Origin of the sequence: Shewanella maritima (assembly GCF_004295345.1) — a bacterium.
GTDB lineage: Bacteria > Pseudomonadota > Gammaproteobacteria > Enterobacterales > Shewanellaceae > Shewanella > Shewanella maritima.
In genome coordinates this window covers 2,315,001-2,487,500 of the sequence record NZ_CP036200.1, presented here as the reverse complement: position 1 = coordinate 2,487,500, position 172,500 = coordinate 2,315,001, and the positions used below count along the sequence as shown (strand labels likewise).

141 protein-coding genes, 4 rRNA genes and 2 pseudogenes (2 of these 147 running past the window's edge) are annotated in these 172,500 nt (G+C 44.9%); 84 read left to right on the top strand and 63 right to left on the bottom strand.

The features are described from left to right. Both EXU30_RS10585 and EXU30_RS10580 read right to left on the bottom strand, forming a co-directional pair. Positions 1 to 213, bottom strand: a 23S ribosomal RNA gene (locus EXU30_RS10585); it reaches 2,676 nt to the left of the window's first position. Positions 214 to 528: 315 nt separating this feature from the next. Continuing rightward, positions 529 to 2,078, bottom strand: a 16S ribosomal RNA gene (locus tag EXU30_RS10580). Between the two features lie 877 nt (positions 2,079 to 2,955). Here EXU30_RS10580 and arnB point away from each other — a divergent pair. The 8 genes from arnB to arnF are packed head-to-tail and all read left to right on the top strand — an operon-like array spanning position 2,956 to position 10,505. Next, positions 2,956 to 4,119 carry a UDP-4-amino-4-deoxy-L-arabinose aminotransferase gene (arnB, locus tag EXU30_RS10575; protein ID WP_130599870.1) on the top strand — a complete coding sequence of 388 codons (1,164 nt, stop codon included), beginning with the start codon at positions 2,956 to 2,958 and terminating at the stop codon, positions 4,117 to 4,119. A gap of 2 nt (positions 4,120 to 4,121) precedes the next feature. Continuing rightward, the gene (arnC, locus tag EXU30_RS10570) at positions 4,122 to 5,114 is read left to right on the top strand and encodes an undecaprenyl-phosphate 4-deoxy-4-formamido-L-arabinose transferase (RefSeq protein ID WP_130599868.1); all 993 of its coding nucleotides are present in this window, start codon (positions 4,122 to 4,124) and stop codon (positions 5,112 to 5,114) included. 35 nt (positions 5,115 to 5,149) lie between these two features. Next, complete coding sequence (arnA, locus tag EXU30_RS10565; protein ID WP_130599866.1) at positions 5,150 to 7,132, top strand: bifunctional UDP-4-amino-4-deoxy-L-arabinose formyltransferase/UDP-glucuronic acid oxidase ArnA; 1,983 nt, start codon at positions 5,150 to 5,152, stop codon at positions 7,130 to 7,132. Beyond that, on the top strand, positions 7,129 to 8,049 hold the full coding sequence (gene arnD, locus EXU30_RS10560; RefSeq protein WP_130599864.1) for a 4-deoxy-4-formamido-L-arabinose-phosphoundecaprenol deformylase: 921 nt from the start codon (positions 7,129 to 7,131) through the stop codon (positions 8,047 to 8,049). The genes arnA and arnD overlap by 4 nt, the downstream gene beginning before the upstream one ends. A gap of 11 nt (positions 8,050 to 8,060) precedes the next feature. After that, complete coding sequence (locus EXU30_RS20605) at positions 8,061 to 9,056, top strand: phospholipid carrier-dependent glycosyltransferase (RefSeq protein ID WP_242620191.1); 996 nt, start codon at positions 8,061 to 8,063, stop codon at positions 9,054 to 9,056. Next, positions 9,056 to 9,715 (top strand): glycosyltransferase family protein, encoded by a 660-nt coding sequence (locus tag EXU30_RS20600; protein WP_242620190.1) that lies wholly within the window; start codon positions 9,056 to 9,058, stop codon positions 9,713 to 9,715. The genes EXU30_RS20605 and EXU30_RS20600 overlap by 1 nt, the downstream gene beginning before the upstream one ends. A gap of 2 nt (positions 9,716 to 9,717) precedes the next feature. Further along, positions 9,718 to 10,074, top strand: coding sequence for an EamA family transporter (locus EXU30_RS10550; protein WP_130599862.1), 357 nt, complete (start codon positions 9,718 to 9,720; stop codon positions 10,072 to 10,074). Next, positions 10,068 to 10,505: a 4-amino-4-deoxy-L-arabinose-phosphoundecaprenol flippase subunit ArnF gene (arnF, locus tag EXU30_RS10545; protein ID WP_130599860.1), complete on the top strand. Its 438-nt coding sequence runs from the start codon at positions 10,068 to 10,070 to the stop codon at positions 10,503 to 10,505. Before EXU30_RS10550 ends, arnF begins: the two co-directional genes overlap by 7 nt. A 382-nt stretch (positions 10,506 to 10,887) precedes the next feature. Here arnF and EXU30_RS10540 read toward each other — a convergent pair whose 3' ends face one another. Then, complete coding sequence (locus EXU30_RS10540) at positions 10,888 to 12,054, bottom strand: nucleotide sugar dehydrogenase (protein ID WP_130599858.1); 1,167 nt, start codon at positions 12,052 to 12,054, stop codon at positions 10,888 to 10,890. Positions 12,055 to 12,224: 170 nt separating this feature from the next. Here EXU30_RS10540 and EXU30_RS10535 point away from each other — a divergent pair, with 170 nt between their 5' ends. Beyond that, complete coding sequence (locus EXU30_RS10535) at positions 12,225 to 12,773, top strand: gamma carbonic anhydrase family protein (protein WP_130599856.1); 549 nt, start codon at positions 12,225 to 12,227, stop codon at positions 12,771 to 12,773. 93 nt (positions 12,774 to 12,866) lie between these two features. Here the strand turns inward: EXU30_RS10535 and EXU30_RS10530 are convergent, their stop codons facing one another. From EXU30_RS10530 to EXU30_RS10515, 4 genes are all read right to left on the bottom strand, one after another. Further along, positions 12,867 to 13,142: a DUF1488 family protein gene (locus EXU30_RS10530; RefSeq protein WP_130599854.1), complete on the bottom strand. Its 276-nt coding sequence runs from the start codon at positions 13,140 to 13,142 to the stop codon at positions 12,867 to 12,869. Between the two features lie 36 nt (positions 13,143 to 13,178). Then, the gene (gene aroE / locus EXU30_RS10525) at positions 13,179 to 14,006 is read right to left on the bottom strand and encodes a shikimate dehydrogenase (RefSeq protein ID WP_130599852.1); all 828 of its coding nucleotides are present in this window, start codon (positions 14,004 to 14,006) and stop codon (positions 13,179 to 13,181) included. 75 nt (positions 14,007 to 14,081) lie between these two features. After that, positions 14,082 to 15,320, bottom strand: coding sequence for an amidohydrolase family protein (locus tag EXU30_RS10520; RefSeq protein ID WP_130599850.1), 1,239 nt, complete (start codon positions 15,318 to 15,320; stop codon positions 14,082 to 14,084). Positions 15,321 to 15,331: 11 nt separating this feature from the next. Continuing rightward, positions 15,332 to 16,711: an amidohydrolase gene (locus EXU30_RS10515; RefSeq protein WP_130599848.1), complete on the bottom strand. Its 1,380-nt coding sequence runs from the start codon at positions 16,709 to 16,711 to the stop codon at positions 15,332 to 15,334. 167 nt (positions 16,712 to 16,878) lie between these two features. Here EXU30_RS10515 and EXU30_RS10510 point away from each other — a divergent pair, with 167 nt between their 5' ends. Next, entirely contained in the window at positions 16,879 to 17,307 is a 429-nt protein-coding gene (locus EXU30_RS10510; RefSeq protein ID WP_130603413.1) for a group II truncated hemoglobin, read from the top strand. A 12-nt stretch (positions 17,308 to 17,319) separates the two neighbouring features. On the opposite strand, the gene hemF is transcribed toward EXU30_RS10510, so the two are convergent. From hemF to EXU30_RS10480, 6 genes are all read right to left on the bottom strand, one after another. Beyond that, the gene (gene hemF, locus EXU30_RS10505; protein WP_130599846.1) at positions 17,320 to 18,267 is read right to left on the bottom strand and encodes an oxygen-dependent coproporphyrinogen oxidase; all 948 of its coding nucleotides are present in this window, start codon (positions 18,265 to 18,267) and stop codon (positions 17,320 to 17,322) included. A 3-nt stretch (positions 18,268 to 18,270) separates the two neighbouring features. After that, entirely contained in the window at positions 18,271 to 18,837 is a 567-nt protein-coding gene (tsaC, locus tag EXU30_RS10500) for an L-threonylcarbamoyladenylate synthase type 1 TsaC (RefSeq protein WP_130599844.1), read from the bottom strand. A gap of 320 nt (positions 18,838 to 19,157) precedes the next feature. Then, on the bottom strand, positions 19,158 to 19,727 hold the full coding sequence (locus EXU30_RS10495; protein ID WP_130599842.1) for a DNA topoisomerase family protein: 570 nt from the start codon (positions 19,725 to 19,727) through the stop codon (positions 19,158 to 19,160). Between the two features lie 60 nt (positions 19,728 to 19,787). Beyond that, positions 19,788 to 20,261 carry a DUF494 family protein gene (locus EXU30_RS10490; RefSeq protein ID WP_130599840.1) on the bottom strand — a complete coding sequence of 158 codons (474 nt, stop codon included), beginning with the start codon at positions 20,259 to 20,261 and terminating at the stop codon, positions 19,788 to 19,790. 2 nt (positions 20,262 to 20,263) lie between these two features. Further along, positions 20,264 to 21,280, bottom strand: a complete 1,017-nt coding sequence (dprA, locus tag EXU30_RS10485; RefSeq protein WP_130599838.1) for a DNA-processing protein DprA — start codon at positions 21,278 to 21,280, stop codon at positions 20,264 to 20,266. Positions 21,281 to 21,364: 84 nt separating this feature from the next. Continuing rightward, a complete protein-coding gene (locus EXU30_RS10480) occupies positions 21,365 to 22,468 on the bottom strand; it encodes a LysM peptidoglycan-binding domain-containing protein (RefSeq protein WP_130599835.1) in 1,104 nt (367 codons plus the stop codon). 124 nt (positions 22,469 to 22,592) lie between these two features. Here EXU30_RS10480 and def point away from each other — a divergent pair, with 124 nt between their 5' ends. Genes def through trkA form a run of 4 tightly spaced genes read left to right on the top strand, consistent with a single transcriptional unit; the run spans position 22,593 to position 26,797 of the window. Next, positions 22,593 to 23,105 (top strand): peptide deformylase, encoded by a 513-nt coding sequence (def, locus tag EXU30_RS10475; protein WP_130599833.1) that lies wholly within the window; start codon positions 22,593 to 22,595, stop codon positions 23,103 to 23,105. Positions 23,106 to 23,113: 8 nt separating this feature from the next. Further along, a complete protein-coding gene (gene fmt / locus EXU30_RS10470; protein ID WP_130599831.1) occupies positions 23,114 to 24,073 on the top strand; it encodes a methionyl-tRNA formyltransferase in 960 nt (319 codons plus the stop codon). Then, positions 24,073 to 25,356: a 16S rRNA (cytosine(967)-C(5))-methyltransferase RsmB gene (gene rsmB, locus EXU30_RS10465; RefSeq protein WP_130599829.1), complete on the top strand. Its 1,284-nt coding sequence runs from the start codon at positions 24,073 to 24,075 to the stop codon at positions 25,354 to 25,356. The genes fmt and rsmB overlap by 1 nt, the downstream gene beginning before the upstream one ends. A 31-nt stretch (positions 25,357 to 25,387) precedes the next feature. Beyond that, positions 25,388 to 26,797, top strand: a complete 1,410-nt coding sequence (trkA, locus tag EXU30_RS10460; protein WP_130599827.1) for a Trk system potassium transporter TrkA — start codon at positions 25,388 to 25,390, stop codon at positions 26,795 to 26,797. Between the two features lie 80 nt (positions 26,798 to 26,877). Here trkA and hemG read toward each other — a convergent pair whose 3' ends face one another. Continuing rightward, a complete protein-coding gene (gene hemG / locus EXU30_RS10455) occupies positions 26,878 to 27,417 on the bottom strand; it encodes a menaquinone-dependent protoporphyrinogen IX dehydrogenase (RefSeq protein WP_130599825.1) in 540 nt (179 codons plus the stop codon). 432 nt (positions 27,418 to 27,849) lie between these two features. Here hemG and EXU30_RS10445 point away from each other — a divergent pair, with 432 nt between their 5' ends. Then, positions 27,850 to 28,155 (top strand): ArsR/SmtB family transcription factor, encoded by a 306-nt coding sequence (locus EXU30_RS10445; RefSeq protein ID WP_130599823.1) that lies wholly within the window; start codon positions 27,850 to 27,852, stop codon positions 28,153 to 28,155. Between the two features lie 119 nt (positions 28,156 to 28,274). On the opposite strand, the gene EXU30_RS10440 is transcribed toward EXU30_RS10445, so the two are convergent. From EXU30_RS10440 to pepQ, 3 genes are all read right to left on the bottom strand, one after another. Continuing rightward, the gene (locus EXU30_RS10440; protein WP_130599821.1) at positions 28,275 to 29,732 is read right to left on the bottom strand and encodes a TrkH family potassium uptake protein; all 1,458 of its coding nucleotides are present in this window, start codon (positions 29,730 to 29,732) and stop codon (positions 28,275 to 28,277) included. A 94-nt stretch (positions 29,733 to 29,826) separates the two neighbouring features. Further along, positions 29,827 to 30,441: a YigZ family protein gene (locus EXU30_RS10435; RefSeq protein WP_130599818.1), complete on the bottom strand. Its 615-nt coding sequence runs from the start codon at positions 30,439 to 30,441 to the stop codon at positions 29,827 to 29,829. Then, positions 30,434 to 31,753 carry a Xaa-Pro dipeptidase gene (pepQ, locus tag EXU30_RS10430; protein ID WP_130599816.1) on the bottom strand — a complete coding sequence of 440 codons (1,320 nt, stop codon included), beginning with the start codon at positions 31,751 to 31,753 and terminating at the stop codon, positions 30,434 to 30,436. The genes EXU30_RS10435 and pepQ overlap by 8 nt, the downstream gene beginning before the upstream one ends. Positions 31,754 to 32,001: 248 nt before the next feature. Here pepQ and fadB point away from each other — a divergent pair, with 248 nt between their 5' ends. The 5 genes from fadB (at position 32,002) to EXU30_RS10405 (ending at position 39,751) form a co-directional block, all read left to right on the top strand. After that, entirely contained in the window at positions 32,002 to 34,152 is a 2,151-nt protein-coding gene (gene fadB / locus EXU30_RS10425) for a fatty acid oxidation complex subunit alpha FadB (RefSeq protein WP_130599814.1), read from the top strand. A gap of 22 nt (positions 34,153 to 34,174) precedes the next feature. Then, entirely contained in the window at positions 34,175 to 35,344 is a 1,170-nt protein-coding gene (gene fadA / locus EXU30_RS10420) for an acetyl-CoA C-acyltransferase FadA (protein WP_130599812.1), read from the top strand. A gap of 277 nt (positions 35,345 to 35,621) precedes the next feature. Continuing rightward, positions 35,622 to 35,867, top strand: a complete 246-nt coding sequence (gene tusA, locus EXU30_RS10415) for a sulfurtransferase TusA (protein ID WP_130599810.1) — start codon at positions 35,622 to 35,624, stop codon at positions 35,865 to 35,867. A gap of 1 nt (position 35,868) precedes the next feature. After that, the gene (locus EXU30_RS10410) at positions 35,869 to 36,309 is read left to right on the top strand and encodes an MOSC domain-containing protein (RefSeq protein WP_130599808.1); all 441 of its coding nucleotides are present in this window, start codon (positions 35,869 to 35,871) and stop codon (positions 36,307 to 36,309) included. A gap of 262 nt (positions 36,310 to 36,571) precedes the next feature. Then, complete coding sequence (locus EXU30_RS10405) at positions 36,572 to 39,751, top strand: amidohydrolase family protein (protein WP_130599806.1); 3,180 nt, start codon at positions 36,572 to 36,574, stop codon at positions 39,749 to 39,751. Positions 39,752 to 39,888: 137 nt separating this feature from the next. On the opposite strand, the gene EXU30_RS10400 is transcribed toward EXU30_RS10405, so the two are convergent. Further along, positions 39,889 to 40,464: a DNA-3-methyladenine glycosylase I gene (locus EXU30_RS10400; protein WP_130599804.1), complete on the bottom strand. Its 576-nt coding sequence runs from the start codon at positions 40,462 to 40,464 to the stop codon at positions 39,889 to 39,891. 120 nt (positions 40,465 to 40,584) lie between these two features. On the opposite strand from EXU30_RS10400, the gene glyQ reads away from it, so the two are divergent. Continuing rightward, complete coding sequence (glyQ, locus tag EXU30_RS10395; protein WP_130599802.1) at positions 40,585 to 41,490, top strand: glycine--tRNA ligase subunit alpha; 906 nt, start codon at positions 40,585 to 40,587, stop codon at positions 41,488 to 41,490. Positions 41,491 to 41,511: 21 nt separating this feature from the next. Further along, complete coding sequence (gene glyS / locus EXU30_RS10390; RefSeq protein ID WP_130599800.1) at positions 41,512 to 43,581, top strand: glycine--tRNA ligase subunit beta; 2,070 nt, start codon at positions 41,512 to 41,514, stop codon at positions 43,579 to 43,581. Positions 43,582 to 43,866: 285 nt separating this feature from the next. On the opposite strand, the gene EXU30_RS10385 is transcribed toward glyS, so the two are convergent. From EXU30_RS10385 to dnaA, 5 genes and pseudogenes are all read right to left on the bottom strand, one after another. Next, positions 43,867 to 44,868 (bottom strand): HDOD domain-containing protein, encoded by a 1,002-nt coding sequence (locus EXU30_RS10385; protein WP_130599798.1) that lies wholly within the window; start codon positions 44,866 to 44,868, stop codon positions 43,867 to 43,869. A gap of 369 nt (positions 44,869 to 45,237) precedes the next feature. Further along, on the bottom strand, positions 45,238 to 47,658 hold the full coding sequence (gene gyrB / locus EXU30_RS10380; RefSeq protein ID WP_130599796.1) for a DNA topoisomerase (ATP-hydrolyzing) subunit B: 2,421 nt from the start codon (positions 47,656 to 47,658) through the stop codon (positions 45,238 to 45,240). 15 nt (positions 47,659 to 47,673) lie between these two features. Next, positions 47,674 to 48,755 (bottom strand): annotated as a pseudogene (recF, locus tag EXU30_RS10375) (DNA replication/repair protein RecF). Positions 48,756 to 48,840: 85 nt separating this feature from the next. Then, on the bottom strand, positions 48,841 to 49,938 hold the full coding sequence (gene dnaN / locus EXU30_RS10370; RefSeq protein WP_130599794.1) for a DNA polymerase III subunit beta: 1,098 nt from the start codon (positions 49,936 to 49,938) through the stop codon (positions 48,841 to 48,843). 19 nt (positions 49,939 to 49,957) lie between these two features. Further along, positions 49,958 to 51,343 (bottom strand): chromosomal replication initiator protein DnaA, encoded by a 1,386-nt coding sequence (gene dnaA, locus EXU30_RS10365; protein WP_130599792.1) that lies wholly within the window; start codon positions 51,341 to 51,343, stop codon positions 49,958 to 49,960. A gap of 442 nt (positions 51,344 to 51,785) precedes the next feature. Between dnaA and rpmH the strand changes: the two genes are divergently transcribed. From rpmH to mnmE, 5 genes are all read left to right on the top strand, one after another. After that, positions 51,786 to 51,923 (top strand): 50S ribosomal protein L34, encoded by a 138-nt coding sequence (rpmH, locus tag EXU30_RS10360; RefSeq protein WP_006083827.1) that lies wholly within the window; start codon positions 51,786 to 51,788, stop codon positions 51,921 to 51,923. A gap of 15 nt (positions 51,924 to 51,938) precedes the next feature. Continuing rightward, positions 51,939 to 52,295, top strand: coding sequence for a ribonuclease P protein component (gene rnpA, locus EXU30_RS10355; protein WP_130599790.1), 357 nt, complete (start codon positions 51,939 to 51,941; stop codon positions 52,293 to 52,295). Beyond that, positions 52,262 to 52,516, top strand: a complete 255-nt coding sequence (gene yidD, locus EXU30_RS10350) for a membrane protein insertion efficiency factor YidD (protein WP_130599788.1) — start codon at positions 52,262 to 52,264, stop codon at positions 52,514 to 52,516. Before rnpA ends, yidD begins: the two co-directional genes overlap by 34 nt. A gap of 3 nt (positions 52,517 to 52,519) precedes the next feature. Beyond that, entirely contained in the window at positions 52,520 to 54,145 is a 1,626-nt protein-coding gene (gene yidC / locus EXU30_RS10345; RefSeq protein WP_130599786.1) for a membrane protein insertase YidC, read from the top strand. Between the two features lie 79 nt (positions 54,146 to 54,224). Further along, entirely contained in the window at positions 54,225 to 55,586 is a 1,362-nt protein-coding gene (gene mnmE / locus EXU30_RS10340) for a tRNA uridine-5-carboxymethylaminomethyl(34) synthesis GTPase MnmE (protein WP_130599784.1), read from the top strand. A 135-nt stretch (positions 55,587 to 55,721) separates the two neighbouring features. On the opposite strand, the gene EXU30_RS20595 is transcribed toward mnmE, so the two are convergent. Both EXU30_RS20595 and EXU30_RS20590 read right to left on the bottom strand, forming a co-directional pair. Next, positions 55,722 to 56,132, bottom strand: a complete 411-nt coding sequence (locus EXU30_RS20595) for a hypothetical protein (RefSeq protein ID WP_130599783.1) — start codon at positions 56,130 to 56,132, stop codon at positions 55,722 to 55,724. Between the two features lie 12 nt (positions 56,133 to 56,144). Beyond that, entirely contained in the window at positions 56,145 to 56,717 is a 573-nt protein-coding gene (locus EXU30_RS20590; protein ID WP_130599781.1) for an NAD(P)H-dependent oxidoreductase, read from the bottom strand. 146 nt (positions 56,718 to 56,863) lie between these two features. Here EXU30_RS20590 and EXU30_RS10325 point away from each other — a divergent pair, with 146 nt between their 5' ends. Together EXU30_RS10325 and EXU30_RS10320 are read left to right on the top strand one after the other, a co-directional pair. Then, positions 56,864 to 57,775 (top strand): LysR family transcriptional regulator, encoded by a 912-nt coding sequence (locus EXU30_RS10325; RefSeq protein WP_130599779.1) that lies wholly within the window; start codon positions 56,864 to 56,866, stop codon positions 57,773 to 57,775. Between the two features lie 27 nt (positions 57,776 to 57,802). Further along, complete coding sequence (locus EXU30_RS10320; RefSeq protein WP_130599777.1) at positions 57,803 to 58,426, top strand: 3'-5' exonuclease; 624 nt, start codon at positions 57,803 to 57,805, stop codon at positions 58,424 to 58,426. A gap of 19 nt (positions 58,427 to 58,445) precedes the next feature. Here EXU30_RS10320 and EXU30_RS10315 read toward each other — a convergent pair whose 3' ends face one another. Beyond that, complete coding sequence (locus tag EXU30_RS10315) at positions 58,446 to 59,312, bottom strand: LysR substrate-binding domain-containing protein (protein ID WP_130599775.1); 867 nt, start codon at positions 59,310 to 59,312, stop codon at positions 58,446 to 58,448. Between the two features lie 133 nt (positions 59,313 to 59,445). On the opposite strand from EXU30_RS10315, the gene EXU30_RS10310 reads away from it, so the two are divergent. After that, a complete protein-coding gene (locus EXU30_RS10310; RefSeq protein WP_130599773.1) occupies positions 59,446 to 60,576 on the top strand; it encodes an S-(hydroxymethyl)glutathione dehydrogenase/class III alcohol dehydrogenase in 1,131 nt (376 codons plus the stop codon). An 89-nt stretch (positions 60,577 to 60,665) separates the two neighbouring features. Further along, positions 60,666 to 61,520 (top strand): S-formylglutathione hydrolase, encoded by an 855-nt coding sequence (fghA, locus tag EXU30_RS10305; RefSeq protein WP_130599771.1) that lies wholly within the window; start codon positions 60,666 to 60,668, stop codon positions 61,518 to 61,520. Between the two features lie 140 nt (positions 61,521 to 61,660). Here the strand turns inward: fghA and EXU30_RS10300 are convergent. Further along, positions 61,661 to 62,781, bottom strand: a pseudogene (locus tag EXU30_RS10300) (hypothetical protein). A 161-nt stretch (positions 62,782 to 62,942) separates the two neighbouring features. Beyond that, positions 62,943 to 63,824, bottom strand: a complete 882-nt coding sequence (locus tag EXU30_RS10295; protein WP_130599769.1) for a LysR family transcriptional regulator — start codon at positions 63,822 to 63,824, stop codon at positions 62,943 to 62,945. A gap of 165 nt (positions 63,825 to 63,989) precedes the next feature. Between EXU30_RS10295 and EXU30_RS10290 the strand changes: the two genes are divergently transcribed. The 19 genes from EXU30_RS10290 (at position 63,990) to glmS (ending at position 84,542) form a co-directional block, all read left to right on the top strand. Then, positions 63,990 to 65,000 carry a linear amide C-N hydrolase gene (locus EXU30_RS10290; RefSeq protein WP_130599767.1) on the top strand — a complete coding sequence of 337 codons (1,011 nt, stop codon included), beginning with the start codon at positions 63,990 to 63,992 and terminating at the stop codon, positions 64,998 to 65,000. Positions 65,001 to 65,217: 217 nt separating this feature from the next. Continuing rightward, positions 65,218 to 65,664: an FMN-binding protein MioC gene (gene mioC / locus EXU30_RS10285; protein ID WP_130599765.1), complete on the top strand. Its 447-nt coding sequence runs from the start codon at positions 65,218 to 65,220 to the stop codon at positions 65,662 to 65,664. A 473-nt stretch (positions 65,665 to 66,137) separates the two neighbouring features. Then, positions 66,138 to 68,027, top strand: a complete 1,890-nt coding sequence (gene mnmG / locus EXU30_RS10280; protein ID WP_130599763.1) for a tRNA uridine-5-carboxymethylaminomethyl(34) synthesis enzyme MnmG — start codon at positions 66,138 to 66,140, stop codon at positions 68,025 to 68,027. Positions 68,028 to 68,179: 152 nt separating this feature from the next. Continuing rightward, positions 68,180 to 68,797 (top strand): 16S rRNA (guanine(527)-N(7))-methyltransferase RsmG, encoded by a 618-nt coding sequence (gene rsmG, locus EXU30_RS10275; RefSeq protein ID WP_130599761.1) that lies wholly within the window; start codon positions 68,180 to 68,182, stop codon positions 68,795 to 68,797. A 43-nt stretch (positions 68,798 to 68,840) separates the two neighbouring features. Then, positions 68,841 to 69,632, top strand: a complete 792-nt coding sequence (locus tag EXU30_RS10270) for a ParA family protein (RefSeq protein WP_130599759.1) — start codon at positions 68,841 to 68,843, stop codon at positions 69,630 to 69,632. A gap of 9 nt (positions 69,633 to 69,641) precedes the next feature. After that, positions 69,642 to 70,529, top strand: coding sequence for a ParB/RepB/Spo0J family partition protein (locus EXU30_RS10265; RefSeq protein ID WP_130599757.1), 888 nt, complete (start codon positions 69,642 to 69,644; stop codon positions 70,527 to 70,529). Positions 70,530 to 70,754: 225 nt separating this feature from the next. Then, positions 70,755 to 71,138 carry an ATP synthase subunit I gene (locus EXU30_RS10260; RefSeq protein WP_130599755.1) on the top strand — a complete coding sequence of 128 codons (384 nt, stop codon included), beginning with the start codon at positions 70,755 to 70,757 and terminating at the stop codon, positions 71,136 to 71,138. 12 nt (positions 71,139 to 71,150) lie between these two features. Further along, entirely contained in the window at positions 71,151 to 71,972 is an 822-nt protein-coding gene (gene atpB, locus EXU30_RS10255) for a F0F1 ATP synthase subunit A (protein ID WP_130603411.1), read from the top strand. A gap of 30 nt (positions 71,973 to 72,002) precedes the next feature. After that, positions 72,003 to 72,260 carry a F0F1 ATP synthase subunit C gene (atpE, locus tag EXU30_RS10250; protein ID WP_130599753.1) on the top strand — a complete coding sequence of 86 codons (258 nt, stop codon included), beginning with the start codon at positions 72,003 to 72,005 and terminating at the stop codon, positions 72,258 to 72,260. 27 nt (positions 72,261 to 72,287) lie between these two features. Continuing rightward, positions 72,288 to 72,758: a F0F1 ATP synthase subunit B gene (gene atpF, locus EXU30_RS10245; RefSeq protein ID WP_130599751.1), complete on the top strand. Its 471-nt coding sequence runs from the start codon at positions 72,288 to 72,290 to the stop codon at positions 72,756 to 72,758. A 15-nt stretch (positions 72,759 to 72,773) separates the two neighbouring features. Beyond that, positions 72,774 to 73,307 (top strand): F0F1 ATP synthase subunit delta, encoded by a 534-nt coding sequence (gene atpH, locus EXU30_RS10240; RefSeq protein ID WP_130599749.1) that lies wholly within the window; start codon positions 72,774 to 72,776, stop codon positions 73,305 to 73,307. A 14-nt stretch (positions 73,308 to 73,321) separates the two neighbouring features. Then, positions 73,322 to 74,863 carry a F0F1 ATP synthase subunit alpha gene (atpA, locus tag EXU30_RS10235; RefSeq protein ID WP_130599747.1) on the top strand — a complete coding sequence of 514 codons (1,542 nt, stop codon included), beginning with the start codon at positions 73,322 to 73,324 and terminating at the stop codon, positions 74,861 to 74,863. A gap of 51 nt (positions 74,864 to 74,914) precedes the next feature. Further along, positions 74,915 to 75,775, top strand: a complete 861-nt coding sequence (gene atpG / locus EXU30_RS10230; RefSeq protein ID WP_130599745.1) for a F0F1 ATP synthase subunit gamma — start codon at positions 74,915 to 74,917, stop codon at positions 75,773 to 75,775. Between the two features lie 34 nt (positions 75,776 to 75,809). Then, entirely contained in the window at positions 75,810 to 77,198 is a 1,389-nt protein-coding gene (gene atpD / locus EXU30_RS10225; RefSeq protein WP_130599743.1) for a F0F1 ATP synthase subunit beta, read from the top strand. A 40-nt stretch (positions 77,199 to 77,238) separates the two neighbouring features. Then, the gene (locus tag EXU30_RS10220; protein ID WP_130599741.1) at positions 77,239 to 77,667 is read left to right on the top strand and encodes a F0F1 ATP synthase subunit epsilon; all 429 of its coding nucleotides are present in this window, start codon (positions 77,239 to 77,241) and stop codon (positions 77,665 to 77,667) included. A 431-nt stretch (positions 77,668 to 78,098) separates the two neighbouring features. After that, entirely contained in the window at positions 78,099 to 79,463 is a 1,365-nt protein-coding gene (gene glmU, locus EXU30_RS10215; RefSeq protein WP_130599739.1) for a bifunctional UDP-N-acetylglucosamine diphosphorylase/glucosamine-1-phosphate N-acetyltransferase GlmU, read from the top strand. A gap of 156 nt (positions 79,464 to 79,619) precedes the next feature. Further along, positions 79,620 to 81,737, top strand: coding sequence for a TonB-dependent receptor (locus tag EXU30_RS10210; RefSeq protein WP_130599737.1), 2,118 nt, complete (start codon positions 79,620 to 79,622; stop codon positions 81,735 to 81,737). A gap of 181 nt (positions 81,738 to 81,918) precedes the next feature. After that, entirely contained in the window at positions 81,919 to 82,692 is a 774-nt protein-coding gene (locus EXU30_RS10205) for a DeoR/GlpR family DNA-binding transcription regulator (protein ID WP_130599735.1), read from the top strand. 20 nt (positions 82,693 to 82,712) lie between these two features. Continuing rightward, the gene (glmS, locus tag EXU30_RS10200) at positions 82,713 to 84,542 is read left to right on the top strand and encodes a glutamine--fructose-6-phosphate transaminase (isomerizing) (protein WP_130599733.1); all 1,830 of its coding nucleotides are present in this window, start codon (positions 82,713 to 82,715) and stop codon (positions 84,540 to 84,542) included. A 239-nt stretch (positions 84,543 to 84,781) separates the two neighbouring features. On the opposite strand, the gene EXU30_RS10195 is transcribed toward glmS, so the two are convergent. From EXU30_RS10195 to EXU30_RS10180, 4 genes are all read right to left on the bottom strand, one after another. Then, positions 84,782 to 86,092, bottom strand: a complete 1,311-nt coding sequence (locus tag EXU30_RS10195; RefSeq protein ID WP_130599731.1) for a C45 family autoproteolytic acyltransferase/hydrolase — start codon at positions 86,090 to 86,092, stop codon at positions 84,782 to 84,784. Between the two features lie 150 nt (positions 86,093 to 86,242). Next, the gene (locus EXU30_RS10190; protein ID WP_130599729.1) at positions 86,243 to 87,133 is read right to left on the bottom strand and encodes a LysR family transcriptional regulator; all 891 of its coding nucleotides are present in this window, start codon (positions 87,131 to 87,133) and stop codon (positions 86,243 to 86,245) included. A gap of 250 nt (positions 87,134 to 87,383) precedes the next feature. Next, positions 87,384 to 90,410, bottom strand: coding sequence for an efflux RND transporter permease subunit (locus tag EXU30_RS10185; protein ID WP_130599727.1), 3,027 nt, complete (start codon positions 90,408 to 90,410; stop codon positions 87,384 to 87,386). Then, the gene (locus EXU30_RS10180; protein WP_130599725.1) at positions 90,407 to 91,168 is read right to left on the bottom strand and encodes an efflux RND transporter periplasmic adaptor subunit; all 762 of its coding nucleotides are present in this window, start codon (positions 91,166 to 91,168) and stop codon (positions 90,407 to 90,409) included. The genes EXU30_RS10185 and EXU30_RS10180 overlap by 4 nt, the downstream gene beginning before the upstream one ends. A 248-nt stretch (positions 91,169 to 91,416) precedes the next feature. Here EXU30_RS10180 and EXU30_RS10175 point away from each other — a divergent pair, with 248 nt between their 5' ends. From EXU30_RS10175 to EXU30_RS10155, 5 genes are all read left to right on the top strand, one after another. Next, positions 91,417 to 93,429, top strand: a complete 2,013-nt coding sequence (locus tag EXU30_RS10175) for a protein-disulfide reductase DsbD family protein (RefSeq protein ID WP_130599723.1) — start codon at positions 91,417 to 91,419, stop codon at positions 93,427 to 93,429. Beyond that, complete coding sequence (locus EXU30_RS10170) at positions 93,422 to 94,033, top strand: redoxin domain-containing protein (RefSeq protein ID WP_130599721.1); 612 nt, start codon at positions 93,422 to 93,424, stop codon at positions 94,031 to 94,033. Before EXU30_RS10175 ends, EXU30_RS10170 begins: the two co-directional genes overlap by 8 nt. A gap of 189 nt (positions 94,034 to 94,222) precedes the next feature. Further along, positions 94,223 to 97,546: a cadherin domain-containing protein gene (locus EXU30_RS10165; protein ID WP_130599719.1), complete on the top strand. Its 3,324-nt coding sequence runs from the start codon at positions 94,223 to 94,225 to the stop codon at positions 97,544 to 97,546. A gap of 47 nt (positions 97,547 to 97,593) precedes the next feature. Beyond that, a complete protein-coding gene (locus EXU30_RS10160) occupies positions 97,594 to 101,157 on the top strand; it encodes a LamG-like jellyroll fold domain-containing protein (protein WP_130599717.1) in 3,564 nt (1,187 codons plus the stop codon). A 370-nt stretch (positions 101,158 to 101,527) separates the two neighbouring features. Then, positions 101,528 to 102,295, top strand: a complete 768-nt coding sequence (locus EXU30_RS10155; protein ID WP_130599715.1) for a sulfite exporter TauE/SafE family protein — start codon at positions 101,528 to 101,530, stop codon at positions 102,293 to 102,295. Positions 102,296 to 102,666: 371 nt separating this feature from the next. Here EXU30_RS10155 and EXU30_RS10150 read toward each other — a convergent pair whose 3' ends face one another. The 5 genes from EXU30_RS10150 to EXU30_RS10130 all read right to left on the bottom strand — a co-directional run bounded on the left by EXU30_RS10150 (position 102,667) and on the right by EXU30_RS10130 (position 107,475). Then, positions 102,667 to 103,413, bottom strand: coding sequence for an SDR family oxidoreductase (locus tag EXU30_RS10150; RefSeq protein ID WP_130599713.1), 747 nt, complete (start codon positions 103,411 to 103,413; stop codon positions 102,667 to 102,669). Between the two features lie 62 nt (positions 103,414 to 103,475). Then, the gene (locus EXU30_RS10145; RefSeq protein ID WP_130599711.1) at positions 103,476 to 104,183 is read right to left on the bottom strand and encodes a histidine phosphatase family protein; all 708 of its coding nucleotides are present in this window, start codon (positions 104,181 to 104,183) and stop codon (positions 103,476 to 103,478) included. A 45-nt stretch (positions 104,184 to 104,228) separates the two neighbouring features. Further along, positions 104,229 to 105,299, bottom strand: a complete 1,071-nt coding sequence (locus tag EXU30_RS10140; protein ID WP_130599709.1) for a phosphotransferase family protein — start codon at positions 105,297 to 105,299, stop codon at positions 104,229 to 104,231. Continuing rightward, the gene (locus EXU30_RS10135; protein ID WP_242620189.1) at positions 105,296 to 106,243 is read right to left on the bottom strand and encodes an SDR family oxidoreductase; all 948 of its coding nucleotides are present in this window, start codon (positions 106,241 to 106,243) and stop codon (positions 105,296 to 105,298) included. The genes EXU30_RS10140 and EXU30_RS10135 overlap by 4 nt, the downstream gene beginning before the upstream one ends. Positions 106,244 to 106,254: 11 nt before the next feature. Continuing rightward, positions 106,255 to 107,475, bottom strand: a complete 1,221-nt coding sequence (locus EXU30_RS10130; protein ID WP_130599707.1) for an acyl-CoA dehydrogenase family protein — start codon at positions 107,473 to 107,475, stop codon at positions 106,255 to 106,257. A 133-nt stretch (positions 107,476 to 107,608) separates the two neighbouring features. Between EXU30_RS10130 and EXU30_RS10125 the strand changes: the two genes are divergently transcribed. Continuing rightward, positions 107,609 to 108,529, top strand: a complete 921-nt coding sequence (locus tag EXU30_RS10125) for a LysR family transcriptional regulator (RefSeq protein ID WP_130599705.1) — start codon at positions 107,609 to 107,611, stop codon at positions 108,527 to 108,529. Between the two features lie 35 nt (positions 108,530 to 108,564). On the opposite strand, the gene EXU30_RS10120 is transcribed toward EXU30_RS10125, so the two are convergent. Together EXU30_RS10120 and EXU30_RS10115 are read right to left on the bottom strand one after the other, a co-directional pair. Beyond that, entirely contained in the window at positions 108,565 to 109,473 is a 909-nt protein-coding gene (locus EXU30_RS10120; RefSeq protein WP_130599703.1) for a bile acid:sodium symporter family protein, read from the bottom strand. A gap of 291 nt (positions 109,474 to 109,764) precedes the next feature. Continuing rightward, positions 109,765 to 110,571, bottom strand: a complete 807-nt coding sequence (locus tag EXU30_RS10115; RefSeq protein ID WP_242620405.1) for a class II aldolase/adducin family protein — start codon at positions 110,569 to 110,571, stop codon at positions 109,765 to 109,767. 159 nt (positions 110,572 to 110,730) lie between these two features. Between EXU30_RS10115 and EXU30_RS10110 the strand changes: the two genes are divergently transcribed. Both EXU30_RS10110 and EXU30_RS10105 read left to right on the top strand, forming a co-directional pair. Then, the gene (locus tag EXU30_RS10110; protein WP_130599701.1) at positions 110,731 to 111,648 is read left to right on the top strand and encodes a LysR family transcriptional regulator; all 918 of its coding nucleotides are present in this window, start codon (positions 110,731 to 110,733) and stop codon (positions 111,646 to 111,648) included. A 146-nt stretch (positions 111,649 to 111,794) separates the two neighbouring features. After that, entirely contained in the window at positions 111,795 to 112,169 is a 375-nt protein-coding gene (locus EXU30_RS10105; RefSeq protein WP_130599699.1) for a hypothetical protein, read from the top strand. A 196-nt stretch (positions 112,170 to 112,365) separates the two neighbouring features. Here EXU30_RS10105 and EXU30_RS10100 read toward each other — a convergent pair whose 3' ends face one another. The 6 genes from EXU30_RS10100 to EXU30_RS10075 form a co-directional block, all read right to left on the bottom strand. Continuing rightward, entirely contained in the window at positions 112,366 to 113,355 is a 990-nt protein-coding gene (locus tag EXU30_RS10100) for a hypothetical protein (protein WP_130599697.1), read from the bottom strand. A gap of 206 nt (positions 113,356 to 113,561) precedes the next feature. Continuing rightward, complete coding sequence (locus tag EXU30_RS10095) at positions 113,562 to 113,927, bottom strand: hypothetical protein (protein ID WP_130603405.1); 366 nt, start codon at positions 113,925 to 113,927, stop codon at positions 113,562 to 113,564. A gap of 421 nt (positions 113,928 to 114,348) precedes the next feature. Beyond that, a complete protein-coding gene (locus EXU30_RS10090) occupies positions 114,349 to 114,600 on the bottom strand; it encodes a hypothetical protein (RefSeq protein ID WP_130599695.1) in 252 nt (83 codons plus the stop codon). A gap of 163 nt (positions 114,601 to 114,763) precedes the next feature. Beyond that, positions 114,764 to 115,399: a TlpA family protein disulfide reductase gene (locus EXU30_RS10085; protein WP_130599693.1), complete on the bottom strand. Its 636-nt coding sequence runs from the start codon at positions 115,397 to 115,399 to the stop codon at positions 114,764 to 114,766. Then, positions 115,392 to 115,928, bottom strand: coding sequence for a cytochrome c-type biogenesis protein (locus EXU30_RS10080; protein WP_242620188.1), 537 nt, complete (start codon positions 115,926 to 115,928; stop codon positions 115,392 to 115,394). Before EXU30_RS10080 ends, EXU30_RS10085 begins: the two co-directional genes overlap by 8 nt. After that, complete coding sequence (locus tag EXU30_RS10075; protein WP_130599691.1) at positions 115,918 to 117,927, bottom strand: heme lyase CcmF/NrfE family subunit; 2,010 nt, start codon at positions 117,925 to 117,927, stop codon at positions 115,918 to 115,920. Before EXU30_RS10075 ends, EXU30_RS10080 begins: the two co-directional genes overlap by 11 nt. A gap of 657 nt (positions 117,928 to 118,584) precedes the next feature. Between EXU30_RS10075 and EXU30_RS10070 the strand changes: the two genes are divergently transcribed. The 12 genes from EXU30_RS10070 (at position 118,585) to EXU30_RS10015 (ending at position 132,550) form a co-directional block, all read left to right on the top strand. Next, positions 118,585 to 120,609: a cytochrome c3 family protein gene (locus tag EXU30_RS10070; protein ID WP_130599689.1), complete on the top strand. Its 2,025-nt coding sequence runs from the start codon at positions 118,585 to 118,587 to the stop codon at positions 120,607 to 120,609. 287 nt (positions 120,610 to 120,896) lie between these two features. Continuing rightward, positions 120,897 to 121,322, top strand: coding sequence for a rhodanese-like domain-containing protein (locus EXU30_RS10065; RefSeq protein WP_130599687.1), 426 nt, complete (start codon positions 120,897 to 120,899; stop codon positions 121,320 to 121,322). 167 nt (positions 121,323 to 121,489) lie between these two features. Continuing rightward, positions 121,490 to 122,257, top strand: coding sequence for a BamJ family beta-barrel-assembly machinery protein (gene bamJ / locus EXU30_RS10060; protein WP_130599685.1), 768 nt, complete (start codon positions 121,490 to 121,492; stop codon positions 122,255 to 122,257). Positions 122,258 to 122,405: 148 nt separating this feature from the next. Next, complete coding sequence (locus EXU30_RS10055; RefSeq protein ID WP_130599683.1) at positions 122,406 to 123,107, top strand: tetratricopeptide repeat protein; 702 nt, start codon at positions 122,406 to 122,408, stop codon at positions 123,105 to 123,107. A 53-nt stretch (positions 123,108 to 123,160) separates the two neighbouring features. Then, positions 123,161 to 123,865: a 4Fe-4S dicluster domain-containing protein gene (locus EXU30_RS10050; protein ID WP_130599681.1), complete on the top strand. Its 705-nt coding sequence runs from the start codon at positions 123,161 to 123,163 to the stop codon at positions 123,863 to 123,865. Positions 123,866 to 123,868: 3 nt separating this feature from the next. Then, positions 123,869 to 124,816: an NrfD/PsrC family molybdoenzyme membrane anchor subunit gene (gene nrfD / locus EXU30_RS10045; RefSeq protein WP_130599679.1), complete on the top strand. Its 948-nt coding sequence runs from the start codon at positions 123,869 to 123,871 to the stop codon at positions 124,814 to 124,816. 83 nt (positions 124,817 to 124,899) lie between these two features. After that, positions 124,900 to 125,391, top strand: coding sequence for a nitrous oxide reductase accessory protein NosL (locus EXU30_RS10040; RefSeq protein ID WP_130599677.1), 492 nt, complete (start codon positions 124,900 to 124,902; stop codon positions 125,389 to 125,391). A gap of 49 nt (positions 125,392 to 125,440) precedes the next feature. Beyond that, entirely contained in the window at positions 125,441 to 126,886 is a 1,446-nt protein-coding gene (gene nosD, locus EXU30_RS10035) for a nitrous oxide reductase family maturation protein NosD (protein WP_130599675.1), read from the top strand. 10 nt (positions 126,887 to 126,896) lie between these two features. Continuing rightward, positions 126,897 to 127,919 (top strand): ABC transporter ATP-binding protein, encoded by a 1,023-nt coding sequence (locus EXU30_RS10030; RefSeq protein WP_130599673.1) that lies wholly within the window; start codon positions 126,897 to 126,899, stop codon positions 127,917 to 127,919. Next, entirely contained in the window at positions 127,916 to 128,761 is an 846-nt protein-coding gene (locus tag EXU30_RS10025) for an ABC transporter permease (protein WP_130599671.1), read from the top strand. Before EXU30_RS10030 ends, EXU30_RS10025 begins: the two co-directional genes overlap by 4 nt. 194 nt (positions 128,762 to 128,955) lie before the next feature. Next, positions 128,956 to 130,239 carry a winged helix-turn-helix domain-containing protein gene (locus tag EXU30_RS10020; RefSeq protein ID WP_130599669.1) on the top strand — a complete coding sequence of 428 codons (1,284 nt, stop codon included), beginning with the start codon at positions 128,956 to 128,958 and terminating at the stop codon, positions 130,237 to 130,239. A 532-nt stretch (positions 130,240 to 130,771) separates the two neighbouring features. Beyond that, positions 130,772 to 132,550: a sodium:solute symporter family protein gene (locus EXU30_RS10015; protein WP_130599667.1), complete on the top strand. Its 1,779-nt coding sequence runs from the start codon at positions 130,772 to 130,774 to the stop codon at positions 132,548 to 132,550. Positions 132,551 to 133,392: 842 nt separating this feature from the next. Here the strand turns inward: EXU30_RS10015 and EXU30_RS10010 are convergent. The 3 genes from EXU30_RS10010 to EXU30_RS10000 form a co-directional block, all read right to left on the bottom strand. Then, positions 133,393 to 134,463, bottom strand: a complete 1,071-nt coding sequence (locus tag EXU30_RS10010; protein ID WP_130599665.1) for a polysaccharide lyase family 7 protein — start codon at positions 134,461 to 134,463, stop codon at positions 133,393 to 133,395. A gap of 105 nt (positions 134,464 to 134,568) precedes the next feature. Then, complete coding sequence (locus EXU30_RS10005; RefSeq protein ID WP_130603401.1) at positions 134,569 to 135,819, bottom strand: alginate lyase family protein; 1,251 nt, start codon at positions 135,817 to 135,819, stop codon at positions 134,569 to 134,571. A 94-nt stretch (positions 135,820 to 135,913) separates the two neighbouring features. Then, positions 135,914 to 136,852 carry a polysaccharide lyase family 7 protein gene (locus tag EXU30_RS10000; RefSeq protein WP_130599663.1) on the bottom strand — a complete coding sequence of 313 codons (939 nt, stop codon included), beginning with the start codon at positions 136,850 to 136,852 and terminating at the stop codon, positions 135,914 to 135,916. A 288-nt stretch (positions 136,853 to 137,140) separates the two neighbouring features. Between EXU30_RS10000 and EXU30_RS09995 the strand changes: the two genes are divergently transcribed. The 4 genes from EXU30_RS09995 to EXU30_RS09980 all read left to right on the top strand — a co-directional run bounded on the left by EXU30_RS09995 (position 137,141) and on the right by EXU30_RS09980 (position 142,556). Beyond that, positions 137,141 to 138,703, top strand: a complete 1,563-nt coding sequence (locus EXU30_RS09995; RefSeq protein WP_130599661.1) for a polysaccharide lyase 6 family protein — start codon at positions 137,141 to 137,143, stop codon at positions 138,701 to 138,703. Between the two features lie 35 nt (positions 138,704 to 138,738). Then, entirely contained in the window at positions 138,739 to 140,331 is a 1,593-nt protein-coding gene (locus EXU30_RS09990; protein ID WP_130599659.1) for a chondroitinase-B domain-containing protein, read from the top strand. A 46-nt stretch (positions 140,332 to 140,377) separates the two neighbouring features. Further along, a complete protein-coding gene (locus tag EXU30_RS09985; protein ID WP_130599657.1) occupies positions 140,378 to 141,202 on the top strand; it encodes a hypothetical protein in 825 nt (274 codons plus the stop codon). 640 nt (positions 141,203 to 141,842) lie between these two features. Next, positions 141,843 to 142,556 carry a FadR/GntR family transcriptional regulator gene (locus EXU30_RS09980; RefSeq protein ID WP_130599655.1) on the top strand — a complete coding sequence of 238 codons (714 nt, stop codon included), beginning with the start codon at positions 141,843 to 141,845 and terminating at the stop codon, positions 142,554 to 142,556. A gap of 674 nt (positions 142,557 to 143,230) precedes the next feature. Here EXU30_RS09980 and EXU30_RS09975 read toward each other — a convergent pair. The 3 genes from EXU30_RS09975 to EXU30_RS09965 form a co-directional block, all read right to left on the bottom strand. Further along, positions 143,231 to 143,857, bottom strand: coding sequence for a bifunctional 4-hydroxy-2-oxoglutarate aldolase/2-dehydro-3-deoxy-phosphogluconate aldolase (locus tag EXU30_RS09975; protein WP_130599653.1), 627 nt, complete (start codon positions 143,855 to 143,857; stop codon positions 143,231 to 143,233). Between the two features lie 73 nt (positions 143,858 to 143,930). Further along, positions 143,931 to 144,854: a 2-dehydro-3-deoxygluconokinase gene (gene kdgK, locus EXU30_RS09970; protein ID WP_130599651.1), complete on the bottom strand. Its 924-nt coding sequence runs from the start codon at positions 144,852 to 144,854 to the stop codon at positions 143,931 to 143,933. Positions 144,855 to 144,870: 16 nt separating this feature from the next. Then, positions 144,871 to 145,203: a cupin domain-containing protein gene (locus EXU30_RS09965; RefSeq protein ID WP_130599649.1), complete on the bottom strand. Its 333-nt coding sequence runs from the start codon at positions 145,201 to 145,203 to the stop codon at positions 144,871 to 144,873. Between the two features lie 501 nt (positions 145,204 to 145,704). Here EXU30_RS09965 and EXU30_RS09960 point away from each other — a divergent pair. The 3 genes from EXU30_RS09960 (at position 145,705) to EXU30_RS09950 (ending at position 151,591) form a co-directional block, all read left to right on the top strand. Then, positions 145,705 to 147,849 carry a heparinase II/III domain-containing protein gene (locus EXU30_RS09960; protein WP_130599647.1) on the top strand — a complete coding sequence of 715 codons (2,145 nt, stop codon included), beginning with the start codon at positions 145,705 to 145,707 and terminating at the stop codon, positions 147,847 to 147,849. Positions 147,850 to 147,853: 4 nt separating this feature from the next. Continuing rightward, positions 147,854 to 149,998 (top strand): heparinase II/III domain-containing protein, encoded by a 2,145-nt coding sequence (locus EXU30_RS09955; protein ID WP_130599645.1) that lies wholly within the window; start codon positions 147,854 to 147,856, stop codon positions 149,996 to 149,998. A 207-nt stretch (positions 149,999 to 150,205) separates the two neighbouring features. Beyond that, the gene (locus EXU30_RS09950; RefSeq protein WP_130599643.1) at positions 150,206 to 151,591 is read left to right on the top strand and encodes an MATE family efflux transporter; all 1,386 of its coding nucleotides are present in this window, start codon (positions 150,206 to 150,208) and stop codon (positions 151,589 to 151,591) included. Between the two features lie 915 nt (positions 151,592 to 152,506). Here EXU30_RS09950 and EXU30_RS09945 read toward each other — a convergent pair. From EXU30_RS09945 to EXU30_RS09935, 3 genes are all read right to left on the bottom strand, one after another. After that, on the bottom strand, positions 152,507 to 153,310 hold the full coding sequence (locus EXU30_RS09945; RefSeq protein ID WP_165399003.1) for a phytochelatin synthase family protein: 804 nt from the start codon (positions 153,308 to 153,310) through the stop codon (positions 152,507 to 152,509). 58 nt (positions 153,311 to 153,368) lie between these two features. Then, positions 153,369 to 153,722 carry a VOC family protein gene (locus tag EXU30_RS09940; RefSeq protein ID WP_130599639.1) on the bottom strand — a complete coding sequence of 118 codons (354 nt, stop codon included), beginning with the start codon at positions 153,720 to 153,722 and terminating at the stop codon, positions 153,369 to 153,371. A gap of 166 nt (positions 153,723 to 153,888) precedes the next feature. Next, complete coding sequence (locus tag EXU30_RS09935) at positions 153,889 to 154,179, bottom strand: hypothetical protein (protein ID WP_130599637.1); 291 nt, start codon at positions 154,177 to 154,179, stop codon at positions 153,889 to 153,891. 151 nt (positions 154,180 to 154,330) lie between these two features. On the opposite strand from EXU30_RS09935, the gene EXU30_RS09930 reads away from it, so the two are divergent. The 3 genes from EXU30_RS09930 (at position 154,331) to EXU30_RS09920 (ending at position 159,277) form a co-directional block, all read left to right on the top strand. Beyond that, positions 154,331 to 156,475, top strand: a complete 2,145-nt coding sequence (locus tag EXU30_RS09930; RefSeq protein ID WP_242620379.1) for a TonB-dependent siderophore receptor — start codon at positions 154,331 to 154,333, stop codon at positions 156,473 to 156,475. Positions 156,476 to 156,766: 291 nt separating this feature from the next. Next, positions 156,767 to 158,557 (top strand): putative nucleotidyltransferase substrate binding domain-containing protein, encoded by a 1,791-nt coding sequence (locus EXU30_RS09925; RefSeq protein WP_207234110.1) that lies wholly within the window; start codon positions 156,767 to 156,769, stop codon positions 158,555 to 158,557. 9 nt (positions 158,558 to 158,566) lie between these two features. Then, on the top strand, positions 158,567 to 159,277 hold the full coding sequence (locus EXU30_RS09920) for an exonuclease domain-containing protein (RefSeq protein ID WP_130599635.1): 711 nt from the start codon (positions 158,567 to 158,569) through the stop codon (positions 159,275 to 159,277). Positions 159,278 to 159,419: 142 nt separating this feature from the next. Here EXU30_RS09920 and EXU30_RS09915 read toward each other — a convergent pair whose 3' ends face one another. From EXU30_RS09915 to EXU30_RS09890, 6 genes are all read right to left on the bottom strand, one after another. Then, on the bottom strand, positions 159,420 to 159,746 hold the full coding sequence (locus EXU30_RS09915) for an SMR family transporter (protein WP_130599633.1): 327 nt from the start codon (positions 159,744 to 159,746) through the stop codon (positions 159,420 to 159,422). A gap of 298 nt (positions 159,747 to 160,044) precedes the next feature. Beyond that, positions 160,045 to 160,695 (bottom strand): hypothetical protein, encoded by a 651-nt coding sequence (locus EXU30_RS09910; protein WP_130599631.1) that lies wholly within the window; start codon positions 160,693 to 160,695, stop codon positions 160,045 to 160,047. 640 nt (positions 160,696 to 161,335) lie between these two features. Next, the gene (pstB, locus tag EXU30_RS09905; protein ID WP_130599629.1) at positions 161,336 to 162,085 is read right to left on the bottom strand and encodes a phosphate ABC transporter ATP-binding protein PstB; all 750 of its coding nucleotides are present in this window, start codon (positions 162,083 to 162,085) and stop codon (positions 161,336 to 161,338) included. 11 nt (positions 162,086 to 162,096) lie between these two features. Continuing rightward, entirely contained in the window at positions 162,097 to 163,032 is a 936-nt protein-coding gene (pstA, locus tag EXU30_RS09900) for a phosphate ABC transporter permease PstA (protein ID WP_130599627.1), read from the bottom strand. 2 nt (positions 163,033 to 163,034) lie between these two features. Further along, positions 163,035 to 163,940, bottom strand: a complete 906-nt coding sequence (gene pstC / locus EXU30_RS09895) for a phosphate ABC transporter permease subunit PstC (RefSeq protein ID WP_130599625.1) — start codon at positions 163,938 to 163,940, stop codon at positions 163,035 to 163,037. An 80-nt stretch (positions 163,941 to 164,020) separates the two neighbouring features. Next, on the bottom strand, positions 164,021 to 164,830 hold the full coding sequence (locus EXU30_RS09890) for a phosphate ABC transporter substrate-binding protein (RefSeq protein ID WP_130599623.1): 810 nt from the start codon (positions 164,828 to 164,830) through the stop codon (positions 164,021 to 164,023). A gap of 544 nt (positions 164,831 to 165,374) precedes the next feature. Here EXU30_RS09890 and EXU30_RS09885 point away from each other — a divergent pair. Then, complete coding sequence (locus EXU30_RS09885) at positions 165,375 to 166,571, top strand: potassium/proton antiporter (protein WP_130599621.1); 1,197 nt, start codon at positions 165,375 to 165,377, stop codon at positions 166,569 to 166,571. 8 nt (positions 166,572 to 166,579) lie between these two features. Here EXU30_RS09885 and EXU30_RS09880 read toward each other — a convergent pair whose 3' ends face one another. The 3 genes from EXU30_RS09880 to EXU30_RS09870 all read right to left on the bottom strand — a co-directional run bounded on the left by EXU30_RS09880 (position 166,580) and on the right by EXU30_RS09870 (position 168,323). Beyond that, positions 166,580 to 166,771 carry a DUF2061 domain-containing protein gene (locus tag EXU30_RS09880; RefSeq protein ID WP_130599619.1) on the bottom strand — a complete coding sequence of 64 codons (192 nt, stop codon included), beginning with the start codon at positions 166,769 to 166,771 and terminating at the stop codon, positions 166,580 to 166,582. A gap of 180 nt (positions 166,772 to 166,951) precedes the next feature. Further along, positions 166,952 to 167,854, bottom strand: a complete 903-nt coding sequence (locus EXU30_RS09875) for a 1,4-dihydroxy-2-naphthoyl-CoA synthase (protein ID WP_130599617.1) — start codon at positions 167,852 to 167,854, stop codon at positions 166,952 to 166,954. A gap of 118 nt (positions 167,855 to 167,972) precedes the next feature. Then, complete coding sequence (locus tag EXU30_RS09870) at positions 167,973 to 168,323, bottom strand: hypothetical protein (RefSeq protein ID WP_130599615.1); 351 nt, start codon at positions 168,321 to 168,323, stop codon at positions 167,973 to 167,975. A gap of 77 nt (positions 168,324 to 168,400) precedes the next feature. Here EXU30_RS09870 and ccoG point away from each other — a divergent pair, with 77 nt between their 5' ends. From ccoG to EXU30_RS09855, 3 genes are all read left to right on the top strand, one after another. Then, positions 168,401 to 169,828 (top strand): cytochrome c oxidase accessory protein CcoG, encoded by a 1,428-nt coding sequence (gene ccoG / locus EXU30_RS09865; protein WP_130599613.1) that lies wholly within the window; start codon positions 168,401 to 168,403, stop codon positions 169,826 to 169,828. 547 nt (positions 169,829 to 170,375) lie between these two features. Continuing rightward, a 16S ribosomal RNA gene (locus tag EXU30_RS09860) occupies positions 170,376 to 171,927 on the top strand. Between the two features lie 316 nt (positions 171,928 to 172,243). Next, a 23S ribosomal RNA gene (locus EXU30_RS09855) occupies positions 172,244 to 172,500 on the top strand; it runs 2,632 nt beyond the window's last position.

Here is a 172,500-nt window from a genome sequence, read left to right as displayed (position 1 = left end):
CCTCCGGGTACTTAGATGTTTCAGTTCCCCGGGTTTGCCTCCTAACGCTATGTATTCACGTTAGGATAATTGCTTATGCAATTGGGTTTCCCCATTCGGACATCGTTGACTCAAATGCTTGTTACTAGCTCGCCAACGCTTTTCGCAAGTTACTACGTCCTTCATCGCCTCTGACTGCCAAGGCATCCACCGTATACGCTTAGTCACTTAACCATACAACCCAAATGAGTCTTACTAATGTAAGTCATTCAAGCCACATAGGTGACTAGCTGGTTTATTTGATAAATCACACCAATGAGTAAACTCATTCATGTGTATCGCCTTAGTTTTAGAATATTCAAGACACTTAAATAGTGTTTTGAGAACTCAATTATTTCGCATTTTATGTTTTCACATAAAAATACTATCAGCTTTCCAAATTGTTAAAGAACAATGCTAACCGGCTCGCGGCGCATTTGACTCTCACTTCTTATAAAAGAAGCGACAAGTTATCTGTGTGAACACTCAACAGGTCTAAATTCGTGTCGATAAGGAGGTGATCCAGCCCCAGGTTCCCCTAGGGCTACCTTGTTACGACTTCACCCCAGTCATGAACCACAAAGTGGTGAGCGCACTCCCGAAGGTTATGCTACCCACTTCTTTTGCAGCCCACTCCCATGGTGTGACGGGCGGTGTGTACAAGGCCCGGGAACGTATTCACCGTAGCATTCTGATCTACGATTACTAGCGATTCCGACTTCATGGAGTCGAGTTGCAGACTCCAATCCGGACTACGACGTACTTTCTGAGATTAGCTCCACCTCGCGGTCTCGCAACCCTCTGTATACGCCATTGTAGCACGTGTGTAGCCCTACTCGTAAGGGCCATGATGACTTGACGTCGTCCCCACCTTCCTCCGGTTTATCACCGGCAGTCTCCCTAAAGTTCCCACCCGAAGTGCTGGCAAATAAGGATAAGGGTTGCGCTCGTTGCGGGACTTAACCCAACATTTCACAACACGAGCTGACGACAGCCATGCAGCACCTGTCTCAGAGTTCCCGAAGGCACCAATCCATCTCTGGAAAGTTCTCTGGATGTCAAGAGTAGGTAAGGTTCTTCGCGTTGCATCGAATTAAACCACATGCTCCACCGCTTGTGCGGGCCCCGTCAATTCATTTGAGTTTTAACCTTGCGGCCGTACTCCCCAGGCGGTCTACTTAATGCGTTAGCTTGAGAGCCCAGTGTTCAAGACACCAAACTCCGAGTAGACATCGTTTACGGCGTGGACTACCGGGGTATCTAATCCCGTTTGCTCCCCACGCTTTCGTACATGAGCGTCAGTCTTTGTCCAGGAGGCCGCCTTCGCCACCGGTATTCCTTCAGATCTCTACGCATTTCACCGCTACACCTGAAATTCTACCTCCCTCTACAAGACTCTAGTTCGCCAGTTCCAAATGCAATTCCCAGGTTGAGCCCGGGGCTTTCACATCTGGCTTAACGAACCGCCTGCGTACGCTTTACGCCCAGTAATTCCGATTAACGCTCGGACCCTCCGTATTACCGCGGCTGCTGGCACGGAGTTAGCCGGTCCTTCTTCTGCGAGTAACGTCACAGCTAGTAGGTATTAACCACTAACCTTTCCTCCTCGCTGAAAGTGCTTTACAACCCTAGGGCCTTCTTCACACACGCGGCATGGCTGCATCAGGGTTTCCCCCATTGTGCAATATTCCCCACTGCTGCCTCCCGTAGGAGTCTGGGCCGTGTCTCAGTCCCAGTGTGGCTGATCATCCTCTCAGAACAGCTAGGGATCGTTGCCTTGGTGAGCCATTACCTCACCAACTAGCTAATCCCACCTAGGTTCATCCAATCGCGAAAGGCCCGAAGGTCCCCTCCTTTCCCCGTAGGGCGTATGCGGTATTAGCAGTCGTTTCCAACTGTTATCCCCCTCGACTGGGCAGATCCCTAGGCATTACTCACCCGTCCGCCGCTCGACGCCGTTATCGTCCCCCGAAGGTTCAGATAACTCGTTTCCGCTCGACTTGCATGTGTTAGGCCTGCCGCCAGCGTTCAATCTGAGCCATGATCAAACTCTTCAATTAAAAGTTTTTACGAACTTTCGTTCGACTCAATGAATTCTACTGTCATGCGTCAATTTAAATCGAATCATCAATTCAAATTAACTTGTGTCGTATGAACATCTTTGAGTTTTAAATTTTGTGACTCATCAAAAGATGAATCTGTCGAATTTAACGCTCTGTGAATGTCCACACAGATATACTTGTCATATTGTTAAAGAGCATCCCGTTAGCGCTTGGCTCATCGGGTCAGGGCTGCGTATTCTACGCTTTCCCGCGTTGGCGTCAAGTGTTTTTTCAAACTTTCTTTTCGCCTTGATTTGAGTGGCTTAAATGCCTTCAAATCAAACTGTCACGCTTGCTACCTACACTTTGTGTTGGCCGCTGCGCCGTGTCAGTGGGAGCGCATTATAGGGAGCTTAGATTTTTGCGCAAGGGCTTTTTTGAAGTTTTTTATGATTTACAGCTTAAGCGAATACTTAATGAACTAATCGCTGTTTTTGCGGGCTAAAACGTAGATTTTTAGTACATCTTGATAAAGGTACTAGCTATTACGAGCCTGCATTATGTTTGAACGTCACATCAAAGTATGGTGAAAACGACCGTTAATGAACTAACGATAGGTAATAAAGTCGTAGGTAGACGTTAACTTTATATAGCTAAAATAGCTAACTTTGGCTGCTGATTAAAAAAACTGTACATTTTTCAGCTTAAATTAAGGCCAAGCACTACATTGCGAGCCATAAAACGATATAATCGCCGCTTTGCTAGATAAGCAATCCGACTATCGAGCGCTTATCGCTTTCATCCAGCTTGCTATATCTAATACAGAGACATGTGATCCAGAAGCATGTACCTGAGTTTTGGAATGTGCAGCTAGGTACAGGTTTAAGGATATAACATGAGTCAGGCATTTCTCCCTTTATGTCGACCAGCCATTGATGATAATGATATTCAAGCTGTCACAGATGTGCTGCGCTCAGGCTGGATCACCACAGGCCCTAAAAGTGCTGAGCTAGAAAACCAAGTTCAACAATATACCCAAACCTCTCACGTGGTCAGCTTAAGTAGCGCATCTGCCGGCATGCACCTTGTTCTGCTTGCTCTAGGGGTAGGCCCAGGTGATGAAGTAATTACTCCGTCTCTTACTTGGGTATCAACAGTAAACCTAATTACCCTGTTAGGCGCTAAGCCAGTATTTGTTGACGTTGACCAAGATACCTTAATGACAACAGCTGAGCTAATTGAGCCACTAATTACCGACAAGACCAAAGCCATTGTGCCAGTACACTACTCTGGTGCGAGCTTAGACTTAGATGCTTTATATGCCCTTGGCGACAAACATGGTATTGCTATTGTTGAAGACGCTGCGCACGCGCTAGGTACCGAATACCAAGGTCGACCAATCGGCAAAACGGGAACTTGCTTATTCTCTTTGCATGCTATTAAAAACGTCACTACAGCAGAAGGCGGCATTTTAACCACTCATGATGCCAAGCTTGCCGAAAGAGTTCGCCGCTTGAAATTCCATGGCCTTGGCGTTGACGCTTTTGATCGTGAGACTCAAGGTCGTGCACCTCAGGCAGAAGTGATTGAGCCAGGCTTTAAATACAATATGCCAGATATTTGCGCTGTATTGGCCCTTGGCCAGCTTGAGCGCATTGAACAAATCACAGCTAAACGTACAGAGCTAGTCACCTACTACCGCCAGCAGCTCGCTCAACTAGATGGCTTTACACCATTAGCTATCCCTGAATATGACCACAAACATTGCTGGCACCTAATGATCGTTCGTGTTGACCCGAGTCAAACCGGGATTAACCGAGACGATCTCATTGCTGCGTTAAAAGTACGTGGTATTGGCGCGGGTATTCACTTTAAAGCCATCCACACCCAAAAATACTACCGCGAAAATTACGCTAGCTTATTTGGTGAAATCAATCCAAACCTAAGCAATACCGAGCGCAATAGTCAGCAGATTTGCTCACTGCCATTATTCCCGTCAATGGAGTTAACCGATATCGATCGGGTAATTGCCGCTATTAAAGACATTGTTGGACAATAAACATGAAACACAACCAAAGTATCGACTTCGTTTCGATTGTCATTCCCGTATACAACGAAGAAGCCAGCTTGCCAGAGCTAATCAAGCGCACAGTAGCCGCTGCAGACTCGATGGATAAAGATTATGAACTTATTCTAATTGACGATGGTAGCCGTGATAAAAGTGCTGAGCTAATTGAAGCGGCAGCATCTGAGAAAGACAGTCACGTTGTCGGCGTAATTCTTAACCGCAACTATGGTCAACACAGCGCTATTATGGCCGGCTTTGAGCATGTACGTGGCGACTTAATTGTCACCCTAGATGCTGACCTGCAAAATCCGCCAGAAGAAATCCCTAACCTGGTAGCAAAAGCCGAAGAAGGCTATGACTCTGTTGGTACCGTGCGTAAGAACCGCCAAGATAGTCGTTTACGTCGTTACCCGTCTAAACTGATCAACAAGCTAGTTAAGCGCTCAACCGGTGTTGAGATGAATGACTATGGTTGTATGTTGCGTGCATACCGTCGCCATGTAGTTAATGCCATGCTTGAGTGTCATGAGCGCAGCACTTTTATCCCAATTCTTGCTAACGGCTTTGCTCGCAACACGGTTGAGATAGACGTAATGCACGCCGAACGTGCTGCCGGTGACTCAAAATACAGCTTTATGAGCCTGATCAATTTGATGTTTGATTTGCTCACCAGTATGACCACAGCACCATTACGTATGCTAAGCCTAGTTGGTGGCGGTATTGCCGCACTGGGTTTGATGCTAGCAGTGGTATTAATGGGGCTTCGCCTAATTTACGGCGCCGAATGGGGCGTTGACGGTGTATTCCCACTATTCTCGGTACTATTTATCTTTATTGGCGCCCAATTTGTTGGACTTGGGTTGCTAGGCGAATATATTGGCCGAATTTATTCCGACGTAAGAGCTAGACCTCGCTACTACGTGCAAGACATCTTGGTAGGCGCCGCCACCAAGAAAGCACGTGAGCTCGATGAAAGTAAGCAGTAGCAGCTATTTAAAATTTAACTTTGTAAGGAAATCCCATGAAAGCAGTCGTATTTGCTTATCACAACATTGGTTGCGCTGCCATCAAGAGCATGCTTGAGGCTGGCGTAGAAATCGCAGCAGTATTCACCCATGTTGACGATGCTAACGAAAATGTATTCTTTGAGTCTGTTGCTAAGCTAGCTGCAAGCAAAGGTATCCCAGTATTCGCACCTGAAGATGTAAACCACCCACTTTGGGTTGAAAAGATTAAGAAGATGCAGCCAGATGCATTGTTCTCTTTCTACTATCGCCACATGCTAAGCCAAGAGATCTTAGACATTGCCCCTAAAGGCGGCTTCAACCTACACGGTTCACTACTACCTAACTACCGTGGCCGCGCGCCAATCAACTGGGTACTGGTAAATGGTGAAACAGAAACTGGTGTGACGTTACACACTATGACAGCTAAGCCTGATGCCGGTGATATTGTTGCTCAGCAAAAAATCGCCATTAGCGACGAAGACACAGCAGCAACACTGCACGCAGCTATGACTAAAGCAGCTTCAGAGCTACTTGCAAACACGCTACCTGCTATCGTTGCTGGCACTCACACACTGACACCGCAAGATGCAAGCCAAGCAACCTACTTTGGTCGCCGCACCCCAGCTGATGGTGAAATTAAGTGGACCAACGATGCACGCACCGTATTTAACCTAGTTCGCGCGGTAACTGAGCCATTCCCAGGTGCTTTCTCTTTCCTAGGTGAGCGTAAAGTCATTATCTGGAGCGCTAAAGCGATTGATAAAAACTACGACGTTACCCCTGGCACAATCGTAGCAACTAAGCCGCTGACAATTGCCTGTGCACAAGGTGCACTGCAGGTTAACTCTGGCCAAACTGAAAATGGCTTATTCCTAAGTGGTGATCAACTAGCCGCTGAAATGCACCTAGTAGAAGGCATGCGTTTTGGCCCGCAAGCCAGTGCGGTCATTGCTGCTACTCGTCGCCAAAAAGTACTGATCATGGGTGCCAATGGCTTTATTGGTAACCACCTAACTAAGCGTTTACTTGACGATGGCAAGTACGAAATCTACGCCATGGACATGAGCTCAAACCAAATTGAGCAACACCTTGAGCACCCAGACTTCCACTTTGTTGAAGGCGACATCACCATTCACAACGAGTGGATTGAATACCACATTAAGAAGTGTGACATCGTATTACCGCTGGTTGCGATTGCTACACCAATCGAGTACACCCGTAACCCACTAAAAGTATTCGAGCTAGATTTTGAAGAGAACTTAAAAATCGTTCGTGCCTGTGTGAAATACAACAAGCGCATCATCTTCCCATCGACCTCTGAAGTTTACGGTATGTGTACTGACGAGCAGTTTGACGAAGATACTTCACCGCTAATTACTGGTCCAATTAACCGCCAGCGTTGGATTTACTCAACCTCTAAGCAGCTGCTTGACCGCGTAATTTGGGCTTACGGTAAAAAAGACAACCTTAAGTTCACCCTATTCCGTCCATTTAACTGGATGGGCCCTCGCCTAGATAGTTTAAACTCAGCTCGTGTTGGCTCTAGCCGTGCGATTACTCAGCTGATCTTAAACCTAGTTGAAGGTACGCCAATCAAGCTGATTGACGGCGGTGAGCAAAAACGTTGTTTCACCGATATCTCAGAGGCAATTGAAGCGCTATTCCGCATTATTGAGAACAAAGACAACCTTTGTGACAGCCAAATCATCAACATTGGTAAGCCTGACAACGAAGCGAGCATCAAGGTGATGGCTGAAACGCTAGTTGAGAAGTTCGACAAGCACCCGCTACGTGATCAATTCCCACCGTTTGCTGGCTACAACCTAGTTGAAAGCCACACCTTCTACGGTGATGGTTACCAAGATGTTCAGCACCGTCGTCCAAGCATTGCCAATGCGAAGAAACTGCTGAACTGGGAGCCTAAGATCATGATGGACCAAACCATTGAAGACACCTTAGACTTCTTCTTGAAATCAGCAATTGACGAAAGAAAATGAGCCAAGGCTCAGTGACCAAAGTCGGTCTTAGGATCGACGTTGACACCTTTCGTGGCACGCGCTTAGGCGTGCCCAAGCTGCTTGAGTTATTTGCCAAGCATGATGTAAAGGCCTCGTTCTACTTTACCGTTGGCCCTGACAACATGGGGCGTCATATTTGGCGCCTGCTACGCCCTGCGTTTTTAAAGAAAATGCTGCGCTCAAAAGCTGCTAGCCTCTATGGCTGGGATATTCTTATCCGCGGCACTATTTGGCCAGGGCCTGTCATTGGTAAAAAGCTTAAACACATCATTAAAGATACTCAGCTTGCAGGCCATGAAATGGGCTTGCACGCCTGGGATCATCACAAGTGGCAAATGAAGACCGACACTATGTCAGCTAACGAGCTGCACAGTGAAATCAAAAAAGGTCATGACTTGCTGAGTCAAATCACTGGTGAAGCACCAACAACCAGCGCAGTCGCTGGCTGGCGCTGCAACGAGCAAACCTTAGTTGAAAAGCAAAAGTTTGCTTTTAACTACAACAGTGATTGCCGCGGCGAGTCGATATTCAGCCCGGGAGAAGGCCTAGCGCCTCAAATTCCGGTTACCTTGCCAACTTATGATGAATTGATTGGTCAAGGGAATGTCACAGCAGACAATTACAATGATGAAATCATCAAGCTGATCAAACCAAATCAACTCAACGTGTACACCATTCACGCCGAAGTGGAAGGGATTGTTTGCGCGCAGATGTTTGAAGATTTGTTGATAAAAGCTAAGGCAAACAAGATTGAGTTTGTACCCTTAGTCGAATTATTAGATGATTATGACCAACAAAACTTACCTCAAGACACTATTGTCAATGTAGCACTTGAGGGACGTGAAGGCTGGCTTAGCCACCAGCGTTCTATGGTAGAGAAAACTGCAAGTTCTTAATTGGAAGAAGAATGACTAAATCTAAAATTAATCTAGCGGTACTTGTGCCGCTTTTTTTTATCGCGCTATATATCTTACCGCTAGGGTTACGTGATCTTTGGTCACCAGATGAACTGCGTTACGCCGAAATCGCCCGCGAAATGGTACAAAACAATAACTGGATTGTACCTACCTTCAACGACCTACGCTATTTTGAAAAGCCAATTATGGGCCACTGGATGAATGCGATTTCACAGGTCATTTTTGGTGAAAATAACTTCTCAGTGCGTTTTGCTTCAGCCTTTAGCACCTTTGGCGCAGCCTTGTGTCTATTTTTGCTCGTCGCGCGCTTTGCTAATCGCCAACAAGCCTGGGTAACTGTAGCGGTATTTTTAAGCCTGTTCCTGGTTAACAACTTAGGCTCGTACAGTGTGCTCGACGGCATGCTTAACCTATGGCTTACCGCCGCCTTTACCGCTTTCTTCTTTGCGGCAGACTCACCCAACACATCAGCAAGATGGCGTAACTATGGCTTAGCCGGACTGTTTTGTTCGTTTGCGTTAATGACCAAAGGCTTTCTCGCCCTCGCCTTACCAGTAATTGTGGTAGTGCCATTTATGATTTGGCAAAAGCAATTGCTCGAAATCTTAAAGTGGGGTTGGTGGGTTATGCTAGTTGCACTAGTGGTGACCTTGCCTTGGGCGCTAGCAGTACATGCAGCAGAGCCTGACTACTGGCACTACTTCTTTTGGGTTGAGCATATCCAACGCTTTAGCGCTGACAACGCCCAGCACGCTGCGCCATTTTGGTACTACATTCCGTTTTTAATGCTTGGCACTATCCCTTGGCTATTTATTGCACCAGCGGCACTTAAACATATGTCTGGTCAGTGGGACTCGCGATTAATTCGTTACGCCATTTTATGGGCAGTATTGCCGTTTTTATTCTTCTCTATTGCCAAAGGCAAGCTAGCAACTTATATCCTGCCTTGCATGGCGCCAATTGCGATTATTCTAGCGCAAGGGTAATGAATGCTATCAAGAATAAATCTAAAGGCTTTAATATCGGCTCTTACATCAATGCTGGCTTTTTTATTCTAGTGTCAGTCACTGTGCTTGTGCTGTTCTATATTGGCAAACTGCCACTCACCGAAGATGAAGCGTATCGCCCTTGGCTACTCACTTTGGTATTTGGCGCCTGGGCTGCGTTGGCTATCGTTGCGACCAAGGTGAAAACGCTAGAGGCGAAAGTATCAAGCTACATGCTAATGCCATTGAGCTTATTCTTACTAGTGTGGGCCATCATTCCTAACATTAGTATTGATGGCAAAATGCCAGCACGTTTTTTAAAGCAGGTTAGCCCGCTAATCACAGAAAATACGGTACTGGTTGGCGATCACCCAAGCACCATGTCGGCATTTAGCTGGTACTTTAAGCGTCACGATGTTTACCTAACTGGTTCAAAAGGTGAGTTAACTTATGGTCTGAACTATCCTGATTCAAGCCATCGCTTTGTACCTCTGGACAATCTCAATGGCTTTATCGAGCACCAAACTCAAGATGAAGCTGTGATGATTTTATTCCGCGAAGTGGACGTGCCTGCCAATATTAACGCGCCAGACCAAAAGGTCGTTCGCGGTAAATACCAGGTGTATTTTTACGAGCAAGCAGATGCGGTGGCTAACTAACAGTGTTGACCCTAGCCCTGTTTTTCAGCTCAGTGATTGCTAGCTCACTCAGTCAGTACTGGCAAAAGCGCGCTTCAAGTTATTTTGAAGCGCACCCTGAACTCACCACAATGCAGAAGCTGTTTAATAAACCTATTTTACTCAGCATCGTATTTTTAGGTTTGGGGGCATTAACCTGGCTAGCAGTATTGACTGACTGGGAAGTATCCACCGCCTACCCACTATTGAGCATCAACTTTGTAGTCATGCTATTGATGTCAAAATACTGCTTTAACGAGACTATCTCAGCAAAGCAGTGGACTGGTGTTGTCGCGATTATGTTTGGTGTCGCCCTGCTAAGCGGAGGCTTAACATGGTAACGACAGCCATTAATAAAGTGAGCCAATCTAAAGGCATCGCCTTAGCACTAACCAGTGTCGCACTGATCTCGACCGCCCAGCTAGCAATGAAGTGGGGAATGGCTAACTTGCGCCAATTATGGCCGCAAATTGAAGCCTTACTATCACCGCTGCAGTTTATGCCGCTGTTTGACCTCGCAATAGCTAGCGCTCTCGCTGTCGGCGCTGGGCTTGTTTGCTATGCGTTGTCTATGGTGTGCTGGATTATGGCGCTCAAACATCTGCCGTTATCTAAGGCTTATCCGCTACTAAGCTTGAGCTATGTGATTGTTTATCTCGCTGCGGTCAGCTTTCCCTGGTTAGGTGAAACCGTCAGTGCCACCAAGCTGGCGGGTATTGGCTGTATTCTAGTGGGTTTGTATTTGGCTATTCCAAGTAAGTCAGCTGATTAAGCTGATAACTTCGAACACCATCATAAGTAAAAAAACCACCTTCTGAAGAAGCAGGAGGTTTTTGTTAACTTCCTAGAAGGGAACAAAGTCTAAACAGCTAAAGTTAAAGCATGTAGTTGCGATGACATTTAAAGCCGTTGAAAACAAGGATGTTTTCTTCGAGTCCACAAGGAAGTGTTCACGACGAGCTTTAAATTTCATTGTAACGTGGGCGAAATATGAGAGCTGCTAAATCTGGAAAAACTAGAAGTTTCAGGCAAACCTAATTGAATTATAATTGCCAACCTAAAAAGGTGGTTGAAGCTAAAAAAACGCACCCACTAATCGGGTGCGTTTTGTTATGAGGTGGAATCTTGATTCCTGCATTCAGGAATTAACAAGACTAGTCTGAGCCGAACAAATCTCGGGTATAGACTTTATCTTCAACATCCAGCAGCTCTTCCATCATACGATTAGACACAATCACATTAGACATCTTCTTAAACTCATCGACATCACGAATAAGCGGCGAATTAAAGTAGCTATCTTCTTCCATAACCGGCTCATAGATCACCACGTTAATGCCCTTGGCTTTAATGCGCTTCATAATGCCGAGAATAGACGATGCACGGAAGTTATCAGAACCTGACTTCATGATTAATCGATATAGACCAACCGTCTCTGGGTTACGCTTTAGAATCGCGTTAGCAATAAAGTCTTTACGAGTGGTATTAGCATCCACAATTGCGCCGATAATGTTGTTTGGCACATCCTGGTAGTTAGCCAAAAGTTGCTTGGTATCTTTAGGCAGGCAGTAACCACCATAACCAAATGATGGATTGTTATAGTGCGAGCCAATGCGAGGGTCTAAACCAACACCTTCGATTATTTGTCTTGATGACAAACCATGGGTTTCAGCATAGGTATCTAGCTCATTAAAGTATGCCACGCGCATGGCCAGATAAGTATTAGAAAACAGCTTAATGGCTTCTGCTTCCGTATCATCAGTAAATAGCACAGGCACATCTTTTTTGATTGCGCCTTCCACCAGCAAGTTAGCAAAAACTTCAGCACGTTTTGAACGCTCACCAATCACAATACGTGATGGGAACAAGTTATCGTGTACCGCACGCCCTTCGCGCAAGAACTCTGGTGAGAAAATGATGTTGTCATGACCCAGCTTTCCTTTAAGTGATTTTGTGTAACCAACTGGCACAGTCGATTTAATCACGATAGTCGCTTGCGGGTTAATCGCAATCACATCTTCAATCACAGACTCAACTGACTTTGTATTGAAGTAGTTGGTTTCAGGGTCATAGTCAGTTGGTGTTGCTACGATAACGTAATCGGCACCTGTGATAGCCTGCTGCTTATCCAGGGTCGCAATTAGGTTAAGCGTTTTTGTATTGAGGAAGTCTTCCGCTTCTTTATCAACAATTGGCGAAATACGATTATTCAGCTGCTCAACGCGCTTTGGATTAATATCCAAGGCAACAACTTCATTATGCTGCGACAAAATAATCGCGTTTGATAAGCCGACATAACCTGTACCGGCGATAACTATCTTCATAAACCACTTAACCTAGTTAAAAATGTGCTTGCGCTAATTGCGGCTAGTTTAATCAATAAACATGACAAGAAACAGATCCCACACCACAAACTAAAGGATAAGCTCATTAACCGGCCAATCATGTTATATTCTGCAACCAAGTATAGCTCGTGCGCTTATAAGGAAATCAAATGTCACAGTCAGTTCGTGCCTACAAGGGTATTACTCCAACAATCGATCCCAGTGTTTACGTTGATGAAGCCAGCGTTCTCGTTGGTGATATTCATCTCGCCAAAGATGCCAGCATTTGGCCATTAGTTGCCGCGCGCGGTGACGTCAACATCATTCGCATTGGCGAGCGTAGTAACGTACAAGACGGCACAGTATTGCACGTCACCCGCAAGTCGCCATCAAACCCAGAGGGCTTTCCGCTGATTATTGGTGATGATGTCACCATAGGCCACAAAGCTATGCTTCACGGCTGCAAGATTGGCAACCGAGTATTGATTGGTATGGGCGCTGTTATTATTGACGGCGTAACGGTAGAGGATGATGTCATCGTCGCCGCAGGCAGCGTAGTCCCGCCAAATAAGACGCTAAAAAGTGGCTATTTATATGTCGGCAATCCGTGTAAACAAGCGCGCCCACTGACCGAAGCAGAACTGGCATTTTTACCTCAATCAGCCGATAACTATGTGCGTTTAAAAAATGAATATATAGAAGAGCTAACAAACGACTAGTTGCTAACAGCACTAAACAACTAGTTACGATATGTCCTAAATGCAAAAAGTCACCGGAATCGGTGACTTTTTTAATAACGAAGCCCTAGCTCCCTATGCGCTGATATGTACCTCGCCTTGTCCATTCACTTGCTCATCAAGAATTTGCTGTTCGGCGAGTTCTTCAATATCGAACCTTAATGACTCAAACACTTGCAGCGCATTCTCTGACGATACAACCTCATTGGCATAATTAAGCTGTTGATTTAACGCTTGAAGATCAGCAAAGCTCACCACACACACCAACACTTGCCCTTGTTGCTGGGCATTAAAGCGCACTGAGTTATCAATGATGGTTAGCTCATTATCGAACTGAATTGCTTGGTTCATATTGCTCTTATCTGCTGATTATTAATAGCTAACGGCTTAACCACGACTTAGCAGCTCACGAAGTTTCGCCATAGTCACGCTGACATCGGGCTTTACCGCGCGCCACAGGTAAAAGCTTTGCGCGGCTTGACCAACCAGCATTCCTAGTCCATCAGCCACCTTTTTAGCACCAGCTTGCTGTGCCCATTGGTTAAACACGGTTTGCTCTGCGCTATAGGTCATATCATAACAATGGGTTTGCTTACCAATAATCGAGCTTGGTAGCGCAATTAACCCACCAGCAAGTCCGGCTGAGGTCGAGTTAATGACGATGTCATAACCAGCGTTATCAGCTAAATCATCGATAGCAACAGCCTTAACTTCACCATAGTCGGCAAATAACTCAGCTAGCGACTGCGCCTTTGCGTGGGTGCGATTGCAAATAACGATCTGTGCACCAGCATCTAACAAGGGCTTAATGCAGCCTCGCGCCGCACCACCAGCACCAACTAATAGGACAGAGCGACCGTTAAGCTCACCAAAGTGCGCCTCAAGATCGGTTACTAGGCCTACTCCATCAGTATTGTCGCCGCGCACTCGGCCGTTATCTAACCTAATCAGTGTGTTGACCGCACCTGAGAGCTTAGCTAATTCGCTAAGCTCGTCACTAAGCTCAAAGGCTTGCTGCTTAAAAGGTGCTGTCACATTGGCGCCTACACCACCTTGCTGCCAAAACTCAGCTAAAGCCTCAGGAAAAGCATCAACCTCGGCAAAAATCGCTTGATAACTAATATCTTGCCCAGTTTGCTTGGCAAAATCACCATGAATAAAAGGCGATTTACTTTGCGCGATAGGGTTACCAAATACGGCATATTTTGCGGTCATGCATGTTCCTGTTTACTTGTGTTGCTTTGGTTTATGTCACTTGGTTTACGTCACTTTAGCTTGTGTTACTTGCTGCTATTTAGAATAGGCTCGCGGCATGTCTGATTGTGTCAGATAGCGATCACGTAACTTATCTAAACGGCTTTGCATCGACTGCGCTTCGCCGCCAATCCACATAGCTTCAACTTGAGTAGAGTACTCAAAAGGATCGCCACTCCACAACACTAAATCCGCGCGTTTGCCTACCGCAACCTCACCGGCCTCAATATCGAACACTTGTGCAGCATTTATGGTGACCGATTTCAGTGCAGCTTGGTAATCCATGCCATTTGCCACGGCATTACCTGCCGCATAACGCAAACCGTAAACCGAGTGTGCTCCGCCTGTGGTCAACACCACTTTGACTCCAGCTTGTGTCAGCTTAGCGGCGTTATCAAGTGAGTTATGTAGTGAGTCAAAACTCTCAGGTAGGTTACGCATGGCATCAATCAGCACAGGTACATCTGCCTTGGCAATATGCTCTGCAACACTTGCAGCATCAGCGGCGCCAACTAGCACTAAATCAATGCCGTATTGCTTCTTAAGCTTGAGCAATTGCATGATGTCGCTGGCGCGGTCGACTTGTACAACGAGTGCTTTTTCGCTTGCAAGCACAGCATTAAGAACAACGGCTTCTTTGTCTAACTCGGTATCTTCTTCGGCTTCACCTTTGTTTGCAGACGATAGCGCTTTTTGGGTTTCTTCCAGCTTAGCGCTAAGCGTTTGCATCCCCACTGCTCGCGAGCCATCATGTTCAGCACCTAAGGTTACAAACAGCGCGCCATGAGTTGAAATAACGCTATCCCAGTCGCCGCTCATTTTTGCGACAAAAGTCTGCCCAGCAAAAATATCTTCGCCGCCATCAGCTGAGACTACGCTAGTGGTTAAACCGCCTTTGCGGGCAAAAGCGATAGTGGTGCTTTTTGGGTTGTAAGCCAGGCTTGGGTCAAACGTCATGCCAGCGCGCTCATCGCCAGTGTCTCGCGAATCCTTTTCTTGACCAACTTCCACTAGGCCAACTGTGTTCATCGTACTAATAAAGCCTGGTGTTAGCACCTTGCCTTTACCATCAATAATGGTCTCTGCCGAAACCGCGGCTGGGTTAATTGCGCTGATCTTGCCGTCAACAAACACCACTGTGGCATCTTCCAACACACCTTGTGCTGATGCAGTGTGTAACTGCACATTAGTGATAGCCACACTTTCAGCCAGTGCAACACTTGAGGTACTTGCAGTAATTGCCAGCGCAAGTAATGATTGATTAATCTTAGTCATTGCCTTGCTCCTTATTGCTGACCTAGCATGAAATCACTTTTAGCTTGATAGGCTTCATCAAAGCGGTCGTAAACCTTAGCACCATCAATAAATACCTGCTCTGCTTGAGCATAAACGCTAAACGGGTTTTGATTCCAAATCACCACATCGGCGTTTTTACCAGCCTCAAGTGAGCCCACTTTGTCTGCAATACCTAGGGATTTAGCAGCATTAGAGGTGATCCAACTAATCACATATTCCGGTGTGTAGTTAAAACCATTGGCATTGGCACTTGCCATGATCTTGGCTGTTTCTTGGTTTAGACGCTGAATGGTAGTTGCTGAGTCTGAATGAACAATGGCGCAAGAGTTTTTCGCTGCATCAACAATGGCTACGTTTTCTAGAACCGTGTCGTAAGCCTCCATTTTGAAACCCCACCAATCAGGCCACATCGCAGCGCAGTTGCCGTTTTCACCCAGTAAGTCGGCAATCTTGTAGGCTTCAATAGCATGATGGAAGGTGCCGGAGTGATAACCAAACTCTTTACCTAAATCGATCATCATCGCCATTTCTTCTGCTTTATAGCAGTGATTGTGGATCATAATCTCGCCATCTAACACCCCTTTTAAGGTGTCTAAGGTTAAGTCGCGCTCAGGTGCTGTTGGGTTTAAACCTTTAGCGTAATCAACCTCATATTTATCCCATGCGCGCTTATATTCTGTAGCTTCAATAAAGGCCTGACGATAACCAGCCATGTTACCCATACGCGTCATTGGTGCTTGAGTGCGTTTACCGTAAAGCTTCTTAGGGTTCTCACCACAGGCCATTTTCAAACCATAAGGCGCATCAGGAAACTTCATCGCCTGCATGGTCTCAGCTGGCATATTTTTTAAGGTCACACCACGGCCACCAATTAAGTTGGCAGAGCCGGGTAAGATTTGCAGTGTAGTCACACCACCAGCACGTGCTTGGTTAAAGCCAGGGTCTTGCGGCCACACGCTATGCTCAGCCCACACTTCTGCAGTAACTGGTGAGGTCATTTCGTTGCCGTCACTATGTGACTCGGCGCCAGGGCTTGGATAAACCCCTAGGTGTGAGTGCACATCAATAATGCCTGGCGTGACCCACTTTCCTTTGGCATCAATTGTCTTTGCGCCTTGGGCATCAAGATCAACACCAACAGCTTTCACTTTGCCATCAAGTAGCAATACGTCAGCATTATCAAGTCGCTTACCTGTGCCTGTTAATACGGTTGCATTAGTGATCAGCAAGCTATCACTAGTAAGTGGTTTATAAGTACTCGGGTAGGGATTTTTGTTGATGGTAACTTTGGCATCCTGTTGCTCAGACTGGCAACCAGCAATCACAAAGCTGACCGCGATAGCTATCGCAGTTGTGGCGAATTTGGCCATTAGCGCTCTCCTTATTATTTTCAGTTAATCTAAACAAATTACCGCTGAAAATATAGCCACAACCGACAACAATTTAGTTTCAAATCGTTAACCGATTCGCAGTGTTGGCCAAGTTAAGGTTTGTTACCATATGGGTTAAGACAATAACCACAGTGAATATCACCATGCTGTCCTGGCTAAAAAAACGTGTTAGCAACAATTCGACTGAGCGCCACCCTGAGCAATCGAACGCCTATGATGTAATTGGCGGTGATAAGGTAATTAAGGCTATCGCGCATGAGTTTTACCAACAAATGCAGCAAAGAAAGGAAACAGCTGAGCTACTGGCAATTCACCGCGCACCTATCGCTGAGTCGGAGCAAAAGCTATATGAGTTTTTAAGCGGCTGGCTGGGCGGCCCTAACTTATATCAGCAAAAATATGGTCATCCTGCTTTAAGAGCAAGACACATGCCGTTTGCCATTGACGAAAATATGCGTGATCAGTGGCTGATTTGCATGCGGGCGGCCATCGAAATACATATTAAAAAGCCTGAACATCAACAGGTGATTATTCAGGCTATTTCGACGTTAGCTGATCACATGCGTAATCAGTAACGAAATACTAAACTAGCTTGCTTCTAAGCCAAGCCAGTCTTGTGGTTTAAGGTAGCGCTCGTACAGCTCCGCTTCTTCAGAGCCCTCTTCTGGAGTAAAACCATACTCCCAGCGCACCAGAGGCGGCATCGACATTAATATCGACTCGGTGCGGCCACCGGTTTGCAAGCCAAACAAGGTACCTCGGTCATACACCAGGTTAAACTCGACATAGCGACCACGGCGATACAGTTGGAATTGACGCTGCTCATCTTGGTAGTCCAGCTCTTTGTTGCGCTCAACTATCGGCTGGTAGGCTTCGATAAAGCCATTGCCCACTGCGCGCATAAACTCGAAACTTTTTTCAAATCCGTGCTCGTTGAGATCATCAAAGAACAAACCGCCCACGCCGCGCGTCTCACCTCGATGAGGTAAGAAGAAGTAATCGTCACACCATTTCTTGTATTTAGGATAAACCTCATCACCGAAGGGTTTACACAGATCAAATGCGCTCTGGTGCCAGCTGACAACATCTTCTTCAAATGGATAATAAGGGGTTAGGTCAAAGCCGCCGCCAAACCACCAAACAGGGTCAGCCCCTTCTTTTTCAGCAATAAAAAAGCGCACATTGGCATGAGTAGTCGGAATATATGGATTGTTTGGGTGAATGACTAAGGATACGCCCATGGCTTCAAAGCTGCGGCCAGCTAGCTCTGGGCGATGCGCCGTTGCGGATGCTGGCATAGCAGCGCCAGCCACATGGGAAAAGTTAACCCCTGCTTGCTCAAACACCTTGCCGCCAGTTAATACTCGACTTTCTCCACCGCCACCTTCTGCTCGCTCCCAGGTGTCGGCTTTAAACTCAGCTTTACCATCTAGCGCTTCAAGGCGCTTACATATCGCCTGCTGCAATCCAATAAGGTAAGCCTTAACTTCTGTCACACTTGGCTTTTGCGAAGACGTATTTGCGTCATTTGCCATAAATCAATTTCCCTTTCGAAGTACATCGCCAGTTCTGGCATCAATAATAGTTGAAGGCTGTCTTTGCTCACCCAGCTCACCTTTCACCACAGCATCTATCTTGCCGCTAAATATATCTAGCACTTGCTGATGCGACATAGCCGGATCTTCACCTGCCAGATTAGCACTGGTGGAAACTAAAGGTTTACCTATGGTGTTACAGATCTCGCGCACCACAGGATGAGCAGACACGCGCACTGCAATAGAGTCGAACTCGCCTTTTAATAAGGCTTGAGTTTTGTCGCCTACGGGCATAACAAAGGTAAATGGTCCCGGCCATTTTTGCTTGGCGAAACTAAGCTGATCATCACTTAACTGGGTTAAATCAACATAACCTTGTAATTGCGATAAGTCAGCAGCCACTAAAATCAACCCCTTTTTCCAGGAACGCTGTTTAACTTGCAAGACTTTTTCTATCGCTTGTGGGTTATCTGGGTCGCAGCCAAGGCCATAAACGGCCTCGGTTGGATAAGCAATCACTCCTCCGCTGGCAATCACATCGCTTACCGCTGAAGGTGGTAATTGTTGCATAGTAGTTCCTTAAATATGCTTGAGTTACAGGGCGAGTTCATAAACATGTATCGCGCGCTTTTTATGGGCATAAATGAGCTTTGAGGAAGCAAGCCTCTTTAGCAGGGATGCTAAAGTGAAGCCCCTAACTTAGCCTTGGGGGTGATTTTACAGCGTCTTGCACCCTCTCAAAGTTCGTTTACCCGTAGAGCTTGGTCGATAATCAATAAATCATGCGGTTACGCTAATCCGAGTCACATTCTGACTCCTGACACTTTTATGTTGAGTATCTGATAGCGGCAAAGCCTAACAAAGCAAACTTAAATCTTGCTGAGCAATTGCTAGAGCGCGAACTTATATTTACAACTTTTCTGTGGGCACTCTAAGCGGTGACCACTTGCCGTTTTACGCTCGACTAAAATCCCAAAGCCACAGTCTGGGCAACTTTGCGCCACTGGCGGGTAATTTACAATAAATTTGCACTTAGGATAAGCACTGCAGGAATAAAAGGTTTTGCCATAGCGGCTGGTGCGCGATTCCATGTGACCCGTTTTGCAATGTGGGCAAGTGATTTCAGCCTGCTGCTGTTGCTGTTGCTGGTCGTGCTTTTCGATATGGTGACATTCTGGATAATTAGTACAGCCAATAAAAATACCAAAGCGGCCTGATTTTACAGCTAATTCACTACCACATTCAGGGCATTGAGAGCCTGTTATTACCTGCGACTCTATCGCTTCATGATGCACTAATGGTCGAGTATAGTCGCAGGTTGGGTAGTTATTACAACCAACAAAGCTACCATGTTTACTGTGCTTAACCGACAGCTCGCAGCCACACTCTGGGCAAAGCTCAAACTCTTTCTCAAGCGCATGCTCGTGAACAGTAAACAGTTGTGAATCAATTTTCGACATCGACAGTCAACCTCTTATGGCGATCAAAAAAGGAGGCTAAGCCTCCTTCAATTTATACCGCTACGAATGCAACCTACCATCGGGTTGCTCGAAGATGAGATCTTCCATTTGCTCATACGCAGACTCATTACCGGGCACATTGAATAATACCATCAATACCACCCATTTGAGATCTTCTAATACCAAATTAGGCTCATCTAGCTCCATAACACGGTCAATCACCATTTCACGCAACTCGACGTTAAGCACCTTGATTTGCTCTAAAAATAATAGAAAACCTCGGCAAGCAACATCTAACTTGACCATTTCATCTTTGGTATAAATACGGAAAGACTGTTGGTCATGGTTGCAAAGGTAAGGCTGATCGCCTTCTTGCAAGTTTGCGAGATGCTCAAGCCAGGCAAGTGCTTTTAAAATATCTACCTGATGAAAACCTGCTTTGGTCAACTCTTTGGTTAGTTCATCTTCGTCAACCAAAAGCTCGACTTCACTATGAACATAGTTTTCAAATAAGTACATGAGGATATCAAACATGGCTAGCTCCTCTTTAATCTGACGTAACCACCGGCTACCGCTGTAACCCACCCTTGTAATTCAAGCTCAAGCATTTGTACTAACACCAGATCTAATGGTTGCCCACTATGCTCAACGACTTGGTCTAATGTCGTTGTCTCATATCCTACACTAGCTAACAGGGGAGGAAATGGCAAATTACAATTACTCATGGGCTCTATATGGTGACGTTGTTGTAATTGTTCAAGGTGGAAATGCGATAAACTCTGCAACTCTTCTATTATATCGGCCGATTTTTCGACAAGTTTTGCCCCATTTTGAATAAGCTGGTGACAACCCTGGTAATGACCACTTAATACCGAGCCTGGTACAGCAAACACTTCCCGGTTTTGCTCCATGGCAAGCCTGGCAGTTATAAGCGAGCCACTTCGCAGCGCAGCCTCGACAACTGTCACCCCCAAAGATAGACCACTGACAATGCGATTACGCTTAGGGAAGTTACCGGCAAATGGGCCGACATCAGGCCAGAACTCGCTAACCAAGCAACCAGACTCTCGTACTTGCTGATATAAATTACGATGACGCTTGGGATATATGGTGTCGATACCTGTGCCTAACACGGCAATGGTTTTCCCGCTTGAATTAATCGCGCCTTGATGAGCGGCAGCATCAATACCTAACGCCAAACCACTGGTAACAGCAAAGCCCTGATTTGCCAACTCAGCTGCCAGCGTTCTTGCGATCTCAAGTCCAGCTGGTGACGCATTGCGACTTCCAACTATCGCCACACTTGGAATAACTAAACTATGAGCACCACCTTTAACAAATAGTATGGGTGGAGGATCAGGGATTTCTGCCAGTAAAGCAGGATAAAGAGGGTCTGATCGGGAGAGAATATAGTGATCATCAGCCGCGGCTTGCCACTCTAACGCCTGCTCAACGCGCTGATGATCAATATGGAGTTTTTCAATGCTGGAACTAGGTAAAGGCAGTGTTTGCTTTTCAAACTCCAACCTTTGCCTTAGCTCCTCAACATCCATGTGAGTTAATAATTGCTTAATCCGAGCGGGTCCTAGCCCAGAAACTGCGTAAACAACCAGCCAGTCGACCAGTTTGTCAGATATCTAGTCCGCCTTTAGTTTAATCTCAACAGGCTCCATTAACTTATCGCCTACACGCACAGGACGTTGATTATACATAATCAAGCCCATTGCGGTGCGGTCGAACACTTTAAACACCATTAAGTTACCATGGAAAATATCAGGCATTTTGGTCACGCTATCTTCAGAGAAGTGAGCCAGCACTTTTTCATACGATGAACGATCAACCACGCGAACAGGCATACCATCATTGTCGATAATGATTTCTTCACCGTCACGGTACATAGAGAACACATGACCAGGGCGAACGCCGTCAACGCTTCCTTTATCTAAATAAACTACATCTAGCTTGCCAGCTTCTCGTACACTACCAACTGTCGCCAACACACGCGCACCTTCAGTTTCAGCCGCTTGCGGCATAAAGTAGGCAGGTAAAAGCGCTTCATCCTCTACGCGTGCCACTTTGAAGCCAACTTTAGTTTCGCGCAAGTTACTCAGCAACTGAACTTTTGAAACATCACCGGACTCAACCACACGGCCACTCGCAGAGACAATAATCTCACGTCCTAGGGGTTCGCCTGATTCTGCCTCAGTAAACTCACGCGCTGGCTCATAAATCAACACTTTCTGACCTTTTGGCATATTGGCATTGATATAAACGATATTATCCATAAGGTGATGACGAGAAGGATTCTCACCACTTAGCACCATAGGTAGACCATCGAGCCACTGCTGCTCAACAACACGATTTTGATTCAAATACTGATGAATAAGCGATAAATCCACCGCGGGAATTGCGCCGCCTTTTGGAGAAATACGCCCTTCAACATTCTTTTTCACGTGTTTTTTAACAACAAGGCGCGGCTCGCCATCAATAAAGACTAACGTTAGGCGATCGCCTGGGTAAATTAGGTGAGGGTTGGCAATTTGTGGATTAACGCCCCACAACTTTGGCCAGCGCCAAGGGTCGTTAAGAAAGTAGCCAGAAATATCCCATAGGGTGTCGCCTTTTTTGACAACATAAGTATCAGGATGACCCGCTTTTAATGTCAGCGTGTCAGCATTAACTTGAGTAATATTTAATGCCAAAAATGCGAGAAATAGTAAACGTCTCATGCAGAGGTCCATGTTATTAAGCCTAAAAAGCGCTTTTTGCTGTTATTGATAGTCCGTTAGGATTAAAATTACCCTATTTGCATCTGCCAGTATAGCTAACTGGCTGAAATTTGACAGACTTGTTAAGAGTTTAAATATGCCATTACTAAAAGTATTACGCTTTCCAGACGAAAGATTACGAACCATTGCTAAGCCTGTGACAGATTTCGGCCCAGCATTACAAACCCAAATCGACAGCATGCTTGAAACCATGTACGAAGAAAAAGGCATTGGCCTTGCGGGCACTCAGGTGGACTTCCATCAACAACTGATTGTGATGGATCTACAAGACGATGTTGAGCGCCCAAATGTGATTATCAATCCAGAAATCGTTGCCAGTAGCGGTGATTTTACCAATGAGGAAGGTTGCCTTTCAGTGCCAGGCATCTACGCCAAAGTTGACCGCGCCGAAAAGGTAACCCTTAAGGCTCAAGACCGCAATGGTGACGAGTATACTATTGAAGCAGATGATCTTTTTGCGATTTGTATTCAACACGAAATGGATCACCTTCAAGGCAAACTGTTTGTTGACTACCTGTCGCCATTAAAGCGCCAGCGCATCAAAACCAAACTTGAAAAAGAAGCTCGACTAGCCGCTAAAAACGCATAGGACACACATTGAAACCGCTAAAAATCATTTTTGCCGGCACACCTGACTTTGCCGCGAGACATTTACAAGCCCTTCTAGACTCTGAACATCAGGTTGTTGGGGTTTATACCCAACCTGATAGACCAGCCGGGCGAGGCAAGAAACTGACGGCAAGCCCAGTTAAGTCGTTGGCAGTTGAACATGATATTGCGGTTTATCAACCTAAGTCTTTGCGTAATGAAGAGGCGCAAGCCGAACTTGCGGCTATTGATGCAGACATCATGGTCGTAGTGGCTTATGGCCTTATCTTGCCTCAAGTAGTACTCGATACACCGCGTTTAGGTTGCATTAATGTCCACGGTTCAATTTTGCCTCGCTGGCGCGGCGCAGCGCCAATTCAGCGCGCGTTATGGGCGGGCGATAAAGCGACTGGCGTCACCATTATGCAAATGGATATCGGCCTAGATACCGGTGATATGCTGCTAAAAACTCACCTGCCAATTGAAGACAGTGACACTTCGGCAACCTTATATGAAAAGCTTGCTGAGCAAGGCCCACAAGCCCTTGTTGAAGCTCTTGCAGGATTAAGCGCAGGTACTCTGAGCGCCGAGAAACAAGACGAGTCGCAAGCTAATTACGCAGAAAAGCTGTCGAAAGAAGAAGCCAAGCTAGATTGGAGCAAAGCAGCCACTCAACTTTGGCAAGAAGTTCGTGCATTCAACCCTTGGCCAGCAAGTCACTTTAGCCACAACGAGCAAACGATTAAAGTATGGCAAGCCAAAGTTGAGCAGCTAGAATCAGCAGCAAAGCCAGGTACCATCATTCGCGCAGACAAATCAGGCATAGTGGTTGCCACAGGCGAGAATGCTCTCGTTATTGAGACCTTGCAGCTACCAAACAAAAAACCGCTAAGTGCAGCCGATGTACTTAACTCACGCGCAGACTGGTTTGCAGCAGGCACTCAACTCAGCATAGAGGCTGCTCAATAATGAACGTTCGTGCATTGGCCGCTAAAGCGATTTTTGATGTGCTTGAACGAGGCATCTCGTTATCAGTTGCCCTACCAGAGCAACAAAAGCACCTAGCCAACGGCAAAGATAAAGGCCTACTTGCGGAAATCTGCTATGGCGTTATGCGCCAGCTACCTCAATTAGATAAATGCGTTAGCGATTGCCTAAGTAAACAGTTCAAAGGTAAGCAGCGCATTATTCACCAACTATTACTGGTAGGTTGCTATCAGCTGTATTTCACCCGCATTCCTGCCCACGCTGCTGTTGGTGAAACAGCAGAAGCCTGCCGGCAATTAAAGTTTAACGGCCTAGTGAAAGTGGTTAATGGCGTACTGCGCAATATTGAGCGCCAAAAAGCGCCTTTAAGCGAAGCGTCTGACACCCTCAAGTTCAACACACCCGCCTGGTTAGTTAAACGCTTGCAGCAAGCATACCCACAGCAATGGCAGCAGGTTATTGAGCAAAGCCATCAACGCCCGCCAATGTGGCTGCGAAACAATCAACAGCAACAAAGTCGTGACAGCTACTTAGCCAAACTGACTGAGCAGCAAATTGAAGCAAGTAGCGGCAGTTGCGATGATGCCATCTTACTAGCAAGTCCAACTGACGTAACTCAGCTACCTGAGTTTGATACTGGCGCTGCATCAGTACAAGATGGTGCGGCCCAATGGGCCGCTACCCTACTCGCGCCACAAGCATATGAAATCATTCTTGATGCATGTGCAGCTCCTGGCGGTAAAAGCTGTCATCTGCTTGAGCTTGAACCGAGTATTGAGCTCACAGCAGTAGATTTTGATGCCAAACGCCTTGAGCGAGTGCAGCAGAATCTAGATAGACTCAAGCTTAACGCCAATGTCATTCATGGCGATGCGGCCAATATTGATAGCTGGTGGACAGGCGGTAAGTTTGACCGCATTTTGCTAGACGCGCCTTGTTCAGCTACCGGTGTTATCCGTCGTCACCCAGACATTAAATGGCTGCGTAAAAGTAACGACATTGAAGAGCTAGCCAAGCTGCAAAAACAAATTTTTGATCACTGCTGGCTGTGGCTAAAACCAGGTGGCACCCTGCTCTATGCCACCTGTTCTATCCTGCCGCAGGAAAACCGTGATCAAGTAACTGACTTCCTTGCCCGCACTCCTGATGCCAAACTTGAGCCCATCGTTCAGCAAGACAGTAGTGATGATATCGGTTGGCAAATCTTGCCTGGGCAAAATAATATGGATGGCTTTTATTACGCCAAGCTGACCAAGAGCGCATAACAATAAAAGCCAATAAGGTGATGGATACGCAATGAAAATTATTATCTTAGGTGCAGGACAAGTTGGTGGCACACTCGCCGAAAATCTAGTGGGTGAGAACAACGATATCACCTTGGTAGATAGCGACCGCGCGACACTTAATATCCTGCAAGATAAGTTTGATTTGCGTGTTGTCGCAGGCCACGGCGCCCACCCAAATGTACTCAAGCAAGCTGGCGCCGAAGATGCCGATATGCTGATCGCGGTAACCAATAGCGATGAGTGTAATATGGCGGCCTGCCAAATTGCCTACAGTCTCTATGGCACACCAACTAAGATTGCCCGTATCCGCTCTGAGCCGTACCTGCAAATGCAGGACAAACTGTTTATCGACAGTGAAGTCAAACAAGGCGATGCCAAGCCTCGTGGCGGCTTTATTATCGATGAGCTGATTGCCCCAGAGCAGTTAGTCACCACTTACATTAAACGCTTGGTTGACTACCCTGGCGCACTGCAAGTACTTGAGTTTGCCGACGGTAAGCTAAGCTTGGTAGCAGTAAAAGCTTATTATGGTGGCCCGCTGGTTGGTAATGCATTAGCAACTCTGCGCGAACACATGCCGAATATTGATACCCGGGTTGCAGCAATTTACCGCCAAGGTAAACACATCATGCCTCGTGGCACCACCATTATCGAGGCAGATGATGAGGTGTTCTTCTTGGCTGACAGCCGCCACATTCGCGCAGTAATGAGTGAAATGCAAAAGCTGGATAACTCGTACCGCAATATCATGATTGCCGGTGGCGGTAATATCGGTTTTGGTCTTGCAGAGCAGCTACAAAGGCAACATTCAGTTAAGTTGATCGAACATAAAAAAGAGCGTGCTGACATGCTCAGCGAGAAACTCACCAAAACCACAGTATTCAATGGTGATGCCTCAGATCAAGAGCTACTTATTGAAGAAGGCATTAGCCAAACCGATGTATTCATAGCAGTAACCAATGACGATGAAGCCAACATTATGTCGGCGCTGCTAGCTAAACGTATGGGCGCTAAAAAAGTCATGGTGCTGATCCAGCGCGAAGCCTATGTCGATATTGTGCAAGAGGCCAATATTGATATTGCGGTGTCACCGCAACAAGCAACCATTTCAGCCTTACTGACTCACATCCGTCAGGGTGATATCTGCAATGTATACTCTTTGCGCCGCGGTGTAGCCGAAGCCATTGAGGCAATTGCCCACGGTGATGAAAACACCTCAAAAGTGGTTGGCAAGCGCATTAGCGATATCAAGCTGCCACCAGGGACAACTATCGGCGCGATTGTGCGTAATGATGAAGTGCTAATGGGTCACGATAAAACCGTGATTGAACAAGGTGACCACGTGATCCTATTCTTGGTTCACAAGAAATACATTACTGATGTTGAAAAGCTATTCCAACCAAGCGCTTTCTTCTTTTAGATACAAGCAATCACTTTTATCATACCCAAAAACACCAAGGGCGCTGATTAGCGCCCTTGTTGACTCGACAATTCCTGAAATTATGCCTTTGTCAGCTGACAAATATGATCAGCGTATAGCTTCACATCGTCCCAATCAGTGTAATCAATCACTGCTTTACTATCAGTTGGGCCATCGGTCATTTTCATGATCAGCTTAATGGCTAAGCTGTCGTACCAGGTCCACGATGGGTAATCAACTTTACCAGCAATGATCTTCACATCCTGTGGTTTCCAATCTGACAGTTCAATAAATTTTTGCAGGTATTTATTGTTCTCAGGAATGCGCTTTTCTGGTTTGCGGGCAACCACATTCACACAGAAGAAGCTATTCGGCAAACTCGCTAATTGCTCGTGGTGGCGACGGCAAAACTCAAATACAGACTTATGGTATGAGCCATACAAAACACATGCGCCTAGTGCTACCGCATCATATTGCTGCCAGTTAATTTCACCTTTATGCTCGACTAAATTAATCACGTCGCACTGATGCTCGCCGGCAGTAATTTGCTGCGCGATTGCGCGACTGATCTGCGCGGTATGCCCACCACGTGAGTAATAAATAACTAAAATGTTTGCCATTGCTATCACCTAAGCTTAAATCTGTCGCCAGTGTGACAAAAAACACCAACCAATGCGTCATTAAGGATCACAAAATTAGGTTCTGTTAATCTTTGCAGGTAAGATTTTGTTCGAGGAAAAAACGCTTTAATCGCGGCGTGAGCGATGCAGTTTAGTCCACTAAACAAGTTGCTCACAACAAAGAGAAAAGCGTTTTTAGCCGAACCTTACAGGCAGCGCTTGTTGTCATTTCTACTGCGTTAGTGGCTTTTTATGTGAATTACCACATCGCAAAACCACTGCCTTGTATAAATTTCCAACAAGCAGCTGCAAAATCAACCTCGAAAGATCAACAGAACCTATGCTAGCTCATATATTTATTGTTAATAATTGAGATATGAATAGCCCAAACGTATTATAAATACATTGCTAAATTACTTGGAGAAGCTGACTGTGCAAGGCGAAATCGATGTCGAGTCTATGTTGACCAACGCAGAAACAGCAGCGAAGTGGCTAAAAGCCATTGCGAACCCTTACCGGTTAATGATCTTATGTTTGCTGTTAGATAATGAACTGAGCGTGACAGAGCTAAACGAAACTGTGCCATTGAGCCAGTCGGCATTATCACAACATTTAGCAGTATTAAGACAGCAAGACTTGGTGAGTACTCGCAAAAGCTCGCAAGTGGTTTACTATCAGCTCAAAAATCAGCAGGTGACTGAGGTGATATCCATTCTACACAAGCGCTACTGTGCTTAGTTAACCTGAACTGAACTCAGGTTAGCCAACACGAGTCAGCACCAGCCCCCTCAGCTAGTACCCATAAAAAAAGCAGCTCAAAGCTGCTTTTTTAGTTTGGGGACTCGCTTAAATACTGGCTAGTTTTTCCAGAAAGTCGGCGTGAATAACACCAGCAAGGTGAACACTTCTAAACGGCCAAATAGCATAGCGACAATCAATACCCATTTAGCACCATCAGTAATTGAAGCATAGTTGTCTGCCACCTCGCCCAAGCCTGGGCCTAGGTTGTTAAGACTCGCGGCAGTTGCACTAAAGGCTGTGGTTGGATCCATATCCATCGCCATTAAAATCACCATACACACCACAAATACCAGAGCATAAGCCGAAAAGAAGCCCCAAACCGCATCAATAATTCTATCTGGCAGCGCAGTAGAGCCAATCTTAATCGAGTACAAGGCTTTAGGGTGCACCAAACGCTTCAATTCACGCGAGCCTTGCAAGAACAGTAAAATAAGCCTGATCACCTTCATACCGCCACCAGTTGAACCGGCGCAGCCACCAATGAAGCTTGAAAAAATCAGCAGTACTGGTAAGTAAAGCGGCCACGACGAGAAGCTCTCAGTACCAAAACCCGCGGTGGTTGAAATAGACACCACTTGGAAGAAAGCATAATCCAGTGTTTGTTCAGCACTGTCATAAATACCGGCATTATAAAGCGTGGCAAAACATACCGCGGTAAGCACTAGTTGCACCGCAATCAAGGCCTTAAACTCAGCGTCTTTAAAGTACACTTTAAAGTTAATTCCACGACGAGAAAACGCTGCAAAGTGCAGACTAAAGTTCACCGCAGCAATTAATAAGAACACCGCACAAATCACGTTGATAAGCGGGCTTTCAAAATAGCCTAAGCTTGCGTCATGGGTCGAAAAGCCGCCAATGGCAATGGTAGAAAATGAATGACAGATGGCATCAAACACATCCATGCCTGCAAAGTAAAAAGCACTAGCACAAGCCACTGTTAGCATTAAATAGATATACCACAGCGCCTTGGCTGTTTCGGCAATCCTTGGGGTCATCTTGCTGTCTTTTACCGGCCCTGGTACCTCAGCTTTATAAAGCTGCATACCACCAATACCTAACAGCGGCAAAATTGCGACCGCAAGTACAATGATACCCATGCCGCCCATCCACTGCAGTAGGTGGCGGTAAAACAAAATCGCTTTAGGGAGATGGTCAAGCCCGGTAATCACAGTAGCACCGGTTGTGGTTAGCGCCGAAAATGACTCGAAAAAGCTATCGGTCCAACTTAAATTTGGCTCGGTTGAAAAAATAAAAGGTAAGGAACCAATTGAGCCCAGTACCGTCCAGAACAACACCACAATAAGGAATCCCTCACGAGTACGTAGGTCGCCTTTTTGTTTGCGGTTGGGATACCAAAGTAAGAAACCAAGGAACAAGCTGACGCTAAATGCTTGAATAAATGCGGTACCACCACCGTCTTTGTATATCACTGCCACTAATGCTGGTGGTAGCATAGTCATAGAAAACAAGCCCATTAACAGGCCAGTGATACGGATAATGGTTTTATATTGCATGCTGGTTCAAAATCCAAAATGCCTTGGAAAACAAGAAGCTCAATTACGGCGAGCTTACATTTTTATAAAGAACTCACATTTTGGCACTTACACATCAAGCTGTAAACTTAACTTGTAACGCCCCTTGGGTTTGCGTCGCTAAAAGTGCATTAAACTTTTGTTGCCAGGCTTTGGCTAACTCAAACTCAACCGTCACCGACTCGGCAAACTGCTTATCAATAATCACGCCTTCACATTGAGTGATAACGTACTCGACATCATTAAGCTGGGCATAATCACAAGTTAACTTAACTGGATAACGGCGGGTTTTAAGCTGAGTTTTTAACTCAGGAATGACCTTCTTGATACCTGAACTATACGCACGTACCAAACCGCCAACACCTAGTTTAGTGCCGCCAAAATAGCGCACCACAACTGCGCCAATTTCACCAATGTTAGCCCCTTGCAAGCAGGCAAGCATAGGCCTACCAGCGCTGCCAGCTGGCTCGCCATCATCGGACGAACCGATAGCAACCAGGTTACTCGGGTCGTCAGCGACAAACGCATAACAGTAATGACTTGCCCCAGGATACTGCTGCTTAACGCGAGTAAGTACTAACTTCAGCTTTTGTTCGCTATCACAATGAAACACAAAAGAGATAAAGCGGCTGTGCTTTATCTCTTCTTCAAATTCAACTTCCTCGGCGGGAATTAAAAACTCTTCAGTCAACTAAACCTTGCTCTCTAGTCATGTTCTCATTACGGTCATGATGGACGATAACGTTATCTTCAATACGGATGCCACCGTAAGGTCTAAGCTCATCAATTAACTGCCAGTTAATACTTGCCTTAGCAGCATCAGATAACTTGTTTAGCAGGCTATCAATCACATACAAGCCTGGCTCAATGGTGAGCACCTGATTTGCCGCTAACATGCGAGTGCAGCGTAAGAATGGGTGTTCTTCTGGCGCGGCGATGTGAGTACCACGTTCATCATGGGCAAAACCGCCCATGTCATGCACTTGCAAGCCAAGCATGTGACCTAACCCGTGCGGGAAAATCGCTTTGGTGATCCCTAAGTCCAACGCGCTTTCTACGCTACCTGTGGTAATGCCAAATTCATTGAGTAATTGCGCCAGTTTAACGTGCGTCTCAACATGTAAATCGACATACTTAACCCCAGGCTTCATCATGTCGATAATCTCAAGCTGTAATTTATCCATGGCAACAATCAGCTCGTAAAAACGGCTCTTGCCAAAGGCGTATGTGCGAGTAATGTCTGCTGCATAACCATGGTAGTTAGCACCGGCATCAATCAAAAATGAATAACGCGAATCAGGGCTTTGATGCTCAAGTGCGGTGTAATGCAAAATCGCTGCATTTTGATTTAAGGCGATAATGTTACCGTAAGGCACTTCATTCTCACCCTGACCAATTTCAGATAAATACTGCTGCTGAATTTCAAACTCGCTAGCACCATTATAAAACGCCTGCTTAGCCGCTAAGTGCCCTTTTACCGCAATCTGATTCGCTCGGCGTAAACACTCAAGCTCATACTGCGTCTTATCAGCGCGGTGATAGTGCAAATAGTTAAGTACTGCGTCTGGGTTGCGCGAGCTAAACCCAAGCACATCAGCTACATCCAAATGCTCACCAATATATGCCCAGTCAGTGATTTGCTTAGGCAATAACTCAGCTACGCGGTCAGCTTTGGTCAGCAGCTTGATATCGAAATGCTCAGTCCAAAAGGTTTGCGGCACATCATTCACCTTGTGCCAAAAATCTTCTGGACGATAGTAAATAAGTGTTGGCTTGTCTTGGCCGTTAACTACCAGCCAACTGTTTGGATTGTCTAACAGCGGCAACCAAGCCTTAAAATGTGGGTTAACTTTAAATGGATAATCCATATCATCCAAAAACTGACGATGATACTGCCCTGAGTGAATAATCAGTCCGGCTATATTTTCTCGCTGGCAAACATCAGCAACGCGGCGGTTAAGCTCGCTAATATGGTCATGATAAAGGTGAGCTAATTGATCCATTTTTAATCCTTTAGGGTCTAATGCCCTTTGGTGTTAATCCCATGCAAAGTCTATCACAAACCGCAAATAAACTTAGCTTTACAAAATTATTAAACGATCGTTTAAATTGGGTGTTGTAATTTTTCTCGTTTAGAAGCACACTGTGGAACAACTGGTCAACAGATGACCTATCTTAGCTGTAAAACAAGCTTGATAACTACACGGCAAAATAGATGTGGAAGTCGCTTTAAGCAATAAGGAAGCAAGCAATGATCTACCAAAGCCCTACCATTCAGGTTGAGTTACTCGAAGATAATATTGCCAAGCTGTGCTTTGATGCACCGGGCTCGGTTAACAAGTTCGACAGGGAAACTCTCGCCTCACTTGACGCTGCATTAGACAGCCTCATGCAACAGTCAGACGTTAAAGCATTAGTACTGACATCAGCAAAAAGCACCTTTATCGTGGGTGCAGACATCACCGAATTCTTAGGATTGTTTCAACAGGATGAAGCAACCCTACTGACCTGGGTTGAACAAGCAAGTGCAGTATTCGATAAACTAGAAGACCTGCCTTTCCCAACAGTTTCAGCAGTAAACGGTTTTGCTTTAGGCGGTGGTTGCGAAACCATCCTTGCGACAGATTTTCGTGTTGCAGACACGACAGCAAGCATTGGATTACCAGAAACTAAACTTGGTCTTATCCCAGGCTTTGGTGGCACAGTGCGTCTACCACGTGTTATTGGCGCAGACAACGCACTTGAGTGGATCACAACCGGTAAACCACAAAAGCCACAAGCAGCATTAGCAGTAGGTGCAATCGACGCAGTCGTTGCCCCAGAAGCACTTGAAGCAAGCGCTATTCAAATGCTAAAAGACGCCTTAGCAGGCAAGCTTGACTGGCAAGCGCGTCGCCAGCGCAAACTTAGCCCACTAAACCTGCCTAAGCTTGAAGCCATGATGTCGTTCACCACGGCAAAAGGCATGGTATTTAAAGTTGCGGGTAAGCACTACCCAGCACCTATGGCTGCAGTAGAGGTGATTGAGCAAGCTGCGACACACTCACGCGCAGAAGCGCTAAAAATTGAAAACCGCGCCTTCCTAAAACTTGCCAAAACTGAAGTGGCTACTGCGCTAATTGGTATCTTCTTAAACGACCAAGTAGTTAAAGGTAAAGCGAAAAAAGCAGCTAAAACAGCTAAAGATGTTAACAGTGCAGCTGTACTGGGCGCGGGTATTATGGGCGGCGGTATCGCTTACCAAAGTGCAAGCAAAGGCACGCCAATTGTGATGAAAGACATCGCTCAGCCTGCGTTGGATTTAGGTTTAGGTGAAGCTGCCAAGCTACTTGAAGCGCAAGTTAAACGCGGCCGCTCGACCCCAGCTAAAATGGCTAAGGTACTCAACAACATCACACCTGCACTAGACTATGCACCTGTTAAAGATGCTGACGTAGTAGTAGAAGCCGTTGTTGAGCATCCAAAAGTTAAAGCGACTGTACTTGCTGAAGTTGAGCAACAAGTTGCTGAAGATGCGATTATCACTTCAAACACCTCGACAATTTCAATCAATCTACTTGCTAAGAGCCTTAATAAGCCTGAGCGTTTCTGTGGTATGCACTTCTTTAACCCAGTGCACAAAATGCCATTAGTAGAAGTAATCCGTGGTGAAAATACCTCTGAAGAAACCATCGCTTCGGTTGTTGCTTACGCAAGTAAGATGGGTAAAACCCCAATTGTGGTAAACGATTGCCCAGGCTTCTTTGTTAACCGTGTATTGTTCCCTTACTTCGCAGGTTTCAGTGGCTTACTAGCAGATGGCGCAGACTTTGCCAAAATCGACAAAGTGATGGAAAAACAATTCGGCTGGCCAATGGGCCCTGCTTATCTACTTGATGTTGTTGGTCTAGATACTGGCCATCACGCACAAGCGGTAATGGCTGAAGGTTTCCCAGATCGCATGGGCAAAAACGGTAAAGATGCTATCGACATTATGTTCGAAAATGAGCGCTTTGGTCAGAAGAACAAGATTGGTTTCTACCAGTACTCTGTCGACCGTCGTGGTAAACCGAAAAAAGACATCGACCCAACTAGCTACGAGCTATTGGCAAATCAGTATGGCGCGACAAAAGACTTCGATGCAGATGAAATCATCGCTCGCTGCATGATCCCTATGGTGATTGAAACGGTTCGCTGTTTAGAAGAAGGCATCATTGCTTCACCAGCTGAAGGTGACATGGGCTTAGTTTATGGTATTGGCTTCCCACCATTCCGTGGTGGTGTATTCCGTTACCTAGATACCATGGGCGTGGCAAACTTTGTGGCACTCGCCGACAAGTACGCCCACCTAGGTGGTCTTTACCAAGTAACACCAGCGATGCGCGACTTAGCCGCAAGCAACGGTAGCTACTACTCAGCCTAATTTAGCCTAAAGGATTATCATCATGAAACACGCTGTAATCGTAGATTGTATTCGTACTCCAATGGGCCGCTCTAAGGCTGGAGTATTTAGAAATGTTCGCGCAGAAACCTTGTCTGCCGAGTTAATGAAAGCCCTGCTTTCACGTAACCCACAACTAGACCCAAATGGCATTGAAGATGTTATTTGGGGTTGTGTACAACAAACCCTAGAGCAAGGCTTTAATATTGCTCGTAACGCTGCACTACTAGCTGGCATCCCTAAAACGGCAGGCGCGGTAACGGTTAACCGACTTTGTGGCTCATCTATGGATGCATTGCACCAAGCAACGCGCGCAATTATGACTGGCCAAGGTGACACCTTCATTGTTGGTGGTGTTGAGCATATGGGTCACGTACCTATGAACCATGGTGTCGACTTCCACCCAGGTCTTGCAAACAATGTAGCTAAAGCTTCAGGCATGATGGGCTTAACTGCAGAAATGCTAGGTAAGCTGCACGGCATTAGCCGCGAGCAACAGGATGAGTTTGCAGTACGCTCTCATCAACGCGCTCACGCAGCCACAGTTGAAGGTCGCTTCGCCAAAGAAATCGTCGCGGTTGAAGGTCACGACGAAAACGGTGCGCTTATCAAAGTTGAGCACGATGAGGTTATCCGCCCAGAAACTTCAATGGAGTCGTTATCTGGTTTGCGTCCGGTATTTGACCCAGCAAACGGTACAGTAACAGCAGGTACTTCTTCTGCGCTATCTGACGGCGCATCAGCCATGTTAGTCATGGAAGAAGAAAAAGCACGCGAGCTTGGCCTGCCAATCCGTGCTCGTATCCGCTCTATGGCTGTTGCAGGTTGCGATGCTGCTATTATGGGTTACGGCCCTGTTCCTGCAACACAAAAAGCATTGGCTCGCGCAGGCTTAACCATTGAAGATATGGACGTAATTGAGCTTAACGAAGCATTCGCAGCACAGTCATTACCATGTGTGAAAGACCTTGGATTAATGGATGTGGTTGACGAGAAAGTTAACCTTAACGGTGGTGCAATTGCACTTGGTCACCCACTAGGCTGTTCTGGTACACGTATCTCGACAACGCTAATCAACTTGATGGAAGACAAAGGTGCTAAGCTAGGTCTTGCAACTATGTGTATTGGTTTAGGTCAAGGTATTGCAACTGTATTTGAGCGCGTCGACAACTAAGCAACTCACTCGGCGAAGCTTGGAATTGACCAGCTAAAAAGTAAATCTCAATTTACATTTTATAAAAAGGGCTCTATGAGCCCTTTTTTATTTGTTTTTTAATTTTTCTGCTTTGACTAATGTTCCACGTGGAACATGTTTCATGAAAATTTATTTTCGATTCAAAATTACTGCTAACGCCAAAAATCAATCAATATCACATTAGCTAATACTGAACTTGGCATCCAATAAAGGCAGGCGTAAAATTAACCCAATTTAGTTCACAAGAAGTATTCGCATGTCTGACACATTTGAGCAAGCTAACCATCAACTCGACGCCTTGGGTTTACGTTGCCCTGAACCGGTAATGATGATCCGTAAAACCGTGAGAAAAATGGCTGACGGTGAAACCCTATTGATCATTGCCGATGACCCAGCAACCACCCGCGACATTCCTAGCTTTTGTGAATTTATGGATCATACACTGGTATCAAGCGAAACCAGCGAGACACCTTATCGCTATCTTTTGAAAAAAGGACTTTAACATGCCAACACTGACAGGGATTGCATACAAAGATAAAAAGCGTGGGCCAATGCACGAGCTTGACTCTGTAAAAGTCACGCTTGAGAGTGGCGTCGCCAATGATATATTTGGTCGCCCAGGCAAACGCCAAGTTACCCTTTTATCTTCAGCTCAATGGCAGCAAGCCTGCAGTGAAATAGCACAAGACCTCAATTGGCTTACACGTCGTGCCAATCTATTAGTTGATGGCTACCAATTTAGTGCTGCCGATGTAGGTAAAACAGTTCGTATCGGCGCCCAGTTACAGCTTGAAATTACTGGCGAGACTGACCCTTGCGCTAAAATGGAACAAGCCGTAGCTGGCTTGGAGGCTGCCTTAACACCCGAATGGCGTGGCGGTGTTACTGCTAAGGTAGTCAATGCTGGTGAAATTTGCATTAAGGATACCGTCAGCATCCTATAGGCTCACGCTCCTTATGAGCTGTTATAACTAACTCTACAGCCCAGCACTATATTGCTGGGCTTTTTTATCACCAGCTAACGGATATTCCTCAGGTCAAATCTGTCAATTCAAACGTACGAATCACACCTACATACTGTCATAAAAAGAAACAGAAAAAGGCTACCGTTTAACCAAGGTTTGTGAGATAACTTCAAGCTGATCCACATGAGCTGCAATGGCTCACACCGCGAATTCCAATACAACCAACAATAATGGAAACAGCATGTTTACTCGAAAACTAACCCCTATATATACAGCTGTGGCGCTGTCACTTGGTTTAGCTGCCAATGTTACAGCCGAGGAAGAAAAGACTGGCTGGCAAGTTAACGCCCCGGCACAAGCACCTTTAAGCAAGATTGATATCAATGTCACCGAAGGCACCTGGATGAACGTAAGCGTTTCACCAGATGGCAAAAATATCGTATTCGACCTACTAGGCGATATTTACCAGATGCCAATTTCAGGTGGTGAAGCCAAGCCATTAGTTACAGGTATAGCCTGGCAAATGCAACCTGTGTACAGCCCTGACGGTAAGTACATCGCCTTTACATCTGACGAGGACGGTGGCGACAACATTTGGGTAATGGATGCCGACGGTAGCAATCAAAGAGCTGTCACTAAAGAGACCTTTAGACTACTAAACAGCCCTGCATGGAGCCCTGATTCGCAATATCTTGTTGCGCGTAAGCACTTTACCGCTAGCCGCTCACTCGGTGCTGGCGAAGTGTGGATGTATCATGTTGCTGGTGGTGAAGGCGTTAAGTTAACCGAGCGTCCTAATGATCAGAAAGACTTAGGCGAACCAGCCTACTCGCCAGACGGTCGGTACATTTACTTTAGCCAAGATGCGACACCCGGTAAAACCTTCCACTACTCAAAGGACTCGGTCAAAGGTATCTACAAGATCAAACGCTACGATACCCAAACCGGCGATATTAAAGTGCTGGTTCAAGGCACTGGTGGCGCGATTCGCCCTACGCCAAGTCCTGATGGTGAGAAGCTTGCTTACATTAAACGTGACGGCTTCCAATCAACCTTATACCTGCTTGACTTAAAGTCAGGTGAACAAACGAAGCTCTACGATAAGTTAGACCGTGACATGCAAGAGACCTGGGCTATTCACGGGGTTTACCCGACTATGTCCTGGACTCAAGATAACGAAGATATTGTGTTTTGGGCCGGCGGTAAAATCAACCGCTTAAACGTTGAAGATAAAACGGTAACAGATATTCCATTCGCGGTGAAGACTCAGTTAGATGTGCAACCATCGGTTCGCTTCACCCAAAACCTCGATCAAGATGAATTTGACGTTAAGATGCTGCGTATGGCGCAGGTATCTCCTAACGGCGAAAAAGTAGTATTCGAAGCGCTGGGTAAACTTTGGATCCGCGATATTAAAGACGGTAAGCAAAAGCGCTTAACCCGTCTCAGCGATAACGTTAATGAGCTATTCCCACAATGGTCACGTGACGGCAAGAAAATCGTCTTTACCACCTGGAATGACCAAGATCAAGGTAGCGTGCGTATTGTTAGTGCACGCGGTGGCAAGAGCAAAAAGCTCACCCAAGAGCCGGGTAAATATGTAGAAGCGACCTTCTCACCTGATGGCAAGACGATCGTCTATCGCAAGGCACGCGGCGGATATGTTACGCCAAGAACCTGGTCACAAGAGCCTGGTTTATATAAGGTCGACGTAAAAGGTAAACGCAATGAGTTCATCACGCCTTATGGTTACCAACCTCAGTTTGGAGCCAGCAATGAGCGCGTCTACTTTATGGATCATGGTGAAACACCAGAACTATCTTCGATAGGCCTTAATGGTCATGAAATGCGTACTCACTACACCAGCAGACATGCAACTGAGTTTAGGGTTTCGCCAGATGGTGAACACCTGGCATTTGCGGAGCGTTTCCGTGTATATGTAACGCCATTCGCTAAGCATGGTGAAACCATCAATATTGGCCCGAAAGCCAACAACCTACCTGTTACTCAGTTAAGTGTACGCGCAGGTGAAAGCATTAGTTGGAATGGTGACAGTGACTCGCTTTACTGGACGCTTGGCCCTGAGCTTTATCAAGCTGATATTGATACCAAGTATGCTAAAACCGAAACTGAAGTTGAGCCTAAGATAACTGATATTGGCTTTAAAGCTGATGCAGATGTTCCACGTGGAACAGTTGCTTTTGTTGGTGGCAATGTCATCACCATGGACAACGACAAAGTCATCGAAAATGGTGTAGTGATAGTTAAAGACAACAAGATTGCAGTTGTCGGCGACGCAAATACTGAAGTACCAAACGGTGCCCAGGTTATCGATATTTCAGGCAAGTCAATTATGCCAGGTTTATTCGATGCTCATGCTCACGGCGGCCAAGCAGACGATGAAATCATCCCACAGCAAAACTGGATGCTTTATTCAGGCTTATCACTAGGTGTTACATCGATCCATGACCCATCAAACGATACGACTGAAATCTTCGCTGCTTCTGAGCAGCAAAAAGCCGGCAATATTGCAGGGCCACGCATCTTCTCTACAGGTACCATCTTGTACGGTGCAAACGCTCCAGGCTATACCTCACACGTAGATTCACTTGATGATGCTAAGTTCCATCTTGAACGCCTCAAGAAAGTGGGTGCATTTAGCGTTAAGAGTTACAACCAACCACGTCGTAATCAACGCCAACAAGTCATTCAAGCTGCACGCGAGCTTGAAATGATGGTAGTGCCAGAAGGCGGCAGTCTGCTTCAGCACAACCTAACAATGATTGCAGACGGTCATACTACGCTAGAACATTCGCTACCTGTTGGTGCTATTTATAGCGACATCAAGCAAATGTGGCGCCAAACCGAAGTTGCTTACACACCAACCCTAGTTGTAGCGTACGGCGGTATTTCGGGTGAACACTACTGGTACGACAAAACAGACGTATGGGCTCATCCTCGTCTAAGTAAATACGTACCAAGCGACATGCTCAACGCACGTTCAATGCGTCGCACTACCGCGCCAGATGGTCACTATAACCACTTCAACGTAGTTCGAGTTGCTAATGAGCTAAAAGAAGAAGGTATTATTGCCAACATTGGTGCTCATGGTCAGCGTGAAGGTTTAGCAGCACATTGGGAAATGTGGATGTTTGCCCAGGGCGGCATGAGCAATATGGAAGTGCTTAAAACAGCCACTATCAACCCAGCGAAAACCTTTGGTATGGATCATCAGCTTGGTTCTATCACACAAGGCAAGCTAGCGGACCTAATCGTGATTGACGGTAACCCACTAGAAGATATTCGTGTGACAGATAAAGTGACCTACACAATGGTGAACGGTAAGCTTTATGACTCAGAAACGATGAATCAGCTAAATGGCGATAAGCGCGAGCGCGAACTATTCTTCTTCGAAAAGTAAGCCAATTTGCCAAAACCTTTAGCTTCTAGGTTTTAATTTAGAATCTAGAGTTGTGCGATAAAAAGGAAAAAAGGGTGTTCCACGTGGAACACCCTTTTCTATTTTACAAGGCACCAAATGTTGATCGAGTATAAATATTATTTAGGATTTAAATCTTTGCCGTAGAGAAAGCAATCCTGAGTATGATCATTGACCATGCCAACGGCCTGCATAAACGCATAGCAAATTGTAGGGCCCACAAAATTAAACCCGAGCTTTTTAAGCGCCTTTGACATAGCTTCAGACTCAGGCGTTTGCGCAGGTAACTCTTCCATAGAAGCGAAATTATTAATCTTAGGTTGTCCGCCAACAAAGCCCCATAAGAATTCGTTAAAGTCATTACCCTCGGCTTCAAACTTAAGTAAAGCCTTAGCATTGCGAATAATCGAATTAACCTTAAGCCGGTTACGCACAATACCTGGATCTAGCAATAACTGCTCTACTTTGTTTTCATCGTAAGTAGCAATAACCTTGGCATCAAAGTTAGCAAATAAACGCTCGTAATTAGCCTGCTTCTTTAAAATGGTAATCCAGGATAAACCCGCTTGCTGACCATCAAGGCACAGCTTGGCAAATAACTCCTGCGAGTCATATACAGGTCGCCCCCAAACCTCATCATGGTATTGCTGGTAAACAGGGTCGTCACCACACCACTTGCAGCGCTCAATATCCATAATCTGTGCTCATTAGTAATTTTGCTATGTACGCTAAAAAATAACCTACATAAGCGCGGATCTACAAGGTATAATCAACAACATTTTCCTATATTAGCCTTAACCAGTAGATAAGCGGACATGACGACGAAACACGACGTAAAAACATTCCAGGGCTTTATTATGACCCTACAGGAATACTGGGCGCAGCAAGGTTGCGCAATCGTACAACCATTAGATATGGAAGTCGGTGCGGGTACATTCCACCCGATGACATTTTTACGTTCATTAGGCCCAGAGCCAATGAGCAGTGCTTATGTACAGCCTTCTCGTCGCCCAACCGATGGCCGCTATGGTGACAACCCTAACCGCCTGCAACACTACTACCAATTCCAGGTGGTATTGAAGCCATCACCAGACAATATTCAAGAGTTATACCTAGGCTCACTTGAAGCTTTGGGTATCGATATGAATGTACACGATGTACGTTTTGTAGAAGACAACTGGGAGTCACCAACACTAGGTGCTTGGGGCCTTGGCTGGGAAGTATGGCTAAACGGCATGGAAGTATCTCAGTTTACTTACTTCCAGCAAGTAGGTGGCCTCGAGTGTAACCCAGTGACAGGTGAAATCACTTATGGTCTAGAGCGTCTTGCTATGTACATTCAAGAAGTTGACAGCGTTTACGATCTTGTGTGGACTGATGGGCCAATGGGCAAAGTGATGTACGGCGATATCTTCCACCAGAACGAAGTGGAGCAATCGACCTACAACTTTGAACACGCCAATGTTGAAGTACTATTTAAACAATTTGAAGATTGTGAACAAGCTTGCCAACACCTACTTGGTTTAGAAAAGCCACTACCACTGCCAGCATACGAACAAGTAATGAAAGCGTCTCACGCATTCAACCTTCTTGATGCGCGCCATGCAATTTCGGTAACCGAGCGCCAACGCTATATTCTCCGTGTTCGCACCATGGCAAAAGGCGTCGCTGAAGCCTACTATGCAGCCCGTGAAGCGCTTGGCTTCCCAATGTGTAAATAGAGTAAGTAGAGGTATAACTAAATGAAATTTGAAAACTTACTCATTGAAGTGGGTACAGAAGAACTGCCACCAAAAGCACTACGTAAGCTTGCTGAATCTTTAGTGGCTAACTTTAGCGATGAATTAAAAAAAGCCGAGCTAAGCTTTGAAAAAGCTAGCTGGTATGCGGCGCCGCGCCGCCTAGCGCTTTACATCGAACAACTCGCTGTAGCGCAAGCGGACAAGGTAGTTGAAAAACGTGGTCCTGCTATTGCACAAGCATTTGATGCAGATGGTAACCCAACCAAAGCTGCTATGGGCTGGGCTCGCGGTAACGGTATTAGCGTTGACCAGGCTGAGCGTCTAACAACAGATAAAGGCGAATGGTTACTACACAAGGCACAAGTTGTTGGTGCAGAGACGAAAACGCTAGTGGCTGACATGGCACAAAAAGCCTTAGACAAGCTACCTATTCCTAAGCCAATGCGCTGGGGTGCTAACAAGACACAATTTATCCGCCCGGTTCACACCATTACTATGTTACTTGGTGATGAACTGATTGAAGGCGAAATTCTAGGTATTAAGTCGGCGCGTACTATTCGCGGCCACCGCTTCATGGGCGTAGACACCTTTGAACTAAGCCATGCAGACAACTACCTCACCGAGCTTGAACAGCAAGGTAAAGTGATTGCCGATTATGAGCGCCGTAAGACCCTTATCAAAGCTGATGCGGAAGCTGCGGCCAAACAAATTGGCGGCGTTGCTGAGCTTGAAGATGAGTTACTAGAGGAAGTCGCTTCTTTGGTTGAGTGGCCTGTTGTACTCACAGCAAACTTCGAAGACAAGTTCCTAGATGTGCCAGCAGAAGCACTGGTTTACACCATGAAAGGTGACCAAAAGTACTTCCCAGTATTTGATGCTAACGGCAAACTGCTGCCTAACTTCATCTTTGTGACTAACATTGAGTCAAAAGATCCTCAGCAAATTATTGCCGGTAACGAGAAGGTTGTTCGCCCTCGCCTAGCCGATGCTGAATTCTTCTTCGACACTGACAAAAAGCACACCTTAGAGTCGCGTTTAACCAGCTTAGAAACTGTGGTGTTCCAAAAGCAACTTGGTACGATTAAAGACCGTGTTGAGCGCATTTCTGAACTGGCAGCTTACATCGCAACTGAAATAAAAGCCGATGCAGAGCAAGCTAAACGTGCAGGTCTATTGTCGAAGTCTGACTTGATGACCAACATGGTAATGGAGTTTACCGACCTACAAGGCACCATGGGCATGCACTATGCTCGTTTAGATGGTGAAGCCGAAGCAGTTGCCGTTGCGCTAGCAGAGCAATACAAGCCTAAATTCTCTGGCGATACAGTACCAACTGCGCCGATTTCAATGTGTGTAGCGCTAGCTGAAAAGCTAGATACACTAGTGGGTATTTTCGGTATTGGCCAGGCTCCGAAAGGCGCTGCTGACCCATTCGCCCTGCGCCGCGCAGCAATCGGTATTTTACGTATCTGTTTAGAGAACAACTTACCGCTAGATCTAGTTGACCTTATTGCTAAAGCACAAGCACTACACGGTGATAATCTAAGTAATGCAGATGTCGCTGAACAAGCGCTTGAATTCTTTATGGGCCGCTTCCGCGCTTGGTATCAAGATCAAGGTGTTAGCGTCGACGTTATCTTAGCCGTACTTGCACGTCGCCCTACATCACCAGCTGATTTTGAAAGCCGCATTAAGGCTGTTGCTCACTTTAGAACGCTAGAGCAAGCGTTAGCGCTCGCTGCAGCTAACAAACGTGTGTCTAACATTCTTGCTAAAGTTGAAGGTAGTGTAGCTGCTGAAATTAACAATGAACTACTCGTTGAAGACGCTGAAAAAGCACTGGCAGCCAAGCTGGCTGAGCTACAACCTCAGTTAGCACCATTATTTGCTGATGCTAAGTACCAGGAGTCATTAGCACTGCTAGCGGGTCTGCGCGATGCAGTAGATAACTTCTTTGAAGATGTAATGGTAATGGCTGACGATGAAGCGCTTAAGCAAAACCGTTTAGCACTATTGAGCAAATTGCGTGAGCAATTCCTGCATACTGCAGATATCTCGCTACTTCAGTAAGCAATTAACTGAAAGCAAACAAAAAAGCCGCTATCAAGCGGCTTTTTTATTATTAATCAGAATGTTAGTGAACCTGAGCTCTGGATAAGGAAGTGCCAATAACTCTCTAGGCCAGAGTTATACCTTCCATTATGTTTCTAGCGAGATAGTTTTTGTGTAGTTCAAGGCGAAGCTACGCGTCAATAGCTAGCCTATTGCAAGTAGCTTCAACGCCCTCTTTTTACTAAGAGACGGGCAAAAATAGCCGTTAGAAACCGATTTATTATCCAGAGTTCAGGTTAGTTATTAAAACTCGATTAGTTTTTGATGTAGTTGCTCAAATGCGTCAGTATCTAAGCCCACGCTTTGCATAAGTCCCTCTAACGCCTCGCCAGACAACTTGTTTGCCTGACGCAGCATAGAACACTCACTAATGATATTTGCTTGCCAAATTACTCTAGCGAGCCCCTGCTGCGGCACATTATTTGTATTGGCAAGTAATGCCAGGTTCTTAGCAAATGAGATAGGTAGCTGCCACTCTCTTGCTAACAAAGCACTAAGCGTTAACGACTTAGTGGTCATCACCTGACTAAACAATAACGACCTTGGTTGTTCACCGGGTTCGGCTTGATGGAAGGCATCGATAAGTAATTTGAAGATGGCAATTTTGCCAACATCATGCAGCAATCCAAGCAAAAACGCCGACTCGTTGTCTTCCTCGGCAAGTTCACTGGCGAGAAATGCCACCTGCATCGAGTGACGCCAAATTTCAGCACCAAAACGGCGAAAATAAATAGGCTTAATGTCGATCATCTCGCGCGATAAACTCGCAGTAACAAAGCGGCGTAACTGCACCCTACCAAGTTGTACCAATGCTTGCTGCAAGTTAGTAATGTCACTATCACTGCGTCTAAATGCTGGCGAGTTACACAGCTTAAGCACTTCGACACTTAATAGTGGATCTTGCTCAATTAACGCTAGTACTTCCTTAGTATCGATGTCTTCATTGGCCAGCTTTTTATCAAGCTCTATAATTTTACTCGGCAGTTTAAGCGTGGTATCGGCAATGCACTTAACTGAGCTAAGCGCTGCCTCTATCTCTCCCATCACCTTACGCTCTAGATTATTAGCCGTGCCACCAGCAGACTCAGCTTGCTGTGAGAACAGCAAACCATAAAACAATGCAGATAAATCAACTTCGGCAGCTTTTTGCTCCGGTGCTTTGGTGATAGGGGCTTTGGCAATAGGTGTTTGGGCTAATTGAGGTGAGGGGGTTGACTGTGAAGCAGGTGCTGGTGACTTACGCATCTGCACATTACTTGGTCTAGATTGCGCTATTTTAGCCTGTCTTTTGGCAGCCGCAGAGGTCCCGGTAAACTTTGCTTGCTGCTGTTTATCCCGGATATTAAATACTTTTTTAAATAAGCCAACGACCACGTTACTACGACCTTATAAAACAGCGAACCATCCTGTCTATTTTACTACTGAAACAGGCGATTCGCAGTAGTTTATAGATTGAGCAAAAACAAAAAAGGCACCTGAAGGTGCCTTTTGTTAACTAGATCTCGTTAGTAAATATCATTAAACTTTTGAATTTAATAACCTTTTAGTTTGTGGGTGATTAACTTAAATTTTTATGTCATTCACCCGCTAAAAATCACTAGTTGTGTAGATGTATTACACGTCTAGGTTAGCAACGTTTAGTGCGTTGGTTTCGATAAAGTCACGACGTGGCTCAACCTGATCACCCATTAGCGTAGTAAATAGCTGGTCTGCAGCTACTGCATCTTCAACCGTTACTCGTAACATGCGGCGCGTTTCAGGGTCCATTGTGGTTTCCCAAAGCTGCTCTGGGTTCATCTCACCCAGTCCTTTATAGCGCTGGATGTATAAACCACGGTTTGCTTCATTCATCGTCCACTCTAGTGCTTCAACAAAGCTGGTGACTTCTTTAACACGCTCACCACGTTGTACATAACCGCCCTCTTCAACCAGACCATTAATCGCTGCGCCAAGTTTGGCAATGTGCTCATAATCAGCAGAGGTAAAGAAGTCATAACCAAATAGGTAACTGGTGTCGATACCATGCTTACGAATGGTCAGGCTAGGTGCATAAACATTACGCTCAGGATCATGTGTAACCTCAACCGAGTACAGCACACCATCAGTTTCACGTTCAGTTAAGTCAGCAACAAAGGCTTCGGCCCATGCTTTCATTGCCGCTTCATCAGCTAACATTTCAGCGGTCACACCTGGGTGATATAGCATGCGATCAGTCAGGTTAGTTGGGTAGCGCTTTTCTAAACGGCTAATAATCGCTTCCACTTCACGGTACTGATTAACCAAACGCTCTAGTGGCTCACCTGACATACCAGGCGCACCTTGGCTTGGATAGATATGAGTGTTATCTAAAGCTTGTGTAGTTAGGTATTCAGTGAGTGCAGCTTCATCTTTCAGATACTGCTCTTGCTTACCTTTCTTCACTTTAAATAGCGGTGGCTGTGCAATATAAACAAAACCGCGCTCAATTAGCTCAGGCATTTGACGGAAGAAGAAGGTCAACAGCAAGGTACGAATGTGCGAGCCGTCGACGTCAGCATCGGTCATGATAATGATGTTGTGGTAGCGAGTTTTCTCTGGGTCGTACTCATCACGACCAATACCACAACCAAGTGCGGTAATAAGCGTTGCCACTTCTTGAGACGACAACATCTTATCGAAACGTGCTTTCTCTACGTTTAGAATTTTACCTTTCAGTGGCAGAATAGCTTGGTTCTTACGGTTACGACCCTGCTTAGCACTACCGCCCGCAGAGTCACCCTCCACTATGTAAATTTCTGAAAGACCCGGGTCTTTCTCTTGGCAGTCAGCTAGTTTTCCTGGCAAACCACCTAGGTCTAATGCGCCTTTACGACGGGTCATTTCACGGGCTTTACGCGCCGCTTCACGGGCCTTAGCTGCATCAACAATTTTTTGAACCACTAACTTAGCGTCAGTAGGGTTTTCCAATAGGTAATCGTTTAGCTTCTCACCCATGGTTTGCTCAACAGCACCTTTTACTTCACTAGAAACTAGCTTGTCTTTGGTTTGTGAGCTGAATTTTGGATCAGGTACTTTAACCGAAATAACGGCAGTAAGACCTTCACGAGCATCATCACCACTAGCACTAGTCTTGCCCTTCTTATTGTAACCTTCTCGCTCCATATAGTTGTTTAGGTTACGAGTCAGTGCTCCACGGAAGCCCGCTAGGTGAGTACCACCATCGCGCTGTGGGATGTTGTTGGTGAAACAGAAGATATTTTCTTGATAACCATCATTCCATTGCATCGCTACTTCAACAGTAATACCGTCTTCACGTTCATGCTGGAAATGGAAGATATCTTTGTTTACAGGAGTTTTGTTGTTATTAAGGTATTCAACGAAAGCACTGATACCACCTTTATAACGGAAAAACTCATTGCGCTCTTCTTCGCGCTCATCGACTAAACGAATACCAACACCTGAGTTAAGAAAAGATAACTCGCGAACGCGCTTAGCCAGAATGTCGAAGTGGAATAATGTGTCAGAGAAAGTCTCTTTGCTCGGCCAGAAACGAATGCTGGTACCGGTTTTATCCGTGTCACCTACAGGCTTAATTGGCTCCTGCGGTACACCCATATCATAAAACTGCTCGTAAACTTTACCGTCACGGCGAATAGTCATTTGTAGTTTTTCAGATAGCGCGTTTACTACCGAAACACCTACACCGTGAAGACCACCAGAAACCTTGTACGAGTTGTCGTCGAACTTACCACCAGCATGCAGTACCGTCATAATAACTTCTGCTGCTGACACCCCTTCTTCAGGGTGAATTTCAACTGGAATACCACGACCATCATCTTGTACAGAAACAGAGCCATCAGCATGAATAGTGATGGTGATTTCGTTACAGTGACCTGCTAGCGCTTCGTCGATAGAGTTATCGACCACTTCAAATACCATGTGGTGTAAGCCGGTGCCGTCATCGGTGTCACCGATATACATACCAGGTCTTTTACGTACCGCATCAAGGCCTTTTAGTACCTTAATGCTGGAAGAATCGTAACTATTCTCTGACATATTTCTCTCTCGTTGTTATTCAATAACCGCTATCTTGCCGTGTTCCACATGAAACATCCTGTCGGGCGGGCTAGATAACGAATCGACTATTGCTGCAGGGTCAATGGCGGTCACAAAAATCTGTGCTCCGGTTTCCGTTAACTGTTTCAGCAATAGCTGCCTATGCTTTGCATCCAACTCAGACGGTAAGTCGTCCACCAAATAAATGCTGTTTTTATTGAGTTGTTGTTTCAGCAACTTTCCCTGTGCAATACGCAGTGCACAGACTAATAATTTTAATTGTCCTCGGGACAAGGCATCTTGAGCCGGCAAGCTTCCCACCCGTAAACGCAAGTCTGCTTTATGGGGCCGCCTCCAGTAAAACCAGAGGCTAAATCGCGTGGATATTGGTTCTCAAGATGTTGCAAATACTCCGTTTTGCTATCCCATCCTCGGGTGAATGAAACCTTTAAATCTACCTGAGGTAAAAACTCTTCGATTATACCCTTTAGTAGCGCATTTAACGAGTCTACATATCGATTTCGTATCTCAGTGACCACCTCAGCATAGCGCACCAATTCTGTATCCCAAAATTGGATATTTGCATAGGGTGTTTCGCTCTTAAGGAGTTGATTACGCTGCTTTAAAATTCGCCTTGTATTAGCCCAGGCCAAATGAAAATTAGGATCACAATGAAATGCGCCCCAATCAATAAACTGCCGCCTTGATTTTGGGCCTTCAAAAAGCAAAGAAAAACTTTCTGGCGTGATAACTTGAATGGGTAAGGCTTCGGCTAGCGTCGACAAGCGCTTAATGTTCTCGCCATTGATTTTGACATCAATATCACCACTGCGGCTACGACGTAAACCTAACTTTGTTTGCCGAGTTCCGCGCTCAAGCATAGCAAACAAAGTGAGATTATCTTGCTCGTTATTAATGACCCTTTGTGACAAATGGCTGCGAAATGAACGCCCCATGCCTAAGAAGAAAATAGCTTCTAATACGCTGGTTTTGCCGCTGCCATTCTCGCCATAGATCAAATTAAGCCCGTCAGCCAATTGCATCTGAGCTGACAAGATATTTCTAAACGAATTGATATTAAGGCGAGTTAAACTCATGAATTCCTACAAACGCGGATAGACAAACAAAAAAGGTGCATCAAGTTATGCACCTTTAGAGATTACCACAATTTAATCTATAGATTTATAATCGCATCGGCATCACCACATACATAGAATCTTCTTCTTTGTGGTTTTCAATTAAGGCACTTGAGTTGCCGTCAATTAAGGTAATGCGCACATCATCGCTGGCAAGGTTGTTAAGCACATCAAGCAGGTAGCTAACGTTAAAGCCAATCTCTAACTCACTACCTTGATAATCAACATCAATGATTTCTTCGGCTTCTTCTTGCTCTGGGTTATTTGCAGTTATCTTCAATAAACCAGGCTCAAGCTGAATACGCACACCGCGGAACTTCTCATTCGATAAAATAGAAGCGCGGGTCAATGCTTGTTTAAATTGATTGCGGCTAGCAACCACAATTTTATCACCGCCTTTTGGTAGTACGCGGCGATAATCAGGGAAACGGCCATCAACTAATTTACTGGTAAATACTGCTGCAGCCGTGGTGGCGCGAATCGCACTGTCACCAATGGCAATGGTAATATCGGCATCTTCAGTATCAAGCAAACGCGCCATTTCAATCACACCTTTGCGCGGAACAATCACTTGCTTCTCTGGCAAAGTGGCTTCAACCATTCGATGGCTTAATGCCAAACGGTGACCATCGGTGGCAATGGCTTTGAGTACATTGCCTTCGGTTTCAAATAACAAACCATTGAGGTAGTAACGTACGTCCTGGTTAGCCATTGAGAACTGAGTTGAATCAATAATCGACTTAAGCACACCTTGCTTGATGCTAAATTCAATCTCAGCCTGAAAGGCCTCAACATTCGGGTACTCTTCAGCAGGTAATGTCGCTAACGAGAAGCGGCTACGACCTGAGCGCAATAACCAACGGTTGTCTTGCTGCTCAACTTTGATTTCAGACTCTGGAAGTGACTTAACAATATCCAACAGCTTTTTAGCAGGAACTGTGGTTCTACCTATTTGAATGTCACCTTGAATAGGTGCATGACCAACCAGCTCGACCTCAAGGTCTGTACCGGTTAGTTTCAGTGAGTGTTCACTCACCTCAACCAATAGGTTGGATAAAATAGGTAGGTTATGACGACGCTCAACCGCGCCGCATACTAGCTGTAAAGGCTTTAATAGGGCATCCCTATCAATTGAAAATTTCATCTATTCCACGTTCCCTGAATTAAGAAGACAGTGTACGAATCAAGTTAGCATAATCTTCTTTAATATCATGACTTTCTTCACGCAGCTGCGCAATCTTGCGGCAAGCGTGCAACACAGTGGTATGGTCGCGACCACCAAAGGCATCACCAATTTCTGGCAGACTTTGGTTAGTTAATTCTTTAGACAATGCCATCGCCACTTGTCGTGGACGTGCCACACTGCGTGAGCGGCGTTTAGATAACATGTCAGCCATCTTGATTTTGTAGTATTCAGCCACTGTTTTCTGAATATTGTCTATAGTGACCAATTTTTCTTGCAGTGCCAAGAGGTCTCTTAGTGCTTCTCGCACAAAATCAATTGTGATTGGGCGGCCAGTGAAATTCGCGTTAGCAATAACGCGGTTTAATGCGCCTTCTAGCTCACGAACATTAGAGCGTAAACGCTTAGCAATAAAGAAGGCCACTTCATCAGGTAAGTTTATGCCGCTCTCTTGGGCTTTACGCATTAAGATGGCAACACGGGTTTCTAACTCAGGTGGCTCAATCGCCACGGTTAAACCCCAACCAAATCGCGATTTAAGACGATCTTCAACGCCGTCGATCTCTTTTGGATAACGGTCTGAAGTTAAGATGATCTGATGATTACCTTCTAATAACGCATTAAAGGTATGGAAGAATTCTTCTTGGGATCTGTCTTTGTTAGCAAAAAACTGAATATCATCAATAAAGAGTGCATCAACACTGCGGTAGTAACGCTTAAAGTCTTCAATGGCATTGTTTTGTAGTGCTTTAACCATGTCCTGAACAAAGCGCTCAGAATGCATGTACACCACTTTCGCATTAGGGTTGTTCTTAATAATGCCATTACCCACTGCATGTAAAAGGTGGGTTTTACCTAAACCTGTGCCGCCATATAAAAATAGTGGGTTATATGCGCCGCCTGGGTTTTCTGCTACTTGCAGCGCTGCAGCCTTACCGAGCTGGTTCGATTTACCTTCAACAAAGTTATCAAACTGGTAAGTTGGATTAATATTACTGCGATGATTAGCATCCGCTAACGGTTCAGCATTGGTATTAAAACGTGGGCCACTGCTGGCGCTTGGGCTAGCAGCAGGCTTACTTGGTGCTTGTGGGGCAGCTGGTCGCGACACAGGGGCTGATGGACGACTACCAATATCAAAGCGCAACTTAGGCGCATCACCGCCCATTTGCTCAGTAAAAAACTGATTAATGCTATTAATGTATTTGTCGCGAACCCAATCTAATACGAAACGGTTTGGGGCATATAACACAAGCGTATCGCCATCCATTTCAGCTTGTAACGGTCGGATCCACATACTAAATTGCTGCGCACTGAGCTCATCTTGCAATCTGCCGATACATTGTTGCCAAAGTGAAACCGCCACTTATTTATCCCCAAATGTTTGATTAAAGGAGGGCTATTCTATAGCGAGATCTGAATGATCGCTATCCTTTATAGAAGAATTATCCCCAGAGCGATCCATTGTATGTGGATATCTAAGATCATTAAAGATCATTTTCGATCCAATTCGCGATAATTTGACGCTGCTTCGGCTTTATTAACCGATCAGCTTTGATCTATAATAGCGCCGCTCTGATCTGCGTTAGCCGCTTATGATCCACAAGATGTAGTGTTAGTTAACAGACTTATCCACACCCTGTGGTGGCAACAACAGATAAGATCCCAATAAGAATAGGTAGAATTTAGCCATAATACTGCTTTGGCTGTTGACGCTGGTAGTTAAAGTGATTACAATTCGGCCTCTTTTTTGCCCTTTGCTCTATTTGAGTTAAAGGTTTACTAACTAACAAAGACGGATTGCCATCATGAGTAAACGTACTTTTCAACCTAGCAACCTGAAGCGCAAGCGTTCTCACGGCTTCCGCGCTCGTATGGCCACTGTTGGCGGCCGTAAGGTTCTTGCACGTCGTCGTGCAAAAGGTCGCGCTCGTTTATCTGCTTAATAAGTAGTTAACTAGGTGACTAGCTATACCTTTGGGCGGGAGTTAAGACTCTTAACTCCCGCACAATTCAAACCCGTATTTACCAACCCCATCAAAGCATCTTCTGCTGAAATTACCCTGCTCGCAATTCCTAATTCAGAGCAAAATCCACGTATCGGTTTAACTGTTGCTAAACGTTTTGTAAAAAACGCCAGTGATCGTAATCGTATCAAGCGAATCATTCGAAGTAGTTTTCGCTTAAATCAGCATGATATTCCCAATCTCGACATAGTCGTCCTTGTGCGAAATGGCGTGGTAGATATGGATAATGCACAACTTCACCGATTGATAGAGAAGCTATGGCGCAAACTCAATCGCCGCTACAATGGTTAGCCACCAAGGCAATTAGAGGCTATCAACTCTTTATCAGCCCTATGCTGGGGCATCGCTGCCGCTTTCATCCAAGTTGTTCACAGTTCGCAATTGAAGCAATTAATCTGCATGGAACCGTAAAAGGTTGTTGGTTTGCAGCCAAACGCATATTAAAATGTCACCCTTTACATCCCGGCGGTAGTGATCCCGTCCCACCAAAAAAAGACAGGTGTAATAAATAAACTATGGAATCTCAACGCAATATTTTGCTTATTGGTCTATTGTTCGTCAGCTTATTGCTGTGGCAACAATGGAATGCCGATCAAGCCCCACAACCAGCACCACAAAGTGCTGCTCAAACAACCTCAGCAGCAAATCATAGTAGTGATGTTCCTGAAGCTGACAGTGTTGGCGTTCCTGCTCAATTACCGCTTGACGCTGATTTCATTTCAATCAAGACAGATACGCTTGATATTAAAATCAATCCTGTTGGTGGTGATATTGTTTACGCTGCGCTACTTGAGCACAAGCGTGAAATCGACCAAGAAGATCCATTTGTTCTACTTGAACAAAACAATGACTTCACTTATATCGCTCAAAGCGGCCTAATTGGTCGTAATGGTATTGATAGTGCTGCAAATGGTCGTCCGCATTACGCAGTATCAGCGGAGTCATTCACCCTTGCTGATGGTCAAGATAGCTTAACTGTACCAATGACTTTCGTTGCTGAAAACGGCGTTAAGTATGTTAAAAGCTTCACCTTTACCCGTGGCCAATATGATGTAAGCGTTGATTTCGAAGTAAACAACACCACTGCTAGCCCGCTGCAAATGCAGATGTATGGTCAAATTAAACAAACCATCCGTCCTTCAGAAAGCAGCATGATGATGCCAACTTATCGCGGCGCGGCTTACTCAACCCAAAATACCCGCTACGAGAAGTATGACTTCGAAGACATGGCGAAAAGTAACCTAAACCAACCAACTCTCGGTGGTTGGGCTGCTATGCTACAACACTACTTTGTATCAGCATGGGTTCCACCAGCAAACGATGCTAACACCATTTTCTCAAGCGTTAGCGCTGGTGGCTTGGCTAATATTGGTTTCCGCGGCGCTATGTATGACATTGCACCTGGTGCTAACCAAAAAATTAGCTCACAGTTCTATGTTGGCCCTAAAGATCAAGAAGCCCTTTCTGCTATCTCAGAGTCTCTTAACCTAGTAGTTGATTATGGTTTCCTATGGTGGCTTGCAATCCCTATCCACTGGTTATTGATGTTCTATCAATCACTGGTAGTTAACTGGGGTATGGCAATTATCTTAATTACGCTAACGGTTCGTGGTTTCCTATACCCACTAACTAAGTCGCAATACACTTCTATGGCGAAGATGCGTAACCTACAGCCGAAACTTGCTGACCTAAAAGAGCGTTACGGTGAAGACCGTCAGAAAATGGGTCAAGCAATGATGGAGCTGTACAAGAAAGAGCAAGTTAACCCTATGGGCGGCTGCTTACCTATCTTGTTCCAAATGCCTATCTTCATTGCCCTATACTGGGTATTGCTAGAAAGCTACGAGCTACGTCATGCACCATTTATGCTTTGGATTGATGACTTATCGGTTCAAGACCCATACTACGTACTTCCACTACTAATGGGTGCGTCTATGTGGTTAATGCAAAAGATGCAGCCAATGGCACCAACCATGGATCCAATGCAAGTGAAAATGATGCAGTGGATGCCAATTATCTTCACAGTATTCTTCCTATGGTTCCCATCAGGTCTAGTACTTTACTGGTTAGTCGGTAACATCGTTGCCATCATCCAGCAGAAGATTATTTATGCCCAGCTGGAGAAAAAAGGCTTAAAATAAGCCTTAGCTCGACCCAGTAAATGATTTAAAGGCGGCTGTTTAGCCGCCTTTTCCTTTGTAAAAATTAACAGGTATTCCAGTGAAAACAGACACTATCGTGGCACAAGCTACCGCCCCTGGACGTGGTGGTGTAGGTATTATTCGTGTTTCAGGCGACCTTGCTAGCAAGGTCGCAGATACTGTTTTAGGCCATATTCCTAAAACGCGCTACGCTGACTACTGCAACTTTAATGCTGCTGATGGCAAGGTTATCGATCAGGGTATCGCGCTATTTTTTAAAGGACCAAACTCATTTACTGGTGAAGATGTACTTGAGCTACAAGGTCACGGTGGGCAAATCGTGCTTGATATGCTGATCAAGCGTGTGCTTGAAGTCGAAGGTGTACGCATAGCTAAACCTGGTGAGTTTAGTGAGCAAGCCTTTATGAACGACAAGCTCGACTTAGCCCAAGCAGAAGCCATTGCTGACTTAATTGATGCCACCAGCGAGCAAGCAGCCAAAAGCGCATTAAACTCGCTGCAGGGTGAGTTCTCAAATGAAGTACACGAACTGGTAGATAAGGTCACTAATCTGCGCCTGTATGTTGAAGCAGCGATTGATTTCCCTGATGAAGAAGTCGACTTCTTATCAGACGGTAAAATTGCTAATGCTCTGTATGCGATTATCGACAAACTTGCCCATGTGCAACAAAGCGCTAAGCAAGGCTCAATCATTCGCGAAGGCATGAAAGTGGTGATTGCTGGTCGCCCAAATGCCGGTAAATCAAGTCTACTTAATGCTTTGGCAGGTAAAGAGTCAGCCATTGTGACTGAAATAGCTGGCACCACACGCGACGTGCTACGTGAACATATTCACCTTGATGGTATGCCGCTGCATATTATTGATACTGCGGGGCTGCGCGACACTTCAGACACTGTCGAGCAAATCGGTATTGAGCGTGCATGGGATGAAATAGCCACCGCCGACCAAGTGTTATTTATGGTTGATGGCACCACCACAGAGGCAATTGACCCACACGATATTTGGCCAGACTTTATTGACCGCTTACCAAAGAATCTAGGCGTGACTGTTGTGCGCAATAAAGCTGACTTAACAGGCGAAGCGTTAGAGCACACCACAGAAAAAGGTAATGAGGTTTATCGCATCTCTGCCAAAACTGGCTTAGGTGTCGATGCCCTTAAGCAACATTTGAAGTCGTTAATGGGTTATCAAAGTAACCTTGAAGGTGGCTTTATTGCCCGTCGTCGCCACTTAGAAGCACTAGATTTAGCCTCAAGCAATTTGCAACTGGGTAAAGAACAACTTGAGGTATTCCAAGCTGGTGAATTGCTTGCTGAAGAGCTACGCATGTGCCAGTTAGCGCTATCTGAAATTACCGGTAAGTTCACCTCAGATGACCTATTAGGTAAGATTTTCAGCTCGTTCTGTATTGGCAAATAGTACTTATTGATCCCAAGATATAGAGCTCGAATACATAAAGTGAGTAAGTACTAACTTTATATTCGCAACTATCCGTACATATCAAAAAAACGCAGCTAACTGGCTGCGTTTTTTTATTGTAAAACCCCAACTGTTCTACAAAGGCATGACCTGATAATCATGGAGTTTAATTTGCCCTTTATCATCTAGGGTTAAACGCCAATACTCAGCCACATCAAGCTCGAATACCTCACCTTTAAATTGCGATGTTTCATAGGTCTGCGCTTCAAGGTGAATTATCAAACTTACCTTATGCTCCCCTTCATTCTCGCCTAACTTAACATCAATTTGCTTAACCAGATGTAAACAGTTGGGTTTGAAATTACTGCGGGCAATTTGATACCAAGCATCAAATCCATCAGGGCCAACAAACTCCCCTTCAGGCATAGCTAAACGTAAATCATCGGCCAAAAACTGTTTAAACCAGGCACTGTCATCAGGTAGCACATCAAAACGCTTAAACCACTGGGCAACAAAAGCTTCAATTAAAGACTTGTGATTTGTCATCTCGGCCTCCACTTATGCGCCTTGCTTAGTTAATTGCTGTAACTGAGTCATCAAGCGATCAGCGTGAACTAAAGCTCGCCCCTGCACCTCATCTAACTCGTTATAAACATTTGGGATATATACCATGCCATGAGAATAAATCGGCTCAACATAGTGCATTTGTGCCAGCATGGCGGTTTGATGTAGCGGCTTCATCAACTGCTCAATGGTAAAATGGTTATAGTCTGTGTCAGTATATGACTCTTCTGGGCCACCCACTGTAAAAGATAAGACCAAATGCTTACCTTTTAACTTGTCGCCTTTTGAGCCATAAGCAAAGTTATAGCTAAACACATCATCAAGCCACTTCTTCAAAAGTGCAGGCATTGAATACCAGTAAAATGGGAATTGCAGCACAACAACATCAGCGCTTTGCAAAGCCGCCTGCTCGGCAGCTACATCAATTTTGTAATCACTACCATAAAGCTTGTCTAAGTAGCGCACCTCAATGTTATCTACACCCTGCTCTAGCTGCTTTAGGATCACAGTGTTAGTGTTTGATGTTGCTAATTCAGGGTGACCAGAAATTACTAATACTTTGCTCATAACCATCTCCAAAAATATTGACTGACACCGTGTTGTTAGTCGAGTGCCTTAAAACTTGTAGCTAGTGTAGACCGAATAATTAATAATTTTTAGACAGATATTAACTAAATGATTATTATGATTTAGCTAATAATAGTGAGGTAACTATGCTTTCAGGAACCACCTACAGCCAACTTAATATCTTTAATGCCATTGCCACTGAAGGCAGTATTACTAAGGCTGCTAAGAAGTTAGAGATAGCGCCGCCATCTGTCAGTAATGCCTTAAAGGCGCTAGAGCAACAATTAGGCTTACCCTTGTTTGTTAGAACTACGCGCCGCATAGAGCTAACAGAGGCAGGTAAACGCCTGCATCAAAGCACTTTTGCGACTATGCATGAACTCGCCGTGGCAGTCGAAAGTGTCAGTGACCTCAGCAAAGCACCTTCAGGTAAGCTGCGTATTACCACACCGCGCTTTGTCTACCAACACTGGTTAAAACCAATCTATCATGAGTTTTGCCAGCGTTATGGGGACATTGAACTCGAAATTTCAGTTTCAGATGCCACTATCAATATCCTTGAAGAGGGTTTTGATCTAGGCCTGCGATTTGGTGATAAAGTTGAGCCAGGCATGATAGCAAGGCCACTGACTGCACCAATGCGCGAAGCGCTGTTTGTGTCGCCTGAGTATCAAAAGCAAAACGGTATTCCACAGTCATTTGAAGACTTGCGGCAACACAAACAAATCCGCTACCGCTTTATCAGCTCCAATCAACTTGCGCCGTTGCAGCTAGATAATCATGGACAAACAATCACGGTCGAATTTCCCAACTCCATGGTAGTTAACGACACAGACTTAATGATAGATGCATCATTAAATGGTTTAGGAATTGGCCGCATCGTTGAGCCCATTGTTGCAGATCAACTTGCTAACGGCTCACTTATACCAGTATTAGAACCATACTGGCCGACCTATTCAGGAATTTACGTTTACTTCCATCAAAATACCCAAAAAGCCAAGCGCGTTCGGGTACTGATTGATTTCCTGCTGGAGAAGTTCAGCCAAACCGCCAAATAAGCTACATAACCAAACACAAGGTAACCCATGACTGCAGCAAACAATGTTGTCGTACTCGACTTTGAAACCACAGGTTTATCACCAGATAAAGGCGACCGCGCTATTGAAATCGGTGCAGTTAAACTGATTAACGGTGAAATAGCCGACTCATTTCAAGCATTAATGAATCCAGGGCGACGCATTAATAGTTTTATTGAAAATTACACCGGGATCAGCAATCAAATGCTAAGCACGGCGCCAAGTTGCGAGACTGTAATGAGCGAGTTTGCCGAGTTTATGGGTGACTTTAATCTTGTGGCCCACAACGCTAGCTTTGATATTAAGTTTCTCGATGCTGAATTTGCCAGAATTGGTCATAGCTATTCTGGGCAATGTGCTTGTTCTTTACTGCTTTCAAGGCGAATTCATCAAGATGCGCCTAATCATAAGCTAGGTACACTGGTGGACTATCACCAATTACCCACAGATGGCGTTTATCACCGCGCGTTAGCTGATGCCACCATGACAGCGCACCTATGGCAACATCAATTGGCTAGCATTGCTAAACAACAATCATCAGTAACTAAACCGCTGAACTTTGAACAAGTGATAAAAATAACCCAAACACCCAAAGCGCAAGTGCCAAGATTGCTGAGCAAGATGTTTACCTAGATAGTCAGCAGCCACTGCACTATAGCGCTTCGGTTAAATGCTCCATCAATAAACGCACCTTGGTCGATAGATGCCGGTTTTGTGGATAGAGCGCCCAAATCCCTTCTTGCTCTGGCTGAAATTCATCGAGTATCGATACTAACTTCCCTTGTTTAAGTGCCTGACTCACATAATAGTCAGGCAGCTGAACCAAACCAATCCCCTTCAATGCAGCATCAAACAAACTAAAACCACTGTTACAGCGTAGGTTGCCCGCAACTTTTATAGAGTAAGTCTGAGTTTTGTCAGTAAAAGACCAATGCGAATGGGTACCGACTAAGCAATTGTGATCAGCTAGCTGCGCTAGCGATGTTGGCAGGCCAAATTCAGCAATATAACTAGGTGCAGCACAAACATACTGGGTTCGGCTGGCTAAGCGTTTTGCCATCATAGATGAATCAACTAAATGCCCTAACCTAATCGCTAAATCGTAACCACCGGCGACTAAATCAAGTTGTCTGTTAGTTAGCTCACAAACCACTTCTACTTGCGGATATTGCTGCATAAAATCAATAATAGCTGGCATCACAAAACGCTCGCCATAAGTCACTGGCGCGGTAATCCTAATCAGCCCTCGTGGCTCTTGCTGCAAACTTGATATGGCTCTTTCAGCCTCGGCTAAACCATCAAGTACCTGCTCACAATGACGAAAATAGATTGCGCCCTCTTCAGTTAACGACACCTTGCGCGTGGTGCGATAAAACAGTTTGGTTTGCAAGCGGTTCTCTAATTGGCTCACCTGACGACTAACTTGAGCAGTAGAGATACCTAAGCGTTTACTTGCTGCGGTAAAGCTCGCTGTTTTGGCAACTGCAACAAACTCCATTACACCTTCCCATGGACTCATTATTACTCTCTCGTAAAAGTGATTTGCAATTAAGGCCGATTATCAATCATAAAATAACAATTACAATAATTTTATCTTCTACACTCTGTAGAGCCTTAGTTAGTACCAACATAATCCTTAGGAATACCTGAATATGTCTGCACAATTTATCAAATCAAAAGCCGCCGTAGCCTGGGCAGCGGGACAACCACTCAAAGTTGAAGAAGTTGACGTCATGCTGCCAAAAGCAGGCGAAGTCCTTGTCAAAGTAATTGCTTCAGGCGTATGTCATACCGATGCATTTACCTTATCAGGCGATGATCCTGAAGGTGTGTTTCCAGCAATCCTTGGTCACGAAGGTGGCGGTATTGTTGAGATGGTTGGCGAAGGCGTTACCAGTGTAAAAGTTAGCGATCATGTTATTCCGTTATACACAGCTGAGTGTGGTGAGTGTAAGTTCTGTAAGTCTGGCAAAACCAATTTATGTAGTGCGGTGCGTGAAACCCAAGGTAAAGGGTTAATGCCAGATGGCACCACTCGCTTCTACAAAGACGGTGAACCTATTTTTCATTATATGGGTTGCTCTACCTTCTCTGAATACACTGTACTACCAGAGATTTCACTGGCAAAAGTTAACAAAGCAGCCCCTTTGGAAGAAGTCTGCTTACTTGGTTGTGGCGTAACAACTGGCATGGGCGCAGTGCTCAATACCGCTAAAGTAGAGCAAGGTGATACTGTTGCTATCTTTGGATTGGGCGGTATTGGTTTATCAGCGATTATCGGTGCCACAATGGCGGGCGCGTCACGCATTATTGGTATCGACTTGAATGAGTCTAAATTCGAATTGGCTAAGCAACTAGGCGCAACCGACTGCATTAACCCAAACGACTTTGATAAGCCTATACAAGAAGTCATTGTAGAAATGACAGATGGCGGCGTAGATTACTCATTCGAGTGTATAGGTAACGTTAACGTTATGCGTAGCGCACTAGAATGTTGTCATAAAGGTTGGGGCGAGTCAGTGATTATTGGTGTTGCTGGTGCAGGGCAAGAGATTTCAACCCGTCCATTCCAACTGGTTACAGGCCGAGTATGGAAAGGCAGCGCATTTGGCGGCGTGAAAGGTCGTAGTGAGCTACCAGGCATTGTTGAGCAATACTTAAATGGTGAATTCGAACTTAATCAGTTCATTACTCACACTATGGGGCTTGATGAAATTAATGAAGCATTCGAGCTAATGCATAAAGGTGAAAGTATTCGCAGTGTCATCCACTTCGATAAGTAGCCTAGATAGATAACATAGATAAGCCTTGGTTCGCTGCAGTGTATAACTCAGCGAACTATTCTGGTTACAGCCATGATAAGGGACAGAAAATGAGTTTAACCCAAGTAAGCGCAGCGAAAGTATTCGGCGGCTGGCACAAACAGTTTAGCCATGCATCATCAAGCAATCATTGCGATATGCGCTTTGCTATATACTTGCCACCACAAGCTGAAAAGCAAAATGTACCTGTGGTTTATTGGCTGTCTGGCTTAACCTGCACCGATGAAAACTTTATGCAAAAAGCGGGTGCATTGCGGGTTGCAGCCGAGTTAGGTTTAGCAATTGTGGCGCCAGATACGAGTCCGCGCGGTGATGATGTGGCAGATGCTCCTGATGGCGCATATGACTTTGGTTTAGGCGCAGGTTTTTACGTCAACGCAACGCAAACCCCATTTGCTCAGCACTATCAAATGTACGACTACGTCGTTAATGAGCTACCTAAGCTCATTGAGCAACATTTTCCGGTGACAACTCAACGTGCAATTAGCGGCCATTCTATGGGTGGTCACGGCGCATTAATGATAGCCCTTAAAAACCCGCAGCGTTATGCCAGCGTGTCAGCATTTAGTCCTATTAGCCAGCCAATGAATTGCCCTTGGGGACAAAAGGCATTTGCAGGCTACCTAGGCAATGATCAACAGCAGTGGCGGCAATACGACAGCAGTGAATTAATGAAAGCAAGCCCTGTGCGGGATCATATTCCCGCATTAGTCGACCAAGGTGAGCAAGATAATTTTTTAGTCGAACAGCTAAAACCTGAAGCGTTAGTTGATGCAGCAAAGCTGGTGGATTATCCATTAACCCTGCGTATGCAACCTGGCTATGATCATAGCTATTACTTCATCGCGAGTTTTATTGAGGAGCATCTGCAGTTTCATGCAAGGTGCATTATCGACAATAGCTAGATAGAACCTAATACCAATTAGCATAATACTGGTATATAAACTAAATAAGGCTCCTAAACAGGGGCCTTATTCATCTAAACATTTGGATTGGCAAGCTTAACTTAAAAGCTGAAATAAAAAGCAAAAATTAGAAGCCAAAATTAAAAGTAATAGCCAAAATTGATGTTGACTCTTTTATCCCAGCTAGTGCTATTTTCAGGCAATCCAACATGGCCATTATCTCTTGTTGATGCGTACATATTCTTGCCAAGAATAAAGTCCACCATAGTATATGTCGGCCCAGCTGTAACTGCTGCTCCTGTGACATTTTGGTAGCTATTGTCATAGCTATCATCTGCTACGTCAGGGGTTATTAGGCCAAAATCATTGTAAAATTTAATATTACCCCAATCAAAATTAACCGTGCGGGCGAGGTTGATACTATAAGCCTGCGCTTTTGAGGCTATTTCGTATTGCCACTGATAAGCTGCAACAGCAATTTTGTTATCATCAACGGCATCTGCCGCATCATAGTGGTATTGCATAACTTGTAATTGCAAAGCCCAATCTTGATAACTTGCATCCATATGCACAGCTGCAGCATAGCGGCTCCCAGTATTACCAGTAAGGCTATTGTAAATCTGCCCTACTTCTAATGAGCCACCAAGAAGTGCTTTACCTGCTTCATAGGTCAGTTCATACGTTTGGCGTAGGTTAACTTGATTGGTTTCTTCATTATGGTATTCAATATCCCCCACAATACCTGAGTATAAATCAGGCGAATAACGCTCATTGCTAGTGGCACTGGCTTCACCATTTTTGAAAAAGGCAATTTGAGTACCCCAAGCACCATTGTTATAAACGCCTTTTATACCTAGATCATAGTCATCTTCAAAACCCAAGTAGTAAGGCACGCCAAACCAAAAGCTATTAGAGATGAACCCTGGATTACCAAAAGGTGTTTGCGTCACCCCAAGTTGTAATTGCCAATTTGAGTTAACATCAACAAAGCCATAGCCATAACGCAGAGTTTGCCAACCATCATAAAAACGATATTCAGACGCCAGCCCCAGTTATCTAGCTTGCCGTCAAATTTAACTGCTGCCATATCAAAGGTAAAATCACCAAACTTATCTCTCGAGGCCTTGTCATAATCAATATAAGCATAATTAACCCGCAGCGTACCTGAAACATCGATACCATTTTGCTGTTCATTTGCAGCAACACTCGTTGCAAAAGCACTGCACATAACAATCGCTATTGGCGACAACTTTATAGACATAATTAACTCGGTAAGATTTGCTTTTTCAGCAATAAAAAGGAATGCGCTGCTCATGCAACGCGAATTTGATCTAGATCATAGAGGGATTGTTGACTAAGTAGAGTAGTTTTGTACTAAAAGGCGATCTTGATCGGGATAATTTAAAAAATAATTTACAAATGCTACCTATCACTCAAGGTCAAAGCCAACTCAATAAAACGCTGCATAGCTGGGTTAAGCTGCTTATCAGAAGCATAAATAAGCTCACTATACCAACTCACAGACTTACCTCCCGACACCACGAACTCGGTAACATCACCTTGTTCCAGATAGGTTTCTACTTGAAATCTCGGCACAATCGCCCAACCCATTCCTAAGCTCACCATCTCAATTAAGTCGGCTAAATTAGCCACGCTGTGATAGTGATAACTCAGAATATGTCCATGCAAGTTGCTGTTTTGCGTCACGTAACGATAAACCAATTGTGGGCACGACTTTAGCTGTTCCTGCACTTTAACTTCATCACAACCAACCCAACTTGGCGCACCAATAAAAATCAGCTCAAAGTTAAATAATGGCTGACTAATGATCCCTTCAAATGGCTTAAATAAAGTGGTTATTACCCCCAGATCAACTTGATTGCTGGTAACAAGTTCGATTATTTGCTCTGGCTCGCCGCTATGAACCTCGATAGCTAAATGCGGATATTGTTGCGTAACTTGCTTAATACATCGCAATAATTGGCGATCGTGGATGGTGCTATCTAGTGCAATGCGCAGCTCACTGGGCAACTTTGCGTGCATGGTATCGATTTTGGACTCAAGCACGCCTGCTTCAATCAGTACAGGCCGTGCAAACTGATAAAATTCAAGGCCTGCTTGAGTTGGTGCAAGTTTACGAACGTGGCGCTCAAATAGCTGAATATCAATATCGACCTCTAGTGTTGCGACTTGCTGACTAATCGTCGTGGCGTGTTTGCCTAGTAATAATGCCGCTTGCTTAAAACTGCCCTGCTCCACAGTCGTGACAAAAGCGGTGAGTTGATCGAGCGAGAACTTCATCATGAATACCCTTAACTTTTAACTATCAGTATTTAGCCTTCAGCTATTAACTTCTGCCATTGGTATTTATAGCAGGATAAAACCCTTTTTATACGAGTTATTGAAATGAAATTTATATTCCATAATCCCTCTCGACAGCAAAATTAGCAACTCAAAATCGAGGTTATTATGAACAACTCAATCATTAGCAAAAAATCACTCGCGATTGCAGCATTAGCCGCGACAAGTATGTTTGCAATAAGCGACATCGCTCAAGCTTGCTCAAACTTTAACTTTAACGCTAACGGCAATACTTTTGTTGGCAGAACCATGGAATGGCCTGGCGAGTTAAATGCACAAGTTGCATTGGTGCCGCAACAGCACCAATTTAGTTATGGCACAAGTAAGTATGGTTTTGTCGGTATTATGCATCAGGACGAACTGTTTTCATCAGGTTTAAATGAACATGGACTCAACGGTGAGGCACTGGTGTTAGGTGAAAGCCAGTTTGCACCAGAAGGACAAGAGCAGCTTAAATCGGGCGATCTTGTAGGCTTTGTATTATCCAATGCTAAAAATGTTGATGAAGCAGAAGCACTGCTAAAGCAACATAAAGTCAGCATTGCTGCGTACGACGTAGTTGATGGCTTACACCTAGCAACCCATTTTGCTTTTAATGACGGTAAACGTGCGATCGTTGTTGAGTACCAAGACGGCTCTGGCTACCCTACCATCTTTGAAAATAAACTTGGAGTGATGACAAACGATCCAAGCTATCAAACCCAGCAAAGTCTCGCGGCAATGCTAGTTGATGGCGGTAAGACTCAGTTCTCAGAAGAAACATTTGCAGCGTTTGATATGTCACCTATTGGTCGATTCCAAAAGCTAACCGCTTTACATCAAACCCAAGATTTGCAACTTGTTAAGTCTGACTTTGACGCAGTAAACCGCGCTTGGAATATGATTAACTCAGTCGACATTCCACAAGGGGCACTGTACTGGCGCTTTGCATCAGATCTACCTCAGTTCACTTCATTTGCAAACGTGGTAGACATCAACAACAAAGATTACTATTTCAGAACTTATGACAATATGGATGTTCGCAAGATTGATCTTAACAGCATCAACTTCAAGCAAGCTAAGTTCATCAGTAAATCTATTTTTAAAACAGGCGATTACCAAGAATATTCATTCAAGTAATATAAGCCATTGCAGGCTGTTATTGTCCTAAACAGCCTGCAACTCCCGCCCGCTCACTAATACCTACAGACTAGCAGCTAACTATCTCTAAATAGTGTTCCAACACTGGGAAAAGCAATAAACTAGTGCCACTATCAATCTCACGAGTTTAATCCCAGTAGCCCACAGTTTGGGCAATAGTTACCTTGAAAGCTTAAGTAAATAGTAGGAACATCGAATGAGCAAAATCGCATTACTAGTAGGAACAACACTCGGCGGCACTGAGTATGTTGCAGATGATATGGCAGAGCAGCTTGCTCAGCTTGGCCATCAAGCTGACGTTTTTACCGATCCACAATTAGACACAGTCAGCACATATCCACTATGGATTTTGGTTTGCTCAACTCATGGCGCAGGCGAATTACCAGATAATATCCAACCATTTCATAAACAGATCATGCTATTTCAACCCGATCTTAGTGCAGTAAAATTCGCCGTTTGTGCCATTGGCGACTCAAGCTACGACACTTTTTGTGCAGGCCCCAAAAAGCTCGCAGAATTATTTACACAGGCTGGATCTAGCGAGTTTGTGGATAAGATCCAAATTGACGTCCAACAATCCCCAGTACCTGAAGAAGCTGCACTAGCCTGGCTTTCTCAATGGCAACAAACCATTCCACAATAAGCAATTCTGAGAAAAGAAGATCCTTTTATTGGATAATAGGATCTTCTATCCACATTTTCATATCTTTTATCCACAAATTATGTTCTAAAATGATAAATATGTGGATAAACTATTATTTTCACCGATCATAACTTTGTACTGTTCACACTCGGATCTACCATTGGATCCACCTTGTGGATAAAGTAGCGATCTATCCCCAAGTTATATTGAGTTTGATCGTCATTAGATCACAAGATCAAAATCTCGTAAGTCATTATAAATACAAAACTTTAAGCGTTACCCACAGAAAAACACGATCTTAATAGTAAGAAATAATAAAGATCTTTTTAAAAAGATCTTAAGATCTATTAGTCCTTGCCTCACTGATCCCCTATGAAAAAATGATCTTCCACCTTGTGGACAGTCAATGATAAAATGATCTGCTCAAATTGAATCTCGGATCAAAATTTCATTTATTTATTGAAGGTCAGGTAATGCATTTTCATGAACGGTTTGATGTCATAGTTGTCGGTGGTGGTCATGCCGGAACGGAAGCCGCACTCGCAGCAGCAAGAATGGGATCAAAAACCTTATTGCTCACACACAACATCGATACTTTAGGACAAATGTCTTGTAACCCAGCCATTGGTGGCATAGGTAAAGGACATCTTGTAAAAGAAATTGATGCACTTGGCGGAGCAATGGCAATTGCAACTGACTTTGCAGGTATTCAATTTAGAACGCTTAATTCAAGCAAAGGCCCGGCAGTACGTGCAACTCGTGCTCAGGCTGACCGAGCCTTATACCGCCAAAAAATTCAGCAGATTTTACAAAGCCAAGCTAACTTACGCATATTTCAACAGGGTGTAGATGATCTTGTTGTAGAAAATAACCGTGTAGTGGGTGTTGTCACTCAAATGGGATTAGCATTTGAAGCACCAAGTGTGGTGTTAACTGCCGGTACTTTCCTTGGTGGCCAAATTCATATTGGTTTAGAAAACTACAGTGGTGGTAGAGCAGGTGATCCGCCATCAATTGCGCTAGCTCAACGTCTGCGTGACTTGCCTATTCGTGTTGGTCGTTTAAAAACTGGCACACCACCACGACTTGATGCCAATACTCTAGACTTTTCTAAAATGACTGAGCAAAAAGGTGATGACCCATTACCTGTAATGTCATTTATCGGCGATGTCGAGCAGCATCCAGAACAGATATCTTGTCATATCACTCATACCAATGAGCAAACTCACGACATTATTCGTGGTGGACTTGATCGCAGCCCTATGTATTCAGGGGTGATTGAAGGTGTTGGCCCGCGCTACTGCCCGTCAATTGAAGATAAGATCATGCGTTTTGCTGACAAAAACTCGCACCAGATCTTTATTGAGCCAGAAGGCTTAACCACCAATGAAATCTACCCAAATGGTATTTCAACCAGCTTACCATTTGATGTGCAATTGAATTTAGTTCGTTCGATCAAGGGCTTAGAAAACGCCGAGATCATTCGTCCTGGCTATGCCATTGAGTATGATTATTTTGATCCACGTGATTTGAAAAACTCACTCGAGACCAAAGTGATTGAAGGTCTATTCTTTGCAGGGCAAATCAATGGCACAACCGGTTATGAAGAAGCGGGTGCGCAAGGTTTGCTTGCAGGTATGAACGCGTCATTGAAAGTGCAGGGCAAAGACACATGGTGTCCACGCCGTGATGAAGCTTATCTTGGTGTACTGGTTGATGATTTATCAACATTAGGCACAAAAGAGCCTTATCGTATGTTCACTAGCCGCGCAGAATATCGCTTATTATTGCGTGAAGACAATGCTGATTTACGTTTGACTGAAAAAGGCCGTGAGCTTGGCTTAGTTGATGATGAGCGTTGGGCAAAATACAGCGAAAAGAAAGAGGCTATTGAGCAAGAATTACAACGCCTTCGCAGTCAGTGGGTGCATCCAAATTCACCGCTGATCGATGTGTTAAACCCTGAACTTAACACGCCGATTTCACGTGAAGCGTCATTTGAAGAATTGTTGCGTCGCCCAGAAATGGACTACGACAAGCTAATGTCACTTGATGGCTTTGGCCCTGGACTTGAAGACGCCCGCGCTGCTGAGCAGGTGCAAATTCAGGTGAAATACTCGGGTTATATTCAACGTCAGCAAGATGAGATCGATAAAGCTATTCGTCATGAAAGCTCATTATTGCCGTTAGATCTGGATTATCAAGAAGTGCCGGGGTTATCCAATGAGGTGATCGCTAAGCTTAATAACCATAAGCCAGAAACGGTTGGTCAGGCATCGCGTATTTCGGGGATCACCCCTGCTGCAATTTCGATTTTGCTTGTACATCTTAAAAAGCGTGGTTTGCTCAGAAAAACGGCTTAAATCACGCATTTTTACCAACTAAAATCGTAAAGGAAGTTGAAAGACTTCCTTTCGTTCATTTACCGCATCATAATACTGATAATTTCATTGCTGCTAAGCGCTGTCACTGTGCCCACAGCATCAAGAACCATTAATCCAATATCGAGGCTTTCGTGTTATTAGAGCAACTGCGTGGCTATTTGTCCGAAATGAATATTTCTGCCACTGAGCAGCAACAATCACAATTGGTTGGTTTTGTCGAAATGCTAAATAAGTGGAACAAAGCTTATAACTTAACATCTGTGCGTGACCCAAAGCAGATGTTGGTCCGTCACGTGATGGACAGTTTAGCGGTTTCACCTTACCTTGACGGTAAGCACTTTATCGATGTTGGCACAGGGCCAGGATTGCCAGGTATTCCGCTAGCGATTTTGAATCCAGACAAAGAGTTTGTGTTGCTCGATAGCTTGGGCAAGCGTATTCGCTTTCAAAAGCAAGTGAAGTTTGAACTGAAAATTGACAATATCAGCTCAGTAGAATCTCGAGTCGAAGCTTATCAGCCTGAGCAAAAGTTTGATGGAGTGCTTAGCCGCGCCTTTGCTTCAGTTGAAGATATGCTAACTTGGTGTCATCACTTACCCGCACAAGATGGTTGCTTTTATGCGCTAAAAGGGCAATTGTCTGAACAGGAGATGCAAAATATTCCTGCTGGTTTTACTGTGGCTGAAACCATTGTGCTTAAAGTGCCAACTTTGGACGAACAGCGCCACTTACTGAAAATTACCCAGTAAGAAATTATTACCGGACATCAATAATTTATAACAGGACGACATTGTGGGAAAAATTATTGCCGTAGCCAACCAAAAAGGTGGCGTAGGAAAAACAACGACTTGTGTAAACTTGGCTGCGTCGCTTGCAGCAACTAAGCGCAAGGTGTTGTTGATTGATCTTGATCCGCAAGGTAATGCCACAATGGGCAGCGGCGTCGACAAATACGATGTTGAAAATACAGCTTATGAATTACTGGTCGATGAAAAACCATTTGCAGAAGTGGTGATCAAAGATACGGTCGGTAAATACGATCTGATTGCGGGTAACGGTGATGTTACCGCGGCAGAGATCAAGTTAATGGAGTTTTTTGCCCGCGAAATTCGCCTGCGTAATGCTCTGGAAAGCGTCAAAGATGAATATGACTTTATCTTTATTGACTGCCCACCATCGTTGAATATGCTAACGGTTAATGCCATGAGCGCGGCTGACTCAGTATTAGTGCCAATGCAATGTGAGTACTACGCCCTTGAAGGCTTAACTGCACTTATTGATACCATCAGCAAATTAAGCGCCATGGTTAATAAAGACTTAACCATAGAAGGTATTTTACGTACCATGTACGACCCGCGAAATCGTCTATCTAATGATGTGTCAGATCAATTAAAACAACATTTTGGTGAGAAGGTTTATCGCACTGTTATTCCAAGAAATATTCGTCTAGCTGAAGCGCCAAGTTTTGGTGCTCCTGCCATGTATTACGATAAGAGCAGTGCTGGTGCTAAGGCTTATTTAGCCTTAGCAGGAGAAATTATTCGCCGTGCTGAGCAGCAAGATGCTCAAGCAAAAGAAGCCTAGGAACAGAGAATGAATTCAAAAAAACGTGGTTTGGGTAAAGGCTTGGATGCCTTACTGAGTAACAGCAATGCAGCGACTAAAAAAGCCGATGTAGCCATAGAGGCTGCTAGTGCTAACCTAGAAGGTCACGACCTTGTTGAACTTGCCATTGATTTACTGCAACCAGGCAAATACCAACCGCGTAAAGATATGTCTCCAGAAGCACTTGAAGAGCTTGCCGAGTCTATTCGCTCACAAGGCATAATTCAGCCAATTGTGGTGCGTAAAGTATCTGATACCCAATATGAAATTATTGCAGGTGAGCGTCGCTGGCGCGCATCGCAACTAGCTGGACTAGAGGCTGTCCCTTGTATCGTTAAGCAAGTGGCTGACGAAGCCGCTGTCGCAATTGCGTTAATTGAAAATATCCAACGTGAAGACTTAAATGCAATGGAAGAAGCCATTGCATTAGCACGTTTGAAAGACGAATTTGAGCTTACACATCAACAAGTTGCACAAGCGGTTGGTAAGTCGCGGGTAACCGTCTCAAATCTGCTGCGCCTTAATAGCCTTAACGAGCCTGTTAAGCGTTTACTTGAACATGGTGATATAGAAATGGGCCACGCTCGTGCGTTGCTTGCCATTGAAGGTGATATGCAAACTGAGCTGGCTAGATTGGTTGCATCAAAAGAAATGACTGTTCGAGAAACTGAACGACTAGTCAATAAAGCATTAAATCCTGCTAAAACTCCCGAAAAAGCCGTCAAAGATCACGATGTTGTCCGCTTAGAACAGCAGTTAATTGAAAAGTTAGGTGCGAAAGTGGCAATAAATCATGGCAGTAAAGGTAAAGGTAAAATCGTAATTAATTACCAGAATCTTGCTGAATTAGACGGTATTCTTAGCAAAATCCACTAAATATCCCCGCTAAAAATTGCTATACGGTAAGTTTGTGACGAGGTAGAGATTTCAGTTTTTATTAATTTAGACTTAAATCACCTTGAAAATCGCTGTTTTGACATGAACTAAGTTGCAAACAAACCCGAGAAGGTATACTTTGCAGGCTTTTTGGATGTTAGCTCTCAGCGAACAAAATTCACTGTGTAGCAAGCTCACATAAAAGCATGAATGCGGAGAATTAAATTGAGTAATGTTTTAGCGCAGCGTGGTCGGCTTTCAGCCTATAAGCTGGTTGGATTGCAGGCAGTAGCAGCGATAGTAACTTCAATTTTATTTTTCGTAATGTGGGGAGCATTGTTTGGTCTATCAGCACTGGCTGGTGGACTTATTGCAGTACTCCCTAATTTTGTATTCGCAACCCTAGCATTTTCCCACGCGGGAGCAAGTGCATCAAGAAAGGTCGTACTATCGTTCTTTTTTGGGGAAGCGGTAAAGTTGCTGTTAACTATCGCATTATTTGCGCTAGCGTTCGGAGTGTTTAACGCAGAGTTTCTGCCGTTATTTTTCACTTACGCTTTGAGCTTGGTAGTGCCTTGGACAGCCCCTTTATACGTCAAGCAAAATTAAGTGAGATTAATCATGGCGACAACTGGTGAAGCATTAACTGCTACCGGATACATCCAGCATCACTTGACCAATGCTAAAATGTGCTTCGACGAAAGCGGAGTTGCTTTTAACTATGCATGTCAAGATGCTGGTTTTTGGACTTGGCACGTTGACTCACTTTTGTTTTCAGTTGGCTTAGGTATGCTATTTTTGTGGTTATTCCGCAAAGCTGGCAAGAAGGCAACAACTGGTGTTCCAGGCAAATTTCAATGTTTCGTTGAAATGTGTGTGGAAGGTGTAGATAGAATCGTTAAAGACTCATTTAGCGGTCGTAACGCACTAATCGCACCACTAGCTCTAACTATTTTCATCTGGGTATTCCTGATGAACTTAATGGATCTAGTCCCAATTGACTTCGTACCTGAAGCTGCAAACAGACTACTTGGTGTTCCTTACCTTAAAATTGTACCAACTACCGACTTAAACGTGACTCTAGGCATGTCTTTGAGCGTGTTTGCGTTGATTATTTTTTACAGTATCAAGGTTAAGGGTGTAGGTGGTTTCACTAAAGAAATGACCTTAAATCCATTCAACCATTGGGCACTTATTCCAGTTAACTTAATTCTGGAAACAGTAACCTTGGTTGCGAAGCCTATCTCTCTAGCGCTTCGTCTGTTTGGTAACCTGTATGCAGGTGAGTTGATCTTTATTCTGATTGCGTTAATGCCTTGGTGGGCACAGTTCGCATTATCAGTGCCTTGGGCGATTTTCCATATTTTGGTAATTGTACTTCAGGCGTTTATCTTCATGATGCTGACAATTGTTTATTTAAGCATGGCACATGAAGAACATTAATTTAATTAAATTAGTTATTTCGGAGATAAAATGGAAACTGTAATTAGCTTTACAGCAATCGCTGTTGCAATCATGATTGGCTTAGCAGCGCTAGGTACTGGTATTGGCTTCGCTATCTTAGGTGGTAAGTTCTTAGAAGCTTCTGCTCGTCAGCCAGAACTTGCTCCAGCTCTACAAACTAAAATGTTCATCGTAGCTGGTCTACTTGATGCGATCTCTATGATTGCAGTTGGTGTTGCATTATTCTTCGTATTCGCGAACCCATTCGTAGCTCAACTAGCTGGTTAATTTAGCACCCTATAAGGAGTTGTCGTTATGAGTATTAACGCTACCCTGCTAGGCCAAGCGATCTCTTTTACACTCTTCGTGTGGTTCTGCATGAAGTTTGTATGGCCGCCGCTGATTAATGCTATCGAAGAGCGCCAAAAGAAAATTGCTGATGGTCTGGCTGATGCCGGCCGTGCTGCAAAAGATCTAGAGTTGGCTCAAGCGAAAGCTACAGAGCAACTTAAAGAAGCTAAAGCAACAGCTAACGAAATTATTGAGCAAGCTAACAAGCGTAAAGCTCAAATCGTTGAAGAAGCAAAAGCAGAAGCAGATGCTGAGCGCGCTAAAATTATCGCTCAGGGTCAAGCAGAAATTGAAAGCGAACGTAATCGCGTGAAAGATGACTTGCGTAAGCAAGTTGCTACTCTAGCCGTAGTTGGCGCAGAGAAGATTCTTGAGCGTTCGATTGATCCAGAAGCGCACAGCGACATTGTTGATAAACTTGTTGCTGAAATTTGATAGGGGATTTGAGTTATGGCTGAATTAAGCACCATCGCTCGCCCTTACGCAAAGGCAGCTTTTGATTTTGCTGTTGAAAATCAAGCAGTGGACAGCTGGACAGAAATGTTAGCTTTTGCTGCATTGGTAAGTGAAAACGAATCAATGCAACCACTGTTAAATGGCACTCTAGCGAGCGCCGAAATCGCATCACTATTTATTAAAGTATGTGGCGAGCAAGTAAACGAGCAAGGGCAGAACCTAATTAAGGTTATGGCTGAGAATAATCGTTTAGCGATACTACCTTCAGTATCAGAATTGTTCGTTGAGTACCGCAATGAGTGGGCGAAAGAAGTTGAAGCACAAGTTACTTCAGCTTCTGAGCTAAGCGATGAGCAAAAACAGCAAATTAGTGTTTCTTTAGAGAAACGTCTCGCACGCAAAGTTAAGCTGAACTGTAGCATTGACGCATCGCTATTAGGCGGTGTGATTATTAAATCAGGCGACCTAGTCATTGATGGCTCGGTAAGCGGTAAATTATCGCGTCTGTCTGAAACGCTACAGTCGTAATTGGGAGTTTGAGCATGCAACTGAATTCCACTGAAATCAGCGATCTGATTAAGCAGCGGATCGAGCAGTTCGACGTCGTTAGTGAAGCTCGCAACGAAGGTACTATCGTTGCAGTAAGTGACGGCATCATTCGCATTAACGGCCTTGCCGATGTAATGCAAGGTGAGATGATCGAATTGCCAGGTGGCCGTTTTGCAATCGCGTTGAACTTAGAACGTGATAGTGTCGGTGCCGTAGTGATGGGCCCTTATGCTGATCTAGCAGAAGGCGCAAAAGTAAAAACCACTGGTCGTATTCTTGAAGTACCAGTAGGTAATGGTCTATTAGGCCGCGTTGTTAACACTCTTGGTGAGCCAATTGACGGTAAAGGACCAATCGATAACGATGGTTTCTCTCCTGTTGAAGTAATTGCTCCAGGTGTTATTGAACGTAAATCTGTATCACAACCAATTCAAACTGGTTATAAAGCCGTTGACGCTATGATCCCAATCGGTCGTGGTCAGCGTGAGCTTATCATTGGTGACCGTCAGACTGGTAAAACAGCGATGGCTATCGATGCAATTATCAACCAGAAAGATTCTGGCATTAAGTGTGTTTACGTAGCAGTTGGTCAAAAAGCATCAACTATTGCAAACGTAGTACGCAAGCTAGAAGAACATGGCGCGCTAGCTAACACTATCGTAGTGGTTGCATCAGCTTCTGAAGCTGCAGCACTACAATACCTAGCACCATACTCTGGTTGTTCTATGGGTGAATACTTCCGTGACCGCGGTGAAGATTCTTTAATCGTATATGATGATCTATCTAAGCAAGCAGTTGCTTACCGTCAGATCTCACTACTATTGAAGCGTCCACCAGGACGTGAAGCATACCCAGGTGACGTATTCTATCTACACTCTCGTCTACTAGAGCGTGCATCACGCGTAAACGAAGAGTATGTAGAGAAGTTCACTAACGGTGAAGTAAAAGGTAAGACTGGTTCTTTAACCGCACTACCTATTATTGAAACCCAAGCTGGTGACGTATCAGCGTTCGTACCTACCAACGTAATTTCGATTACCGACGGTCAGATCTTCCTAGAGACCGACCTATTTAACTCTGGCCTACGTCCAGCTGTTAACCCAGGTATTTCGGTATCTCGTGTAGGTGGTGCAGCGCAGACTAAGATCATCAAGAAACTGTCTGGTGGTATCCGTACCGCACTTGCACAGTATCGTGAGCTTGCAGCGTTCTCACAATTTGCATCTGACTTAGATGATGCAACTCGTGCTCAACTTGAGCATGGTGAGCGAGTAACCGAATTAATGAAGCAAAAGCAATATGCTCCTATGAGCGTAGCTGCACAGGCTGTGTCTATTTTCGCAGCTGAAAAAGGCTACCTAAAAGCTGTTGCTATCAATGAAATCGGTCGCTTTGAAGCCGCTCTGCTTGCATACATGAACAGCGAACATGCTGAGCTTATGAACAACATCAACGCTACTGGCGATTACAACGCTGATATCGAAGGTGAGTTAAAAGCAGGCATGGACAAGTTCATTGAAACCCAAACCTGGTAATAATTATCGGGGTGTCATAAGACACCTTCGGTCCCAGATTGGAGAGTAGAGATGGCCGGCGCAAAAGAGATTAAAACCAAGATCGCGAGTGTGAAAAACACTCAGAAGATCACTTCCGCTATGGAAATGGTAGCTGCGAGTAAAATGCGTAAAGCACAAGACCGCATGGAAGCTAGCCGTCCATATGCAGAAAATATGCGTAAGGTGATCGGTCACGTCGCGCAAGGTACTCTTGAATTTAAACATCCATATTTGGAAGTTCGAGATGCTAAGCGGGTTGGTTACATTGTTGTGGCAACCGACCGTGGCCTTTGTGGTGGTTTGAACATCAACTTGTTTAAGCAAGTTGTTGCAGACATGAAGAAGTGGAAAGACCAAGGTGCTGAAATTGAGTTCTGCCCAATTGGTGCCCGTTCTGTACAGTTCTTCAATAGCTTCGGCGGTGATATCGCTGCCCATGCATCAGGTTTAGGTGACGAGCCTAAGCTAGCTGACCTAATTGGTACAGTTCACGTGATGCTACAAGCTTACAACGAAGGCAAACTGGATCGTCTATTCATCGTATACAACAAGTTTGTAAACACGATGACTCAGACTCCTGTGATCGAACAGCTGCTACCTTTGCCTAAATCGGAAGAAGAAGTAGCTAAGTATCCTTGGGATTACATTTACGAGCCGGATCCAAAAGCAATTTTGGAAACATTATTAACTCGTTATGTTGAGTCTCAAGTTTATCAAGGCGTTGTTGAAAACGTTGCTTCAGAGCAAGCTGCCCGTATGGTAGCGATGAAAGCAGCAACCGATAACGCTGGCGAACTAATCGACGATTTGCAATTAGTCTATAACAAGGCCCGTCAGGCTGCGATTACGCAAGAACTGTCGGAAATTGTATCAGGCGCTGCAGCGGTTTAGGTTAGGTAACGAATTTAAGTTTAGAGGATTAATCATGAGCACAGGTACTGTTGTCCAAGTAATTGGCGCGGTTGTGGACGTAGAGTTTCCACAAGATTCTGTACCTCAGGTATATGACGCTCTGAAGATCACAGGTGAAGGCGCCTGTAATGGCTTGGTGCTGGAAGTTCAGCAGCAGCTAGGTGGTGGTGTAGTTCGTACCATCGCTATGGGTTCTTCTGATGGTCTGCGTCGTGGTCTTGAGGTTGAAAACTCAGGTGCACCTATTTCAGTTCCGGTTGGGGAAAAAACCCTTGGCCGTATCATGAACGTTTTAGGTCAACCTATCGATGAAGCAGGTGAAATTGGTGAAGAAGAGCGTTACGAAATTCACCGTGAAGCTCCTTCATACGAAGATCAATCGAACACAACTGAACTTCTAGAGACTGGTATCAAGGTAATCGACCTTGTATGTCCATTCGCTAAGGGTGGTAAAGTTGGTCTGTTCGGTGGTGCGGGTGTTGGTAAGACAGTTAACATGATGGAACTGATTAACAACATCGCTAAGGCACACTCGGGTCTTTCTGTATTCGCTGGTGTAGGTGAGCGTACTCGTGAGGGTAACGACTTCTACTACGAGATGGAAGATTCAGGCGTACTTGATAAAGTAGCCATGGTATACGGTCAGATGAACGAGCCTCCAGGAAACCGTCTACGCGTAGCGTTGACTGGTCTGACTATGGCTGAGAAGTTCCGTGACGAAGGTCGTGACGTACTATTGTTCGTTGACAACATCTACCGTTACACACTTGCAGGTACTGAGGTATCAGCACTTCTAGGTCGTATGCCTTCTGCGGTAGGTTATCAGCCGACTCTAGCTGAAGAAATGGGTGTTCTACAGGAACGTATTACTTCAACTAAGACTGGTTCGATTACTTCTGTACAAGCTGTATACGTACCTGCGGATGACTTAACGGATCCGTCACCAGCTACAACCTTCGCTCACTTAGACGCGACAGTTGTACTTTCACGTAATATTGCATCGCTAGGTATTTACCCTGCGGTTGACCCACTGGATTCGACTTCTCGTCAGCTAGATCCACAAGTTGTTGGTCAAGAGCACTATGACGTTGCAAGTGGTGTACAAACAGTATTACAGCGCTACAAAGAGCTGAAAGACATTATTGCTATTCTGGGTATGGACGAATTATCTGATGAAGATAAGACAACTGTATTCCGTGCACGTAAGATTGAGAAATACCTATCTCAACCTTTCTTCGTAGCAGAAGTGTTTACAGGTTCTCCAGGTAAGTACGTTTCTCTTAAAGACACTATCCGTGGCTTCAAGGGCATCTTGGAAGGTGAATTCGATCACCTACCAGAGCAAGCGTTCTACATGGTTGGTTCTATCGACGAAGTAGTCGAAAAAGCTAACAAAAAATAAATAACTAGGCCGTAAAGCTTAGTTCTTTAAGGAGAACTTGATGGCAGCCATGACAGTCAAACTTGATATTGTTAGTGCGGAAAACAGCATGTACCACGGCGAAGTGAGCTTCTTTGAAGTGAGCGGCGTTGAAGGTGAGTTAGGTATCATGCCTAACCATGCTCCATTACTAACAAAAATCAAACCTGGCATGGCGCGCATTATCAAGCAAGATGGCAGTGAAGATGTGATGTACCTTTCAGGGGGAATCCTCGAGGTACAGCCAGCTTCTATCTCTGTGCTTGCAGATGTAGCAATGCGCGCTGATGATATTGATGAAAAAGCTGCGCTTGAAGCTAAGCAACGTGCTGAGCAAGCAATTGCAAATGCCGGTGCTGACTTCGATTACGAAGCGGCAACAATCGAATTAGCTAAATCTTTAGCTCAATTACGTGTTGTTGAAACCATCAAAAAGAATATCGCCAGATAATTTGATTATTTGCGTAATACTAGGCGGTGCTTGTAAAAGCATCGCCTTTTTTATGCCTGTTTTTCAGTTATTACCTGTATTTTCATTACCAACAGTCACTTGTATATCCCGTCACATCGCATCTTTGTTTAATTGGCTTGAATTCAAATTCAGTGCACTGAGAGTCAGCTCACTAATAGCTATATAACCTAACTGTATGCTGATTTTCTTGTGAGTAAGCCAAACCAGTAATTCTTATCTCCACTATTATTCTCAATGGCATACCTTTAATTTGTGAAAGCAAACATGAGCCCAATCTGCTATTGAACGAGCGTTGTTCCAGTCACGATAAGTTGTAATTAACTGTGCATCGCATTTGATACGCTAATGAATTAAAATTGTCGCTTTGGTTGAGTCTTTAAAATCCCAAGGGAAAGTTAAAGGAAAATTTTATGTCGTTAAATGTTGTTATCTTAGCTGCAGGCAAAGGAACCCGCATGCGCTCAGATCTACCTAAGGTGCTTCACCCAATTGCTCATAAAAGCATGGTGCAGCATGTGATTGATACCGCCAACTCATTGGGTGCGAGTGGTATTCAGTTAGTTTATGGCTATGGTGCAGATAAGCTACAAGCAAACCTAGGGGAACAAGCGTTAAATTGGGTACTACAAGCTGAGCAGCTTGGTACTGGTCATGCTGTTGCGCAGGCAAACCCAAATATTAACGATGACGACACTGTACTCATCCTTTATGGCGATGTACCGCTTATTCAACAATCGACCCTTGAAAAGTTGTTGCAAGCGCGTGAGCAAAATGGCCTGGCTATTTTGACGGTAAACCTTGCAAACCCAACAGGCTATGGCCGAATCGTACGTAATGAAGGTAAGGTCGTTGGTATCGTAGAGCAAAAAGATGCAAATGCAGAGCAACTGCTGATCAACGAAGTGAATACCGGCATTATGGCTGTACCGGGTAAACAGCTGAAAACCTGGTTAGAGAACCTGTCGAATGACAACGCGCAAGGTGAGTATTACCTAACTGATATTATCGCCATGGCCCATGAGCAAGGCGTTGCTATTACTACAGCACAACCAGAGTCTGCAATAGAAGTGGAAGGCGCGAACAACCGCGTACAGTTAGCTCAGTTAGAGCGCGCTTATCAGCTTCGAGAAGCTGAAAAACTGATGCTAAATGGTGCTAATCTGCGTGACCCAGGTCGTATTGATATCCGTGGAGAGGTCAGTTTGGGTATGGATGTAATGATCGATGTAAACGTCGTACTTGAAGGTAAAGTTGCCTTAGGTAATAACGTGTCTATTGGCGCTGGTGCAATCATTATTAATTCTGAAATTGCTGACGGCGCAACCATTAAACCTTACTCAATTATCGAAAACGCCAAAGTTGGCCCTGCGAGCAGTGCAGGCCCATTTGCTCGTATGCGTCCTGGCAGTGAGTTAGTTGAAGATAGCCATATTGGTAATTTTGTTGAAATGAAAAAAGCCCGCTTAGGTAAAGGTTCTAAAGCAGGGCACTTAACATACCTAGGTGATGCAGAAATTGGTGCAGGGGTAAATATTGGCTGCGGTACTATTACTTGTAACTATGATGGCGCGAATAAGTACCTAACTAAGATTGAAGATGATGTGTTTGTTGGCAGCGACACTCAACTCGTGGCGCCTGTTACTATTGGTAAAGGTTCAACTTTAGGTGCGGGCTCAACAATTACTAAAGATGTGGGTGAAAATGAACTGGTGATAACCCGTGTTAAACAACGTCATTTAAAGGACTGGCAGCGTCCGGTAAAGCAGTCTAAATAGTGATCACTCACACAAACATTAAGACGCCAGGTTACATAATCTGGCGTTTTTTTTAACAAAAAAGCAATCAAGGTAAAGGTTGCGTAAATACAGAATAAATGCAAATCGTTCTCATTTATTATCCCCGCCATAAAATAGAGATGAGGGTGATATTAGATGAAGTTACTAACCAAGGTTTCATGCCTTTCTGTTGCGATTGCAAGCAGCCTAGCTGCAACTGCAGTAAGTGCAAATGAGCAAATCGTTGCAGAACCTGATACTAGCAATATTGAGCGAATTCAGGTTAAAGGTCGCAGCTTTAACGACTACAAAGTTGGCAGTGCATCTGGTGCTATGCGCGGCAACATCAGTTTGATGGATACACCACAGTCTGTGAATGTGATCCCTGACTTTGTAACCGATGAGCAGCTTGCTACCAACCTTTCAGAAGTGTTAGTTAACGACTCTAGTGTTACCGGTGGTAGCGAAAAGTGGAACCGCCAAGTATTTAATATTCGTGGTTTTGAGCTATCTTCAGGTTCAGGCTACCTAGTTAATGGCCACCAGCAGTGGTCGCACTATGTTCAGCCTATCGAAACCTTGCAACAAGTTGAGGTGCTTAAAGGCCCATCAAGCATGTTATACGGTCAGTCAGGTCCTGGTGGCTTGATTAACATGGTGACCAAAAAGCCAACTTACGAAAGTTTCTATGAACTTGGTTTCGACACTGACCAAAACGGTTCGACTCGCTTCCAGCTTGATGCGGGTGGCGCACTAAACGAATCTGAAACGATCCGTTACCGTTCTGTATTGGTAAAACAGGACACTACCTACTGGCGTGAATATCAAGATGGCACTAACCAAGAGCGTGATCGCTGGTTAGGTTACATCAATCTAGAATTTGACTTAACTGACGACTTATTACTGTCGGTTAAATATGACCATACCCAAGATAAAACCGGTATTGACCGCGGTGGCTGGTTAGACAGCAACGGCGAGTTAATTGGTGGCCGCGATATGATTTGGGATCAGCCTTGGGCATTTACCGACAACACCATTAGTAACTTTGGTGCCGACTTAACCTACCATATGTCTGATGAATGGAATGTCAAAGTGGGTTATAACGACCAGCAATTCAACCGTCAGCGTTTAGACTCATCGCCAAGCTACAACGAAAATGCAATGACTGAAGGTTATACTATCAGCCCATTCGATCGTTATGATGACTGGCAACACAAGACTGCTTTTGTTGACTTCAATGGTGAGTTCTCAACTGGCAGTATTGGTCACCAAATGCTAATTGGTGCCAACATGCTTGACTACTACTATGGTCAATTACGAGTAAAAGGCGCAACTGAGACTGTTCAAGTTGGCGCTCCAGTTCCTCGTCCTGATCTTGATTACAACGACGATGACTCCTTGTATCAAACAGATTACAAGCACTATGGTTTTTATGTGCAAGACTTAATCACGCTTAACGACAACTGGCAAGTGCTTGCTGGTGTTCGTTATGACGAGCAAAAGAAAGATGGTGAGGGTAACAACAGTTACGCGGTATCACCTAAGTTTGGTGTAATTTACTCGCCAGCTGAAAACGGTAGCATCTATGTTAACTACTCTAAGAGCTTTACTCCTCAAGGAATGGTTAATGATGAGAAAGACGTTAACGACAAGCTTAACCTAGACCCTGAATACGGCACTCAGTACGAAATTGGTACTAAGTGGGAATTCTACGACGGTGGCTTAATCTTAACGGGTGCGGTATTTGATATTACCGTTGATAACGTCACAGTTACTGAAGACCTTGAAACATCTATTGGTGATAAAGAAACCATTACTACTCAGTCTGGTGAGCAGCGCCACAAAGGTTTTGAAATGGGCGCTCAAGGTCAGCTAAGTGAAAAATGGTTTATGACAGGTTCTATGATGTACTTAAATGCTGAGTATGTTCGTCCAGAAACTGATGCGCTAAACGGTATGACTCCAATTGATGCTCCTGAGTGGTCTGCAAATATTTGGACTCGCTATGAAATGACTGATGAGCTAGCACTTAACTTTGGTGCTGTGTATGTTGGTGAGCGTTTTGCTAACACCACTAACACAATCACTAAAGACGGTTACGTGCGCTTTGACATGGGGGCTGCATACGAAACAGAGCTATTCGGTAGCGATGTTAGTGTACGTATGAACATCAAGAACCTATTTGATGTTGATTACCTAGAAGGTGGTTCATACAACGATGTTACTGTTGGTGACGGTCGCCATGTTAGCCTAGCATTACAAGCTAAGTTCTAGCACTTTTCCTTTATAGTGGTGTGTTAGCCACTCTATCAGGTAATGATCAAAGCCCTTGTCGAAAGATAAGGGCTTTTTTGTGTCTTTTTGATCAAAAAGTGGCTGATTAACTACCAAATAAGTTTCGTTTGTTTATAATCTATCTTTCGTTTCAAAAGATATTGAAAGTAAATAGGCTTAAATGAACAAACGTAATACTCAGCAACGCCGCCATAGCATTATTGCCCTGCTTAATGAGCAAGGTGAGGTCAGTGTTGAAGATTTATCCTTACGTTTCGAAACTTCGGAAGTCACTATTCGCAAAGATTTAGCCACGCTTGAGAAAACCGGCCTTTTGCTGCGTCGCTATGGTGGCGCAGTTGCAGTGCCTGATGAAGTTACCAGTCAATTTACCGCCAAAGTTGCGCCCAATAAGCTATCAATTGCTAAAGCCGCTGCTGAGCTGATTAACGATCATAATCGCATCATTATTGATAGTGGCACTACTACAGCAGGTATTATCGCTCAGTTAAATACTAAGCGGGGCTTACTGGTCATGACCAACTCGTTGTCACTGGCGAACCAAATCCATGAGTTAGAAAACGAACCAACATTATTGATGACAGGTGGTACCTGGGATCCCCATTCAGAATCTTTTCAGGGGCAAGTAGCAGAGCAGGTTTTGCGCTCGTATAACTTTGACCAGCTATTTATTGGCGCAGATGGAATCGACATAGGGCGCGGTACAACTACTTTCAATGAGCTTACTGGCTTAAGTAAGGTTATGGCCGAAGTATCCCGAGAAGTGGTAGTGATGTTAGAGGCTGACAAGCTTGGCAGGAAAATTCCTAACCTTGAGCTATCTTGGGAAAGTATAAATATATTGATTTCTGATGACCGGTTGCCCTTGCATGCTGTAAAGGAAATTGAGTCACATGGTGTAAAGGTCGTTTTGGCTCCGTATACCGAAAAATAACCAATTAAAGTGGAACTATTATGTGTGGAATTGTAGGCGCTGTTGCGCAACGAGACGTCGCTGAGATCTTAGTTGAGGGTCTTAGACGCTTAGAATACCGAGGGTATGATAGTGCTGGTGTGGCAGTAATTAGCAACGGTGAGCTAAGCCGTACTCGCCGCCTGGGCAAGGTACAAGAGCTATCTACTGCGTTAGATGCAAACCCACTAACTGGTGGTACAGGTATTGCTCATACTCGTTGGGCGACACATGGTGAGCCAAGTGAGCGTAATGCGCATCCGCATCAATCTAGGGGTGATATCGCGGTTGTTCACAACGGCATTATTGAGAACCATAACAAGTTACGTGACATGCTTACCGATCAGGGTTATGAGTTTGCATCTGACACAGACACCGAGGTGATTTGCCACTTGGTTCATCATGAGCTAAAGAGCTACGATAGTTTACTCGCGGCAGTGCAAGCCACTGTTAAGCAGCTTGAAGGTGCATACGGTACCGTGGTTATTGACCGCCGCGACAGCGAGCGCATGATTGTTGCTCGCAGTGGTAGCCCACTGGTTATTGGTTATGGTTTAGGTGAGCACTTTGTAGCATCAGATCAACTTGCACTGCTACCAGTTACGCGCTCATTCGCTTTCCTAGAAGAAGGCGATGTTGCCGAGGTAACACGTCGTGAAGTGAATATTTTTGATGTGGACGGCAACCCAGTAGAGCGTGAAGTAAAAGAGTCTGAAGTGACTCATGATGCGGGTGACAAAGGTGAATATCGTCACTACATGCTTAAAGAAATTTATGAGCAACCAACTGCGATTGCTAGCACATTAAGCGGGCGTATTGAGTCAGGTAAAGTGCTAGATAGTGCCTTTGGTGAAAACGCAGCAGAGTTCTTAAAAGACATTAAACACGTGCAAATTATTGCCTGTGGTACCAGTTACCATGCAGGTATGGCTGCACGTTACTGGTTAGAAGACTGGGCAGGCGTATCGTGTAACGTAGAGATTGCTTCAGAGTTTCGCTACCGCAAGTCGCACATGTTCCCAAATAGCTTGTTGGTGACAATTTCTCAATCTGGTGAAACTGCAGATACCTTAGCAGCACTGCGCCTAGCAAAAGAAATGGGCTATAAGGCTACGTTAACTATCTGTAACTCGCCGGGTTCATCACTGGTACGTGAGTCAGACATGGCTTATATGATGAAAGCAGGCGCTGAGATTGGTGTTGCATCATCCAAAGCCTTTACTGTGCAACTTGCTGGCTTATTAATGCTAACCACAGCTATTGGTCGTCATAACGGTATGAGCAGTGAAATGGAATCAGCTATTACTCAAAGCCTGCAGTCTATGCCTGCGAAAGTGGAGCAAGCGTTAGGTTTAGATGATGCGATTGCAGAGCTTGCTGAAGACTTTGCCGACAAACATCATGCATTATTCTTAGGTCGCGGCGACCAATATCCAATCGCGATGGAAGGTGCGCTTAAGCTAAAAGAAATCTCCTACATTCATGCTGAAGCCTATGCTTCAGGTGAGCTTAAACATGGCCCATTAGCGTTAATTGATGCTGATATGCCGGTCATTGTGGTTGCACCAAACAACGAACTGCTTGAGAAGCTAAAATCGAACGTTGAAGAAGTACGTGCCCGTGGTGGTTTGATGTACGTATTTGCAGATAAAGATGCTGAGTTTGAGTCAGACGACACCATGAAGGTGATTCCAGTACCGCATTGTGATGAGTTTATGGCGCCGCTTATCTACACCATTCCGCTGCAGTTATTGTCTTACTATGTAGCCTTAATCAAAGGTACTGACGTAGACCAACCACGTAATTTAGCTAAGTCAGTAACGGTTGAATAGCAGGTTGAGAACCTGAGTTTTTTGCCAAAGGAATATAGGCAGAGCTTCAGCGAATGAGTAAGTATTTAAAATCTCCAATTAAGCATGTCTTAGTTGGAGATTTTTTTATGGCTGAGATTCTAATTGAATGACTAATGCCAATTGAACTAAGTGACAGTTAGGAGCACTCACTTACTTGTGGTGCTTGATATGATATAAAAAAAGAGCCGCGAATGCGGCTCTTATAGTATCAATCTAATTTAGTTGTACTTGATGCGGTAGCTTTCAAGCTTGATGTTACCTGGGTTGCTCGGTGCAACATGATAGTTAATGAACTCTTGGTCAATCTCAACTACGTGCCAGAAGTTAGAGGTTTCCAGCTTTTCATCAACAGGTTTGTTCATTGGCTTTTGGCTGAAGATCTTGGTCCATTTTTCAGGTGTCATATCTGCAGGTGTTTTGCCTTTAGTATCTTTGCTTAGTAGGTTAAAGCGATCAACACTATCTTTGTTGTAACTCCAGTACATTTCTGGCAATTCAGTCATGTTGATTTTTTTACCTTCTAGGCCAAACTCTGCTTGGTAACTAGAGCTAAGGTCGTTGTTTACGCGAGCTACGTTAGCTGAAACCATTTGGTTGCCATCCATCTTAAACTCAACCACTTTGTTTGCAGATACTTCAAAAGCACGAGTACCAGTGTAGTCAGTTAGCGTGTAGGTTAAACCTTCAGCTGGTTTTATTTTGTTTAAGAATTTAATGCCGTTTTCTACAGAACCTGCTTCAAGCAATTTACGGTAAACAAAAATTTGCGCAAGACCGTTCATGCTGTGCTCAAGTTGGAACTTAGAGTGTGGGCTAAACGTGTGAGCGGCGCCATCCGTGGCAAAAATACCATGACCGCCAACCATGCCGGCAAATGCTGTCATTAAAATAACCGAACCGTCGTCATTTACGTGTTTGATAAGGCTTTGCGAGCCCTCCATAGCACGGATCCAGTCTAGTGTGTAACCAACAGAAGCTTTGTTGTCGCCCCATACTGAAGCGTGAGAACAGTGACCTGGAATCGCGCTACCGTGTTGTGCTTTTTCCATGGCAAGCATTGGGTCAATGCCTGTCATATCTTCAATTACCCAGAACATGGCATCGTATGAGGTAGCGTTCCAAGTAAAGATCTCTTCAAATGAAAGGCCTGAACCGTCAGCGATACCTTGCATCTCTTCTACTAGATCTGGCACTTCTTTTTTTGCTGTTGCTAGTAGGCCTGTGTTTTTGAACACATGCTTGTGAAAATCAGCGTAGGTAAGATCTGTACCTAGTGTGCTAAGCAGATTGCTGACCATGTCGTACTTGAAACGGTTCACAGCATGTCGAATAACCTTGCGAAGCTCTTTACCGTGCTTGTAGCCACGCTCGTAGTTAGTACCTGCAACTTCAACTGTAAAGAATTCAGATGTGTCGTTTGAGATGCTAACTTGGTGCTCTACAGGTGGCACACCTGCTAGGCTGGTATTGGAAACAAAAGCGCCAGAAACACTGAGAGCGATAAGTGATGCTAAGACAACTTTCTTCATACTATTAACCTCTGTTTTATTAAATTAATAAACGGATTGGCTTTTATACGAAGGAGTTTATCTGCATAAGAGCCAATAGAGCCTGGTTTAATTTTTGGGCTCCGTTGTTTTTATGGCTCTATATTAAGGCGGATTTTCGAATAGTATAAATTAATTATTATCCGATTTTCGAATGATAAATCGTTCAATGATTGATTGGCATACTTGTCCTAAATTGCGGTTTGCTGCCCAAACAAGATCAAGACCTGAGTACATTTGGGTTTGATTAAATTCAGGTTCAATGGCTATTAGAGAGCCAAGCTCAAATCGCTCGGCGCACCAGTCAGAGGGGAGAATGCCCCAGCCCATACCTAACTCGATTAAGTGACTGCACTGAGCCATATTGTCTGCTTCCCAAGTGTCCTGAGAGAATATTGATGTTTGACTGAGTACCGGATGGTGTTTAGTCGATTCACAGACGATTTGTCTCGCCGCAAGCAATTCTTCGTTGCTAATGCTGTCAAGGCTGGCAAGTGGATAGTCGGGACTACAAACACACAACCATTCATATTGATAAACAGTGATAAAGTTAAGGTATTGTGGGTAAGCGTCCGCACCAAAATGAATTCCTAGGTCAATATTGTGGGCAAGTAACTCTTTTTGTAGAGTTGCATGGTCAAGTAGACGTATCTCTACCTCGGTATTCGGGTAGAGTTTGTCTATATTGATCAGCATGGAATCGAGGCAAGACATGGGAGCCAACGGGTCGATTCCAAGTACAACTTTACTCTCAACCCCTTTATTTACAGCTAGAGCGAAGTGATTCATTTTTTCAGCTTGACGGAGTAAGAGTTTTGCTTGGTGATATAGTCGCTCGCCTGTATCTGTTAATGTGGGCTTGCGGGTACGGCGGTCAAATAAATCTAATCCTAATTCATCTTCTAAGTTACTTACCCCAATACTCACTGAACTTTGGCTTTTACTCAATTTTCTGGCCGCTGCAGAAAAAGAACCGGTTTCGACTGTAGTAATGAAAGCGAGTGCTTGCTCTAAATTGATCATAAGTTGGGCGAACCTAAGTGTTTGGGGGAGACGAAGAGTATTGCTCCACTCTATTACAGGTAAGCGAGAGTTTCGAGCTTCTTAAGTGATACCAAACTGTTGAATGCTGACGCTAGTTGAGTATTGAATCTCGCAGGAAATGACTATCCGCTTAGAAACCCAAATCACTCATTGGCAGCAAGGCTGATATTAGGCTGGGTAGGTAACCCCAAGTCAAAATATTGATTTGAAGTCACCTAATTAAGTGGTGTTATGAAGGTTGTGAATGTGCCTGACGCTGCAATAGAAGCAAATATCCTGCTGGGATCAGCATTAGCACTACAGGGGCTGATAGTGCCATTCCCCAGCCGATCACTAACGCGATTGGCGACATTAAATTATCATAACCGCCCACGCCGTATGCCAAAGGTAGCAGGCCTGCGACTGTGGTGAGTGACGTGACCAACATAGGCCTTACTCGGCTAATCGCACCTTCAAGCAGTAACTCGGGCCACTGCGTAGGGTTAGCGTTAAATTGCATTTGTCGGTAGTGATAAAGCATCACCAGGGCATTATTTACTACTACACCAGTCATACCAATTATACCTACACATGCAAAAAAGCTTAGTGGTTTACCATGTAACCATAGTATTAGCAGTGCAGATGCCGCGGCTGCTGGCAACACTAACAATGCGAGTAAGGCAACACTCACTTTATCAAATAGCACCATCATTACCATTGCCATCGCCGCAATCGCAATTAATAGTGCTAAGCCTAAAGATTTCAGTGAGTTGATGGTTTCACTTGCCTGACTACTGCTAATTATCTCAGCGCTGTATTCATGGCTAGCAAAAGCTTGTAATAGCTCAGCCTCCACAGCGATTGGGTCGGTGATATTGGCATCAATATGGCTGGAAACCCTTAAAGTTCGCAAGCCGTTGTAGTGTTCAAATACTTCTTTTCGTTCACTTTTCTTCCAGTGAATAAGTTGTCCAAGTTTAACCAATTGTCCCTGATTGTTAGGTAATGTTAATTGGGCTAACTCACTTGGCGTGCGGTCATTGTCATCAAGCACTAAGCGATAACGAACTTCTTCGCCATCTAAAAACAATCGCGACACATGCTCACCTTCAATGGCTATGCGCAGTAAGTCCGTTACTTGATTGAGTGAAACGCCATGTTGTACTAACCAATCTGGGCGAATATCTGCGCTGAGCTGAGCGACAGGCTCGGCATCTGAAATTCTTGGTGCCACGACACCATTAATGCTTTGTAATTTTGCCAGAATGTCTTGAGCCAAAGCTTGGCGGTCACTATCACTACCGCCAATAACTCTTATATCAATTGGGCGTTCACCTGGTGGGCCGCCGTTGTCGACGTCAAACTCTAAATCTAGCCCGTAAGCCTCGCCTTGTTGCTGCCATTGTTGTACTAGGTCATTAGCACTGAGCTTGCGTAAACCTGCAGGTGTTAGACTCACCTCCCAACTGCCGCTAGCCTCGGTTACTTCACCATACCAGCCGCTCACTTCTTCGGTATTTGCAAGCATTTCATCGATTTGCTGCGCCAATTGCCAGCTCTGATCTAATTCTAGGTTTGCTGGCATAGTTGCAGATATTGCGACTAAATAAGCGCCGTCGTCGGGGAAGAATACCAAGGGTAAGCGCTGCCCTAGCATTGCTACTAGTAATATCGATACCGCTAAAACTGAGCCAATAACCGATTTTGGGTGGTTAATTGCAAACTGCAATAGTGGTCTTAAGTACTCGCCAAAGTTTGTTAGCCAGGCTTTGGTTGGCAGCGAATCTACTTTATTTAACGCTCTACGCAGGTGGGATGGCACAACAACTGTCGCGTCAAGTAGCGAGAAAGCAAGCGCAATAGAGATAGTCAGCGGCAGAACATACAAGAGCTTTCCTGTACTGCCTGGCAGCCACAACATAGGTAAAAAGGCGATGATAGTGGTACAAATTGATACCAGAATTGCCGGTGCGACTTGTTGTACACCTTGAATGACGGCCTGGGTAATATCCATTCCTTCACTAAGATTGGCGCTGATCTTCTCGCTGACCACGACTGAGTCGTCAACAATAATACCGATGATGAGAATAAGCGCAGCCATGGTATAGCTATCAAGAATTTGCCCAATGGCAGCGAGCACAGCAATTGTGCCTAGCAGACAAAATGGAATTGATAATGCGACCCAAGGTGCGATTCGATGATGGAGCACCAATGCCAACACGAGTAACACGAGTATTAGGCCTGTCACACCATTAATTTTGACGATATCAAAGCGGGTTTGTATTTCTTCAGCAATATCAAAACCAACAGCCAGTTGGTAGTCTGAGCCTAACCTTTGTTGTTCACGGGTCAGAAGTGCGCGAACAGCTTGTGACGTGCTAACAACATCGGCCTTTTCGGCTGCACGTAAGTCAAAACCAATACTACGTTCACCATTAATCACCGATAAACTTTGCTGTCGCTCATAATCATAACGAACAGTTGCCACGTCTTTGAGGCGAATGAGAGGCTGCTGTTTTAGAGGCAGTTCTTCTAGCTTAGCAACTGTGTCTAGGCGTGATTCAGCGACTAATTCTATTTGTTCATTGTTGATATTAATGTTGCCAGCGGTAGCCAGCAGGTTGTGGTCGGCAATTGCGCTAGCTATGTCTGTAGCATTAAGTTGATAGCGGCTAAGCTGCGCAGGCTCTAGTTCAATCCAAAACTCTCTCTCACGCAAATCAATCAGATTAACCTCACCAACACCCGATATACGCCTGAGTTTTAATTCCAGCTGTTTAGCCTGTTCCCTTAGCTGCTTGTAGCTTATTTGTTTAGAGCTTAGCTGAGAGCCGATACCAACTACCATGAAATCAAGGTTTGATGACTTGTGAACCCGTACCAAGGGCTTTTCAATCACTTGAGGAGGCAAGTCAGTAACACGGTTCACCGCATCACGAATATCCTGATATACAGGTTCTAGCTTGGTAATATTTGAGTCAATGGTAATAGCAATGCGCGAGCTGCCACTTTCAGATACTGAGCTAAATTTTGAAATACCCGAGACGCTGAGCAGTTCTTTCTCAAGTTTAGAAGTCACATTCGATTCGACCTCTTCAGCAGATGCGCCAGGGTAACTGGTACTCACAGATACTTCACCCGCATCAATGGCAGGTTTTTCTGCCATAGGTAACGACCATAACGACAGGGTGCCGATAGCTAATAATGCTATTGTGAGTACGTTTGCCAGCAATCGTCTTTGTATTAAGTTGGCAAAAAGGGCTGCAAAAATATTCACTCCACGCCCCCTTGTTCAAGGCGCAACTCTGCGCGATAGCCTGGTTTTAATTGCCCTTCTAGGTTGGCAAGTTCAAGCTCGATGCGATAGCCGCTACCATCTTGTTGCGGCGCGTCGGCAAGGCGAATTACGCTGGTTTCAAACTGCTTTTCGATAGCTGGTACATAAACTTTAATTGCCTGACCTAACGCCAGTTGTGCGATATCTTGCTCAACCAAATTAGCTTGAATTAATACCGTGCTGATATCTGCCAGTCGGTAAAGAGGCTCACCAACACTTACCCATTGACCAACTTCCACGTAACGTTCAATTACGCTTGCAGCAAAAGGGGCGTGAACTGTGTGTTTGTCGAGATTGCGCTTAGCGATAGCAAGGTTTTGTTGTTGTACCCTAAGCTGAACCTGACTTATCTGCGTTTGCCGTAATTGCTCCTCTAGCTCGCTATCGGTCACGGTTTTCTTGGCATTGAGCTGTTGTAGGCGGGTCAGTTGCTTTGCTTTTAATTGACTATCAACCTCGGCAAGGTCACGGTTAGCCTGGGCCAAAGCTAATTCTAATTTTGGGTCTGTGGCATCGAACGCTAAAAGTCGTTGGAATTGAGTAACCTGTTCGCCAAATTCAACATCGTAATGATTGACTAGTCCATCGACCTGAGCCATTACATTCACTTCCGCTTTCGCTTTAATTTCACCTATGAGGTAATCGGTGGCATTGGCTGCTGACGACAGCATGACTAGCAGCAACAAAGCAATACGCATATTTAGTACTCCACATCTGAATATGGGCAGTATGTTATGCGAATATCTGTCGAAGAAATGTCGATGCCAGATTGCAGTGGATTGATTTTAGGGAGACAGTACCAATGGAGGGGGGGAGTATGTCATTTAGCATTGACATAAACACAACTGGTCACATTTTAGTCGTTAACTAGTTTGAGTTGATTGTGTTATATCTAAAACAGTTATTAGCCTAAGTGCTTCTCATTCACATCAATTTAAAACGACTTATGAACTACTTGAAAACACTCCTTTTTATTGTTGGCTTACTTTGCATATCGACACCTTATAAAGTTCACGGGCAAGCCAGTGCGAAAGGGGATCATATTGAAGTTGCTTTAGTGAGTGAGAATCAGCAGTTAAGTCCTGATAAAACTAATTGGATTGGTGTGTTACTTACGCCTGAAGAACACTGGCATACCTATTGGCAGAACCCTGGTGATTCAGGGGAAGCACCAACTGTTGAATGGAGCGCCTCAGTGCCTTTATCTTTTGGGGATATTTTATGGCCAATACCCCAGCAAATTCCTGTCGCCCACCTGGTTAACTATGGTTATGACGGGCAAGTACTGCTTATGGTGCCTGTTGAATTGTCGAATGCTGACAAGCTTGCAGAGCAAGTAGATATCAAGGTGTCACTGTCTTGGTTAGTGTGCCAAGAAGACTGTATTCCGGGTTGGGCTGATTTAACTCTTTCGTTGCCTGTGTCTGTAAACACCCAAGAGTCTAGCTACGCGCCATTATTTGCCCAAACCCGCGAGCAATTACCTAACGATACTCAGCTAACCGCAAAATTTGAAATTACTGAGCAACACCTTGCTGTGTCTTATCAAGCACCGTTTGAATCAGATTGGCAGTTACTGCCGCTGCGCTCAGACGTGGCGCAGCACAATCAAAAGCAATCTGTCGTTAGCGAAGCTGGCTTTAACAACCAAGTGATTGCCAGATCAGACTACTTTGTGGGTGACGCGCAAACCTTGAAGTTTTTAATGACAGACGGTCAATCTGGCTACTATGTTAACGCACACCTAAATGATAACCAGCAGCAAGCGGCCGATGCTTTATGGGTCATTTTAATAATGGCGTTTGTTGGTGGGTTAATCCTAAATATTATGCCTTGCGTATTACCAGTATTGTCGTTTAAAGCCATGGCTATTGGTCAACAAGACATGACCATTATCCAAAAGCTTGGCTACGGCATTGGTGTACTGGTGTGCTTTAACTTGTTTGCCACCATGATTATTGTGTTGAAAAGCTCAGGCGAAGCGGTAGGTTGGGGTTTTCATATGCAAGAGCCAGCAGTTATCGCTTTTTTAGCTTTCTTGTTTGTGTTTATTGCATTGATCTTGATGGATATTGCGCCATCAGGAGCAAGGCTTGCGGGAGTCGGGCAATCACTGATTGCAGGAAACGGCTTTGCTAGTCAGTTTTTTACCGGTGTATTGGCGGTTATCGTAGCCTCACCTTGCACCGCACCATTTATGGCTGCGGCGTTAGGGGTTGCTTTGGTGAGTCCACCTATCACCACTTATATGATTTTTACGGCTCTCGCACTTGGTTTTGCTCTGCCTTTAACCTTGTTATTTATCTCGCCAGTTTTTGCCAAACTATTGCCAAAACCAGGGGCGTGGATGAACACCTTTAAGCATTTATTGGTGTTCCCTATGCTAGCTACAGTTGCCTGGTTAGTGTGGGTTTACCTGGGGCAAACAAGCAGTTTTGCCCAGTTTGGTTTGCTATTAGCTTTAGTGGGATTCGCGCTGTTTATTTGGTTGAGTAGCGTGTTAAAGGGAGTGTATAGCCTTAGCAGTTTGATATTGGCTTTAGTCATACTACTAGGTGCGTTATTTAATGGTGCCCAAACGCAAGCGTTACCAACAGACAGTGCACATGAAGCTTACTCCCCTGAAAAGTTAGCGCAACTGCGAAATAATGGACAGCTTGTACTGGTCAATATGACTGCAGACTGGTGCATTACTTGTAAAGTGAATGAGCAGGTCGCCTTCAGTACAAAGCAGGTGCAGCTGGCTTTGCAGCAAAACCAGGTCCATTATCTAGTCGGCGATTGGACCAATAAAAATGACATGATTTTTAACTATTTAAAGCAATATCAACGCTCTGGCGTGCCGTTATATGTCATGTATGCCGGTAATGATTATGAGCAGGTATTGCCACAAATTTTAACGCCAGAAATGGTAGTAACAGCGATTAACACAGCAAAAAAGGAAGTGAATCATGATTAGCAAGAAACTACTCTCAGTCACTATTTTGTTACTGGGCTTTATCGGCAATGTCGCAGCTGCAGTGAAGGTAGATCAAGCTGCACCTAACTTTAGCTTAGCTAACGCTAAAGGTCAGCAAGTTCAACTTTCAGACTTTAAGGGTAAGTATGTGGTGCTTGAGTGGACTAATCACTTATGTCCTTATGTTCAAAAACATTATGACAGCGACAATATTCCAAGCATGCAGCGCGAATATACTCAAAAAGATATTGTGTGGTTATCGATTATTTCATCAGCCGAAGGCAAGCAAGGTTATATTGATGCTGCTAAATCTGATGAATTAACCGCGTCGCGCAATGCTGCGCCAACTCACGTACTGTTTGACCCAGAAGGTGACGTAGGCAAGTTATATGGCGCTAAAACCACACCACATATGTATATTATCGACCCTGCTGGGACCCTTAAATATGCTGGCGGTATTGATAGCATAAAATCAGCAAATCCTGCTGATATTGCTAAAGCCGATAATTACGTAGAGTTTGCTATGGCAGAGTTGCTAGCAGGTAAAAATGTCAGTAAAAAGCTAACCCCACCTTATGGATGCTCTGTGAAATACAAAGGGTAATCCACCTGTAAATAGGCTTAGCTCAATTCGGTGCTAGGCCTATTTAAGTATCATGCAACTAGCATTTCTTGGCTGTTATTGTTCCGTACATTCAAGCCAAAAATAAAAACACGCCGCTCCACATTTTTTTCACATTTGTTTCTTATTGTTCAGGCTGGCCTTTAAAGGATCCAGTAAAGGAACAACAAGATGAACAACTCTTTAGTGATAAGTTCTTTGGTATTAAGCCTAGGAGCTATATCTTCGCTCAGTGCTGCAACCTTGCCACCACTGACGATAACAGTTGATGAAAATACTAAAACCAATACAAGAATTGGTGAAATTAAGTTCTTTGATGGTGAAGCAAATAGCAGTTTTACCATTGAAGTCGGTAGCAGCAGTATTGAAAACTGGGCTACTAACGGTGAAGCGTTTGAGCCAATCGCGTTTTATAACCAATTTACTCAAACCCCTATTTTATTTAGCCAAATTCAAACAAATAGCAGCTATAAAGTTTCTTATGATGTGTATACCAACTCGTATACCGGCACGGTTGAAAAAGCCGGTAGCGAGTTTTTGCTGCGTGCACGTCATCAAGGTGTATCTGCAACAGGCTTTGAAGCTATTTTAGAGTCTGAGTTAGATAAGCGTGGCACCAGTGCTGTCACTGCGATTAACAATAAAGGTGCGGAGCTACTTGGTTGGATGGCTGTAAGCGACAGTCGTCAAGGTGTTTGGGGAGAGATGCCTTTTGAAGTTACGTCAACTGGGTTGAATGTGACTCACAGTGAGTATTCTCAAAGCTTTACTGCGCCGATGACAGATACGCCAAATATCTTAACTACTATCACTAGTTACTCAGAGATCGCTCAGGCTGGCGTAGCAATTAATAAAGTCAGCGATAACAACGTTAAGTTATTTGTCGATGAGATTGATGATGGCAGTCATGCCGCTGAAGAAATCAGTGTTTTTGCTGTTCAAGGTAGTGGCATTTTAAAAGATGTTAACGGCACTAGCATTGGTGAAACGGGCGCTGTTGAAGTAGCTGACACTGGTCGAGATGCAGTATTCACGGTTAACCTGCTAAGGCAATACACCAACCCTGTGGTATTTGTTCAAGCTGTAGGTATCGATGGCACCATTAATGATGCGGCAATTCGCCTGAGTCAGGTTGGTAGTCACTTCTTTACTGGTTACTTGCACGATATCAGTGAGTCAGTTGTACCCAACAAACATGGCCAATTTACCTTGCATTATAAGGTGTTTGAGCAAGGTAGTTGGGATATTCCTGTAGAGCAATATCAATATGCCATTGTTGCTGGCAATGACACTGGTGCATTTAGCGTAGATGCGGCAACTGGCAAAATCCGCATTGCTGATCAAACCCAAATTGATTATGAGTCTGGAATTCATTCCTTTAACTTTACAGTGCGCGTGACAGATGGTCGTGGCAATGAATACGACACTGAAGTGACCGTGAATGTAAATGACATCAATGATTCACTCAATAACAACGCTCAAACCATTGCAGGTTTGGCACAAGACGATTGGTCTGGTTTTGGTCTTGCGCCTGCGGGTGATGTTAATGGTGACGGTTTTGACGACGTTATAGTTGGTGTGCCTCATGATGACAACAATGGCGAAGATGCTGGTCGAGCTTACGTATTATTCAGTAATGCTTCAGGCGTGTTACCAGACTTTGAAACCGTGCTTTCTGGCTCAGGTGGTTTCGTTATTAACGGCGCAAAGGCTGGTGACAAAGCTGGTTTTAGTGTTAACGGTGGCGCAGATATAAATGGCGACGGTCTAGCTGACATTATCGTAGGTGCACCCTTTGCCGACAATAACGGGCTGAATTCGGGCTCGGTTTATGTGGTGTTTGGTAAGCCTGATACCGCGCCTGTTGAACTACTAGCTTTTAATGATGGCGGCAACTTACAAGGTTACGCTATTCATGGTGCTTACAAGCACGATTATGTCGGTGGCAGTGTACTTGTTGGCGATGTAAACGGTGACGGTTTGGCTGATGTTATTGCTGGTGAAACCCAGACTCGTTTTGTTGTTGGCAATGAAGCTTTTTCTATCAGTGGTATTGCAGAAGATGCCAACTACAGCGACCCGCATATGGCCTATGTGGTTTATGGCAAAGCTGATAGTAATGTTCAATACCTTTCTGAAGTTGCCTTAGACAACAACAGCAGTGGCTTTGTGGTTAAAGATGATGGCCGCGCACCTTTTAAAGATTGGCCGTTTGGCGCCTTGGTTATGCCATCGGGCGACTTTAACAGTGATGGCCTTACTGACGTAATTATTTCACACGGTATTCTAGGTCGCGAAAGCGGCGTGAATAAGCTGCTATTTGGACGTGTCGGTGGCGCCGCAGTTGATTACGGTAAAATTTCATCTGAAAAGCATGGCATCAACATTAACGCTGAATATGCCGGTAACTATGCGTTTGCTTCAAACCTTTCTTCAATCACAGTGACGCCAGGATTTGTTTCGGCAAGTATTGGCGACATTAATGCCGACGGCATTGATGATATGGCGCTGCTGGCGCCTGATGATGGCTGCTGTAACAGTTGGGAACACCCTCGTGCGTACATTATTTTCGGCACCCTCGCCAATGTAGATATTGACTTGGCAGCTATTGCTCAAGGGCAAGGTGGCTTTGTTATTCATAACGATGCATCAAATATCGACTTTAAAGGCATGCAAATCGTTATTGGCTCAATTGGTGGTGCGGGTGACCTAAATGGTGATGGCTATGACGACATAATTATTGGCGACCCGTTTGCCGAAGATGAAAAAGGTCGCGTTTATGCAGTGTATGGATCTGCGCAAACTCAGCCAGTTTATTTAAGCGAAGTTATTGAAACATCTCGTGGTTACTACGCAACTGGTAATGGCGGCGAAATGTTAGGTCAATGGATTGCGAGCGCTGGTGATATCAATGGTGACGGCATTAAAGACATCCAGTTCGGTACGCCATCTGCATCTACCAATAATTTAACCCGCAACGGCGCGATATATGTTCTAAAAGGCGACGGTAGCCAAATTACGATAAGGGGTACAGACCTTGATGACACTATCAATGGTGATAGCAACAATAATTACATTGCTACAGGTACTGGTAATGACGCGGTTTTCAGCAAAGGCGGTCAAGACGCCATTTATACAGGGCCAGGAAATGACACAATTGTTATTAGTGATGATTCTTTTGTACGTATTGATGCTGGCGGCGGCACTGACACTGTGGTGTATGATGGTCAGGGAATTCATTTAAACCTAACTTCTGCCGCCTCTAAAGTACGTAGTGTCGAAGTGTTTGATATCCGTGGTTCTGGCGCCAACGAGTTATCGCTCAATAAAAGTGTTAGTAGCAATTCTAAATTGCGTATTTTGGGGGACGCAGATGATGGCGTATTCGCCGCGAATAACCAGTGGCAAGACACCGGCAATGTGCAGGTAATTGATAATGTAGAGTACAGTGTATTCCAGGTGGGCGCCGCGCAAATGTTGGTGCAGACGGGGTAGCTGTTGAGATTAATAACGACCCAAGTATTGCCGATCAAAGTTTTGCTGTGAGTGAATACACGGCTGGTGGCTCGTCGATTGGACTGATTGTCGCCAACGCCAATGATGTTGGCGACTTCGTTACCTATAAAATCATTGCTGGCAATACTGATAACGCTTTTGTAGTAGATGCACTTAGCGGTGCGTTATCAATAAGTAGTGCTAAATCGCGACTCGATTACGAGGAGCAAAGTCAGTATGACTTAACTGTGCAGGTGACAGATACATACGGCGCATCTACTGTGGCGACAGTGTCTGTTGAAGTTAATGATGTCGAGTTTATCAGCCACTCATTCAGCGCTGATTTAAGTGCAACAGAAAGTACCTTTGGCTCAACAGCATTTACAGACATTCTGCATGTGGCCACCATGAATGAAATAGCTGGTGGCGAGGTATCAACTGCAGATATTGATCCTATTCAGGCTCCGGGTATTGAGTATCCACCCGGGTTTGATGTTGCTAATCCTGAAAATTGGCAAAAGAAGATCGAAGATACAACCAAAAATGTACAAGGCCTGTTCGAAATGAACTTAGGCGTACATCTGTTCTTTGAGCCTCGTTTAAGCATGCAAACTGGACAAGTTGTGTCAGACATACCTGTGAGTATGGATCTTGCCTATGCCGACGAAATACAAGTGGGCCAAGAAACCTTAATCACTTCAAAGGTAAATATCGATAACTATGCGGAATTCACAGCAACGTCACCCGCGTTCGAGTTTGACTTTGCCTTAGGGGTTAAGGATTTATCTTTTGGTGTTAAATCAGACATCATTCTTGATAAGCATGGTGACCCACTCAACAAGCAAACTGCATTAGATGAAGGTTCATTTGAGGTAACGCTAAAATCAGATGAATTGGCGGTGGTGAGTAGACACTGTTTGCAAACGCTAGGGCAACCAGCATGTTTAATTGGCTCAGAATCAGATGAAACCCAGCCATTAAGGATGTCAGCTTCGATTGATGCCGATGACTGGTTCGAGCAAGAGTTGTATTACAAAACATCCTGGAAAGCTTGGTACCATGGTGCTAGTGGCCAAGCCATTAGTCATAACGTAGAAGAGTGCCGCGAAGATTTCTTCTATCCTGCGGGTGAGGATCTTTTCTACCGCTATAACTTTGAGATGTTAGATACTTTCTTAAGTGTTTATGCCGATATTAAACAGGACTTTTACCTTGAGGTTCGCCCAATATCACGCTTAACACTTGAAGATGGTAGCGAGCTTGTCTTTAAAGGTGATGAAGATATCCGCTTTACACCTGAGCAATACCACGATGTAAACAATGACGGTGTAATCGATGCAAACCTAACCGTGAACTTGTATTCAGTTTTCTATAACGACACTAAGACAAGTATGGGCGCAAGGTTACCATTCCAAATGGGTATTGCAGACTGGAATATTCAAGAAGCCGTTTGTACTTCAACAAACGTTTACTTGTACCAGCAATCAGGTGCCATGTATGAGAAAGGCACGTTCGGGCCTGTATTTGACTTTGAATTTGGCTTCCATGTTGAAGAGCTTTCTTTAACTGAGTGGAAGTGGGATGAAGCAGCTGAAGCACTAGCTTCTCCGTTTGTTAAAAAGTCTGAGTCTGTAGAGCCTCTCCCACCTTATCTTTATAACGACAACGAATGGTTATTGGCCCATGAAAAGGTCAGTAAAGATATCTCGTTCGACTTGTGTAATCAGGACGGTGAGTGTGGCCAACCTGTGCTTTCTTTCCACAATAATGCGCCAACAGCGACAGATGTAGTAGTAACCGGTGAGCACACGGCTAAGCGTGCGTTGGCAGCGAGTTATGTTTACAGCGATTATGAAGGCGATGCGGAAAGCAAGTCAGTACATCAGTGGTTTATAGCAACAGATAGCGCAGGCAGTGATGAAGCGCCAATTGTTGGTGAGACAACGCTTTCATACACGCCGAGTATTGCTGAAGTAGGCAAGTATGTCAGGTACTGCGTACGCCCAAATGATGGTTCTAGTCTAGGGTTTGTAAGCTGTAGTAGCTGGCAGCAAATTGGCACACCTTTCTATCAAGATGGCTCAATCTTAACTGGCTTTGGTCAAGCGGCTGTTTTTGATGGTGTGACACAATCATTGCTACAAGAAAACTACGGCATGTTTAACCCAGATAACTCATTCACCATTGAGTTGTGGTTAAACGTCAATGAACTCAATTCGACGACCCATAACAATGTGATTGTCTTTAAAAATGGCAGTCTTGGTCGCGCGGCATTACGTGTGAAAGATGATGGCAGTTTACGTGTCAAAGTCACTGACACCACGTTCTATACCACACAATCTGTTAGCCTTAACAGCTGGCACCATGTGGCGATGACTTACGACAGCACAACAGGGCAATTAACCACTTATCTTGATGGTGATGAGGTGATATCTGTAACAGATAGTTCAACCTTTGGTGCATCGGATATTGTTTGGGGAGCCAACAAGAACCGTGGTAATAGCTTATTTAACGGTAAGCTAGATGAGCTAAGAGTCTGGTCTAAGGCCAAGACAGCAGATGAGGTCAAGCAAGGGATGTTAGCGGGCGTGAGCTTGTCTGATCCTGAGTTATTGTCTTATGTCGATTTTGAAGGTGCTGATACTTACAACATTAGTGAGCGCGTGGGTAACGTGGCTGTTTCTGCCCAAGACTCATTAGCCGTTGACAAGCATCGTTCATTTGCCGTGTTAGATGGTAATGATGACTATGTTGAGATAGAACACAACACTAGATTAAGTTTTTCGAAGCAGAACTTCTCAGTGCAAGCTTGGGTGTACGTAACTGGTGATGCAGATTACGAGCGAAGTGTGATCAGTAAAATTTCAGCATCTAACACCGAGAGAGGTTGGTCGCTTAGGATTGATAACAACAATCGCCCTAACTTTAGATATGTGACTAAACCGCTTGGTCAATTAGGTGATAGTAAACGTGTCGTGTTTGACTTTACCTCTGATATCGCATTAAACAATGAGCAGTGGTATCACTTGGCGGCAACGGTCGATCGCAACAACCGAATAGCTAAACTGTATCTTGATGGTGCAGAGGTTCAATTTAAGAATTTAGACAGCTCAGAGGTGACTAGCAATACCGTACCTATGCGTATCGGCGCTTTTAGTGGCAGTGGTGCAGGAGGTTACTTTGAGGGGTTGATTGATGATGTTGCTATTTGGAAAAGGGTTCTGACTCAAGATGAGATTCAAGCTTGTATGCAAGGTATGCAACCCGGTTGTGAGAATGATCTGATGGTGAAATATGACTTTGAAAATAAGAGTGCCGATAACAAGCTGAGTTATAACTACCCTGGTAGCTTGGTTAATGGTGCCCATACCGAAGATTCATTTATTGTGACCTTTAACGCGAAAAATGGTGAAACCCTGTATGGAGCGTTACCAGTCGGTGATGGCGTAGCCTTTGAGTTAATGGATTCGCCAAATAACGGCACAATTTACCTCGATGAATACACTGGTGAGTTTGAATACATACCAAATGTTGATAACCCCAAACCAGTGATTCATTTAGCTATATTGTTTATGACATTAACGATGGTTACAGCTTTAAACGCACGGTAAATATCACCATTAGCGATTAACCATCCAGTAAAAAGCGCATACGTAGAACTGCCCCTAATAGTTGGACACCAATTATTGGGGGCTTTTTATTTTTGCGAGTTTTTCTTGCGCAGTTTTTTAATCGGCGTCAGCTCGCAATTAAATGCTCTACTGGGCTCTGGCAAACTTCTTTTTGAGAAAGGTTAAGCTGAACTTTAAAATCAAAGCTTTAAACTGAATGAAATGTAATCATTGTGCGGGCAAATCTGTTGCTAAATTTCATCTTGTGTTCAGCAGTGGTGATGCACAATGCGATATTAACTTGGCGCGACTATTTAGCGTAGATGAACAGTAGGCTGTACGTGAATAGTCTTAAACGAAAAGAGAAAGCATGATAGTTGATCTTGTAATTCTGTTCTTAGCAGGCATTGTGGGTGGCGTGCTGAACTCAGTTGCTGGTGGTGGGAGTTTTGTGACGTTTCCTGCGCTAATGGCTGTTGGTGTGCCGCCTGTTGTTGCCAATGCGACCAATACCTTTGCTTCATTTTTTGGCTATTTAAGCGGTGCCTATGCTTTTCGTCAGCAGCTCGTTGGGCATGGTAAACAAATTAAAATCATCATAGTAGTAAGTTTTATTGGCGGCGCCCTTGGGGCGTTTTTATTGCTGTGGGCATCGGAGGCCACGTTTAAACAGGCGATTCCATGGCTACTATTATTTGCCACCTTATTGTTTATTTTTGGTGGTCAGATAAATCGCTTTGCTAAGTCCCTTTCGAGTAACAAGTATGCATCCCAGCTGGGCGCGGTAATGCTGACCTTAGTGTTATTAGCTATCTGTATTTACGGCGGTTTTTTTAACGCAGGACTCGGCATTATTGGTTTGAGCTATTTAGCGTTAGCCGGTTATACCAACATCAATACAATGAATGGCATTAAGCTAGTGATCTCTTCAGCGGTGTCTCTGGTTGCGATTGTGCTGTTTATTGTTAATGATGCCATCGCCTGGGTTGAGGGCGCGGCAGTATTGATTGGTACCTTGATTGGCGGCTATATGTCCGCTGGCGTGTCGATGCGTATCCCTCAGCATTATATGCGCTGGTTTGTGATAGTGATGAGCTGTTTGATCACCGCCTACTTCTTTTACGTTACCTACTTTTAATTGATGCTTTGTTGCTAAAGCAAACCCACTCGAGACAAACACAGCGAATACACAGTAATGAAGAGAGCGGCTGTGTGTTAGCTCCCTAGAAGGGTGCCTAGCTTCACCGGTTGAAACTATAAACTAGAGTGGTAATGACATCTAAAGCCGTTGAAAACACGGATGTTTTCGTCGAGCACACAGGGATGTGCTTGCTGCGTGCTTTAAATGTCATTGCGACGTGAGCAAACAGTCAAAGCAGCCAGGTATGGAAAACACTAGAAATTACAGGCAAACCCTGTTCGATGATTACTACCTACTTCATTAGGTGGTGTAGGGACTGAAAACAAAAGGGAGCCTTGGCTCCCTAACTATTGATTCAGTAATTTACCCTAGCTCATTTTGCGAATAAGGCTCACTGGTGCAATACGTAACAGATAATGCATAAACGCCCACGGCCAGCTTGGTACGTATGAGTTTGGCTTTTCTTTATCAATAGCAGCAACTAGGGCGCGGCAACCTACGTCGGTGTCGACAATAAACGGTACCTTCTCGACTTTTTCGTTAATCTCGCTGCGAATAAAGCCAGGATGCACGCAGCTGACCTTGATTGGCGTATTCATCAAATCAATGCGCATTCCTTCTGTAAGAGAGGTCAGCGCGGCTTTGGTGGCGGCGTAAACTGTCATCGCTCGTCTAAAACCACGCAGGGCACTGATGGATGAAATCGTCACTAGGTGACCAGCATTTTGTTGTCTAAATATCTCTACAGCAGCTTCGCATTGAGCGATGGCGGCAATGAAGTTAGTTTGGGCGGTTTGCAAGTTAGCGTTGAAGTAACCGGTACCAATAGATGCACCTTTACCCATACCAGCGTTAACGATAATTCTATCTAGGCTGCCAAGCTCATCTTTAAACTCATTGAACACCTTAAATACTGCATCATGATCATTTACATCTAGCGACTTAATCGACACGGTAATATTTGGGTTGAGACTTTCTAGCTGTTGCTTTACTTCCTCAAGGCGCTCAACGCGGCGCGCACATAGGGCGAGGTTATGGCCTTTTTTGGCAAACTCGAGTGCCATGCCTTTGCCAAGCCCAGAGCTTGCGCCTGTAATTAGAATGTTGGTTCTCATGCTGCTAGTCCCTTAGTGATTGATTTGTTGTTATTTTACTTGCCTGTGTTGCCCATTAGCCTTTAGGTATAGGTCACCAGTTTGCCCGGAAGCCTTTCTAAAAAGTCATGCTGATTTAGGCTTGAAAGCTTCAAACGGCCATTGCTGTCGATTATAAACTTGGTCATTCCGGCATTCACCAGGGTTTGATTGACCGTTAAAAACTGCTTGGGGTCTAATCCAAGGGCAAAGCAGGTAAGCATGCTAATAGGGCCGCCTGAACTAAACACCAGAGTATTTTGCTGGCCTTGAGCGAGCTCAACTAAACTTTGCTCGGCGAGCTTGATACGCTGATAAAACTGCTGCCAACTTTCACTATAACCTTGATTATCCGTTGTCTGCGTCCATTTGCTAATGGCTAGACCGAACGTCTCTAAAAAGAAATTTTTAGGGTTAGCTAAGCCACGAGCATGCTCAATCATGGCTTTAGCGCTGTGAAAGCGTTGATCGAATTGGCCAATAATATTCTGGTGATCTAACTCATTCAGCTCAGCGATGGAAGTTATGGCTGGTGATTGCTCTCGGCTGGCAAATAATCCAGCAACCGTGAGCGACGCAGTTTGCTGGTGGCGCTTCATGGTGCCAGCGAGCAAACGGCTAGCATTAAAGCCGCTAGTTGCTAGGTGTTCACCTAGGGCAATTGCTTGCTGTTCGCCTTTGGGTGACAGCTGATCATAATCTTCGCTCAGCGCCGATGCTTGCCCATGTCTAATGAGGTAAATACAACTCATGGTTTCCTCGCTTAATGACTGTTAATTTTTGCCTAACACGCGACTCTACTTGTTTTGCGCCTTGATGGATTTTTTGCAGCGCCACAATAGATAGTGCACAAATACCCAGAAGTTTTTGAATGCTGGGTTATTCGTTTGTTTGTGGTGATAGCGGTAATAAATTTGCTGCACAATACCAGCTAGTCTAAACAGGCCATACACCTCGTAAAAGGTGAAGTCGTCACATTCAATGCCGGTCTTTTTAAGGTAATAATCAATTACCTGTTGCCTGGTTAGCATGCCTTTTAGGTGTGTTGGTTGGCGTCTGGTGCTTTGAGCTAAAAAGTCATCGTCTGCCTCAATCCAGTAGGCCAAACTATTGCCTAAATCCATTAGTGGGTCGCCAAGTGTTGCCAGCTCCCAGTCGAGCACGCCAATAACTTGAGTATGATCCTCAGGGTTGAGTACCACATTATCAAAGCGAAAGTCATTGTGAGTTAAGCAAATACGCTCTGTGGTTGGCATGTTGTTTTGAAGCCAATTCATTACGTATTTTGCTGAAGGTACATTCCAGGTTTTCGCCTTGGTATAACGCTCGCTCCAACCACTAATTTGTCTCTCGATATAACCCTGACCTTTCGCGAGATTACTCAGCCCCGCTTTGTCTATATCCACCTGATGCAGCTCTACCAAGCAATCAATGACATTGGTGCACAAGTTAGCGGTTTGCTCTGGAGTGGAATTGAGTCCGCGCGGCAGGTTCTTGCGTGGTATCACGCCAGTGAGCTTTTGCATTACATAAAAGTCGGTACCAATCACGGCATCATCGTCGCAAAAGGCTATCATTTTAGGCACATAGCGATACACATCTTGCAGCGCCTGTTGCAGTCTAAACTCGCGACCCATATCGTGGGCGCCCTTGGCTTTAGTGCCTTTGGGGGCGCGGCGTAAAATCAGCTCAACATTGCTGTAGGTTAAACAGTAGGTCCAGTTAGATGCGCCGCCAGCATACTGAGTAACCTCAGGCGTGCCTTGAACATCAATTTCTTGTGCCTTTAGCCAGCCATCAACAGCATTGATATTAAGCTCTTCACCTTGTCTTACGGCTTTGGCTTTATCTAGCACCTGATTGCTCATGCTTGATCTCCTTGGGTTGAGCCTTGGGTTTCTCCGTCCACTTGTTTCATGCTAGCCGCTTGCTCAGACTTAACTGCTTGTTTTGACTTGGCGACCATTTTGGCGGTGCCTTTTATCGCGCGCTTTAAATAGCTCTCCATTGGTAGCCATTTTTTCATCAAATAAGTGCGTTTGCCAAGCTTGTGGGTGAGGATTAAAAAGCGCTTTTGCTTAGCTTGAATAAAGATGCTCTCGGCGATTTGCTCCGCGGTCATATCGGCTTTTTCAAACAGGCGTGCAACAGTGCGGTGCATTAACGGCTCGCTTGAGCGAAGCGATTTATCTAAGTTCGTTTTGAAAAAGCTTGGGCAGACCACGCTAACGGCAATATTGTCGTCAGCAAGCTCTAACTTTAAGGTTTCAGAAAACGAAATCACCGCCGCTTTTACCGCGTTATAGCTTGCCATCAGCGGAATAGGCGTTAACCCAGCTTGTGAAGCAATATTGATAATTTGTCCGCCGCGCTGGGCACGAAAGTCATCAACAAATGCCTGACACACGCGCACCATGCCATATAGGTTGATATCAAACACCCATTGCCATTGCTCAATAGGCTCGCTTTTCAGTGAGCCGCCAGTGGCAACCCCAGCGTTATTGATGATGCAGTCAATGCGGCCGTACTTATCGATAACCTGCTCACGCAGCTGAGCGACTTGCTGCGCATCGGTAATATTGCAATCAAGGTAGCAGGCCTGCGCGCCGAGTGAGCTTAACTCGGTGACAACCTCAGCTCCGCTTTGGCTATCAATGTCGGCAACACAAATTGCAATCGGTTTGTTTTGCTGCTGATAATGCTTGGCCCAGGTGATGGCTAATGCCTTGCCAAGACCACTAGCAGCGCCTGTGATAACTATGGTGTATGGCTTGTTGGTCGCACTGTTGTTGCTCATGGTGTCGTTGTTCATGGGCCGTATCCTTAGCTATATTTTTTCAACTCAAGGCGCGACACCATGGCCATATGCACTTCATCTGGGCCGTCGGCTAGGCGTAACATGCGCGCCATGGCGCTAAACATAGAGACTGGGAAATCACCCGATACACCCGCGCCGCCGTGCATTTGAATTGCCATATCACTGACCATTTGCAGCATGTTTGGCACCACCACTTTAATCGCAGAGATCTCGGTCATCGCCTGCTTTACGCCAACATTATCTATTTTCCATGCGGCGTTAAGGGTGAGTAATCTTGCTTGGTCAATCGCCATCCGCGCTTGCGCGATACGCTCCATATTGCCGCCAAGTTTGATGATTGGCTTGCCAAAGGCTACACGTGACATGCCGCGTTTTATCATTAACTCAAGGCAACGCTCTGCTGCGCCAATTGCGCGCATACAATGGTGAATACGCCCTGGCCCCAGGCGGCCCTGGGCAATGGCAAAGCCTTTACCTAAACCGACAAGCAAGTTGGTTTTGGGTACGCGCACATTGCTAAATTCAACTTCACCGTGACCATAAGGTGCGTCGTAATCCTGACTGGCGGTTAACATGCGCTTGATGTTCACTCCGGGAGTGTCGAGCGGCACTAACACCATAGAATGCTGGTTATGTTTGTCGTTTTCTGGATTCGATAACCCCATGAAAATGGCGACCTTAGCTTTTGGGTGACCTAGACCTGTAGTCCACCATTTAGTGCCATTGAGCACTAGCTCGTCACCGTCAACATCGATCCGTGCTTGCATATTGGTGGCATCGCTAGAAGCTACATCCGGCTCTGTCATGGCGAAAACAGAGCGGATGTCGCCATTGAGCAGTGGAGATAACCATTGCTGCTTTTGTTGTTCATTACCAAAGTGATACAGCACTTCCATATTGCCGGTGTCTGGGGCGTTACAGTTAAAGATCTCTGGGGCAAATAACACCTTGCCGGTTTCTTCTGCTAATGGTGCATATTCAAGACAAGATAAACCTTCGGCGAGCTCAGCATCAGGCAAAAACAGATTCCAAAGGCCTGTAGCCTTAGCTTTGGCTTTTAGTTCGTCAATGGCCGAAGGAACTTGCCACTCTCGCCAATCAACATGCTCGTTGAGGCGACGGTTCTCAGCCACAATGGCTTGCTCTTGTGGCAACACATGCTCAGCCATAAATGCCTTCAGTTTGGCTAAGTACGCCTGACTTTTTTCGCTCGGTTGAAAGTCCATATTCTGTGTCTCACTTAATTACCAATAAATTTAGATTAATACAGGTGTTTGAATGAATTAAGTGAAATATATTGTTAGCATATGATGAATACTGTTCATAGCTGTGGTGGTCAACTAATGTCTGAGGCGCTTTATGCTTAATGAAAAACAGCTACAACAGCTGGACTTTAATCTGCTGAAAGTATTCGAAGCCCTGTATATGGAGCGCAACATGACTAGCGTGGCTAAGACCTTGTTTATTAGCCCGTCCGCGGTGAGCCATGCCATAAAGCGCTTAAGGCAAGCTTTGGGGGATGAGCTGTTTGTGCGTAAAGGGCAGGCGATGGAGCCAACGCCTGCATGTCAGCAAATTGCACCGCAGGTCATTGAGCTGTTGTCTAAGCTGCGTAAGGTGCTGCAAAGCTGTGGTGAGTTTGAGTTAAGCCAAAGTCAGCAAACTTTTACTCTGGCCATTCACGAGGCATTAGAGCCTATTGTATTGCCTAAGCTGGTGGCGATATTTCGCAATCAAGCGCCCAATGCTTTCTTGAAAAGTATCAAGCTAGACCGCAGTAATATGCCGCGCCAACTGGCTAATCGTCAGGTTGATATGGTGATTGATATAGCCAGACCGATTCAGTCGCCGATTATGCACGCTAGCCTTTCTAGTGATCACTTTGTGGTACTTGCCGATAAACAACAATTTGCCCAGCACAGTTTATCGAAACAGTTTTACATCGACTCGCCGCATATTGTGGTGTCTAACCGCAGTGACGGCATAGTGATAGAAGATGTTAGCTTGTTGCAGCAAGGTATTAATCGACAAATTAAGGTGCGCTGTCAAAGCTTCAACACCGCCAAAAACGTGCTTAAAGGCACAGACTATTTACTGACCATACCGTCAATAATTGCCAAGCAGTTTATGGCGTCAGCAGAATTTGATGACAGCTTAATGGTGTTGCCGCTGCCTTTTGAGGTGCCGAGTTTAAATACTCATTATTACTGGCATCAAGACAGCGATGCCGACCCAGCTATCGATTGGCTAAAACAGATGGTGCAGCAACTACTCGACTAGCCTCTATACATGAAGAGCTAGCTAGATGTGAGGTGTTAGCTAGCTTTGCTCTGTGTAGTGCTAGCCTGTTGATTCTCCGGTTTACTGTCACCTAGCGGCCATTTAGCCCAAAGCGCGATCACCATCGCACCCACATACATGGTCAACCCGTAAACACCTGCTGCAATTGCAAGTTGTGGTTGGTTTAAAAATGTCATGGCAATCAACATAGCTAGCGTCGCGTTTTGAATGCCCACCTCAATAGCTAGGGTGACGCCATCAGTGCGTGATAATTTGAATATTCGACCAAGCAGCAATCCAAGCGCTACGCTACCAAGGTTTAGCAACAAACACGCGAGGAACATGTCTTTAAATGACTGTGCCAAAATTTGTCTTTCTTGCCACAACACTGCAATTATCATTAACCCCATAAATAACGCCGAAAAACGCCTAAAGAGTGGCTCTCCTTTGCGACTGACATTTGGAAAATAGTGATTTACCAACATGCCAAGGGCAATGGGCAGCAGAGTAATTGCGCAAAGCCCTAAGGTGACATCAACAAGTGAGAATTGCGGCTGCGCCTGACCTAAAAAGTACTTGCTACTCCAGCTGATCAGTAGTGGCGTTGTGATTAAACAGATCAGGGTACTAAAGCTGGTTAGGGTTATTGAAAGCGCGAGGTTAGCGCGGGCAAGCTGACTGATCACATTCGACATAGTGCCGCCGGGGCAGGCTGATAGGATCATCAGCCCCACCGCCATTTCCGCAGATAATTCCAGCAGTAAACACAAACTAAAAGCGAGTGCAGGTAGCAATAACATTTGCCCGCTTAACCCTAACGCCACCGCTTTAGGCCAGCGCAAGACGCGGCTAAAGTCTGCCAGGGTTAACCCCAAGCCCATGCCAAACATGATCATAGCGATGGCAGCGGGTAATAAGCCCTGAGTTATCCACGAAGCTGTCATGATTATCCTTATCTCGCTTTTTGTTGTCAGGCCTAAACCAATTAATTAGGTTGAGATCATTGAATTAGGCTGTGACGTTGAATTACAGCTTGTTGCAGGCTTGGTAACTTAAATAGTTAGCAAGCGATGCAATGACATTTAAAGCTCGCTGCAAGCACATCCTGTGGGCTCTACGAAAACATCCATGTTTTCAAAGGCTTTAAATGTCACCGCAACCGTATGCTTTCGTAGCTGCCAGTTAGCCTTAAGCATTTATTGTGTAAGCAAGCGCTAATGTAAAGCTAACGGCTTTTAATCTAAAAAGCTTGCATCTTCTGCCAATACTTTTTGATAAAGCGGTTGGAAGTTACCCCAGGTGACGATTTCTGAGCCGTTTACCTGACGGGTTTTTAATGCGGTTTGATGATCTATTTGTGCGAGTTGCTCAGCAGACCGAACCGCACTTTGGGCGAGTAATTGGCTATGACAGCAACTCTCTAACATACAAAAGTTAGCGCAGGCTGCATCAACACTGCTGCCGACGGTAAGTAGGCCGTGGTTTTGTAATATCACAGCGCAATTATCCGCTAGCGCATTAGCGATTAAATCACCCTCGGTTAACTCTGCCACCACACCTGTGAAGGTGCCTAGCAGGGCATGGTTTTCATAGAACAAACACGCGTCTTGCGAGATAGGCAAAATAGGCTGTGCTAACGCTGAAAAAGCTCTTCCATAGGTGGTGTGAGCGTGGGCGACTGCGTTTACGTCTGGGCGTGCATGATGAATACGTGAGTGAATAGCAAAGGCGGCGTTGTTGATAGGGTATTTACCCTCAACAATATTGCCTTGATGATCCACTCGCACTAAATCTGATGCTTTGATGTGTTTGAAATGAACCGCCAATGGATTCACCCAAAAGGTGTCAGGTGCGATGTTGTCACGCACGGTAATATGCCCGGCTAAACCTTCATCAAAACCATGCATGGCAAAGACCCTAAAAGCAGCCGCTAGGCGCTGTTTAATATAGGTTTGCTCTGCTTGTGGATCATCAAACTGTGGTGGCCTAGGCACTTTAAACTGGCTGTCGCCTCGCGTTGATTGCTGTATTTGTTGCTCCATTTTTTGTGCTTGAGCGCTTTTTGCTTGTTGATCTGTTGCTAGCTGTTTTGTCGCTGAGAGTGGGGATGTCATCATTTAGCCTCTAAAAATTGCTTTAATTTTAGGCTATCGCCCATTAGCATAAATTCAAATGATGGATTTTTATGCTTAGGGATTAATTTGATTCATAGTAAGGTCGACTTAAATTTATTTGTGGTGCTGCAGGCGATTTACCAGCATGGCTCAATCACGCTTGCTGCTCAGCAATTACACCTCACCCAGCCAGCGGTGAGTCATGCTCTTGCACGGCTGCGCGATACTTATCAAGATCCACTGTTTGTGCGCTATGGACGTAAGATGGTGGCAACTGAACTGTGTCAGCAAATCATGCCCAGTGTTGAAGCGGCAATGGCGAGTTTGCGGGGGACTTTGGGCTCGCCCAATCGAGCGAATGTGCTTAATCAGCCGCGCTTATTGCGTTTGGGGCTGCGCGATATTCTCGAGTCGATTTTCTTCCCGCCGTTAATGCAGCGAGTGCAACAGCAAGCACCCAATTTAAGTATTGATAGTCGGCAAATTACCTTAGTGGATATTGATAAGCAGTTGAGTGAGCAGCAACTGGATATTGTGATTGATGTGCTTACACCAACCGGGCGTGGCATTAAAAGCCAGCTTATTTGTAATGAGCACTTTTCATTGGTTTGTAGGCCCGATCATCCAATATTGGCCCAACTTAATTTGGCCAACTATCAGCAATATCCCCACGGTATCGTATCGCTTAAAGGCTCTAAAGTAGATGTGGTAGATATGGCGCTGGCCAAACACGGCATTACTCGTAATGTGGTGCTGCGCTGCGAGCATTATTTTGCAGCGGCATCGGTGGCTTGTCAGGGTGATATGCTGCTGACCATGCCCAACTCGTATGCCAAGCTATTGCAGCAAAAGCTGCCTGTGGTGGTATCGCCATTACCTTTTGAGGTGCCGCCATTGCCTGTACACATGTACTGGCATGAACAAGCAGAGCATGACCCAATAAATAACTGGCTCAGGGAACAATTTGAGCAAATGGCCGAGCAGCTATTTGGCAGACTAGATTAACGAGTTACTTGTAGTGTCGGATATCTTTGTTTAGGTTAATAATTAGCCATGCACATAATTGGGCGACGTAGGCGGTTGTAATCAAGTATCTGAAAAGAAATTAAATTCTATAGCTCTTATTCAAATAATTAGACAAAGGAAAGGTCATGAAAGCGATTACTACTCTCGTTGCCATAGCTGTATTTGGCTTTGCTCAGGCAAACTATGCCCACGCGCAAAATGCTACGTCCACGAATATGACTGCCAAAACGGCTGAGCAATATGTCGAAGTTGGCTCTATGTCACCTAGTTGTGGTAACGGTGGTAAAACACCTTATGTGAAGAATAAACACTCATCGAAGAAGATAGATATCAAGCTAAAGGTTACCTACCTATATAAGGGGCAACAAAAAGTAAAAGTGCTGCCCGGAAACTGGAGAATCGCTGCAGGCAAAACCCATAAACTGACCACGCGCTGCACCATTCCGGGACCTACATCACAAAAATTCAGTTACTCGGTTCATAGTGCAACTTACATGTAAAACCCTAAGCTTGAGTTAAGTTTGACTACATAGCATGAGGGTCTCCGTCCTCCGCTGCTTTTGATCCCATCTTTCAACTGCAGCGGATTTTTTTTATCTGGAGTTAAATCGGGTCGCAGCCTGATTATTACTATAGGCCAGTTTTGCTTTGGCTTGTCACTAGGTTTAGCTTATAGCTTGTCCGGCGTTGATAAACCTACTTTTTAGTTCTTTGCTTTTTCAACGCACCAAGCCGCATTTCCCTTCGAGCTTTATTCACAATATCTTTAGCGCTTCCCTCTTCTTCCCAGGGGAAACGGGTAAAAAGGTGCTTTATTTTTAACAGGTGTTTATTTGCAAGCAGCCGTATTTTAGTTTTATACCCTACAAACGCATATACATTGCTTGCCTGTAAGCCGAAATATTTAGAACCCTCCTGAATACACAAATCTTCTTTTTCAAGGACTGGGGCCTCTTGGCGAATGTCGTCACCCAAAAAGTAGTAAGCAGCCATAGGGATTTCGTTAAGCGTGTCGTAGGACCATTTGTCAATATGGGCACAAAGAACAATGGAGTTATAAAATGGGTCTTTGTCTGCCAGAGCATAAGCAAAATGAAACATGCTTCTTTCGCTTCCATGCCAGCGCTCACTCAATGCTGAAAGCGTATAAATCGCTGCTGGTAAATGTCGTTCCTGTAGTTCCAATACCTTATTAAACGCATCAATAATGACTTGTTCACTTGGGCTACCACCAGCAAATGTTTGAATAATACCAACATAAAGTTCTGCATCTTCAGCACCTTGAGTAATTGCTTCCGAAAAATAATCAAAAGCATCTTCAAAACCTTGAGATGAAGCCTTTATTTTGTCCTCTGGAACATATTCGATCCAAGTATAACCTCGTGCGCGCCATGCATTGTGGAGTTCAACTGCGCCACTAAATTGTAAGGCTAAGTACGACTGACTGCCATATCGCCAATCTGCAAACAAGTCAGGGTTATTTAACTGTTGAGGTATTGCTGTCATTAACAAATGCCGCTCATCACAAGCGAGCTCCCTATATCCGTCTTCGAAAGAAGACCACTGCCTGCGCTGTAAATAACCAATAAACTCATCAAAACGACTAAAATCTAACGCTTCGTCAACAGATTCGTAAAAGAGTTTATTCTGAATTTTTGCGTAGTAGTATAATATTTTATTTAGCATTTAAGTCCCTTTAATTAAGCTAATTAATTGTTTTTAATTACTAAAAATATCATCACCATTAAAAAAACACTAGCTAACTCTTATTGCTAACATTGCTTAATTAAACTTTAGATCAGGAATATGCTGGTTGTATGAACTGCCGATGCAGAATCGGCAAAAACCAACCGGTCTATTGGCGCTTGTTCTTATCGCTTGCTTTTAGCCGCTTACTTTACAAAAGTGCTGTTACGCGCAAACTCAATTGCCTGATTGCAAAGGTGCATTTTTTGCTCTTCGCTAGATGCTCTAAAGTCGGCAAAATATTGCTCTAACTTGTTGCTGGTTTCCTGGGTCATGATGTGGTCTTCAATGCCGGCTTTTTGATGGTCTAACACGGCCTTTTTGACAATGGCGCCTTGAATTGGCATTTCATTTTCATTGTAAAACACGTCGCAAATCATTAAGCCGCCAACACCTATGGCAGTTTCAGTATCAAGCGTTTGTGTCATTGGCTGTGCTTGTACGCTAGCTGCGATACCTAGACCACTAACAATAAGTCCTGCCACTAAGCCTGCAATAATTTGTTTTTTCATCTTTTTCACCCTACGTTTCACCCAAAGTGCTGAGATTGTCGCAGCGGATTTTGCTGCATCTATGCTAGGGCCTGTTGATCTTTCAAGATTATTTTTGCAGCTGCTTGTTGGAAATTTATACAAGGCAACGACTTTGATGTGTGGTTATTCCACATGAGTAAGTCGTTAACACTGTAGAAATGACAACAAGCGTTGCCTGAAAGGTTCGTTTAAAAGCACTTTACTCTTTGTTGCGAGCGAGTTTGTGTAGGTGACTAGACGTCATCGCTCGCGTCGCGATTAAAGTGCTTTTAATTCGAACAAATTCTAATCAGCAAAGATCAACAGGCCCTAGCTAAAATAGCAATTTGTGAAGCGTGAAAATGCTAGCTTTACCCTATTAGCACAGGGTTTTAGAGTAAATTAGAAATAAAAACTCGGCTTACTTCATATATACCTTACCGCCAATCATTTTTAGCGCGGGCGTGCCACGTACTAAGGTGTCGCGGGCGAAGGTTTGCTCGCACTGCGGGCATATCCCGGTTGCTTTGGTGTAATCAACTGCAATCCGTTCTTTAAAGCATTTCACTAGCGAGCCTTTACCGCCTTTATGGTATTTGTACAGTTGGGTTTTGCAGTTGGCACAATAAATATCGACAGTGCGAGTAGGCAGTTTTTTGTTGGGTTTAGCCATAAATAATCAGCAATATGCGTGGTGTCGATAAGGGTATTGTGGGTGCGGACGTTAATCAAGTTGTGGAGCATTCAGTCGTGAAGGCTTGCTGAGGGCCAAAAAGAAAAAACCGCCCAAATGAGTGTTGCCTTATTTGGGCGGGAGCAATAAAGGGTAGCCAATGTTACTCGGCGCTGGCCCCTCGAGATTGAGCATTGCTAAAAGTGGTGGGATTGGCGTACTTGGCAGTGAGCTGTTCAAGATAAGGCTGAACCTCTTTGTCGCCCCAGTCGAGATAGCCACGTAAAAAGCCAACTAAGTTGCCTTCGCCGTCAAATACGTATGTTGCTGGTACCACGTTAAGTGGCACCATGTTTTCAATTTGGGCTTGTGGGTCGATGAGGGTTGGATAACCATCAAGCTTGTGGCGGGTAAGGAATGCCGCAACCTTGTCATATTCCTCATCAATTGACACCGGCATCACTACAAGGTCGTTATTAATATTGTCCTGACGGATCTTTTCCATCATCGGGATTTCTTTAATACAAGGGGCGCACCAGGTCGCCCATAGGTTCATCACCACTAACTTACCGCGATAGTCACTGAGCTTTACGGTTTCACCATCAAGACTTGTAAGTGGTATTTCATTGACCTTACGTGCTTTGGTCATTTCAATGAAGCGCGACATAATCATTGGTTTAGGGATATTTTCGCCTGTGTCATAGACCTTTTCTGACGGCAAAGATGCTTGGCTGGCAAAGCTAACAGTGCAAGTCGCTGTGAGTAACACGCTAGCTAGCAAAGTGGTGAGTTTATTCATGAGTTTTTTCCTCAGTCATCAGGCGTTGCTGTGGCGAGCCTTGAAGCTTGTTAGCACAGCGAGATTGACGCATTTGCTGAGCCACTAGCCAGACAATAGCTAACAGCACCATAAAGATAGGGATAATAAACAAGGCGCTAGTGCTGGCATTTAGCGTTGGCATGTAGTGAATCTGCTCGCCAAAGCGAGCCACCATAAATTCGATGATCGCTTGTTTTGACTTGCCTTGTTCCAGCTGCAAGAAAATTTCAGCTTTTAACTCGTTGGCTATCGGCGCTTGAGAGTCCAATAAGTTTTGGTTAATGGAAGCTGGACAGCGCAGCTCTTTGGCGATTTCAAACCCGAGCGTCTTTATCTGCTCTTGAGTGTAATGTTTGGGCGCCTGCATTGCCGCGTTATTGATTGGAGCACTGTTGACTTTGGTGCTACTGATTTCGGTGCTATTGATTTGGGCATTGGCATTTAGCGCGACTAGGCTAGCACTGCCTAGCAGCAAGCACAGCAACATAGTTTTTAATCTACATAGCATGAGTTGCCTCCTGCTTAACCGTTTTACTTGTCTTTGTTACTGAGTATTGGCGACGAGTGACTAAGGCCTTGTTTAGCATGCTCACCACGCCGCCAAACATCATTAATATTGCGCCTAACCAAATCCAGCTGACTAACGGTTTATAGTTGATGCGGATAAGGTATTCGCTATCGCTAAGTGCTTGTCCCATAGACACGTATAAGTCGCCATACCATTGGCGGTAAACACCCGCCGCCGATAGCTGCATGGCATTGGTGTTAAAGGTGCGCCTTTGTGGTGTGATAAAGCTAATCGTGTTTTCCAGGCTGTCTTGTACTTCAATGTTGGCTTGAATTGCCTCATAGCTAGGGTGCGACACTTGCTCTGTTGAGCGGTAAATAAAGGTGTAACCGGCCAGCTCTTTGCCTTGCCCAGGGCCCATTCGCAGCAGTTCTTCTTGCTCAAAGTTGCTAACGACCGTTGCACCAATAATAGATACCACTAAACCAAGGTGGGCGATAAACATACCAATAAAGCGTGAATTGATTTGTGAGGTTTTAATCGCCTGATAGGCACAATAGCCAAGGGTTATAGCAAGGAAGCAAGCTGCAAACACACCCAGCGCAGCCTGAAAACCTAATGCTAAGGGAAGAGTCACAGCTAGGCTGGCACCAAAACTTATCGCTGCAGCTGCAAGCATGATAGGTTTAAAACTCGCTTGTTGTTTAAAGCGCAGGCAAGGAGCAAGCCCCATTACGATACTAATTAGCGCCACCATAGGGATGAATAAGCTATTAAAGTAAGGCGCACCCACAGAAATAGTACGTCCAAAAAGCACATCAAAGATGAGTGGATAGCAGGTACCGAGCAGCACCGACAGCGCTGCAATCACCAATAACAAAATGCCAAGAAAAACACTCATTGCCGCGGTGTTGGTTTGAGCGTTGCGGTTATTAACTCCTTGATTTGCGAGCATAGAGTATTTAGCGACAAATAGGGTATAGCCACCACAACAACTTACAAATAGCAGGGTAAGAATAGAGATGCCGCGGCTTGGGTCTGACGCAAAGGCATGTACCGATTGCACCACGCCTGAGCGAACCAAAAAGGTGCCGAGCAAACATAGGCTAAAACCAAGCAAGCCAATAAAGGCGGTGCTGGCGTAAAAGCGGCGCTGGGTTTGCGTTAACCATAAGCTGTGCACGTAAGCGGTAGCAACTAACCAGGGAATGAATGAAGCATTCTCAACCGGATCCCAGAACCACCAGCCGCCCCAGCCTAGCTCGTTATAAGCCCACCATGAGCCAAAGGCGTTGCCGCCGGTTAGTGTAATCCAGGCAAACAGCGCCCATGGGCGTAGCGACAACATGTTGTTGTGTAACTGCTTACCTGTATCGAGTAAGCAGGCAATGGTAGCGGCAAAACAAATGGTTAATCCCACATAGCCCATGAACAGCAGTGGTGGGTGAAATACTAGGCCGATGTCTTGCAATATTGGGTTTAGGTCGCGTCCTTCAACTGGAATATTGGGCAGCAGGCGCTCAAATGGATTTGAGGTAAACAGTAAGAAGGCTAAAAAGCCCAATAAGATAAGTGCTATCGCAGCGCTAAAGTGGCTGCAAAATTGAGGCTTATTGCGGTTTTTCACCACAAAAATGCTCGCCAATACAGCAGTGGCAACAATCCACAGTAGCATTGACCCTTCATGCCCGCCCCAGGCTGCAGCGACTTTGAAGATCATTGGCAGTTGGGTGTTTGAGTGGTTGGCCACGTAGGCAACCGAGAAGTCACTCACGACTAATACATACACCAAAATGGCAAATGCGCCGCATAGCGCCAGTGTATTTAAATGAGTAAGCAGTGCAATGTACGGATTTAGCTTTGGCTCACATTGACCAAGTATTGCCTTGTTAGGTGCTCGCCTTTTTGCTGCGAAATGGCTAAATAGCGGTAATAAACTCAGTGATGCTGAAATCACCAGGGCAATGATCAGTAGCAATAGACCTATTTCAGCAATCATGGGTAGCTCACTCTTGGTTAATACTCTAGACGACCCGCATAAGTGAACCTTGTTAAACCGTACTCTTTATATACAGTCTGCACATGCATGCGCTTTTACTATTGAGTAACGACTAAGGAGTAACTCAACCGTGCACTAAGGCGAAAAATTACAGCGGGTAAATCGCTAAACAATGTTCAACTCACTTATTCATTCTTACGTTAAATAAGCCGGGGAAACCTGGTTAATACCATTCAAAAGTCCCTTACTAAGCTGTCACTGCTTTGCTCTCGTGCCACCTTAAAGCACTTAATTCTGAGATTCTGTGAGCCGCTCCAAGTTAATTTTTGCTAGACAACTTTTGAAAATTAAAAGCACCGTTTTAGCTGTTTTTAGATCTAAAAACAGCAACTTTATTACTAAAGAGTAGTTGAGTTTGGTTTTGTATATGTATGATTTTGTTTGATATTTATTTGTTTATATCTCTTTAGATATAAGCGAAAAATCCTTGTGCGCTAGCTCAAGTTTTTGTTGGTTTTTTTATGAAGAATAGGCCTTGCTCAGTTGTATAAGTCGTTTGATGAACGGTTAGGTTTAGTTATTCCAACAAGTAACAACACAAAGGATGGGTTGTTAGTTAACGGAACAAAAACCAAATAAAAATTTTAGGAGTGAATGATGAAACAATGGAAACACAAGGTAGCTTTAAGCGCGCTATTTTGTTTCGGTGCCATTGCTAACGTAAACGCTGCTGGTGGTAAATATAACAGTATCCCTGAGATGGGTGAGTCAGCCAAAAAAGCGATTGCGGAATATAACGGGACTGAACGCATTAACGGCGTTAAAACCTTACAAGATTATATCGTTCAAGAAGAAGAGCTATTTGACTTCTTATTCGAAAATCACCCGATGTTTAAATACCAACAGTCAGGCAACTTAGTGGGTGATTACCACATCAGTGACCGTGGTGAAGAGTATTTAGATACAGGTAAAAGCCCTGCATATAGTAAGTTAGACGGTAAACCTCGTTCGGTTCAGTACCGTTTAGGTGCTAAGTCTATTCTTGATTACCCAAACAACTTCGTAGGCCCAGAAAAATGTGCCGAGTGTCACGCGACTCAGTATGAGAAGTGGAAACGCTCACGTCACGCTAAAACGATTCGTTTCCCTGGTGAACACCCAGAGGTTGATAACGATATCGAACGTACTATGTACGACACCAAAGATACCTCTATCTTACCTGACGGTATCACTCCAGATGCAATTTACGCGACTGTAGGTACACCTCGTACTAAGTATGGTTTCATTGATGCGTATCTAGTACGTGGTACATACCACATTGAAGGCGGTTTGCTACGTGACGGCACGGGTAAAATGGTTGCCGGCGCTAACCAGTTCTCTCGCGGCTGGGCTGAGTGGTTAACCCCTGAAATGTCGAAAAAAATTAACGATGCTATTCCTGAATTCCCTCTAACCATTGAAGACTTCGGTTACTCAGGTTCGCATCAACAAGGTATGAGCTCATACGGTGCTAAATACCGCAAAGAAATGCTGTTCCAACCTGCATCTTCTTACTGTGAAATCTGTCATACCTTTAAGTTTGATTTCCAATCTAAGCAAGAGTTCTTTGACGCACTTGGCGATCCTAAGAAGCTTCAAGAGCACACTATTTCTAAAGGTATTGCTTGTGAAGAATGTCACGGCGCTGGTGGTCACTTAGATGGTGGTACCGGTGGTATTCAATCTAACTGTGAACGTTGTCACCAACGTTTCCAATACGACCCAACCAAGACTGAATACGCAGCTGAAAAAGGCAAGCCTGAGCTAGCATTCGGCGTGAAGATGAAGTCGCTATGTCCTTCTTGTGGTACTGAAGGTTCGCAAATGTATGGTTCTGCTCACTACGAGAAAGGCATGCGTTGTACGACTTGTCACGATCCGCACGAAGTAACAGACGGTTCTTGGATGTCTGGCATTACTAAGCCTAAGTTGAAGAAGCAATGTACTGATTGTCACGAAGCGCAAACCCTAATTGCTAGCAATACCGACACTCACTCAGAGCAAACTTGTCAAAGCTGTCACATGCCTAACATGGGTAGCTGTGAGAACTTCAAAGCAATGCAGTTCCCAGACCATGCTGGTTTCGACGCTGTACGTAAGTCTCACATGTGGAAGATTGACGTAGACCCAGAGCGCAAGACGCTTAACCCACCAGAAGGTGAGCCTCGTACTCAAGGCCCTGACGCCGGTAAAGGTTGGACTGTTGCCAAAGACGAAGATGGTCGCCCATACCTTGACTTAATGTGGTCTTGTGCACGTACCGCGATTTCTGACCACGACGTGGTAGAGAACAAAGGTTGTCACAGCCAATTCCAGTCAGAGCTTGAAACTGGTCTGCACTACAAAGACCAAGTTCAAATCTACGGCGAAGTCATGAAGTGGCAAAAACCAATCAAAGAAGTGTACGAAGAAGTTAGCCAATCAATTGTACGTATCGAGAAACTACTAGAAGTCACTAAGTTAGCGACTGAAGACAAGACTCAAGTACTACTACTGATTGAGAAAGCACAAGACGCAGTTGACCTAATCAAGGCTGACGGTTCTTGGGGTGTACACGGATTCCGCTACAGTCAAAAACGTCTTGATGCTGCGCAAACATACGTAACGCAAGCGCAAAACATCATTGACCAAAACGGCTACTAATTGGGAGTGAAAAAGGACACTGCGCTTAATACCAATCGGGGTAAATAAGTGAGCAGAGATTACGCAGAAAAAATCGCTTAGAACAAGGCAGAAACTGCAGCGAGTTAGTTGTTCTACCTTCAAAGTTTCTAACGAAGTTATAAGCGGTTTTAACCAGTAAGAATGTTCACATGCTTATGCTGATTGGTATTACAACTCACCTTGTTGAGCGCACTTGTCAAGGATGATACCCACAACTACCCGGTGCATTGCCACTATGGATTGTATCGGGATTATTGGAGGCAAGTATGAAAAACACTATCAGCATATTACTCGCAAGTTTACTGAGTGTTTGTGGTTTTAGTGTTAGCGCTGGTGGCGGCGGAGATATGCAGCCAGTTCATCAATATGAACACGAATTACAGCACATAGGTCTGCGCCATGCAGAGCTGTTACTAGAAGACCCAAATGTGATGTTTTTTGATGTAAATACCCTAGAACTTTGGGGAGAAGGATATATCCCTGGCGCGATTTTTTTCAATGTATCCGACTGGAAAGCACTACTGCCAGAAAAGAAAGACACACCTATGGTGTTCTACTGCGCAAACCGCTTATGTAATGCCAGTGAAATTGCCGCACATGAAGCGCTGAAACTCGGCTACACCCAGGTAATGCGGATGCACGAAGGTATTTATGGTTGGCGTTTATCAGGCAGGCCTATTGAGAAGCCTTAAAGCCTAGAACGAAAACCTTAGGACGAAAGCAACAGCCGTGGTGAAAACCACAATAAACATAATAACAACAAGAACATATCCAAACGCCCAAAGCAAAAGTGTTTAGTAAAAAACCATAGCAAAGCTTTAGCAAAAACATTTAGCAAGATTTGTAGAGAGAGCAACTAATGAAAACCTTAATCAAAAACACCTTTAAGTTAACTTGTGTCGCTGCGTTATGTGGCAGCAGCCTATTTGTTCAAGCTAACGAAGTGGATGATGCCTCATACGCTTTGGGCGCATCAGTAGGTAAATACATCTCTAGCCGTATCTATAGTCAGGTTGATCTAGGCGCAGAAGTGAAAGTCGACACTGTGATTGCTGGTGTAGTCGATGCACTTAAAAACGAAACCAAGATGACCGACGAAGAAATTCTGACCCACCTTAATGCTCGCGCCGAAGTGTTAAACGCCGCGAAAGAAGCGCGCACAGCTAAAATCGCCGCAGATAATCTAGAGCAAGGTAAGGCGTTCCTAGCTGACAACAAGTCAAAAGATGGCGTCAACGAAACCGCTACTGGCTTGCAATATGAAGTGATCACCAAAGGCGAGGGTAAAACCCCGCTAGAGTCAGACATTGTCACTGTGCACTACAAAGGCCAGCTAATTGACGGCACTGTGTTTGATGATTCTTTTGAACGTGACGAGCCAAACCGCTTCCCACTAATGACGGTAATTGAAGGTTGGAAAGAAGGTTTAGGTTTAATGCCTGAAGGCTCTAAATACCGTTTAACCATTCCTGCAGAGCTAGCGTATGGCGAAAAAGAGGTCGGTATTATTCCACCTAACTCAACGCTGATTTTTGAAGTAGAGCTAGTAAAGGTTGAAGAGCCTGGCAGCACTCACCACAGCATGGGTGGAATGGGCATGGGCGGTATGGGTTCATTCCACAAGTAAGCAGCAAAACTAGCTTTATATAAATAAACAAGTGCTGTTAGCGAAACATTGGCACCTCCTCAACTATCCAGCCAATTGTCGCTAGCGAGACACTTCCGCACTGCCTGATGCAGTGCGCCACTTTCACAGGAACAAGCAGGAGATTGGTATGAGTTTACTGGCTATTGCGATGGCAATCACCCTGCTTTGCTTTATTGCTCCGCTTTGGGCACACCGTTTCTCCGTGGTGGAACAACAAGATAATGAAGGCCAATCTATCCCTATCCTCCCTTCGCTATCTTGGTTAGAACTGCCGAGTATGCTCACCTTAGTGCTGCTGCTTGTTCCTCTTTTTATTTATGGGCAATTAGGGCGTTTTAGCGAATGGGATCAAGGGTTTGTAGATGAAAACATTGATTACCTTATCGCTGCCGACATTAACAAGAACGCCCGCGAAGTCAGCGAGCAGCCACTAAACAAAGTGGCGCTGCTGAATCTTGCCCACGCCTATGCCGAAGGCGGTAAATATGCCGAATCGGTCGACACCTTAAACAAATTACTGGCAATAGAGCAGGACGCAGAAGTATTAGGTATGAAAGCCAATGCACTCTATTACCGTGATGGTCGAGATATGAGTATTGAGGTCAAGCTGGTCTTGGCGCAAGCACTCGCACTCGATCCAAATGAAGTTCAATCTTTGCTGCTAATCGCTACTGATGCCTTTTTGAATAAGGATTTTCACAGAGCCATTAGCCATTGGCAGCAATTATTGGACAGCAACAACCTAAGCATTAACCGCGCATCAATTGAAAATGCAATCTTGAAAGCTGAGCAAAATATAGCTAACCAAACCGTGACTGCATCTGAGTAGAGTCATCAAAAAGGTTACAAGAAGTCAGCATTAGCTGACAGATGGAGGATGCTGTGAGTGAAAATTTAGAGAGACGACGGTTCCTAAAATTTTTAGGTGCTGGCTCGTTGATCGTTGCACCCCTAGGGTGTAGCTCTGTCGACGAGGACAAAAACAGCAACCAACCACATTACATAATGGTGTTTGACCAAAATAAATGTGTTGGTTGTGGCGACTGTAAAGTTGCCTGTAATCAAGCAAACAATCTACCCGAAGGTAAATCTCGGGTAATGATGGAGCAGCAAAGTGGCGGCGTTGAAGGGCAGGTTTGTCCACAATGTGGCAAAACTAGCTGCGAGTGTGAACGCAAATATGTTCGTGTGTCATGTCAGCAATGTCAAAACGCACCATGTGTGACAGTCTGCCCAACAGGCGCGGCGCACCGTGATGCTAAGACCGGCATTGTGACTATGGACAAAGCTAAATGTGCGGGTTGTAAGTACTGTATTGCTGCTTGCCCATACGATGCGCGTTACATCAACAAAGAAACTGATGTAGCTGATAACTGTGACTTCTGCCTTGAAAGCAAACTGGCAAAAGGCGAGTTACCAGCCTGTGTGCAGAGCTGTCGTTACGATGCCCTTATCTTTGGTGACGCTAACGATCCAACTTCTTATGTAAACAAGCTTCTTGCTGTAAAAGACTCGGTGCGGATTAAGTCGCACTTTGGTACTCAGCCTAGCCTGCGTTACATCCCAATTGTTAAACAGGGAGTATAAGAAATGGACGGAACTATTGAATTCACTATGGGGTTATCTGATGGCATCGCTTGGCCTTGGCCAATTGCTGTGTACCTGTTCTTTGCAGGTATTTCAGGTGGTGCATTAGCAGTTGCATTATTTATCCGCTTTTATAAGCAGCAAACCACTAACACGCCATTTTTAAAAGCGGCGTCGTTAGTGTCATTTGCCACGATTGCTTTGGGTATGCTTTGTCTGGTTTTAGACTTAACTAACCCACTGTTCTTCTGGCGTATTTTGGTTTACTACAACCTAAATTCGGTGATGTCTGTCGGTGTAATCGCGCTAACTGCGTATATTCCGCTTACAGCATTAATGGCGCTGTTTGCGCTGGAAGAAGAAATTAAGCAAATACCTTTGCTGCGCCCGTTGGTGCCAGTGATTGACAAGCTTAAAGGCATTCGTCGCCCATGTGAGTATGCGGTATTAGCACTTGCATTAGCGGTTTGTGCATACACCGGCTTCTTAATCTCGGCGCTAGTTCGCTTCCCGATCATCAATACTTCGGTATTGCCTGCACTGTTTGTGGCCTCTGGTTTATCAGCGGGTGCAGCGGCAGCGAAAATGCTAGCGGTAGGTATCTTCAAAGAAGACTTACACAGTCAAGATATGAAGATCTTACATGGCGCTGAATGGCCAATCATGTTTGCCGAAGCACTGTTCCTATTCATGATCATCATGTCGTTAGCGACTGGTAATGCGGGTGCACAAAGTGCATTTGAAGCATTCCATACTGGTACCTGGTCTATGGTGTTCTGGTTAGGCGTGGTGGGCTTAGGTTTTGGTGGTCCTTTGCTACTGAACTTTGCAACGGGTAAGCAATTTAGTCACTCGTCGCAAGCCTTTTACCTATCTGGCCTATGTGCTGTAGGTGGCATGATGTGCCTGCGTATGTTCATTCTTTACGCAGGGCAAAACTTCGCTATCTAGGTAGTGAGTTAAATGCGTCCCCTCTCACTTTTTAGCCGCTAATTTTGGTGTAAAAAGTGAGAGGTTTTCAACGAGATTTTACTATGAAACACATATTGTTAAGTCTGATGCTGCTATTTACCATCAGCGCCTGCAGTGCAGAGCAGCCACATGAACATGACCATCACCATGTCGGTGCAATAGGTGATCATGAGCGTTGCCATATGTGTGGCATGATGATCACTAAGTATCCGGGCCCAAAAGGCCAAATCATGTTTAACGACTCTGCAAAAAATCCAAAATTCTGCTCAACTCGTGACATGTTCAACTTTGCGCTGCAGCCAGAAAACCAGCGCAAGATTGGTCATTTATATGTACATGATATGGCGAAAACCAGTTGGGAAAAGCCAAGCGATGAGCACTTTATTGATGCAAAAACTGCCTGGTATGTCTATGGCACTAGCCGTAAAGCGGTGATGGGTAGCGCTGTAGCAACTTTTTCTACTGAGCAAGCTGCTACCGAGTTTGCTAGAGAGTTTGGTGGTGTCGTGTTGCGTTATGACGACATTAGCCTAGAGCTATTGGCGGGCAACTAGTCATGTTGGCTGTTTGTAGGGACCATTCTATGCACGCAAGAGTAGAGCCATGCTTGCAAGAGTAAAACCGTGCCTGCATGAGAGGTCAAATATTAAACTGCAAGCCGTGCTGTGCATTGCCATGCTGGTTTGTGGCTGCCTGCTGTTCACCAGTAAGCTGCATGCTAGCGATTTTTCAACTACAGCAAGCATAAGTCATAACAAAGCTAACATTAGTGACTATGAACACCAGCCACATCAGCTGCAAGACGATACAACTAAACCATCTGAGCCTAGCTTGAATCCGAGTTGGCAGGTTTGGGTTTCAACTACCGCGCAATTTATCGATGCCCTTGCTAGTGCACCTGATTATAGTGAAATTCACCTCAACAAGGGGTTGTATCTTGGGCAATTTACTATCTCCAGGCCGCTAACCCTGATTGGTCATTTAGCTGAAGTCGATGCCCAGGGCAGCGGCAGCGCCATTACCGTTGCAGCGAGTAAGGTGTCGATTTCTGGTTTAAGCATTCGCAATTGGGGCAATGATTTATATACCAAGAATGCAGGTATTTTAGTACGTGAGGGGAGCGATAACCTTAAGGTTTTTGACAACCAACTCAGTGGTCCAGGCTTTGGGGTATATGCCGAAAAGGTCGCCAAAATTCGTGTGTGTCATAACCGAATTGAGGGCGATGATAGTGCATTTATGCTCGATAGAGGCGATGGCGTACACCTACTTAGGGCAACAGATCCTAAAGTGCAGCACAATCATATTACCCATGTGCGCGATGGTGTGTATCTGGAGTCGGGAACAGGCAGCCTGGTTAATCACAACTATTTCGCGGCGCTGCAATATGGCGTGCATTACATGTATACCCAGGATGATGTCGGCCGTGATAACACCGCAAAAGATGTGGTGGGCGGTTATGCATTAATGAGTTCAAAGCAAATCAAACTGCACCACAACAAAGTCAGCCGAGCCAGTGAGTTTGGGGTGCTACTGAATATGACTAACGACGCCTATATTGAATACAACTCGATAGCGCAAATTATGCCTAAAGACCCTAGTGACGATGACTTATTCTCTCAGGGCAAGGGCATGTTTATTTATGCCAGTCAGAATAATCACATTAAAGCCAACAAGATAGCCGATAGCCAGGTGGGTATTGCGCTTGCACTTGGTGGCGAGAGCAACAAGGTTTATCTGAACCAGTTTTTACATAATCAAACTCAGGTACGTTACATCGGCGAAAGCCGCGTTGAGTGGAGCGAGGACCACCAAGGTAATTATTGGAGTGATTACAGAGGGCTCGATCTTAATGGCGATGGTATTGGCGATACAGCTCATGTACCAAACGACAAACTTGATCGCCTATTTTGGCTTTATCCAGAGGCCCAGTTTTTGATGGGCAGCCCAGTGGTGCAGGTATTGAAGTGGTTAGATAGCCAATTTCAAAACCTGGATAACAACGGCGTAGTAGACAGATACCCGCTGCTAAATGCTGGTCTGCAATAGAGAAATCACTATGAAGCAATCATCCCACGTCAGTCTTAATCAGGTGAGTCATCACTATGGCGAGCGCGCAGTGCTTAGCGATATTGATCTAACCCTAGAAGCGGGTAATACCCTAGCACTGCTTGGCCACAATGGCGCCGGCAAATCGACGCTAATTAAAATCATTTTAGGGTTAGTTAGCCCTGTTGCTGGTATGGTTAATGTACTTGGCTGCGAGTTAAACCAAAAGCCATCGGCCGCAGCGCTACAGGCATATCGTGCGCAAATTGGTTACCTGCCAGAAAACATCAGCTTTTATGACAAAATGACAGGTCGTGAGGTGCTGGAATACTTTGCTGCACTTAAAGGTGTGAGTGCCAGTAAAGTCGCGCACATTATTGACGAGTTTGGTCTTGGCTACGCCAAAGATCAGCCAATTAAAACCTATTCTAAAGGCATGAAACAGCGTCTAGGTTTTGCTCAGGCGATTGTCGCCGAGCCTAAATTGTTGCTGTTAGATGAGCCAACAGTTGGGTTAGATCCGCAGGCATCGCAGTTTTTGTATAGCAAGGTGGCAGAGCTGTCTAAAGCGGGCTGCAGTATTATTGTGTGTACCCATGAGCTAAACCTGATCGAGCCACACCTGGATGTCGCCATGTTAATGGGGCGAGGGCGCTGTCTAGCTGTGGGCGACTTACCTAGCTTGATGGCAACCGAGCAACTGCCAGTAATTATTCGCGTGCCAGGTATCGGGCACTGGATTAACGCCCATCCGCAATTGCAGCCGTTTTATTATCAAGGTGAGCTGCGTTGTCAGCTTGAGCAAAAAACCGAGCTGGTGGCCTATTTAGCTAGCATCAATCAGTTTGAATTTACCGTGAAGCAGCCTAGTTTAACTGATCTTTACCACAACAAGGTGTCACAACTGCAGCAGTGTAATGATGCTGGTATCAGCTTTATTGAAAGTGACAGCAATGCTTTAGTCGATCGGTCTAATGCGAGTTATGGGCATACAAAAGCGAATAGTTCGTTGACTCTAGGAGGCGCAGTATGAGTGTGCAATTACCAAGTCGTTTAGGGCTTATCGCTACCGTTGCTCGCAAAGAGCTAATGGACTGCATCCGCAACCGTTGGCTGCTGGTGATTTTTTGCCTATTTACGTTAATGTCTCTGAGCGTGTCTTTTACTGGCAGCGTGGTGACCGGCAGTTTGGCAATTCCACCGCTTAATAGCGTGATCACTAGCTTATCGACTTTGTCGGTATTCATTATTCCGCTAGCCGCAATCATGCTGAGTTACGATGCCTTTGTGGGTGAAGAAGAGGCTGGCACTATGTTGTTGCTGCTAAGCCTGCCGATTAACCGCACTGACTTATTGCTAGGTAAGCTCGTTGCCCATGGCGGCGTATTGTCAGTAGCCATAATGCAAAGTTTTATGCTGTGTGCAGGTTTATTGCTGGCATTTAGCGACAGTTATCAACTCGCGCCAACATTTACTGCCTTTGCCATGTTGGCACTATCGAGCAGCTTGCTAGCAATTACGTACAGTTTAATGAGCTTTGTGGTGAGTCTTATTTTTACCGAGAAAGCCAAGGTCATCGCCAGCTTGCTGATCATCTGGTTTTGCTTTGCGATGATTTATGACCTCGTGCTACTGACCTTGCTGGTGGCTGATGCGGGGGCAATGTCGCAGTGGTTAGTGAATGTGATGATGCTACTCAACCCTACCGATCTATATCGCGCAATTAACCTGGTAAACATAGATACTTCAGGCTCATTAATGCAGCGCTTACCCTTGTTTAATTGGCATGTTGGTGTGCTAGTTGGCATGTTGCTGGTGTGGCCAATAGTGCTGTCTGGTATTGCTAAGCGGCTATTTAACCGCAAAGCCTTGTAAAACTGTACTATGTTGTAACTAGCTTCATGTTTTTTAAGGAAAGTTTTACCGTATAGACAGTGACGAAGATCACGCGGCCTAATTAATGTAACCGCATATGCCTATAATTGGGTAGGTTGTCACAGCAACTAGCAGCACACTTTACTAATATGCACGGTGGAGATGAGAGTGTGCGCTGTGATGAAGGGTGAGCTGTGATTAAAGTAACGCCATATTTAGACTTTGACCAAGATACCAAAGTACTAAAAGATCGAACGAATAACGCGGTCGTCGAGCTGAGTTATTCAGAGGCTGCTATTTTTGCGTATTTACTGGAGACACGCGACGAAATTGTCACTAAAGAAAAGTTGCTAGAAGTAGGTTGGCCTGATCGCGTTGTTGCTGCCACCTCATTACCTCAGTGCATTAGTACCTTGCGTAAAAAGCTTGACCCCTATACTGAAGTTCAACTAAAAACCATCGCTCGCCGCGGTTATCAACTGCATGTTACTGAAAAATCTCACGTTACCATGGTCAGCATGTCTGATCCTAAGTCGATAAAAGCGGCGTTGATAGACGTATCTTTACTAGTTAAGGTGATGGGGATACTGGTGCTATTGGCGATAGTTGCCTGGGTTTGGTACCACAGTGACTATCATAGCGTGGTGAAAAAATCCGCCGTTTGGGATACGTCATCAACTGTGCCGATTACCTTACGTGAGGTAGAAGAGCAATTACCGCTATTTCATACTGGCGCCGAGCAAAATTTACACCCGTCTATGTGGCAAAAGCACATTGCCCCAGAAGCTAATGTAAAAGGCTTGTTTGAGTCGTTTGATGGCTTTGCGCTTGCCGATAATCAGCTGTATTCGTTTGCTGCTTGTTTAGATGTTGAAGACGGCAAGTGTGTTGGCAAGCAACTAATGAATATGGCAATGATCGCCCAGGAGCCAGCTGGGCTTAACATGATTGAGTTTGATCAGCTAAGGCAAATCATGGAAGAGCGTATTCGCTATAACCGTGAGTTGATCCCTGCTGGTAGTGTCGATGATGGGGAGATTGAAGAACATCACTACCACGCGGATGTCTACTTCCCTGTTGCTAATAAGCTGCTGGTACGCGCTGACTTAGGCATTTCTCTGGTGTATGAGCAGCCACTTGGCGGCAAGTTCTATTACTCAGCATGTATTACCGATCAAGACTGTTTAACCACACCGATTAAATATAAGGTTCGCGGTGAGTTTCAACAGTATCGTCAAACTCTAGGTGATTATGAAGTGGATGTGTTCCACGTTAAGTCGCTGCAGAAAAACCTGATCCGCCCTGAGAATGTCAGTGACTCCGCGATGTATTTTTATCGTGAGATCCGCAAACATAACGTGCGTGATGAAGAGATGTTCTTCTATCGGGTAAGCCATACTCACAACTCAGCGGTGTGGATTATGCCATTGTTTGAGAATGTGGTGACCTGGACCCACTACGAGAAAGTCATGCTTTAAACTGTCGTAGGTAACCGATTTTTAGTAAAGCAGTGGTGAAATACCGCTGCTTTGTTGTTTCTGAGCTTAGCTAATCTGTAATGTAAGCTTATTAGGTATTAATCACTTTCAATATTCCCACACTATCAGCAACAAAATCAGCGCTTTATGTCTGTGATGTTAATTTGGCGGGCTAAAATTCTGTCGATTATTCTCGACGTCGATTTATAAATACTACAATTAACCTCTTTTTAACTTGCTCGATTTAAGGCATTATTAATTCCAACGTTTTTATTTACAAACCGTACAGCCAACCAAAGCTGTATCTTATTCAATTTTTGTTTGTTTTAATTCGTTGATTTTTATGGTTTTTATTATTTTGCTTGTGATGCCGTTCTGTAGTTGAATCTGGGCTAGAAAATCCAAACTGTGGCAGAGATAGTTTTGGTAATTATCTGTTATGCGTTTGATCACACAATTGCTATATTGTAGTACAATTGAAAGCCTGTTTTGGATTATAGTCCACTAAAGCATCAAAGATTAAGGTTGAACGATGGAACTTAACACGATTGTTGTAGGGGTATACTTCTTATTCCTCGTGGGTATTGGTTGGATGTTTAGATCATTCACCACCAATACCAGTGACTACTTCCGTGGCGGCGGTAACATGCTGTGGTGGATGGTAGGTGCAACTGCGTTTATGACGCAGTTTAGTGCTTGGACCTTTACTGGTGCGGCTGGTAAAGCTTATACAGATGGCTTTGCCGTCGCTATCTTGTTCTTAGCCAACGCCTTTGGCTACTTCATGAACTATGTTTACTTCGCCCCTAAGTTCCGTCAATTACGCGTAGTAACCGTTATCGAAGCCATTCGTATGCGCTTTGGTAAAGCCAACGAGCAGGTATTTACCTGGACTGGCATGCCAAACAGTGTGATTAGCGCGGGTATCTGGCTAAATGGTCTCGCAATTATCGCTTCAGGAATCTTTGGTTTTGATATGACCACCACCATTATCCTTACTGGTTTAGTGGTGCTTGTGATGTCGGTAACTGGTGGTTCATGGGCGGTTATCGCATCTGACTTCCTGCAAATGCTAGTTATTATGGCGGTAACCATTACCTGTGCGGTTGCGGCTGTCATTCACGGTGGCGGTGTTGACAACATCATTGACAATTTCCCTGCTGAGTCATTCATTACTGGTAACGACCTGAACTACCTAAGCATTTTTGCGCTTTGGGGCGTGTTCATCTTCCTTAAGCAGTTCAGCATTACTAATAACATGCTTAACTCATACCGTTACTTAGCTGCAAAAGACTCTAAAAACGCTCGTAAAGCAGCATTGCTTGCTTGTGTGCTAATGACTATGGGTCCAATCATTTGGTTCATGCCAAGCTGGTTTATTGCTGGTGAAGGTGTGAATTTAGCCGCTGCATATCCTGATGCAGGTAGTAAAGCCGGTGACTTCGCTTATTTATACTTCGTAGAGAAATACATGCCTGCAGGTATGGTTGGTCTACTTATTGCGGCTATGTTCGCTGCGACCATGTCATCAATGGATTCAGGCTTAAACAAGAACTCGGGTATCTTTGTTAAGAACTTCTACGAGCCAATTCTACGCCCTCAAGCGGCAGAAAAAGAGCTGGTATTAGTGTCTAAGCTAACCTCTACCGCCTTTGGTATTGCGATTATCTTGGTTGCGCTATTTATTAACTCGCTTAAAGGTTTAAGCCTGTTTGACACCATGATGTACGTGGGTGCCTTGATTGGTTTCCCTATGACGATTCCAGCTTTCTGTGGTTTCTTTATCAAGAAAACGCCTGACTGGGCGGCATGGGGCACATTGGTTGTTGGTGGTATCGTATCGTTCGTCGTCGGCTTTATGATCACTCCAGAGATGATTCAATCTACCTTTGGTCTTGAGCATGAGTTAACAGGCCGTGAGTGGTCTGAGCTTAAAGTTGCGCTTGGTCTAACAGGTCACATGATCTTTACCGCAGGTTTCTTCTGCCTATCGACACTGTTCTATAAGCCGCTATCTGACGAGCGCCAAAAAGATGTAGATAAGTTCTTTGAAAATCTAGCGACGCCGCTGGTTGCTGAATGTGACGAGCAGAAGAAGCTAGATAACAAGCAACGTAAGATGCTAGGTACACTGATCTCAGTAGCAGGTATCTTCATTATGGCAATGTTCTTCCTGCCAAATGACTTCTACCCAAGCTTGATCTTCGTATTGTGTGGCTCGATTGTTCTGTCGGTTGGTTTACTGCTGATTAAAGCAGTAGACGACAAAGTTGAAGAGCAAGCTGATGCTGCAGCTAAGGCAAATGCGTAGACCTTAGCAAACGTAAAGATGGTCGATTAAACAGTTAACCCTGTTACCCTGCAAATAAAACGACCTGAAAAAGCCACTTGGTGACCCAAGTGGCTTTTTTATTGTTGTACGTTCCGTACTCGGTTAATGGTGGTCAGAACTATCTAGAGTTATTGAAGAATGGGTTTGATTAACCTCTAGAACGGCTTGCTTGAACGACTTGATTAGCCATCTACCGCATGGATGCGGTAGCTGAGCTTCCAGGGACGGATTTACAGCGTGCTAATCAAGGTTCGAGTGAGACGTTCACTCAACGGGCTCATTGATTGTAATAGTTGCACTCAGCTTACGGCTTTTGTAACTGAGATAGGTGATCACGCCTGCAGCGGGCTTATGTGCCAATCCTATTTTTTAGCCGCAACTTGCCGTTGCAAAAAGTCGTGGGATTTCATCCCACACCCTCATGCTTATTCGAAACTAGCTACCGCTTTCGATAGGGCATCCCTGCCCAAACGAAAGCTAGCCTGACGTCCTGTCAGGCTCACGCTATTTTCTTCAACGCATTTCGGCAATTCCAATGGGGTAAATAAGTAGCCTGCTGATTCATTTGCTCATTCTAGGCAGGTAAAAGATAAATCCTAGATCATGCTTGTGGACCTAAAACGGCTTGCTTGAACGACTTGATTAGCCATCTACCGCATGGATGCGGTAGCTGAGCTTCCTGGGATGGATTTACAGCGTGCTAATCAAGGTTCGAGTGAGGCGTGTTTGCGATGGGTGTGCAGTCTGTGAGTGCTTTGCTGATTTGCAGGCGGCAACAAAAAGAGCACTCAAAGGTGCTCTAGTCTAAGTCTAATCCAAAGCTATTGCTTCAGATCTAACTCGTAAAAGCTGACTTGGGTGTAGTCACCAGCTTCAATACCATTGTTAGTACAGCCTGTTCCCCATACAGGGTGTTTAGTGCCTTGGTTACACTGGTTGTAAGCGCCGACTTTAAAGTACATCCAGTCGTTACCATAACCTTGGTCGAGTGGGTGACCTGGATAAGGCTTGCTTAGGTCGGTTTTAAATACCTTAGTTTCAGCGGCATCGGTACCTGGATTTTTTACAAAAGTCAGGGTCATGATGTTATCTGCCACAGTCACATCGTAGCTAAATAACTCACCTAATTTAATGCCGTTGTCTGGGTTTGCATCGGCCTTGGTTAGTTCTGCCGAGCCCCAAATTGGGATTGGCACATCGTAGCGGTCATTAATGTCTTTCGGGAAGATTTCATAGTTCCAAAACAGTGAGCCATGCTCATGGTTTGGTAGTTTACGGTAGTAAATCTTTAGCGGCTCAACCTTGCTTGAACCATGGATTTGACCCACAACCACAGAGTGGGTTGGGAACTTACTGTCGTCGCCACTGGTGCTTACCCAATCAACGCTTAAGGTAGCACTCATTTGGCCGCCAACTGCGCCGTATTTGTCTTTATTTGGGTTGGCTGCCACAACAAAGTTATTACTTGGGTGCTTTGGTCCAATCTCGGTTTTTTCACCGCGTAGCATGATGCGTAGCTCAGAGCGCGCATTACTGCTGTTCTTGGTGGTTGGCGCAGTGTTCGGTGAGGTCATCACCATGGCGCCATTTTCTGGGTTGGTGTAAAACCAGAAATGGTTGGTATAAGGGTGAGTCTTGTCGTTGAGCTCATCAACTTCAATTTCCATTACTTGACCTTTGCGTGCAGGCTTGTGGTCGGCAATTGGCAGATTGATTTTCATTTTCGATAAATCAAAGTTCTGCGCAGGAGCAAGTGTGGCATCGAGCTTTTGTGTCAGCTTGGCTTTATAAGCCGCTTGTTGCTCTGCGAGTGTATCAGCACTTGTTGCCGTGCTGACTGCACAGCTTGCTAGCAGTGCTAGAGATAGCATTGAAGGTTTAAACTTGGTCATAGGGTCCTCGTAATCTTGCAGTTCTTGTGAGCCGCAGTTATGTCTCAGACAAATCTAATAAAGGCGCCAGTTTGCGAATTGATTAGCAAATTGGCGCCCTAATGGTTATTGCTTTTGCAGTAGCAGCTCGATGTCGCGCTGCTCCCAAATTTCAGCGAGGTTTTTGTTCACTGTAAATTGGCTAAAGTCGGTATCTTGTGCCAGCTTGATCCATTCAGGCTTATTGAGTGACTCTCCTGCTTTTAAGTACACGCTAGTCATACGCTCAACGCGGCGGCGCTTGTCTTTTTGGCTATATGGCCAAGGTTTTTGTGCATCGTGGTAACTTGCCATTAAGCTGATGCCTTTCTCTAAAGAACCACCTTGGTCGTTTTGATAGTTCCATAGGTCAACGTTAACCTTTTCGCCTAATTCAGCGATGCCAACTAACGGCACTAGGCTGAAGTAGTGGTAATGGTAGGCGCGAGTACGTGCTATTTCGTGTGGCTGTGAGCCGTCGGCAGCAAACTGGGTATCAACCCGCATCTTGCCTTTTTGTACCATGACTTTAGTTAAGTGTTCATTACCTAAGAAGTAGCTAATGCCAGCGATTTGATAGTCATACCAGGTGCCATGGTTGTTGGGCGCGGCAGCTTCGCCTTTAGGGCCGCCAGCGAGATCGGCTTCAAGCATCCAGTCTAGATAATCGCTATACCACTGTTTAATTTGTTTTTCGTCATTGTCAGTCCAGAGCTTTGACTGAGATAAAATTGCAATGGCATCCAGTAGACGATCGGCTAGTGTCCGGGTATCAATAATACCGCTGCGGCGGCCATCTGCCCGGCCTGGCACACCTTGGCCGTACTTAACATTCGGATTCATCTTAGTTTTTTCATTGATAAACCAGGTGCGGATAAACTCGATGCCTTGCTTGGCATAGGCTTCATCCTGACTAAAGTAATAAGCTAGTGCGATGGCACGAGTGGAACGGGTGAACTTACCAATGCGCTTGGAGTCGGTTTCATTGGTTTTCGATGCCGGGTTAGTTTTACCGTCATGGCGGATCCACGGCAAGCCATCTGCTTTAGTTTCATCTGGCCACCAGTAAGGGCTGATACTGAGGTAATCATTCTTGCTGCCACTTGGTGGTGTCATGCCTTTATTGGTTACGCTAAAAGGCGCTTGCTTCATAGCGATATCGGCTTCTTCAATAAGGCGCTGATAAGCCTGACGCATGTTGTCACTGGCTTTGTCTGATTGCAGTACCTGCCTGTTATGCTTGAGTACACCTTCGTCTAAGAATACAAAGTCGGCCGCGTAAACACCTTGGCTCAAGCTCATAGCGGCAGTTAACAACGCAAGTGGTGTAGCTTTCATTCTGATCACGATTTCGTCCCCTAATTTTAAAAATTGGGTCAGAGTAAAATGTTAAATTTTGGCGGTTTACTCTGACCCAAACTGTCAGTTCCTGCTATTTGTGTTCTATGTTGATCTTGTTGAACGACACCTCAAATATCTGGTTTTGATATTGAGTGTCTGGCTTTATTTGCGGATAGATCCCCGCTTTGAAATAAAAGGTCTCGTTAAGCCAGTCTTTGGTTAAGGTGTATTTATCACCGTCGTTTGCTTCTACTGGCACACCCCATGGCAGCTCTTTACTCGTGATGACACCATTAATGGTGGTCGATACAGTAATTGCTTGTTTGTCGGCGTGGATGTCATAGCGCCAGTTGTCGTGGGCTTTGACTGTGCCAAGGTCAACACTAAATGACTGGCAGTCACTACAGGTTTCATTATTAGGTTCAAACTTGTCATTGAAGATCACCCGAACCGGTGTGTTTTCCCCTTCCCATAACAGCTTTACCAGTGCTTGCTTGATTTCATAGCCGTGGATTTGCCCGAGAATAACTTTAGGAGCAATGCCGCTGATTTGTGGGTACTGCTCAATTTGCAACTCGCTACTTAAAGTATGGCTGTTATTAATAGCCCAGTTTTGATTGCTACTGCTGCAGCGATTACTCGTTTGGTAGTTGTATAACTCTCTTAGCTCTGAGCGCACATAGTTAGAATTAGTCGTGGTTGCCCCTTTATCACCCAGGTTGACGTAGAAGTGTGCGCGCTTGTCATTGCTGTCGACCCAAAAATAGTCGAGGCGAGTGTCGTTAGATAAGGTTTGTTTGCCTGAGCAGTCAGCAGGGATAAGCTCTGCGGCGCTATCGCCACCGCTGCCGTAAAAGTCGTCGCGACTAATTGGCAGGGTTAACTTCCATTGCTCAATATTCCAATCGCATTCTGGGCAGGTGCCAGGAGAGGGTTCTGGCCCAGGACTAGGTTCTCCACCGCTGGAACCGCCACATCCATATAAAGCAAAACCAAGAGTAAGGAATACTACTGTTGTCGTTTTTCTCATATTGTTAATCCTGCGCTTAACTTGTAAATAAATAATACAATATAGATCTTGAAAATTGCTCGGTTTTGCTTCAGATTTTGTGTGATCCAAATCATAAATACAATTTGTCGTTTTGGTTGGATTTCTCGCTATATTTATAAGCTGTTGATTTTAATGGTTTTAAAAATCCTGTTTCAGCTGTAAATAAAGTGTTATCGAAAAAAGTCAAAAAAAGTTGCGCTGTATCACAGATAAAACGAGCTAAAAATAAAACAATAACATAACACAAATAAGGGGAGCGTTTATAAGATGAAGATTAGCCTAATTGCCGGTTTAGTTGCCGTAGGTTTACTAGGCGCCTGCTCAGCACCACAGCAATATGCTGAAGTTGAGAAGGGAACTGTAGTTAACCAGGTTGCAGTTGAGTCAATTGTTAAACACGACAAAGCAGTGGTGAATGCCAGTGCAATTCCAGTTGTAGATAGTGCAGCACTTAAATCTAAGCTGACTTCACTAGCTGATGGAGAAGAGCTAATCCTTGAGCCTGGTAAATACCCGGACCTTGGTGTGTTAAAAATCAAAGCCAACAACGTTGTTATTAAAGCTAAAGAGCCAGGTAAGTCTTGGTTTACTGGTTTGGTACAGCTAGTGCTAGAAGGTGACAACATTACGCTAGATGGTGTGGTGTTCTCTGAAGGTGGCCCTGCAGAGCGTATGGGTGGTATTCGCTTTAAAGGTAACAACAATACCCTACAAAACTCGACATTCTACTTCTTTAATGACAAGTACAAGTACGAGCCAGATGCGCGTCGTGACGAGTATCCAAAGTACCTTTGGATTGCGATGTGGGGTAAGAACAACAAGATTTTAAACAACACTTTCCAGGGTAAGCATAAGCGCGGCACCTTGTTAGGTATTCAAAAAGAGAAAGGTGATGAAACTGCTGACAATCACGTGATTAAAGGCAACCTTTTCTACGACCACAAGCACAATCAGTATGAAGAGTTTTTCTACAGCGATGCTATTCGCTACAACTCAAATAGCTGGGAAGTGATCCGTGTTGGTGACTCTAAGAGTTCTATCTACCCATCTAAAACTCTAATTGAAGACAACCTGTTTTATGAGTGTGACGGTGAAACTGAGCTGGTTTCATTAAAGTCTGGTGGTAACAACATCCGTGGCAACACCATCATGAATAGTGCGTCGATGATCTCCCTGCGTCACGGTACTTACAACACAGTTGAAAACAATATCATCCTAGGTAACAGCAAGTACCGCTCTGGTGGTATCCGCTTGTACGACGAAGGCCATGTTATTCGCAATAACTACATTGAGCGTGTAATGGGTACAGGTAACGTACGTGGCGGTATTGCAATCAACACTGGTATTACCGATGTTCAAAATGGCGAGCGTTTAAGTACTGAAGTGAAGGGTAAAGGCTTAAACAAGCAAGCAACACCATACAAGGTAACCATTGAGAACAATACAGTTATCAACTCGCGTCAAAATATTCTTTATTCAGACAAGGTACATCGCGTCAGTATCTACGATAACAGCAAAGTGGGCATGATTTACGCGGGCACGGACATCAAGTTTAAGAACAACCTGTCGTACGCAAAAATCAAGAAAACCCTTGCTGTAAAAGGTAACGACGAGAAAGCCAAGCTAGTAAACCCTACTTACGAAAACGAGCTGTACTTCGGTAAAACCAAAGGCTTAGAGCTTCCTAGCCAAGGTATTAGTACGGCAGAACCAGAGCTGAAAGTAGGCGCAAATGGCCTGATTGAAGCTGTGGGATATGACGGTGGTGCTAAGAATTTGAAAGTGCTAACCATGGCCGACACTGGCGCTAGCTACACAATTCAAAAATAACTTAAAAATTAGATAATAAAGATATAGGACGTTGTATGAAACTTAATAAATTATCGCTATTTATTAGTGCTGTATTCGCTGTTTCAACCCTTACTGCTTGTGACTTTTATGATGAGCCAAACTCAGGTGGTGACAACCCTGAGCCACCAGAGCCTCCTGTAGGTGACCTTGTACCTGACTATGTTTATGACGGTGCAGCGGCAGATCTACATGCATTTATTAATGCTGCAGAAGATCAAAATGATGACGAAAAGCTAGTTATCTTGCTAGATAACAGCGTGAGTTTCGCCAATATGGGTGATCTTGTGTTAGACAACGAGCTGCCAGTTATCTTAATCGGTGGTGACGCTGATTACGATGGCCAAGAAGGTTCTGTGTTTGGTGACCCAGCCACTATCGCAGGTGGTGACACCTGTGTGGTGATTTCTAATGACAATATGCAACTACGCAATATTGTATTCAAAGATACAGTGCCTACGTGTAAAGACAGTTCAACCACAACTCTGATCAATGTGGGTACGTCGAGCTCGATGGGAAGCGATTATGACACTGTAGAGAGCAAGCCAAGTGGTGTGGTGTTATCTCAGTTGACCATTGACGGTGAAAACCTAGAGTCAAAAGGTCATGACGGTGACCATACAGATTGGATCATGGTGCGTGGTAACGGCACGCAAATTGTAAATAGTCTATTCACAAATAAGCCAAACGAGAAAGGCTCAATCATTACTGTACAAGGTACCAGCTCTTCTCATAAGGATGTTGTGATCAGCCATAACCACTTTGATAAGTATGCCGTAGGCAATACTTTTAGTGGCACCAATGAAGCGTTTGGTATCCGCATCGGTACCTCTAGCTCTTCTAAAACTGATTATGTCACTAACACGACTATTAGCGAAAACTTGTTCACTGACGTGAATGCATCTCGTCGCCTAATTTACGTTCGTACCTCTGGTAACACTATCGAGAACAATACCTTTGAAGCATCAAATGGTTTCATCTCGCTAGAGGGTGGTGTGGACAACACAGCTAGCAGCAACGTGATTATCAATGACGGCGCTGGTGATGATAGCGGTAAGTACGAAGCGGGTATTCGTATTATCTCTCAAGGTCACACTGTGACTAACAACTACATCTACAACGGAGGCCGTTCTAAGACCGGTAACGAAGTGGGTTCAATCTCAATCCTTGATGAAGAGTTAGATAGCCTAGAGAAATCACTATCTACTGTTGCTAACAACACCATCATTAGTTCTAAGCAACCTTTCATCTTCGGCAAATCAGGCAACTGTACTGCTGACTCTGAAGTAGCGTTTAAAGACAACTTAATTGCCAATGGTGTCGACGGCGTAACATCAAGCGACTACGGCATGCGTGATGACTGTGTACTAGCTGACACATCAACTTGGGAAGGTGACGTATTTGCGGTAACTACTCTAGCGAAAGAAGGCAACTATGACGTGGTAGCTGGTGAGCGTGACAACTTAGGTAACGGCAACGCAGAAGTTGCTGAGACAGCTGAAGGCAACAAGGTTTACCTAGCCACGGCCGAAGGTAACGTTGCCGGTAAAGGTGCATCAAACCTAGTTAAGTTAACTGCTGAGCAAGTAGGCCCAGACGCTGCAGAGTAATCTGCAGTTTCATATAAAGATTGAGTTGAATTTAGGATAAAACAAAATGAAAAAGTATCTTGCATTAGCAATCTTGGGCGCACTAAGTTTCAACGCTCAAGCAGATGATGATTACGTAAAACCGGGTACCAGTAACGTAGCGATTAAGTGGGAACACAAACTTTTAGATGGTCGTACTACACGCCCTAAGATTGAGTTTGGTCACCGTATGCGTAACGGTTTTAAATTTGGTTTTGAGCAAGTTTGGGAATACGATCGCTCTGAACCTGAACTGTCTCAAGGCTTCGCACCTAAGCAGTATGAGCTAACGTTCAAGACTGACTATGAGCACCGTTTTGGTGACAATAACGAACAACGTGTAGGTGCAGTTTTAGATTATCAATTAAAAGAAACGGCTAAAAACGTACGTGTTGGTGCTTACTACGGCTACAAGTTCAGCAGTGACTTTAACGTTAAAGTACGTGCGCGTTATAGCCAAAACATCGATCGCATGTCGATTAAAGACAATGTGGAAGATAGCTACTACCGTGATGACCTAAATAAAGAAATGCGCTACGACGCATGGTTCACATACTATTATGGTGATTTCCGCTTTGTTTACACGTTGATTTACTTCAACAAGTTGTCATCTGAAAAAGATAGTAACGGTAACGAGAAGCACGTGTTTGATAACAACAAACAAAGCAAGTTTGAACATGAATTTGCTGTTAACTACCGCTTCCCAAATGCGAAGAAGCACACTATCTACGGTAAGTACAAGTACAAGTCTGAGCTACTAAAAGACAGCCACAAAGCTGAAAATAACGGCGGCTACGACTGGTATGGTAAAACTGATACCGCTATCGAATTTGGTTACAAGTACAAGTTCTAAACCAAAATCGATACATAGTTACAGCTAAGCGAGGTAGGTAATCCCCTAGCTGCCGCCTCGCCAGGCTGTAAACGAGTTCTCCCTTAAGTGCCGTATCGCGAGTAGCAAGTACTCAAGCTACGGCACTTTTCGTTTCATAGGCTGCTATTACGGTATCAGCAAAGGTTTGCGACTAGTAGATTCAATTGAGACAAGCAGGGGCGAATAAGTGTGAGTCAGGAATGAGTTTTAATCTTTATATATCGCTATTATACTGACCATAAATATTATTACTTGTAAGATTCAAGTAACGCATAAGCGAACAAATACCACACACGATGGTATATAAGAATATAAAGATGAGAGTAAAAGACAGGGTTAAAGACACTGTCTGGAGATTGAGTCACTAGCCTGCTTTGGTTTCATTATAGTTAGCTGAAATTAAAGTAAAATACTTGGCTGAGTTTAATTGCTTACACAGTTGGCAAAGCCACAGTAGTTCAGGGTTTAGTCGGTTTTTATGGCTAATTTGCTAGCCAAAAGACACAAGATTATTGCACTGAAATTGCTATTCACACCCATCTGCTCCAGTAGTTTATCAATAACATCAGTATTGTCTTTTGTATTAATTAACGTGTAATACAAGATGGATAGCCAGTATATGAGCACCCAATTTACACCTATCGGCGGGTCAAAACGGAGTCTGCATGTGCAAGTTGCCTGTGAAATGGCGCGAAGCATTATTTCAGGTGACCTGCCTCAAGGCGATATTATTCCTGGTGAGATGGAGCTTTGCACCCAGTTCGGTGTTAGCCGCACAGCACTGCGTGAAGCAATTAAGTTATTAACTTCTAAAGGTTTGCTAGAGTCTAAGCCAAAGGTCGGCACCCGTGTGCGACCACAAGAGCACTGGAACTACCTAGATTCACAATTACTCGATTGGCTGATTGATATGGATAAAACTGAGTATCTGTATCACGAGTTTTTAGCACTGCGTAAAGCCATTGAGCCTGAAGCATGTGCCTGTGCCGCTCGTAATGCCTCGGTAGAGCAGCGTATGCAGCTTTCTGAACTGTTCCAAAAGATGGATAGCATCGCCAAAGGTTTTGATCAGGACGAGTGGGTTGATGTAGACCTTGAGTTCCATAAGCTGATTTTCATTTCAACAGGTAACAGCTTCTTCTTGCCATTTGCCAACGTGCTTTCAACTATGTTTAAGAGCTTCTTCCATCACGCCTCTAAGCGCGGAACAACTTGTATTGAAGAACATAGAGCAATCTATGAGGGCATTATGGCGGGGAATGCAGACAGAGCACGTCAAGCTAGCCTAGACCTGCTAACTGCAAGTGACCATGAGTTAGAAGCGATTCAATAACGCAAAGCGCTTTACTTACTATGTAGATTCAAAGGCCAGTGTCTAACGACATTGGCCTTTTTGGATTCAGCGGCTGCAAATGACACCGTCGCAATCAACCTACTGTAAATCTAATCGTGCCTGATGCCGCCATTGCTGCACCTCTAGCCCAAATCTAGCTAGGAACTTGTGGGGCACACGAGCATTTGAGCTCAGTCAGTATCGTCATCAACACTAAGTTTACTCTGACCCAATTGTTAAAAGCTAATCTGTTTAATCTAATTTTTATGGTGATTTGTATCTTTATAGATGATTGGTCTAATTGGGTTTTGCTTTAAGTTCAGTAGCTTATACATAGAGGCTTGGGTGGGTGATGGTGATACTTTGGTGTCTATATCGATTGGAAAGCCTGGATTGATGAGGTTTACTCTGACCCAAACTTTAATGGGTTGATTTTGTGGCATAAAAAATCCCCGAATTCCGTATCAGGGATATAAAAGAGTGCCACTTGCGTGGTAGGGTTTTATCGTTATTGTTATTTCCGCTAGGCTGAAGTGCCGCAGCCTGGCAGGAGCATATCTTTACTGGTTGTGGCTACTCTGGTCGTAGCCTTGGATTCTTGCTTTATTTTTTAGCGTTTAGTTAACGGCAAGAGTGCTAATTAAACGCTAAATGTGCCAATGAATGGCCAAGAATTAGCTGTTTAGCGCCGCGACAGCTTCACGTACTAGCGCACCAATCTCATCCCACTTTTGGTTGTCGATTAGGTTTGCTGGCACCATCCAAGTACCGCCACATGCAACTACGGCGTCGATGTTTAGGTAATCGTTAACATTCTTTGGTGACACGCCGCCAGTAGGCATAATCGTAACTGGGTAAACTGCGGTTAATGCTTTTAGCATGGCCACGCCGCCTGATGGCTCAGCAGGGAAGAACTTTAAGGTATCTAGCCCCATTTCCATTGCTTGCTCAACCAAAGATGGGTTGTTCACACCTGGAATGATTGGCATGCCGCGTTGCTGACAGTATTTAACCGTGTTCGGGTTAAAGCCTGGGCTCACGATGAAGTCAACGCCTGCGTCAATCGCCGCGTCTACAGTTTCTGAGTTAAGGACTGTGCCAGCACCAATTAGCATGTCAGGGTATGCTTCACGCATGTTTTTGATTGCTTGGGCTGCAGCTGGTGTTCTGAAAGTGATTTCAGCACATGGCATGCCGTTTTCAACTAGTACTTTACTGAGTGCAACTGCATCGTCGGCATTCTTGATGGCGATAACAGGGATCACTTGTAACTGCTTTAGTCTTTCGTTGAGCGTGCTCATTAAGTTTCCTTATAACTGTACTTCAAATAGTGAGTATCAAAATGGTTGGTGTACCTAGTTGCTATTTGTCGGCTTAAGCTTGTGGCATCAAGGCTTTATCTATGATTGCGCCTTTGTGCTGGATAACTATGCCAGCTAGTCTGTGACCGGTTTGCGCTGCAATGCTGGCGTCGCCGCCAAGCAGGCGTTTTGCCATGTAACCTGCGGCAAATGAGTCACCGGCTGAGGTGGTGTCGACCACTTTTTCAACTAGGGTTGCTGGAACGCTTATTTGGCTTTCTTGAGTGGCAATAATGCACTCTTGGGCACCTCGCTTAATCACAACTTCAGTGACGCCAGCTTCAAAGCTGCGGGCTAAACACTGGTCGATTTCGCTATCACCAAATAAGGCTTCTTCGTCTTCAAATGTCAGTAATCCGATGTCGGTTAGGGCTAACATTTTTAGGTAATTTTGTTGCGCTTGCGCCTTGCTGTCCCAAAGGCGTGGGCGGTAGTTGTTGTCGAATACCACTTTTCCGCCGTTGGCTTTGCACTTAGCAAGTACGTCGAATAGCACCTGCCGGCTTTGCTCGGTCAAAATCGCCAAGCTAATACCCGACAGGTAAAGCACGTCGAATTGGCTTAACTCGTTTAGCAGCTCTTGACTAGCTTGTTCTAGCCAGAATTTTGCTGCGGCTTCGTTGCGCCAGTAGTGGAAGCTACGCTCGCCGGTTTCGTCTACCTCAATGGCATATAAGCCGGGCAGGCGATCTTCCATTACTTGAACGTGCTGAGTGTCTATGCCTTCTTGTTGCCAAGTACTAAGCATTTCCTGGCTGAAAAAGTCCTGGCCTAACCCGGTAAAGTAGCTAATCGACATTGCCTCACCTTGAGTAAGACGCGATAGGTACACTGCGGTGTTAAGGGTGTCACCACCAAAATTTTGAGCCAATTCACCGTCGCGTTGCTGTAACTCGACCATGCATTCGCCAATAATCCCGACTTTTAACATAGACATAGTGCTCCTTTACCCGTTACAGAAAGTCTTGACGAGCAGGGTTGAACATATCGATTAAGATGCTGTCTTGCTCTAGTGCAACAGCGCCATGTAATACGTTCTTAGGTGCAATGTAAGCGTCGCCTACTTTTAGGATTTTCTTCACGCCATCGATTTCTGCTTCAAAGCTACCAGCAGCGACGTAACCAATTTGGTCGTGGATGTCGTGCGTATGAGGATGACCAATTGCGCCTTTGTCGAACTTAACAAATACCGCCATTAGATCAGGTGTGTAACCAATGATTTTGCGTGATAGGCCGTCACCTAGATCTTCCCAAGGCGTGTTGTCATTTTCAAAAAATGGATTCATCTTTTCTCTCCTGTGAAATGCCACATCGCGTTATTCAAATGAATAACGACTTCGACGAACTCGTAGGCACTGATTTTATTAGCACTTTGTTAGCCTTCAACTTGTCATAGTGATGACGGGTCGTTGGCTTTTATTTGCAGCTATTTCAGCCTGCTTTGCTTTATTGACCATGCTCATCATCATTGACGCACACGATCTTTATCTATTTTGTTGAACCTAGTGTACACGCAAAATACGATTATTTGTAATACAAATCTCTTCGCTCTGTGATCTGCTTCCAATTTGTTCAGTACTGAATTTATTGTTGTGCTTTTATGTTGTTGATTTGTAATTAAAACTTGATTTTGTGCAGTTTTGGCTGCTTATACGTTTGGGTCAATATGTTGTTAATGTGTGCGTAAATGTCAGTGATCCAAGTCTATAATTGGTTTTTATATGCTGTAATTTGACTCAATTTGTATTATTTTAGATGCAATTCGTAGTTTCCAGTTTGAGGTAAACATGTCGCAAGCCATAAAAGCGGTACTTTTTGAAGAGTCAGAAGTCGCGTCAATCGCGAAAGAGTTAGGCACAGACAGCCTAATGGGTAAGAGCCTAGCTAAGTTGATTGCAGATACTGACGCATTTATTGCATTAGGTATCGACGTTCCTGGCCACAGTGAGGCCGGTGGTTATGCGCACAACCGTCATAAGCAAAACTATCAGTACATTAACCAAGCAGGTCGTTTATTCTTGGTTACTGGACAAGAGAAGTACGCCAAGTACGCTGGCGACTTATTACTGGCTTATGCTGACAAATACCTGAAACTAGACTTCCATAAGCAGTTAAACACTAACCCGCCTGGTCGTTTGTTCCACCAAATTCTGAACGAGCATGTGTTCTTATTGAACATCAGCTTAGGTTATAGCTGTATTCGCCATTACCTAAGCGCTGAGCAGCAACAAACGATTGTTGATGGTCTGTTCCAGCCAATGCTAGACATGTTCACCGAAAAATATGATTTCGACTTCGACCGCATTCACAACCATGGTATTTGGGCTGTTGCCGCTGTGGCGATTTGTGGTTTAGCTATTGATAAACCTGAATACGTTGAAATGTCGATTCATGGTCTTAAAGGCGATGACATTGAAGGTGGCTTCCTAGCGCAGATCAGCAAGTTATTTGCACCATCTGGCTATTATATGGAAGGCCCTTACTACCACCGCTACGCGATTCGCCCGCTATGTTTGTTTGCCGAGGCGATTCACCGTCACCGTCCTGAGTTAGACATCTTTAACTTCAACGGTCAGGTGATTGGTAAAACCATTAAGGCAATGCTTGCTACGGCGTACCCTAACGGCGTATTCCCAGCACTAAACGATGCATCATTGACGATGGACATTTGTGACGCTGGCGTGATTGTCGCGCTTGGTTTATACGCTAAGCACTATGGCATTGACGATGACATTCTAGGCATGGCGAAAATCCAAGACACAGTTTGGGTTAACGGTTGTGGTCAAGCGCTATCAGAGGCTTATGCAAGCAATAACGCTGAGCTAAACCCATGCTGGCCAAGTGTTGAGCTAAACGAAGGTCCTAATGGCGATCGTGGCGCGCAAGCCTTTATTCGCATGCAGTCTGACAACGGCGATGTAAATCAACTAGTGATGAACTATGGTCAACACGGTATGGGCCATGGTCACTTCGACACACTAGGCATTAGCTTCTTCAACAATGGTCAAGAAGTGCTGCGTGAATACGGCTTTGGCCGTTGGGTAAACGTAGAGCCTAAGTTTGGTGGTCGCTACCTTGATGAAAACAAGTCTTACGCGCGCCAAACCATTGCTCATAACGCGGTTGCTGTTGACCAAAAATGTCAAAACAACTTCGACGTTAAGCTGGCTGACAGCCGTCATGGTGAGCCGCACTTCTTTAGTGGTGATGATGCCAATGTACAAGGGGTAAGTGCATTCTGCCGCGATTTCTATGAAGGTGTGGATCAGCAACGTAGCTTGCTACTAATCAAGCATGAAGCCTTTGCTAAGCCAATCTTGGTTGATCTGTTCCGCTTAATCAGTGACGAACAACATCAGTATGATTATGCCGTGCAATATGCAGGTCAAATTGTGCGTACTAACTTTGACTACCAAACCCACAAAGAGCTAGACACCTTAGGTGATAACTTTGGTTACCAACACCTATGGAATGTAGCGCAGGGTAAGGTTGCAAATGAGTCAAATACCTCGCTAGTAAGCTGGCTTCAGGGCAACAGCTATTACACCTGGTTAAGTGCATCTAGTAGCGATGATGAAATCATCTTTACTCGCTCGGGCGCTAACGACCCATCATTTAACTTACGTAGCGAGCCAGGCATGGTGCTACGTCGTCACGCGAAAGACACGCTATTTGCTAGCGTGCTTGAAACCCACGGCTACTTTAATGAAGCCATTGAGGCCAGTACCGAAGCTCGCGGTCAGGTAACTGCAGTGAATGCTATCGGCACTAACGAGCAAGGCTCGGTGATTGAAGTGGTAACGGCTGAAACCACCCTCACAGTAATGGTGAGCAACCAAGTTGGCGTAACTGCTGACACTGAAAACAGCGTGACATTCAACAATCAAACATTCCAATGGCAGGGTTACTTTGCCGTTGAAGCAAGAGGTTAATTCCATGAGCTATCAACCATTATTAATGAGCTTCGATGAAGCTGCCGAGCTGCGTACCCATTTAAATACCGATAGCTTACTTGGCCGCTCAATCGCGACAGAAGTGGCTGCGCTTGAAGCTTACTTGCCAATTGGTATCGAAATTCCGGGTCACGGTGAAGCGGGCGGTTATGAGCATAACCGTCACAAGCAAAACTATATTCACCTAGATTTAGCAGGTCGCTTGTACCTGATCACTGAAGATGAGCGCTACCTTGAGTACGCTAAGACTATGCTGGTTGAGTACGCGAAGGTGTACACTAGCTTTGAGCTGAACACCAGCCGTGACTCAAACCCACCGGGGCGTATCTTCCACCAAACGCTTAACGAGAACATGTGGATGCTGTACGCATCATGTGCATACTCGTGCATTCGTCACAAGCTAACTGATGACGAGATCATCCTGATTGAAAACGACTTGTTCCGCCCTATGATTGACCTGTTCGTTGACACTTACGCTCACGACTTTGACATCGTACATAACCACGGTCTTTGGGCGGTTGCTGGTGTGGGTATTTGTGGCTATGCAATTAACGATCAAGCTAGCGTTGATAAAGCACTTTACGGCCTAAAAGGTGACAGCGTATCTGGCGGCTTTATTGCTCAGCTTACTCAGCTGTTCTCGCCAGACGGTTACTACATGGAAGGTCCTTATTACCACCGTTTCTCACTGCGCCCAATCTACCTATTTGCTGAAGCCATTGAGCGTCGTCAGCCAGAGATTGGTATTTATGAGCTAAAAGATCAGGTAATTAAAACCACCACTTACGCGGTAATGTCGACGGCATTCCCTAATGGTGTGCTGCCAGCGTTAAATGACTCTTCGAAAACCATGGATATTAAAGACGAAGGCGTTCTTATCGCAACTAGCGTGTGCTTTAAGCGCTACAGCCAAGACGACAACTTAAAGTCGATGGCAGTACATCAAGATAAAGTGTGGGTTCACGGCTCCGGTGCGGCGCTTTCTGATGGTGTTGCCAATGCGGGTGAGCTAGCTGGCTTTAACTGGGGTAGCTTATACCTAACTGACGGCGCTGAAGGCGACCGCGGTGGTGTGTCTATTTTGCGTCACCGTGACGTAAACAAAGACGATACCATGGCGCTGCTATGGTTTGGTCAACATGGTAGTGATCATAAGCTGCACTCAGCGCTTGATCACGGTCACTATGACGGTCTGCACCTAAGCCTGTTCAACCACGGTCAGGAAGTGACTCACGACTATGGTTTTGGTCGCTGGGTAAACGTTGAGCCTAAGTTCGGCGGTCGTTATATTCCAGAGAACAAGAGCTACGCTAAGCAAACTGTTGCACACAACACGGTTGTGGTTGACGGTAAGAGCCAAAACAATGGCGACACTGCAACGGCAGAAGCGCGTTGGGGTGAGTCTCACTTCTTTGTGGCAGGCGAGCAAGCTCAAGGCATGAGCGCGTTTATTCGCGATTACTACCAAGGTGTTGATCAGCAGCGCTCGGTGATCATGTTCGAAATCGAAGGCATTGCTAAGCCTGTGGTGTTGGATCTATTCCGCCTAACCAGCGAGCAGCCACACAGCTACGACTATGTTATGCATTACACAGGTCAAATCATCCGCACTGACTTTGACTACCAAACTGAGTCAAAACTTAAACCGCTTGGCGAGTCTGCAGGTTATGAGCACCTGTGGAATGTAGCAAGTGGTAAGGTTGAGCAAGGTAGCCTAGTAAGCTGGTTACACGGCCAAAGCTACTACTCTATGGTCAGCAGTGCCCAAGGTGGCGAGGTGATTTTTGCTCGCACTGGTGCTAATGACCCAGACTTTAACCTACGCAGTGAGCCAGTGATCATGTTGCGCCAGCATGGTACTAACCACTTGTTTGCTAACTTGTACGAAACTCACGGTTACTTCAACGAAGCGATTGAAGCCAGTACTGATGCTCGCGGTCAAGTGGCAAGCGTAACTGTGCTTGCTCACACAGACGATGCATCTGCAGTTGCGCTTGAGCTAACTAGCGGTAAAGTTGTGCGTGTATTTGTGTCAAACAAGGTTGGCGTTAATGCCGACACTGAATCTAGCTTAGTGGTTGACGGCGAATGTGTTAGCTTCAAAGGCGAGTTCTTTATCGAGCAGTAATGTAAGCCCTGCGAGAGCAGCACAACCCTTGATCAGGCTTGCCTATTGCAAGTCTAATCAAAGGTAAAACATCGTTAAGTTAAGCCTGAGTTATGCTCAGGCTTTTTGCGTAGTTACACTGTGCTCAGAAGAATTTTAAACTGCGAAATTCATGGGAGTTTGCGGTAAATTTTAGCAGTGGCAATTTAGACCAAATGGAAGCGGAAAATGCAGCAGTTTTTGCAATTTAACAGCCCTTACGTGCGTAACAATATCAGCCTGGCCTGGCCGTTAGCTTTGAATGCATTATTAATGCAGTCGATGCTGATGATCGACACCTTGCTGGTGTCGCCATTAGGTGAAGTACCGTTAGCCGCCATGGGTATTGCAACCACCATTATCGCTTTCATTTTGGGCATTCAAATGGCGTTGGCAAATGGTTCGCAGTTGGTAATGAGCCGCGCGGTTGGATCAAACAGCCAACAAGCGATTGCTAAGTCATTTTGGGCCGGCATGACCATCAATATGGCCGTAGCTGTGTTGTTCTGGTTATTACTGCTGATGTTTGAGCAGCCATTGGTTGCCATGATCACCGACAATGCTCAATTGCAGCTAGAGGTGCTGAGCTATTTGGTTTACGCCAAGCATGTGGTGGTGGTGAACGCGGTGACTCAAGTTTGTATTGCACTGTTTAATAGCTTGGGCAAAACCAAGGTAGCGTTTAAAGGATACTTACTTGAACTGCCTATCAATGCGCTACTGTCTTATGGCTTTATTTACGGCGTAAGTTTAGCTGGCTCGCAAATCATTCCTGAGCTTGGCGTGGTTGGCGCTGCAGTGGGCAGTCTTGCCGCCATTGTGGTGCGCTTTATCTTCTTGGTCTGGTATGCCCGCAGTCTTGAGCGAGAGTTGTTGCAACTGGCTGTTTCGGCTGCCGATGCGCTTGAAAATACCCGTAAGCACTTTATCGAAATCTTCCCTGTGGCGGTAAACGTCACCATGTTGGCGATTGGTATTAGTGTTTACCAATTGCTGTACTCACAGCTATCAATCAATGCTTATGTAGCGATTACTCTAGTATTGCCATGGTTACGGGCTGGCTCGCAGTTTGTGACCTCTTGGGCGCATTCATCGGCAATTTCTATCAGTCAGGCGATTGGCTCGCGTAAGCTAAGTGAAATTGAAACTAACGTGAATGTAAGTATTCGCTTAGCAGTGGTGATCTCTATCTTAACCATGCTGCTTTACTGGCTACTGAGTATTTGGATAAGTGATGTTTACCCTGAGATGACCGAAGAAACTTATCAGGCGTTAGCTATCATTGCACCGCTTTATATTCTGCTGCCGCTGATCCGCGGCTATAACACGGTTCATGGTCATATCCTGCGTGCTATGGGTAAAACCACAGCAGTGTTTAAAATCAACTTCACCGGCCAATGGGTGGTATCAATTCCACTTTGTGCGCTACTGATTTTGTATTTTGATGCCTCAATATTCTGGGCGTTTGCCATCCAGCCATTTGAAGAGATCATCAAAGCACTACCATTTAGGCAACTTGCAAGAAAAACCGTTGCCGAATTCAGTGAGCAAGATGCCCAGAAGTTGAGTTATTAAGCACTTTCTACCAGAAAGCCCATTACCTGAGACACGTCTCACTCGAACCTTGTTTAGCAAGCCATTTTGGGAGTAAAAGTCAATTGAGCATTCACTCAAGATAGTTTTCACGATCATAGAATCGAAGAGATGAAATTATTAGTGTAAGCGCGGCTGTGACCGTCCATGACATGGACGTCATGGCCGAGCTTTCAGGGACGAACTTGCAGCGTGTCACAGAAGTGATTGCACATAAGCCCCCTGCAGGCGTGACCACCTAGCTTTACTACATAAGCCGTAAGCTAAGTGCAACTATTACGATCAATGAGCCCATTGAATAAACGTCTCACTCGAACCTTGATTAGCCCGCTGTAAATCCATCCCTGGAAGCTCAGCTACCGCATCCATGCGGTAGATGGCTAATCAAGTCGTTCAAGCAAGCCGTTTTTAGGGAGTACAAGTCAATTGAGCATTCACTCAAGATAGTTTTTACGATCATAGAATCGAAGAGATGAAATTATTAGTGTAAGCGCGGCTGTGACCGTCCATGACAAGGCGAAGTTTCACTTTGTGAAACGTTTTGAGCGAGAGGCATGGATGCTGAACTGGCTGGTTAACAAGGATGTAATTGGTCATGGCCGAGCTTTCAGGGACGAACTTGCAGCGTGTCACAGAAGTGATTGCACATAAGCCCGCTGCAGGCGTGATCACCTAGCTCAGCTACAAAAGCCGCAAGCTGAGTGCAATTATCTAGCTAGTTTAAAAAAAAAGTTTGAAACACCGATGACCGATCATCGCAGGCAAAGTGCATCAAGGAGCCTGGATATGGGTTTGGCGCCAGCCAAAAAGAGAAAGGAGCCGTGCCCCTAGTAGGCGATGAGAGGTAACCTAAAAGGGGACGGCAAAACTGGTTTAGCTTGTAAAAGCTATTAGGGATTAGCCCTTAGAAACAATGGCGTAACCACGAACCTGGTCGCCGTCTAGTGTTGCCATAGCTTCAAGTAAGTTGTGGCTGCTGATCCACACCCAGGTTTGGTATGTGTTAGACACATCCATTACCAAGAACGAGTCAGATGTTGGGTGGTATGCGCCAATAGGTGAGTAGTGGCCAGTACCGCGCTGCTCTAGCGGCACACGTGAATAGTTCACCACAACAAATTTATCTGGGTCTGCAAGGCCAGCGATTAACTGCTTCTTAATGTAAGAGGCATAAACGCAGCTGTCTTTCTTGTCTAAGTCAATTGGTTCAATAACGGTTTTGAAGCCCATTTGGGTACCAAGTGCTTCAAAGTCAGTTAGCTGCATACCATAGTCACCCTTAGGGTGTTTCTCGGTTGGCTTACCAAACATTTCAATGCGAGGTTTAGGGCTTACCTTTGATACTGACTCTTGCGTATAGCGGTGGAAGAACGGGCTCCAACCATCTTTAGGGAAGTACTCAAGCTCTGCTTCAGTCATGCGGCTTGGGTCAAGCTCAATGCTGTCACCATTTGGGGTAACAGACAGAGCATTGGCTACCATTGCCATTGAGGCAATACCACAAAATACCTTGTTAGATTGGCCTTCAAAGTGTGGTGCTAACGAGAAAAAGTCTTGGTTATCTACTGAGTTCATTAGGCGGGTTTGGCCTTCTTTACTTGCCCAGTCTAATACTTTGTTGCTTGCCATAGTCAGCGGGCTTGCTAGTGCGCCTAGCATTAATAAACCTAAGCCAGCTGATTTTAAAAATGTGTTTTTCATGCTCTCATCCTTCATACCAATTAATTTTGTGGTGATCTTTTGCTACAACGAGCGCGAGTTATCTTGGGTCGTATTGAATAAACGACACTTTGCTGCCGCTAGGTTCTACAAGCTCACAAACGCTGCCAACGCGTGGAATGTCATAAGACTCAACTTCCATCGCGCCGTTACGAATGGCTTTTTGTTTAGCAAGGTCGACGTTGATCACCTTAATAAAACTTTTCCAACCTTGGTTTACGTCAGACTCAACAATGCCAGAAGATGGCATTGGCTCGCCGACTCGGGTCAGCAGAGCGTAACGTTTACCATTGCGACCGCGTAACTTACGTACATTGACCGCGAAGGTTGAAGTGTAAAACTTGAGGTTTTCCTCAAACTCATTGGTATGGAGTTCGTGCCAATCAAAGTTCATAAATGCTCTCTCATCTTTGGCTGTTGCTCCAATGGGTTAAAGCATCCCACAGAGCGAATTACTAAACGACATTAGCCTTATTAGTAATCAGTTTTTAACAATTACAGGTAAGGCCAATTTCGCGGCGGTTTGTTGCTGATAAATCACCTTAGAGACCCGCTCTAGGTTAGTCAGTACGCTCACTGTGCATGGCTAATGCATTATTTAATGCTTGTTGCAGTTGCTCTGCTTGTGTGCGTTGGCAATGTGCCACCTGACTACGCTGCATAATCTGCGCGGCATCTTCTCCAAATGCATGCTTGTTATACAGGTAGCTTTGCAAAGCGGCATCCTGACAGCGGTCTAAGCTTGCTCGCTCAAAGGTGCCTTGCGGCATCAGTTGTCCCGTTTGTGGTTCGCAGCCAGTCATGGTGATGACAGCCAGTGCAACAACACTGATATTTAGTTTGAATGGCATCGGCTAACCCTTGTTGGTGGTTTATTGAACAATGATGGCAATTCAGTGATTACTAAAACACGTTAAGAGACTTAGTAAGGGTTAGTGAACTTGGTTACGGCATACTCGCGCGATTGATTGTTAGTTGAACAGCCCTTGCGGAGTAAAAAGCATGTATAAGTTAAGTGCGCTTGCTGTAACGATTTCTTTGACAATGGCAGCCAGTAACGTGGCTGCCCATGAAGGTATGCATGAGCATCACAAACATCATGATCATCACCAGGCTTTTGTAGAGACCATTAACGTTCATGGTGTGCGTCATGTGAAGCCCAGCAATAGCTCTGCAATGAAGCTAGACATGAGCCAGCTGGACACGCCAGGCTCAGTGTCTGTGTATGGCGCAGATTTAATTGAAGCCCAAGGCGCGGTGACTTTAGGTCAGGTGCTACACAACGATGCCAGTGTGTCTACTGGTAATGTGCGTCGTGGTCGCGAGCGTTTTTACATGCGTGGCTTTGTGTTAGAGCCAGACCAAAGCTACATGCGCGATGGTCAATTCCACCTTTCTCGTTACGCTCAGCCGATTGAGCTTTATGAACGTATCGAAGTGCTAAAAGGCCCATCTGCGCTGCTGTATGGCAAATCCACGCCCGCAGGCATGATTAACCTAGTAACCAAGAGTGCAAAAGCAGAGCGTCACTTTTCGTTAGAGCAAGAGTTTGGTTCATTCGGTTACCATCGCAGCATGGCTGACTTTGGCGGAGCTTTGAATGCAGCAGAAACGGTTCGCGGCCGCGCGATTATCTCAAAAGCGGGGCAAACTGGCTGGCGCAAGTACAAAGATGGTAGCTACGCCGAGCAAGACCGCTTAGTGGGCGCATTAATGCTTGAGGCGGATCTGAGCGACAACACTATCGTTAGCTTTAACTTTGACAGCACCAATGATGATGCTGGCATCGACATGGGCGCTCAGCATGAACAGAACCTTGAAACCGGTAAATGGGAGCGTGTAGGTAAGCGTGACTTTATTTGGGATATGCCTTGGTCTAAGCGCGAGTCTAGTGTTGAGAACATGGGTGTGACCTTAAACTCAAACTTGTCTGATTACTGGACTTTAACCGCAGGAGCTAACCATCAAGTACATGAGCGTCAAACCACCGAAAGCATGTACGGCAAGATAGGCAAAGTGGGCGGCAGTTTAACGACTGGTAAATACAAACTACGTGGCCGTGATACCTTTGAGAAGTTTGACGTTTCAACCGTATTTTTGGATCTCAAGGGTGAGTTACATACTGGCAGTGTATTCCACAATGTGCTGCTTGGAAGCAGTGTTGTGGATTATCGCAAAACCGGTATGCAAAAGAAGGTCGCTATTGCCGGCGAGTATGATATTAATGACGCTATCATCATCGACAAGCCAGCGGATTTGGACTATCGCAAAGGCGAGGCAATTAGCGAGGTGAGTCGTGTCACCAATGCGTTATATATACAAGATCTCATTGAGTTTAATGAGCAATGGCACTTATTAGCTGGTTTGCGCTTTGATCGTGAGCGTAATAATAAGGCTACCCACTTCAACGTGCTACCAAAGCTTGCCGTTATGTATCACCCAACGCCAGAAACCACAGTGTATGGTACCTACAGCGAAAGCTTTGAGCCGACTGACCCAATCAGTAACAGCGCAGATATCAACGATAAGAAGCTGTTTGATGCTATGCGTGGAAAGTCATTAGAGATTGGTGTTAAACGTGAGTTCTTTGACGGTGGTTTACTGGTTTCTACCGCGGCATTTGATATTGAGCAAACTAACAAGCTTGTGACCGAGAAGTTTGATGCTGATGAAAACGGTAAAACTCAAATTACCACGGCTGCAGGCAAGGTGCGACATCAAGGTCTAGAACTAGCGATGGAAGGGTATCTGTCTGACAGCTTATCGATTAACGCATCTATGATGTACCTTGATGGCAAAATTATCAGCGACCCTAAATACGCAGGTAAACGCTCCAAGGATACAGCAAGGTTTAGCGCTTCAAGCTGGCTGAGCTATCAGCTTAATGACGACACCAATCTGCATTTAAAGGCCACTTATGAAGGTGATCGTTTTGGTGATACACCAAATAAGTTCAAGAAAGATGGTTACGTTAAAGTGGATGCAGGCATGAGCTATCAGCTTAAATTTGCCAATGATCAGCAAGCCATTATTCGCGTTAATGTTGATAACCTATTTGGTACCGACTACCTCACCGGTGGCTGCATGAACAGTGCAACCAACAGTGCTGGGCGCAGTATTAAAGCTTCGCTGCAGTATCAGTTCTAAGCTAGGCGCATGGCGAAACTTCGCAGAATCAAAAAGGCTTCCACTCGGAGGCCTTTTTAACTTTTGGGTCAGAGCAAAATCTGGGTCAGAGTAAAATGTTAAATAGTGGCACTTGTCCCATACTAAAAGCGCGACAAAGTCATAGTTGTTGGTCGAGGTTTGAGCTATGATAATTAATCATACAAATACATCTAGTGTTACGAGGTAAGTGGCGACCATGGATGAATCTTTAATTCCTAATATCGTTGATTTTATTGGTCAAATTGACCCTTTCGATCAACTTCCCGCCCAGTGTTAAAAGATGTTGCCTCGTGCACCAGTATCACTTATCTAGGTCGTGGTGAGCAGATTGAGTTTGGTGACGATAACACCGAAAAGTACCTGTATATCATCCGCACAGGTTCCATGGAGCAGCGCAGACCTGACGGCGTGTTACGCTCGAAAATGGGTGAAGAAGACCTATTCGGCTTTACCTTTTTAGAGCCACTAAAAAATGCCCTGGACGGTTACAAAGCGACTGCCATTGAAAATACCTTGTTGTATAAGGTGCCACACTCCAAGTTACTCAAGCTGACTAAGCAATATCCTCAGTTTAGCGAGAGCATTTCTGCAGGCGCGCAGCTGCGTTTGCGCTCGGCGCTGAATGTGGTGTGGTCTAATAAAGAAAAGGGCTTGTTCCTCAAAAAAGTCTCTGAAGTTGCCCGTGGTCAGGCTGCTGTGGTCGATATTGATATGAGCATTCAGGACGTTGCTAAAGAGATGCGTAATGCTTGCCGCAGCTCGACGGCTATTATCAAACAAGACGGTAAAATCGTCGGCCTTATTACTGACCGTGATATGACCAAGCGAGTGATTGCCGATGGAATGGATATTAGCTTGCCAATCAAAGCGGTGATGACGACCCCAGCAATTACCATCGACCCTGATGATCTCATTCTCAAAGCCGCTTCTTTGATGATGCAATACAACATTCGCAGTTTACCTGTGGTGCGCGGCAATGATGTACTGGGTTTATTAACGTCATCGCACCTGGTGCAAAAGCACCGTATGCAGGCGATTTTCTTAATTGAGAAGATTAAATATACCGACACCCCAGAAGGCCTAGCTGAGTTAACGTCTGAGCGCCAAGCTATTTTCGAGGCATTGGTTGAAGGCCGGGTTGATTCCGAGATTATTGGTCAGGTCATGGCGATGATCATGGATGGCTATAATCGCCGATTACTGCAAATGGCAGAAGAGCAGTTCGGCGCGCCGCCGTGTGATTACAACTGGATTGTGGCTGGTTCCCATGCGCGTAATGAAGTGCACATGTTGTCAGATCAAGACAGTGCCATTATTTTACAAGAGGGTGCTACTGAAGCTGATAAAGCTTATTTTCAGCAGCTAAGTGAGTTTGTTACCCATCATATGGATGCCTGTGGTTATCCCAACTGTACTGGGCACTATATGGCGTCTAACCCTAAGTGGTGCCAAACCTTGAGCGTATGGAAAGAGTGCTATCGCAAGTGGGTGACGAATCCGCAATATGGCATGTTGATGAATGTCAGCGTATTCCTTGAAGTGCGCAGTTTACATGGTAATGCCGAGTTATCTGAAAGCTTACAAAACCATTTACACAGCTTAATTAATGAAGATAACCAATTCTTGCCGTCATTGGTCAATGATGCGGTGCGTACTCAGCCGCCCTTGGGTATTTTCAACAAGCTAGTGCTCGAAAAAAGCGGCAACAACACCCGAGTTTTGAATATTAAAAAGTATGCGTTGACCCTGATTGTCGATTTAGCGCGTATATATGGCCTCGCGGTTGGCTGCTCTAAGACTGGCACCCGTGAGCGCTTTGAATTTGCGGTGGAGCAAAAGCTGCTCAATGAAGATGACTTTAAAGATGTGATTGAGGCGTTTTACTTTTTAACCCAGCTGCGTTTTAACCATCAGTTGTCGGCGCTGCGTCAAGGGCTACAGCCAAATAACCATATGGAGCCGAGCGCCATTAGCTCGTTTGAGCGCAAGCATTTGAAAGATGCGTTTCGCATTATTAGTAATATGCAAGAGGCGGCTAAGCTGCGCTTTAGTAGCAAGTAGGAGTTGGTGATGCTTAAAAACTGGCTTAACTCATTTCATCCATTATCGCGTCTGGCTCGAGCGCGCAAAGCCTATTTGCAGGCACATCCTGATATGCCTGAGCACTTAAAAGTGCTTATTAATCAGCCGTTACCTGAGTTAAATTCTCCAGTTGCCGATTTAACCTATTTGTCGCTAGATATTGAAACCAGCGGCTTTGATGCCAGCAAAGACCATATTCTTAGTGTTGGCTATGTAACTATGCAGGGCAAGCATATCGAGTTGTCGAGTGTTGCCCATACCTATATCAAAGGTGTTGTGCGCCCTGAAACGGCGGTGATAAACCATATTGTGCCGCAAATGCTCCGTGATGCCCGCAAGCTTGATGAGGTGATGGATCACTTGTTTGAGCAAATGCATGGTAAGCAGTTGCTGGTACATGGCAGGCAAATTGAGCAGCAATTTATTGATCACTATGTGATGCAAAAGTACGGTCTACCACCGTTGCCGGTGCTGTGGCTGGATACCTTAGCGATTGAAAAGTCGATGACGTTAAATCGGCAAAACCAACAAGATGGTGATTTTAGGTTAGCATCTGTTCGTCAGCGTTATGGTTTGCCTGAGTACCATGGGCATAGCGCCTCGGTTGATGCGATTGCCACTGCAGAGCTATTTATGGCGCTGGCGGTGCAGTTGTTTGGGCAGTCTAATGGTGAATTTAAGCAGGTGTTTAAGCCCTAAGCTGAGATCTTAAAATTGGGTCAGAGTAAAACTAAGGTTTACAGCTACCACCAAGACCGTTGAGAGCTAGTCAGATACAACAAAGCCCAAGCAACCGCTTGGGCTTTGCTGTTTAAATTCGATTATTTGGGGCTTATTCATATTAGTCTTGAACAGGGTTGTAAATATTGATCATCGCAACCCCTATGATGACCAAAACCATGCCGATAATGGTCTCTATATTAGGAATTTGACCGCGAAGCATGCCCATGAGTGAGATCAGGATTATTCCCGCCCCGCACCAAATAGCATAGGCAATAGCGGTTGGAATGTTTGCTGTAGCCAGTGATAGGAAGTAAAACGCACTTGCGTAACCTAGGGCGCAGCCCAAAGAAGGTAAAAAGCGAGTAAAGCCAGCTGTTACGGGGAGAAGACAGGTAGCAATCACTTCCGATACGATTGCAATACTAAGGCAGATGTAGCTGTTCATTTAACCTTTACCTTTTTAAAAAGGCTCCAACCATCCTGTTGGAGCAAATAAGAAGGAGTAATATGATGAGATGAACAAGCAAACACATATGTTATTAAACATCAAAGCTAATGTTTAATCGTTGCTTGGCCAACACTCAAACGTAAGCATAAGGTTAATGGGTTTACTAAACATCATTAGGAGTGTTTATGGCGGATAAGAAAAAGGCCGGGCTTATCTCTATAAGCTCGGCCTTTCTGTAGTGAATCATTATTAATCGCCACTAACTCTATTAGTGTTCACTTAAGCTAAGTTTGTATTACTTGCTTAGGCGAATATATTCTTGCCAATCAGAGATTTCGGTTGGGTCGCCATAGGCTTTCATCCAACGAATAAAGCTTTGCGGACAACGAGTGTTGAGGTTTAGCTGACACCAGGCATCGAGTGCGGCTTGGGTGGTATAGCCCTCTTTATAAGCATTATAAGCTTTGTCGGCATGACGCCAGAAAACATGGTCAATGCGACCACGCTCAGCCATAAATGGATGGTCTGCTTTTGGCTGTACGTGTTTGCGAACCTGGGTACTGAGGTCGATTAGTACACGTTGTAAGATGTCTGCACCAATTTCATTGAGTGTCATTTCATCGATTTTGTCGATGTCTGCGCCCACTAGTAGTTTTACGCGCTCAATTAAGTAATCCAGGTTGCTGCTAACCGCCATGTCGTAGGCAAAGCCATCTAAACGCGCCAAAATGCGGTCAAGGTACTCTTCTTTAGTGAACTGCTTGTCTTTAATTGCCTTGTTGAAGTCTTTAACGTGAGGGTGTTTGCTCACTAACTCCTTTTGTAGCAGTGGGTAATCCTTTAAATGCTCTTTGGGTAGCAGGCTTAATAGGTCGACTAGCTCTGATGAATTGACGAGCAGAGTGCCTAACTCTGCTTTGGCATTCGCTGAGAGTTTTGTTGTCATGTACACATTCCCGTAAATATAGGTTTTGTGGCGTTTCTAAAGCTATCTCTATGAATAACTGCCAAAGCCTTGGCTTTTTACTAATAGCTACTAAAACACTCGGTGTTTTTTAGTTAATTATCACTGTATACACTGGGTTTCATCATATTTATGCAGGCTATGTGCAAAACATTTATGTTGACGCCGTAGTTTTTCGTGTTCTTAAACTTCTGTTGAGATACACCACGGAGCCATGGAAGGCGGTTTTTTTCAAACCCTGCCTAAATTCCCACGCAATGAGTTCGCAAAATAACCTCTGCAAACCCAGTATTCAGCATATTTAACCTGATAATGTTATCAAATATTGTCACTGAATGAATGTATCAATTGTGTTATTACCATAAAAGCGCCTAGGTGCGTGACTAAACATGCAATTCGTTTAACGTATGGTGTCCTGAATATTATTTAGCCGTTAAGTCATTAATTTATTAAGAACTTAAATATTGCATTCCTGTAGCATTCGGTAAATTTTACTAGCAAACTCTGGTGTGATGTATGCCATTAGCCGCAATCGGTATACTGAAGAGGATGCGTGGAGCAACAAAAATCCCCAGCCTGAGCCGGGGATGTTGATTTAAAGCTAGTCTTAGGACGTGATGAGTTAGCCGAATTCACCGCTTACATAACCCTGAGTGCGGCTATCGACCGGATGATTGAACAGAGTATGAGTATCAGCGTGTTCAACTAACTCACCCATCCAGAAAAACGCGGTTTTATCTGAGATTCGCTTTGCCTGATTCATCGAGTGAGTGACGATAACAATAGTGAATTTCTGGCGCAGCTCATCCATTAACTCTTCAATTTTATGAGTTGCTATTGGGTCAAGTGCGCTGGTGGGCTCGTCCATTAAAATCACTTCTGGTTTCATTGCAATGGCGCGGGCGATACACAGACGTTGCTGCTGACCACCTGAAAGCCCGAGAGCTGACGTGTGTAGTCGATCTTTTACTTCATCCCATAACGCTGCGCCACGCAGTGACTCTTCAACCGTTGCATCAATGACCTTTTTATCTTTTTCGCCTTGAGCACGAAGGCCAAAGGCGACATTTTCAAAAATGCTCATTGGAAAGGGGTTAGGCTTTTGAAACACCATGCCTACACGCATTCTGAGTTGTTTTACGTCGATGTCTGAGTAAATGTTTTCATCTTCAAATAGCACGTCGCCATTAATTTTTACCCCTTCCACTAAGTCGTTCATCCGGTTTAAGGTGCGCAGCAGTGTTGACTTGCCGCAACCTGATGGACCAATTAACGCCGTGACTTGTTTGGCTGGGATAGGCAATGAAATGTTTTTAAGCGCATGGTTGTCGCCGTAAAAAAGGTCGAGATTGTTAACTTCAAGCTTGTTCATTTTTAATTGCCCTAGTGTGAGTGTTTATCAAAGCGTGCAGCAATAAGTTTGGTTGCTAAATTAAGTAGCAATACCAATACGATTAGAATGGTTGCGGTTGCGTAGGCCTGGTCCCATTCGTGCTGGGTAAATAGCTCTTGGGTTAATTTATAGAGGTGTACCGTTAGCGTTCGGCCTGACTCAAACACGCTGTCGGGAATTTGCGTTACCATGCCCGCGGTTAAAAACACGGGTGCAGACTCGCCAATCACGCGGCCAGTACTCAAAATAATTGAGGTCACAATACCGGGCAGTGCACTGGGTAAAATCAGTCGCCAAATGGTGTAGATTTTGGAGCTGCCTAATGCAAAGCCCCCTTCACGGTATGCCATCGGCACAGCGAGTAAGGCTTCTTCAGTGGTACGGATGATCACAGGTAATATTAAAATTGATAACGTCAGTGCGCCTGAGATAATCGAAAAGCCCAGACCTAACACTGTGACGAAGAAAGTCATGCCGAACAGGCCGTAAACAATAGAGGGGATGCCCGCTAATGACTCGATGCAAAATCGAATTGCTTTAACCAATTTACTGCCAGGTTTGGCGTATTCGGTTAGGTAAATCGCGGTCATAATGCTGATCGGTGCAGCAATAGCCAGCGATAAGGCAACCATATATATGGTCGAAACAATCATCGCCCAGATACCTGAAGCTTCACCGATACGGGTATAAGCGCCAGTAATAAACTCCCAGCTCACATGGCTTAAACCGTTTGACAAAATATGCCATACCACCCAAAGCATAAATATGATGGTTAAGCCCGCTGCAGCCCAAACGCCAGCAAGTAAGGCGCTGTCTTTACGTTTTCTTGCCAACTGCTTTACTGACAGCTTGCCACTGCTTGTGGCATTTGCTGAGCTGCTGGTTTGGTTTGATTGTATTGATTGAGTATTAGTTGAAGACGCCATAATTAGTGGCCTCGCTTACGGTTTAACATGAGCAAACCTGCATTAAGTAGGACAATGAATGTCAGCAGCACTATGCCCGTTGAGTATAAAGCGCTGGCATGAATGCCAGTTGCATAAGACATTTCCATAGCGATGTTCGCGGTGAGGGAGCGAGCTGGCTCAAGCAGTGAGCCTGGCATGGCTGGGGCATTGCCCATGACCATAATAATCGCCATCGTCTCACCGATAGCGCGGGCGATACCCAGTGCTATGCCTGTGTAAATACCACTTCTGGCGGCGGGTAAAAGCACATTAAAAATACTGTAAATATGCGATGCGCCCAACGCTAAGGCACCCGCTTTATAACTTGGTGTGAGCGCGCGAATAGAAGTTTCTGAAATAGTAATAACCGTTGGCAGGATCATGATTGCCAAAACGATAATGCCAGCGAGTAGCGTATTACCGGCTGGGATATTAAAAATACTTTCAATAGCTGGCACAATGACAATAAGGCCAAAGAAGCCATACACCACAGACGGGATACCTGCGAGTAACTCAACCGCTGGGCGGACAATATCAGCCAGCCATTTAGGTGCGATTTCTGCTAAGAAAATCGCAGTGAGCAGCGCTACAGGCACACCAATTATCACAGCGCCTGCAGTTGAGATGAGTGAAGCGACAATCATTGATGAAATGCCGTAAAGTGCAGGCGGCAACCACTCTTTGCCAAATAAGAAGTTGAAAATACCTGCCTCTTTAAATGCAGGTATTCCTTCATAGAAAACAAACCAGCCAATGGTGATGACTGATATCACACCAACCATGGCGCTGATCAGAAATAGCCAGTGAAATACTGACTCTACCCAATCGATTTTTTTTGCTGGAGACAAGGACTCGCTCGTTATCTCCAATTTGCTAGCAGCTTCCATTTTCAACCTCTTTAAAACCTGCGTGGCGATTAAACACAGCAAAGAAACAAGCGTCTTCTTTGCTGTGTTTTCAACAGTGACTATTGAACGCGGATATAGCCTTCATTAGCGACGATGCTCTGGCCTTCATTCGACATGACATAATCGATGAATTTAGTTGCTGATTGCGGCGCGTCGTTGTTCTTTAACACGATGAATGGACGGGCAATTTGGTAGTCGCCAGATGCGATATTGGCATCTGATGGCTTAACGCCATTGACTGACAGTGCTGTTAGCGAGTCATCAACACTACCAAGTGAGATATAGCCAATAGCATATGGGTTGTTGGCAACAATGGTTTTGATCATTCCGTTGCCGTTACCAACTTGAGCCGTAGGCACAATGGCTGAAACCTTGTGGCCGTTTACTGTGCGTTGTAGCTTCATGATGTCTTCGAATGCGCCACGTGTACCAGAGCCGTTTTCACGGGTAACAACAACGATAGGGCGAGCTTCTCCGCCAACTTCGCTCCAGTTTTTAATTTCACCGCGATAAATTTTTGAGATTTGCTCTTGAGTTAAATCTTGTACTGGGTTGGCTTTGTTGACTGCCGCAGCGATACCGTCACGAGCAATAACAATTTCTTTAGTGCTATCCGTTAGCTCACCATCTTTAATGTTACGAGATGACATGCCCAGCATGCTGGTGCCATCTTTTGCTGCGCGGATACCAGCTGATGAGCCCGTGCTTTGTACTTCAACTGTTGCTCCTGCTGATGCTTGATAGTTTTCAGCCAGTACTTCCATTACGTGGGCTACCGAGGTTGAGCCTGAAACCGTCACTGTTTCAGCATTCGCTAGTGGCGCAGTGATTAAACCTACTGCAGTTAATAAACCAATAACCTTTTTCATGGTGCTTTCTACTCTTTAATCGTGGATTTTCAGTTGAGGGTTTGTGTTCAATCTTTTGTTCAAATAAGTACGCCCTTGTTTGGGCAAGCGCATTAAGGCAGACAAATATGACAATCAGGTTACAGTGGTTTGGGAGTAACTCTGGGTAATAAAAAGCAAATTTAGATAGGTGTTAACACTCTGTATTTAAACTGTTTTGAGTATGATCTTTGTGGCAGCTTGTGTTACTGGAGTTATGGTCAAAACTTAAAGTGAAATACTGATTGCAAGTTATTGCGTAGTTTGAAGTTGTTTTGGCTTGAGCTGGTGCGCAGGTGTGGTTAACTAAGTTTTAATTAAGTTTGGATTAACCCTTGGTCTGTGGATTTTGTGTATATTGCAAACTAAAGATGCAACATAAAAATTTTTATGAAGTTTTTATGACACAAGCGCTTGTTGGCACTAATGCGATGTGCCGTTTTAACGGAATCGCAAAGCTTACCTCACGATATTCGAATGGAGACCATCCGCTAGAGATACAAGATAGACATATACAGGAAACACTATGACCATTGAACTGATGATGATTTGTATGGCAGCGTTAACCGTTATTGGTATTTTGCTGCACCATCCTTCTCGTACTCTTGGTATTCCGTCGTTGCTGATTTTTATGGGGGTCGGCCTGGCACTGGGCAACGGTGAATTTGACTTTGTATATGATGATCTTGCGCAAACCGCTTTAGTGGGCGGTTTAGCATTAAATGTCATTGTGTTTGTCGGTGGTCTGAATACTTCTACTGCAAAAATTAAGGTGGCCTATAAAGAGGGCGGCGTGCTTGCTTCTTTTGGCGTGCTATTTACCACGATTATCTTTGCCGGCATTTTATATCTGTTACTCGATTTTGATTTCATCATGTGCCTGCTATTTGCTGCAGTTGTTTCCTCCACCGATGCTGCAGCGGTGTTTTCGATTCTTGAGTCGAAGAAGTTAAAACTTAAAGAGCAAACCGACACTGTATTAGAGTTCGAGTCCGCCACCAATGACCCTGTTGCGATGTTAATGGTGATAATGTTGACTGAAATGGTGTTGTCGTCGACTCAGTCTTTATCTGTTGTTGATGTTTCAACGACGCTATTTATGCAAGTTGTAGTTGCGGTTGTGGTTGGGCTTAGTGTGTCGCGCTTAGCTGTTTGGCTGCTCAACAATATCAGTCTGTCTGAATACGGTTTAATACCAGTATTTGTACTGGCTAGCTTCATTATTGCGACTTATGGTGCTGAGATGTTAGGCGGAAATATTCTGTTGGCGTCTTATATTGCGGGAGTAGTGATCGGTAACTTTATTAAGCGTGGGCAGCAGGTCAACTTACATTTCTTCAATAGCTTATCCTGGTTGGCGCAAGCGCTAATGTTTATTGTGCTTGGCTTGCAAATCTTCCCACAAATGTTGATGTCGGTATTTTGGGTATCACTCGTACCAGCATTATTGCTTATTCTGGTTGCGAGACCTTTAGCTGTGCAGCTGTGCTATTTACCTTTTACTAAGGCAACTTGGCGTAAGCGTTTGTTTATTTCTATGGTGGGCTTAAAGGGGGCTACACCAATTGTATTTGCGCTTATTCCTGCAGCGGCAGGTGTTCCAGATGCAATCAATATTGTGCATATGGTGTTTTTCATCATGATTTTTTCAGTGTTTATCCAGGGCGGTGCTATCGGGCCGTTAGCCAATAGGCTGGATTTGATTCAACCTTCGAAACCATAACTCTATTTTTATGCCGCAAGTGGAAGCTGCTTTGATTCTGCACGCTTCCATGCTTTCTCGTGAAAATAAAATACTACTGTGTTCACCGCTGGCTCAATGAGTGCTACTGCGCCGCCTAATACCCAGCTGCCAGTTAGTAAATAAGTAATAGTGAAAGCTACGCCGAAATGTAACATGGCAAAAGTGATTGTCTTTTTCATCTTGTTTACTCCTCAATTTGATTTATTTAAATGATAATCATTATCAATTGGTTGGTAAAGTAGATTTTGTCGATAAGCTTAATTGAGTTGTTCGGTTAATAAAAAATGCCCACTCGTTGGAGTGGGCATTATCTTAAATCGGATTGGTAAGGGGCGCGCTCTTAGGCAAGAGCTCTAAAATCAATAGTGCCAAGGGAATTTCGAGAAGTCCTGATCGCGCTTTTCCAAAAAGGCATCGCGGCCTTCTTGAGCTTCATCTGTGCCATAGGCTAGGCGAGTGGCTTCTCCTGCAAATAACTGCTGACCGACTAGGCCATCATCTGGCAAGTTAAAACCGTACTTAAGCATACGCATTGCCGTTGGCGACTTGCTATTGATCTCTTTTGCCCAGTTTAACGCTTCGGTTTCAAGCTCTGCATGTGGGATTGCGCGGTTAACCATACCCATATCGAATGCTTCTTCTGCGCTGTAATTAAAGCCGAGGAAGAAGATTTCACGGGCGCGCTTTTGACCGATCATCTTAGCTAGGTAAGCACTACCATAACCTGAGTCAAAGCTGCCTACGTCTGGGTCGGTTTGTTTAAACACCGCATGCTCTTTTGAAGCCAAGGTTAAGTCACACACCACATGTAAACTATGGCCGCCCCCAACTGCCCAGCCAGGCACTACTGCGATGACCACTTTGGGCATGAAGCGGATAAGTCGCTGCACTTCAAGAATGTGTAGGCGACCCATTTTAGCCACGTCAGGTTGGTGCTCACCTTGGCCTTCATATTTATAACCATCTTTACCACGAATGCGCTGATCGCCACCTGCTGAGAATGAATATTGACCTTTCGCTGACGGGCCATTACCAGTTAACAATACGCAGCCGACATCTGACCATTGGCGGGCATGATCTAACGCGATATATAACTCATCGACTGTTTTTGGGCGAAATGAATTAAGGCAATCAGGGCGATCGATAGCAATACGCACAGTGCCTTGGTCTTTAGCGCGGTGGTAGGTGATGTCTTCAAACTCAAAGCCTGGGACAACATCCCAAAGTGCAGGATCAAACGTATCAGAAACTTGGTGGGTCATAAAAAGCCTAACCTTGTGTGCTCAATTATCTATGGCATCAAAGGCTAGGCTGATTTACTGACTAGGTCAATGCTGGGACAAAAAACCGTTAACTTGAACTTGCTGTATCAAGGCGTGCTTATAGCTTGTCGCAAATGTAGCGCAGGTTGTCTAAGCTAAATACATCATGGCGTGCTTTTGAGCTCTGGCAATACTCTGCTTTAAAGTCGTCTAGCGTGTTGCCGTCTGTGAGCACTTTTTTCATTTCTGCTAACTCTTGGCCATTTAAGCGATTGACGAGGTCGGCTTCTAACTTTGGAATACGACTATCAAGCTTTTGGATCTTAGTGCCAGTTGCCTTATTGATTTTACGCTCTATTGATTGGTAAACGTCTTGCACATAAACAATAGGCTCATCGAGTTTATTGGTTTCCGTTGCGAGGTAATAAAGAATACCTGCAATTATGGCTAAACCTATCCAACCTCTCATTTTTTTGTCCGAGTTAGTGATAGAAAGGTATATACTATTCCAGTTTCTTTACAATGTTAATGTAGTAAGGCTGTAAAATGAGTACAGATTCGAATTCAAAGGATTATTCGAAGCACAACCGCATTAAGATTCACCAACCTGATGCTGCAAAAGCTGACCGCTTCAATCCACGTAATCGTATATATGTGCGCGCAGTTGAAGGATTATGGACTAACGTGCGTCGCCGTATGGGCTGGGTTGCCATGCTGTTCTTCCTTATTCTTCCGTGGATCCCTTGGGGTGACCGCCAAGCCGTTTGGTTTAATTTAAGTGAGCAAAAGTTCCATGTGTTCGCGTTAACTATCTGGCCGCAAGATCTTACCCTGCTAGCTGCACTGTTTATGATTGCTGCTTTTGGCTTGTTCTTTGTTACCACTTACTTAGGCCGTGTTTGGTGTGGTTATACCTGCCCGCAAACTGTGTGGACCTTTATCTTTATATGGTTTGAAGAGAAGTTCGAAGGCGCACGTAATAAACGTATCAAGTTAGACAAGATGCCATGGTCGTTCGACAAGATATGGCGTAAAACGGCAAAGCACACCTCGTGGGTATTAGTGTCACTACTAACGGCAATGACCTTTGTGTCTTACTTTGTGCCAACTCGTGAAGTGTATACGGATGTCTTTACCCTAAGTGCTGACATTGATATCTACTTCTGGGTGCTGTTCTTTACCGCTGCAACCTATGGTAATGCAGGCTGGATGCGCGAGATTATGTGTTTGCATATGTGTCCTTATGCGCGTTTCCAATCGGCAATGTTCGATAAGAATACCTTTATTGTCGGTTATGACGCCAAGCGTGGTGAAACGCGCGGACCGCGTTCTCGTAAAGCCGATCCTAAAGAATTAGGCTTAGGCGACTGTATTGACTGTGACTTATGTGTACAAGTTTGCCCTACTGGTATCGATATTCGTAATGGTCTGCAGTATGAGTGCATTAACTGTGGTGGTTGTATCGACGCATGTGATACCACTATGGAGCGTATGGGTTATGCCAAAGGTTTGATTAGCTACACCACAGAGAACAAACTCGATGGCATAAAAGAGAAGGTACTGCGACCTAAGCTAGTCGGTTATGGCGTGGTGCTTACAGTTATGATCCTCGTGTTCATCTACGCCAGCGCCACTATCTCACCTGTGCGTATGGATGTTATCCGTGACCGTAACGCACTATATAGAGAAAACAGCCAGGGTAATATTGAGAATACCTTTACCATTAAGCTACTCAATAAGACTGAACAACAGCAGGTATATAGCTTGTCGGTAGCTGGGCTTAATAATGCTCAGTGGATTGGCCCAGATTCAGTGACGATTGATGGTGGTAAGATCATGACATTGCCTATTAGTGTTGCGATTGACCCAGTAGAGCTTAAACGGAGTATTTCTGACATCTATATTGAAGTATCTACTGAAATAGAAGGTGAGAAAGTCGAGATTAAGCAAGAAACACGATTCTTCGCTCCATAGGTTGAAACCGCATAAGCGGCATTATTGTTGAAAAAAGGGACTGAAAAGTCCCTTTTTTAGTGGTTTCGCACAAAAAAACACCTCTTAAGCATGTTTTTGCAAAAAACTTCAAAAAAGCCCTTGCGCAAAAATCTAAGCTCCCTATAATGCGCTCCCACTGACACGGCGCAGCGGCCAACACGAGGTGTAGGCAGTGAACCTGACAGTTTGATTTGAAGGCATTTAAGCCACTCAAATCAAGGCGAAAAGAAAGTTTGAAAAAACACTTGACGCCAACGCGGGAAAGCGTAGAATACGCAGCCCTGACCCGATGAGCCAAGCGCTAACGGGATGCTCTTTAACAATATGACAAGTATATCTGTGTGGACATTCACAGAGCTTTAAATTCGACAGATTCACTTTCGAGTGAGTCACAAAATTTAAAACTCATTGATGTTCATACGACACAAGTTAATTTGAATTGTTCATTCAATTTAAATTGACGCATGACAGTAGAATTCATTGAGTCAGTTCTTTCTATTTTATAGAGAGTGACTGTAAAAACTTTTAATTGAAGAGTTTGATCATGGCTCAGATTGAACGCTGGCGGCAGGCCTAACACATGCAAGTCGAGCGGAAACGAGTTATCTGAACCTTCGGGGGACGATAACGGCGTCGAGCGGCGGACGGGTGAGTAATGCCTAGGGATCTGCCCAGTCGAGGGGGATAACAGTTGGAAACGACTGCTAATACCGCATACGCCCTACGGGGGAAAGGAGGGGACCTTCGGGCCTTTCGCGATTGGATGAACCTAGGTGGGATTAGCTAGTTGGTGAGGTAATGGCTCACCAAGGCAACGATCCCTAGCTGTTCTGAGAGGATGATCAGCCACACTGGGACTGAGACACGGCCCAGACTCCTACGGGAGGCAGCAGTGGGGAATATTGCACAATGGGGGAAACCCTGATGCAGCCATGCCGCGTGTGTGAAGAAGGCCCTAGGGTTGTAAAGCACTTTCAGCGAGGAGGAAAGGTTAGTGGTTAATACCTGCTAGCTGTGACGTTACTCGCAGAAGAAGGACCGGCTAACTCCGTGCCAGCAGCCGCGGTAATACGGAGGGTCCGAGCGTTAATCGGAATTACTGGGCGTAAAGCGTACGCAGGCGGTTCGTTAAGCCAGATGTGAAAGCCCCGGGCTCAACCTGGGAATTGCATTTGGAACTGGCGAACTAGAGTCTTGTAGAGGGAGGTAGAATTTCAGGTGTAGCGGTGAAATGCGTAGAGATCTGAAGGAATACCGGTGGCGAAGGCGGCCTCCTGGACAAAGACTGACGCTCATGTACGAAAGCGTGGGGAGCAAACGGGATTAGATACCCCGGTAGTCCACGCCGTAAACGATGTCTACTCGGAGTTTGGTGTCTTGAACACTGGGCTCTCAAGCTAACGCATTAAGTAGACCGCCTGGGGAGTACGGCCGCAAGGTTAAAACTCAAATGAATTGACGGGGGCCCGCACAAGCGGTGGAGCATGTGGTTTAATTCGATGCAACGCGAAGAACCTTACCTACTCTTGACATCCAGAGAATTTACCAGAGATGGTTTAGTGCCTTCGGGAACTCTGAGACAGGTGCTGCATGGCTGTCGTCAGCTCGTGTTGTGAAATGTTGGGTTAAGTCCCGCAACGAGCGCAACCCTTATCCTTATTTGCCAGCACTTCGGGTGGGAACTTTAGGGAGACTGCCGGTGATAAACCGGAGGAAGGTGGGGACGACGTCAAGTCATCATGGCCCTTACGAGTAGGGCTACACACGTGCTACAATGGCGTATACAGAGGGTTGCGAGACCGCGAGGTGGAGCTAATCTCAGAAAGTACGTCGTAGTCCGGATTGGAGTCTGCAACTCGACTCCATGAAGTCGGAATCGCTAGTAATCGTAGATCAGAATGCTACGGTGAATACGTTCCCGGGCCTTGTACACACCGCCCGTCACACCATGGGAGTGGGCTGCAAAAGAAGTGGGTAGCATAACCTTCGGGAGTGCGCTCACCACTTTGTGGTTCATGACTGGGGTGAAGTCGTAACAAGGTAGCCCTAGGGGAACCTGGGGCTGGATCACCTCCTTATCGACACGAATTTAGACCTGTTGAGTGTTCACACAGATAACTTGTCGCTTCTTTTATAAGAAGTGAGAGTCAAATGCGCCGCGAGCCGGTTAGCATTGTTCTTTAACAATTTGGAAAGCTGATAGTATTTTTATGTGAAAACATAAAATGCGAAATAATTGAGTTCTCAAAACACTATTTAAGTGTCTTGAATATTCTAAAAACTAAGGCGATACACATGAATGAGTTTACTCATTGGTGTGATTTATCAAATAAACCAGCTAGTCACCTATGTGGCTCGAATGACTTACATTAGTAAGACTCATTTGGGTTGTATGGTTAAGTGACTAAGCGTATACGGTGGATGCCTTGGCAGTCAGAGGCGATGAAGGACGTAGTAACTTGCGAAAAGCGTTGGCGAGCTAGTAACAAGCATTTGAGTCAACGATGTCCGAATGGGGAAACCCAATTGCATAAGCAATTATCCTAACGTGAATACATAGCGTTAGGAGGCAAACCCGGGGAACTGAAACATCTAAGTACCCGGAGGAAAAGAAATCAACCGAGATTCCCCTAGTAGCGGCGAGCGAACGG

What these genes read in the sequence shown, in the direction of transcription:
- arnB (WP_130599870.1), top strand. Translation starts at nt 2,956, where the DNA reads ATGAGTCAGGCATTTCTCCCTTTATGTCGACCAGCCATTGATGATAAT.
- arnC (WP_130599868.1), top strand. Translation starts at nt 4,122, where the DNA reads ATGAAACACAACCAAAGTATCGACTTCGTTTCGATTGTCATTCCCGTA.
- arnA (WP_130599866.1), top strand. Translation starts at nt 5,150, where the DNA reads ATGAAAGCAGTCGTATTTGCTTATCACAACATTGGTTGCGCTGCCATC.
- arnD (WP_130599864.1), top strand. Translation starts at nt 7,129, where the DNA reads ATGAGCCAAGGCTCAGTGACCAAAGTCGGTCTTAGGATCGACGTTGAC.
- EXU30_RS20605 (WP_242620191.1), top strand. Translation starts at nt 8,061, where the DNA reads ATGACTAAATCTAAAATTAATCTAGCGGTACTTGTGCCGCTTTTTTTT.
- EXU30_RS20600 (WP_242620190.1), top strand. Translation starts at nt 9,056, where the DNA reads ATGAATGCTATCAAGAATAAATCTAAAGGCTTTAATATCGGCTCTTAC.
- arnF (WP_130599860.1), top strand. Translation starts at nt 10,068, where the DNA reads ATGGTAACGACAGCCATTAATAAAGTGAGCCAATCTAAAGGCATCGCC.
- EXU30_RS10540 (WP_130599858.1), bottom strand. Translation starts at nt 12,054, where the DNA reads ATGAAGATAGTTATCGCCGGTACAGGTTATGTCGGCTTATCAAACGCG.
- EXU30_RS10535 (WP_130599856.1), top strand. Translation starts at nt 12,225, where the DNA reads ATGTCACAGTCAGTTCGTGCCTACAAGGGTATTACTCCAACAATCGAT.
- EXU30_RS10530 (WP_130599854.1), bottom strand. Translation starts at nt 13,142, where the DNA reads ATGAACCAAGCAATTCAGTTCGATAATGAGCTAACCATCATTGATAAC.
- aroE (WP_130599852.1), bottom strand. Translation starts at nt 14,006, where the DNA reads ATGACCGCAAAATATGCCGTATTTGGTAACCCTATCGCGCAAAGTAAA.
- EXU30_RS10520 (WP_130599850.1), bottom strand. Translation starts at nt 15,320, where the DNA reads ATGACTAAGATTAATCAATCATTACTTGCGCTGGCAATTACTGCAAGT.
- EXU30_RS10515 (WP_130599848.1), bottom strand. Translation starts at nt 16,711, where the DNA reads ATGGCCAAATTCGCCACAACTGCGATAGCTATCGCGGTCAGCTTTGTG.
- hemF (WP_130599846.1), bottom strand. Translation starts at nt 18,267, where the DNA reads ATGGCAAATGACGCAAATACGTCTTCGCAAAAGCCAAGTGTGACAGAA.
- tsaC (WP_130599844.1), bottom strand. Translation starts at nt 18,837, where the DNA reads ATGCAACAATTACCACCTTCAGCGGTAAGCGATGTGATTGCCAGCGGA.
- EXU30_RS10495 (WP_130599842.1), bottom strand. Translation starts at nt 19,727, where the DNA reads ATGTCGAAAATTGATTCACAACTGTTTACTGTTCACGAGCATGCGCTT.
- EXU30_RS10490 (WP_130599840.1), bottom strand. Translation starts at nt 20,261, where the DNA reads ATGTTTGATATCCTCATGTACTTATTTGAAAACTATGTTCATAGTGAA.
- dprA (WP_130599838.1), bottom strand. Translation starts at nt 21,280, where the DNA reads ATGGATGTTGAGGAGCTAAGGCAAAGGTTGGAGTTTGAAAAGCAAACA.
- EXU30_RS10480 (WP_130599835.1), bottom strand. Translation starts at nt 22,468, where the DNA reads ATGGACCTCTGCATGAGACGTTTACTATTTCTCGCATTTTTGGCATTA.
- def (WP_130599833.1), top strand. Translation starts at nt 22,593, where the DNA reads ATGCCATTACTAAAAGTATTACGCTTTCCAGACGAAAGATTACGAACC.
- rsmB (WP_130599829.1), top strand. Translation starts at nt 24,073, where the DNA reads ATGAACGTTCGTGCATTGGCCGCTAAAGCGATTTTTGATGTGCTTGAA.
- trkA (WP_130599827.1), top strand. Translation starts at nt 25,388, where the DNA reads ATGAAAATTATTATCTTAGGTGCAGGACAAGTTGGTGGCACACTCGCC.
- hemG (WP_130599825.1), bottom strand. Translation starts at nt 27,417, where the DNA reads ATGGCAAACATTTTAGTTATTTATTACTCACGTGGTGGGCATACCGCG.
- EXU30_RS10440 (WP_130599821.1), bottom strand. Translation starts at nt 29,732, where the DNA reads ATGCAATATAAAACCATTATCCGTATCACTGGCCTGTTAATGGGCTTG.
- pepQ (WP_130599816.1), bottom strand. Translation starts at nt 31,753, where the DNA reads ATGGATCAATTAGCTCACCTTTATCATGACCATATTAGCGAGCTTAAC.
- fadB (WP_130599814.1), top strand. Translation starts at nt 32,002, where the DNA reads ATGATCTACCAAAGCCCTACCATTCAGGTTGAGTTACTCGAAGATAAT.
- fadA (WP_130599812.1), top strand. Translation starts at nt 34,175, where the DNA reads ATGAAACACGCTGTAATCGTAGATTGTATTCGTACTCCAATGGGCCGC.
- tusA (WP_130599810.1), top strand. Translation starts at nt 35,622, where the DNA reads ATGTCTGACACATTTGAGCAAGCTAACCATCAACTCGACGCCTTGGGT.
- EXU30_RS10410 (WP_130599808.1), top strand. Translation starts at nt 35,869, where the DNA reads ATGCCAACACTGACAGGGATTGCATACAAAGATAAAAAGCGTGGGCCA.
- EXU30_RS10405 (WP_130599806.1), top strand. Translation starts at nt 36,572, where the DNA reads ATGTTTACTCGAAAACTAACCCCTATATATACAGCTGTGGCGCTGTCA.
- EXU30_RS10400 (WP_130599804.1), bottom strand. Translation starts at nt 40,464, where the DNA reads ATGGATATTGAGCGCTGCAAGTGGTGTGGTGACGACCCTGTTTACCAG.
- glyQ (WP_130599802.1), top strand. Translation starts at nt 40,585, where the DNA reads ATGACGACGAAACACGACGTAAAAACATTCCAGGGCTTTATTATGACC.
- glyS (WP_130599800.1), top strand. Translation starts at nt 41,512, where the DNA reads ATGAAATTTGAAAACTTACTCATTGAAGTGGGTACAGAAGAACTGCCA.
- EXU30_RS10385 (WP_130599798.1), bottom strand. Translation starts at nt 44,868, where the DNA reads ATGCGTAAGTCACCAGCACCTGCTTCACAGTCAACCCCCTCACCTCAA.
- gyrB (WP_130599796.1), bottom strand. Translation starts at nt 47,658, where the DNA reads ATGTCAGAGAATAGTTACGATTCTTCCAGCATTAAGGTACTAAAAGGC.
- dnaN (WP_130599794.1), bottom strand. Translation starts at nt 49,938, where the DNA reads ATGAAATTTTCAATTGATAGGGATGCCCTATTAAAGCCTTTACAGCTA.
- rpmH (WP_006083827.1), top strand. Translation starts at nt 51,786, where the DNA reads ATGAGTAAACGTACTTTTCAACCTAGCAACCTGAAGCGCAAGCGTTCT.
- yidD (WP_130599788.1), top strand. Translation starts at nt 52,262, where the DNA reads ATGGCGCAAACTCAATCGCCGCTACAATGGTTAGCCACCAAGGCAATT.
- yidC (WP_130599786.1), top strand. Translation starts at nt 52,520, where the DNA reads ATGGAATCTCAACGCAATATTTTGCTTATTGGTCTATTGTTCGTCAGC.
- EXU30_RS20595 (WP_130599783.1), bottom strand. Translation starts at nt 56,132, where the DNA reads ATGACAAATCACAAGTCTTTAATTGAAGCTTTTGTTGCCCAGTGGTTT.
- EXU30_RS20590 (WP_130599781.1), bottom strand. Translation starts at nt 56,717, where the DNA reads ATGAGCAAAGTATTAGTAATTTCTGGTCACCCTGAATTAGCAACATCA.
- EXU30_RS10325 (WP_130599779.1), top strand. Translation starts at nt 56,864, where the DNA reads ATGCTTTCAGGAACCACCTACAGCCAACTTAATATCTTTAATGCCATT.
- EXU30_RS10320 (WP_130599777.1), top strand. Translation starts at nt 57,803, where the DNA reads ATGACTGCAGCAAACAATGTTGTCGTACTCGACTTTGAAACCACAGGT.
- EXU30_RS10315 (WP_130599775.1), bottom strand. Translation starts at nt 59,312, where the DNA reads ATGAGTCCATGGGAAGGTGTAATGGAGTTTGTTGCAGTTGCCAAAACA.
- EXU30_RS10310 (WP_130599773.1), top strand. Translation starts at nt 59,446, where the DNA reads ATGTCTGCACAATTTATCAAATCAAAAGCCGCCGTAGCCTGGGCAGCG.
- fghA (WP_130599771.1), top strand. Translation starts at nt 60,666, where the DNA reads ATGAGTTTAACCCAAGTAAGCGCAGCGAAAGTATTCGGCGGCTGGCAC.
- EXU30_RS10295 (WP_130599769.1), bottom strand. Translation starts at nt 63,824, where the DNA reads ATGATGAAGTTCTCGCTCGATCAACTCACCGCTTTTGTCACGACTGTG.
- EXU30_RS10290 (WP_130599767.1), top strand. Translation starts at nt 63,990, where the DNA reads ATGAACAACTCAATCATTAGCAAAAAATCACTCGCGATTGCAGCATTA.
- mioC (WP_130599765.1), top strand. Translation starts at nt 65,218, where the DNA reads ATGAGCAAAATCGCATTACTAGTAGGAACAACACTCGGCGGCACTGAG.
- mnmG (WP_130599763.1), top strand. Translation starts at nt 66,138, where the DNA reads ATGCATTTTCATGAACGGTTTGATGTCATAGTTGTCGGTGGTGGTCAT.
- EXU30_RS10265 (WP_130599757.1), top strand. Translation starts at nt 69,642, where the DNA reads ATGAATTCAAAAAAACGTGGTTTGGGTAAAGGCTTGGATGCCTTACTG.
- atpB (WP_130603411.1), top strand. Translation starts at nt 71,151, where the DNA reads ATGGCGACAACTGGTGAAGCATTAACTGCTACCGGATACATCCAGCAT.
- atpE (WP_130599753.1), top strand. Translation starts at nt 72,003, where the DNA reads ATGGAAACTGTAATTAGCTTTACAGCAATCGCTGTTGCAATCATGATT.
- atpF (WP_130599751.1), top strand. Translation starts at nt 72,288, where the DNA reads ATGAGTATTAACGCTACCCTGCTAGGCCAAGCGATCTCTTTTACACTC.
- atpH (WP_130599749.1), top strand. Translation starts at nt 72,774, where the DNA reads ATGGCTGAATTAAGCACCATCGCTCGCCCTTACGCAAAGGCAGCTTTT.
- atpA (WP_130599747.1), top strand. Translation starts at nt 73,322, where the DNA reads ATGCAACTGAATTCCACTGAAATCAGCGATCTGATTAAGCAGCGGATC.
- atpG (WP_130599745.1), top strand. Translation starts at nt 74,915, where the DNA reads ATGGCCGGCGCAAAAGAGATTAAAACCAAGATCGCGAGTGTGAAAAAC.
- atpD (WP_130599743.1), top strand. Translation starts at nt 75,810, where the DNA reads ATGAGCACAGGTACTGTTGTCCAAGTAATTGGCGCGGTTGTGGACGTA.
- EXU30_RS10220 (WP_130599741.1), top strand. Translation starts at nt 77,239, where the DNA reads ATGGCAGCCATGACAGTCAAACTTGATATTGTTAGTGCGGAAAACAGC.
- glmU (WP_130599739.1), top strand. Translation starts at nt 78,099, where the DNA reads ATGTCGTTAAATGTTGTTATCTTAGCTGCAGGCAAAGGAACCCGCATG.
- EXU30_RS10210 (WP_130599737.1), top strand. Translation starts at nt 79,620, where the DNA reads ATGAAGTTACTAACCAAGGTTTCATGCCTTTCTGTTGCGATTGCAAGC.
- EXU30_RS10205 (WP_130599735.1), top strand. Translation starts at nt 81,919, where the DNA reads ATGAACAAACGTAATACTCAGCAACGCCGCCATAGCATTATTGCCCTG.
- glmS (WP_130599733.1), top strand. Translation starts at nt 82,713, where the DNA reads ATGTGTGGAATTGTAGGCGCTGTTGCGCAACGAGACGTCGCTGAGATC.
- EXU30_RS10195 (WP_130599731.1), bottom strand. Translation starts at nt 86,092, where the DNA reads ATGAAGAAAGTTGTCTTAGCATCACTTATCGCTCTCAGTGTTTCTGGC.
- EXU30_RS10190 (WP_130599729.1), bottom strand. Translation starts at nt 87,133, where the DNA reads ATGATCAATTTAGAGCAAGCACTCGCTTTCATTACTACAGTCGAAACC.
- EXU30_RS10180 (WP_130599725.1), bottom strand. Translation starts at nt 91,168, where the DNA reads ATGCGTATTGCTTTGTTGCTGCTAGTCATGCTGTCGTCAGCAGCCAAT.
- EXU30_RS10175 (WP_130599723.1), top strand. Translation starts at nt 91,417, where the DNA reads ATGAACTACTTGAAAACACTCCTTTTTATTGTTGGCTTACTTTGCATA.
- EXU30_RS10170 (WP_130599721.1), top strand. Translation starts at nt 93,422, where the DNA reads ATGATTAGCAAGAAACTACTCTCAGTCACTATTTTGTTACTGGGCTTT.
- EXU30_RS10165 (WP_130599719.1), top strand. Translation starts at nt 94,223, where the DNA reads ATGAACAACTCTTTAGTGATAAGTTCTTTGGTATTAAGCCTAGGAGCT.
- EXU30_RS10155 (WP_130599715.1), top strand. Translation starts at nt 101,528, where the DNA reads ATGATAGTTGATCTTGTAATTCTGTTCTTAGCAGGCATTGTGGGTGGC.
- EXU30_RS10150 (WP_130599713.1), bottom strand. Translation starts at nt 103,413, where the DNA reads ATGAGAACCAACATTCTAATTACAGGCGCAAGCTCTGGGCTTGGCAAA.
- EXU30_RS10145 (WP_130599711.1), bottom strand. Translation starts at nt 104,183, where the DNA reads ATGAGTTGTATTTACCTCATTAGACATGGGCAAGCATCGGCGCTGAGC.
- EXU30_RS10140 (WP_130599709.1), bottom strand. Translation starts at nt 105,299, where the DNA reads ATGAGCAATCAGGTGCTAGATAAAGCCAAAGCCGTAAGACAAGGTGAA.
- EXU30_RS10135 (WP_242620189.1), bottom strand. Translation starts at nt 106,243, where the DNA reads ATGAACAACGACACCATGAGCAACAACAGTGCGACCAACAAGCCATAC.
- EXU30_RS10130 (WP_130599707.1), bottom strand. Translation starts at nt 107,475, where the DNA reads ATGGACTTTCAACCGAGCGAAAAAAGTCAGGCGTACTTAGCCAAACTG.
- EXU30_RS10125 (WP_130599705.1), top strand. Translation starts at nt 107,609, where the DNA reads ATGCTTAATGAAAAACAGCTACAACAGCTGGACTTTAATCTGCTGAAA.
- EXU30_RS10120 (WP_130599703.1), bottom strand. Translation starts at nt 109,473, where the DNA reads ATGACAGCTTCGTGGATAACTCAGGGCTTATTACCCGCTGCCATCGCT.
- EXU30_RS10115 (WP_242620405.1), bottom strand. Translation starts at nt 110,571, where the DNA reads ATGGAGCAACAAATACAGCAATCAACGCGAGGCGACAGCCAGTTTAAA.
- EXU30_RS10105 (WP_130599699.1), top strand. Translation starts at nt 111,795, where the DNA reads ATGAAAGCGATTACTACTCTCGTTGCCATAGCTGTATTTGGCTTTGCT.
- EXU30_RS10100 (WP_130599697.1), bottom strand. Translation starts at nt 113,355, where the DNA reads ATGCTAAATAAAATATTATACTACTACGCAAAAATTCAGAATAAACTC.
- EXU30_RS10095 (WP_130603405.1), bottom strand. Translation starts at nt 113,927, where the DNA reads ATGAAAAAACAAATTATTGCAGGCTTAGTGGCAGGACTTATTGTTAGT.
- EXU30_RS10090 (WP_130599695.1), bottom strand. Translation starts at nt 114,600, where the DNA reads ATGGCTAAACCCAACAAAAAACTGCCTACTCGCACTGTCGATATTTAT.
- EXU30_RS10085 (WP_130599693.1), bottom strand. Translation starts at nt 115,399, where the DNA reads ATGAATAAACTCACCACTTTGCTAGCTAGCGTGTTACTCACAGCGACT.
- EXU30_RS10080 (WP_242620188.1), bottom strand. Translation starts at nt 115,928, where the DNA reads ATGCTATGTAGATTAAAAACTATGTTGCTGTGCTTGCTGCTAGGCAGT.
- EXU30_RS10075 (WP_130599691.1), bottom strand. Translation starts at nt 117,927, where the DNA reads ATGATTGCTGAAATAGGTCTATTGCTACTGATCATTGCCCTGGTGATT.
- EXU30_RS10070 (WP_130599689.1), top strand. Translation starts at nt 118,585, where the DNA reads ATGAAACAATGGAAACACAAGGTAGCTTTAAGCGCGCTATTTTGTTTC.
- EXU30_RS10065 (WP_130599687.1), top strand. Translation starts at nt 120,897, where the DNA reads ATGAAAAACACTATCAGCATATTACTCGCAAGTTTACTGAGTGTTTGT.
- bamJ (WP_130599685.1), top strand. Translation starts at nt 121,490, where the DNA reads ATGAAAACCTTAATCAAAAACACCTTTAAGTTAACTTGTGTCGCTGCG.
- EXU30_RS10055 (WP_130599683.1), top strand. Translation starts at nt 122,406, where the DNA reads ATGAGTTTACTGGCTATTGCGATGGCAATCACCCTGCTTTGCTTTATT.
- nrfD (WP_130599679.1), top strand. Translation starts at nt 123,869, where the DNA reads ATGGACGGAACTATTGAATTCACTATGGGGTTATCTGATGGCATCGCT.
- EXU30_RS10040 (WP_130599677.1), top strand. Translation starts at nt 124,900, where the DNA reads ATGAAACACATATTGTTAAGTCTGATGCTGCTATTTACCATCAGCGCC.
- nosD (WP_130599675.1), top strand. Translation starts at nt 125,441, where the DNA reads ATGCTTGCAAGAGTAAAACCGTGCCTGCATGAGAGGTCAAATATTAAA.
- EXU30_RS10030 (WP_130599673.1), top strand. Translation starts at nt 126,897, where the DNA reads ATGAAGCAATCATCCCACGTCAGTCTTAATCAGGTGAGTCATCACTAT.
- EXU30_RS10025 (WP_130599671.1), top strand. Translation starts at nt 127,916, where the DNA reads ATGAGTGTGCAATTACCAAGTCGTTTAGGGCTTATCGCTACCGTTGCT.
- EXU30_RS10015 (WP_130599667.1), top strand. Translation starts at nt 130,772, where the DNA reads ATGGAACTTAACACGATTGTTGTAGGGGTATACTTCTTATTCCTCGTG.
- EXU30_RS10010 (WP_130599665.1), bottom strand. Translation starts at nt 134,463, where the DNA reads ATGACCAAGTTTAAACCTTCAATGCTATCTCTAGCACTGCTAGCAAGC.
- EXU30_RS10005 (WP_130603401.1), bottom strand. Translation starts at nt 135,819, where the DNA reads ATGAAAGCTACACCACTTGCGTTGTTAACTGCCGCTATGAGCTTGAGC.
- EXU30_RS10000 (WP_130599663.1), bottom strand. Translation starts at nt 136,852, where the DNA reads ATGAGAAAAACGACAACAGTAGTATTCCTTACTCTTGGTTTTGCTTTA.
- EXU30_RS09995 (WP_130599661.1), top strand. Translation starts at nt 137,141, where the DNA reads ATGAAGATTAGCCTAATTGCCGGTTTAGTTGCCGTAGGTTTACTAGGC.
- EXU30_RS09990 (WP_130599659.1), top strand. Translation starts at nt 138,739, where the DNA reads ATGAAACTTAATAAATTATCGCTATTTATTAGTGCTGTATTCGCTGTT.
- EXU30_RS09985 (WP_130599657.1), top strand. Translation starts at nt 140,378, where the DNA reads ATGAAAAAGTATCTTGCATTAGCAATCTTGGGCGCACTAAGTTTCAAC.
- EXU30_RS09980 (WP_130599655.1), top strand. Translation starts at nt 141,843, where the DNA reads ATGAGCACCCAATTTACACCTATCGGCGGGTCAAAACGGAGTCTGCAT.
- EXU30_RS09975 (WP_130599653.1), bottom strand. Translation starts at nt 143,857, where the DNA reads ATGAGCACGCTCAACGAAAGACTAAAGCAGTTACAAGTGATCCCTGTT.
- kdgK (WP_130599651.1), bottom strand. Translation starts at nt 144,854, where the DNA reads ATGTCTATGTTAAAAGTCGGGATTATTGGCGAATGCATGGTCGAGTTA.
- EXU30_RS09965 (WP_130599649.1), bottom strand. Translation starts at nt 145,203, where the DNA reads ATGAATCCATTTTTTGAAAATGACAACACGCCTTGGGAAGATCTAGGT.
- EXU30_RS09960 (WP_130599647.1), top strand. Translation starts at nt 145,705, where the DNA reads ATGTCGCAAGCCATAAAAGCGGTACTTTTTGAAGAGTCAGAAGTCGCG.
- EXU30_RS09955 (WP_130599645.1), top strand. Translation starts at nt 147,854, where the DNA reads ATGAGCTATCAACCATTATTAATGAGCTTCGATGAAGCTGCCGAGCTG.
- EXU30_RS09950 (WP_130599643.1), top strand. Translation starts at nt 150,206, where the DNA reads ATGCAGCAGTTTTTGCAATTTAACAGCCCTTACGTGCGTAACAATATC.
- EXU30_RS09945 (WP_165399003.1), bottom strand. Translation starts at nt 153,310, where the DNA reads ATGAAAAACACATTTTTAAAATCAGCTGGCTTAGGTTTATTAATGCTA.
- EXU30_RS09940 (WP_130599639.1), bottom strand. Translation starts at nt 153,722, where the DNA reads ATGAACTTTGATTGGCACGAACTCCATACCAATGAGTTTGAGGAAAAC.
- EXU30_RS09935 (WP_130599637.1), bottom strand. Translation starts at nt 154,179, where the DNA reads ATGCCATTCAAACTAAATATCAGTGTTGTTGCACTGGCTGTCATCACC.
- EXU30_RS09930 (WP_242620379.1), top strand. Translation starts at nt 154,331, where the DNA reads ATGTATAAGTTAAGTGCGCTTGCTGTAACGATTTCTTTGACAATGGCA.
- EXU30_RS09920 (WP_130599635.1), top strand. Translation starts at nt 158,567, where the DNA reads ATGCTTAAAAACTGGCTTAACTCATTTCATCCATTATCGCGTCTGGCT.
- EXU30_RS09915 (WP_130599633.1), bottom strand. Translation starts at nt 159,746, where the DNA reads ATGAACAGCTACATCTGCCTTAGTATTGCAATCGTATCGGAAGTGATT.
- EXU30_RS09910 (WP_130599631.1), bottom strand. Translation starts at nt 160,695, where the DNA reads ATGACAACAAAACTCTCAGCGAATGCCAAAGCAGAGTTAGGCACTCTG.
- pstB (WP_130599629.1), bottom strand. Translation starts at nt 162,085, where the DNA reads ATGAACAAGCTTGAAGTTAACAATCTCGACCTTTTTTACGGCGACAAC.
- pstA (WP_130599627.1), bottom strand. Translation starts at nt 163,032, where the DNA reads ATGGCGTCTTCAACTAATACTCAATCAATACAATCAAACCAAACCAGC.
- pstC (WP_130599625.1), bottom strand. Translation starts at nt 163,940, where the DNA reads ATGGAAGCTGCTAGCAAATTGGAGATAACGAGCGAGTCCTTGTCTCCA.
- EXU30_RS09890 (WP_130599623.1), bottom strand. Translation starts at nt 164,830, where the DNA reads ATGAAAAAGGTTATTGGTTTATTAACTGCAGTAGGTTTAATCACTGCG.
- EXU30_RS09885 (WP_130599621.1), top strand. Translation starts at nt 165,375, where the DNA reads ATGACCATTGAACTGATGATGATTTGTATGGCAGCGTTAACCGTTATT.
- EXU30_RS09880 (WP_130599619.1), bottom strand. Translation starts at nt 166,771, where the DNA reads ATGAAAAAGACAATCACTTTTGCCATGTTACATTTCGGCGTAGCTTTC.
- EXU30_RS09875 (WP_130599617.1), bottom strand. Translation starts at nt 167,854, where the DNA reads ATGACCCACCAAGTTTCTGATACGTTTGATCCTGCACTTTGGGATGTT.
- EXU30_RS09870 (WP_130599615.1), bottom strand. Translation starts at nt 168,323, where the DNA reads ATGAGAGGTTGGATAGGTTTAGCCATAATTGCAGGTATTCTTTATTAC.
- ccoG (WP_130599613.1), top strand. Translation starts at nt 168,401, where the DNA reads ATGAGTACAGATTCGAATTCAAAGGATTATTCGAAGCACAACCGCATT.